At 54.6% G+C, this 230,686-nt stretch carries 181 protein-coding genes, 7 pseudogenes, 2 riboswitches and 1 other annotated feature (2 of these 191 cut by a window edge); of the genes and pseudogenes, 36 read left to right on the forward strand and 152 right to left on the reverse strand.

Translation table 11 applies throughout. From position 1 onward, the window contains the following. The 7 genes from ACKGJP_RS24065 to ACKGJP_RS24095 all read right to left on the reverse strand — a co-directional run. Positions 1-308, reverse strand: partial view of a YhcH/YjgK/YiaL family protein gene (locus ACKGJP_RS24065; protein WP_409341330.1) — the 5' portion only. 166 nt of this gene lie to the left of the window's left edge; only the first 308 of its 474 coding nucleotides appear in the window; it begins with the start codon at positions 306-308; its stop codon lies off the left edge, out of view. A 78-nt stretch (positions 309-386) separates the two neighbouring features. Then, entirely contained in the window at positions 387-794 is a 408-nt protein-coding gene (locus ACKGJP_RS24070) for a hypothetical protein (RefSeq protein ID WP_409341331.1), read from the reverse strand. A 58-nt stretch (positions 795-852) separates the two neighbouring features. Continuing rightward, entirely contained in the window at positions 853-1,842 is a 990-nt protein-coding gene (gene floA / locus ACKGJP_RS24075) for a flotillin-like protein FloA (protein ID WP_409341332.1), read from the reverse strand. A gap of 76 nt (positions 1,843-1,918) precedes the next feature. Then, positions 1,919-3,337, reverse strand: coding sequence for an NfeD family protein (locus ACKGJP_RS24080; protein ID WP_409341333.1), 1,419 nt, complete (start codon positions 3,335-3,337; stop codon positions 1,919-1,921). 257 nt (positions 3,338-3,594) lie between these two features. After that, the gene (locus ACKGJP_RS24085; protein WP_409341334.1) at positions 3,595-4,038 is read right to left on the reverse strand and encodes a GatB/YqeY domain-containing protein; all 444 of its coding nucleotides are present in this window, start codon (positions 4,036-4,038) and stop codon (positions 3,595-3,597) included. 15 nt (positions 4,039-4,053) lie between these two features. Further along, positions 4,054-4,227, reverse strand: coding sequence for a 30S ribosomal protein S21 (gene rpsU, locus ACKGJP_RS24090; protein WP_090786907.1), 174 nt, complete (start codon positions 4,225-4,227; stop codon positions 4,054-4,056). A 170-nt stretch (positions 4,228-4,397) separates the two neighbouring features. After that, a complete protein-coding gene (locus ACKGJP_RS24095) occupies positions 4,398-4,745 on the reverse strand; it encodes a histidine triad nucleotide-binding protein (protein ID WP_409341335.1) in 348 nt (115 codons plus the stop codon). 221 nt (positions 4,746-4,966) lie between these two features. Here ACKGJP_RS24095 and ACKGJP_RS24100 point away from each other — a divergent pair, with 221 nt between their 5' ends. After that, on the forward strand, positions 4,967-6,391 hold the full coding sequence (locus ACKGJP_RS24100; RefSeq protein ID WP_409341336.1) for an NAD-dependent malic enzyme: 1,425 nt from the start codon (positions 4,967-4,969) through the stop codon (positions 6,389-6,391). Between the two features lie 109 nt (positions 6,392-6,500). Here the strand turns inward: ACKGJP_RS24100 and ACKGJP_RS24105 are convergent, their stop codons facing one another. Further along, positions 6,501-8,333, reverse strand: a complete 1,833-nt coding sequence (locus ACKGJP_RS24105; RefSeq protein ID WP_409347245.1) for an ABC transporter substrate-binding protein — start codon at positions 8,331-8,333, stop codon at positions 6,501-6,503. A gap of 182 nt (positions 8,334-8,515) precedes the next feature. On the opposite strand from ACKGJP_RS24105, the gene ACKGJP_RS24110 reads away from it, so the two are divergent. Next, complete coding sequence (locus ACKGJP_RS24110) at positions 8,516-8,695, forward strand: hypothetical protein (RefSeq protein ID WP_409341337.1); 180 nt, start codon at positions 8,516-8,518, stop codon at positions 8,693-8,695. 170 nt (positions 8,696-8,865) lie between these two features. Here ACKGJP_RS24110 and ACKGJP_RS24115 read toward each other — a convergent pair whose 3' ends face one another. The 5 genes from ACKGJP_RS24115 to ACKGJP_RS24135 form a co-directional block, all read right to left on the reverse strand. Further along, positions 8,866-9,873, reverse strand: coding sequence for a Gfo/Idh/MocA family protein (locus ACKGJP_RS24115; RefSeq protein WP_409341338.1), 1,008 nt, complete (start codon positions 9,871-9,873; stop codon positions 8,866-8,868). A gap of 37 nt (positions 9,874-9,910) precedes the next feature. Further along, positions 9,911-11,065, reverse strand: coding sequence for an N-acetylglucosamine-6-phosphate deacetylase (locus tag ACKGJP_RS24120; protein WP_409341339.1), 1,155 nt, complete (start codon positions 11,063-11,065; stop codon positions 9,911-9,913). Between the two features lie 25 nt (positions 11,066-11,090). Further along, the gene (locus ACKGJP_RS24125; protein WP_409341340.1) at positions 11,091-11,852 is read right to left on the reverse strand and encodes a glucosamine-6-phosphate deaminase; all 762 of its coding nucleotides are present in this window, start codon (positions 11,850-11,852) and stop codon (positions 11,091-11,093) included. Continuing rightward, a complete protein-coding gene (locus ACKGJP_RS24130; RefSeq protein WP_409341341.1) occupies positions 11,849-12,901 on the reverse strand; it encodes a Gfo/Idh/MocA family protein in 1,053 nt (350 codons plus the stop codon). The genes ACKGJP_RS24125 and ACKGJP_RS24130 overlap by 4 nt, the downstream gene beginning before the upstream one ends. Positions 12,902-12,990: 89 nt before the next feature. Beyond that, positions 12,991-13,848 carry an AraC family transcriptional regulator gene (locus ACKGJP_RS24135; protein WP_409341342.1) on the reverse strand — a complete coding sequence of 286 codons (858 nt, stop codon included), beginning with the start codon at positions 13,846-13,848 and terminating at the stop codon, positions 12,991-12,993. A gap of 229 nt (positions 13,849-14,077) precedes the next feature. On the opposite strand from ACKGJP_RS24135, the gene ACKGJP_RS24140 reads away from it, so the two are divergent. Beyond that, the gene (locus ACKGJP_RS24140) at positions 14,078-15,997 is read left to right on the forward strand and encodes an FAD-dependent oxidoreductase (RefSeq protein ID WP_409341343.1); all 1,920 of its coding nucleotides are present in this window, start codon (positions 14,078-14,080) and stop codon (positions 15,995-15,997) included. Positions 15,998-16,422: 425 nt separating this feature from the next. Continuing rightward, positions 16,423-18,219, forward strand: coding sequence for a putative bifunctional diguanylate cyclase/phosphodiesterase (locus ACKGJP_RS24145; RefSeq protein ID WP_409341344.1), 1,797 nt, complete (start codon positions 16,423-16,425; stop codon positions 18,217-18,219). A gap of 154 nt (positions 18,220-18,373) precedes the next feature. Here ACKGJP_RS24145 and ACKGJP_RS24150 read toward each other — a convergent pair whose 3' ends face one another. The 6 genes from ACKGJP_RS24150 to ACKGJP_RS24175 all read right to left on the reverse strand — a co-directional run bounded on the left by ACKGJP_RS24150 (position 18,374) and on the right by ACKGJP_RS24175 (position 24,680). After that, entirely contained in the window at positions 18,374-19,546 is a 1,173-nt protein-coding gene (locus ACKGJP_RS24150) for a thiolase family protein (protein WP_409341345.1), read from the reverse strand. Between the two features lie 36 nt (positions 19,547-19,582). Then, positions 19,583-20,527 carry a 3-hydroxyacyl-CoA dehydrogenase family protein gene (locus ACKGJP_RS24155; RefSeq protein ID WP_409341346.1) on the reverse strand — a complete coding sequence of 315 codons (945 nt, stop codon included), beginning with the start codon at positions 20,525-20,527 and terminating at the stop codon, positions 19,583-19,585. A gap of 46 nt (positions 20,528-20,573) precedes the next feature. Then, positions 20,574-21,350 carry a 3-hydroxybutyrate dehydrogenase gene (locus ACKGJP_RS24160; protein WP_409341347.1) on the reverse strand — a complete coding sequence of 259 codons (777 nt, stop codon included), beginning with the start codon at positions 21,348-21,350 and terminating at the stop codon, positions 20,574-20,576. A gap of 42 nt (positions 21,351-21,392) precedes the next feature. Beyond that, positions 21,393-22,058: a 3-oxoacid CoA-transferase subunit B gene (locus ACKGJP_RS24165; RefSeq protein ID WP_409341348.1), complete on the reverse strand. Its 666-nt coding sequence runs from the start codon at positions 22,056-22,058 to the stop codon at positions 21,393-21,395. 43 nt (positions 22,059-22,101) lie between these two features. Next, entirely contained in the window at positions 22,102-22,791 is a 690-nt protein-coding gene (locus ACKGJP_RS24170) for a CoA transferase subunit A (protein ID WP_409341349.1), read from the reverse strand. Positions 22,792-23,213: 422 nt separating this feature from the next. Continuing rightward, positions 23,214-24,680 (reverse strand): sigma-54 interaction domain-containing protein, encoded by a 1,467-nt coding sequence (locus tag ACKGJP_RS24175; protein WP_409341350.1) that lies wholly within the window; start codon positions 24,678-24,680, stop codon positions 23,214-23,216. Between the two features lie 92 nt (positions 24,681-24,772). Between ACKGJP_RS24175 and ACKGJP_RS24180 the strand changes: the two genes are divergently transcribed. After that, positions 24,773-25,300: a hypothetical protein gene (locus ACKGJP_RS24180; protein ID WP_409341351.1), complete on the forward strand. Its 528-nt coding sequence runs from the start codon at positions 24,773-24,775 to the stop codon at positions 25,298-25,300. 54 nt (positions 25,301-25,354) lie between these two features. On the opposite strand, the gene ACKGJP_RS24185 is transcribed toward ACKGJP_RS24180, so the two are convergent. After that, the gene (locus ACKGJP_RS24185; protein WP_409341352.1) at positions 25,355-26,647 is read right to left on the reverse strand and encodes a neutral/alkaline non-lysosomal ceramidase N-terminal domain-containing protein; all 1,293 of its coding nucleotides are present in this window, start codon (positions 26,645-26,647) and stop codon (positions 25,355-25,357) included. Between the two features lie 222 nt (positions 26,648-26,869). Here ACKGJP_RS24185 and ACKGJP_RS24190 point away from each other — a divergent pair, with 222 nt between their 5' ends. Next, positions 26,870-28,261 (forward strand): extracellular solute-binding protein, encoded by a 1,392-nt coding sequence (locus ACKGJP_RS24190; RefSeq protein ID WP_409341353.1) that lies wholly within the window; start codon positions 26,870-26,872, stop codon positions 28,259-28,261. A gap of 323 nt (positions 28,262-28,584) precedes the next feature. On the opposite strand, the gene ACKGJP_RS24195 is transcribed toward ACKGJP_RS24190, so the two are convergent. The 8 genes and pseudogenes from ACKGJP_RS24195 to fni form a co-directional block, all read right to left on the reverse strand. Then, complete coding sequence (locus tag ACKGJP_RS24195) at positions 28,585-29,184, reverse strand: hypothetical protein (RefSeq protein WP_409347356.1); 600 nt, start codon at positions 29,182-29,184, stop codon at positions 28,585-28,587. A 30-nt stretch (positions 29,185-29,214) separates the two neighbouring features. Beyond that, positions 29,215-29,364 (reverse strand): annotated as a pseudogene (locus tag ACKGJP_RS24200) (SEC-C metal-binding domain-containing protein); the annotation flags it as partial. 71 nt (positions 29,365-29,435) lie between these two features. Beyond that, positions 29,436-33,332, reverse strand: coding sequence for a helicase-exonuclease AddAB subunit AddA (addA, locus tag ACKGJP_RS24205; protein ID WP_409341354.1), 3,897 nt, complete (start codon positions 33,330-33,332; stop codon positions 29,436-29,438). Beyond that, a complete protein-coding gene (gene addB, locus ACKGJP_RS24210) occupies positions 33,319-37,074 on the reverse strand; it encodes a helicase-exonuclease AddAB subunit AddB (protein WP_409341355.1) in 3,756 nt (1,251 codons plus the stop codon). The genes addA and addB overlap by 14 nt, the downstream gene beginning before the upstream one ends. 108 nt (positions 37,075-37,182) lie before the next feature. Continuing rightward, a complete protein-coding gene (locus ACKGJP_RS24215; protein ID WP_409341356.1) occupies positions 37,183-37,431 on the reverse strand; it encodes a hypothetical protein in 249 nt (82 codons plus the stop codon). A gap of 236 nt (positions 37,432-37,667) precedes the next feature. Next, a complete protein-coding gene (locus ACKGJP_RS24220) occupies positions 37,668-37,796 on the reverse strand; it encodes a hypothetical protein (protein WP_409341357.1) in 129 nt (42 codons plus the stop codon). After that, the gene (locus ACKGJP_RS24225) at positions 37,783-38,076 is read right to left on the reverse strand and encodes a hypothetical protein (RefSeq protein WP_409341358.1); all 294 of its coding nucleotides are present in this window, start codon (positions 38,074-38,076) and stop codon (positions 37,783-37,785) included. The genes ACKGJP_RS24220 and ACKGJP_RS24225 overlap by 14 nt, the downstream gene beginning before the upstream one ends. Further along, positions 38,069-39,205 (reverse strand): type 2 isopentenyl-diphosphate Delta-isomerase, encoded by a 1,137-nt coding sequence (gene fni, locus ACKGJP_RS24230; RefSeq protein WP_409341359.1) that lies wholly within the window; start codon positions 39,203-39,205, stop codon positions 38,069-38,071. Before fni ends, ACKGJP_RS24225 begins: the two co-directional genes overlap by 8 nt. Before the next feature lie 292 nt (positions 39,206-39,497). On the opposite strand from fni, the gene ACKGJP_RS24235 reads away from it, so the two are divergent. Further along, positions 39,498-40,184, forward strand: a complete 687-nt coding sequence (locus ACKGJP_RS24235; RefSeq protein ID WP_409341360.1) for a metal-dependent hydrolase — start codon at positions 39,498-39,500, stop codon at positions 40,182-40,184. A gap of 195 nt (positions 40,185-40,379) precedes the next feature. On the opposite strand, the gene ACKGJP_RS24240 is transcribed toward ACKGJP_RS24235, so the two are convergent. Then, entirely contained in the window at positions 40,380-40,877 is a 498-nt protein-coding gene (locus ACKGJP_RS24240; protein WP_409341361.1) for a CcdC family protein, read from the reverse strand. A 147-nt stretch (positions 40,878-41,024) separates the two neighbouring features. Further along, the gene (locus tag ACKGJP_RS24245) at positions 41,025-42,425 is read right to left on the reverse strand and encodes a class I SAM-dependent rRNA methyltransferase (protein ID WP_409341362.1); all 1,401 of its coding nucleotides are present in this window, start codon (positions 42,423-42,425) and stop codon (positions 41,025-41,027) included. On the opposite strand from ACKGJP_RS24245, the gene ACKGJP_RS24250 reads away from it, so the two are divergent. Then, a complete protein-coding gene (locus ACKGJP_RS24250) occupies positions 42,409-43,503 on the forward strand; it encodes a Na/Pi cotransporter family protein (protein WP_409341363.1) in 1,095 nt (364 codons plus the stop codon). The genes ACKGJP_RS24245 and ACKGJP_RS24250 overlap by 17 nt on opposite strands. 20 nt (positions 43,504-43,523) lie before the next feature. On the opposite strand, the gene deoC is transcribed toward ACKGJP_RS24250, so the two are convergent. The 4 genes from deoC to ACKGJP_RS24270 form a co-directional block, all read right to left on the reverse strand. After that, positions 43,524-44,210 carry a deoxyribose-phosphate aldolase gene (deoC, locus tag ACKGJP_RS24255; RefSeq protein ID WP_409341364.1) on the reverse strand — a complete coding sequence of 229 codons (687 nt, stop codon included), beginning with the start codon at positions 44,208-44,210 and terminating at the stop codon, positions 43,524-43,526. After that, on the reverse strand, positions 44,211-44,639 hold the full coding sequence (locus tag ACKGJP_RS24260) for an NUDIX hydrolase (RefSeq protein ID WP_409341365.1): 429 nt from the start codon (positions 44,637-44,639) through the stop codon (positions 44,211-44,213). Positions 44,640-45,106: 467 nt separating this feature from the next. Next, positions 45,107-46,459 (reverse strand): tRNA (N(6)-L-threonylcarbamoyladenosine(37)-C(2))-methylthiotransferase MtaB, encoded by a 1,353-nt coding sequence (gene mtaB / locus ACKGJP_RS24265; protein ID WP_409341366.1) that lies wholly within the window; start codon positions 46,457-46,459, stop codon positions 45,107-45,109. Positions 46,460-46,462: 3 nt separating this feature from the next. Further along, on the reverse strand, positions 46,463-47,230 hold the full coding sequence (locus tag ACKGJP_RS24270) for a 16S rRNA (uracil(1498)-N(3))-methyltransferase (RefSeq protein WP_409341367.1): 768 nt from the start codon (positions 47,228-47,230) through the stop codon (positions 46,463-46,465). A 227-nt stretch (positions 47,231-47,457) separates the two neighbouring features. Here ACKGJP_RS24270 and ACKGJP_RS24275 point away from each other — a divergent pair, with 227 nt between their 5' ends. Then, the gene (locus ACKGJP_RS24275) at positions 47,458-47,817 is read left to right on the forward strand and encodes a hypothetical protein (RefSeq protein ID WP_409341368.1); all 360 of its coding nucleotides are present in this window, start codon (positions 47,458-47,460) and stop codon (positions 47,815-47,817) included. A 77-nt stretch (positions 47,818-47,894) separates the two neighbouring features. Here ACKGJP_RS24275 and ACKGJP_RS24280 read toward each other — a convergent pair whose 3' ends face one another. The 16 genes from ACKGJP_RS24280 to gpr form a co-directional block, all read right to left on the reverse strand. Then, entirely contained in the window at positions 47,895-48,584 is a 690-nt protein-coding gene (locus ACKGJP_RS24280; RefSeq protein WP_409341369.1) for a site-2 protease family protein, read from the reverse strand. A gap of 10 nt (positions 48,585-48,594) precedes the next feature. Continuing rightward, positions 48,595-49,596, reverse strand: coding sequence for a 50S ribosomal protein L11 methyltransferase (gene prmA / locus ACKGJP_RS24285; protein ID WP_409341370.1), 1,002 nt, complete (start codon positions 49,594-49,596; stop codon positions 48,595-48,597). Positions 49,597-49,776: 180 nt separating this feature from the next. Next, positions 49,777-50,181 carry a hypothetical protein gene (locus ACKGJP_RS24290; RefSeq protein WP_409341371.1) on the reverse strand — a complete coding sequence of 135 codons (405 nt, stop codon included), beginning with the start codon at positions 50,179-50,181 and terminating at the stop codon, positions 49,777-49,779. Between the two features lie 101 nt (positions 50,182-50,282). After that, a complete protein-coding gene (locus ACKGJP_RS24295) occupies positions 50,283-50,459 on the reverse strand; it encodes a YfhD family protein (RefSeq protein WP_409341372.1) in 177 nt (58 codons plus the stop codon). Positions 50,460-50,585: 126 nt separating this feature from the next. Next, entirely contained in the window at positions 50,586-51,713 is a 1,128-nt protein-coding gene (dnaJ, locus tag ACKGJP_RS24300; RefSeq protein WP_409341373.1) for a molecular chaperone DnaJ, read from the reverse strand. Positions 51,714-51,856: 143 nt separating this feature from the next. Further along, positions 51,857-53,704: a molecular chaperone DnaK gene (gene dnaK / locus ACKGJP_RS24305; RefSeq protein WP_409341374.1), complete on the reverse strand. Its 1,848-nt coding sequence runs from the start codon at positions 53,702-53,704 to the stop codon at positions 51,857-51,859. A 56-nt stretch (positions 53,705-53,760) separates the two neighbouring features. Next, positions 53,761-54,363 (reverse strand): nucleotide exchange factor GrpE, encoded by a 603-nt coding sequence (grpE, locus tag ACKGJP_RS24310; RefSeq protein WP_409341375.1) that lies wholly within the window; start codon positions 54,361-54,363, stop codon positions 53,761-53,763. Positions 54,364-54,390: 27 nt separating this feature from the next. Next, positions 54,391-55,929 (reverse strand): TCP-1/cpn60 chaperonin family protein, encoded by a 1,539-nt coding sequence (locus ACKGJP_RS24315; RefSeq protein ID WP_409341376.1) that lies wholly within the window; start codon positions 55,927-55,929, stop codon positions 54,391-54,393. A 27-nt stretch (positions 55,930-55,956) separates the two neighbouring features. After that, positions 55,957-56,988 (reverse strand): heat-inducible transcriptional repressor HrcA, encoded by a 1,032-nt coding sequence (gene hrcA / locus ACKGJP_RS24320; RefSeq protein ID WP_409341377.1) that lies wholly within the window; start codon positions 56,986-56,988, stop codon positions 55,957-55,959. 294 nt (positions 56,989-57,282) lie between these two features. Then, positions 57,283-57,789, reverse strand: coding sequence for an N-acetyltransferase (locus ACKGJP_RS24325; protein WP_409341378.1), 507 nt, complete (start codon positions 57,787-57,789; stop codon positions 57,283-57,285). Positions 57,790-57,960: 171 nt separating this feature from the next. Then, positions 57,961-59,127 (reverse strand): radical SAM family heme chaperone HemW, encoded by a 1,167-nt coding sequence (gene hemW, locus ACKGJP_RS24330; RefSeq protein WP_409341379.1) that lies wholly within the window; start codon positions 59,125-59,127, stop codon positions 57,961-57,963. Between the two features lie 172 nt (positions 59,128-59,299). Continuing rightward, entirely contained in the window at positions 59,300-61,114 is a 1,815-nt protein-coding gene (gene lepA / locus ACKGJP_RS24335) for a translation elongation factor 4 (protein ID WP_409341380.1), read from the reverse strand. A 588-nt stretch (positions 61,115-61,702) separates the two neighbouring features. After that, the gene (locus tag ACKGJP_RS24340) at positions 61,703-62,095 is read right to left on the reverse strand and encodes a hypothetical protein (protein WP_409341381.1); all 393 of its coding nucleotides are present in this window, start codon (positions 62,093-62,095) and stop codon (positions 61,703-61,705) included. Between the two features lie 21 nt (positions 62,096-62,116). Then, positions 62,117-63,382, reverse strand: coding sequence for a stage II sporulation protein P (gene spoIIP, locus ACKGJP_RS24345; protein ID WP_409341382.1), 1,266 nt, complete (start codon positions 63,380-63,382; stop codon positions 62,117-62,119). 351 nt (positions 63,383-63,733) lie between these two features. Beyond that, positions 63,734-64,471 carry an HAD family hydrolase gene (locus ACKGJP_RS24350; RefSeq protein ID WP_409341383.1) on the reverse strand — a complete coding sequence of 246 codons (738 nt, stop codon included), beginning with the start codon at positions 64,469-64,471 and terminating at the stop codon, positions 63,734-63,736. A gap of 265 nt (positions 64,472-64,736) precedes the next feature. Next, positions 64,737-65,732 (reverse strand): GPR endopeptidase, encoded by a 996-nt coding sequence (gene gpr / locus ACKGJP_RS24355; protein WP_409341384.1) that lies wholly within the window; start codon positions 65,730-65,732, stop codon positions 64,737-64,739. A 191-nt stretch (positions 65,733-65,923) separates the two neighbouring features. Here gpr and rpsT point away from each other — a divergent pair, with 191 nt between their 5' ends. Next, positions 65,924-66,193: a 30S ribosomal protein S20 gene (gene rpsT / locus ACKGJP_RS24360; RefSeq protein ID WP_409341385.1), complete on the forward strand. Its 270-nt coding sequence runs from the start codon at positions 65,924-65,926 to the stop codon at positions 66,191-66,193. 152 nt (positions 66,194-66,345) lie between these two features. Here rpsT and holA read toward each other — a convergent pair whose 3' ends face one another. From holA to ACKGJP_RS24375, 3 genes are all read right to left on the reverse strand, one after another. Then, the gene (gene holA / locus ACKGJP_RS24365; protein WP_409341386.1) at positions 66,346-67,365 is read right to left on the reverse strand and encodes a DNA polymerase III subunit delta; all 1,020 of its coding nucleotides are present in this window, start codon (positions 67,363-67,365) and stop codon (positions 66,346-66,348) included. 520 nt (positions 67,366-67,885) lie between these two features. Next, positions 67,886-69,199, reverse strand: coding sequence for a zf-HC2 domain-containing protein (locus tag ACKGJP_RS24370; protein WP_409341387.1), 1,314 nt, complete (start codon positions 69,197-69,199; stop codon positions 67,886-67,888). Then, entirely contained in the window at positions 69,196-69,744 is a 549-nt protein-coding gene (locus ACKGJP_RS24375) for an RNA polymerase sigma factor (protein WP_409341388.1), read from the reverse strand. The genes ACKGJP_RS24370 and ACKGJP_RS24375 overlap by 4 nt, the downstream gene beginning before the upstream one ends. Before the next feature lie 343 nt (positions 69,745-70,087). On the opposite strand from ACKGJP_RS24375, the gene ACKGJP_RS24380 reads away from it, so the two are divergent. The 4 genes from ACKGJP_RS24380 (at position 70,088) to ACKGJP_RS24395 (ending at position 74,743) form a co-directional block, all read left to right on the forward strand. Continuing rightward, entirely contained in the window at positions 70,088-70,855 is a 768-nt protein-coding gene (locus ACKGJP_RS24380) for an IclR family transcriptional regulator (RefSeq protein ID WP_409341389.1), read from the forward strand. A gap of 85 nt (positions 70,856-70,940) precedes the next feature. Next, entirely contained in the window at positions 70,941-71,714 is a 774-nt protein-coding gene (locus ACKGJP_RS24385; protein WP_409341390.1) for an SDR family NAD(P)-dependent oxidoreductase, read from the forward strand. A gap of 43 nt (positions 71,715-71,757) precedes the next feature. After that, the gene (locus tag ACKGJP_RS24390; protein WP_409341391.1) at positions 71,758-72,657 is read left to right on the forward strand and encodes a fumarylacetoacetate hydrolase family protein; all 900 of its coding nucleotides are present in this window, start codon (positions 71,758-71,760) and stop codon (positions 72,655-72,657) included. A 136-nt stretch (positions 72,658-72,793) separates the two neighbouring features. After that, a complete protein-coding gene (locus tag ACKGJP_RS24395; RefSeq protein WP_409341392.1) occupies positions 72,794-74,743 on the forward strand; it encodes a prenyltransferase/squalene oxidase repeat-containing protein in 1,950 nt (649 codons plus the stop codon). 122 nt (positions 74,744-74,865) lie between these two features. Here the strand turns inward: ACKGJP_RS24395 and ACKGJP_RS24400 are convergent, their stop codons facing one another. The 5 genes from ACKGJP_RS24400 to ACKGJP_RS24420 form a co-directional block, all read right to left on the reverse strand. Then, complete coding sequence (locus ACKGJP_RS24400; RefSeq protein WP_409341393.1) at positions 74,866-75,213, reverse strand: hypothetical protein; 348 nt, start codon at positions 75,211-75,213, stop codon at positions 74,866-74,868. A 304-nt stretch (positions 75,214-75,517) separates the two neighbouring features. Next, on the reverse strand, positions 75,518-78,103 hold the full coding sequence (locus tag ACKGJP_RS24405; protein WP_409341394.1) for a DNA internalization-related competence protein ComEC/Rec2: 2,586 nt from the start codon (positions 78,101-78,103) through the stop codon (positions 75,518-75,520). A 101-nt stretch (positions 78,104-78,204) separates the two neighbouring features. Beyond that, entirely contained in the window at positions 78,205-78,717 is a 513-nt protein-coding gene (locus tag ACKGJP_RS24410; RefSeq protein ID WP_409341395.1) for a deoxycytidylate deaminase, read from the reverse strand. Positions 78,718-78,729: 12 nt separating this feature from the next. Further along, a complete protein-coding gene (locus tag ACKGJP_RS24415; RefSeq protein WP_409341396.1) occupies positions 78,730-80,022 on the reverse strand; it encodes a homocysteine synthase in 1,293 nt (430 codons plus the stop codon). A gap of 122 nt (positions 80,023-80,144) precedes the next feature. Continuing rightward, complete coding sequence (locus ACKGJP_RS24420; protein ID WP_409341397.1) at positions 80,145-80,765, reverse strand: helix-hairpin-helix domain-containing protein; 621 nt, start codon at positions 80,763-80,765, stop codon at positions 80,145-80,147. Positions 80,766-81,165: 400 nt separating this feature from the next. Here ACKGJP_RS24420 and comER point away from each other — a divergent pair, with 400 nt between their 5' ends. Beyond that, positions 81,166-81,984 carry a late competence protein ComER gene (comER, locus tag ACKGJP_RS24425; protein WP_409341398.1) on the forward strand — a complete coding sequence of 273 codons (819 nt, stop codon included), beginning with the start codon at positions 81,166-81,168 and terminating at the stop codon, positions 81,982-81,984. Here comER and ACKGJP_RS24430 read toward each other — a convergent pair. From ACKGJP_RS24430 to ACKGJP_RS24500, 15 genes are all read right to left on the reverse strand, one after another. Next, positions 81,977-83,542 (reverse strand): hypothetical protein, encoded by a 1,566-nt coding sequence (locus ACKGJP_RS24430; protein ID WP_409341399.1) that lies wholly within the window; start codon positions 83,540-83,542, stop codon positions 81,977-81,979. The genes comER and ACKGJP_RS24430 overlap by 8 nt on opposite strands. A 66-nt stretch (positions 83,543-83,608) precedes the next feature. Next, positions 83,609-85,909: a glycosyltransferase family 2 protein gene (locus ACKGJP_RS24435; protein ID WP_409347246.1), complete on the reverse strand. Its 2,301-nt coding sequence runs from the start codon at positions 85,907-85,909 to the stop codon at positions 83,609-83,611. 59 nt (positions 85,910-85,968) lie between these two features. Further along, complete coding sequence (locus ACKGJP_RS24440) at positions 85,969-86,205, reverse strand: hypothetical protein (protein ID WP_409341400.1); 237 nt, start codon at positions 86,203-86,205, stop codon at positions 85,969-85,971. Next, positions 86,174-86,698, reverse strand: a complete 525-nt coding sequence (locus ACKGJP_RS24445) for a hypothetical protein (RefSeq protein WP_409341401.1) — start codon at positions 86,696-86,698, stop codon at positions 86,174-86,176. Before ACKGJP_RS24445 ends, ACKGJP_RS24440 begins: the two co-directional genes overlap by 32 nt. Before the next feature lie 167 nt (positions 86,699-86,865). Then, positions 86,866-87,213 (reverse strand): sugar phosphate nucleotidyltransferase, encoded by a 348-nt coding sequence (locus tag ACKGJP_RS24450; protein WP_409341402.1) that lies wholly within the window; start codon positions 87,211-87,213, stop codon positions 86,866-86,868. A 276-nt stretch (positions 87,214-87,489) separates the two neighbouring features. Beyond that, the gene (gene leuS / locus ACKGJP_RS24455) at positions 87,490-89,937 is read right to left on the reverse strand and encodes a leucine--tRNA ligase (RefSeq protein WP_409341403.1); all 2,448 of its coding nucleotides are present in this window, start codon (positions 89,935-89,937) and stop codon (positions 87,490-87,492) included. Between the two features lie 111 nt (positions 89,938-90,048). Then, positions 90,049-90,291: a binding site (T-box leader), on the reverse strand. 126 nt (positions 90,292-90,417) lie between these two features. Next, complete coding sequence (locus tag ACKGJP_RS24460) at positions 90,418-91,224, reverse strand: class I SAM-dependent DNA methyltransferase (RefSeq protein WP_409341404.1); 807 nt, start codon at positions 91,222-91,224, stop codon at positions 90,418-90,420. 22 nt (positions 91,225-91,246) lie between these two features. After that, positions 91,247-92,149 (reverse strand): S1 RNA-binding domain-containing protein, encoded by a 903-nt coding sequence (locus ACKGJP_RS24465; RefSeq protein ID WP_409341405.1) that lies wholly within the window; start codon positions 92,147-92,149, stop codon positions 91,247-91,249. After that, positions 92,146-92,487: a ribosome silencing factor gene (gene rsfS, locus ACKGJP_RS24470; protein ID WP_409347247.1), complete on the reverse strand. Its 342-nt coding sequence runs from the start codon at positions 92,485-92,487 to the stop codon at positions 92,146-92,148. Before rsfS ends, ACKGJP_RS24465 begins: the two co-directional genes overlap by 4 nt. A gap of 111 nt (positions 92,488-92,598) precedes the next feature. Next, complete coding sequence (gene yqeK, locus ACKGJP_RS24475; RefSeq protein WP_409341406.1) at positions 92,599-93,168, reverse strand: bis(5'-nucleosyl)-tetraphosphatase (symmetrical) YqeK; 570 nt, start codon at positions 93,166-93,168, stop codon at positions 92,599-92,601. After that, positions 93,158-93,748 (reverse strand): nicotinate-nucleotide adenylyltransferase, encoded by a 591-nt coding sequence (locus ACKGJP_RS24480; RefSeq protein WP_409341407.1) that lies wholly within the window; start codon positions 93,746-93,748, stop codon positions 93,158-93,160. Before ACKGJP_RS24480 ends, yqeK begins: the two co-directional genes overlap by 11 nt. An 88-nt stretch (positions 93,749-93,836) precedes the next feature. Further along, the gene (gene yhbY, locus ACKGJP_RS24485) at positions 93,837-94,127 is read right to left on the reverse strand and encodes a ribosome assembly RNA-binding protein YhbY (protein WP_409341408.1); all 291 of its coding nucleotides are present in this window, start codon (positions 94,125-94,127) and stop codon (positions 93,837-93,839) included. A gap of 29 nt (positions 94,128-94,156) precedes the next feature. Then, positions 94,157-95,002, reverse strand: a complete 846-nt coding sequence (aroE, locus tag ACKGJP_RS24490) for a shikimate dehydrogenase (protein WP_409341409.1) — start codon at positions 95,000-95,002, stop codon at positions 94,157-94,159. 215 nt (positions 95,003-95,217) lie between these two features. Further along, complete coding sequence (yqeH, locus tag ACKGJP_RS24495; protein WP_409341410.1) at positions 95,218-96,339, reverse strand: ribosome biogenesis GTPase YqeH; 1,122 nt, start codon at positions 96,337-96,339, stop codon at positions 95,218-95,220. A 55-nt stretch (positions 96,340-96,394) separates the two neighbouring features. Further along, on the reverse strand, positions 96,395-96,889 hold the full coding sequence (locus tag ACKGJP_RS24500; RefSeq protein WP_409341411.1) for a YqeG family HAD IIIA-type phosphatase: 495 nt from the start codon (positions 96,887-96,889) through the stop codon (positions 96,395-96,397). Between the two features lie 248 nt (positions 96,890-97,137). Between ACKGJP_RS24500 and ACKGJP_RS24505 the strand changes: the two are divergent. After that, positions 97,138-98,526 (forward strand): annotated as a pseudogene (locus ACKGJP_RS24505) (FMN-binding glutamate synthase family protein); the annotation flags it as partial. Positions 98,527-100,720: 2,194 nt separating this feature from the next. Here ACKGJP_RS24505 and ACKGJP_RS24510 read toward each other — a convergent pair. The 3 genes from ACKGJP_RS24510 to ACKGJP_RS24520 are packed head-to-tail and all read right to left on the reverse strand — an operon-like array spanning position 100,721 to position 105,190. Beyond that, positions 100,721-102,982: a DUF4129 domain-containing transglutaminase family protein gene (locus ACKGJP_RS24510; RefSeq protein WP_409341412.1), complete on the reverse strand. Its 2,262-nt coding sequence runs from the start codon at positions 102,980-102,982 to the stop codon at positions 100,721-100,723. Then, complete coding sequence (locus ACKGJP_RS24515) at positions 102,982-104,226, reverse strand: DUF58 domain-containing protein (RefSeq protein WP_409341413.1); 1,245 nt, start codon at positions 104,224-104,226, stop codon at positions 102,982-102,984. The genes ACKGJP_RS24510 and ACKGJP_RS24515 overlap by 1 nt, the downstream gene beginning before the upstream one ends. 4 nt (positions 104,227-104,230) lie before the next feature. After that, positions 104,231-105,190, reverse strand: a complete 960-nt coding sequence (locus ACKGJP_RS24520) for an AAA family ATPase (RefSeq protein ID WP_409341414.1) — start codon at positions 105,188-105,190, stop codon at positions 104,231-104,233. A 415-nt stretch (positions 105,191-105,605) separates the two neighbouring features. Next, a riboswitch (cyclic di-AMP (ydaO/yuaA leader) is annotated at positions 105,606-105,817 on the forward strand. 1 nt (position 105,818) lies between these two features. Here ACKGJP_RS24520 and ACKGJP_RS24525 point away from each other — a divergent pair. Continuing rightward, a complete protein-coding gene (locus ACKGJP_RS24525) occupies positions 105,819-106,724 on the forward strand; it encodes an NlpC/P60 family protein (protein WP_409341415.1) in 906 nt (301 codons plus the stop codon). An 89-nt stretch (positions 106,725-106,813) separates the two neighbouring features. Here the strand turns inward: ACKGJP_RS24525 and spoVAE are convergent, their stop codons facing one another. From spoVAE to ACKGJP_RS24545, 4 genes are read right to left on the reverse strand one after another with little or no spacing between them, the layout of a single operon-like run. After that, a complete protein-coding gene (gene spoVAE, locus ACKGJP_RS24530; protein ID WP_409347248.1) occupies positions 106,814-107,179 on the reverse strand; it encodes a stage V sporulation protein AE in 366 nt (121 codons plus the stop codon). A gap of 2 nt (positions 107,180-107,181) precedes the next feature. Then, positions 107,182-108,201, reverse strand: a complete 1,020-nt coding sequence (gene spoVAD / locus ACKGJP_RS24535; protein ID WP_409341416.1) for a stage V sporulation protein AD — start codon at positions 108,199-108,201, stop codon at positions 107,182-107,184. 1 nt (position 108,202) lies between these two features. After that, positions 108,203-108,679, reverse strand: coding sequence for a stage V sporulation protein AC (gene spoVAC / locus ACKGJP_RS24540; RefSeq protein ID WP_409341417.1), 477 nt, complete (start codon positions 108,677-108,679; stop codon positions 108,203-108,205). A 50-nt stretch (positions 108,680-108,729) separates the two neighbouring features. Further along, entirely contained in the window at positions 108,730-109,590 is an 861-nt protein-coding gene (locus tag ACKGJP_RS24545) for a DUF421 domain-containing protein (protein WP_409341418.1), read from the reverse strand. A 221-nt stretch (positions 109,591-109,811) separates the two neighbouring features. On the opposite strand from ACKGJP_RS24545, the gene ACKGJP_RS24550 reads away from it, so the two are divergent. Continuing rightward, positions 109,812-110,018 carry a DUF1657 domain-containing protein gene (locus tag ACKGJP_RS24550; protein ID WP_409341419.1) on the forward strand — a complete coding sequence of 69 codons (207 nt, stop codon included), beginning with the start codon at positions 109,812-109,814 and terminating at the stop codon, positions 110,016-110,018. A 361-nt stretch (positions 110,019-110,379) separates the two neighbouring features. Further along, the gene (locus ACKGJP_RS24555) at positions 110,380-111,651 is read left to right on the forward strand and encodes a glucuronate isomerase (protein WP_409341420.1); all 1,272 of its coding nucleotides are present in this window, start codon (positions 110,380-110,382) and stop codon (positions 111,649-111,651) included. A 181-nt stretch (positions 111,652-111,832) separates the two neighbouring features. Here the strand turns inward: ACKGJP_RS24555 and ACKGJP_RS24560 are convergent, their stop codons facing one another. The 11 genes and pseudogenes from ACKGJP_RS24560 to ACKGJP_RS24610 all read right to left on the reverse strand — a co-directional run bounded on the left by ACKGJP_RS24560 (position 111,833) and on the right by ACKGJP_RS24610 (position 123,912). Beyond that, positions 111,833-113,914 carry a TaqI-like C-terminal specificity domain-containing protein gene (locus tag ACKGJP_RS24560; protein ID WP_409341421.1) on the reverse strand — a complete coding sequence of 694 codons (2,082 nt, stop codon included), beginning with the start codon at positions 113,912-113,914 and terminating at the stop codon, positions 111,833-111,835. A gap of 586 nt (positions 113,915-114,500) precedes the next feature. After that, a complete protein-coding gene (locus ACKGJP_RS24565; RefSeq protein WP_409341422.1) occupies positions 114,501-115,316 on the reverse strand; it encodes a 3D domain-containing protein in 816 nt (271 codons plus the stop codon). A gap of 7 nt (positions 115,317-115,323) precedes the next feature. Further along, positions 115,324-115,520: riboswitch (cyclic di-AMP (ydaO/yuaA leader) on the reverse strand. Between the two features lie 270 nt (positions 115,521-115,790). Then, positions 115,791-115,889, reverse strand: a pseudogene (locus ACKGJP_RS24570) (LysR family transcriptional regulator); the annotation flags it as partial. A 136-nt stretch (positions 115,890-116,025) separates the two neighbouring features. Then, a complete protein-coding gene (gene ssuE / locus ACKGJP_RS24575) occupies positions 116,026-116,562 on the reverse strand; it encodes an NADPH-dependent FMN reductase (RefSeq protein ID WP_409341423.1) in 537 nt (178 codons plus the stop codon). Between the two features lie 115 nt (positions 116,563-116,677). Further along, positions 116,678-116,930: pseudogene (locus tag ACKGJP_RS24580) on the reverse strand (LLM class flavin-dependent oxidoreductase); the annotation flags it as partial. A gap of 52 nt (positions 116,931-116,982) precedes the next feature. Continuing rightward, complete coding sequence (locus tag ACKGJP_RS24585; RefSeq protein ID WP_409341424.1) at positions 116,983-117,126, reverse strand: hypothetical protein; 144 nt, start codon at positions 117,124-117,126, stop codon at positions 116,983-116,985. Positions 117,127-117,174: 48 nt separating this feature from the next. Beyond that, positions 117,175-118,530: an ABC transporter substrate-binding protein gene (locus tag ACKGJP_RS24590; protein ID WP_409341425.1), complete on the reverse strand. Its 1,356-nt coding sequence runs from the start codon at positions 118,528-118,530 to the stop codon at positions 117,175-117,177. Between the two features lie 112 nt (positions 118,531-118,642). Beyond that, on the reverse strand, positions 118,643-120,250 hold the full coding sequence (locus ACKGJP_RS24595; protein WP_409341426.1) for a response regulator: 1,608 nt from the start codon (positions 120,248-120,250) through the stop codon (positions 118,643-118,645). Then, a complete protein-coding gene (locus tag ACKGJP_RS24600; protein WP_409341427.1) occupies positions 120,244-122,016 on the reverse strand; it encodes a sensor histidine kinase in 1,773 nt (590 codons plus the stop codon). The genes ACKGJP_RS24595 and ACKGJP_RS24600 overlap by 7 nt, the downstream gene beginning before the upstream one ends. Positions 122,017-122,101: 85 nt before the next feature. Then, the gene (locus ACKGJP_RS24605) at positions 122,102-122,950 is read right to left on the reverse strand and encodes a carbohydrate ABC transporter permease (RefSeq protein ID WP_409341428.1); all 849 of its coding nucleotides are present in this window, start codon (positions 122,948-122,950) and stop codon (positions 122,102-122,104) included. 32 nt (positions 122,951-122,982) lie between these two features. Beyond that, positions 122,983-123,912 carry a carbohydrate ABC transporter permease gene (locus ACKGJP_RS24610; RefSeq protein WP_409341429.1) on the reverse strand — a complete coding sequence of 310 codons (930 nt, stop codon included), beginning with the start codon at positions 123,910-123,912 and terminating at the stop codon, positions 122,983-122,985. 240 nt (positions 123,913-124,152) lie between these two features. Between ACKGJP_RS24610 and ACKGJP_RS24615 the strand changes: the two genes are divergently transcribed. Both ACKGJP_RS24615 and ACKGJP_RS24620 read left to right on the forward strand, forming a co-directional pair. Next, on the forward strand, positions 124,153-125,670 hold the full coding sequence (locus ACKGJP_RS24615) for a DHA2 family efflux MFS transporter permease subunit (RefSeq protein WP_409341430.1): 1,518 nt from the start codon (positions 124,153-124,155) through the stop codon (positions 125,668-125,670). Positions 125,671-125,744: 74 nt separating this feature from the next. Then, positions 125,745-126,344: a TetR family transcriptional regulator gene (locus ACKGJP_RS24620; RefSeq protein ID WP_409341431.1), complete on the forward strand. Its 600-nt coding sequence runs from the start codon at positions 125,745-125,747 to the stop codon at positions 126,342-126,344. Between the two features lie 188 nt (positions 126,345-126,532). Here ACKGJP_RS24620 and ACKGJP_RS24625 read toward each other — a convergent pair whose 3' ends face one another. From ACKGJP_RS24625 to ACKGJP_RS24645, 5 genes are all read right to left on the reverse strand, one after another. Further along, positions 126,533-127,855, reverse strand: coding sequence for an IS4 family transposase (locus tag ACKGJP_RS24625; protein ID WP_409341432.1), 1,323 nt, complete (start codon positions 127,853-127,855; stop codon positions 126,533-126,535). Between the two features lie 812 nt (positions 127,856-128,667). Beyond that, on the reverse strand, positions 128,668-129,384 hold the full coding sequence (locus ACKGJP_RS24630) for an ankyrin repeat domain-containing protein (protein WP_409341433.1): 717 nt from the start codon (positions 129,382-129,384) through the stop codon (positions 128,668-128,670). Positions 129,385-129,525: 141 nt separating this feature from the next. Continuing rightward, entirely contained in the window at positions 129,526-131,025 is a 1,500-nt protein-coding gene (locus tag ACKGJP_RS24635) for an S-layer homology domain-containing protein (protein ID WP_409341434.1), read from the reverse strand. A 216-nt stretch (positions 131,026-131,241) separates the two neighbouring features. Beyond that, a complete protein-coding gene (locus ACKGJP_RS24640) occupies positions 131,242-132,561 on the reverse strand; it encodes an ABC transporter substrate-binding protein (protein WP_409341435.1) in 1,320 nt (439 codons plus the stop codon). Positions 132,562-132,729: 168 nt separating this feature from the next. Beyond that, positions 132,730-133,677: a helix-turn-helix domain-containing protein gene (locus ACKGJP_RS24645; protein ID WP_409341436.1), complete on the reverse strand. Its 948-nt coding sequence runs from the start codon at positions 133,675-133,677 to the stop codon at positions 132,730-132,732. Positions 133,678-133,781: 104 nt separating this feature from the next. Between ACKGJP_RS24645 and ACKGJP_RS24650 the strand changes: the two genes are divergently transcribed. After that, positions 133,782-135,806, forward strand: coding sequence for a hypothetical protein (locus ACKGJP_RS24650; protein WP_409341437.1), 2,025 nt, complete (start codon positions 133,782-133,784; stop codon positions 135,804-135,806). A gap of 10 nt (positions 135,807-135,816) precedes the next feature. Here the strand turns inward: ACKGJP_RS24650 and ACKGJP_RS24655 are convergent. Beyond that, a pseudogene (locus ACKGJP_RS24655) lies at positions 135,817-136,449 on the reverse strand (transposase); the annotation flags it as partial. A 14-nt stretch (positions 136,450-136,463) separates the two neighbouring features. Between ACKGJP_RS24655 and ACKGJP_RS24660 the strand changes: the two are divergent. From ACKGJP_RS24660 to ACKGJP_RS24685, 6 genes and pseudogenes are all read left to right on the forward strand, one after another. Continuing rightward, positions 136,464-136,706: pseudogene (locus ACKGJP_RS24660) on the forward strand (transposase); the annotation flags it as partial. Positions 136,707-137,042: 336 nt separating this feature from the next. Beyond that, entirely contained in the window at positions 137,043-139,250 is a 2,208-nt protein-coding gene (locus ACKGJP_RS24665) for a helix-turn-helix domain-containing protein (RefSeq protein WP_409341438.1), read from the forward strand. A gap of 331 nt (positions 139,251-139,581) precedes the next feature. Next, the gene (locus ACKGJP_RS24670; RefSeq protein WP_409341439.1) at positions 139,582-140,898 is read left to right on the forward strand and encodes an ABC transporter substrate-binding protein; all 1,317 of its coding nucleotides are present in this window, start codon (positions 139,582-139,584) and stop codon (positions 140,896-140,898) included. Positions 140,899-140,901: 3 nt separating this feature from the next. Next, positions 140,902-141,825, forward strand: a complete 924-nt coding sequence (locus tag ACKGJP_RS24675; RefSeq protein WP_409341440.1) for a carbohydrate ABC transporter permease — start codon at positions 140,902-140,904, stop codon at positions 141,823-141,825. 15 nt (positions 141,826-141,840) lie between these two features. Further along, positions 141,841-142,665 carry a carbohydrate ABC transporter permease gene (locus ACKGJP_RS24680; protein ID WP_409341441.1) on the forward strand — a complete coding sequence of 275 codons (825 nt, stop codon included), beginning with the start codon at positions 141,841-141,843 and terminating at the stop codon, positions 142,663-142,665. A 314-nt stretch (positions 142,666-142,979) separates the two neighbouring features. After that, positions 142,980-143,561, forward strand: a pseudogene (locus tag ACKGJP_RS24685) (transposase); the annotation flags it as partial. A 56-nt stretch (positions 143,562-143,617) separates the two neighbouring features. Here ACKGJP_RS24685 and ACKGJP_RS24690 read toward each other — a convergent pair. From ACKGJP_RS24690 to ACKGJP_RS24740, 11 genes are all read right to left on the reverse strand, one after another. Next, a complete protein-coding gene (locus ACKGJP_RS24690) occupies positions 143,618-144,430 on the reverse strand; it encodes an alpha/beta fold hydrolase (RefSeq protein WP_409347249.1) in 813 nt (270 codons plus the stop codon). A gap of 452 nt (positions 144,431-144,882) precedes the next feature. After that, positions 144,883-145,941 carry a Gfo/Idh/MocA family protein gene (locus tag ACKGJP_RS24695; RefSeq protein WP_409341442.1) on the reverse strand — a complete coding sequence of 353 codons (1,059 nt, stop codon included), beginning with the start codon at positions 145,939-145,941 and terminating at the stop codon, positions 144,883-144,885. A gap of 23 nt (positions 145,942-145,964) precedes the next feature. Beyond that, positions 145,965-146,711, reverse strand: coding sequence for a ThuA domain-containing protein (locus tag ACKGJP_RS24700; RefSeq protein WP_409341443.1), 747 nt, complete (start codon positions 146,709-146,711; stop codon positions 145,965-145,967). Next, positions 146,674-146,925, reverse strand: coding sequence for a hypothetical protein (locus tag ACKGJP_RS24705; protein ID WP_409341444.1), 252 nt, complete (start codon positions 146,923-146,925; stop codon positions 146,674-146,676). The genes ACKGJP_RS24700 and ACKGJP_RS24705 overlap by 38 nt, the downstream gene beginning before the upstream one ends. After that, on the reverse strand, positions 146,906-147,925 hold the full coding sequence (locus tag ACKGJP_RS24710) for an exo-alpha-sialidase (protein ID WP_409341445.1): 1,020 nt from the start codon (positions 147,923-147,925) through the stop codon (positions 146,906-146,908). Before ACKGJP_RS24710 ends, ACKGJP_RS24705 begins: the two co-directional genes overlap by 20 nt. Next, positions 147,915-150,308 (reverse strand): alpha-glucuronidase family glycosyl hydrolase, encoded by a 2,394-nt coding sequence (locus tag ACKGJP_RS24715; protein WP_409341446.1) that lies wholly within the window; start codon positions 150,306-150,308, stop codon positions 147,915-147,917. Before ACKGJP_RS24715 ends, ACKGJP_RS24710 begins: the two co-directional genes overlap by 11 nt. A gap of 22 nt (positions 150,309-150,330) precedes the next feature. Beyond that, positions 150,331-151,122, reverse strand: coding sequence for an HAD family hydrolase (locus tag ACKGJP_RS24720; protein ID WP_409341447.1), 792 nt, complete (start codon positions 151,120-151,122; stop codon positions 150,331-150,333). Between the two features lie 41 nt (positions 151,123-151,163). Then, complete coding sequence (locus ACKGJP_RS24725) at positions 151,164-153,248, reverse strand: hypothetical protein (RefSeq protein WP_409341448.1); 2,085 nt, start codon at positions 153,246-153,248, stop codon at positions 151,164-151,166. A 50-nt stretch (positions 153,249-153,298) separates the two neighbouring features. After that, positions 153,299-154,285, reverse strand: a complete 987-nt coding sequence (locus tag ACKGJP_RS24730) for a DUF4432 family protein (protein WP_409341449.1) — start codon at positions 154,283-154,285, stop codon at positions 153,299-153,301. Positions 154,286-154,485: 200 nt separating this feature from the next. Then, positions 154,486-155,625, reverse strand: coding sequence for an ROK family protein (locus ACKGJP_RS24735; RefSeq protein WP_409341450.1), 1,140 nt, complete (start codon positions 155,623-155,625; stop codon positions 154,486-154,488). Positions 155,626-155,860: 235 nt separating this feature from the next. Continuing rightward, positions 155,861-156,493, reverse strand: coding sequence for an SIS domain-containing protein (locus ACKGJP_RS24740; protein ID WP_409341451.1), 633 nt, complete (start codon positions 156,491-156,493; stop codon positions 155,861-155,863). Between the two features lie 358 nt (positions 156,494-156,851). Between ACKGJP_RS24740 and ACKGJP_RS24745 the strand changes: the two genes are divergently transcribed. From ACKGJP_RS24745 to ACKGJP_RS24755, 3 genes are all read left to right on the forward strand, one after another. Next, positions 156,852-157,988 (forward strand): Gfo/Idh/MocA family protein, encoded by a 1,137-nt coding sequence (locus ACKGJP_RS24745; RefSeq protein WP_409341452.1) that lies wholly within the window; start codon positions 156,852-156,854, stop codon positions 157,986-157,988. 40 nt (positions 157,989-158,028) lie between these two features. After that, positions 158,029-158,577 carry a GNAT family N-acetyltransferase gene (locus ACKGJP_RS24750; RefSeq protein ID WP_409341453.1) on the forward strand — a complete coding sequence of 183 codons (549 nt, stop codon included), beginning with the start codon at positions 158,029-158,031 and terminating at the stop codon, positions 158,575-158,577. A gap of 215 nt (positions 158,578-158,792) precedes the next feature. Then, on the forward strand, positions 158,793-161,432 hold the full coding sequence (locus tag ACKGJP_RS24755) for a CehA/McbA family metallohydrolase (RefSeq protein ID WP_409341454.1): 2,640 nt from the start codon (positions 158,793-158,795) through the stop codon (positions 161,430-161,432). A gap of 62 nt (positions 161,433-161,494) precedes the next feature. On the opposite strand, the gene ACKGJP_RS24760 is transcribed toward ACKGJP_RS24755, so the two are convergent. From ACKGJP_RS24760 to ACKGJP_RS24895, 28 genes are all read right to left on the reverse strand, one after another. After that, the gene (locus ACKGJP_RS24760) at positions 161,495-162,118 is read right to left on the reverse strand and encodes a histidine phosphatase family protein (protein WP_409341455.1); all 624 of its coding nucleotides are present in this window, start codon (positions 162,116-162,118) and stop codon (positions 161,495-161,497) included. 37 nt (positions 162,119-162,155) lie between these two features. Further along, positions 162,156-163,169 carry a Gfo/Idh/MocA family protein gene (locus ACKGJP_RS24765; protein WP_409341456.1) on the reverse strand — a complete coding sequence of 338 codons (1,014 nt, stop codon included), beginning with the start codon at positions 163,167-163,169 and terminating at the stop codon, positions 162,156-162,158. Between the two features lie 42 nt (positions 163,170-163,211). Continuing rightward, positions 163,212-164,081, reverse strand: a complete 870-nt coding sequence (locus ACKGJP_RS24770) for a sugar phosphate isomerase/epimerase family protein (protein ID WP_409341457.1) — start codon at positions 164,079-164,081, stop codon at positions 163,212-163,214. Positions 164,082-164,116: 35 nt separating this feature from the next. Then, positions 164,117-164,923, reverse strand: coding sequence for an endonuclease/exonuclease/phosphatase family protein (locus ACKGJP_RS24775; RefSeq protein ID WP_409341458.1), 807 nt, complete (start codon positions 164,921-164,923; stop codon positions 164,117-164,119). Positions 164,924-165,318: 395 nt separating this feature from the next. Beyond that, positions 165,319-166,314 carry a metallophosphoesterase family protein gene (locus ACKGJP_RS24780; protein WP_409341459.1) on the reverse strand — a complete coding sequence of 332 codons (996 nt, stop codon included), beginning with the start codon at positions 166,312-166,314 and terminating at the stop codon, positions 165,319-165,321. A 12-nt stretch (positions 166,315-166,326) separates the two neighbouring features. Continuing rightward, complete coding sequence (locus ACKGJP_RS24785; protein WP_409341460.1) at positions 166,327-167,313, reverse strand: metallophosphoesterase family protein; 987 nt, start codon at positions 167,311-167,313, stop codon at positions 166,327-166,329. A 15-nt stretch (positions 167,314-167,328) separates the two neighbouring features. After that, complete coding sequence (locus ACKGJP_RS24790) at positions 167,329-168,288, reverse strand: Gfo/Idh/MocA family protein (RefSeq protein ID WP_409341461.1); 960 nt, start codon at positions 168,286-168,288, stop codon at positions 167,329-167,331. A gap of 34 nt (positions 168,289-168,322) precedes the next feature. Beyond that, a complete protein-coding gene (locus ACKGJP_RS24795; RefSeq protein WP_409341462.1) occupies positions 168,323-169,153 on the reverse strand; it encodes a sugar phosphate isomerase/epimerase family protein in 831 nt (276 codons plus the stop codon). Positions 169,154-169,206: 53 nt separating this feature from the next. Beyond that, a complete protein-coding gene (locus tag ACKGJP_RS24800; protein WP_409341463.1) occupies positions 169,207-170,022 on the reverse strand; it encodes a sugar phosphate isomerase/epimerase family protein in 816 nt (271 codons plus the stop codon). Positions 170,023-170,045: 23 nt separating this feature from the next. Continuing rightward, positions 170,046-170,657 (reverse strand): SGNH/GDSL hydrolase family protein, encoded by a 612-nt coding sequence (locus ACKGJP_RS24805; RefSeq protein WP_409341464.1) that lies wholly within the window; start codon positions 170,655-170,657, stop codon positions 170,046-170,048. A 47-nt stretch (positions 170,658-170,704) separates the two neighbouring features. Then, positions 170,705-171,565: a phytanoyl-CoA dioxygenase family protein gene (locus tag ACKGJP_RS24810; RefSeq protein ID WP_409341465.1), complete on the reverse strand. Its 861-nt coding sequence runs from the start codon at positions 171,563-171,565 to the stop codon at positions 170,705-170,707. Positions 171,566-171,616: 51 nt separating this feature from the next. Further along, complete coding sequence (locus ACKGJP_RS24815; RefSeq protein ID WP_409341466.1) at positions 171,617-173,758, reverse strand: two-component regulator propeller domain-containing protein; 2,142 nt, start codon at positions 173,756-173,758, stop codon at positions 171,617-171,619. 35 nt (positions 173,759-173,793) lie between these two features. Next, positions 173,794-174,405, reverse strand: coding sequence for a histidine phosphatase family protein (locus ACKGJP_RS24820; protein ID WP_409341467.1), 612 nt, complete (start codon positions 174,403-174,405; stop codon positions 173,794-173,796). A 375-nt stretch (positions 174,406-174,780) separates the two neighbouring features. Next, a complete protein-coding gene (locus ACKGJP_RS24825) occupies positions 174,781-175,386 on the reverse strand; it encodes a histidine phosphatase family protein (protein ID WP_409341468.1) in 606 nt (201 codons plus the stop codon). Beyond that, positions 175,386-176,423: a Gfo/Idh/MocA family protein gene (locus ACKGJP_RS24830; protein WP_409341469.1), complete on the reverse strand. Its 1,038-nt coding sequence runs from the start codon at positions 176,421-176,423 to the stop codon at positions 175,386-175,388. The genes ACKGJP_RS24825 and ACKGJP_RS24830 overlap by 1 nt, the downstream gene beginning before the upstream one ends. Before the next feature lie 119 nt (positions 176,424-176,542). After that, positions 176,543-177,253 (reverse strand): metallophosphoesterase family protein, encoded by a 711-nt coding sequence (locus ACKGJP_RS24835; RefSeq protein ID WP_409341470.1) that lies wholly within the window; start codon positions 177,251-177,253, stop codon positions 176,543-176,545. Next, complete coding sequence (locus ACKGJP_RS24840; protein ID WP_409341471.1) at positions 177,254-178,639, reverse strand: ABC transporter substrate-binding protein; 1,386 nt, start codon at positions 178,637-178,639, stop codon at positions 177,254-177,256. 134 nt (positions 178,640-178,773) lie between these two features. After that, positions 178,774-179,763 (reverse strand): carbohydrate ABC transporter permease, encoded by a 990-nt coding sequence (locus tag ACKGJP_RS24845; protein WP_409341472.1) that lies wholly within the window; start codon positions 179,761-179,763, stop codon positions 178,774-178,776. Positions 179,764-179,768: 5 nt separating this feature from the next. Next, positions 179,769-180,647 (reverse strand): carbohydrate ABC transporter permease, encoded by an 879-nt coding sequence (locus ACKGJP_RS24850; RefSeq protein ID WP_409341473.1) that lies wholly within the window; start codon positions 180,645-180,647, stop codon positions 179,769-179,771. After that, a complete protein-coding gene (locus tag ACKGJP_RS24855; RefSeq protein WP_409341474.1) occupies positions 180,644-182,929 on the reverse strand; it encodes a DUF5696 domain-containing protein in 2,286 nt (761 codons plus the stop codon). The genes ACKGJP_RS24850 and ACKGJP_RS24855 overlap by 4 nt, the downstream gene beginning before the upstream one ends. A gap of 13 nt (positions 182,930-182,942) precedes the next feature. Continuing rightward, on the reverse strand, positions 182,943-183,557 hold the full coding sequence (locus tag ACKGJP_RS24860) for a YIP1 family protein (protein ID WP_409341475.1): 615 nt from the start codon (positions 183,555-183,557) through the stop codon (positions 182,943-182,945). After that, complete coding sequence (locus tag ACKGJP_RS24865) at positions 183,554-185,044, reverse strand: hypothetical protein (RefSeq protein ID WP_409341476.1); 1,491 nt, start codon at positions 185,042-185,044, stop codon at positions 183,554-183,556. The genes ACKGJP_RS24860 and ACKGJP_RS24865 overlap by 4 nt, the downstream gene beginning before the upstream one ends. Before the next feature lie 74 nt (positions 185,045-185,118). Continuing rightward, entirely contained in the window at positions 185,119-186,000 is an 882-nt protein-coding gene (locus tag ACKGJP_RS24870; protein WP_409341477.1) for a carbohydrate ABC transporter permease, read from the reverse strand. Next, positions 186,000-186,950, reverse strand: a complete 951-nt coding sequence (locus tag ACKGJP_RS24875) for a carbohydrate ABC transporter permease (RefSeq protein WP_409341478.1) — start codon at positions 186,948-186,950, stop codon at positions 186,000-186,002. Before ACKGJP_RS24875 ends, ACKGJP_RS24870 begins: the two co-directional genes overlap by 1 nt. Continuing rightward, positions 186,947-189,925 (reverse strand): extracellular solute-binding protein, encoded by a 2,979-nt coding sequence (locus ACKGJP_RS24880; RefSeq protein ID WP_409341479.1) that lies wholly within the window; start codon positions 189,923-189,925, stop codon positions 186,947-186,949. The genes ACKGJP_RS24875 and ACKGJP_RS24880 overlap by 4 nt, the downstream gene beginning before the upstream one ends. A gap of 120 nt (positions 189,926-190,045) precedes the next feature. Further along, the gene (locus tag ACKGJP_RS24885) at positions 190,046-190,960 is read right to left on the reverse strand and encodes a dihydrodipicolinate synthase family protein (protein WP_409341480.1); all 915 of its coding nucleotides are present in this window, start codon (positions 190,958-190,960) and stop codon (positions 190,046-190,048) included. A 44-nt stretch (positions 190,961-191,004) separates the two neighbouring features. Continuing rightward, the gene (locus ACKGJP_RS24890) at positions 191,005-192,084 is read right to left on the reverse strand and encodes a bifunctional heptose 7-phosphate kinase/heptose 1-phosphate adenyltransferase (protein ID WP_409341481.1); all 1,080 of its coding nucleotides are present in this window, start codon (positions 192,082-192,084) and stop codon (positions 191,005-191,007) included. An 82-nt stretch (positions 192,085-192,166) separates the two neighbouring features. Then, a complete protein-coding gene (locus tag ACKGJP_RS24895) occupies positions 192,167-195,367 on the reverse strand; it encodes an alpha-mannosidase (protein WP_409341482.1) in 3,201 nt (1,066 codons plus the stop codon). 475 nt (positions 195,368-195,842) lie between these two features. Between ACKGJP_RS24895 and ACKGJP_RS24900 the strand changes: the two genes are divergently transcribed. Continuing rightward, positions 195,843-197,771 carry an ABC transporter ATP-binding protein gene (locus ACKGJP_RS24900; protein ID WP_409341483.1) on the forward strand — a complete coding sequence of 643 codons (1,929 nt, stop codon included), beginning with the start codon at positions 195,843-195,845 and terminating at the stop codon, positions 197,769-197,771. A 641-nt stretch (positions 197,772-198,412) separates the two neighbouring features. On the opposite strand, the gene ACKGJP_RS24905 is transcribed toward ACKGJP_RS24900, so the two are convergent. From ACKGJP_RS24905 to ACKGJP_RS24965, 13 genes are all read right to left on the reverse strand, one after another. After that, positions 198,413-200,653, reverse strand: coding sequence for an LTA synthase family protein (locus ACKGJP_RS24905; protein ID WP_409341484.1), 2,241 nt, complete (start codon positions 200,651-200,653; stop codon positions 198,413-198,415). 808 nt (positions 200,654-201,461) lie between these two features. Beyond that, positions 201,462-202,475, reverse strand: a complete 1,014-nt coding sequence (locus ACKGJP_RS24910) for an SGNH/GDSL hydrolase family protein (RefSeq protein ID WP_409341485.1) — start codon at positions 202,473-202,475, stop codon at positions 201,462-201,464. Positions 202,476-202,591: 116 nt separating this feature from the next. Further along, entirely contained in the window at positions 202,592-204,763 is a 2,172-nt protein-coding gene (locus tag ACKGJP_RS24915) for a glycosyl hydrolase family 28-related protein (protein WP_409341486.1), read from the reverse strand. A gap of 262 nt (positions 204,764-205,025) precedes the next feature. Beyond that, positions 205,026-208,805 carry a DUF4838 domain-containing protein gene (locus tag ACKGJP_RS24920; RefSeq protein WP_409341487.1) on the reverse strand — a complete coding sequence of 1,260 codons (3,780 nt, stop codon included), beginning with the start codon at positions 208,803-208,805 and terminating at the stop codon, positions 205,026-205,028. 514 nt (positions 208,806-209,319) lie between these two features. Next, complete coding sequence (locus tag ACKGJP_RS24925) at positions 209,320-211,611, reverse strand: helix-turn-helix domain-containing protein (RefSeq protein ID WP_409341488.1); 2,292 nt, start codon at positions 211,609-211,611, stop codon at positions 209,320-209,322. Between the two features lie 96 nt (positions 211,612-211,707). Then, entirely contained in the window at positions 211,708-213,786 is a 2,079-nt protein-coding gene (locus ACKGJP_RS24930; RefSeq protein ID WP_409341489.1) for a beta-galactosidase trimerization domain-containing protein, read from the reverse strand. Positions 213,787-213,800: 14 nt separating this feature from the next. Further along, positions 213,801-215,363, reverse strand: coding sequence for an extracellular solute-binding protein (locus tag ACKGJP_RS24935; protein ID WP_409341490.1), 1,563 nt, complete (start codon positions 215,361-215,363; stop codon positions 213,801-213,803). A 135-nt stretch (positions 215,364-215,498) separates the two neighbouring features. After that, entirely contained in the window at positions 215,499-216,380 is an 882-nt protein-coding gene (locus ACKGJP_RS24940) for a carbohydrate ABC transporter permease (RefSeq protein WP_409341491.1), read from the reverse strand. A gap of 29 nt (positions 216,381-216,409) precedes the next feature. Continuing rightward, positions 216,410-217,306, reverse strand: coding sequence for an ABC transporter permease (locus ACKGJP_RS24945; protein ID WP_409341492.1), 897 nt, complete (start codon positions 217,304-217,306; stop codon positions 216,410-216,412). A 291-nt stretch (positions 217,307-217,597) separates the two neighbouring features. After that, entirely contained in the window at positions 217,598-217,888 is a 291-nt protein-coding gene (locus ACKGJP_RS24950; RefSeq protein WP_409341493.1) for a DUF3817 domain-containing protein, read from the reverse strand. Positions 217,889-218,092: 204 nt separating this feature from the next. Continuing rightward, positions 218,093-219,142 (reverse strand): copper amine oxidase N-terminal domain-containing protein, encoded by a 1,050-nt coding sequence (locus ACKGJP_RS24955; RefSeq protein WP_409341494.1) that lies wholly within the window; start codon positions 219,140-219,142, stop codon positions 218,093-218,095. A gap of 181 nt (positions 219,143-219,323) precedes the next feature. After that, a complete protein-coding gene (locus ACKGJP_RS24960) occupies positions 219,324-220,436 on the reverse strand; it encodes a hypothetical protein (protein WP_409341495.1) in 1,113 nt (370 codons plus the stop codon). Between the two features lie 54 nt (positions 220,437-220,490). Then, positions 220,491-221,618 carry an aminotransferase class V-fold PLP-dependent enzyme gene (locus ACKGJP_RS24965; RefSeq protein ID WP_409341496.1) on the reverse strand — a complete coding sequence of 376 codons (1,128 nt, stop codon included), beginning with the start codon at positions 221,616-221,618 and terminating at the stop codon, positions 220,491-220,493. A gap of 1,419 nt (positions 221,619-223,037) precedes the next feature. Here ACKGJP_RS24965 and ACKGJP_RS24970 point away from each other — a divergent pair. The 3 genes from ACKGJP_RS24970 (at position 223,038) to ACKGJP_RS24980 (ending at position 226,112) form a co-directional block, all read left to right on the forward strand. Next, the gene (locus ACKGJP_RS24970) at positions 223,038-224,078 is read left to right on the forward strand and encodes a YheC/YheD family protein (protein ID WP_409341497.1); all 1,041 of its coding nucleotides are present in this window, start codon (positions 223,038-223,040) and stop codon (positions 224,076-224,078) included. Positions 224,079-224,405: 327 nt separating this feature from the next. Beyond that, positions 224,406-224,777 carry a MarR family winged helix-turn-helix transcriptional regulator gene (locus ACKGJP_RS24975; RefSeq protein ID WP_409347250.1) on the forward strand — a complete coding sequence of 124 codons (372 nt, stop codon included), beginning with the start codon at positions 224,406-224,408 and terminating at the stop codon, positions 224,775-224,777. Between the two features lie 360 nt (positions 224,778-225,137). After that, the gene (locus ACKGJP_RS24980; protein WP_409341498.1) at positions 225,138-226,112 is read left to right on the forward strand and encodes a GntR family transcriptional regulator; all 975 of its coding nucleotides are present in this window, start codon (positions 225,138-225,140) and stop codon (positions 226,110-226,112) included. A 138-nt stretch (positions 226,113-226,250) separates the two neighbouring features. Here ACKGJP_RS24980 and fdhD read toward each other — a convergent pair whose 3' ends face one another. After that, positions 226,251-227,054, reverse strand: a complete 804-nt coding sequence (gene fdhD, locus ACKGJP_RS24985) for a formate dehydrogenase accessory sulfurtransferase FdhD (protein WP_409341499.1) — start codon at positions 227,052-227,054, stop codon at positions 226,251-226,253. Positions 227,055-227,099: 45 nt separating this feature from the next. After that, positions 227,100-228,110 carry a GTP 3',8-cyclase MoaA gene (gene moaA / locus ACKGJP_RS24990; protein ID WP_409347251.1) on the reverse strand — a complete coding sequence of 337 codons (1,011 nt, stop codon included), beginning with the start codon at positions 228,108-228,110 and terminating at the stop codon, positions 227,100-227,102. 308 nt (positions 228,111-228,418) lie between these two features. On the opposite strand from moaA, the gene glp reads away from it, so the two are divergent. Next, positions 228,419-229,666 carry a gephyrin-like molybdotransferase Glp gene (gene glp, locus ACKGJP_RS24995; protein WP_409341500.1) on the forward strand — a complete coding sequence of 416 codons (1,248 nt, stop codon included), beginning with the start codon at positions 228,419-228,421 and terminating at the stop codon, positions 229,664-229,666. 602 nt (positions 229,667-230,268) lie between these two features. Here glp and ACKGJP_RS25000 read toward each other — a convergent pair. Next, on the reverse strand, positions 230,269-230,686 hold the 3' portion of the coding sequence (locus ACKGJP_RS25000; protein WP_409341501.1) for an OmpL47-type beta-barrel domain-containing protein. It continues 4,151 nt past the right edge of the window; only the last 418 of its 4,569 coding nucleotides appear in the window; its start codon lies beyond the right edge, outside the window; the stop codon is at positions 230,269-230,271.

Consider the following 230,686-nt stretch of genomic DNA (forward strand, 5'->3'; position numbering starts at 1 on the left):
TCGCTTTCCTCCAGCTTGTTCTCGATCGCGACGGTATCGTCCTGCTTGCGGCCGTAATAAATGATTTCATGGCCGTCAGCGACGAATTGGACATCCACGTATTGCATATGCGATTCCGATTTCCGGTTTTCGCGTGTGACCGTATCCAACGCTTGGACGAGGGCAAACATATTGTCTCCGTCGATATCGTATCGGCCCAGCTCCGTTTCGTTCACGTTCAAGCCGCGGATATAGTCGATTGCCTGCCGCACGGGTGCGGGATAACTCGCTTTGTCGAGATCGTAGCTGCGTAAGTCGCCGAAAATCATGAAATCACCTGATCCTTCCGATTTTGAAATCGCATATATATGAAAACGGTACTGCCATAATAAGGCGCCTGCGAGGCGCTAACGCGGCCGATAAGGGCGCTTGGCGCGCGGGGCGCCCAGCACCTCCGCCCAGATGACGCCCTGCACGGCGTTGTCCAGCGTCAAGCGGACGTCGTCGCGCGGTTGCTGCGCCTCTTGATCGTTCTGCCGGGATACGTCGGCCTTCCCGGGCCGACCGGCACTAACGGCGGCGGCAGGCTTGGCGGAAACGTCCCGGCTCGACGCCTCGGAAGGCGGCTTCCTGCCCATCGAAGCGCTGGGCTCCCGCTTCTGCGACGGCCTCTCGTTGGCGGGCCCGCCAAACGACGGCATCCCTCGGCCGGAAGGCTGCGCCTTCCGCCGAGCCTTCGCCCACATCGTGAACAGCCCGATCGCCACAAATATGACGATATGCGCATTTTTCAGCAATAGATCGATCAAGTTCATGCTATCCCTTCCTTTCGGACGTTCGACGGCTTCGAAGATTTATACGATTCGTCCGGATCTATTCCTTATCCGATTTCGGGTTATCGGACATTTTGCCGATCGAAGAACGCATATTCGTATCGGCGTCGATGTTTTTCAGATTCAAATAATCCATGACTCCGATTTTGCCGGCGCGAAGCGATTCCGCCATCGCAAGCGGCACTTCGGATTCGGACTCCACAACCTTCGCGCGCATCTCGACGACGCGGGCTTTCATCTCCTGCTCCTGAGCGACGGCCATCGCGCGGCGTTCCTCGGCTTTCGCCTGGGCGATCCGTTTGTCGGCTTCGGCTTGCTCCGTTTGAAGCTGAGCTCCGATGTTCTTGCCTACGTCGACGTCGGCGATATCGATCGATAAAATCTCGAACGCCGTACCGGCATCAAGCCCTTTGCCTAACACGGTACGGGAGATCAGATCCGGGTTTTCCAAGACGTCCTTGTGCGACTCGCTGGAGCCGACGGTTGTAACGATCCCTTCCCCTACGCGGGCGATAACCGTTTCCTCTCCTGCGCCGCCGACGAGTCTGTCAATATTCGCGCGTACCGTCACGCGAGCGAGCACTTTCACTTCGATGCCGTTTTTGGCGACCGCCGCGACGGTCGGCGTCTCGATGACGCGCGGATTTACGCTCATTTGAACAGCCAGCAGCACGTCGCGTCCTGCCAAATCGATGGCGGCCGCACGCTCGAAGCCGAGCGGAATGTTTGCGCGTTGCGCGGCGATCAGCGCATTAACGACCCGATCTACATTACCGCCCGCCAAAAAGTGACTCTCCAACTGATTGATGGTCAATCCGAGTCCGGCCTTCGTCGCTTTGATCATCGGATTGACGATCCGGCTCGGGATGACCCGCCGCAGCCGCATGGCCACAAGCGTAAATATACCGACGCGCACGCCGGAAGCGAGCGCGGAAATCCACAGCATGAACGGAAAAAACGTAAAAAACACGGATAGCACGATGATCGCAAGCGCCACCAACAGCAACAGCGTAATCGTAGGATCCAACATTTGAACAGCCCCTTTACTTTTTCATTATAAATGGTCATACCATATTACCGCAACCCCAGAACCGTTCGGTTTACGTTCAGCCGATTTCTCTGACGACAACCCGGCCTCCTTCGATCAGAATTACCGTGACCACTCGGTCGGCTCCGACGAACTCCCCGCTCGTTACGACATCCACCCGCTCCCCGTCAATCCTGACGGTGCCTGCCGGACGAAGAGGCGTCAGCGTTCGGCCTTCCTTGCCAAGCAGATGCTGTTTAGGCATACTGGCAACATACCCGTTCTCCGACTTCAATTCTTCCCGAAGGATAAACTTGTTCCATATTCCCCGGTGCTTGAACACTTTCACGAAAATCGCGACGACGACGATTGCGGCTGCGAACGCGATGCCAAGCGACAGCCATGCGCTATCCGTATCCGCGGCTGCCATGACGACGCCGCTGATAATGCAGATGATGCCCGCAATCCCAAGAATGCCGAAGCTTGGCAGAAACACTTCAATGACGAGCAGCACGACGCCGGCGATAAACAGCACCATTTCCTCCACCCCCGCAAATCCCGCCACATAATGGCCGAAAAAGTACAGCCCGAATCCAAGTACGCCGAGAATGCCCGGCAAGCCGAAGCCAGGTACAAAAATTTCGATGGCGACGCCCGCAATGCCGATTAAAAGAAGAATCGGCATGACATAAGGGCTGGTGAGAAAACGCGCCAGCTTCTCCGCAAAGGTTGGCGCGAACGTAACTACGACCGGGTTGGGCTCGTCGCCTGCAAGCAGCTTGACGGCTTCCTGAACGCCTGTCGCCACCTTGTCGGCATAGCCTACCTTTAACGCCTCTTCCGCCGTCAGCGAAACGATTTCGCCTTTGGCAAACGTCCTGTTTATGGCCGGCAGATCGACGCCTTTGCTTTTGTCAACCATTCCTTCGGCAATTAGCGGGTTCCGTCCGTTCAATTCGGCGGCCGCACGCATTTCACCGGCCCAGAATGCGATCGTCTTCGAGCTTTCCACTTCCTTGCCGCTCGAATCGACCACGGCTGCCGCACCGATGGAGCTTCCGGGCTCCATGACGATTTTGCCTGCGTTTAGCGCAATATAGCTTCCCGCCGATGCAGCTTTGCCGCGAATATATGCGGCGGTAGGCAAACCGCTGGACCTCACAAGCTCCCCGATATCCAGCGCCGCATCCACGCGTCCGCCCAGAGTGTTGATGTCCAGGACGATCCCTTTCGCTCCGGCATCCTTCGCTTCGTCGAACGCCCTTTCCATAAAGCTGAGCAACCCGCTTTCGATCGTCTGCCGGACCGGTACGACATAGTACGCTTTCCCCTGTCCTTCCTTCGTTTGCTCGCCCGACGCCACCGCTTGGGGAATGACGGCAGCCGCCTGCAGCAGTCCGGCCAGCATCATGCAGCAAAGAACCAAACGTTTCACCCAGCCGTTATAACGGCCGCTGCTCGGCGCTTTCCAATCTGTACCTTTGGCATAGCCTCTCATGGCTTCGAATCGCCTCCTTCCATGAAGTATGCGCTTACTTAAGGCAATTATGACGGAGCATGCAGCCGAATGCCGCAAGCAGTCCTGCATGCGATTCGACCATCCCTCATAAACTGCGCTGTAACGTAATACGAATCAAGTGCGACATTGTTTCAAGGGCATACAAAAACACCCTAGAAGCTTCAAACTTCAAAGGGTGTTTTTAGAGATCGTTCGCGAGCTCCGAAGAGCCCTGAACGATTCGCCAATAGGCTTGTTTAGTTCAAGCTTTGCTGAACGACTTGGTTGACGAGCTTGCCGTCTGCACGGCCTTTCACTTTCGGCATCAATGCGCTCATCACTTTTCCCATGTCCGCTTTGGAAGAAGCACCGACTTCGCTTATGGTCTGCTGTACGATCTCTTTAACCTCTTCTTCCGTCAACTGCTGCGGCAGGTATACGGCGATAACGTCAATTTCCGCCTTAACCGTCGTTGCCAAATCGTCTCTGCCTGCTTTCTCAAAATCAAGGAGGGAATCTCTGCGCTGTTTGATTTCACGACTAAGAATATCAAGCACTTCGCTGTCATCCAAAGTTTTTCGCTGATCTATTTCAATATTCTTGATCGCCGAACGAACCATACGGATTACGGAGAGTCGGAATTTGTCTTGGCTCTTCATCGCTTGCTTCATATCTTCGTTCAATCGTTCGTTTAAGCTCATCGACAAATGGTCCTCCTAGAACTTCCTCTTGCGGGCAGCCTCAGATTTCAGCTTTTTCTTAACGCTTGGCTTCTCATAGTGTTTACGCTTTTTAACTTCAGCGAGCACGCCATCCTTCGCTATGGAACGCTTAAAGCGGCGAAGTGCAGCATCGATCGTTTCATTTTTACGAACACGAGTTTCTGACACTAGATTTCCCTCCCTCCGAACAGACCGTCCAAACGAATAATGCGGTTATCAAACTACATTATAGGTGATAAGGAAAGGGAGTGTCAACCTGGGCTAGCGGCTCTTTCACACAATCTTCATAGAAATTTTAAGCAAACGGGCATTTCCGGTCTAAAATAACGGATTTCGGGCTACGCGCGGGTGTTCAGCGGTCCCAGCTTTTCCCCTCCGAGCAGATGATAATGGATATGAAAAACAATTTGTCCGCCGTCTTTCCCGCAATTGTTGATGAGCCTGTACCCGGATTCGGCAACGCCAAGCTCTTTGGCGACGATTTGCGCGGCGCGGTGAACGCGTCCGATAAGATGCCAATCTTCTTCTCCCGCGTCATTCATCGTAGCAATGTGCTTTTTGGGGATAATAAGCGCGTGCGCCGCAGCTGCCGGCTGAATGTCGTGAAAAGCGAGCACTTCATCGTCCTCGTAAATTTTTTTGGACGGGATCGAGCCTTCGATAATTTTGCAAAAAATACAGTCCATTGCATGGCCTCCTCAAGGTAGGACGGCTAGGCGGCAGCGTTCGACAAGCCTGCTTTAGCAGTTCAACGAATCGCAGCGGCATCAGCCGTACCGTTTGCTTCTATGCTACAATAAGCCAATAATAACGCAAAACGCCCCGTAAAGTGAAGCGCGGCGCCGCTTGCTTATTAGCCGGTTACATATGCGACAACGATCGTACAATTAGGAGGACGACTACGACTATGGAATCCAAATCGCTCGGCGGCAAAAGCTTTATCCTTCGCTTGGAATTCAATACCGAAACGCTGACTTTCGGTCATGTGGCTGCGGCCATCTCTGAAGCAGGCGGCGACATCGTAGCGATCGACGTCATCCAGACGGGACGGGGCTCAAGCATTCGCGACTTGACCGTACAGCTCAAGGATTCGGTGCAAATCGACCGGATTACCGAGAAGCTCAAAAGTTTAGAGGGTTTGCGTCTTGTGAACATTTCCGACCGCACCTTCCTGCTCCATCTCGGCGGCAAAATCGAAATGAAGCCCAAAACGCCGATCCATAACCGCGACGATTTGTCGCGCGTCTATACGCCGGATGTCGCGCGCGTCTGCATGGCGATCCATGAAGAACCCCAGAAGGCGTTCACGTTGACGATCAAAAGAAATACGGTCGCCGTCGTATCCGACGGATCGGCGGTTCTCGGCCTCGGAAACATCGGATCGAGAGCGGCGATGCCGGTTATGGAAGGAAAGGCTATGCTGTTCAAGCAGTTTGCCGATGTCGACGCGTTCCCGATCTGTCTCGATACGCAGGATACCGAACAAATTATCCAGACCGTCAAAGCGATCGCACCTGCATTCGGCGGCATTAATCTTGAGGATATTTCGGCGCCGCGCTGCTTCGAAATCGAGGAGCGTTTGCGCCAGGAGCTCGACATCCCCGTCTTCCACGACGATCAGCACGGAACGGCCGTCGTCTTGTATGCAGGCCTGATCAACGCGCTGAAGGTCGTAGGCAAGCCGCTTCAGGACGTCAAGGTTGTCGTTTGCGGCATCGGCGCCGCAGGTATGGCATGCAGCAAAATATTGCTATCCGCCGGCGTCCGCAATCTGATCGGCGTCGATCGCGACGGTGCGATCGTCAGCACCCGGCAATACGATAATCCGTCTTGGCAATGGTTCGCGGAGAACTCCAACCCAAATAAAGAGGAAGGCGCCCTGACCGACGTCATTGCGGGAGCCGACGTCTTTATCGGGGTTTCGCGGGGCGGTATCCTGAAACGCGAGGATGTCGCGCGCATGGCGAAGGATCCGATCGTATTCGCCATGGCCAACCCGACGCCCGAGGTGCTTCCGGAAGAGGTGGAAGACATTGTCGCCGTCATGGCCACCGGCCGTTCCGACTACCCGAACCAGATCAACAACGTGCTGTGCTTCCCGGGCATGTTCCGCGGCGCACTCGATTGCAGAGCGACGACCATCAACGAGGAAATGAAGCTGGCCGCCGCGGAAGCGATCGCCGATGTCATCACCGATGACGAGCGCAGCAAGTTTTACATCATTCCGAGCGTGTTCAATCAGGATATCGTCAAAACGATCCGCAACCGGGTCGTGGAAGCGGCGATCCGTTCGAAGGTCGCGCGCCGTATCCCGCGGGAGTACAGGTCGTAAGTTGAAGCTTCAATAAAATAACGAGCCCCATCAAAAAAGCTGCGGATGCGATCCGCAGCTTTTTTTGACGCTTAGAAGATAAACGGAAGCAAAGTCAGCGCCAAAACCGCTATGCGCCGCCTGCAGCCGGTTTGCCGCTCCACGTTCGATTCGGCTCGATCCAGATATCCTTAAAGTTGATCATGCCGAACGAATTGAGCGAAACGCCGTGAATGGCGGGGTTGTAATTCGTTTTCGCCTTTTGGTGGAACAGAAAAATCGCATTGTAGTCGCACTTGATCAAATCGCCGATTTGCAAAATACCGCGCAATCGCTCCGCTTCATCGGTCAGACGGACGATACGGACGATCGTTTCGTCAATTTCCTTCAGCAGCTCGTGCCCGAGGTGGCAGCGGATCGCCAAATTCGGCGTCCGGTAAATCTCCATCAGCGACAGGGCGGTATTGTCGTCGGCTACGACGCCGAACAAGCAGCAGTCGGCTTCGCGTATTTTGTTCGCGTCGAGACACTGAACGCTGTCATGAAAATCCAGCTCGATGCGAAGACCGATTTTCGCGCATTGCGACTGAATCCACAGCGCCTCTTGCTCCCGGTACACATTCGCGATCATCCGGAGCGATTCCCCGGCATATCCGCTTTCGTCCAGCAGTTTCCGCGACTTTTCGGGATCGTAGGATTCATCCTTGCGAGGCGGCTTCTCCGGAGGCAGGAAACCTTGGGCGACATAAACCTGTTTGTTATCGCCGCCTTTGACGATCTTATCGCGCCGGATGGCGTGATGGATCGCTTTGCGGACGTTCGGATGCCGCTGCGGCCCGTTTTTGTTGATATTGAACGTGATCAGTAAACAGCCCATTTCCATTCTGTCGATCTCTTTGCGGGCAGGCGCGTGATCGCTTTGGGAAGCCCTTTTCTCAAGCCTTTCGTGATCGAGCGTCAGTTCCAGGAAAGCGGCACCCGAACCGTCGGCCAAAAACCATATTTCAATACGGTCCAGGTGAGCCCTGCTTTGAAAATAATCGTCGTACGCCTCCAAAATACAGCAAGCGTCGTCATGCTGGGTTACGTGAAACGGCCCGGTGCCGACGGGATGCCGGTTCAAATTTCTCTCCGGGTCTCCGTACAGGTCCGCTGGCACGATCGAAGCGGCAACGGAGCTCATATAGTGGGCAAACATGTAATTCGCTTCAAGCAGTTCTACTTGCAGCATGTAGCGGTCCTGCACATGAATGGCCTTGATCGGCGCTGCCAGCCAGCCGTTCGATGATCGTTCCCCGGCATTTCTTAGCCGCAGCAGCGAAAACTCGACGTCGTCCGCGGTCATTTCCTTCCCGTGATGAAACCTCACCCGTTTGCGCAAAAAGAACGTCCACCGCATCCCGCTTGCATCCACTTCCCAATGATGCGCCAAATGCGGCTTAATCGTTTGATCGACGCTGTCGAAGCGTACGAGCGTGTCCGAAATTTGCCTGACGAGATGCTGATCTTTGGAGAACAGCGCCTCTACGGGGTCGAGCGTCAAATTAGACTTGGCCAACGAAAAACGAAGCGTATCGACCTTGTTGTCGTTCTCCCCGAGCTCCAAATAACCGAAATGGCCGGAGAGCCACCGCATAAACCGCTCTCTCGCCGCGGCGGATACGCTCTTGAATTGAATAAGCTCGAATGCAGTTTTCAAATTTCCCGCTTCAACAAGCTCTTGAGCTTCCTCGGTGACCAGCCGGTCGATCGAGGCGAGAAGTCTGATATACGAATGATGGCCCCGTCCGCGGCCGGGCTTCCATTCGATCCAGCCCTGATCCGTCAGCTTGCGGAGAATGAGCTTGACGTTCCGCTCCGAGCAGTACAATAAACCCGCGAGCCGGCTCAGCGTGACGGAGACCTGATCGCCTACGAGATGAGGCGACAGCTCCGCTTTTAGCCGCTCGTAATACTCGAGCATCTGCACCTTGATACCGCCCTTCTCGTCCGTATGTATGCCCCTTCCCGCATGAAGAGGCGATGCCTCCGTCTTTCATAAAAGGGGAAAACCATTTTTTTGATTGTACCCTTTTTATCCTCTTTTTGCGATGTACAATAATAACCAACCCGGGAATTACATGTTAAGAAAAGGAGCGGTGTACGATGTTACCGAACCCGTATTTTTTGGAAAAGGAAATGGAAATGAAGAGGAACGAAGTGGAACGCCAAGCGCAAGACCAATGGAAGTGGGAGGCGAACGCACGTCGCATATTCGGCATCGTGCACCGTTTGTTCGTTCCCAAATCCGAAAAAACAACCGCTGACGGAGCCCTCGGCAACTAACAAGCGGAATAGAGAAAAAAAAAGCGAGCCCGCTAAACGGGGCTCGCTTTCATCTGGATTCGTGACACTTTCCTCAAAAAAGGAGAAATCTAACAGGTTTCCGGGATCACTCATGAAAATACGCCTTTTCGGCCGTTTTCTCTTCTATGGAAGGAAGATCTCGGTACGGCTTATGCGTAACGGCCGATAACCGGCGTTTTCGCGTCCGCTTGCAGGGTATCCCATGTGGATTTGAGGATCGCATCATGCGTGATGACATGAGGCTTGCCGGCAATATGCTTCAGGAAGTCCTCGGTTATGGTAAACGGCGGCTGCTCCGGCTCGATCTGACGCTGTTCGGACTCGTTCGTCACCTGCAGGAGCAGTTGACGATGGCCGATGCTCGGATCGCCCTCCAGACGCAGCTCCGCGAAGCCTTGCGTTCCCGTGACGAAAATACGTCCGTCGCCCCATGTCCAGCTTTTCTCCGGCGTATGCCAATCCGCGTAGAGCTGAGCGACGATGTCGCCCTCCAGCCTGACAAGCAGGCTCGCTGCATCATAGAAAGTCGGATGTTCGGGAAGGATGTTTTTGCTTACATATCCTTCCGTCGCTACGACTTCCTTGCCGGTAAACCAGCGCAGAAGATCGAAATCGTGAATGAACAGGTCGATGACGATGCCGCCGCATTGCGCTTTGTCAAAAAACCAGTCCGGACGGGTTTCTTTCCGGAGCCGGTGCGGTTTGCGCATTCCGATCGTCACGATGTCCCCCAGCTCGCCGTTGTCGATGAGCTTTTTTAGCGTATGGATAGCGGCGCTGAAGCGCTCGGTCAACAGCATGCCGACCTTGATTTTGCCCCGGCCGATGACGGCTTGAAGCCGTTCAAACGCCTCGGTGCTCGTCACAATCGGTTTATCGACCATGATCGGCTTGCCGTGCGCCTCGCACAGCTCGATCACGTCGATCTTCTCGCTGTTGACGGCGGCGCTGCCGACAACATCCACGTCGTCCGCGACGAGCCGCGAGCGGTCGGCCACAAGCGGGATTCCGTGCTTGCCGGCGATGCTTGTCGCAAGCTGGATATTGTCCGGCTCGTAAATGCCTACGCATTCGTGCCCGAGCGCCAGCATTTCACTGATGAAAATATCGACATGGCCGTGCTGGCAGCCGATAATCGAAAATTTGAGCTTGCTCACAGACAATCCTCCTCTAAACCGCATTTGATCGGAGCGTTTACCCCTTAACAAGCGCCCCGTTTTTGTAAGCTCTTGCAATTCTAAGCTCATTCCCGTCCCAGTCGTACAGTGCCAAGTCCGCGGGAGCGCCTTTGGCCAGGCCCGCCGCGGCAGGCAGATCAAGCAGGGATGCGGGAATCAGCGATGACATTTCCCATGCCTCGGCTAGCGTGCATAAGCCCTTGCGGGCCAAATGCGCGATCCCCCACGGAAGCAGCTGTGCCGAACCGGCGAGCAGCTTCGGATTTTCGGCAACGCAGAGCCGGCCTTCGGGGGAAAGCAGCACTTTGCCGCCGATATGCAAGTCGTACTCGCCCGGCGCCATGCCGGCAAGCGAGACGGCGTCGCTCACAAGCAGCGCTTTGCCCGCCTTGGCCCGCAGTCCCACCTTTAAGAAGGAGTCCGGCAAGTGGAAGCCGTCCGCGATAAAGCATGACCAAAGCTCGTCTTGCGCAAGCTGCTCCCACAGAAAGTTGGGGTGGCGCGGCAGCATAAGCTGCGCTCCGTTGCCGAGATGCGTCGATAGACGCGCGCCCGCCCGGACGGCGGCATCGATCTGCTCGGGAGAAGCGACCGTATGGCCGATCGAGACGATGACGCCCGTACCCGAGCATCTTTCGATAAATGCGCAGGCTTCCGGCCATTCCGGCGAAAGGGTAATCAGCTTGATGCGTCCGCCCGAAGCTTCCTGCCAACGCTCGAAGAGCTGCCAATCCGGCGCCTTCACATATGCTTTGGCATGAGCGCCGCGAGCGCCGTCTTCCGGCGAAATGAACGGTCCTTCCAAGTGAATGCCTGCTACTGCGCTATTCGTCAACGCGTCCTGCTCGCAGGCTGAAGCAATCGATTTCATAGCTTCCGCGATTGCGTCGGGACTGTTCGTGATGACGGTCGGCAAATAAGTCGTAACTCCCTGTTCGAAAAGCAGCCGCGTTGCCTGTACGACCGTTTCCGCCGCTAACGGGAGCGTATTGAAATCAAGTCCGAAGCAGCCGTTAATTTGCAAATCGACCAAGCCCGGGGCAAGCCAAGGCAGCGTTTCCGGCTGCGCTTCCGACGGCTCGACGGAGGCGATTAAGCCCTCGTGCACGACTATGGAAACCGCCTCACCGCTAACGTAATGTCTCCCCGTAATCGTAATCGGTTCATTCATCGAACCATCGCCTTCCTTCCGCTTGTTACGCGCCGTACGAATCGAGATCGACATACAGCGTGCAATCCCCGTGCGTGCGCAATATCGTCGCCGGACAAGCCGTAGAAACGGCGCCGTTCAACGTTTCGCGCACCGCGTTCCGCTTGGTCTTGCCGGGAACCATGCAGAACAAATGCGCGCCCGACATCATCGTCGGGATCGTAAGCGTCAGCGCATGCGTCGGCACATCCGCGAAGCTCGGGAAGCAGCCGTCGTTCACCTGCTGCTGCCGGCAAGGCTCATCGAGCTCAACCGCTTTAATGACATGCGGGTCTTGGAAATCGGCCACGGGCGGATCGTTAAACGCGATGTGCCCGTTCTCCCCGATGCCAAGACAGATGATGTCGATCGGCGCTTCTTCGATCAAGGTGCCGTAGCGCGCGCATTCTTCTTCGATGCCCCGGCTGCTTTGGATCAGATGCAGCTCGCCGGGCTTCACGATGTCGAACAGCCCGTCGCACAAAAATTTGGCGAAGCGCTGCGGAGCATCTTCCGCGAGGCCGATGTATTCATCCATATGAAATGCCGTGATGCGCGGCCAATCGATTCCCTCTTCCTTCATAAGGGCCGCAAGAAATTCGTTCTGCGAGGGCGCCGCGGCGAAAATCATCCGAACCCGCGGCTTCTTTTCCAGCAGCTCGCGGATTTTGGCGGCGGCCGCCTTAGCGGCGGCATTCCCCATCGCAAGCCGTGTGTCGTAAACTTCTACGCGCAGCCGGTCTGCTTTCGCCGTTTGGACGAGCGTCATGATCCGGCACCCCCGGTTACGATCGGCAGCGTTACGGTTTGACCCGTCTGCGAGGAGCGGTAAATACCGATAATGATCTCGAGCGGCAGCCGCCCCTGTTCGCCGTTGATAACCGGCTCCCGGTTTTCGCGAACCGCTGCGATCATATCCTCGAACTGCGGACGGTGGGAGCTCGACGAAAGGACGGTGGGGTCGGATGACGCCCCGGCTGCGCTTTTGGCGGCTGCGCCGTTTTCCTCTTCCTCATCCTTGAACGCAAGCCGGGTCAGCTGTTCGTTCTCGAAAACGGCGGTCCCGTTCTCGCCGATAATCTCGATGCGCGTGGGCAAGCCCGGAAATGCGCAAGTCGTGGCCGTAATCGAGCCGACGGCTCCGTTCGCAAACCGGACGGAAGCGACCGCCACGTCCTCCACCTCGATCCGTTCGTGGCCGAGCGTCTCGCAATGCGCGTGGACCGAGCGAACCGGTCCCATCAAATATTGCAGCAGATCGATGCGGTGGATCGCTTGGTTCATCAAAGCTCCGCCGCCGTCTAGCGCCCAGGTGCCTCGCCAGTCACCGCTGTCGTAGTACTGCTGCGAACGGTACCAATGCACGGCGGTTGTCCCCATGATCAGCCGGCCGAACTTGCCCGATTCGATCAGCTTTTTGACCTTCTGAATGTCGCAGCTGAACCTGGTTTGGGAAACCGACGACAGCTTCAGCCCTTTTGCGGCGAAAATCCGGATGATCTCATCGGCTTTCTCCAGCGTGATTTCGATCGGCTTCTCGACGATCGCGTGCTTGCCCGCATGGGCGCAGGCGATCGCATGCTCGCCGTGCATGCCGCTAGGCGTAGCGATGGTGACGATATCGATATCGGAGCGCTGAAGCATTTCCCGGTAGTCCGGATAATAAGCGGCGCCTGCGTTATCGGCGAGGCTTCGGCCGAGCGCCTCCACTTCGTCGGAAACGGCGACAAGCTCGGCATCCGGCATTTCCTTCAATATTGCGGCATGGGCTTTTCCGATCACGCCGCAGCCAATGATAGCAAAACGCATTGGTTTCATTTTGCATCCCCCGTTTTTCCGTCTAAATTCGTTTCGTTCTAGACCAAATTGTATCAGAGGCAGGCTGCAAACGGTTTCCACCGCATTGACTATTCGAGAAGGGCATTTTGCTCTGGTTGACTTTTTACCATGCGCCGAAACTGTTCAGGGGTTTGTCCGACCTGCTGCTTAAATACGCGGCTGAAGTGCGACAAGTTTTTAAAGCCGACTTGAAAACATACGTCCGTCACCGAAAGCCCGTTTTCGAGCAAAAACTTGATTTTGGCCTGGTTGACGCGCCGTCTGTATAAATAAGTAAATATCGTAACGCCCGTAATATCGCGGAACGTACGCGCCAAGTAATGCTTATTCAGATGCAGATGCTCGCCGAGATCGTCCAGATGAACGTCGTCCACATAATGGTCTTCCAGATAAGAGATAACCTTCTGCACGGTCTGCTCTTTTTCCGTAGACACGTCTTGCCCGCGTCCTCTTGGATTTTGGCCGATATCGTAAATTTCGAGCAAAAGTCCGACTAACGATAGCGTAAACCGGTCTGCCGAAACCGCATCCGTCCGTCCGTGCAAAACGTTCATATCCGCTAGCAGCATTTCGAATTTGGCTTTGGAATCGCCCTGCAGCGCGATGCGGCAATTTTGCAGCTGCTCGAAGGGATCGAGCAAGTTGACGGACAGCAGTTGTCCCGCAATCGTCCGGATATAGGCGGGGTCGAAACCGATGACCGAACGAACGTATTGATAGCTCGCATCCATATTCGGACAATGGAGCGTCATTCCGTGCATCAAAATAAGGTCACCGGGCGATAGCGAATAAATGTTTCCGCCGATCAAATAATTGCCCTTGCCCTCGTGAAAATAAAAGATTTCATAATTCGGATGCGAGTGAAACACCGATGCGATCGGCTCCGTCTTTCTATATTCGAAACGGACCATACTAAGGTTGTCCATCGGATCGTCAGCCGCCCTTCCCTTCAGCGTGCGCAATTGGCATGTTTTCTGAATTATACCATAGGAAAACGGCGTGCGGAGACGGTTCCGCGAAGCATGATCGGCATAAACGGGATAGATGCGCTCTTTTTTAGACTTAAAGTCTAATTTCGGAGTAGACTTTCGGTCTAATATTGAATATACTGTGAACGGAACCAAATCGAACGGCCTCGATCGGGGGAAACTAACCATGCGTTTCATGCGGTCGTCGACACGCAAAAAGCGTGAGCATGTCAGGGATGTCGCCTTGGGCCTTTTCGTCGAACGCGGCTACGAGAACGTATCGGTGGACGATATTATTAACGCCACGCATACGTCGAAAGGAACGTTTTACCACTATTTCAATAGCAAAGACGATATTTTGTGGGAAGTGGACCGCAAACAGTCCGCAGTCATCGAAGAGTGGGCGAAGCAAACCCCCTCGAAGGTACAATCGCTTGAGGGACATATCAACCGGCTGTTCTTAGACCTTGCGTCTAATATCGCCGGCTATAGGAAGCTGATTCGCAGCTCGATGCTTCTCTCGATGCAGAACAACGATCCGCTTACCGCAGAAGGCAAGCAGTTCCGGATATTGCTGGACAGCTTGCAGGTTTGGCTGCCGGAGCGCCGTAAAGCCGAGCTTCTGGTAACCACCTATATGGGCACGCTGATGATCTGGTGTCTGCAAGAGGAAACCGATCTGGCCGTCATGATGCGCGACAAGCTTGCTCTCGTATGGGACGGAATTCGCGTCAATACCGATTACGCCAACACCTTAGAGCTTTACCCGAAAACCAAGGAGGAATCGAAAATGAAAGTAGCCATTATCGGCGGAGGACTCGCAGGTCTCACCGCTGCCGCTTATTTATCGGAATCGACGCAAATTGAAGGCATCCTGTTCGAAAGAAGCCCTCAGCTCGGAGGACGCGCTTTTACTTACGAGAAATCCGGCTTTACGCTAAATTACGGCGCTCATGCCATCTACGGCATCGACAGGCACAAAATTTCTACGCTCGAAAAGGAGCTAGGCCTTTCGTTCAGCAGCAAGCAGGTCGACAAACGGAACGTCATGTACGCCAAGCACGGTCAAATCACGCGCGCGCCGCTGGATTTCGTCAATCTGCTCAGCACCGATCTGCTCAGCACGATGCAGAAGGTGCGCTTCGTGGGCGAGATCACGGCAATCATTGCAAATATTCATACGTTGAAGGATTACGCGACGCTCGGAGACTATATCGAGAAATCCGATGCGGACGAGGATTTGAAGGAATTGTGGGAGCATCTCGTTTGCTCCAACTTTTTCATCACGCCGGAGGATGCACGCAGGGTGTCGGGTGCGGTAATCAGCGATTATTATCATAATCTGTTCCTCTCCAGCCGGCCGGTCAACTATGTGCTTGGCAGCTGGGCGGTCATTACGAACCAGCTTCGCCAGAAGCTCGAAACGTCCGGACGCTGGAACCTTGCGCTTCAGGAAGGCGTAGAATCCGTTCGATACGCCGACAAGCAGTACTGGCTCAAAACGAAAACCCGCGAGGAAGCGTTCGATAAAATCATCTTTGCGATGCCTGTCCAGCAGGTCGTCAAGTTTCTTAAAGACACTGCCTGGGAGCCGTTCCTGGCGCCGTACGACGGAAACACGTCTACGGAAGTCATGGTCTATGACATCGGCCTGAACCGCGTCGTCGCCCGTCCGTTCAGTTATATCAGCGATATGGACAACAAAATGTTCATCAGCGACGTTTCGGCGACGGATCATACGCTCATTCCCGAAGGCGGACAGCTCCTGCAGGGCATTGCTTATTTGAGCGACGACTTCGCTAGCGATGACGACCGCAAGGCCTATCTGGAAAGCAAAACGTCGCAAATGGAAGCCTTGTTCGACCAGTACTATCCGGGCTGGCGGGATGAAATCGCCGTGAAGCGGGTATCCAAAAAAGCGATGGTCTCCAGCGTCAAAAATATCGCAACGAACCGGCTGCTGCCCGTTCATATCGAGAGCGTGCCGTTCTATTTCTGCGGCGACGGCTGCGAGGGCAAGGGCGAGCTGGCGGAACGCGCCTTCTCAAGCGCCCGCACGGCTGCGAAGCTCGTTTTGGAGCAAGTGAAATCGCCCGTTCATTCGTAGGGCTCCGCTTTCTCAAGCAGATGCAGCGCAATAAGGCTGTCTCGGAAGGTCAATTTAGACCTTTTGAGACAGCTTTTTTATGCTTGCGAGCTTTGAGCAGGACCGGTTCTTAGCCCCGAGTGAACCTGCGTTCACTAATGATGAACCTATGTTTACTATTGCATGCCCCAGCATACATTCGCATAAGTGGATCTCTCTTCCATCGCAACCACGCTTCGAATGAAAGGAAGCCCTCCTCGGACACATAGCCCCCCGTTTGGGACAAGGATTGTAAGCGCAATCATCGGACGATTCCAATCCGCGATGCCTTTAATAACAAATATGTGATAGGATTGTTTTTTTTCATAGTAACCTTGTATAAATTGGTATATAATTGGAGTTGGCACTTTTCCAATCTCATCCTATTCTGCTACGAGGTGCTTTTGATGTTCCATAAGAAAGGCAAAGTTTTTGCAATCGGGCATTTAACCATTCCTCTCGTACTCGCAGGCTTATATGTAACCGTAAATCGTCAAGCAGACATGATTTTATTGATTGCGTTCTCGTTTATTTGGTTTCTGCTGCTCATGTATTTCGCCTTTGGCGTCGGCGTGCTTTCCGATTGGCTCCGCAAAAGAGCCGTCTGGGCGGTTGCGTTAACCGATTATGCCATTTGTCTGGCGATCCATATGATCCCGGGCTGGGCTCCGCAAGCAGAGCCGCACTGGCTAATCCTGTTCCTGATCCCGTTGTACGCCTTTGAGCTAGGCACGCTCGTCGCAACGGCTGCAGGCTTCGGCGGTTTATCCATCCTGCTGATTTATCATCAGATGAAGGGCATGTCTATGGCTACGCTCGATATGCTCATCATGATCGGCGCGATGGTGCTCATCATTTTTTTTATCGGTCCCAGCACAGATCGGCTGAATCGCCTTGCTTTTTACGATTTGCTGACCGGGCTTCCGAACCGCCACCTGTTTAAAAGCCGTTTGAACGCCGCGCTCCGGCAGGCCGACCGCAACCGGCATGCCACGGCAATTATGTTCGTCGATCTCGATCAGTTTAAATATGTGAACGATAATATGGGACATGACGCCGGCGATCAATTATTAAAAGTAGTGACCGAGCGCATTCGGAACATCCTGCCGGCAAAAGCGATGCTGGCTCGCATGGGAGGCGATGAATTTACGATTCTGCTGTCGGAAACCGCCGATTCCGACGAAGCTGCCCATATCGCGCGATCGGCGATCGAAGCGATGCAGCAGTCGATATCCATAAACCGTAACGAGGTTTTTTTAACAACCAGCATCGGCATAGCGCTATATCCCAACGATGCCCACAATGCGAATTCGTTGATGCGCAACGCCGAAGCCGCTATGTACCGGGCCAAAGAGGACGGCCGCAACAACTTTCAATTTTACCGGAGACAAATGGAGGAGGACGGCACGACCGAACGCGTCCGCAAAGAAGCCATGCTCCGCCACGCCATCGACAGGGACGAGCTTGTCGTCTACTATCAGCCGAGGCTGAATACCAAAACGGGAGAACTCGTTTGCGTGGAAGCGCTCGTCAGATGGCAGCATCCGGAAAAAGGGATGATCCCGCCTAACGATTTTATTCCGCTTGCCGAGGATACCGGCTTAATCGTCCAAATCGGCGAGCAGGTGCTTCGCAAAGCCTGCAGACAGCGTAAACGCTGGACCGATCAGGGGCTGCCGCTTTTTCGCGTTAGCGTAAACTTGTCCACCAGGCAATTCCGCCATACCGAGCTGCCCGAGGTCATCGAGCAGACGCTTAAGGAAACGGGGCTGTCGCCCGATTTGCTGGAGCTGGAAATAACCGAAACGGCCGCCATGCAGGACGCGCATTATGCGGGCCTTATGCTCCATGTACTGAAGGAAACGGGACTAACGATCTCGATCGACGATTTTGGCACGGGATACTCGTCACTCAGCTATTTGAAGCGGTTTCCCATCGACGTCATTAAGATCGACAGATCCTTCATCAGCGGGATCCACAAGGATTCGGACGATGCGGCCATCGTTCGCGCGATCGTCGTGCTCGCCAAAACGTTAAAGCTGGAAGTAACCGCGGAAGGCGTCGAGACGTCCGAGCAGATCGCATATTTGGAAAGCCTGGGCTGTGATGAAATTCAAGGCTTTGTGATCGGCAAGCCGATGGATGCGGACGACCTCGTCCGCTGGCATTACATTCGTCAGGAATCGATGGCTACGACTGGGTAACGCCCGCAGAGCCAAGGAAAACGCCTAACGGCGCCTTTAAAGCCATTCGTTTGCCGAGACGATGAACGATCAGCGGAGATCTACGATCTGAAATGTGAAAAAAGTGGTTGATCAGGAGACGAGATCCTGTTCAACCACTTTTTTTGACATTGGCTCAACCAACGTTTTCGATTATCATCGCGACGCCTTGGCCGCCGCCGACGCAAAGCGAGGCTAGGCCGTAACGCTTGCCCCGTCTGCGAAGCTCGTAAGCAAGCGTCAGCAGCACGCGAGCGCCGCTCGCCCCCACGGGATGGCCGATGGCGACCGCGCCGCCGTTTACATTCGTGCGCTCGCGGGCTAATCCGAGCTCCCTCTCTACCGCCAAATATTGAACGGCAAACGCCTCGTTAATCTCCGCCAGATCGATATCGGCGATCGACAAGCCGGCTCTCTGCAGGGCCATCCGGCTTGCCGGGACGGGTCCGATCCCCATAACGGAAGGGTCGACTCCCGCAATCCCCCACGATACGATGCGCGCAAGCGGCTTGCGGCCGTTCAGCGCCCCTTCGCCCGCGATCACGAGCGAGACGGCGCCGTCGTTGATTCCGCTGGCATTGCCCGCCGTAACCGAGCCACCATCTTGGAACGCCGGCTTCAGACGCGCAAGCTTCTCCAGAGAGCTGTCAGACCGGACAAGCTCGTCGAGCTCGACCGAGCGAATACCCTCTCGCGTTCGCTGCTGCACGGGCACGATTTCTTCCGCCAGCCGATCGCGAGCAGCTGCAGCGCGCGTATGGCTCAGAACGGCGAACGCATCTTGCTCGTCGCGCCCTATTCCGTAACGACCGGCCAAGTTTTCTGCCGTAATCCCCATGCCGCAGCCGATGTACGAATCGGTCAACGTGCTCATCAGTACATCCTCCAGCTGGAACGTGCCGAGCTTCACGCCGCCGAAGCGGCCGGCAAAAGTGGCGTGCGGCGCTTGCGACATCGTCTCGACGCCGCCGGCCAGGGCGATGTTCGCCTCGCCCAGCCTTATGCTTTGCGCCGCCGAGATGACTGCCTGCAGGCCGGAGCCGCATAGCCGGTTCACAACCATGGCGGGAGACTCTAACGGAACGCCCGCGCGCAAGCCGATATGCCGAGCCAGATAGGCTGCGTCCTTGCTGGATGGAATCACGTTTCCGTATACAATCTGATCGATTTCTTCCGGAGCGACACCCGAACGCGACAACGCTTCCTTCGCCGTGACAAGTCCTAGCTCTACCGCCGGCGTATCCTTAAACGATTGTCCAAACCCGCCGAACGCGGTTCTGGCGCCGTCCAGTACGTATATTTCCTTCATATTCTCAACCTCATTTGTCCTAGTATTGGCTAACGGTCATTCTTGTTTGGCGCGCAGCAATCTCTGCAGCGCCCGATCCCGCGCATCGGCTTTGTCCGATATTCCCGTTCCGTTCCCTACAGGATATGCATAAATGCCTTCCCCGCTCTTGAGCCCGAGCTTTCCTTCCGATACCTTATCCCGGATAAAACCGGGAGCGGAAGCTTCCTGAGACAGCTCCGGGAACAACCTTGCGCTTACCTTCTCCCATATATCGAGTCCGCCGTAGTCCGCGATTTCGAAAGGGCCGTTAAGCGCCCAGCGCAAGCCGGGGCCGGCCGTCATCGCCAGATCGATCTGCTCCGCGTCCGCGACGCCGGAGGAAAGCAGAAAGCTCGCCTCGCGCAGCACCGCCGCCTGCAGCCGGTTCGCGATAAACCCGGGGATATCCTTCCGCAGCACGACCGGCGTTTTGCCGCAATCCCGCAGCAATGCCTCCAGCTCCGTTACAAGCTCCGGCGCGGTTGAGGCGCCCCCTACAAGCTCGACCAGCGGAACGAGATGCGCCGGATTAAAAAAATGCGCGATAACCATCCGATCGGCAAATTTGTATCCTTCAGCCAGCATGTTCAAAGAATATGACGACGTATTCGACGCGATCACCGCAGAATCCTTTACGAGCGTTTCCAGCCGCCCGTACAGTTCGCGTTTGACGTCAAGCCGCTCCGGCGCCGCTTCGAACACTAGGTCCGCCTGGGAGACAGCTTCACGCAAGTCCGACGTAAAACGGATGCGGTCGGCATTTCGGAAACGAGCGGCAGGCGCTTTGTTCTGTCCGTGATCAGAGGCCGACTTTGCCTCTATGTGCCGGTTTGCCGCATCGAGCGCCTCCCGATTAGGATCGTACAGGGAAACCGCAAACCCGTTACCTGCAAGCAGCATTGCAATCGCGTGGCCCATCGTACCCGCGCCAAGCACGGAAATGTTATGATATCGATGCATTCGGATATTCCCCCTTTTCTATGGTTCCTTGTGAATGCCGCACGTCTTACTGAACCGTATAGCCGCCGTCGACGACGAGCGTTTGACCGGTAATCCCCTTCGCTTGCTCGCTCGCTAAAAACAAGGCGCAATCGGCAATCTCGTCGACATCGAGCAGACGTTTTTGAGGAACCAGCGGATAGATGACCTGCTCCAGCACTTGCTCCGGCCGGATGCCGCGAACGCGCGCCAAATCTGCCAACTGATTGCGTACGAGAGGCGTATCGACGTATCCGGGACAAATCGCGTTCGCCGTTATCCCGAATTCGGCCCCTTCCAGCGACGTCACCTTCGTTAAACCGAGCAAGCCGTGCTTGGCGCTGTTATAGGCGGATTTACCGGAAAACCCGATCAATCCGTTTATCGACGCCATATTGACAATTCGTCCGAATCGCTGCCTCTTCATATGCGGAAACGCATGTTTAATCGCGATGAAAGGCGCCGTCAGCATCATGCGCAGCATCTTCTCGAACATGTCCGTCGGAAACTCCTCGATCGGCGATACATACTGCATGCCGGCGTTGTTGACCAGTACGTCAAGCCGTCCGAACCCCCTTACAGCCGCTTCTACAGCCCCGGCGATATCTTCCTCCCGCGTAACGTCGCAGCCGAACCCGAGGGCCGTGTATCCGCCGGCAGCAAGCTCGGACGCCGTTTCCACCGCCAGCTTAGCATGCAGATCGGTGATGACGACGGCAGCTCCGTCAGCCGCAAACCGTTCCCCGATCCTCCTTCCGATTCCGCTGCCTGCACCCGTAATCAGAACTACCCGTTTCGACGCCATAGGCAATCGCTCCTCTCTGCTAACGCAATCTTTGTTCTAGCATCAATACGCATCCAGCTTCACGTTGCCGTCAACCGTAAGCTGAGGCTCGACCGCCCCGCGTATTTGCTCGACCGAGCAGCCGACGGCCGTTTCGACTAGCCGGAGCCCTTCCTCCGTGACGTCAAATACCGCCTGCTCGGTAATAATCCGGTGAACGACGTTTTTGCCGGTCAACGGCAAGCTGCAGCGATCCAGCAGCTTCGGCTTGCCGTGCTTCGTCAACAGTTCCATGATGACGACGACCCGCTTCGCGCCGTGTACGAGATCCATCGCCCCGCCCATCCCTTTTACCATCTGTCCCGGAATGACCCAGTTCGCCAAATGTCCTTCAGCCGAGACCTCCATCCCGCCCAAAATGGCAAGATCGATATGTCCGCCGCGGATCATCCCGAACGATTCGGCGGAATCGAAGTAGACCGCCCCCGTAACCGCAGTTACCGTTTCCTTGCCGGCATTAATCAAATCCGGATCGACCTGTTCGCTGGTCGGGTAAGGACCGATTCCCAATAGCCCGTTTTCGGATTGCAGCATTACGTTCATGTCGCTAGGCAAATAATTGGCAACAAGCGTCGGCATTCCGATTCCCAAATTGACGTAGTAGCCGTCCTTCACCTCAAGTGCGGCGCGTCTCGCAATCTTCTCCCGCACGTTCATCGTCATACTCATTCGAATCCTCCTTCGTTAGGTTCGGCACACTGGACAAGAAGCCCTAGCGCGCCAGAGTCAGCCGCTCGATCCTTTTTTCCTGCTCTCCCCGGATGAGCCTCTGCACATAGATGCCCGGGGTGTGCACTGCTGCCGGTTCGATTTCGCCCGGTTCGGCCAATTGCTCAACTTCCGCGATCGTAATACGTCCCGCCGCCGCCATCATCGGATTGAAGTTTTGGGCCGTTTTGTTATACACGAGATTGCCCATGCGGTCTCCCTTATGCGCCCGGATCAAGCTGAAATCCGCTCTAAGCGCGTGCTCCAAGACGTAGTCCCGGCCGTCGAACCGGCGAACTTCCTTCCCTTCGGCGACAGGCGTGCCGACTCCGGCAGGCGTATAAAAAGCCGGTATGCCCGCTCCCCCCGCCCTGATCCGCTCCGCCAACGTTCCTTGGGGAACCAGCTCCGCCTCCAGCTCTCCGTCAATGAGCTGCCTTTCGAACGTTTTGTTCTCGCCTACGTAGGAAGCGATCATTTTTTTGATTTGCTTGTTTCGCAGCAGCAGTCCAAGACCCCAGTCGTCCACTCCGCAATTGTTCGAAATAACGGTTAGCCCGCTGACGCCCGAATCGGCAAGCGCAACGATCAAGCCCTCCGGGATGCCGACCAGCCCGAAGCCGCCGACCATTAGGGTCGCCCCGTCCGGGATATCCTTCACCGCTTCTTGAAAGGATGTGTAAATCGGTTTCATGCCGCAGATCCTCCTTTTAATGTCATCCGTCTATATCACATGCAAGAATCGTGCCAATTGCTTAAGAAAACGATTATAGATTAGGCATGACATGCCGTTCATGCCCTGTTTCGGCTTACCGGCCACGATCGCAAAAAGGCCGAGACTAGCAATACGGCGGATTGCCGCTCAAGTAAACGCGGCAGTGCGAAGGGCGCTGAAGCTGCACGACACGGAATATTTCCGATGATGCGGAATTATTCCGGATTCCTGGAATCCTATAGACCCGGAGCCGGTTTCCAGCCGCAGCAAGGATAAACGGCTTCGCCGTCCTTTTTGGGACAAGCACGTTTACCGAGATTTAGAGCGACTTCCCCGATATACTTCTGATAAATCAAAAAAAACGCCCGGCTTATGCCAGACGTTTCACGCGATCCATTCCTTTATTCTTCCTTCATGCTTGCGCCGTACTTTTCCAGCTTTTCGTAAAAAGCGGACTTGCTCATGCCGAGCCGTTTAGCCGCTTGAAGCTTGTCCCCCAAGGACTCGGCAAGCGCCTCACGAAGCAGCTGCCTCTCATGCGCCTCCATCGAGGATTTCCAGGAGCCTGAGAGCACGCGTTCTTCCCGGGCAAGAGCAAGTCCGTTAGCAGCCGCCGCTCGGACGCCAAGCACCTCCGGCGGCAAATCGCCGGCAGCTATGGCGTCTCCCTTCCTTATAAAGAGCGCCCGCTCCAGCACGTTCCTCAGCTCCCGGACGTTGCCGGGCCAGTCATATGCCTGCAGCAGCGCTGCCGCTTCGGGCGTGATGCCGGCGGCAGACATACCCGTTTCGCTTTGCAGCTGGGCCAGCAGCTCGCGCGCCAGCTCCGGCACATCTTCCCGTCTTTCCCGAAGCGGCGGCACCTGAAGCACGATCACGTGAAGCCGGTAAAACAAATCGCGCCGGAATGCCCCCTCTTCCGCCAGCTTGCTCAAATCCCGGTTCGTCGCGGCTATAATCCGCACGTCGACAGGCTCCGGCTTAAGCGCCCCGACCGGCTCGATCTCTCTTTCCTGCAAGACGCGCAGCAGCTTCGCTTGCATGGTCAAAGGCAGCTCGCCGACTTCGTCGAGAAATAGCGTCCCTTTATCCGCCAGAGCAAACTTCCCCTTTTTCCCCTGCCTGCTGGCGCCGGTAAAGGAGCCTTCCTTATAGCCGAACAATTCGGATTCGAACAGCTGCTCCGGAATCGCCGCACAGTTGACGGCGACGAACGGTCCGTAAAAACGGGAGCTTTCGCGGTGGATGGCATGAGCGAACAATTCCTTGCCCGTTCCGCTTTCCCCGCTGATCAGGATCGTACTACCCGATTTTGCCGCCCTTGCCGCAAGAAGCTTGATGTCGGATAAAGCGTGGCTTGCGCCGACAATATGCGAAAAGCCGTATTTCGCGCCGGTAGCCGCCGTCTTTTTGTCTCGGGGATTCGAATGCAAATGCTTTTTGATTTCTTTATACTTCTCGTTCATCGCGAACAAGCGGTCGATATCGTCGAACATGATCTTGCCTACCACGGCCACCACTTCGCCGTCCGTAACGATCGGGATGCGGCTTGCGATCATCCAGTGCCCCTTGATCAGCTGCAGATCGCCGAATTCCGCCTTTCCCGTTTTTGCGACGATATGAAGCCTCGTATTATCGATTACCTCGGTAACATGCCGGCCCGACATCCCCGCAACCGTCTGATCGATGTAGGACGCATACGCTTCGTTGGCCGTCAAAATCACGCCGTTCGCATCCGCGATCACAACGCCCTCGTTGGCATCCTCCAAGGCGAACTTATATAGACGAGCCGACTGTTCCGCCGATGTCGCCCGGTCGTTCGCGCTTCTGATCATCCGATGCACCCATCCGTTTTTGGCAAAACGCACAATTCATCACCTACGGTCCTTTTTTTCGCATATGGATATAGTATCATAACTCTTAGGGACGCAAAGGAAATATTGCGAAGGGGACGATTGCGATGCCGCCCGAAGCGAAGAGCTTGCCGTTCAAGCCGCTTGAAAAGAAGCACGTCGTCAGACTGATTCTGGCTTTCCCCTCAGCCGTTGCCGGTTTTTGGCTCGTGGGACTTTTTACGATCAAGCCGCACCGCCACTCGGGTAACGGAAACCTCGGTCTTCTGGTCATGCCGCCCGTCGCATTCGTTTACGTATTGTTTTTGCTTGCGGCAGGAGCTGTACTTGTGAGATGGCTGGCAAACCGGAGCGAGCGCTTTCTCCTTGCGCTAATCGTACTGGCCGCCGCCATGCTTGCTTTGTGCTGCTGGATGGAAATCGCGTTTATCGAACGGCTCATCGATCGGCTTGGGGGAAATGCAACCGTTCCGGACTCCCGGATTTATCGTTACCGGACGCTTAACCAGTACACGAATACTTTCTACTTTAATAGATGGACATTCTCGATCGGCTTCCTCTCCGCATTAATCGGCTGTACGGGAGGGACTCTTTTCTCTCGCCTTTACGCCGGGAGGAAAAATAAAAACGGCTAGTCTCCCGTACGGCAGCAAGCCGCATGAGAATCTAACCGTTTATCCGCTCGTCTTTTATTCGCTCCGGCTTCCCGCTAGCATATCGTCCACGGTCTTCTTGATGATCGCTTCGCAGGATGCTGTAAACGGCGAACAGAGGCCGAAATAATAGTGCGAATCGATCGCTTCGTAACCTCCCTCGACCAGCTGCTCCGCCGTCGGCACATAGCCGATCATGCCGTTGCTGTAGGCGACGGGAAGGACGGCGCCGGCCGAAGCGACCTTCACGTATAAGCCGTAATCCGCGACCATTTCGGCGTTCATGGAAAGAAGCGATAATCCTTCGGCAATATCGAGCCGCACGAGCTCGAGCGGAACCGCCTCACGCAGCAGCGCCCCGTCGTCCAGCAGCTGTCCGGCCCAATCGCTTACTCTCTTATCGTCTAAGGCAACCAGCTCTTCAAGCCTTTCCCTTGGCGGTACACTCTGGAACGGCAGCTCGCAAGCCGCATGTCCCCCGTTCAGCCTCCGAGCGGCAAGCGGATGCAGCGGCTCGGCGAGCACGCTGCCAACCGCTTCGGCAAGCCTCCCCCCAAGCTCCTTCACATCCGATTCATTGCCCGCATAAAATTGGCCGTCACGCACCAAAGCGGGCCGAATATCGCCGCAGCAGCCTTGCAGAAACAACGAGACCGCATCTCCGCCGAGCTGACGCTCAATTTCCGCCATCGCAAACCCGCTGAATTCTGCCGACAGCTTATTCGCATTTGTAACGGTAGGATGACAAGTATAATGAACGAACAGCGCTTTGGGTTCGCCTCCTGCCTTTCGGAAACGAACGACCGTTACCTCATCATCGTGAGGACCTGCCGGATTGGGCTCGAACAGCGCGCGTCCATCCACGATTTTGCGCCGGTTGACGCCGACGCTGCAATGGCCCCGTCCAAGCTCGGCGGTGACTGGCTCCATATTGGCTTGCGCCACTTCGACGCCCTCGTAAAGCTTTTCCTCTAGCGAACGAACGTAGTTTTCGTCCATTTGCCCGACCAGCGGCAGCTTGGCGGTCGTCTGGGGTCCGGAATGACTGTGCGAGGCGGCCAAAATCACATCTTCCTTCCGCAGTCCGAAGCGCTCGGCGAGCTTCGATCGCAATGGCTCCATACGCTCGTTCCCCCACCAGATTATATCGGCGGATGCGACAAGCTGCTTATGCAATCCCCGTTCACTCTCCTGGCCAAACAGAGCGATGCGTAAAAAAATGGGGAGATTTACGCCCTCCATTGCGCCTTTACGTCCGCTGTAACCCGCAAGCGCAATGGGATATTCCGGTGTAATATCCCGTTTAGCCGTACCCAGCAGCAGCTCCATGTATAATTCCCATCCTTCCAGTCAACAATGATACCTGTATTATAGTTGTATCTATTATTTTGTTCAATTGTTTTATGAAGAAATTTGTGCACTTGGAGGCGCGATACAAGTTCTATACAACTCCTCCTTGACTTTCATGCCTACATTCCCTCATCATAGATACATTAAAGCGGTGTATCCGCGCAGAAGAAACCGATTTTACAGGACAGGATGATCGATAGCGTGAAAAGAGAACAAGAATACCGTTATTTGCGGCTTGCGGACATTCTTCGCGAGCAAATATTGTCCGGCTACATCAAACCCGGCGAGTTTTTATTATCCGAAAACGAGCTTTGCAAATATTACGGCATGAGCCGGACATCCGTCCGAAAGTCGCTGGAGCAGCTCTTGAAGGAAGGACTTATCGTCAAAAAAGTCGGCCAAGGCACCATCGTATCGCCCGATGTGGAAACGCAGGCCGAAAAGCGCAGAACGCTGCGGATTTTGGCCGTAACGCCCTCGCACTTTTGCGACATGGCCATGCCTACGATTATCGAAACGTTCGAGCGGCGCCACCCTTCCGTCGATGTCAAGTTACTCCGGATCCCGACTGAGCAATTGTGGACTTCCATCCGCGACAGCCGGGAGATGGGCATCGAGGCCGACCTCGTTTTCGTTGCGGACCGCCACTATAAGGAAGCCGATCCCGAACGCGACATGGTTGAGCTCAACCGTCTGCTGGAAGGGGCCGAGCACGATATGTATCCGCGGCTGCTGGAAGCGTTCAGCCAAGACGGCAAGCTGCTGGCCGTTCCGGTCAGTTTCTCGACCGTGTATTTGGCTTACAATCCCGATATGTTCGATCGGTACGGCGTCGAGCCCCCCCGCCCCAACTGGTCCCGCGAAGATTTCCTGATGGCGGCGAAGAAGCTTACCGTCGATACGGACGGGGACGGGATTGTAGATCAATATGGCTTCTCCTTCCCGCCGGCCATTACCCGCTGGCCCGTTATCGCCCTGCAGAACGGCGTCAGCTTCACCGATTTGAATAGGAGCGGCGAAGCGCTCTTCAAGACGCTTACCTTCATTCACGACATCCTTTACCGGGACCGGAGCGCCACGCTGCACCTTCCGGGAGGCCGTTCCCAGCATTTTACCGCCTTTATGAGGCAAAAAGCCGCGATGATGCTGACCACCGCCATCGAAATCGCTCACTTAAAAAGCGGCGATTTGCCGTTCGAGCCGCGAGTCGCCCAGCTGCCGTTCGGCCCTGAAAAATCGACCATGCTTATCGCCAACATGCTGACCGTTTTGCCGGGCTGCAGCGATATGGAGCTGGCTGCTCAATTCATTCAGGCAGCCCTGGCTCCTGACGTGCAGGAGCAAATCAGCCGGACTTCCGGTTTTCTGTCCGTGCTGAAGACGGTGAATGAGAAGGTTTGGGACCGGCATGAGCTGGAATCGCTCGAAATCGCGAAAAACAAACGGGCTTTCGGACTGTTCCTGCACGAACTATTCGACGATCCGCAGGCAATCGACGAAATCGAAGCCGAGATGCAGCTGTTCTGGTCGGGACTGGAATCCGCCGAAAACGTCGCCGCTCGTCTGAGCGGCCGCCTCGTTTCACGGTCGTGAACAGCTGAAATTTTCGCCTCAAAGGCTAGCCTGCCGTCACGCTCATCCCACTAAGACATATCGGCTTTCAAAGGGACAACCTTGCCGTATGTCCCTCCCTTTAACCGTTTGACGGCCTTCCAAAAACAAACCTCCAATCCGCGTTCACATAGCGGGTTTGGAGGTTTTCTCGTTCGGTTTTCGGCACAGTCTTGCTCCGATTTGACCTATTGCTGCCTTGCAACCGAGATACGCCGGTCATTCGTTCGGAGGCATACGGGTTCAACGGCAAAAAGCCCGCCGCCGCATATGGCGGAGCAGGCTTTACGATATAATCTCGAACCCTACGAATCCAGGTGTCCCAGCCGGTAGCCGTATTCCATCAAACCGTAAAGCGGACCTTGTTCCTCGTCCTTCTGCAGGTCGGCGTTTTTCTTCATCGCCAAGTACTGCTTCCAAACGAGCGGCAGCTTGTCCTCCGGACCTTTGACGCCGAGCAGCAGGGAAAGAAGCGAGCGTTTGTACGCGCTATCCGCCTCAGACGCCAGCTTCGCGATTAGCTCCCAATCCTCGACGCCCGCTTCGTGCAGGTAGCGGACCGCCAATTCGACGAAAACGGGATCGTTGTCCTCCGCCAGCTTGTCCAGCACAAGAGGGGTAACCGTTTCTTGATGTTTCAGCATCTGATCCAAGAGCACCTTATGATTGACTTTATCCGTTTGCTCGCTCATCCGCAATACCAGATTGCCGGCATCGCTGAGGCCTGCTATATGCTCCGCTTCTTCTTTGCCGCGGTTCATTTGTTTGGAAAGCTGATTGACCTTCTCCATCGTTGCCGGGAGCGTCAGCATTCCCCAAACGAGCGCCGGCTGCGATACTTTCTTAAACGGCTGCAGATCGAAAAAGTGTTGGGACAGCTTTGGCGTGTCTAATGCCTCGTACAAGGCGCTTTGCTCTTCAGGCGATTTATTGATGCAGCATTTTTTGTATTTAAGGCCGCTTCCGCAAAAGCATGGTTCGTTTCTTCCGATCGACATAATATCAAGCCTTTCGTGTATAGTTAAAGGTGGGGTCAGCAAGATTATACCAGAAGTTTGCCAAAAGGGAAAAAGGTTAATCCTCATTTTATCCCGTTATTCGACGAAACTCGTCATTTTCATGGCGTATCCGCTATTGCGCTTTTTATCCCTACTAGTCACTTTACATCAAGTACATACCCGCCGTCAAAAAAGAACAGATACATTTCGCTAACCGGACGCTTCCAAATGTGTCCGACAGCCCTCGCATACAGCTCCAGCTGGACCTTGTAACGCTCTCTCAATGCAGCCGGATCGAGACCTTCCGTTCTGTCGGTCTTATAGTCGAGCAGCACGAGGCCCTGCTCGTCCTCGAACAAGCAGTCGATTACCCCTTGGATCAGGACGGTTTCCTCCGCCGCCGACCGGTCCGCATCGGGATAGGCTTCTCCGGCATGCAGCCCGTAACTGAACGGAGTTTCCCGCAGCACCCGTTTCGCGTTCAACAGCCTCTTGCCCAGCGCTCCGGAGAAAAAGGAGGCGATGACGCTGCCGTCAACCGCTTCCGCCTGCTCGCCGGTCAATAGCCGTTTGTCCAGCATCTCCGCGACCGTCGTCGTTACCGTTTCCTCATCGACCTTACCGCCAAGCGGAATATGCTGCATCACCGCATGATAAACGGTTCCGCGCTCCGCGCCCGTCAGCTGCTTTCGCTCCATAAAGCGGGGTCTGCGGAAAGCCGTACCGGCTGCCGCAGCATATGTCCCGTTCTCGTTCCGGAGGAGCTTCGGCTCCACCTGTGCGGCCGGCCAGCCTGCGTCGTCCGCGAAGGCTTCCTGCTTTGCCGCAGCGCGCTCGTGCAGGCGCTTCATTTCGGTAACGCTCGTTTTGGAGAAAAGACGGGAAGCTTCGGCGTGCGGGTATTGCCATGCCAGCCTCCTGTCCACCTCGCTCAGCGAGGCCGCAGCGGCGTTAACGACCGGGCGAAGCTCCCGCAAATCCGCGAGCTTCTCCTCCAAATCGAGCTGCCGCTCGCCGGCCGCCGCGGCCTCCGCTTCGGCAAATGAAGGGCGTACGGGCGAGAAGCGCCATACGGAAGGTTCCGTTCCGAGCCACAGCATCGCTTTCGGAGGCTCCAGTCCGCCGAGCTCCCGAAGCGGCTTGGCGTGCGGATGGCGAATCAGCGCAGGACCGAGCCAGTCCAGATAGCAGCGCGCTTTAGCCAACTCGTGATCGGGCAGCTCGACCGTATCGCAGGAAAGCTGACGTCCCCATCGCTCGAGCTGCTTCTGCAGCGATTGTACGGTACCGAGCAAAAAAAGCTTCTCCCGCGCTCGCGTCAGCGCCACGTAAAGCACCCTCATTTCCTCCGCCAGCGTCTCCAGCCGCATTCTGCGGCGGATCGCCAGCATCGGAAGCGTCGGGTAGCTGACGCGCAGCGCCGTATCGACATACCTTGGACCGAAGCCCAAATCTTTATGAAGCAGGAAGCTGCCGTTCAAGTCCTGCTGGTTGAACATTTTGCCTAAGCCTGCGACGAAGACGACCGGGAATTCGAGCCCCTTGCTCTTGTGGATCGACATGATCCGGACGACATCCTCCTGCTCGCCTAGCGCGCGCGCCGTGCCGAGATCGCCTCCGCCGTCCCGCATCCGTTCGACGAAACGGAGAAAGCGAAACAAGCCGCGGAAGCTAGTCGCCTCGTACTGCCTCGCCCTATCGTACAACGCGCGCAAATTCGCCTGCCGCTGCACGCCGCTCGGTAAGCCGCCTACGTAATCGTAGTAGCCGGTTTCCCGGTAGATGCGCCAGATTAAATCGGCCAGCGCGCCGTGCCTCGCCTCTTGGCGCCAGGCATCGAGCTGCTCCAGAAAACGGCTAAGCCGCGAACGAATCGGATCGTCCTCGCCTGAAGCGTTGTCCGGTTCCTGCACATAAGCAAGCAGAGCGGCAAAAAAACCGTCCCCTTTGCGCGCCAGACGAACCTTCGCAAGCTGCTCGCCCGTCAGCCCCACGAGCGACGAGCGAAGCACGGCCGCAAGCGGAATATCCTGAAACGGATTGTCGATCACCTTCAACAGCGACAGCACCGCCTCCACTTCCGTTGCGGCAAAATATCCGGTGCTTAGCTCCGCGTAAGCCGGAATGCCGAACCGCTTCAGCTCCTCGATGAGGAGCGGCGCCCAGCTTTGCGTGGCGCGAAGCAGAATGACGACATCGCGAAAGGTTGCCCGGCGCATGCCCCCCGCTTTCTTGTCGAACACCAGCATCGGCTGATCGCCGTCCAGTCCCAGCAGCTTTCGTACTTGCAGGGCGATCGTCCGCGCCTCCATTTGCGCGGTTTCGAGCTCCGGCGCCTCGTCCGGGGAATCCCCCTGGTCTTGGCCTTCCTCCTCGTCTGCACCGTCCTCGGAGCGCTGGAAAGCCCCACCCGAACCTTCCCCGCTCGATTCCTGGGAGGACTTGTCGAGCAGAAGCAGCTCTACAGCCATGTCTGCGGCGTAATCGCCCGTTTCCGGATAATTAGCCCCATAGACGAGCTCTGCGCTGCGATCGTACGCAACCTCGCCCACGGCTTCGTTCATCATCTGCTTGAACACGAAGTTCACGGCGTCGACGACCTGTTTCCGGCTACGGAAATTGCATGCCAGATCGATACGCATGCCTGCGCCTCCGCCTTCCTTCTCGTAGGTGCGGTATTTTTCGAGAAAGAGTCCCGGCTCCGCGAGCCGGAACCGGTAGATGCTCTGCTTTACGTCGCCGACCATAAAACGGTTGCCGGGTTTATCCTTAGCGATCAATGCTACGATCGCGTCCTGTACCCTGTTCGTATCCTGATATTCGTCCAACAGCACTTCAACAAATTGGCTGCGGTAATCCAGCGCGGCCTGCGAAGGCATCGGCTCCTCGTCGGACGAATCGGAGCTCGATAGAATGCGCAAGCAATAATGCTCCAAATCGGCAAAATCGAGCAGCCCCTTCGCCGCCTTCTCCTGCTGGTACAGCTCTCCGAAACGGAGCACGAGATCTACCAGCGTTTCCATGATCGGCGCCATATCGCGAAGCTCATCGATATATTGCTCCGGCGTCCGCGTAAACAGCTCCGTGCGCAGCTTGCCCAGCTGCTCCTTGGCGCCGTCGCGGAGCGTCTTTACCTGCTCCTGCAACGCTTTATCATAATGATCGCCCTTGCACGGCTTCAAGCGGCCGAACGCAGCCGACTGCATGCCCGTATACAAAAGATCCCAGGACGCTCCGCAAGCTTCGCGAAGCCTTCCCAGCTGGGCCAGTTCTTCCTCGACAGCAGCCAAGTACGGCTCCGGTCCGCCCGGCTCCCGGCATATGCGCGCAGCATCGTGCAGCAGGCCGGTCATTCCCTCCAGCTCCAGACTTACATCCGCCAGCAGGCTGGCCAGCCACGGATTCGAGCCGTTTTGTCCGGCGGCGCCAAAGCCGGATGCCATCTCGCTCAGCCAGCGTTCCGGCTTCGGATGGCTTCGCGACTCGTCATAAAGCTTCTGAATAAGCAGCATAAGCGGCACGTCGCTGCGTTCTCCGCCGAACGAATCAATAAGCCGGAAGAACGGACTGTCCGCTTCCGAATCGGTGTAGAACGATTCCATCAGCTCCTCCAGCAAGTCCTGACGCATGAGATCCGCTTCCGTTTCGTTCGCGATGCGGAAGCCCGGGTCAAGATCGATGAGCTGAAAATATCGGCCGATGACATCTTTGCAGAACGAATGCAGCGTCGTAATCGAAGCGCGCCCGATCAGCGCAAGCTGGCGGCGCAAATGATCCGAATCCGGCTGCTCGAGCAGCGCCTTCTCCAACGCATCGCGTATACGCTCGCGCATTTCGGAAGCCGCCGCTTTCGTAAACGTCGCCACCAGCAGCCGGTCGACGTCGACGGGGTCGTCCGGATCGGATATGCGTCTTATGATCCTTTCGACAAGCACCGCCGTTTTGCCCGAACCTGCGGCGGCGGCGACCAGCAGATGCTCGCCGCGGCTTACGATGGCGCTCCACTGGTCGTCGGTCCACGTACTGCCGGCCGGCTTCGTTTTAATCGTTGTCAATCGGCTCCCCTCCTTTCCGTTTCGGCAAGACGATCACATTGCTTGCAGCGGTACCGCCTGCATGACCGGCATGCGCTTCGCCGACCGCCTGCCAAACATCGTCCTTGCTTCTTTCCTCCAGCAGCTCGAAGCCATTCCCTTCGAAGCCGGCATCGAATTGGCAGACCGGCTTGTAGGAGCAGAACGTACATGCCAGCTTTTTGCCCATTCGAAAAGGCTCGACGGCGCAATGGCCGTTCGTGATTTCCGTCCCGATGCGCCCGATGACGCGCCGTACATGTCCGCGCAGCTGCTCCCACTGCTCGCCGGTCGCCACCGAGGCGCTTTTGTAAAACCCGCCGTCCGCTTTGACGGCAACCGGAAGCAGGTCGGAATGGCCGTTTTTGTCGGCCAGATCGCCATCCATCAGCCTTACCGCCTCCAGATCGGCCAGTACGAGCCCCCGCATTTTGAATCGTTTGCGCATCTCCGCTTCGACAGCCTGCGGAGGCAGCGCATTGCTGCTGGCAATCATCGGATTGTGCACATGGAAATAAAGCACGCCCCCAGGCTGCGCTTCCGTTCCGAGCCACGTTTCGGCATTCGTCAGCACGACGTCCAAATACGTAAGCATTTGGAGAGAGAGGCCGTAATACACCTCCGACATGCGAAGCGACGTCGGGCTCGATTTATAATCGATAATGCGCACGTACGTTTCCCGTTCGCCTGCCGCCTTGTCCACCCGGTCGATCCGGCCGACCAGTTCCATCGAAAATCCGTTGTCCAGCTCGATCCGGTACGAAGGCAGCGCTTCACCGGGACCGAAGCCGAGCTCAAGCGCAGCCGGTTCGAACGCTCCCCTTCTCGCATGCTCGGCCAAAACGACGGAGGCGCGCCCGACCACATCCTTCAGCTTCCGGGTCATATACCGGTAACGTGAGGAGCTTAGCAAAATTTGCCCCTGCAGGCGCGGTGCGAGCAGGTCGACGATACCGTCCACGCGCTCGGCAAGCTGCTCGGGCGACATTAACCCCCAAGCCAGCCTCTCCTGCTTCAGCTGCTTGGCCAGCAAGCTGAGCGCCGCATGGAACAGCTGCCCGATATCCGGAGCCTCGAGCCGGTAAATGCGGCGCTCGCGAAGCTTTAAGCCGTAGGAGACAAACTGCGAGAATGGGCAGGCGACGAATCGCTCCATCCGCGAGACGCTCGCCCGCAAATGGCTGCCGTAAAGCAATCTGCTTGTTTCGAGGGTTATCGGCCGCTCCTCGTTCGTATAATAAAGCGCACCGACCAGTCCGCTTAGTCGCGTTCGCCATTCAGGCTGACGGATAAACCAATTGTATAAGTTCCACCAAAGCCCTTCGATCGGCACCCCGCGCATCGCATGCTTCAGTTGAACAAGCAAATGGGAGAGCGCGCGCTCGGGATGGGCGACGAAAGCAAGCTGCTCCCCCTCCGGCATTCCGGCCGCCGGCTCGCCGAGCAGAAGCTTTTCCTTGAAGCCCGGAAACAGCGATCTTACCTGCTTAATGACTTCCGAAGGAAGAAGCGACTTGCCTTCTTCGTCCGCCATCGGATAGCTGAGCCACAAATAATGAGAAGGGGCGCACAGCACCGTATAAATTAAGAACTGCTCGTCGAGCAGCTTTCGCCTGCTGCTTTCGGCAAGCGGCAGACCGGTTGCGAGCAGCGCTTCCCGTTCGTTCTCGCTGAGCACGCCGTCTTCGTTCATCGCTTTCGGAAGCACGCCGTCGCTTACGCCCAGCACGAAGGAAGCTTTGACTTGAGCGGAACGGGTCCTGTCGATACTACCGATCAGCACTTGGTCGAGCGAAGGCGGCACGAGTCCGAGCCTTATATTCTCGAGCCCGGTCTCCACCAGCTCGGCGAACCAGTCGACGGACAGCTCGTCACCGCCCATCAGCTCATCCAGCTCGTCAAATATATCGATGACGCTGTCCCATACTTGCGCATGTTCGCGTGCTTTTTCCGGCAGTCCGCCGGCGATGCACGCTTCGCTCCACCGTTCCAGCCTCTCCGGCGCATGAACTTCCACTAAAAGCGCGTATAACGCCTCGGTCATTTGGCGGGCGTTCTCTGCCTCGCGGATTCGTTCCTCGAACCGGGCGAGAGGGTTCACGACCGCATCCCGGCAGGCGAGCAGATTGCGCAATGCCTGCTCCTCCCGGCCGCCGGCTTTCCCGCTGCTCTCCGCCGCTTGCAAGCCGTCTTCGCTCCGCTCGCTCTGAACAGCCGCATCCGCCGCTTCTTCGAGCGAAAAGCTCGTTTTGGAGCGCCAAAACCTCTCGTCGGTCCAGCGGCTTCCTTGTATGCCGTAAGCCAGCACATAGTTTTCGAGCTCGTCCATCGCATGGCGGCCGATTGCAGGGGAATTCGCCCCTTCCGTTTCAAGCGGCAGCAAAAAATCGGTTTTCACGCAGCGGAATACGGCGTCATACCGCCAGCGACCCCGCACGACCTCAAGCGACGAGCGGATTAGCTCGATGAGCGGGTGATGCATCACCGTGCGCTTTTGATCGAAAAAGCAAGGTATCCCGTAATCGGCGAACACCGTGGACAGCAGCTCGCCGTATTCCTCGATATTGCGTACGCGCACGGCGACGTCCCGCCAGCGCAGTCCGCCGTCGCGAACCAACCCGACAATATGTCTGGCGGCGCTCTCCACCTCCGCCCTGCGATGAACGGCGGCGTAAATGCCGATGCCCGCGGCAGCGACTTTCACGCCCTCGCCCGCGGGTTCGCGTTCTTCCTGCGCTTCAACCGGGTACAGCGCCTTGCGCCGCGACAGCCGCAGATCGTAGTTCCGCTCCAGATGCGCGAGCATCGGACTTTCTTTAAAGCGCGGCAAAATCTCTCCGTCAAGCATAAGGACCTCAGCCGTTCCGCAACCCATCTCTTCGATCTGCTCCTGCAAGCGGACCATCGTCATCGCCGTCGGGTGAAACAAATCGAGCTCATGCGGCTTTTCGCCCGCGACGTAAGGCCTGTCGAGGCACAGCGAAACCGTCACGCCCCGGCAATGCTTCATGCAAGCGGCGACAACCGCTTGCTCCTGCGGCGTAAAGCCGAAAAATCCGTCGACCCACACCTCGGCCTCCCTTACCGATTCGCAGTTTCCGAGCCGTGCGGCCAAATGCGCCAAATAATCCTCGCCGTCCAAATAATGGCGGGCAAGCTCCTCCTCGTAATCGCGCAGCACGACCGATAGATCATGAAGCTTGTCCGACAGCAGGGAGGAAATGCCGCGGTTGCCTCGCTGCCGGGAAGTCCCCGTAACCGCCTCATCCCGATGCTCCGGATTAAGGGTTAGCAGATGGCTGTCCAGCCCTTCCGCAGACACGCCGTAACGCTTCAGCTCGCTATACAGAGAGTGAAGCCGTTCGATAAAGCCGATTTGCTCCGCGGAGGCGTGAAACAGCCTCAGCTCTTCCTGACGCTTATGTAAAATGCGCTGAAGCAGCATCATTTTGCCCGTATCGCCAATCGGAACGCGCGCGGTATCCCCGGTCTCCTGCATGACGCGCCAGGCCAGTCGGCGAAAGCTGAGCACCTGTGCGCGAATCAAGCCTTTCAAACCCGGGGTCGAAACAAGCGCATGCTCTGCTTGAAACGTCGCTTGCTCGGGAACGAGCCATATTAACGGACGGCCGTCCGGCTCTTCCAGCAGCCGCTGCCGGATGTCGTCGAGACAACGCCTGCTTTTGCCGCTGCCCGATCTTCCGAGTACAAACCGTATGGTCATGGTGCCTCCTAAAAATCTAGTATTCTATCATATTGCCTGCCGATCGGGTCACTGTAGCGGCCACAGGAAAAGAACGGCACTTCCTGCACCGATTCGTAAACCCGCCGCCTATTGCTTCCGCTTGCTGTTGCGGATCATGACGATCGTGAACAGCACCATCGATAGGAGAAAGACGCCGATAATAAATCCGAAGAACACCCAGCCCGCCATATTTTGCAGCCAGCCGGCCGAAGGATCTTCCCCCTCGCAGGCGCAAGCTTGAACCGCAGGTCCGATTAACGCAACCAAAGCCGAAGCCAAAGCCGCAATTCCGAATGCGGCGCCGATTGCCGCGAAACGTTTTCGCATCTTGCTCATACTCGAATCGCTACTCCTTTATCCCGTTGCCGCTTCCGCAGGCGATCGCCTTGCTCGGAGCGTATAGTCCATTATACCAAGCGTAGCAATAATTCGCTCTATTGCAACACGCAATCGTTTCCAAGAACGGCTGAAACAAGTCAAACCAGGTCTGATACATATATAAATAAATAAATAAATAAAAGACAGTTCGCCGTCGGCCAGAAACCGGCCCTCCGCGTCCTGTCTGAACGTCTTTACAACGCTTTCGTCGTTTCATCCAGCGTTTCCGCAGAAACCGAAACGCGAGATACGGATTCACCGATTTCCTCGATCGTACGGACTAGTGAATCGATTTCTAACTCCAGCTTGTTAATGTCTACCAAATTCCCGTCCATCGAGGACAAAATATCGTCGAATACCGCTCTCGTTTCCGCCGATTCCGATATTCGCTTCAATTAGCGGCTGAATGGCTTTCATGATCCGCAAATCATCGATAGTCAAAGCAATCATCTTGATTTGGTCCGCGAGCTCGCTGTTCGGCATCGCCGCAAGCGTCGCTTCCGATGCTTGCGCCTGTTCCGCCAAACTTCCCTGCTTCTGCGGCTTCATCTTTCCAAAAAACGGAAATACGCTCGTAAGCGTATGATACGGACACTTACCCAAACCTGTCACCGTCCTCCAAATCGAATGCCGTCCGTACGAGCCGGTCCGTCTCCTTAAGCTCGCGAATGCTTCCCGCGCCTATGCCGAACATCGCAATGCGAAGCTCAAGCTCCAGTCTATCGAACAAGCGATCGATCAGTTCCTCCGAATCGACGGCAGCGGCCAGCAACGAGCGGCCGAAGCCGGCCAAATCCGCGCCGAGCGCAATCGCCTTGGCCGCGTCGACACCGTTCTGCACCCCGCCGCTGCCGATCACGACCGCTTCCTGCACGGCCTTTCTTACCTCGCGAACGGATACCGCAGTCGGAATCCCCCAATCCGCAAAAGCTTCGGCAGCCGCCTTGCGCACCGCATCGCGTGACCGGTGCTTCTCCACTTGGCTCCAAGACGTGCCTCCCGCGCCTGCCACATCGATAAACGATACCCCCGCTTCGTTAAGCCTTCGCGCGGCTGCGCCGTCGATTCCCCAGCCTACTTCCTTAATGCCGACAGGGACATGCAGCGACCGGCAAACCGATTCGATCCGGCTGAGCAGCTGACGGAAATCCGTATCGCCTTCCGGTTGGAAGGCCTCCTGCAGACTGTTCAAATGAAGGACGAGCGCGTCCGCTTCCGCGAGCTCCACGGCGCGTCTGCAATGATCGACGCCATAGCCGTAATTGAGCTGAACCGCTCCGAGGTTAGCGATGACGGGGATCGAGGGAGCAATCGTTCGGATACGAAACGTATCAGCCAATTCCTCTCGTTCGATGGCCGCACGCATAGAGCCAAGCCCCATTGCCCATCCATGCCGTTCCGCCGAGGCGGCCAGACGCCGATTAATTGCTGCCGCTTCCTTCGTTCCTCCGGTCATCGAACTGACGAGCAAGGGAGCACGCAGCGTTTTATCCAGAAAAACGGTCGATAGCGAAATGTCCGGCAAACTTAGCTCCGGTATGGCATTGTGGCGAAAGCGGTATCGCTCGAAGCCGGTGCGGATCCGCTCCCCGCTCACCTCCCGGTGCAAGCAAATGTCAATGTGCTCCGCCTTTCTCGTTTCGGTTACGGTAGCGCCGTCATCATATACGCCCGCGCCTTCTTCCTGCTCGGTCTCGGGCTTCCGGCCGCTCAAACCTGCCTCTGCTTTCATGTGCTTCCCCTCTCGGTTATCCCCCATTTTTCCGGTCGTTCCAGCCTCTTACAGCCGCTTCGCCATTCCCCGGAAATCTACTGGTTCTAGCATAACACAACGCGCCGCTTTTCCAAAGAATCACGCTTGTACCGGGCGGTTTCCGCCCTAAGGCCGATCGGCAGCTATGACACCTCAGGGAGTTCAGCCTGTCTTTTTTCACCGGCGACAATAGGACATGTCTATTCCGACAAGGAAATAAGGTATAATGAAGCAGACATGCCATTTTTGGAAATTGAGAGGAGCCTACTCGGTGAAAATTACGTATTTGGGTCATTCGTGTTTTATGGTGGAAGCGGACGGACGCCGCGTTGTCATCGATCCTTTTCTGACTGGGAACCCGCTTGCCGCCATGAGAGCGGAAGACGTGAAAACGGATGCCGTCCTACTGACGCACGGCCATTCCGACCACATCGGGGACGCTCTTGCGATCGCGCTTGCCAACGATTGTCCCATCGTTTCGAATTTTGAAATCGCCGCTTATTTCGCCGCTAAGGGCGCTAAAACGATCGGCATGAATACAGGCGGCAGCTGCTCGTTCGAGTGGGGCTCGCTTAAATGGACGCAGGCGTTCCACAGCTCCAGCATCCAAGCCGATGACGGCACGCTTCTTTACGGCGGTCAAGCCTCCGGCCTGCTGCTGACGATGGGCGGCCGAACGTTCTATCATGCCGGCGATACCGCTTTGTTCAGCGACTTGAAGCTGATCGGCGACCGTCATGCCATTGACGTTTGCGCGCTGCCGATTGGAGATTTTTACACAATGGGACCGGATGACGCCCTGCAGGCGGCCGAATGGGTTCATGCAAAGCTTTCCATCCCGGTTCACCACAGCACGTTTCCGGGGATCAAGCAGGACGCCCGCGCTTGGGTGGAACGTTTGGAAGCCAAAGGCTTACGCGGCATCGCCCTTGAGCCGGGCCACGCGGCAGAAGCCTAGAATACGCAATAGACTTACGCGAGCATGCAAACAACTATGATAACAAAACTTTAGATACCACATGCTGTTACCGGAGAGACGAAGCTTTCCGCAAATGCAGATGAATATCATGGAAAGATACGTTTTGAATCGTCATACATAAAAGCCGGCGACAGACGCTCGCGTCCGCTGCCGGCTCTTTTATGATTGCCAATTTTACAGACTGGCGTCGGATCCGACGCCGCCAGTCGTCTTCATTCGAAGGACGCTGCGGTATTTCACGAAGCTGGCCACGCGCCACGGCACCAAATAACAGACCGCCAGCAGGAAGAACAGGAAGATGAGCGTCGATTGGTCGATACCGCCGATATAACTGCGCAAACCTAGGCGGATGATCAGCAGTCCGGCAAGCGCAGCGACAAATGCTTTGCTTCGCTTCGCATATATGTTGCCGTCCTCGCGCAGCTCGTAATTGGTCGTCAGGATCATCGGTACGGAAAGCAGCAGACCGAGCGCTACCGTAACTGCCGCTTCCGCGACCGTCACGTGAATGTCCGGGTTCGACAGCTGCAAGAAGCCGAAAGACATGAATAGAAGCGGCAAAAAAATGCGGATTCCCGAGCCTTTGATCGGCACGCGCATCGCTCTCGTCCTGCGCCAAAGCACAAGGCCGAAAATGAGAATTACCATGTAGAATGCGGAATTGTTCGTCATTAGGATCACCTTTATCCCGAAAGTTGAATGAAACGTTTATACGTAAATTGTAACTCCGGGAAGACGCCCCGCACAAATGACTTTTTGCACCTTCTGCGCTGACGAAAGTAAGAACGGCCGTAGCTCGTCGCTACAGCCGCCTTATTTCTATTTGCTCGTTACCTCGAAAATCGCGAATTTCAAGTAGTTTCCTTCGTCCACGCCGAGAACGTGCGGATGATCCTTGCCTGCGGCGCGCCACTCGATCAGTCGGAGCCGTTTGCCCGCATCGACGGCCGCTTCCTGAATCGTCTGCAAAAACAGCTCCGGCTTCATATGATACGAACAGCTTGCCGTCACGAGAAAGCCGCCTTCGTTAACCAGCTTCATCCCATGCAGGTTGATGTCCTTATACCCTCGGCATGCGCCCTCGACCGCGCCGCGCGACTTGGCGAAGGCGGGCGGATCCAAAATGACGACGTCCCACGTTCGTCCGCCCTTGTCGAGCGGCTTGGAGGTGTCCACCTTCTTCTCGCCGGCTTGCCCGCGCTGGATGCGCTGATCCACTCCGCGCACCTGCTCGCGCAAGTAATCGAAGGCGTCTGCGACGACGAATTCGACGCGGTCCTCGAAGCCGTTTAGCGCTACGTTACGGCGGGCGCTCTCCACGGCATGCTCGGAAATGTCGAGGCATGTGACCTTTTTGGCGCCATATTTGCAAGCATGAAGCGTAAAGCTTCCGGTGTGCGAGAAACATTCCAGCACGTTCGCGCCGTCCCAATAAGGGAAAGTGACGACTTTGCCGTTAGCGTTTACGGGTACGAGACGAGCCGCTTCTTCTTTTGCCCGTGTCTCTTCGGACGCTGCATCCGCGCCTGCCGCCTCGGGATTCTCCTTCAGCTCGATGCCGCTACGCCGTCCCCAGCCGGTCATGAGCGGTTCGATCGAAGCGCGGTTTTCGCGCTGGTCGAAAAAGTACCCCGTTTTTTGCCCTTCCTCGATGTCCACTTCAAGCTGGAGGCCGTTTTCTACAATGCGTACATGACGCGGGCATTGTCCGTATAGCGGTCCTTTCGTTTGCGCCAGCCCTTCCAGCTCCCGCACCGAAACGTCGCTGCGCTCATAAATGCCGGCAGGCTGCAGGAGGTCGACGAGCGCATCCGCTATGACGCTGCGGCGGCTATCCATGCCGAACGTGAGCAGCTGCACCACCAGCACGTCTGCAAACTTATCGACGACGAGCCCCGGCAGCATGTCGGCTTCGCCGTGAACCAGACGAAACGAATCCGTGTTCTTTACGAAACGGCGGCGAAGCTCCAAGCATCGTTTGAACCGTTCCGTGAAAAAAGCTTTATCCATATCCGCAACCGGCGAATAGGAGACGACGCGGCTGACAATTTGCGATTGCGGGTTGTAGTAGCCCGTCGCCAAATAAGCGCCTTTATGATTATGGATCGGCACGAGCGACCCGGGAGCGGGTTCGCCCTCCACCCGGTCGATTTCGCTCCGGAATATCCAAGGATGGCCTTGCTCCAGTCTTTTTTTACGCTGTTTGTTTAATAGGATCATTAGTCGGTTTTCCTCTCCGTTCTCTAACATTCACTCGCTTCCTTCCGTCATTCCTGCGGTTGGCCAAGCATATAATGGGATGATTGCAATGGAAGGGAGACAAGCAGCGATGTTGCATTCCATAATCGTTCCGCTCGTCATGGGACTCGCCATATTCATTACCGGCATGAAGGTCATGGAGCTTTCGCTGCACGCCCTCGCCGGAAACCGGCTGCAGCGCTTCCTGGAGCGGTTTACGCGGACTCCCGCGCGCGGCATGCTCACCTCGACGGCGCTTACCGCAGCGCTGCAAAGCAGCACGGCCGTAACCGTCATCACGATCGGGCTCGTCAACGCCGGCTTGATGAGCTTCCCCCAGTCGCTCGGGATCATCCTCGGCACGAACATCGGCACGACGCTGACGACCGAGCTGCTCGGCCTCGACATCGCCAGGTACGCGGTGCCGCTGTTCGCCGGCGGAGCCGCCGTTTGGCTGCTCGCGTCGCTGGCGGCCGTGCTCGCGCCGACGAACGAGCGGGCGCTGCGCGCCGCCCGCTCGTTCCGCCATGGCGCCCTGGCGCTGTGCGGCTTCGCCTGCGTCCTGATGGGCATGGAGACCATGCAGACGGCCATACCCGCTCTGCGCGAGCGGGGGGCCTTTGCATGGCTCGTCCAGCAGGCGCAGCACAGCGACCTATGGGGCGTCATGGCGGGCGCCGCGATCACCGCGCTCATCCATTCGAGCGCGGTGATCATCGTGATGGCGATGGGCTTGGCCGCTTCTCAGGCGATCACGCCTGAGCTCGGCATCGCCATCACGATCGGCGCCAACGTCGGCACGTGCGTCACGGCGCTTCTCGCAAGCATCGGCGGCAGCCGCGCCGGCACGTGGGTCGCGTGGAGCCACGTCGCGCTTAACGTAGCGGGGGCCGCGCTGTTTTATCCGTTTATCGCCGCACTCGCCGCATTTACCGGCTTGTTTGCTTCCACGCCGGCCGAGCAGGTGGCCCATGCCCAGACGATTTTTAACATCGTCGGCTCGCTGCTCGCCCTGCCGTTCTGTTATTTATCCGTGTGGGGCAGATTGAAGACACAGTAGTCAAGAAGACGGTCATTCCCTTAGTAGGCTGTCCCGCCTGACGTTCCGGTTACGATCGCGATGCCCGAGCTCGTGCCGATGCGCGTCGCGCCGGCCTCGATCATCGCCAGCGCGGCTTGCGCATCCCGTACGCCGCCCGATGCTTTGACGCCGATTGCCGGCGAAACCGACGCACGCATAAGCCGGATGTCGCCTACCGTCGCGCCGCCGGGTCCGAAACCGGTCGACGTTTTCACGTAATGCGCGCCCGCCTGTTCACTGAGCTTGCAGGCGATTCGTTTCTGCTCGTCGTTCAGATGGCCGGTCTCGAAGATGACTTTGACCAGTGCGCTTCCGTCCACCGCCTCGACGACGCCCCGAATATCTTGTTCGACGGCCTGGTACTCGCCGTCCAGCAACCGGCCGACATTCAAGACCATATCGATCTCGGAAGCGCCGTTGGTTACGGCATCGGCCGCTTCAAACGCTTTCACCGCCCCGCTCGCCGCGCCGAGAGGAAATCCGGCAACGACGCTGATCCGCACGCCGGAACCGGTCAACCGCTCCCGGCAAAACCGCGTCCAGCCGCCGTTCACGCAAACGCTGTAGAACCCGTATTCCACCGCTTCATTACAAAGCCTTTCGACCGCTTCGGCGCGGGCGTCCTGCTTAAGAAGCGTATGATCGATATAAGAGGCAAGCGATTTTCCTTCCGCGGTCCCCGTCATCTAGTTCACCTCGTAGCCGAGCCGCTGCAGCGCTTTACGCAGCACAGACTCGTTATTGCCGTATCCGGCATGCTTTTGCTTTTGCCAAGCGTCAAGCGGATGGAGCCACTCTACGCCGCGAATTTCTTCGATTTGGGCCTGCAGCTCGCCGCCGGTCGCTTCAACCAAATAGTAGTGCACCTCTTTGTCGACGACGCCGATCTCCGGCAGCGTAAATTGATAGGCGATCGTTTCGAGCGGCTCGACGATTCGTCCTTCGATGCCCGTTTCCTCTAAGATTTCCCTCAATGCCGTCTGTTCGACGGTTTCGCCCTGCTCCATCTTGCCCTTAGGCAACGTGATTTTGCCGTAACGATCCTGTATCATTTGCACTTGCAGCGCCTCGTCTTTATGCCGGTACACCACACCGCCTGCCGATATTTCCTTCACGTTCCCATCCTCCTGTAGTGATCCCCGCAAACAAACGCTAAATCAGAGATTGCCGGCGGGAAATCGTTTTGTAAGAAGCTTCGAATAATTGAGAGTCTTTATTTTAACGCCTCATAAGAATCTGAGGATTCATTATGGGAATACCCCTTATATGAAAAATAAGGCCTCAAAAACCTGCTATCTCTTTTTGCAGCTGCCCTTCCTTCCGAATAGCGTCCTAACAGTCCTCTACTTGCGGAATCAAGAAGGAGCCCCATTATGTACGCCTGGGACAAGAGAAGGATTTCATCCCCCGAAAAAGCCGGAAACGAAATCCTTCCTACCCAAGCTTTATGACCGGCCGGAGGCCGAGCTTCGCTAGTACCAGTTTACCCTTATTTCCAAAATGAACCCCTGCAAAAAACATCCCGCCGCAACAAGCGCACCGCTCCGCAGTCTTCAAAACCTCTGCGACAGACGCGAGACGATTAAACGAAAGCCGCCGTTTTCATTCCCGGAGCTGGCGCCAGCGTACGAACGAACGAGCCTTTGCACTCGTTGACGCCCGCTTCGGTGATCTTGACGTTGACGAGCTGCCCGATCATCGATTCCGGTCCTTCAAACACGACTTGCAGATAGTTGTCCGTATAGCCCATGATCAAGCCGCTGCCCGGCGCTTCCTTGTAGGCGCGCTCCGGAATGACGTCCAGCACTTGACCGACGAAAGGCTTCGCATATTGCAGCTGCATCCGCTCGGACAGATCGATCAGCTCGTGGACGCGGGCGTTTTTGATTTCCTCGTCGATCTGATCCTCCATCCGCGCAGCCGGCGTTCCGGTACGTTTCGAGTAAGGGAACACGTGCATTTCGGCGAATTGCATTTGCTCCATAAACCGGTACCCGTTCCGGAACATCTCTTCGGTTTCCCCCGGGAACCCGACGATGACATCCGTCGTAATGGCGGCGTCCGGCATGATTTTATGAATCAGCTCGATTTTGCGTCCGAACTCGGCTGTCGTATATTTGCGGCGCATGCGCTTCAATACGTTGTCGTCCCCCGCCTGTAGCGGGATATGGAAATGGCGGCACATTTTGTCCGACCCTTTCAGCACCTCAAGCACCTCGTCGGTAATTTGGCTCGCTTCGATGGAACTGACACGGAGGCGGCTGATGCCGTCCACTTTGTCCAAGTCCCAGAGCAGCTTCGCCAGACTGTAGCCTTCGATGTCCTCGCCGTAGCCGCCCGTATGGATACCGGTCAGGACGATTTCCTTGTAGCCGGCGTCGACGAGCTGCTTCGCCTGCTGGATGACGCTCTCCGGCTTGCGGCTGCGGAGCAGGCCGCGCGACCATGGAATAATGCAGAACGTGCAAAAGTTGTTGCAGCCTTCTTGAATTTTCAAAAACGCGCGCGTGCGGTCGGAAAACTCGGGAACGTCCAGTTCTTCGAATTCCCGCGTCTTCATAATGTTGCGAACGGCGTTGATCGGCGTACGCTCCGCTTGAAACTGCTTGATAAGCGGTATGATTTTGTCGCGGTCCTGCGTTCCAACGACGATGTCGACGCCGGGAATCGCTGCCACCTCGGCAGGCGACGTTTGCGCGTAGCAGCCCGTTACGGCGATGATCGCCTCGGGATTGCGGCGGATTGCGCGGCGGATAACCTGCCGGCTCTTCTTGTCCCCCGTGTTCGTCACCGTACACGTATTAATTAAGTACACGTCTGCCGTCCGTTCGAAATCGACCTGCTCGTAGCCCTCGTTTTTGAACAGCTGCCAGATGCCTTCGGTTTCGTAAAAGTTAACCTTGCAGCCAAGCGTGTGAAATGCAACCGTCGACATATGTCAACCCCCCATCTCTCCGGATTCATATAAAATGCACGTAACGCCGACCAGAGCCGCCGTTTCCGTGCGTAAAATGCGTTTTCCCAAGCTGATCGACTTGATGCCCGCCTCTTCGGCTTCGGCGATTTCCTTTTCCGTAAACCCGCCCTCCGGGCCAACGATAAGGAGCACGCAGTGCTGATCGGACGGTTCTACGGACTGCCTGCCAAGCGCTCCGCGGAGAAGCTCGCGCAGCTGCAGCTGGCCTTCCTTCTCGTAACAAACGAGCGCCAGTTGTACGTCCCCCGCACGCCTCAGCAGCTGCTTCCAGCTATGCATCGGCTCGATAACCGGAATGCGGTTGCGGTGGGCTTGCTCGGCCGCTTCTTTGGCGATTTTGTGCCAGCGTTCAAGCCGTTTGGATTCTTTGCGTTCGTCATATTGTACGATCGTCCGCTCCGAAATGAACGGAATAAAGCGGGTTGCCCCGATCTCCGTCCCTTTCTGGATGACCGTTTCCATTTTATCGCCCTTGGGCAAACTTTGCGCGACCCAGACTTGGATAGCCGGCTCGCTGGTCATCGGCAGAAGTTCAACGATCGCCGCTTCGACCGCATCTTTGCCAAGCTGCGTGATTTCGGCCAGCGCTTCCCGGTTCTGCCCGTCGCTGCAAATGAATTTGTCCCCGACCTGAGCCCGCATAACGCGGGTCAAATGATGGGCGTCATCGCCCGTTACCGACACCCGATCGGTACCGAACCGATCCGGCGTAATAAAATATCGCTGCATTTCGCATCCTGCCTTTACAAAAGTTCCAACCTACATCTTACAACTTTTATAGCCGGAATGCCACTCTTGACACGAAATACCTGTACGAGTGCTTCGAATGAAGCTTCGTACTCCAGCCTCATTTACAACGCAATCGTTCGCAAATCAAATATCAAATCATCTCGATTATTCCGTTACATTCCGTTATAATCATATTTATAAATCACATTCGGAAGGGCGGCTCACTCATGGAACAGGAAGTGCTTGAAAGAATCCGGTCCATCGTGAAAGAAGAATCCGGTTCGCTCAGGGGCGAGCTAATGGACCGCTTCGACAAACTGAACGAGCAAATCGAGCGGCTGCATATTCGCATCGACAATTTGCACAATGAAATGTACGTTATAGGCAGAGAATGGAGCGAACGGTTTACGCATCCGGATGAACGCAGACAGAAACTCGGGGCGGATGCACGAAGGCGATGCAGGCCGGACTTGTCCGGAACGTCTTCGTTATCATCGGCGGAGCAGTGCGCCACGAAAGAAGACATCCGCTTCCTAGCCTCCAAGATCGGCGTTCGCGATATGGAAATCGACTTCCCGAAACGATAGAGCCGATATCAATCCTATTTGCATGGAGCACCGGATGAAACAAAAAGCCGCCGAATTGCGGCAGCTTTCTAAGCGCATTATATTTGCGGTAAAATCGAAAATCCGAAAATCGAGGCGAGCAGGTCGTTCATTCCCATCAGTATGGAATTGGACAGCGAATACAACGGCACGATCGTCACGTTTTTGAGCGGCGGCAGGAAAACGATCAGCAAAAATACATAAACGCCCCACTGCTCATACTGGGAAAGCTGAAGCTGGACGCGCAGCGGCAAAAAGTTTTTGACGATCGCATAGCCATCCAGCGGCGGCAGCGGAATCAGGTTGAAGATGAACAGCATCATATTCAGATTAATCAGGAGCCCTAGAAAGATGTATACCGCGTCAGCGCCGCCTGGCGTGATGGCAGCTTGCAAATCGATGGTTTGCAGCGAATAGGCGAGCAACATACCGATGAACGCGATGATCAGATTGCTTACCGGACCCGCGGCCGTCACGATGATATCCATGAGACGCGGATTTTTGAAATTGCGGCGGTCGATTAGAACGCCCTTCGGCCAGCCGAAGCCTATGAGAAAAATAAGAATCGTACCTAAAACATCGAGATGATACCGGGGATTCAGCGTCACCCGTCCCATTTGCTTCGGAGTCGGATCGCCGAACTTGTAAGCCGTGTAAGCATGCGCGAATTCATGAATGGTAAAGCCGATCACCAGCGCCAAAAAGACGAACGGCACCTTGTCCCACTCGTAAAACAGCAGTCCTCCCAAATTCGATCACCTACTTCTTTCTGGCGACGATTGCCACCCAATCTAGTTCGTAATAGCGCTCTTCCACCGTCAAGCCGGCTGCCGTCAACGCATCTTCGACCAGCTGCTGCTTCGCTTTGATAATGCCTGAAGCAATGTAGGCGCCGCCTTGTTCAAGCGCTTGGTACACATCATCGACGAACAGGATAACGACTTCCGCTAAAATGTTGGCCACGACAACCTGGACAGGCAGCTTAACGCCGAGTTCGCCGCTTGGCTGATTCGGGACGCTTGTCTCCTCTTGCAGCAATCCGCCCGCACGAAGCGCTTGCAGCAAATCGCTTTCCACGACCGTAATGCTCGAATCCAGTCCGTTCAGCGTAGAATTTTCTTTGGCGCTCGAAACCGCAATCGGATCCAAGTCTAGCGCCAGCACATGCTTGGCCCCCAGCTTAGCAGCCGCAATGGACAGGATACCGGAGCCGGTGCCGACGTCGATGACGTAATCTCCGGGACGCACCACTTTTTCGAGCGTTTGCAGACAGAGCGATGTCGTCGCATGTGTGCCCGTGCCGAACGCCATGCCGGGATCCAGTTCGATTACAAGCTCCTCCGGCAGCGCTTCGTAAGGTTCCCATGTCGGCTTTATCGTAAGACGGTCCGTTATGCGGATCGGCTTGAAATAAGCTTTCCATGCATGCGCCCAATCGTCGTCGTCGACATCCTTGGTGTCGATTTCCGGATTCCCCGTATCGATGCCGTAATCGGCAAGCTCATCGATTCTTCTCTTCAGCTCGGCCGTCGCCTCCGCCATGTCCGAGCCGTCTGCGAAATAGCCTTTAATGACGGCTCTCCCTTCGAGAATATCGTTAAACGGCAAATCGAACCATTGTCCGAACGACGTATCGCGAGGCTTGTTAAGCGTTCCCGATTCTTCGATCGAAACGCCGCCCGCTCCCAGCTCATGGATGAAATTTGAAATCATTTCGACCGCTTCTTCGGTCGTATATACCGTTAGTTCATGCCAGCGCAAAATAAACACTCCCATTCTTCGTATCGACAAAGCCGTTCCAGCGCTTTGCAGGAAATCCCAACTCACACAAACCTTATTGTACTATACAAAAAACCGCAACAAAACGCAAAACAAAAAGCAAAGCGGGATCCGGTCGAACCGGCCGCGCTTTGCTTCTGGCGTCTATGTACGTTCCGTTTCTTACATCATCCCGCCGCCCTGTTCGATCAGCCGGCACGCCTTATCGAATATCGTTTCGTCCACGATTGCGGTCAACGCAATGTTTCTTGTCGCGTATGCGGAATTGCCCGCGCTTTCGTCGTCACGGCTTAGTAAATCCGTTCCTCCGCTCATGCCGCTGGCGTTCGGATCGGCGGATAGCAGGACGGCCGTATCCGGCAAAGAGAGCGAGGCGTCCGTCGTTAATCCAGGCAGTCCCGAAACGTATCCGGTTACCGGAAACATCCCTTCATAAGCGTGATCGATGGGAAATCCCTCGACACGGCCGACCTTCACTTCCGTTACCCTTAGGGCTGCAAGCTTAGCCGCAATCCCGGATGCCTCCTCCGGACTATGGAAATATGCCATAATCGCTTTTTCCGGCATACGGCCGACCTCCTTAAACTTCTCTGCGGGAAAAGGATTTCATAACGGCAAGCCGTCAGGCTCTGCCGCTGTCTTTCCTGCAGGAAAGCTATTTTTGTCTCTTATTGTTCGGACTGTTCGGATTGTCCCGCTTGGCGGTTGTTAGCCGCAGCAGCGCGTTCTGCCGCTTCGCGGTCGTCCGCGTCTGCGAAAGCTTCGGAGAATTCTACGTCCTCCGCTGCTCCGGTCGGCAGGTTACGGTTCGCTTGCTGTTGCTCGCGGTTATTGTTGTTTGCCATTCCATTTCCCTCCCTTCGACAAGCTTGGCTTTTGACGGCACCGTCTTATTATGCTTCGCTTACCGATTTCTATGCAAAAAAAAGAGCAGGAATCGCCGCAGCTTTTCCATGCTCCCTATTATTCGGTCAATCGCCCAAAAACGCTTTTTTCATCCGCTCGAACAGCGATTGATTCTGCTCGTGCGTATGCTCTCCGCCCAATCCCGAAAACTTGCGGAGCAGTTCTCTTTGCTCTTCGCTCAAGTTGGTCGGGGTGACGATGACTACCTTGACGTGTTGATCGCCTTGCCCATAGCCGCGCAGCTTGGGAACCCCTTTCCCTTTTAAGCGGAAATACGTATCCGTTTGGGTTCCTGCAGGTATTTTCAGCTTCACCTTTTCGGTCAGCGTAGGAATTTCGATTTCGTCGCCAAGCGCTGCCTGAGCAAATGTAAGCGGCACTTCGCAGTAAATATCGTCGCCTTCGCGTTCGAAAAATTCATGCGATTTCACCCGGATTACGATGTACAAATCGCCCGGAGGACCGCCCTTCGCCCCTGACTCGCCTTCTCCGGAAACGCGAAGCTGCGCGCCGTCATCGACGCCGGCCGGCACTTTGACGTGAATTTTGCGCTGCTTTTTAATTTTGCCGTTGCCGTGGCATTCGCCGCATTTGTCTTTGACAATCTGGCCTTGACCGTTACAAGCGCTGCATACCCGCCGGTTGACGATCCGCCCGAAAGCCGTGTTCTGAATGACTTCCTGCTGGCCGGAGCCTTTACAAACCGTACAGGTTTCCGGCTTCGTTCCCGGCTTCGCCCCGGATCCGTGACATCTGTCGCAGTTTTCCGTGCGCGGAATCGTAATGTCAAGCTCCTTGCCGAACACCGCTTCCTTGAATTCGATCGTCATGGAATATTGCAGGTCGCTGCCTCGCTGAGGCGCGTTCGGATTACGCCGTCCGCCGCCTCCGCCGCCGAAGAACATATCGAAAATGTCGTTGAAGCCGCCGCCGAAATCGGCTCCGTTAAAGCCGCCTCCGCCCATGCCTTGGTTAGGATCGACATGGCCGAAACGGTCGTACGTGGCCCGCTTCTGATCGTCGTTCAGGACTTCATAAGCTTCTTGCACTTCCTTGAATTTCGCTTCCGCATCCGACGCCTTGTTGACGTCCGGATGATACTGGCGGGCCAGCTTCCGGTACGCTTTCTTCACATCTTCCCCCGAAGCGTCCTTGCCGACTCCCAACACCTCGTAATAATCGCGCTTGCTCACTTGTCCACCCCCGATAAAACAACCCTAAAGATACTTACCATGATTCGAACGAAAAGTCAAAGCCGGATTGCACACCGGCTTTGACTCTTCAGAAACCGCACCTCAAACAGCTTACCGTCAGTCTGTCCGTGCCGGTCTTCGACTTACTTTTTGTTCTCGTCGACGACTTCGTAATCCGCGTCCACGACGTTCTCTTTACCGCGCGCTGCGCCCTCAGGCCCGCCTTCCGCTTGCCCTTCTTGCGCTTGCTGCTGCGCCGCCATTTGCTCATAGAGCTTCATGGAAAGCTGCTGAACGATTTCGCTCAGCTCGTCGGTCGCTTTTTTAATCTCGTCGGCATCGCTGCCTTCCAGCGCTTTCTTGACCGCTTCTTTTGCGACATTCGCTTTTTCGACGTCCGCAGGATCGACTTTATCGCCAAGATCCTTGATCGTTTTGTCGGTCGTGTACACAAGCTGATCGGCCGAGTTGCGAAGCTCGACGACTTCTTTACGCTTGCGGTCTTCCTCGGCATGAGATTCCGCGTCTTTCATCATGCGGTCCACTTCTTCGCTGCTAAGGCCGCTGGAAGAGGTGATCGTGATGTTTTGGCTTTTGCCTGTACCTTTATCGAGCGCGGTAACGTTAACGATACCGTTGGCGTCGATGTTGAACGTAACTTCGATTTGCGGTACGCCGCGCGGTGCAGGAGGAATATCTCCCAGCATAAACCGGCCCAGCGTTTTGTTATCGGACGCCATCGAGCGCTCGCCTTGCAGCACGTGAATTTCCACGCTTGTTTGCATGTCGGCGTAAGTGCTGTAGACTTGCGATTTGCTTGTCGGAATCGTCGTGTTGCGATCGATCATTTTGGTAAACACGCCGCCGGCCGTTTCGATACCAAGGGACAATGGCGTAACGTCGAGAAGAACGACGTCTTTCACGTCTCCGGTCAGAACGCCCGCTTGAACGGCTGCACCGAGGGCAACCACTTCATCCGGGTTAACGCCTTTGTGCGGTTCTTTGCCGATCAGCTTCTTGATGGCTTCTTGAACGGCAGGAATACGAGTCGATCCGCCGACAAGAATGACCTTGTCGATGTCGTTAGGCGACAGTCCGGCGTCGGACAGCGCTTGACGAGTAGGCGAAAGCGTGCGTTCTACAAGGTTCGCGGAAAGCTCCTCGAATTTGGCGCGCGTCAGATTCATCTCCAAATGCTGAGGCACTCCGTCGACCATCGTGATGAACGGAAGCGAAATCGTCGACGTCAGAACGCCGGACAGCTCTTTTTTCGCTTTTTCCGCTGCGTCTTTCAAACGCTGTACGGCGCCTTTATCTTTGGAAAGATCGATGCCGTGTTCTTTTTTGAATTCGGCAGCCAAGTAATCGATAATCACTTGGTCAAAATCGTCGCCGCCGAGGTGGTTGTCGCCGCTTGTCGCCACAACTTGGAACGTGCCGTCGCCAAGGTCGAGGATCGAAACGTCGAACGTACCGCCGCCAAGGTCGAATACGAGAACGGTCTCTTCTTTTTTGTCGTCCAAACCGTAAGCAAGCGCTGCAGCCGTAGGCTCGTTGACGATACGCAGCACTTCGAGGCCTGCGATTTTGCCTGCATCCTTCGTCGCTTGACGCTGGCTGTCGTTAAAGTAAGCGGGAACCGTAATAACCGCTTGCGTAACGGTCGAACCGAGGTATGCTTCGGCATCGGATTTCAGCTTTTGCAGAATCATTGCGGAAATTTCTTGCGGCGAATAATCTTTGCCGTCGATCGTTTCCTTGTGATTCGTTCCCATATGACGTTTGATCGAGCTGATCGTACGGTCGGGGTTCGTGATCGCTTGGCGTTTGGCGGATTCGCCGGTAATGCGCTCGCCGTCTTTCTTAAAGCCGACTACGGATGGCGTTGTGCGGTTTCCTTCGGGATTCGGAATGACGACGGCTTCGCCGCCTTCCATAACCGCTACGCAGGAGTTGGTCGTTCCCAAGTCAATACCAATAACTTTACTCATAATCGTGGTTAACCTCCCTGATTGGGCTTGATTATTTGTTTTGGAGCTTTTGCGGATTATCCTTTAGTGCTGACTTTGACCATAGACGGCCTAAGCACTTTTTCTTTCAGCATGTAGCCTTTTTGCATTTCTTCGACGACGGTGCCGTCTTCATGCTCGTCGGATTCCACCTGCATGATCGCTTGGTGCAGCTCCGGGTTAAACGGCTGTCCGACCGCTTCGATCGGCGTAAGCCCTTCCTGGACGAGAACCTGATCGAGCTGCCTGAACGTCATCTCGATCCCTTTGACGAGCGAGGCGAAATCCTGCGATTCTTTTGTTGTCGAAATCGCGCGTTCAAAATTATCTACGACGGGAAGCAGCTGCTCGATCAGCTTCATAGAAGCGTATTTCGCAAAGTCTTCCTTCTCCAGTCTGGAACGGCGGCGGAAATTATCAAAATCGGCTTGCGTACGCAAATACCGTTGATAATGCTCGTCAGCCTGCTTGCGCAGTTCATCTAGCGGATCGCTCTGATCGGCTTCGCCGGAATCGGCGGAGCCTGCTTCGGAAGCGGCTTCGGGCTCGGAAGCGTCATATGTAGTGCTTTCCGATTCGCCGGCAGCCGTATCAACGGATTCCTCCGTTATCGTTTGATCGTTTTTATCCTGTTCTTTCAAGATATGTTCACCTCCTTAATAAGGCTCTTACCCATCATGATTCGTTTTCATTTTTACCACGGTTTGAATGCGAAGCACCGCTCCCGCCACTTCGCCTGCCGCTTGCAGCGCATGCAGCTTGACGATGGAAGGATCGACGATCCCCGCTTTCTCGCAATCGATAAGCTTGCCGGTATCGCAATCGATGCCGATGGAATCGATCCCCTCCGCGAGTTGAGCCGCCCGCGCTTCCTCCACCTTCTCAAGCGGATTGAAGCCGGCATTCGTCACGATTTGCGAAAACGGCTTGCGCAAAGCCTGAGCCGCCGCTTCCATGCCGAAGCCTTCCATTCCGGTAACCGCTTCGCGGCGGCGCTCCAGCTCGCGGGAGAGCGCAAGCTCGATCGTACCGCCTCCCGGTACATAACCGCTTTGGAAGGCAGCCTGTACGGCCGCCGCCGCATCTTTCGCGATGCGCAGCTTCTCGCCTGCCACATCCTTCGTGCGCGCGGTCACGATCGCGGTTACGAAGCTTCTGCCGCTGCCGCCGGAGAGCCGGACTTGTCCGAGCGTTTCATCGTACCGGATATGGCGGATCTGACCGAGCGATGCCGCAAGTTCGTCGGCTGGCTTCTTCAGCGCGGAACGCCGCAGCGGCTTCGCTTCGGCCATCTCGCATAGCCTCTGCAGGTCTCTTCCGGCGACGCGCTGCAGCAGCATGATGCCGTTATCTTCGCAAAACTGCTCGGCTTCCGGATCCGCTCCCCGTTCGATCGCGACGAGCGCGACCTTCAGCGCAGCAAGCTTTTGCAAATGCAGGAGAAACTGCTTTTTTTGCTCCATATGCGCTTTAAATCCGGACTCGGTTACCAGTGCTTCCTCATCCAGCTGTTCCGGCTCGAGCGCATCGACCAGTACGATGACGGCGCCAGAACGCTCTGCCGAATCCCGGTAAGGCGGCGAAAGCTTTTTGTTGATCAGGATGCCCGGCCATACTTCATTCGCTCCGTTCGAAGCGGACGTGAACGTTTCGGCCAAGCGGAAGGTCTCGCTGCGAAGCTGCCGCTCGCCGACCTGACTGGCCGCCTCCAAGACGAGCGCCGCAATGTCCTCGTGCTCGCGGCCGGCAATATAGGCGATGCGGCGAAGCATCGGATCGTCGAGACTCGCAATGCTTCGCGTCCGCTCCGACAAGCTCGCTACGGCAACGCGCACGGCTTCTTGAATCCCCTGCGCGACCTTAGCGGGAGGCACGCCCCGCAATACCTGGGCCACGCCTTCCTGGACGAGCGCCCCGGCAATGACGGTGGCGGTCGTCGTGCCGTCTCCGACTCTTTCCTGCTGGGCGCGCGCGACCTGAATCACCAGCCGGGCCGCAGGATGCGAAGCGTCCATTTTTTCCAAAATCGTGACGCCGTCATTCGTGATGAGCACATCGCCTTGGCTGCCGACGAGCATCGTATCGAGCCCCTTCGGACCTAACGTGCCTTCCACCGCCGAACAGATCGCGCGGACAGCGCCGGCATTGTTCTGCAGCGTGGCGAACCGTTCTTCCCCCTCTTGAGGGGACTGCTTCGGTTGACTCATCCTGGGCCTTCCTTTCTGCGCGCTCGCTTACTTATACCACCGCGACAAGATGGTTGCCATATCGACCGATAAGCGGTCAAGCAGATGAATCACCTTGCCGTATTCCATTCGGGTCGGGCCAAGTATGCCTATCGTTCCGAGCGGGTGTCCGTCCAACGAATAGGTTGCCGTGATCAAGCTGCAATTATTGATTGCCGCCAGGCTGTTTTCGCTGCCAATCCGCACTTGAATGCCTTCGGTAGCCGACGAAATGAGCTTCATCAGCTTCGGCGTTTCATCTAGCAGATCGAGCAGCTCCTTGACCTTGTCGACGTCTTTGAATTCCGGCTGCGTCAGCATATTCGTGGCTCCGCTGAGGAATACTCGGTCGCTCTGATCGCTCTCGAACACGCCTTCGAGCATCCGCATCAACTCTTCGTAGCCGTTCACATGCTTGCCGAGCTCCGTGCCGATCTCGTTGTACAGCTTCGTCCGGAAATGCGCGAGCGGGACGTTCAAAAGCTTCGAGTTCAGCAGATTGACAGCCTTCTCGATCTCGGACATCGGTATGCCTTCGGGAATCGTGACCATCTTGTTTTCCACATGGCCGGTGCTCGTCACGATAATCGCGACGGCGGTCTGCTCGTTGATCGGCACGATTTGCAGCCGTTTCAGCGTGGTGCTGAACACTTCCGGTCCGAGTACGATCGACGTATAATTCGTTAACCCGGAAAGCATAAGCGCAACCTGCTGGAACACCTGCTCGAGCTGCTGCAGCTTCTCCGCAAAAAACATTTTCATGACGTTCAATTCCGGCCCCGTCCCGGACACCGCGCCATAGTTGACCAGATGATCCACATAGTAACGATACCCTTTGTTGGAGGGGATGCGGCCGGCGGACGTATGAGGCTGCTCCAGAAAGCCGAGCTCTTCGAGATCGGACATCTCGTTACGAATCGTGGCAGGACTGAACGCAACGTCGCCGCGCTTCGAAATGCTGCGCGAGCCGACCGGCTCGGCAGAACGTATATAATCGTCAACGATGGCATGAAGGATCATCTTTTGGCGTTCGGACAACATGCGTTTCACCCCTTCTGCACCATTCGTAGAGCTTTATAGAAACAATGTCTTCTTCTCTATAAGTAGCCGTACATGGTTCAAATCGATCCTATCGTTAGCACTCGTTATCGATGAGTGCTAATCGATATTTCAAAAATACCAAACTGCAGCGCCACTGTCAAGCCGAAGCTAGTTATTTTGGCGCAAATTAGGCGATTTTCGTCACTGCCCGTTCCAAACGCAAAAAGAGGACGACTCCGCTTCTCACCGAATGTGAAAAGCAGGCGATCCTCTTGGGGCCGATTGGGAGCAGGCTTACTGGGAAGCCGCTTTTTCGGTAATCCATTCTTCTTTCGTGGATAAATCCAGCATGCGAACTACGGCAATTTCGTCGCAGCAATGCTGCTTTTTGCAGTGGACGCAATCTTTCCAGACCTTCTCCGGGAATATTTCCTTCGGCACGACCGTAAATCCGTTCTTCTCGAAAAAGGCGACCTCGTACGTAAGCGCCATAACTTTCGGAATGTTTAGCACATAGGCTTCCTCTATCAGCTTGTCGACAAGCTTGCGGCCGATCCCTTGCCCTTTGTGCCCTTCGGTAATGCCGAGCGAACGGATTTCCACCAAATCCTTGCCGAGCTGGCAAAGCGAACCGCAGCCGACCAGCTGACCGTCAAGCTCCGCAACGATGAACGTATCGATGATCGCCTTCAGCGTTTCCCGCGTTCTCGGCAGCATGATGCCCTTCTCCGCGTAGCCCTGTATGATATGGTAAAGCGACTCCACGTCGTCGCCGGTTGCTTTTCTGCAAATGACCCCCATGTCTCATCCCACCTTAAAAAGGTAGTTCAAAATATCCCCTTTCGATAACGAAGCAGAACGGTTTGCCATTCGAAATCGAATCTTGAATTCACCTGAAAGCGGCCTATTTGAACTCTTGTAATTTTGTTGTTTCGCTAATACGAATAAATATACAACAAAACGTATAATCCTTCAAGAGAAAAATCCCACGAATTCGCCAAAAACGTCATTCGCATACATGATGGCCGCTTCCGACAGCTTGTAGCCTTCCGCCGTTTCCTCCAGCAGCCCGCGCTTCGTCAATCTGACGAGCAGCGGACCGAATGGTTCCTCAAGCGCGACGCCGAACTGTTCATGAAAATCTTGCCGGCTTACGCCCTTCAGCAAGCGCAGGCCGACCATCATAAAATCCTCCATCGCCTCATGGCGGGTAACCGGGGCGGTCTCCAGTACGGGAAATCCCTTGGCGGCGGCGTCGATATACGGCTGAACCCCTTTGATGTTCACATGCCGCACACCCCCGAGATAGCCGTGAGCGCCGGCGCCAAGTCCGTAATAGCTTTCGTTGCGCCAGTATGCGCTGTTGTGACGGCTCTCAAAGCCGGGCTTGGCGAAATTGCTGATTTCATACTGCCCGTAGCCGGCCGCCTTGAGCCGATCCATGATCAGCCGGTACATGCCTAGCTCGACTTCCTCTTCGGGAAGAGGCAGCTCGTTGCGCTGGAACAGCGTATGAAACAGCGTGTTTTCCTCCACCTTCAACCCGTAAATCGAATAGTGCTGCAAATCCAGCGCCAACGCGGCGCTGATCGACTTATCCAGCTGCTCAAGCGTTTGGTTCGGAAGCCCGAACATGAGATCGATCGATACGTTGCCGAAGCCGAGCTGGCGCGCGTTCTCAAGGCTTGCGTATACGTCGTCCACGCTATGAATGCGGCCGATTCGGGCAAGCAGCTCCGTATCGAACGATTGAACGCCGAAGCTGAGCCGGTTGACGCCGCCTTCCTTCATAACCGCCAGCTTCTCCCGGTCGGTCGTGCCGGGATTGGCCTCCATCGTCATTTCCGCGCCAGCGGCCCGCTGCGGGAAGTACGTGCGCACCATACGCAAAAAGACGTCCATTTGCTCCGGCGTCAGCACCGTCGGCGTACCGCCGCCCACGAAAATCGTGTCCACTTGCTCCGGAACGATGCGCTTCACCGTCCATTCCATTTCCCGCTCGAGCGCGTTCAAATAGTCCATGACGGGCTGGCCCTTCAGCACATAAGAGTTAAAGTCGCAGTAATGGCATTTGTTCGTGCAAAACGGGATATGAATATATACCGCGCGGGGCGTTTTCCACCACGGCCGTTCGGACATGGGTAGCCCTCCTTTTTACAAACCGCCGGACTTTTGCGAAAAACCAGAAAAGCGACCTCGCTAATAAGGTCACTTGTCGGTTTCCTGCTTGGGCGGCGGGTTGTTTGATTGGTTTCTTTATGCGCAGCAGCCCGGACAGCCATCCGGCAGTCCGGCGCTGCGTCCATTCCGTTTACTCGTCTATTTTCAGCACGGCCATGAACGCCTCTTGCGGCACCTCGACGCTGCCGACCTGCTTCATCCGCTTCTTGCCTTCTTTCTGCTTCTCAAGCAGCTTCCGCTTCCGGCTGATGTCGCCGCCGTAACATTTGGCAAGAACGTTCTTCCGCATCGCCTTGACGGTTTCCCGGGCGATGATCTTCTGGCCGATCGAAGCCTGAATCGGAACCTCGAACATTTGCCGGGGAATCAGATCCTTCATCTTCTCGCAAACGACCTTGCCGCGCTGATAGGCGCGGTCGCGGTGCACGATGACCGACAAGGCGTCCACTTGTTCGCCGTTCAGCATGATGTCCATCTTCACCAGATTGGAACGCTTGTAGCCCGACAGCTCGTAGTCGAACGAAGCGTAACCTTTGGTACTCGATTTCAACTGATCGAAGAAATCGTAGACGATTTCGGACAGCGGCATGTCGTAAGTCAACGTAACACGGTTCGTGTCCAAATATTCCATGTTGACGAAATCGCCGCGTTTGCCTTGGCAAAGCTCCATAATCGTCCCGACATAGTCGTTCGGCACGATAATCGCCGCCTTCACGTACGGTTCCTCTACAAATTCGATTCTTTGGGGATCCGGGTAGTTGGACGGGTTGTCGATGCTCAGCACTTCCCCGTTCGTCAGCGTCACTTTATAAATAACGCTCGGCGCCGTCGTGATGAGCGGGATGTTGAACTCCCGTTCGATGCGCTCCTGTATAATCTCCATATGCAACAGTCCAAGGAACCCGCAGCGGAAGCCGAAGCCGAGCGCCGTCGACGTTTCCGGTTCGTAACGAAGCGATGCGTCGTTCAGCTCCAGCTTTTCGAGCGCCTCGCGCAGATCGTTGTAATCCGACGTTTCGATCGGGTATAGCCCGCAAAACACCATCGGATTGATCTTGCGGTAGCCGGGGAGCGGCTCGGCTGCAGGGTTCTTCGCGTCCGTGATCGTATCGCCGACACGCGTATCTTTCACGTTCTTGATACCCGCCACGACGAAGCCTACGTCGCCTACGGCAAGCTCGTTGACCATCGTCATCCGCGGCATGAACGCGCCGACCTCAATAACCTCGAACGTTTTGTTCGTAGCCATGAACGTAATTTTCGAGCCGGGGCGAATGGAGCCGTCGACGACGCGGACGTAAACGATAACCCCTTTGTACGGATCGTAATGCGAGTCGAAAATAAGCGCTTTTAGCGGCTGATCCGGATCGCCCGTCGGGGCGGGAACTTTGAGCGCCACTTGCTCCAAAATTTCCTTAATGCCGATCCCGGCTTTTGCGGAAGCGAGCACGGCTTCGCTGGCGTCCAAACCGATAACGTCCTCGATTTCCTGTTTTACCCGCTCCGGCTCCGCGCTCGGCAGATCGATTTTGTTGATGACCGGCAAAATTTCCAGGTTGTTGTCTAACGCCAAATATACGTTGGCGAGGGTTTGCGCCTCGATGCCCTGAGCGGCGTCGACGACGAGCAGCGCGCCTTCGCAGGCTGCCAAGCTGCGGGATACCTCATACGTAAAGTCGACGTGCCCCGGCGTGTCGATCAGGTTGAAAATGTATTCCTCGCCGTCGTCGGCGCGATAGCCGAGACGAACGGCCTGCAGCTTGATCGTAATGCCGCGCTCCCGTTCCAGATCCATCTGATCGAGTACCTGCTCCTGCATTTCCCGTGAGGAGAGCGTACCGGTATATTCCAATATCCGATCCGCCAGCGTCGACTTACCGTGGTCGATATGGGCTATGATCGAAAAATTTCGTATTTTCTTTTGTCTGGCTCTCATGTCCGCCATCAATGATCCCCCTAAAGTTTCTCAAGAAACGTACTCTCGATGAACGCCTTCATCGACAGCTGCTAATTTGCAATACCTTTAATTATATCAGTTGGCGTTCGATGCAGCAATGGACAACCGTTTACCCCTCGTTTTGAGGCGAGCGCGGCGGGACAATCACAGAAGAAGCTCGCCGTCGCCTCGGCCGCCAACATTTTTTCTTGACAATCACACAGCGATGCCGTATTATGAATAATTAGGTTTATTGATGAATCGCAACAACACCCTCAGCAACAAAGATTTGACCCTTCTTTGTCCTTAACAAGGCTGCAAGACTTCAGGTGTTTCCAAGATTCTATTCCCCTCGATTCCTTTATTACATTCCAAGTGCAAGTCAAGGCATATCGGCTAATTCATTCTGGCGCGGCCTAGGAGCCGCAAGAACGGTTGAGAGGTAGGGCTTCCGTCGTTTTAGTGATCAGGAGTACGCAAGAACGAGAGCAAGGGATAATAAACCCACCACATATAAGATTCATTCGCGACAAAGGACAACCGCCCCGATATCGATCGGCATGGTTGTCCTTTGTCGTTTCTTGGCGCGTTTCCTTCTTAACCGAAGATCGCTTCGAACAACGATACGATTACCTTCAAGCATACGTTCGCCGCCCGCCGGAGCAGGTCGCCGATCCCGTTGCTGACGCGATTCACGGCCGATTCCTCGATTACAGCCTGCTGCTTCGCCGCCTTATCGATCTGCGGTTGTCCCTGAGCCGGTTTGGCTGGCGCCGCCTGATCCGGCTTCGGTTTCGGTTGGCTCGCTGCCGCGGCCGGACTTGCTTGAGCGGTCTTGGGGCCGGCTTGCGCCTCTACGGCATCTATGGGCCCATTGATCCGCTCGATGCCGCGCGTCGCCACATCGACGCCGAAAAAAATACCGAAGCCTGCGGCGAACAACGCGAGCAGCAACTTAATCGAAATCGGCTTGGCTGAACCGTGTCTCATCGGAATCGACTCCTTAACGTTTTACTTTGCCAGCGCCGTCTGCGGAGGCGCGTTCACCTTTTCGGCATCCCAATATAATTCCGCAATGATCTTCGCGAGCTCGTCGGCGGTCCGGTAACATTCCTCCAGCGTGTTGTAGGGGCCGCCAATTTCGATAAGCACGCTGTTTGGCGACAGAGACTGATTATATTCCGCTTGTCCGTCGTGCTGGGTCTTCCCCCAAATCCCGTTTGAGATGCCAGGCAGCTTTTGCTCCAGCTTTTCGTGAATCGATGCCGCAAATTTCTCGTTCTTTTTCCAGTTCGGATTTTTCTGGCCGATGATGAAGAAGGTTCTGGCGTAATCTTTGCCGTCGATCGATACGGTCGTCGCTTTGCGGGAACCCGAATCGCGGTGAAGATCGAAAACGAACGAAATGTCCGGATTAGCAGCAAACGCCTCTTTGACCGTTTTTTGCGAATATTTATAGGAATAATTGAAATTGTACCCTTTTTCCGTAGAAGAATAATCGGGACTGTAATCGATCGATCCGATGCCCAGATCGTTCAGCTTTTGCTCCAGCCGTTTGCCGACCAGCGTCACGTTCGTCTTGGAGTCGTACGCCTCGCTCGGCTCAAGCCCTGGCGCGAGATGCGGCAGGAACGACTCGCGGTTATGCGAGTGATAGATGAGCACGACCTTCTTGCCGCCTGTCGTGGGCTTCGCCTGCGAATCGGGTGAAACGGAGGGCGAAGGCGACGCGGACGGATGCGGCGTTTCGGCCGACGGAGACGGTACGGAGGGCGAAGGCGTTGCACCGGGCTGCTGCGAGCCGTTCGCGGACATGCCTTCCGCTTCGTTAGCCGGCGGATAATCCTCCGGCGAATAATCCGAATTGCCGTTCGGCCCTTTGCGCAGCAGGACGGCATTGTCTCTGCCGAGCCCCGGCACCTCTCTGGCAAGCATCGTCTTGGGATCGCGAAGATTGATATCCGTCAGCATGCGGAACACGAACCCGATGACATTTTGCTGCGAAAATGCGGTCTCCGTCCTCTCCTTGCGCAAATGCGGCACCTCGAGGCTTAACATGTCCATAAAAAAATCGCTTGAAACGGAGGCGGCCACTCCTCGCATCGACGAGACGGGAGATGCATTTACTTTGGTTTGCACATAGCCGATTACGCCTATCCCGACGAAAAACAAAAAGGTAGTGATGAATAAAATGCCGAACAGCTTGGTTGCATATCCGGCACTCCGGATCATTTTGCGGAATTTGCCAACGTCGATCATAAAAGCGGACCATTTCATCGGTATGAACCCTCCTCAGCTTCGATGCGTATTCCTTCCGACTTGGAGACGCGTCCCGATTCAACCATTCTCTCAGCTCGGGTCTTGCATTCCTTTTACTAGAATCTATGAACCGTTTGAAAGAAATAGAACCTCCTTTTGGAAGCGAAGCATTTACTAGAGTTTGCGGTACCCGGGCGGTCTATCCCGATCCATAAAAAAAACGCCTATCGGCGTCTTTGCGGAACAAAATACGTTATGTTAGGCAGAAACCGCATCCGCTCTCGCGCAGAATGATCGTCCCGCCCCTGATCCAACAAAAAAGAACGATCCGCAGATCGCTCCCGGTCATTCTTCCTTAGCTTCCTTACATTATGAAAGGATGCCGTACCCCGCAATCGCCGTAGGCACTTCACGCAAAGTCGGCACCTGCAAGAAAGCTCCCTTGGGCCGAACGTGAATGTCGACGATATTAAATTGCCATTCCAGTATAGCCGGTACGTGAACGGCATGTATCCCCGTTTCCAAAGCGGGAACGATGTCCGTCCGGATGGAATTGCCGATCATCCACGTCAAGTCGCGGTCGAATCGCTGCTTGTTCAAAATGTCCTCCAGCGCGTCCGTCGTCTTGTGGCGGCGAATGAAGACGCGGTCGCCGAAATACGTTTCAAGTCCGAGCGCCTTTATTTTACGCTCTTGGACGGTGGCCACTCCGCCTGTGTACAAAAACAAGGAATGGCCTTCGCCCTTCAGCAAATCGAGCGTTTCCACCATGTTCGGATAAGGCTCGACCTCTTGGTCATAGACGGATTTGCCGAGCTCCCGGAGGCTCTCTTCCTCCGAACGGGACGTTTCCCTTCCGGTCAAGGCGGAGAAATAATGGTACGTATCTATGAGCGACTGCGGGAAATGATCGGGCATGAAGCCTTGCACCGCCACTCTCGCCGTATCGATTTCAAGCTGTTTCTTCTTCACCTCGTCCGCCGTCAGCCTATCCGAAGCAAACCAGGTCATCAATTGATCGGCGCATTGATCGATGACCATATCAAAATATTTGTTGCAATGAACGAGCGTATCGTCGAGATCGAACAAAAGCGTTTGTGGCCGCATATGCAACATCCTCCATTACCCTGCGCAGAACTTAATCGCTATAATCGGAACCGATAATCTTGCTAGCCGTGAAGCATTTCCCGGTCCGCAGGCTTACTATATCTTATTTTATGCATTCTAGCAATTTGACGATCGCCTAATCCGCAGCTCCTTTTGAAAGCCCGGCAGCTATTATACGCTTTCGGAAGTTATCCTCCCGTTCAATAGAAAAGCCCGTCGCAGCCCGCGGAACGGGTTGTGAACAGGCTCCTTCATGTACGGACGGCTAATGAGTATAGGCCGCTACGTTCTCGGTATCAACCGCATCGTGCAGGGCGGCGTTCAAGCCGCTGGCGATAATGTTGGCGATATCCTCAATGAATTGGTCGATTTCCTTAGGCGTGACGAGCAAATCGTGACCGACGGGGTTCAGCACTTCCCTCACAAGCTGCAGCCTGTCGCTCTCCGGCATTCCGTCCAGCATACCGAGAATTTGCCCGGTATTCTGAGTCTCCTGCTTGAAGTGCTTGATCATCAGATCGATGCTGCTGTCAACTATCGTCGATGCATAGACGACAGTCGGGACGCCTATCGCAATAACCGGCACGCCGAGAATTTCCTGCGTCAGCCCGCGTCGCTTATTTCCGATACCGGATCCGGGATGGATCCCCGTATCGGCAATCTGGATCGTCGTATTTACGCGATCGAGGGATTTGGACGCGAGCGCATCGATGGCGATGACAAAATCAGGCTTCGACTTTTCGACGATCCCTTGTACGATTTCGCTGCTTTCAATCCCCGTCGTTCCGAGCACGCCAGGCGCAACCGCGCTTACCTGACGGTAGCCGGGGCTAACCTGATCCGGCATCAGCTCGAAATAATGGCGGGTCACCATGACGTTCTCGACGACTAACGGTCCGAGGGAGTCCGGCGTCACGTTCCAGTTGCCAAGCCCGATAATGAGCGCTTTGGAGTTTTTGTTCACGCCTGCCTTCACTAGAAACTCTTCGAATTGCTGGGCAAACTTCGTCGCCACCCGATCCTGAAGATCGGAATCCTTTTGTCTTAAGCTCGGCACTTCGATCGTAATGTAGTGGCCCGGCATTTTGCCGATCGATCTGGCCGCTTGCTCCGACGTAACGTCGATTACCGTTACTTTGACGCCTTCTTCCTCGATTGTATCCATATGTACGCCGGGAATGGCCGAGCCGCTCTTCTTAGATGCGAGCTCATTGGCCTCCACCGCCAAGTCGGTATGCGCCGAAAAATCAAAATAGTCCATAAAGGTTCCTCCTGCGGCCGTATTTTGGGGTTATTGTTCAACCAAACGGCGTATCTTATTCAGATTTGTACGGGCATCCGGTGCGGCTTGCAGATGGTATTGCTTTTTGAAAATTACCATGGTAGAATATCAGGAGTTGTCATTAAAGACATGTTTCACTTTTAAGCTGGTCTAGGTAGGAGGTGACTGTAATGCCAAACATTAAATCTGCCATCAAGCGCACGAAAACGAATGAAAAACGTCGTCTTCGCAACGCATCCCAAAAATCCGCACTTCGTACGGCTGTAAAATCGTTCGAAACTGCTGTTGATTCGCAAAATGTGGATACTGCGAAAGCAGCTCTCGTCAATGCGATCAAGAAGCTCGACAAAGCAGTGACGAAAGGATTAATCCATAAAAATACGGCTAACCGTAAAAAGTCCCGCTTGGCGAAATTGCTTAACGCATCCGCTCAAGCGTAAGACATCTACGAACATACTTAAGGAAGCCGGCGTCTCGCCGTTCCTCCTTTCGAAGTGACAAAATCCCGCGCAGCTCGCAAGAGCGGCGCGGGATTTTTGCTGTCTTCGCTCGTTCTTCTCCCGATATAAGGAACAGCGGCATCCCCTTCCGGTTATGCCGCCACATGCAGGATAAACATTTCGAGCCCAAGCACCTTCTCGATTCGTCCGCTTTTGATATTGTAGTCCAGCTCGGCCAGCTGCGTCATAATGCGCTGCAGCCGCTCGTTGTCGTATTTGCGCCCCTGCTCCGCCGCCAGCTTGATCGGGAAAGGATGGCTGCCGAGATGTCCCGCGATCTGCTGCTGGGAATAACCCTGCCTCTCCAGCTCTTTTACCTGCCAGATCAACCGGAACTGGCGTGCCATCAGCACTGCGATCTTGATCGGCTCCTCGCGCTGCTTGAGCAGCTCGTACATGATCGCGAACGCCTTCTCAATGCGCCGCTGAACGATTTCCTCGATCAACAAAAACACGTTTTGCTCCGTACTGCGCGCAACCAGCTCGTCTACCATCGCTTCCGTCACTTTGCCGCCTTTGCCCGCGTAGAGCGAGAGCTTCTCCATTTCGGAAGCCATCGCCTGCAGCTGTCCTCCGGTATAAAGCGCGAGCATCTCGGCTGCGCCGGTGCCGAACGAAAACCCTAGCTCCTCGGCATGCCGCGCCGCCCAGCGGTTCAATTCGTCCGAAGATAAAGCCGAGAAGGGCTGAACCGCCCCCAGCTCCTTAAACGTTTTTACAAGTTTTTTTCGTTCGTCCAGCTTGTCCGCTTCGACGGTAAATACCAGAATCGAGTGCTCGACCGGCGCTTTCACGTATTCCAGCAGCCGCTCGACGCGATGCTCGATTTTGCCGCTTTCCTTTGCCCCCGTGAAGAAATGGGCCCTGCTGGCGACGATTACTTTGCGCGGCACGAAGAAAGGCAGCGTTTCCGCATCCTCCAGCACGACGTCCAAAGGCGTCTCCGCAAGGTCATATTTGCTGACCGCAAGCTCGCGGTGCTCCTCTTCGACGTTCTTCTCTATTAAAGCCGCTATCCAGCGGTTCATTAAATACAATTCCGCGCCGTAACACACTGTAACCGGAAGCGGCGCACGATTCCCTTGTCCTTTACGCGTGCCGTTGTCTGCCATCCTGCCACCGCCATCCTCCAAAATTGATATCATCATAACATACCTGAGCCAGGACGACTACGTTCTCCTTTATGCGATGACGTTTTCGGTTACTGAAATGAAACTAGCTTTGAGCGAAGCGTAGCGGTTTGCCAGCGCTCAAGCAAAGACAAAGCGACCACGCCGGATTCGTTCCGGACGTGATCGCTTTGTCCCAGCACAGCAAGCTCGACGGGAACCGGAAGCGGTCTCCTTCGAATGACGTAAAACCGGTGAATCTGCTTCCGCCCAAGGTTCAGAGCTAGTATTGCGGCTCTCCGTAACGGTTCGGCTGCGGAAATACGCCTCTCCTGTGTGTGGAGCTGATGCGAATGATCGCGCCTTCGGAGAATTCGAACCGGTTCACGCACGTTTATATAAACATCCGGACAGCAAGCTCTAGAAACTTCCGCCGGATGATTACCCTTGAAGGGCGCGGTTGCTAAGTGCCGTTTGCTATACTATACGTAGCAACTGTCATAAACGTGCATGCCGGATCCGATTACGGTTTGATCTTTCTGCCTCCGAAATCGATCTCTTGAAGCTTCTCCGCCCCATTAGCCATCACGACGGTATACTGCAAAACCGTTCCCGACCACGCTTCCAGACGGAGCGATTTGGCATCGATCCAATCCGGCGATTCGGCGATCACGCTGCCCTCCGCGTCCAGCACCTTCACATGCTGCCCGCTAATAACCGCTTTGTAAGTTTTATTGGGCGACTCGAGCCCATCTGGCGACGGATGGGACGTTAAAGACAATTTCCCGCTTTCGGTTGTTTCCTGCTTGTCGGGAGCGACGGAACTCCCTGTCGCATCCGGCCCCGGCGTCGTCACAGGAGGTTTCACCAGCGAAGGCATCTTAGAATTATCCATCGCGCCGGCCTCTTGCTCTTTGCTGCCGGATCCCGCTGAGCCTCCGGCGCTTGGCGTTGTGGCAGTCGGGCCTGTCAGCGACGAGGAAGGCTTCGGCGATGCGCTACCGGCAGTCGGCTTTGGAGTCGGCGAAGGCAAAACGCTCTTAGCCGTTGTGTTCGGCGACGGCGACAATGCTTTCACGGAAGCGCCCGGCTTTGCGGATGCCGACGGCTCGTTCGTAGGCGCCGTAACGGGCTTTTGCGAAGCGGGAGGCGCTTGCGGCGATTCCGTAGGAAGCGCCGTTTTGGCTTCATTGGAATCGGCCTTCTCCGGCGAAGCAGGTTCCTTGCTCTTGGTTGAGCCACCGGCGTCCTGGGCAGCAGCAGGTTTATTGGCCGATCCGCTAGTACTCATGGCTCGAACCTTATCCGACTTCGCCGCCAAGCTGTCCGCATTCTGATGCGACAACGGCTTCTGCTGGAAAAGGAATACCCCTACGATGACGGCGGCCGCAGCCGCGCCTCCGGCCCACTTCCATGAAAACCAGCGAACTTTAGGCGGTGCCTCCACTCGCTTGGTTCGATTCGTTCTGGCCGGAACGTTCCCGTTATCGCTGCGTATCGCCTTCTCCGCTTCCGCTGCATTCGGAGTCGTAAGGCCCAGCAGCGCTTCCCGTTCGCTTGCCGTTACGAACTTCCCCATATCCGGCTCGACCGTCTTGGCGGCGCTCTGTTCATCCATCATACGTTCCAATTGCGGCAAGATCGAATCCACGATGCTGAATGGCGGCACGACGTCCGGCAAGCTTTCCAACTCGTCCGAAAGGAGCTGCAGTTTTTCTAGCATATCGGCGCATTCGGGGCATTGCATCACATGAGCGAGAAGAAGCGCTTCTTCCGCCTGATCCAGGTCGTGGTCGACATAACGCTGCATAAATTCCATCACCTCTGGACATTTCATCCCCGAACACCACCTTTCTGATAATCTTTCAGCAGACTCTGCAGTTGCTGCCTCGCTCTGAATAAATACGACTTGACCGTATTAATCGGAAGTCCCAGCGATTCGGCGATTTCATTATAAGAGAAATCCTGCACATATCGCAGAACTACGACGCTTCGGTGATGCTCGGGCAGCATTTCGATCGCATGATGCACATCTTTCATTGTATCCCGAAATACAATTTCTTCTTCAACGTTCTCGCGGGAAGCAAAAATCATTTCGTGCTCCTCGATCGATACGGCAGGTTTGGCCCGGCGGAACTTATCGATGCAAATATTCGTGACGATACGCTGAACCCATGTTTTGAACAGCGCTTTTTCCTCATAAGAACCAATTTTCGTATAAATGCGGATCAGTGCCTCCTGCGAAGCGTCCATCGCATCCTGCTCGTTGCCGAGCATGTAGAAAGCGGTGCGATACACATGCGTTTCGATTTCGCGCAAAAGAGTAACCAAAGCCTCGCGGTCTCCGGCCTGGGCAGCTTTAATCGTTTCGGGCGCTACCACCTGGTACCCCCTCTCTTGCAACCTATTAGACGGAGCTAGCTCCGTAAATGTTGCAGGGTTTCGTTTCGGTTCGGTCCAATAACCGATTGTTTTTTTGTAAAATCGACGTTCTATGCATATGACTTCAGGATATGTAAGGGAATCTCTAGATTCCACCATCTCCTATGGTAGCAAAAAAAGGCGAAATGAGCCATATAGACCGGCGATTTGGGTAATATTTCAATCGTTTTTTTTCGAAGCGGCTGCGGATTGACCGAATGGAATCATTCATGCTACCATTAGTTTAGCATTTTAGAAAACTTAGTTTATTATAATAAACCAGCATGCGTGAAAGGAGGGCTACATGGACAAAAAATACTGGGTCCCTGCCCTGGAGCGAGCCCATGCCGTACTGCAAGCGATTGCCGAGGAACCGTCGCGGCTGAAGCTGATGGAGCTTTCCAAAAAGCTTTCCATTAACAAAAGCACGATGTTCAGTCTGCTGCATACGCTCGAAGCGCTGCACTGGGTCGTGCGCGACAAGGCGGATACATACAGTCTGGGCCCGGTATTCGCCCGTTTCGGCAGTTCGTATTTTCAGCAGTACAGCCTTGTCGACCACTTTCATAAAGAAGCGATCGAATCGATGCGCGGGATCGGAGAAACGATCCAAATGGGCAAGCTCGATGGACGAGACGTCTTTTATTTGGCGAAAATGGATGCCCCGTCCCCTGTTCGGATCGCTTCCGACCCCGGGATGCGTTTTCCCGCTCATGCGACCGGCCTTGGCAAAGCGCTGCTTGCCTGCCTGAGCGATGCCGAAGTGGACGCTTTATACGGCCGAGACGAGCCGCTGCCCCAAATTACGCCCTTCAGCCTGACGGATAAGCGATCGCTTCTCGCCGAGCTTGAAAGGGTGCGCCAAGACGGCTATGCCTGCGACCTGCAGGAGTCGGTCATCGGCTTTTGCTGCGTAGCGGCGCCTATCTTGGACAGCGACGGTCAAGCGAGAGCGGCGGTCAGCTTCTCGATGCCGCAGCATTTGTGGGAGCAGAAGAAAGACGCCGCCCGCGAAGAAATTTGCGGCCTAGCCGCCCGCTTGTCGCTATCGAACATGCGAAGCAACGCCTGAGTGCAGTTCCGTCTGTATTGGGATTGTTCTAGACCGGACGTTTACGAAACGGCTTTCTTAACGGAAAGCATAAGGAGCGAAAACCATGAGACTTCAAGACAAAATCATTCTCATCACCGGTTCCGGATCCGGCATCGGTAAAAGCACGGCACTTCTGTTCGGCAAAGAAGGCGCAACCGTTATCGTCAACGATCTGCAGGTCGACAAGGGAGAGGAAACGGCGGAAGAAATCCGCTCCGCCGGCGGCAGCGCCCTTTTCATCCAAGCCGACGTTACGAATCCCGACTCGGTCAAAGCGATGGTCGACCGCGTGATCGCAGAATATGGCCGCATCGATGTCCTCTTTAACAATGCCGGCATCTCCGGAGTAGGCGCGCTGCATGAAATTGAGCCAGAGCAATGGGACAAAGTAATGACCGTCAACATTCGCGGCGTTTACTTGCCCTCCAAGTACGTCCTCCCTCATATGATGGAAGCGCGCAAGGGCTCCATCATCAATATGTCTTCGTGCATCGCGGAAATCGGCCTAGCTCGCCGGGCTTCGTATTCCGCTACCAAAGGCGCCGTTCTGTCGCTTACCAAGTCGATGCAGGTCGACTATGCCCAGTACGGCATCCGAGTCAATGCGCTGCTGCCCGGGACGATTTTGACGCCCTTCGTCGAAAACTACTTGCGGACGTCGTACGACGATCAGGAAGCGGCGATCGCTTCGCTCAAAACGCGCCAGCTGAGCGGAGATCTCGGACGACCGGAGGATGTGGCTATGGCCGCCTTGTTCCTGGCATCCGACGAATCGAAGTTTATGATGGGTTCGCCGCTTTATATCGACGGAGGCGTCGTTTTCGGGAAAAACGCTTAATTCATTTCATTCACTCATTCATTCATTAGGAGGAGAATTTACTATGAAACTCGTAACATTCGTTCGCGAAGGACAAAACAACCTCGGCGTTAAAATCGAACAAGGCATCGTAGACATCGCTGCAGCCGTAGCTGCCGGCTTCGGTCCGCAAGGTGCGCCGACTGACGTTATGGACGTTATTGGCGGCGGGCAATCCGCACTTGCCGCTCTGCAGGCAACCGTCGATCAAGCCGTCGCATCCGACAAGCAGGAACTGCTTCTCGACGAATCGACGATCACCTACGGACCAAGCGTGACGAAGCCGAACAAAATCATTTGCGTCGGGTTAAACTACCGCAAGCACGCGGAAGAAACGAAAGCGGCGATTCCTACTTCCCCGATCTTGTTCAACAAATTCAACAATACGCTGACCGGACACGGCCAAGATATTCCGCTTCCGCGCACGTCGAACGAAGTCGACTACGAAGTCGAGCTGACCATCGTTATGGGCAAAAAAGCGAAATACGTTTCGCGCGAAGACGCTCTTTCGCACGTATTCGGCTACAGCACGGTCAACGACGTTTCCGCTCGCGACCTGCAATTGCGCACCCAGCAATGGCTGCTCGGCAAAAGCTGCGACCGCTTCAGCCCGCTCGGACCGTATCTGGTTTCGGCCGATGAAGTCGGCAACCCGAACGATCTCCAGCTCACGACGATCGTCAACGGCGAGGAACGCCAAAACTCGAACACGTCCGACATGATTTTCCACTGCGACGAAATCGTCAGCTACATCTCGCAGCACATGACGCTCGAGCCCGGCGACATTATTTTGACAGGTACTCCGTTCGGCGTTATTCTCGGCTACCCGAAAGATCAACGCGTCTATTTGAAACACGGCGACGTCGTTACCGTCGAAGTCGAAAAGCTTGGCGCGTGCACGAACCGCTTCGTAAACGAAGCGTAATGGTTTAGAACGGATGCGGCTAGGGATTCCTCCTAGCCGTTTTTTGCTGTTGGCAATCCCGTACGTTAACCTTTCCCTCCCACGCCGAATACAACATAGATAGGCGATATTATTACAGGGTAAGGGAATGGCTGTCATGAATCAGAAATCCGATTTAGAGCGTGCAATCGCAATTTTGACGGAAAAGCTGCAGCAGGCGCAATCGCCAGACGGCGCTTTTCGTTTTTGCCTGGAAGGCGGTCCGATGACCGATGCGAATATGATCATTCTGCTCCGTTCGCTAGGCGATCATGATGAAACGCTCATCGCTAAGCTGTCCGACAAATTGCTTGCGTCACAGCAGTCGAACGGCGCCTGGCGGCTGTACGAGGACGAACCCGGCGGAGGCAACCTGTCGGCGACGGTCGAGGCCTACAACGGCTTGCTGTTTTCCCGCCGCATCGCTAAGACCGACCCTCGCATGCTGGCGGCCAAACGGTTCCTTTTATCGGCAGGCGGACTCGGACAGGTCGGGATGCTGACGAACGTTACGCTCTCCTTGACCGGGCAGAAAAAATGGGGCGATTATTTCGCTTTTCCGCTAGAAATCTTGCTGCTTCCTCCTAAATTTCCGGTAACGATTTTCGATCTGTCCGTATCCTCAAGGGTGCACATGATCCCTATCCTTGTGTCCTACCAGCTCCGCTTCTCGCTGCCTACGGTAGAAACGCCCGATCTGAGCGATTTGTACGCCTCCTCTGCGGAAGACATCCCGGGGAGCGAAACCACATCTTGGTCCGATATTTTTGCGTTCAAGTCCGAACATGACAACGAAAAGGAGTCACGTGGTCTTCATGATTCGGTTTTTCAATCCCTGAAGCAGCTCTATCAGTGGCCCTCCGACCTGCATGCCGAAGCCTTGAAGAAAGCTGAGCGGTTCATGCTTGAGCGGATCGAACCGGACGGATCCCTCTGCAGCTATGCATCCTCCACTTTTCTGATGATCTATGCCCTCTTGGCGCTAGGCTACGATAAACGACACCCGGTAATCGTCAAAGCCGTCTCCGCTATGAAACGGATGCTATGCGGTCATCCGGATGCCGGCGCCGGTGCGCATGCCCAAATTTTCACCTCTGAAATATGGGATACCGCGCTTACGAGCCATGCCATGCAGGAAGCAGGTCTAACTGCCGCTCATCCGTCCATCCAAGCGGCCGGCCGCTATTTGCTTTCTATGCAGCAAACCCGGTACGGGGATTGGCGCGTTCACAATCCGGCAGAACCGGGAGGTTGGGGTTTCTCCGATAACAACACGAGAATTCCGGATGTCGACGATACGACCGCCGCATTACGGGTCGTCGCCCGTTTACGAACCCAGCGGTCCGATTACATGGAGGCCTGGAATAAAGGATTGAACTGGCTGCTATCCATGCAGAACGACGACGGCGGATGGGCAGCATTCGAGAAAAACACGGACAGCAAGCTGCTAGCCATACTGCCTGCGCCGCATGCCAAAGACATTCTGGCAGATCCCTCGACTGCTGATTTGACCGGCAGAACGCTCGAATTTCTCGGAAATACGGCCGGATTGAAACAGCATATTCGTCTCGTCCGAAGAGGCGTAAACTGGCTGCTCGACCATCAAGAAAAGGATGGCTCCTGGTACGGTCGGTGGGGGGTTTGCTATATTTACGGCACCTGGGCGGCTGTAACCGGTTTGGCCGCTGCCGGCCTTTCTTCCGATCACCCCGCGATGCGTAAAGCCGCCAAGTGGCTGGTCGGCATCCAGCGCTCTGACGGCGGCTTCGGGGAATCTTGCACCAGCGACCTTCAGAGGCGCTACGTCCCGCTCAATGCTTCCACGCCGTCACAAACCGCATGGGCTCTCGACGCCTTGCTAGCCATAAACGGGAAGGTCACGCTGGAAATCGATAGGGCTGCAAGCTTTTTGGTGCACGCCGATCAAAGCCCGATATGGGCGGTAAAATACCCGACCGGCGCGGGTCTGCCAGGCGGTTACTACATTCGCTATCATAGCTACGGGCTCATTTGGCCGCTGCTCGCATTGAGCCGCTACCGGAAAGTGTATGACACAGAAAAGAAGTGACCTGAGCCGCAAAGGATGAAAGATTAAACGGGTAAACGGTTTTACCGGACTTTGTCGTATGACGAGAAGAGAATTTAAAAAAAGAAAGGAAGGGTCACCTTACGCGACGCTTCCTTTCCTTGTTATTGCCGGCTTAGCTTTCGAATGTCATCCACGGGGACTTCGATCGTTTCCGCTATTTTTTCAGGCGTAAATCCTTTATCCAGCAACTTTCTGATTATTTCTTCCCGCCCTTTTTCCATTCCCTCTTCCATGCCTTCCTCGTATCCCCATCGTTTCCAAGCCGGCATCAGCTCCATAATCGTCTCCCCTTCCTCCGGATATTGATCGCATAATTCCTTCAATATCGATTCTTCTTCCTCTTTATTCGGCTTAAAATATAAGTCGGCTACGGACATAATAAGCGCCATTCTCGCGTCATCCCATTTGCTTTGCAATCGTAACAGCATGCGCAGGTAAGCGATTCGCACCTCGCGCTCTTCCTTTTTATTATAGTCCATTTTTACAAGCAGTGCAGCAGCAACCGGATTATCCGAGCCGATAAAGGTACGCCAATGTTTGCTCCGCAGTTCAACCTTCAAAAACTGAAAGCGGAGGATAGGGTGATTCGGAATCGCGATTGTCAGCGTATCGGTTTCATCGCGAGCCTCATCGGCTGTAAAAATAGCAATGGGGATGATCAGTTTATGCTCTTTACGGTGACGCTCATTCGTTCCTTCTCCTTCTCCTCGCGGTTTTATTCAAGAGCTTAGCCTCATCTAATCGAAGCGAGCTTCAATGCTCCTTCAGCATCGTCATGACCTGCAAAACATCGCCCTTCATTCTCATCTGCACCTCGCCGTTCTTATCCGTCCTGAATAACTTGGCCTCATGCGAAGCAATCCGGTCAACGACCTCCGCCGCCGGATGACGGTAAATATTCGAAACGCCTACGGATATTACCGCAATCGACGGCTTCCACAACGACAACCATTCCTCCGTCGTCGACGTTTTGCTGCCGTGATGAGCGACCTTAAGCACATCTACCTTACTCGCGTCGCCGTCTTCCAACTGGGCATCCTTCGAAGCGGCAAGCGGCACCGTCTCATCTTCTCTCTCCAGCATCAACAGCTCTTCCTCTTCGGGCTTCTCCATGTCTCCCGTCATCAAGAAGCGAAAACCGTTCATCTTCAACATAAACACTAAGGAGACGTTGTTCTGCTTGCTCTCTTCTATGACTTCCGTTTCGCTTGTAGCCGCAGGGTATAGAAATTGAATATCCGTGTTTCCGTCCAGCTGCAGCCGGTCGCCGCGATTGGCGGACATCAGCGGTATTTGTTTGTCCAAAGCGGTCTGAAACAGCTTTGCGGTGCCGGCCCCTCTTTTGTAGGTGCCGTTATACACCATTTGCTTGACGGGGATTTGCTCGAGCACGGCCTGCAGGCCGCCGATATGGTCGGCATCCAGGTGCGTGATGATTAACGTGTCGATGCGGTGCACACCCCGTTTCTTAAGCAGCGGAACGAGCAGTTTGTTTCCAACGTCGAACGGTTCGGCGCGTTCCTTCCATTCCTCTCCTTTCTTGCGAAACGTGACCGTTCCGCCTCCGTCGATCAGCACATTCCGGTCGTCAGGCGTATGGATCCAGATCGCGTCCCCTTGACCGACATCCAGAAAGCTGACGATTCCTGTCCGTTCCAGGCGATCCGGGCTATAGCCGTAAATCAGCAGCAAGGCAGACAACAAGGCGTAGAACGGTATGGCCGCCTTATGACGCCAGCCCTGAGGATTGTCCAGCAACAGGTTTGCATGCAGCAGCTTTTGCGCTCGCCCGCGGCGGATCAAAGCGGCCAGCAACAAGCCGGCCGATCCGTACCAGCCTGCTATCCACCCTAAGGAAGGCGTCGGCCATATGAGGTGAAACAACGTGAATCTGTCCAGCAGATCGACTACCCAAGACGTGATCCCGTTTAACTTGACGACAGGCCACGCCAACCATTTCCCAACCGCGATTGAAAGCTCGCCGGCCAGCAGCGCCGCAGAGCCGAGCGGCGTGACCACGAAGCTGACAAGGGGCACGAGCGCCATATTGGCGATCCAAGACACTAGCGAGAACTGATTGAAATAGTAAACCGACAGCGGAAAGGATACCGCCTGCGAAACGATAGTCACCGCTACGGTGCTATTGACCATGCTGCTGCGAAAGGGGAGCAGGGAGGATACGGGCGGCACGGCTGCGATTAAGCCGAGTGTGACGAGGAAGGACAGCTGAAAGCCTACGTCCACTAAATAATAAGGATTTAGGACGAGCATTCCCCAACCGACGATGCATACGAGATGAAGACCGTCCTTGAGCCATTGCCTTCGGGCGGCATATAAAGCCAGCATCGCCATCAGTCCTGCCCGAATGACGGACGGCGAGCCGCCTGTCAACAGTACATAGAACGGAATCAGCCAAAGGGCGATAAGCAAGCCGGTTTCCCTTGTTACGCCAGCCGCGCGGGCGATCCATAGAATCACGGCTACGAAAACGGCTACATGGAGACCCGAAATAGCCAGCAGATGCGTCAAGCCGAGCCTCGAAAACTGCTGGAATTCGTACGGATCCATGTCGACGCGCAGCCCGATCAGCAAGCTCTTCATGTACCCTCCCTGCTCGCCCGGGAACAACCGGCCCGCGGTTTCGCCTAAACCGCTGCGTATGCGATCGTTCATTCGCAGGACGGCGAGCCAATCCATCGCTTTACTGCCGGTCACGTGAACCTGCTCCGTTCCCTTTATCGAGACAATGGTATGTATGCGCTGCGTACGCAAATAATTGCGGTAATCGAAGCCGCCGAAATTTCGTGCGCTCGACGGTAGCTTCAACTCGCCGGAGAGCATGACGTCATCTCCTCTCCCCCAAGCGTTTGCCATTGCCACCTCATCCCGCTCCAATAAGCGTACGGTAATCTGCACCTTTTCGCTAACCGCCCACTCCGCTTCCTCACCCTCCGTTAGAATGCCGGACACGTTCAGAACGAACGATACTTTGTCGCCGTCAATCGAAACGACCGACGCGATTCTTCCCCTCATTTGAACGGGCAATCCTTCATTGAAGTCGATTGCCGCGTTATCCGGCAGCAATTCGCTGACGTTGAGCCGATCGGTCCATTGATAATAGCAGCAAGCGGTTAGCGCCAGAGGAATGACATAAGCCGCGTGTCGCCAAGGCAGGCGGAATACGATCAGCGCCGCCAGCAGAGCCGCAGCGGCAATAAACGTCCGTTCCGGATTAAGCTGCCCAAGCGGCAGCTTTACGGCTGCAGCGTATCCGATAACCCAAGCCCAGGCATACACGACTACCGGCCTGATAAGTAAAAAACGCTCGGTTCCATTCAAAAATCTCCCCCCCCTTCCATACGGCGCGATAGCGGTCCGAAAAAACAAAAAGAACCCCTTTCATCCTTTCGGATAAAAGAGGTTCTTCCTCCGCATTCGCGTCAGTTGGTAACGTCCGACAAAGTCCCGGCCGGGGGCACATAGGACTCCAGCCTTCGTAGTACGATACCGCGCTCGCGCATCAGCGCAGTCACTTTCTCGCCATCCTTCGGGTAGCCCCGGTGAAAAACGATTTCTTTGACGCCGCTGTTGGCCAGCATGTTGGCGCATGTCCAGCAAGGCTGGTCGGTCACGTAAACCGTAGAGCCTTCCCGATCGCTTCGGTCGGTAAACAGCAGCAGGTTTTGCTCGGCATGAATCGTCCGGATGCAGCGCTGCTTGCGAACCATTTGCTCGATTCCGTCCACAAGCTTCACTTCAAACTCCTCCACCAGCATACAGCCGGCTTCCGAGCAATCCTGAACGCCCATCGGCGCGCCGTTATAAGCTGTGCCGAGCAATTTCTTGCCCTGCACAAGTACCGCTCCGACGCGCCTTCGCGAGCATTGCGAACGGGTCGAAGCCATATAGGCGATGTCCATAAAATAAGTGTCCCAATCTTTACGTCCCGTCATATTCGCACCCGCTTACTGTTGGCTTGCCAGAATCGCCTGATCGAGATCCGCGATAATGTCTTCGATGCCTTCCGTCCCGATGGACAGTCGGATCATTCCCGGGGAAACGCCTGCAGCCTCTTGCTCCTGCTCGTTCAGCTGCTGATGCGTCGTGCTTGCCGGGTGGATGATAAGCGACTTGGAGTCGCCGACATTCGCCAGATGGGAGAAAAGGGTAACCGCATCGATCAGCTTGCGTCCTGCATCGATGCCGCCCTTAATGCCAAACGTCATGATCGCGCCTTGCCCGTTAGGCATATACTTCAGAGCCAGCTTATGCGACGGGTGGCTAGGCAATCCGCAATAGCTGACCCATTCGACGGATTGATGCCCTTCAAGGTATTGCGCGACCTTGAGCGCGTTCGAGCTGTGGCGTTCCATCCGCAAATGGAGCGTCTCAAGTCCCTGCAGCAGCTGGAAGGAATTGAACGGCGAAATGGCGGCTCCCATATCGCGAAGAAGCTGAACGCGGGCTTTGATAATATAGGCGACCGGACCTACTGCGTCGGTGTAGACGACGCCGTGATAGCTCGGGTCCGGCTCCGTCAGGCCGGGAAACTTGCCGCTTCCTTTCCAGTCGAACTTGCCGCCGTCAACAATAATGCCGCCGATCGACGTGCCGTGGCCGCCGATAAATTTCGTTGCCGAGTGGACGACGACATCGGCGCCGTGCTCGATCGGACGAAGCAAATAAGGGCTTGGGAACGTATTGTCCACAATAAGAGGAATGCCGTTCTCGTGGGCGATTTTAGCGACCGCTTCCACATCGAGCACGTCGCCTTTCGGGTTGCCGATCGTCTCCGCATACAGCGCCTTCGTGTTCGGCGTTATCGCTTTGCGGAAATTTTCCGGATCGCTTGGATCGACGAACGTAACGTTAATCCCGATTTTCGGCAGCGTAGTCGAAAATAAGTTATACGTTCCGCCGTATAGGCTCGCCGCGGAAACGATATCGTCGCCCGCACCGGCAATGTTAAGGATCGAATATGTAATGGCAGCTTGTCCGGAAGCAGTCGCCAGAGCGGCAGCTCCGCCTTCGAGCGCGGCTACCCGCTTCTCGAATACGTCCGTCGTCGGATTCATCAAACGGGTATAAATATTGCCGAATTCCTTCAGCGCAAACAGATTCGCAGCGTGTTCCGTATCGCGGAACCCGTAGGAAGTCGTTTGGTAGAGCGGCACCGCTCTGGAAAGCGTTGTCGGATCGATTTCTTGACCGGCGTGCACGGCCAGCGTATCAAGGGAAAGCTTGCGTTGTTCGGACATACAGATTAGGCCTCCTCATTTTTGTAAATAACGTCTTTGTTTTCACTAGACTGGGTATATTCTCTCATATTTCCATAGGAAATTAAAGTCTATGTTCCGCGGACGGCGTGACAGCGGGCAAGCTATTTGTTCGTTCCCGCCACGACGATCATATCCTTGAGCGCTTCGTACGTTTTATCTCCGATCCCCTTCACCTTCGTAATTTCCTTAGGTGTCCGGAACGGGCTTTGCTCCCGGAAGGCGACGATCGCTTTGGCCTTGCTTTCGCCGATGCCCGGAAGCTTCATCAGCTCCTGCAGCGAGGCCGTATTCAGATCGATTTGCCGGCTCTGCTTTTGCGGGGTTTTGGCAGGCTTCGGGCTCGGCTGTTTTTGCTCATTCGCCTCCACGGGCCCTTTCTCATTCTCCCCAACTCCGGCTATTTCATTAGCCGGAACCGTTCCCCCTCGGCCAGCCGTTACACCGGCATCCGCCACCCGGCGCTCTCCTTCCGCCGAGCCTTCATACGAAACAGCCTGTTTACCCGATCCGCTAGACGGAGCGGGCGACCCCGCCGCAGCCTCGCTTGCCTTGGGGCCGCTCTCCTCACTCTGGCGCTTCATAACCGCCTCCAACTGCATATTCGTCTTCTGCATCCCTGCGGCGGCCGTCGAACCGTTATGAAGACGCATGGCCATGAATCCCGACCCGGCCGCAAGGCCGATCAGCCCGACGATCAGCCATTTTCCTTTTTGCGAAAACATTCCTTCTCCCCCTCGCTTCCTAATCCTGCGAATATCCCCTACAGCCTGCAAACCATAAAAACGCAACAAGGATAAACGGCTTCGCCGTCCTTTTAGGGACAAATGCGTTTACCGAGATTTAGAACGACTTCCACGATATGCTGTCTGATAAATGAAAAAAAGCCTCCACCCGCGACATGTCGCGAGTAAAGGCGGTGCTTCCGCTTACTGAAACGATATTGATTGCTTTTACTATACCTTGTCTATTCGGCTCTTGCAAGCGGGCTCCTCAAATCCGCAGAGCGGGTAGCATACCCCGGAAACGAATGCGCATGAAGGCGAAGCGTGGCGAATATACTTGATGAAGCGGGGGACGCCGCTGCAGCCGTGGCCGGTTGTTCGATTTCAGGGAGGGATTCACATGAAAATTGGTTTTATCGGTACGGGCAGTATGGGAAGCATCCTCATAGAATCGCTGATTCGTTCGGGGGCGCTTCTTCCGCAGCACATCGTCGCAAGCAACCGGACGGCCAATAAAGCGGAACAGCTGGCGTACCGTTATCCCGGTCTTCAAGCCGCGTCATCCAATGTTGAGGTGGCGGAACAATGCGGCATCATGTTTATATGCGTAAAGCCATCCGAATTCAAAAAAGTTATCGACGATATCAAACCGCGGACGAGCGCATCGCAGATCGTCATTTCCATTACGAGCCCTGTGCTGATCCGGCATTTGGAGGAGCAGCTTCCCTGCAAAATCGCCAAGGTGATTCCAAGTATTACGAACTACGTGGAATGCGGGCCGACGATATGCATGTACGGCGAAAGGCTCACGAATGACGATATCGAGCATATCGAAACGATGCTGGCCCGCTTTAGCCGGCCAATCCGCGTTTCCGAGAAGTACACGCGGGTGACCTCTGACATTTCGAGCTGCGGACCGGCATTTTTCGCCAACCTCCTGCAGAGCTTCATTGCCGCCGCCGTTAAAGAAACGGGCATTCCTTACGAGCAAGCGGCCTTCCTCGCCTGCGAAATGCTTCTAGGAACGGGAAAGCTGCTTACGGCCGGAGGCTTTACACCCGAATCGCTTCAACAACGCGTCGCGGTACCCGGCGGCATCACGGCGGAGGGCTTGAAGCTGATGAACGACGAGCTGCGGGACGTATTCAACCAGCTTTTCCGCATTACGCAAGCCAAATATGAAGAAGACGTCGACAAGGCGTCCTCGATGCTTAGCTGACTTTGGGGTCAGCTTTTACTTTGTATAGCTTCCAGTATTCGCCGAATTCCCGTTCCAGCGAAACCCAATCGGCTCCATTTGCATAGAGCTCGGGATACGAACGGTTCACTTGATCGAGTGCAAGCACCGCGACCGGATTCGGAAGCAAAATATAATCGACGTTATGCGTCCGAGGCTCGGCTAAGCTACTCTCGAAATCGCGATCGCTCGTCATAATAAATTGCTTAGGCATCCGGCTGCTCATAATGACGCCGAAGCTGCTGAACGAATCCGTTAAAATACGGGCATTCGGCAGACGCTCCCGCAAATAAGCCGCTACTTCTCGTTTCGCTTCCTGTTCCCTGTACAATTTATTGCGGTGAAACGCTTCGTATTCGTCGGAAGCCACCTTCGGATTGTTCATCGCCATCGTCAGAACGACGGAGCTTGCCAGTAAAGCTACGACCGCTAGCGCGCTCCATGTTTTGCGGTACTTCATCATGCTCCATTCGTACGGCAACCATGCGATTGCGATCGGCAGCGGGTACATGTAATAACGAATCCATGCCGCCGAAGCCCCTTTTAGCAGAAGCACAAACTGCATGGCCGGGATTGCGAACGCAAGCAGCAGCAGGATGACGAAATCGGTCTGGAACAACCGTCGCTCGCACAACCGAATCATCGCGATTAGCGCAACCGGCATGCAAAAATAGCTCATTTTACGGGCTACAAACGCTAGCGTTCGAACGGGATGGTTCGTCAGCGCCGCAAAAACCTCGTTGTTTTTGATAAGCTCGGCTTGTCCCAAATTACTGTAAGAGGAATGAAGGAAATAGAGCGCGTCTCCCATGATCGTATAGTTGAAAAATATCCACAGCAAGCCTGAAAAAACAGCAGGCGTAAGCAGAACGATCAAGGATCCCTCCGTTTTGTACAAGCGCTCGCTCAAGCTTAACGCGCTGTTTCGCATTCTGAGGTTGACGAGCATAACCGCCCCTGCGAAGGCTATGCCGAGCGGGACCGCCTCATACCGCGTCCAGAAGCCGAACGCAAGCATGAACGCGATAATGCTGATCGGGAACATGTCGTCCTTTTGAATCCAGAGCAAAAGCTGAACAACCGCCATCGTAATGAAAGTAATAAAAATCGATTCCGTCAGCCCGTTTGCCCCGTAATAAAAAATATACGGATTGAGCGCATACAGCAGAGCGAACGTGATGCTGAGCCATGGCTTCATCCCGAATCGAATGCCCGCCCTGACAAGCATCCCCGCCGTAAGTGCGGCAAACAGGCTGGTCATGAAAACAGCCGCCAGGCCGGAGGAAGCGATTTCCGGATAAACCGGGTACAGTACAAGCAGAGGAAGCTCCAGCAAGCTGGGGAGCGGATTCCAGACAAAGCCGATGTTCGCAAGTCCGGGAAAGCGGCTGTAAAGAGTATAGAAGGCGTTGGCTACGCGGCTCATGGCATCGCCGGACATAAAGCCGTATACATCGGTTAAGTAATAGCCGACCGCAAGCTCCAGCATAAAAACAAGCGTAAACACGCCCCATACCGAAAGCTTCTGTCTTCTCCCCATATGTCGCCCTCCCTTCAATCGCGATACCGCCGCCTGTTTTCAGGTTTGATTAACCGACACGCAAGCTTACATCCCTAACGGACCCGGGGGATTGTCCGGCGTATGGCCTTTCGCCAGCCCGTGCGTCGTCTTCTCCCAATAGAACGGCTTCGTAATGAGCTGCCAAGCCGCTTTAAATGCGGCGATACTCATCAATACCCAGTAGATCGGCGTAAGAAGCGCGTATTTCACGAGCCGATAGGAAAATACTTGCTGACGCTTCTTCTCCAAATCCTCGATGACCCAATAAATGCCGGCAACATTGCTGAACACGAACAAAAAATTGCCGATGAAAAATTCGGCAGCCGCCAAGTAATAGATGGCCCCCGGGAAAAATTGTTTAATGATCGCCAGCTTCCAGCCGTACCAAAGCAGCAGCATCAGCCAGTATCCGGGGTTCAGAAGCGGCAGAAGCGGCGTCGCCAACACCATCACCTGAAAGCCGAAGAAGCCTTTCGTGCCAAGCTCCCGCCACAACCGCAGAGGGTTTCGCATATGGACGAGCCATGTTTGCATGTAGCCTTTAATCCAGCGCGAACGCTGCCGAATCCAATTGCCGACGCGGCTGTTCGCCTCTTCCCACGTACGCGAGTCGACGATGGCCGTCGTATAGCCCGACTTGTACAACCGGATGCCGAGATCGGCATCCTCCGTTACGTTGTACGGATCCCATGCGTTAATTTCGCGTAGGACCGACATTTTGAAATGATTGGAGGTTCCGCCCAGCGGAATCGGAATATCAAGCTGCATGACGCCGGGAAGCAGCAGCTCGAACCACATGCTGTACTCATGCGTAAACCACCTGGTGAGCAAATTCTGATTGCTGTTGAAATAGTTCAGCTTGGCCTGGATGCAGACGCAGCGGTCGGGGCTCTTGAGAAACGCCGCATGCACCTTTTTCAATTGATCCGGATCCGGACGGTCTTCCGCGTCATAAATGACCACGTATTCTCCCCGCGCCCGTATGAGCCCGTAGTTGCACGCTTTCGGCTTCGTCTTGGGCAAGCTATGGGGAACGACGATCGTCGTGTAATAGGCAGGCAGTCGCATGCTGGCCAGAAGCTCTTGCGCTTCGATGTCGTCTTGCTCGATGAGAAGCCTGACATCCAGCTTCGCCTTGGGATAATCGAGCCGTTCGATATTTTCCAGAAGATGCGGAATAACTTGACTTTCCTTGTACATGGGAACGAGAATCGTATAAATCGGCAGCGATTTCTCGTCGATCGCCGCAATCTGTTCATCGGTAAAACGGAGCTGCGCATCGGAGCGCGCCCCGTAAGCGATGATCGTAAACTTGAATATCGTCATCGTGAAATAAAAAAGTTGAACGGCGATATTGAGCCCGATCAGCGTCCGCGTGAAATCCGCGAAAAAGCCGATGACGAGCATAACGACCATAACCCCCAGCGCCGCCAGCTGCAGCCGCGTAAACGTAACATGCGCCGAGTTTTCGGGCTGCTCCTCCACAAGCTTCCGGGTGCTTTCCTGCATCAGCTCCGACTCGTACACATTTTTCCAGAAAAACTCCATTTCCTCGCGCGTTGCAAGCACCTGCTCGATCGGCATTTGCAAATACCCTTCGATGGAACGTGCCGCTTCCGTTTCCAGCGGGGTGCCTACCGCGACCAAAAACCGGTTATTGTCCTGATTAATGACGACCGCGTCAAAGCTTCGCGCCATCTGCTCCGGCAGCTTAGGCACCTCATCGAACGAAAACTCGCTGCCCACGCGTCCAATGCTGTTCTGCGTGGCGATGAAACGGTACAGCTTCTCCGGTTCGAGAATACGAAGCGCGAGCAAAATATCGCCCAGCAAGCCTCCGCTTTTTTGCTGGAATTGGAGCGCCTTCTGCAGCTGTTCCTCCGTAATCTCGCCCGCCTCCAGCAGCATGTCGCCAAGACGCCCTTTCTTCGGCATCTGGCCTGCCAGCCGTTCAAGCTGTTCCTTCGGCAGAAACCCTTTCTCGATCATAATATCGCCGAGACGGCCGCCGTACTTCTCCTGATGCGCCATGGCGTCATCCAACTGCTCCGTACTGACATACCCCTCGGAAACCAGCTTGTCCCCGAGACGAAATAACCGTCCGGTTCTCATACCCGGATCGGAACCGGTTGAAACCGGCGGCTTTTGCAGAGCGTTCGGCTGAAGGCCGCTTCGGTCCATCATGATCAGTTTCCGCTCCATGAGCTCGTCAATCCTGCCCTTGCGACGCGCAATTTCATCTTCGAGCCGCTCAAGCTCCCCTAGAAGCTCCGCCAGCCTCTGTGCGCTCGCGGCTTCAAATTCGCGCTGCTTGCGCTTTTGGGCAGTCAGCTCGGACTCGAGCATTTGAATGGCTTCATTCGCGCGCTTGCGGCTAATCCCGAACAACCGGGTGGGGAATTTCCTCATACGCGTTCATGGAGCGAAATCCATTGCTCCAGCCTTTGCTCTTGCCGCGTCAACTCGGCCATTCGGGCTTGCAGTTCCTCCATTCGGCCAGTCAACTCCCGCCGATCCGTCTCATACCGCTTACGGCTGCGTTCCAGCTCCTGCTCGGCTACGATCATCTCCGTCTCCAGAACGGAGAGATAGCGTTCCACTTTCTCCTTCTCAAATCCGGTTAGCTTTTTCGAAGCTCTCATGGCTGCATCTCCTCGTTCGAATTTCCAGTGCGACAAGTTTTTTGTCTCCCGCTGTTAAGGAATACCCACCAGAATCCGCTATCCTCTTGCTCTCTCCCTCATTAATTTCAAAGAAATCATCGTTCGCAACTACCCGTGCGCAGCCTTCCATAACATGCCAAGTTACGGATTCCCCGGTCTCCAGCCATCCGCTTATTTGATCGCCATCGGATAACGACAGACGGCTCGTCAGCGTATCGCTTCCTTCGGATCGATACCTATCTATCTCGTGTACGTCCCCCTCGGTATTTTCCATGTCAGGCAGAATCGTCTTCAAATTCGCGCTCGCCTTTTTATCCGCAACTAATATGCCTTGATCGGAAGCCACTACCACAACATGATGCAGCCCCATGACGATAACCGGCACAGCCTGCTTATTAATAACATGAACATCGGAACAATCTTCCGCTAAGACAGCTTGGCCTATGACGTTCTTTGTCATCTGCCCGGTCAACGAGCACCAGGTGCCGAGGTCCTGCCAGCTGCCGTAATGGGGAAGCATCGCAATGTCGGATTCGAGTTCTACGACTGCGCAATCGAAACTGGTTTTGGGAAATGCGGTGTAGGAGTTGCGAATGGCTTCAAAGCGGCAGGGGAGTCCTTTCTTTCGAAGGTGTTCCATCAGACAGGTAAGATTATAGGTTCATCCGGAGTTACGCCGAAAACATCATGCAGATACGTGACGCTTAAGGCAATAGCCGCAAACGTATCCATACGTTCGGGCTCGAGGACGATTCGCACATCCTCGCCCAGCTGCCGCTTTACGTATATCTCCTGCTCAGCAGAAGTGGCGACCAAACAGCGATCCTGCAAGCCTCTGGCTTTAAACTTTCCCCAGATGTGCTGAAGCATGGAGATTGGCGAACCGTCTTCTCCGTCCAGAACTTGCAAAAATTGTTTGGATTGACTGTCGTTTGACAACGGCCAGAGACGTTTTCCCGAGCCTCCGGACAGCAGAACGAACCACAATACTTCCACCCCCCGCGTTAACCGGAAAACGATTATCGCCAAATCATTATCACGATTACTACTTTCATCCTAATTTCATACCATTATATCACGATATATAGGACTTTTGTCATATGCTAGTTTTGTGTCTTTTGTCACATTATTCCTCGATATTTGTCGGAAATATGGCGGTGCCTTATAGTATGCGTATGTACATAGCCGTATGTTACCGTACCTGCCAAACATGCAAAAAATAAAAAGCCGGCGGAAATCCGCCGGCTTTCTTACGATACGATCTTATCCAACCACCAAATTGACCAGCTTTCCTTTGACTGCGATTACTTTGCGAACGGATTTGCCCGCCATGGCATCCTTCACTTTATCGAGCGACTGCGCGAGCTCCTGCATGGAAGCTTCGTCCATATCGGCCGGGATCGCTACCCGTTCAACGATCTTGCCGTTGACCTGGACTACGATCTCCACCTCGTTGTCGACCGTCCAAGCCTCGTCGTACTGCGGCCAAGGCTCGTAGCTGACGCTTTCCGCATGGCCGAGACGCTCCCACAATTCTTCCGCAATGTGCGGAGCGGTTGGGGACAGCATCTGCACGAAATGCTTCATGGCCGAACGCGGCAGCTTCTCCGTTTTGTAAGCGTCATTGACGAATATCATCATTTGGCTGATCGCCGTATTGAAACGGAGCGCGTCGTAGTCCTCGGTCACTTTCTTCACCGTTTTGTGCCACGTTTTCTTGAAGGCTTCGCTCGTTTGCGACTCATCGTCGACGATTTTGCCGCTTAAGGTACCGTCTTCATTCACGAACAACCGCCAAACCCTGCTCAAGAACCGGAATGATCCCTCTACGCCGTTTACGTTCCAAGGCTTTGTCGCTTCCAGCGGCCCCATAAACATTTCGTACATCCGCAGCGTATCCGCGCCGTATTCGTTTACGATTTCGTCCGGGTTGATGACGTTGCCGCGCGATTTACTCATTTTCTCGTTGTTTTCGCCGAGAATCATGCCTTGGTTGACCAGCTTGTAGAATGGCTCCTTCGTCGACACGACGCCCAGATCGTACAATACCTTATGCCAGAACCTCGCATATAGCAAGTGAAGCACCGCATGCTCCGCTCCGCCGATGTACAAATCGACAGGCAACCATTCCTTCTGCTTCTCCGGCGAACAGAGCTGCTCGTCGTTATGCGGATCGATAAAGCGCAAATAATACCAGCAGCTGCCGGCCCATTGCGGCATCGTATTCGTTTCGCGGCGCGCCTTCATGCCGGTTTCCGGATCGATCGTGTTGACCCATTCCTCAACGGTAGCCAGCGGCGATTCGCCGGTTCCCGACGGCGTAATTTGCTCGACATCCGGCAGCAAGAGAGGAAGCTGCTCCAACGGAACGGTTTTCATCGTGCCGTCTTCCAGATGCAGAATCGGAATCGGTTCTCCCCAGTAACGCTGGCGGCTAAACAGCCAGTCGCGAAGACGATACGTCACTTTGCCCTTGCCTTTGCCGTTTGCTTCCAGCCATTCGATCATAGCGGCAATCGCTTTCTCGTTGCTCAGGCCGTTCAGGAAGTCCGAATTGACGTGCTCCCCATCGCCCGCATAAGCGGCTTCCGCCAAGTTGCCGCCTTGAACGACTTCAATAATCGGAAGGTCGAACTGCTTCGCAAACGCGTAGTCCCGCTCGTCATGGCCGGGAACCGCCATAATCGCGCCAGTCCCGTAACCGGCCAGCACATAATCGGCAATCCAGATCGGCACTTTCGCTCCATTAACCGGATTCACCGCATAAGCACCGGTAAACACGCCGGTTTTATCCTTAGCGAGGTCGGTACGTTCCAGGTCGCTTTTACGTGCGGCTTTGTCCTGATAATCCTCTATGGAGCCTTTCTGTTCGGCCGTCGTAATGACTTTAACCAGTTCATGCTCCGGCGCCAGTACGCAATAAGTCGCACCGAACAAGGTGTCGGGCCGGGTCGTAAATACCGTAAGCGAGGCGTCATGCCCGTCGATCGCGAATTGTACTTCCGCTCCCTTCGATTTTCCGATCCAGTTGCGCTGCATGTCTTTAATGCTTTCCGACCAGTCCAGCTCCTCCAGGTCTTCCAGCAGCCGCTCCGCATACTCGGTAATTTTCAGAATCCACTGCCGCATGGGCTTGCGGATGACCGGATGGTTTCCGCGTTCGCTCAAGCCGTCGATCACTTCTTCGTTGGCCAGAACCGTACCGAGTGCCGGGCACCAGTTAACCGGCACTTCGTCGACGTAGGCAAGGCCTTTGTTATACAACTGGATAAAAATCCATTGCGTCCATTTGTAGTAATCCGGGTCGGTCGTGCTAATTTCGCGGTCCCAGTCGTACGAGAAGCCGAGCGACTTGATTTGACGGCGGAAATTGTTAATGTTCTCTACGGTAATATCGCGCGGATGACGTCCGGTTTGCAGCGCGTACTGCTCGGCCGGCAATCCGAACGCGTCCCAGCCCATCGGATGCAGCACGTTGAAGCCGCGCATCCTTTTGAAGCGCGAAACGATGTCCGTCGCCGTGTAGCCCTCTGGGTGACCGACGTGAAGTCCCGCTCCCGACGGATACGGAAACATGTCGAGCGCGTAAAATTTCGGTTTATCGACGTTCTCCTGCACTTTGAACGTTTTATTCGCATCCCAGTACTGCTGCCATTTCGGCTCCAATACGGACGGCTGATACCCTTGCTGTTCTTTGCCTTCCTGCACCATAATACTTCCTCCTAATGTGATCTCCGCTGTCTTTCGTTTATTCAAACCGATAGGACGAGGAGCCTGATTAATCGTTCTTGAAGCAAAAAAACCTCCGTCGCTAGCGCAAAGGCTAGGGACGAGAGGTTGAATTCCCGTGGTACCACCCTAGTTGACACGAACGAATACTTGCGTTCATGCCCACTCAGACGCCTTTAACGCAGGCATACGATCAGGTTGCGGGACCGATTGACCGTTCCCGTTCACCGTCTGGCTCGAAGGCGAGTTCGCTTCGCTCATTTACCGGCTTGCACCGCCTGCACCGGCTCTCTGAAAAATGAGTTCGCAGCTACTACTCCTTGTCACTGCCTTACTCTATTCCAACATTTCCTTTGATTATAGGGAAAAATGGCGTTTGCTGTCAAGCCGGCCGGCAAACAATCCTAATCGGCTGAGCACGAGGAACGGCGCTTCAACCGATACGCGCTTTAATCCGGGATCTTATCCCTTGCAAGCTACATAAAAAATACGCTGCGTCTTCTCATCCGGCTGCTCCCAGCCGAAATCCGCAAAACTCGATACGCTCGCAAAACCCGCCTCCAGCAGCTTGCTCTTCACCCATTCCTCCGGGTAAGCGCGCTGGATATGAGACTCCTCGAACCGGCGAAAACGGTCACGGGAGGCTCCGCCGTCGCTCGCGTTCCGTCCCTCTTGACTGTCGGATTCCATCAAGGTCTCGCTGACAAAAAACGTGATCTGATGCTCGACTTCCTGTCTTCGATCGTCCCATTCGCTCGTCCAGAGGTATGCGATCTCTTCCTCATCAAGCAGGAACGGCTGCGACTCGGCGTACGCATGCAGCTGATTAGGCGTATGCATGTCGAAGACGAACAAACCTTTCGGATTGAGCGCATCGAACGTCTGCCGGAACGTACGGATAAGATCTCTCTCTTCCAGCAAATAATTCATGCAATCGCAGAACGATACGACGGCGTCCACACGACTCGGCAGCTGCCAATGGCGCATGTCCTGCTTGAGCCAAACCGGACCTCGACCGGCGTTTCCGAAAACGGCGTCGCTTTTTTGCTGCGCGATCGCGAGCATGTCCTCCGAAATATCGATGCCCGTTACCTGAAAGCCTTGCCCGGCCATCGGGACGGCGATCGTCCCCGTTCCGCAGCCGAGGTCGACGACGGTCGCCGGCCTGCCGAACCTTCTCCAGCAATCGTCCGCGAAACGAAGCCAGTCCGCATATGGCATGTCCGCCATCAAACGATCATAGACGGAGGCAAATTGCCGATAGGCCATCGTTCGTCACGTCCTTTCGCTTTCAAGCAGGATCATTGCTCTCCCCATCCTGCTGCTTCAAATACGTCCAATTTTCCTTCTGCTCGATCAGGCCTTCCTTCATGAGCTTGCCTAGCGCTCTCTTGAAAGCCCCTTTGCTCATATGGAATTTGGACGTAATAATGTCGGAAGGCGTCGCGTCGGAATACGGCATCGACTGGTTCGGACGCTCCCGCAAGTAGTCCATAATGACGTCGGCGTCTGCGCCTTGACTGACATGCTTCGGCTGCCGCATCGAAAGATTGACTCTTCCGTCTTCGCGGATAAATGCGATACGCACCTTGATCTCCTCGCCTACCCGAGGCAAGCCTACCCGTTCCGTTGCGTGGACCATGCCGAGAGCGCCAAAACCGAGCACGCCCCCGTCGACCACGGCGAACGTCCCGACCTGGAGCGATTTGTATACGCGAGCGGAACGCCATTCGTTCTTCCAAGAGGTCGGAGCGTGGAAAACCATGTCCGCCAGTTCCGGCTCGCCGGCCAGCCTGGCGATCAGCCGCCCTTGCTTATCGTGGGTCATCACCGCATAGACGGAATCCCCGACTTGGGGCCGGAGCTCCTTAAGCTCCGGCTGTTCTTTATAGGGCAGCAGCAGTTGCCTGCCGAGTCCCATATCGAGAAAAGCGCCGAAGCGCGGATGAAGGTCCGCCACCTGCAGAAGCGCCGTTTGTCCCAGCTGCAGCAGCGGTTTGCGCATCGTAGCGGCGAGCCTGTCTTCCGTATCGTAATAGAGGAAAACATCCGGCTTGTCGCCGATTTTCACGCTGCCGACGATCTCCGTATAGTGCAGGAGCACGTCCTGGTAACCATCGGTCACAAAATATCCGTATGGCGATACTTCCCTTGCGACCTCTAGCGATACGGTCGTTCCGGCCGTCATCGTCATACGTTCGCAACCACTTTCGCATCGGACCAAAGCCGCTCGAGATTATAGTATTCGCGCTCGTCGCGATGAAAGACGTGAGCGACGACGTCGCCGAGATCGACAAGCACCCAACGCGCCGTGTCCATCCCTTCCAGACCGCGCACGCGCACGCCGTGCTCCTCCGCTTTTTTGCGGATTTCCGTTGCGATGGCCTGAACCTGCGTCTCCGAATTCCCGTGCACAATTACGAAATAGTCGGCAATCAGCGAAATGCCTTGCAGATCCAGCGCGACGGGGTTCATTCCTTTTTTATCCTCGGCTGCGCCGTAAACCATTTTCATCAAACGTTCAGGTGTCATGTTCAAAAACAGCTTCCTCCCTTAATTCCCGCAGCGTAAAGCCGTTCTTTTCGGTTCGTTCTTCCGCTATTCGGGACTTTATTGCTATATCATTTCAAAAGTTCCGCTCCGTTATTTGCCTCTGCATTCGTCAATCAGAGCATTTCGCGCCAGCAGCGTCATCGGGTATACCTTCTGCCCTTTGCCGAGCAGATAGGAGATCGTCGAGTCGAAACCGGCGATCAGCGCCTTTTCCAAGCTTGTTTCCGCCAACTGGCGAAGCAGATTGACTTCGGGAAAATCTCTTCCCGGCTCGATGTAATCCGCCAAGCAGACGATTTTATCAAGCAGCGTCATGCCGACGCGCCCGGAGGTGTGATAACGAATCGCATCCAGTACTTCCGCGTCTTCAATGCCGAACTTATTGCATACAAGAACGGCAGCAGCCGGCGCATGCAAAAGCGCTTTATCGTATTCCAGCAAATCGCCCAGCTCGCCGCACTCTTCAAGCACGCTTCTCTGCTTATCAACCGGCCAATATTTGCAATAGTCGTGAAGCAACGCGGCTAGCTCGGCCTTCTGTACGTCTGCGCCATACTGTCCGGCCAGCAAAACCGCGCTCTTCATCACGCCGACCGTATGCTCCCAGCGTTTCGCCGGCATTTGCGAACGCACTTCTTCCATCATCGCTTCACGATTCATACAGCCCATTCCTCTCTATATACGTCCTCACCGGTTCGGGCACGAGAAAACGGATTGCCCGTCCCGTCCTCATTCGCTCCCGGATTTCCGTCGAGGACAGCTCGATCGGGATCATCGGCACAAGCGTTACCTTGTCCCGAATCGAATCCGGCAGCAGCTCCGGCTGCAAATCGTAACCGGGCCGCTGAAGTCCGATAAATCCGATCTGACGAACAAGTTCCCCGATTTGATGCCATTTCGGCAGGTACATGACCATATCCGCTCCGATAATATACGAAAAAACGATGTCCGGATGCAAGCCGCGTAAAACAGCCATCGTTTCGGACGTATACGAGGTGCCGCCGAGCGTCAGCTCGATATCGATCGCACGAAACATGGGATGCCCTTCGATCGCCTCCCGTACCATATCGAGGCGTTCGGACGGCGATGCCTTCGGCGCATTCGGTTTATGGGGCGGTACGTTCGACGGCATAAACCAAACCTCGTCGAGCCCGGCCCCCGAACGCGCCTCTTCGGCAGCAATCAGATGGCCCAGATGAATCGGATCGAACGTACCGCCCATAATGCCGACCTTTTTCATTCGAATCCCCCTGTCAACGACAGCGTCTCCTTGAGGAGCTTGTCCATCTCGAAGCCGACGCTTCGCGATCGGGTCATTCCCTCCCGACTTACGGCAGCTCGATTTTTTTGTTTTCCTTGGATTCCTTGTAAAGTACGATCGTTTTGCCGATTACTTGTACGAGCTCCGCTCCGGAACGGTCTGCCAGCTCGTCCGCGATTTCGTTCCGATCGTCGTCATTGTTGTTCAGCACGGATATCTTAATGAGCTCCCGCACCTCAAGCGATTCTTCGATGTGCTTGATCAAATGATCGTTCACTCCGCCTTTGCCCACCTGAAAAATCGGAGTCAAATGATGGGCTTGCGAGCGGAGATACCTTTTTTGTTTACCTGTTAGCATGAACATTCCTCTATTCTTCGTGTCGATTATTAAGTCATGGATTGCAAAACGACTTCCCGCATGGCCGCAACGGGAGCAGGCTGTCCGGTCCAGTATTCGAACGCGTAAGCGCCCTGGTAAATGAACATGCCCAACCCGCTATGCGTTACGGCGCCTTTATGCTTAGCTTCCCTCAGCAGCCGCGTTTCCATCGGCGTGTAGATGATATCGCTCACGACAAGCCCCTCATGGAACCAGGAAGTGTCGATCGGCACCTCGTCGACGTTCGGATGCATCCCGACGGGCGTGTTGTTAACGACGATGTCCACTTGATCCTTGATCGCATCGATGTCGCCTAAGCCGATTCCGGCAGATTCCGTATAGGCCGACGTATATGCAGCCAAATCCTTTGCCCGTTCGACGGTCCGATTCGCGAACCATATCGCGGCTGCGCCTTCCTTGGCCAGCGCATAAGCAACGCCTCGAGAAGCGCCGCCCGCCCCGAGCATAAGCACCTTTTTGCCGGAAAGCGTCAGACCGGTTTCTTCCTTCAAGGAACGAATATAGCCGATACCGTCCGTATTATATCCGATCAGCTTGCCTCCGTCATTGACTACGGTGTTGACCGCGCCGATAATCCGGGCCCCCTCGTCGATTTCGTCCATGTAGGACATGACTTCCTCTTTATGCGGAATCGTGACGTTGACGCCGCGAAATTGAAGGGCGCGAATGCCGTTTATCGCGTCTTTCAGCGTGCCCGGCTTAATATGGAAGGCCGCGTAAGCCGCATTGAGTCCCGCTTCGGCAAAAGCGCGGTTCAGCATAAGCGGCGATTTGGAATGGCGAACCGGGTCGCCGAAAACGCCGTATAAGATCGTATGGCTGTCGATATGCATGAATGACTTCCCCCTGTCTGTTCCCCAAAAAGTGAAGCGAAGCTTCGTAGCTTATTCCGGTTACTTTTCGGGGAGCCCCATGAAATCCCAAAAAAGTGAAGCGAAGCTTTGAAGCTTATTCCGATTACTTTTCGGGGAGCCCCATGAAATCCCAAAAAAGTGAAGCGGAGCTTCGTAGCATAACCGTTCCTTCCGAGGCGTACCGGTGCCGTCTTTTATATTAACGATGTCCGAACGGCAATTTTAACGCCTTTCGGCACATGCACCTCTAGATCGGCTCCCGTCTCGCCGTTCACCTTGATCCAGCCAAGCCCCGATATCAAAACATCGGAACGGCTGCCTTTCGGGATGCGGATCGAATGGCGCGAGAGCGGCGGCAGATCGTCCAGCTTTTCAAGCGCCGGGGGCTGCAGTAGCACTCCCTTATGCTCCGCGTACAGCGTATCCGCGTTGTCCAGCTTCGTACGATGAATCTCGATCGCATTCGACATGAAGCAGGTAAACGACTGACGTTCCCCTTTTACGAAATCGAACCGTGCCAGCGAACCGAAAAACAGCGTTTGGCGCTCGTTCAACTGATAAACCATCGGCTTCAGCGGCTTATCCGGCAGCACATAGCGCAAATCCGCTTTATCGACCAGTTCCGTCAGTCTATGCTTGTACACGATTCCCGGCGTATCGACGATCGCTTTGCCGTCATCGAGCGGAATTTTGATCAGGTCGAGGGTCGTTCCCGGGTACGGGGAGGTCGTCAATTCTCCTTCCAAGTCGCTGAAATCGCGGATCAGCCTGTTAATCAGCGTCGACTTACCCACATTCGTTGCGCCGACTACATAAACGTCGCGGCCTTTACGCTGCTCCGCCACCAAGCTCAGCAGCCTGTCGAAGCCGATATTCTTTTTGGCGCTGACGAGCACGATGCCTTCCGTTTTCAGGCCGTTCTCCTTGGCTTGCTTCTGCACCCAGTTGTGGAGCTTATTCCAATTCGTTACTTTCGGAAACAAATCGATCTTGTTCACGACCAGCAGCACCGGGTTATTCCCGATAAACCGCTGCAAGCCGCCGATCAGGCTGCCTTCGAAATCAAACAGGTCGACGATATGAACGACGAGGCTTCGCGTACTTCCGATCGAGCCCAGCATGCGCAAAAAATCGTCCTGGTTGAGGGTCGCGCTAGACATTTCATTATAGTGCTTAATCCGAAAACAGCGCTGGCAGATGACCGGCACTTTCAGCAGCGCCTGCTCCGGAACGAATCCGATCTTGGCAGGGTCGTCCATTTGCAGTTTGACCCCGCACCCTTCGCAAAACAAAGTTTCTTCTTCGAGTAAAGACATAGCTCCTCCTAATTGGGGTTTCCGATTCCATACGAAACGCCGAAAAACCGCGCGTTCACTTTTTCATGAACGAAAGTGCGGCTTTTTCGATCGTACGGTTTATTTTTGTAAAAAACCCTTCGTCCTTAAGCGCGATCGGTTGAACCAAAATCGTAAACAAACCGAGCCGGTTCCCGCCGAGCACATCCGTCAGCATTTGATCTCCGACCACCGCCGTCTGCTGGGGCGTGACGCCCATGATGCCCATCGCTTTATGAAAAGCGACGTTCATCGGCTTTCTGGCGCTATAAATGAACGGTACCGTAAGCGGCTCTGCGAACTTGCTTACCCTCGCCTCGCTGTTATTGGAGACGATGACGACCTGGAAGCCGGACTCGCGCAGCCCGTTCAGCCATTCCACGAGCTTAGGCGTCGCCACCGGTTCTTTGGCCCCTACCAGGGTGTTGTCCAAATCCGTTATCACACCCCGGATTCCCGCTCTCCGCAGCGCGTTCAAATCAATGTCGTATACCGTTTTCGCCTGCATGCGAGGCACTAGCTTATTGATCAAACCGTTTCACCCCGGCATCCGCCACTAATATTAGAAAAACTATACCACATAAATCCTTTTTCTTGCAAAGCAATACGGATTAAGCGGAGATCGTATATGAAATACGCGAATTGGCACAATATAGAATGCCCTATTTGCAATAACATCACAGTAAACGAAAAGCCTCTTTTTTTGTGAAAGCGTTGCGTCAGGCATATCATCTTAAGCTATTCGACCGCATTCCGATAAAACGATACGAGGAGTTGCGTATGGGAAATAATTGGGTTTGGTTTCTGGTTGGATCATTCGCCGGGGCGTTTATCGCCGTCATGCTTGCGGGTATGATCGGCATGCTTTTCGCCAGACCGCTTATTCAGCGTGTGGTAGGCAAATTCGTTAAAAGGCTCATGTCCGACCGTTATTCCGAAAACATTTGGGAAATGGTTACGGCGATGACGCGGATCAATCCGATTGTCGTCGTGGAAAACAGCCTGCGGGCAGCGACCGGCGGCATCATCGAAAGACCGTTCGGCAGTCCCCGAAAATTTCTGAACTTTGACGGGCTACTGTTTTCGGCTGCGCAGCTGGCCGCTCTCCCCACCCATGAAGGCGAAGAGATCGACATGGCGATCACGATCGGGCCGATGGCCAAGAAGCCGCTTAAGCTGGACATTCCGCTAATGTCCGGAGCGATGGGATACGGAATCGGAGTTACCGAAACAGTCAAAAAAGCAATCGCACGGGCAACGGCGGCCGTTGGTACGGCGACGAATTCCGGGGAAGGAGGTTTCCTCCCGGAGGACCGCGCGCTCGCCAAGCACTACATTTGGCAGTACAGTTCCGGCCCATGGTCACGCAAGCCGGAGGTGCTTAAGCAAGCCGACGCCATCGAGATTCATCTGGGTCAAGGCGCTACGGCAGGCACTGCAAGCATTATTCCGTCCGAATTCATACAAGGGCGCGCAAGCCAAATCATGGGCGTTCAGAATGAAGATTACGTTGTCATCCCGGCCAGGCACGAAGAAATTAACCAAGGCGACGATTTGCGTACGCTTGTCGAGCAATTGCGTAAAATTACCGGAGGGGTGCCGATCGGCGTCAAGCTATGCGCAAGCGGGCATTTTGAGGATGATCTGGAAATCGTCATTCAGGCTGGAGTCGATTTCATCAGCATAGACGGCGGACAAGCCGGGACGAAGGGCGGAGCCCCTATTCTGGAAGACGATTTCGGTCTGCCTACCATCTTCGCCTTGTCCCGGGCGATCCGCTATTTAAAGGAACGCGGCGTCAGAGATCGAATTTCGATCCTGTCCGGGGGCGGTTATTCGACGCCGGGACAATGCCTCAAGGCGCTGGCGCTTGGAGCGGACGCCGTCTATATGGGGACCGCCCTGCTCTGGGCGATGACCCACGATCAGGTGACCAAAACGATTCCTTGGGAGCCGCCGACGGAGCTTGCATTCTATCCCGGCAAAAGTACCGATCAGCTCAATGAGGACGATGCAGCGGCGTACTTGGAAAATTTCTTCGTTTCGATGACGGAGGAGATGAAGCTCGCTATCCGTGCGCTGGGCAAAAACAAGCTGTCCCAAGTTAACCCATGCGATCTTGTCGCATTGGATGAATGGACAAGCAAAGTGACGCAGGTCCCTCTTGCTTCCGAACCGTACACACCTGGGAAAAACGGCAGTCCGGACGCGGAAATCGGTTCCCGCAACCCTCCTCAATCGGAGGCGGCAAAAGCCGGTTCCGGTCAGAGTGTCAGCAACAATCTGATGTACGGCAGCGGCAAGGCGGCCCGTGACAAAGAAAGCGGCTCGCACGGCGGCGGCGGACAAGGCTCCGGCGGGGCGCAGAGCGATGGCGGCGGACAAGGCTCGGGCGGCTCGCAAGGCGGCAGCAATGGCCAAGGCTCGAGCGGCTCTCAGAACGACGGCGGCGGACAAGGCTCGAGCGGTACGCAGAGCGGCAGCGGCGGCCAGGGCTTGAGCGGCTCGCACGGCGGCAGCGACGGCCAAGGCTCGCGCGGCTCGCAGGGCGACGGCGACAGCCAAGGCTCGGGCGGAGCGCAGAGCGACGGCGGCGGACAAGGCTCGGGCGGCTCGCAGAGCGGCGGCGGCGGACAAGGCTCGAGCGGAGTGCAGAGCGGCAGCGACGGCCAAGGCTCGCGCGGCTCGCAGGGCGACGGCGGTGGCCAAGGCTCGGGCGGCTCGCAGAGCGGCGGCGACAGCCAACGCTCGGGCGGCTCGCAGAGCGGCGGCGACAGCCAACGCTCGGGCGGCTCGCAGAGCGGCGGCGACAGCCAACGCTCGGGCGGCTCGCAGAGCGGCGGCGACAGCCAACGCTCGGGCGGCTCGCAGAGCGGCGGCGACGGCCATGGTTCGGGCGGCTCGCAGAGCGGCGGCGACAGCCAACGCTCGGGCGGCTCGCAGAGCGGCGGCGACAGCCAACGCTCGGGCGGCTCGCAGAGCGGCGGTGGCAGCCAAGGCTCGAGCGGCTCGCACGGCGGCGGCGACAGCCAAGGCTCGGGCGGCTCGCTGGGCGGCGGCGGCGGCCAGGGCTCGGGCGGCTCGCACGGCGGCGGCGACGGCCAGGGCTCGGGCGGCTCGCAGGGCGGCAGCGGCGGACAAGGCTCGGGCGGCTCGCAGAGCGGCGGCGATGGCCAAGGCTCGGGCGGCTCGCAGAGCGGCGGCGACAGCCAAGGCTCGGGCGGCTCGCAGGGCGGCGGCCAGGGCTCGGGCGGCTCGCAGGGCGGCGGCGACAGCCAACGCTCGGGCGGCTCGCACGGCGGCAGCGACATCCAACGCTCGGGCGGCTCGCACGGCGGCGGCGACGGCCATGGTTCGGGCGGCTCGCACGGCGGCGGCGACGGCCATGGTTCGGGCGGGGCGCAGAGCGGTGGCGGCGGACAAGGCTCGGGCGGCTCGCACGGCGGCGGCGACAGCCAAGGCTCGGGCGGCTCGCAGAGCGGCGGCGGCGACAGCCAACGCTCGGGCGGCTCGCAGAGCGGCGGCGGCTGCCAAGGCTCGGGCGGCTCGCACGGCGGCAGCGACGGCCAGGACTCTCGAGGATCGCAGAGCGACGTTGGCGACTACAAAGACGCCAGCAATGAGCGTGGCGACGACAACAGGCAGGGTTCTGACTCCCGTCATGAGCAGCACAAAAGGCGTAAGCGTGTTTTGCGGAAGCCCATCAAGCTGCATGAACTATACGAACCGGAGGAAAAATAGTGAACTTGGGTTCATTATTTATGAACCTACGTTCACTATTTACAACGACCTCGCGTAAAAACATCCCAATAGTGAAGTAAACGTCGCTATTTGGCGCTAAAGTTCACTATTACTGAACTTTCATTCACTATCTCAGCAAAAAGCCTCCAATGGCTGTAAATAGTGAACTTTGATTCACTAATAATGAACTTTCCTTCACTATCTCCAGAAGAAGTGAGGCAGGATACCACATTGAAGCCTGCCTACTCCCTTTTACATGCAAGAGTCAAAATGGCTATCAGGACAAGCTGAAACAAAGTCAATCTAGAAACTCCAGATAGCTATGCGGTTCTTGGTTAGGTTCTTGGTTAGGTTCTTGGTTAGGTTCTTGGTTAGGTTCTTGGTTAGGTTCTTGGTTAGGTTCTTGGTTAGGTTCTTGGTTAGGTTCTTGGTTAGGTTCTTGGTTAGGTTCTTGGTTAGGTTCTTGGTTAGGTTCTTGGTTAGGTTCTTGGTTAGGTTCTTGGTTAGGTTCTTGGTTAGGTTCTTGGTTAGGTTCTTGGTTAGGAAAGCACCGAAAAGCCGTCATCCCCGTTGTATAAACAGGGACGACGGCTTTTCATGTCGGCTCGAGAAGCTGAGCCGCCTACATTTCTTTACGCAGCTTATGCGTGATGGACGACGCCTTTAACCATTCCTCCGGCGTTATCGGGTTATTGCTGTACTTGGCTTTCTCGAAAATGGCCAGCAGCGTTTCGAGATCCTTCGCCAGCCAGGCGTCCTTGCGAATCCAGCGGCCCATCGTTTCACGGGCGGTCTCATGCTCGTAAGCGGCGTAGCCTTTGCGCCTGGAACGGCGCAGCAGCTTCCCGTATGCGACGATCACCTGCTGGTTTAAGGTTGCCGGTTCGCGTTTGCGGCTAAGCTTCTCCAGCCAGCTGATCCGTCTAAGCTGCTTCGCAAGCGGTCTGCGATAACGCCAGACAAGCACGGCCAGCGCGGCGGCAAGAAGCACGGATCCGGTAATTACGGCTATCGGCTTGCCCCAGTTCCGGGGCTCCGCTTCCACAGGAGCCGCAGTCGTTTCCGACGGCTCCGTGATCGGCTCGACGACTGGCTCGTCGGCCGGTTTGAGGTTGGGCAGCGCAAATCCGCTTGTCGGTTCGAACGGAATCCATCCCCAGCCCGTAAAATACACTTCCACCCAGGAATGCGCATGCGAGTTGCGGACCGTGAACACGGCGGGTCCGTTGACGTCGATGAGGCCTTCCGGCAAGGTTCCCCGGGAAAGGAGCTCCTCCTGATTCGTCTCGCCGGGCGCATAGCCTTTGACCCAACGGGTCGGAAGGCCGACAGATCGCGCCAGCACAGCCATCGCAGTCGAATAATAGTCGCAGTACCCTTCCTTGAGCTCGAACAGGAAGCGGTCCACGAAATCCCTGCTTCTGCCGGTCGTCGGAGGTTTGTTGTTGTATTTGTAATTCGTCTGCAAATACTGTTCGATTTTTTTGGCTTTGTCGTACGGGTTGGCTGCGCTCTGCGTAATGTCCAGCGCCAATTGACGCACGCGGGGAGGCAGCGTAGTCGGAAGCTGCAAGTAGTCGGCCAACGCCTGACGGTCAGGCTGCTCGAGCGGAGCCGTCCGTAAACCCGTTTCGTCGATGAACGGAACTTGGGAAACGAGCGTGTACGTCTTCGGATACTGGATCCGGTTCGTCCTCGTCGCTTCCGGCCACTTCAGCGAAGCCTGCCCGGCCGACCATTGCAGCCGCTCGATTCCCGTCGCCGCATTATTGATGCTTTCCACCTTCGAAATGGCAAACGCCCCGAACAGAACCGGAAATTGTTCTTCCTTCTCGATCGTTACCGTTTGGCGAACCTCGACCATTTTCGTCTTGACGTTCTGCATCAGCGGGTCGGTCGCCAGCGCGCTTCCTGCCGTAATGCCGGTCTGGCCGGGCTGCTTCTCGGACTCGGCCGCCTCCCAGCCGGTCCCGTTATAGAACGACCGGGTTTCGCCGCGCCAATAGCTGCGATTCGAGGAGTCGATCGTCATGACGACCGAATAGTCGAATTCGAACCCGCCTCCCAAGCTCTCGTCGTTACGGCTGTATCCCGAAGTCGCGTTTCCGGTGGAACCGATCGAGGATGCCGTAACCTTACCTTTGCCGGATACGGGAATGGCTTCGCCCTTCCAGTTTTTGTACATCGTATACGGGTCGGTCAAAAGATTGCCCGTCTCCGGTGCAATCGCCCCGAATCCCATCGTTAGGACGAGCAAAAGAAAAATGGTAACCGCAAAGGTGGCAGGGTAGTCGGCAATATGAGACCAGCCGGTCGGACTTTTGCTTTTGAGCTGAACCAGATGGCGAACAACCAGCAAACAGAGTCCGCTGCAAATGATCAGCGCCAGCTCATCCCATAAGATGATCAGACTGAACGAATCCCGTATGCCCAAAGCCAGTACGCTGAACAGCATGACGATATAGATGCGGCTCTTCTTGCGCACATACCACATCGTAAACAAGTAAACAAGCCAGGCGCCCAAGCTGAACCAGATGAACGGATGCAGCTGACCCGCATTATCCGCAAACAATTGGCCGAACTTCTTGAAGGACCGGATGCTGCCTGCGACAGGCTCGTACCCGGCAGTAAAGCCGGTCGCGACCACGACGACGGCAAGCTGCGCGATGAACCGGATCCAGCGGTTGATCCCATAGAACAGCTCGACGGCAAAAACAAGAACGAGCGTCGCCGTCACCAGCCTAGCCGTTTCGGGCAGCCATACGCCGTCCTCTTCGACGATCCATGAAACGTACTGCAGAAGCAGGAAGCCGGCAAAAAGCTTCGTCAGCCTCTCCTGCCAGTCTCCCGCCACGATTTTCCATAGCCAGGATTGCTTCCGCATCAGCTCCGCCCCCCCAGCGCATTCGAAAGGTCTTGCAAAGACGGAATCGCATAGCCGAGATAGCCGACGGCGTTCAACTGCTTCGTCCAATTATCGCGGCCCTCCGCCATATCGCCGCAAATCCACATATGGCAAGCATTCAGCTGCCGCTGATCCAGCCAGCCGAACGTCTGCACGATCTCCTCGCCCTTGGACGGAGATACGATTACCATGAACGTCCCCGGGACGAAATGCCGCGACCGGTCGGCCAGCACGCGCTGAAGGCCGTAACTGCTGTCCGCTTCGACATCGGTCAAATGATTCAATATGCTTTTGAGATGGCCGGTCCCGTTCCGCGGCTCTATGTAGGTCGAGTCCGTACCGACGGACAGCAGACCCAGCGCCAGGTCCCGCTTCATACCGTATTCGAACAGCGAAGCCGCCACCGAAACCGCGCGTTCGAACTGCTCGGCTGAGGCGTAATGCTTCGTCCTGCGGTCGAGCACGATCATCGTTTTGGGCAGTGATTCGCGCTCGAATTCCTTTGATTTCCATGTGCCGGTTTTGGCCGTCGCGTTCCAGTGGATGCGCGATAGCTTATCTCCGTAAATATATTCGCGCACGCCGTTTATTTGCGTGGTTTCCCTAACGGCCCGCGTCGTTTGCGAATGATGGTGCATGCCCCTCAGCATGAGGTGCAGCTGCTTCCATTCCTTGATCGGCACGCGCTGCGGCAGCACGCTGAAGCTGGTCGGGAGACTCATCTCCCCCTTATGCTCGAAGATGCCGAAAATATCCTCCGTCGAGCATTCCGTCGCTTCAAAATGGTAAAAACCTCGGCGCAGCGGCGGCGTCACGTATTCCACCCATCCTCTGCGGTGCCAATCCAGCACGAGCGACGTATCGAACGACTGCTCGCGCCCGCCTTTGCGCTTCAGCTTGTCTTTGATCATCACGTACGGCACGGGCCAAAAGCCGGGCACATGTACGTTAAGCTTGACCGTAAGCGACTTGCCCGCTTCGATCTCCTGCTCGCCGCCGCCGGCTGAGAGCGCCCGCGTGCCTTGCGCTTTTGCGACGCCGCTCCATCGGCCGAGAACCAAATACACACTGATGACGCACACTACGGCAAACAGCATGGAAGCCAGCTTCCCGCCCTGAAACAGCAGAAACAGCAAGCTGCCGCCAAAGCAGCCGACCAGCACCCAGAAACGCTGCGACAGCCCGCTCGCTTTACGATCCATCCAACCGGTGAATTCGCTCATCGGATCACTTCTCCAATCGAACAGGCGTTCTCACCTGTTGAAACACCGACTGCAGCACCGAATCAGCGGTCGCTCCTTCCATTCGCGCTTCCGCGTTCAATATCAGGCGATGGCCGAAGACATAAGGCACAAGAGCTTTCAAATCGTCGGGAATGACATACTCTCTTTCTTGAAGCATGGCATACGCCTTCGCAGCCTGCACAAGCGCAAGCGTAGCTCGCGGGCTCGCCCCGAGAAAAACGGACGGGTGCTCCCTTGTCGTCCGGGCCAGCGCTACGGCATACTGCCCTACCGCTTCATCCATATGAATCTCGCGCGCTTTTGCCTGCAGAAGCGTCACCTCGTGCGCGGTCATGACCGGCGTGAGCGAATCGAGCGGGTGGCTTTTGCTCTGCTCGATGATCATCCGGTTTTCCGTTTGTTCGTCCGGGTAGCCGAGGCTGAATTTCATCATAAACCGGTCCAGCTGAGCTTCCGGAAGCACGTAAGTGCCTTCGAAGTCGATCGGGTTCTGCGTGGCGAGCAGAAGGAACGGCGCCGGCAGCACGTAACATTCGCCGTCTACCGTGACATGTCCCTCTTCCATCGCTTCAAGCAGAGCCGATTGCGTCTTGGTCGTCGCTCTATTGATTTCATCGATAAGCAATATATTCGTTATGATCGGACCCGGCCGGAACATAAACGTTTCATTTTTGGGATGATAAATGGAAACGCCGGTAATATCCGTAGGGAGCAAATCCGGGTTGCACTGAATACGGCGGAATTGGCCGTCGATCGATTTCGCAAGCGCTTTAATCAGCACCGTCTTGCCGGTGCCGGGAACATCCTCCAGCAGAACATGGCCTCCGGCGAGAAAAGCCGTGAGCAGCAATTCGATTTCTTTGCTTTTCCCTAAAATACAAGCTTCCAAGTTCGCATTCAGCTGTTTAATAACCTGAGTCTGCTCTTTCCAAATGGCGTCCATCTTCTGCTCCTCCTCCAACCGGGCTATCGGTAAACTTCCCGTCCGAAAACGGTTACGGAAAGCACCAAAAAATGTTTTCTAAACAGCTGGGAAATCTATAAAGGATCAATAAAAATTCCCAAAAACAAGTAAATGCACTCGCTTTTTCTAGACTCTTCTTCATTCTACAAAATTTCAAATTGGAAGTATACGTGCAATCTCGATAAAAAATTTTGTAAATTCGTACATTTCTGAATATTGCAGCGCTGAAATTTCGGCGTTTGGAAATCCCACCGATCCGTTTCCATTAATTGTGCGGCTCCAACATATTGCGCGGTTGAAGTCATTTGTGATAGTCTTTCAATTGATCATGATCCTTACATAAGGAAGAAGCTTACGCTTTACAAGCGTGAAATCCTTTACGGAGGAAGTTCAACACAAAAAAAGGTCGAATCCGGCGCAGCAAAAGCGTCGGTACGGGGGACGATCCACAAGGACGCATCAACGAAGGCTGCTTTTCGGCAAACCGCGGAAGCCGGCTGTTTCGGGCATGCTCATAGGGGTGAATGGTGGCGGCCGACCCGCCTTCTAGGGAATACCTCTTCCCGAACCCGACAACTAACCTCGGAGACAACTAGGAGGAAAGGCTTTGAATTTTTGGAAAAAGAAAATCAGAAACGCAGCGCCGATCGTACGTCAACATGGAGGCTGGAAAACGGTAGCGCTTACATGCGGTATCCTTACAGCGGTCCTATTTGCCGGCGGCCAAGCGCAAGCCGCCGCAGTCGACACTAGCGCCAAGGTACAGGTTAACGACGCTTTGGTTTCGTTTCCCGAGTCTCAGCCTTTTATCGACGAATCCGGCGTGCTGCAAGTGCCGCTCCGCACCGTCATGGAAGCAATGGGCTACAAGCTGGAGTGGAGTCAAAAGAACGCGGACATCCAGGTTACGATCGGCGGCGGCGCACATACGGCCGTTATCACGACCAATGATGCGAACGCGACGATCGACGGGAAGCCTCGCACGTTCGAACACGTACCGCAATTCGTGAACGGGGCGATATACGTTCCCGTACGGTGGATCGCCGATACGTTCGGCAGCATCATGCAATGGGACAACGACAATTGGATCGCCATTTTGGGAGCGGACGGCAAGTTCCACTCGCCTGCCTGGTATAAACCAAAGCCGGATCCTGCGGCAGATCTGATCGACGTCGCGGAACAGTACATGGGTACGCCTTACGTCACGGGCGGCTCGACGCCGAACGGCTTCGATTGCTCGGGCTTCGTACAATACGTATTTGACAAATTCAACGTCGACTTGCCCCGCACATCGGCGGATATGTACGCTTCGGCGGGATACGGCGTATCCGATCCTCAGCCGGGCGACCTCGTCTTCTTTGCCGACCGCGGCAGGGTTTTTCATGTAGGTTTGTATATGGGGAACGGCCAGTATATTAACGCCTCGTCCGGCAAAACGCGCGGCGTAACGGTTACCAGCCTCTACAGCAGCTGGAGCCAGAAGTACTATGTCGGCGCCAAGCACGTGCTTTAGCCGCTTAAAAAGTCAAACGGCATCCTCCGTCCCAAGTGACGGAAGATGCCGTTTTGTCGTTTCATTCTAGCATTGTTTACAGGTATGCCTCAGCCCTTCGGCCTAAAGAACAGCGCCGCCAGGAACGAAAAGATGATCGCCGAGGAAATGCCGGCGCTCGTTACTTCGAACATGCCGGATACGACCCCGATCCAGCCGTGGAGCCGCAGCTCCATCAAGGCGCCGTGAACGAGCGAGTTGCCGAAGCTCGTAATCGGCACCGTCGCGCCCGCTCCGGCGAATTCAATAAACCGGTCGTATAAGCTTTTCCCGCCGATCTGGATGCCGTCGACGATAGCCCCGATCACGACAAGCGTGCTCATCGTATGGGCCGGCGTCAGTTTGCCGATATCCATGAGCAGCTGTCCGAATACGCATATCGCGCCGCCGATCACGAACGCCCAAAAAAATTGCATGATCATGCCGTCGCCTCCTTATTCTCGATGGCAACCGCGTGCGCGATGCATGGGATGCTTTCTCCCTGCTGGAATGAGAGCGGGGAGAGCAGAGCGCCGGTCGCAACGACCAATATTTTATTCAGCTCGCCCGAAGCCAGCTTCTTCAGCAGATGCCCGTAGGTGACGACGGCGGAGCATCCGCAGCCGCTGCCTCCCGACTGGACGCCCTGCGAGTTCACGTCATATACCATCAAGCCGCAATCCTTGTAGGTCGTTTGATGAATCGGAAAGCCGTGCTTGTCGAACAGCTCGTTCGCTATGTTGTAACCGACCGTGGCCAAATCGCCGGTTACGATCAGATCGTATTCGCTCGGTTTCGTGCCGAAATCGCGGAAATGGGCTTGAATCGTATCGACAGCGGCAGGCGCCATGGCAGCCCCCATGTTGAACGGGTCCTTAATCCCCATGTCGATTACCCTCCCGATCGTGGCCCGCGTGACAACCGGTCCGTCTCCTTTTGGGGCGACGATAGCAGCTCCCGCCCCCGTCACCGTATACTGAGCGGTCGGAGGCTTCTGCGAGCCGTATTCGGTCGGGTACCGAAACTGCTTTTCCACGGTACAGTTATGGCTGCACGTGCCGGCCATGGCATACTTGGCTGAGCCGGAATCGACGATCATGGAAGCGATGGCCAAACTTTCCATGGAGGTCGAGCAAGCCCCAAAGACCCCGAGATACGGAATCGAGAGCGTCCGCGCCGCAAAGCTGCTGCTGATGATTTGATTCAGCAAATCGCCGCCGACGTAGAACTGCACCTGCTCTTTCGTAATGCCCGATTTCTTGATCGCCAGCTGGGCCGCCTCTTCCATCAGCATTTTTTCGGCCTTTTCCCATGTTTTCTGCTCCAGCGTCAAGTCTCCGTGTACGATATCGAAGTCGTTGGCAAGGGGCCCCTCCCCCTCGTCCGGACCTACGACAGTGGCAGCCGACAAGATGACCGGCCGGTTTTTGAAGCGCCAGCTTTGATGTCCCTGCAGCATATTACTGGCCCCCCGTCCCGAAAATAAGGTGCAAAATACCGATCACAAACGCGGACACGACCCCATATACGATAACGGAGCCCGCCAGCTTGAACATATTTCCCCCCACGCCGAGCACAAGCCCTTCGCTCTTATGCTCAAGCGCGGCGGAGCAGAGCGAGTTGGCGAAGCCCGTAACCGGAACGGACGAGCCCGCTCCCGCCCATTGCGCGATTTTGTCGTAAATGCCGAAGGTAGTCAGGATGACGGATATCAGAATAAGCACGGCAACCGTAGGGTTGCCCGCGGTTTTGTCGTTGAAATCGAACCACGCCTTGAACATCTCCATCAGTCCTTGTCCGATCAAGCAAATGAAGCCCCCGACGAGGAAGGCCCGCATACAGTTTTTGCCGACGGGCCTTGGCGGTTCCTTTTGCTTGGCTAGCTCCTGGTATTCTTGCTGCGTCGGCGTCATGTTCTTCGTCTTGTTGTTGGCCATATCGGGTTTCCTCCATTCGTATTTGGACGGCGCGCGGCCGGAGCCGCTAATTACCGCTTCAACAGGGGCGTTACATTGGCAATTTCCCGTGTCAGGCGAGCGGCACAGTCATCATACATCGCTTTCGCAGATTCGTTGTGCGTAGACATGCCGAACAATTCCAGATCGGCTTCGCACTTTTTGAGCGCCGACAGCAAGAGCGCCCTGGCCTGGGGAGCCGGCACGTTGATTTGATCGTCGAACAAATCCACATACAGCTGTCCGTGCGCATCAACCTGGGCGATAAACACATTGTCCGCGGCTACCCCTATTTTCTCCAGCTCGGTGCTGAGCCATCCGCGGCTGAAGCCGCTTGTCGCAAGCCCCTCGTCCATAATATTGCCATCGATAATGACCGTTTGCGGTTCCTGCTCCGGCGATTGGGTAATGCCCAAGGAGGCCGGCGTCAAAGGCTGCTGCTCCTTTTTGAGCAGAACGCTTAAGTCTCCGCTCGGCTCCAGCATCGCGAATTCGACATCGGCGACCCGAAAGACGTTTTTCGTACGCAGCGATTCCAGCAGTTCGTCCCCGGTAAACCGCTCTTTTTTCAAATTGTCCTCCAGTATTTTGCCGTCCTTGATCATCACCGTTCCCTTCCCCTCGAACCATTCCCGAAGCCGTTTGCTTTTGAGCGTAAGGTATTCAAGAAAGAACGGAACCGCGAACCAGACCAGGATTGCCACGATACCGTGCATGTAGTGGGCTTCCATGTCCGTCGACAGAAAACCGGCCAATTCTCCGAGCGCAATGCCCGTTATGTATTCGAAAAACGTGAGCTGGGATATTTGCTTTTTCCCTAAAATACGGGTCATCGCAAACAGGATGGCAACGGCTCCGAGCGAACGTATCGCGATAATCATCCAGGGTGGCACTTGAATTCCCCTTTCTTATGCACATTTTCAAAAGAGCCTTGTTGTAAATGACCGTCGATGTAAATTATTCGCCAAACGCCCCACACTTATGAGCCATTGCCAAAAAGAAACGCTGACGGCAAATCCGTCCAATTTCTCATGGCGAGGCAAACCGGACATACATGAGATACCGGGGAAATGGTTATATTAGTTTTCGGGAAAAGGAAAGGAGTTGAAAAGCAATGACAGTAGCATCTCAAGTAAAAACGTGCTTGGCGTCATTAAAAAGCGCTCAAGCGAGCTTGGAATCGTTCGCTCTGAACACGCAGAACCAGGAAGCGAAGACGATGTTCGAGCAAGCGGCGCAATCGACGCAGCAGATCTGCGATCAAGTCAATTCTCGCGTTCAGCAGCTGGAGCAGGAAGAGCCGCAATATAAAGGCTTCTAGGCTTACTCCAAGCAACAAAAAAGGCCTGATGCATTCGGATGCATCCAGGCTTTTTTGTCATTTCAGCAGATCGGCCAGACTTAGCAATAAAAATACGAGCAGTATGAAAAGCACCAGCACGAGAAGAACGAATCCGGCAACAGCGCCCATCGCAATGTCTCCTTTTACGACTTATTTGGAACAAGTTTCAAAGCCGCCCTTCATTCCGTTACGGCAACCGCCAGGCTCCGGGCGTTTATCCCTTTTTATCAGCGTATGTCACGGGCAATCGGTTCGGTTGGGTATATGCCTAACGAAGCAAAAATGATATAATACCATTGTTCACGTTAACAATTGCATAAGAGAGGGGATTTTCTATAGCATGGCAATTCAATCGAAGCACGCACTGCACGCTTTTGTCGAGGAAACGGTGCGGGATACGCCCGTCACCGATATTCATACGCACTTGTTTGCCGAATCGTTCGGCGACCTCCTTCTGTGGGGAATCGACGAGCTGCTCACGTATCATTATTTAATTGCCGAAACGTTCCGCTATCATCCGAATATGGCTTACGAACAATTTTGGAGCATGACCAAGGAAGAACAAGCGAACCTCATCTGGCAAACGCTTTTTATCGAGCACTCGCCTTATAGCGAAGCATGCCGCGGAGTGGTCACCGTCCTAAACCGCCTCGGCTTCGACCTGTCCGACCGTAATTTGGAAAGCTACCGCGATTATTTCCGCAGCGTCAGCGCAGGCGATTATATCGACCGGGTGCTCGAGCTGGCCAAGGTCAAAACCGTCGTCATGACGAACGATCCGTTCGACGCTTCCGAGCTGCCCGCATGGGAAGCCCGTCAAGGCCGCTCCGATTCGCGTTTTCTGGCCGCGCTGCGCATCGACCCTCTCCTTAACGCGTGGGACACTACCTGGCCTCGCTTAAAGGAGCAAGGATACGATGTACAGGCCGATTTGTCGGGCCGGACGATCGACGAAGTCCGCCGTTTCCTGAAGACGTGGATTTCCGTCATGAACCCGCTCTATATGGCGGTTTCCCTGCCGAACGATTTCGCCTATCCGGAGCAATCCGCACGCGTTCGAATCATCGACGAGTGCATCATTCCGGTCACGCGAGAGGCCGATATTCCTTTTGCCATGATGATCGGCGTCAAGCGTCAGGTTAACCCTTCGCTCCGTTTCGCCGGGGACAGCGTCGGCAAGAGCGATATCGGAACGGTCGAACGAATCGTCAGCCGCTATCCGGACAACAAGTTTCTGGTTACGATGCTGTCTCGCGAAAACCAGCACGAACTGGCCGTTACGGCCCGCAAAAACCGCAATCTGCTCGTATTCGGCTGCTGGTGGTTCCTCAACAATCCCAGCTTAATCGAGGAAATAACGCGTATGCGGCTCGAACTGCTTGGCGGCAGCGTCATCCCGCAGCATTCCGACTGCCGGATTCTGGACCAGCTGATCTACAAATGGGATCACTCACGGGCGATTATCGCTAAGGTGCTTTGCGAAAAGTACGGCGACCTGTTCGATGCCGGCTGGCGGCTGGAGGAAGAAGAGATTCGCCGGGATATCGAAGATTTGTTGGGCGGCGCCTTTTGGACGTTTCTCGGACGCCCTGACCCTGCGAAACAGGCGTAACGAAGCGCCGGCAGCATGCTTCACAGGGCCGAAAGGCTCCCCTCGGCATAAAAAGCCTCTCACCATGCCGGTGAGAGGCTTTTTTCAGTTCCTGACAACCATTCGCTGCGCTGAGAAGGTTATAAGTCATTATCTGTATGCAAAATTAGCAGCCGGATACGGTGGATTATCCAAAGGCGCCTTACCGAACGGACAAAAATTTGACGGCTGGCAGCTTTTTGCGAATCAGCGCTTTATGCTCGGGAAGCAAGCAGAACAAATCCATGATGATTTCATCGATTTGCTCGTAAAGCGCAAGCCTCGAAGCAAGCTTTTTTTGCCGCCTCAAAGCGTCGGTCAAACGGACGATCTCCTCTTGCTGTTCAAGCCCGCAGGGCGGAATCGGAAGCGATTCGATGTATCCGCGGAGCACCTTGACCGACTGATACGAGTGCGAATAAAAATATTGGATCGGCCGCGAGTTGAGAACGGCCATCACATATTTGACGGAGTAGCCGGGCAGCTTCGGAATCAGCAGATTTGCGCTGTTGAGCGATAATCGCCGGCTGTCGTCATAGGCGAAGACGAGCTGCTCGCTGACGAACCGGTACAGCAGCTTTTCCTTGGCGCGATACGTTTGCTCAGGCGCCACCTGCTGGAATTTATCCGGCGTGAACAGGAGATAGCTGTTGCCCGGGTTGTAGTTGTATTTATAGAGATTGTTGCCCTTGAGCACGACCTCCCCGCCCTCCGGCTTCTCGGCTTGCACATACAGACCGTTATTGCCCGTCACGATCCCAAGCGCAAACTCGGCGTGGCCGCCCAGAAACATGGCGCCCTTCAGCGTTTTCATCCGTTCGAGCAAATCATGCTCCCGATCCGTCGCCTGCACGTTGAATACGCTTTGCTCGTTCTCGGCAAATCGCGTTTGGGCGACCTCATAAGCTTCTTCGCCTGCAAGCACCTTAACCGCATGCGCGGCATCGGGTGCGGTTTTGCGGACCGTTAGCGTGACGGCAGGCGCATAGACGCGGCTGAAGGGCGTGCCCAGCAGCTCGATACGCTCGATACTGGTCCTCTCCAGCAGCAGTCGGCGTATAGGCCGGTGCAGATGGACATGCAGCACCGCCTCCGGCAGCAGGAACGCGAGCAAGCCGCCTTCTCCCAACATGTTGACGCCGCTTTCCATAAAAAGCGCAAAGGACTCCACCGACGATCCCGCCGAAAAATAAGCTTTGCGCAAGGCGGCGATTTCCTCATGATTAAATTTGTAGCCCCAGGGCGGGTTGCCGATCACAAGATCGAACTTCTCCGAAGCCGTTTCCGCGGACGCCAGCGAGTTCTGCTGCACGATACGAAAATCCAGCGAAGACTCGTCCTCCGTACGCCCCGCAAGAAGCGACATATTCACCTTGGCCAGGCTGACGGCAACCGGGTCGATGTCATAGCCCGTCATGCATCGCGTCCGCAAAATCCGTTCTGCGTCTTCTACAGCCGTACCGGCTTGAAGCAGCTTCGCTTTAAGCGATAAATACGTATGAATCAAAAAATTTCCCGACCCGCAGCACGGATCGATTACGGCAGGCAGCGGATGGTCCGCCAGCAGCTTCAGGCTCGATTCTACCAGCGCTTCAACGAGCTTGGACGGGGTATAGTAGCTGCCCTGCGGCTTCCGGGTCCGCAGATTGGAGAGCGACATGTACAAGAGTCCGAGCAAGTCCTCCCCCTCCATATACCGCACGGGGGTTTTAAGCAGCCTGCGCATGACGGACTGCTCCACCGGGCTCGGTCCGTCCTTCCGGAAATCGAACAAAGCGGAAATCGGATTGCCGTAAGCGCCAAGCGTTATTTTACCGGCGTGTACCGCCGCCAAGATGCCGCCGGCACGCAAATCCGTCTCTTTTGCGGCGATATGCCCTCTATCGGCGAGAAGCCGCAAGGCGATCTCCGCCAAAACCGCTTCGGAGCGCACGGCTGCGTTTTCCTCGCCGACCAGTTGAACGACCGTCCTGGCCAGCTCCACTAGGCCCATGGATTTCACATACTCCGCCGGAATCAGATTGCCTTCCGCCGCGGCTTTGTTTCTTCTCTGCTTTAGCCGCTGGGAGTTCGCAGCGAACAGCTCCGTTCGGAGCTCCGCTACGATTCTCCTGTCGAAGAGAGGCGATCTCCCTTCTTTATAGGCGGCGAGTTTTCCCGCCTTCAGCCAATTTCTAACGGTCGCTCCCGACACGCCGAGCAGTTGCGCAGCTTCTTCGACCCGTATATATTGTTGATTATCCAACGCGAGGCCCCCCTCTGTCTGTCCATACGATGCTTATGCTCGCGGGACTTTGCCATCTATAGGCTTCGTCAGCGGCGCCGCTTTTCCTTCCGTCGTAAGGCTTCTTTCCTATATTATCCCGTTCAGCAGGCGAATAACGCCGGTTCTAGAAAATGCTCCCTTGGATTTAGTAGAAACACTGGAACATCCAGACAGGTTACGACTTGCAAGCAAAAATATTGGTGCGTATACAAGCCTAAACGTAATTCGGACACGATTGGGATTGTACCACAAGCGTGCCGGCGAAAAAACCTCCGAAACCGCCGCAGTCAGAAGCGGCGGTTTCGGAGGCGCGATTGACCGGCGGCGAGGCAAGGGGTTGGCCGAGGTCCCGATCGAACGCAACCGGCTCTCCTTTTCAACTCCATTCGAAAAACCGCCCCATCGAAAGCGGATTCATCCTTAAACACTTACGAACCGTAAACGGTTCTGGATGACAGCAAAAAAAGCAAGCCGGAACCGGTATGTAAACCGGTGCAGCTTGCTATTTTCGGCCGTTCACGTCATGAAAATGTGCGATCGGGTAAAACTAATCTTTGTAACGGTCTTATTTCAGAACGTATACCTTCACGTTTTGCATGCCGAACGATTGAACATTGCCCATCGAATTCGGGATGAAAATATCGATGCGGTTTCCTTTAATCGCGCCGCCCTGATCGGATGCGGTTGCGATCATGCCTGTCGGCAGTCCGTTAAACGTATAGCCGGTCACATACAACTTGCTTCCCATCGGGATCACGTTCGGATCGACGGCAATGGTGCCGACCTTGAGCGGATTGCCGAAGTAATCGACTGCGCCCCAGCCGCCGTTCTCTTCCGCCGCATCGGAATAAGCCGTTGCGACGACGGGAATCATTTTGCTGTACGAAACGGTTTTGCCGTTTGCCGTGTTTACCGTGTTCGCTGCTGCGACGGGCTTCGCTTTTACAGGCGTCGCTTTCGCCTCAGCCTTTACAGGGGCTGCCGCAACCTTTTTGGCTGCCGGAGTCGGCGCCGGGGTCGCCGCTGCCGTTGTCGGCGCGGGCTCGGCTTGCGCCGGTTCAGCTGCCGGAGCCGCTTGTACCGCAACCGCAGGGGCTTGATCGGATTCAGCCTTATAAGCGAATACGGTCTTTTCAAGCATCGGAGGAAGGTTGAAAGTCAATCCTTTATATACGTTCATCGGATCGATCGTTTTGTTTGCTGCGAGCAAATCCATCAGGGGAATGTGAAGCTTTTGCGAAACGGACCAAAACGTATCGTTTTCTTGCACCGCATACGTGTCCTCCGCAACTTCCATAGCATGCGCAGGCAAAGCAAAGGCGGCGATGGACAGGCTAATGGCAAGGCCTGCCAGCGTCTTTTTTACAGGATTGAAAGTCATAGCAGTCTCCTTTGATATCTATTGCCTACGAGGTTAGTTGTCGGGTTCGGACCAAAGGTTAGTCCCTACTCGCTGATGCGAGATTCACCCCAAACGAACGATAAACGTACCGGTTTTAAAATAATGATTGACCGCCGGACATTTTACGTTCATAATATATCGTCCCCCGCACTTCCGGAGCGGAAGTTTCGGCTCCTGTAAGACTAACATAGACCCTTCGATACGAAAACCCACATTTTCTTACAGTTTTACAAGATTCCCTGAAAAACCGGCCTTATGACGAAGGCATTCCTTACCGCCAAATCCCTAGTTATTCCTATAAGAGCGCCATGCTATGAACGCTTGAATTCTCCCTCATGCGCCATATTTCTGCCATAATCGCGCAGCATCGCAAAAAACGACAACCCCGATTCCAGCGAATCCGCTTTGCCTCCAATTACCAACATGTACCACGTATTTTTGCGTCGCATTTTCGGCAAAAGCGCTCGGTTGATCGAGATTTTGGAATACCCGGTGAATCCGAAGCCAATCCAGCGACACGCACTCGAAAAAGACGAGCGGCTGACGGCTGATCGCTTTCCGCCGTTACATGCTCGGCGCAGACGAACGGATGGCCTCATATGCGTACAGAGGTTCCCCGTTCGCAAAAAAAAGCCGGCCTTGACGCCCAAACGCTCGTCAGACCGACTGTTTCCGATACCGGTTATCGTTACCCGCGATTCGGAAGAGAAGCGACCAGTTCCTGCGCCGCTTGGCGAATTCTACCGGCAATTTCTTCATCCACTTGAAACAGTCCGCCTTCAAGCCGCTGCACATGGGAATCTTGAACGTATACCCCTTGCAGCTGATGGCGGGCGCCGAGCGCGGACAGTACAGGCTTGAGCGCGTAATCGATCACGAGCAGATGGGCAACCGTGCCCCCGATTGCGACCGGTAGCGTCACTTTGCCTTCCAGCCCTTTCTGCGGGATCAGATCGAGGAACGCCTTCAGCACGCCCGTATAGGATGCTTTGTATACCGGCGTCGCCACGACGACCGCATCCGCCTGCTCAATAAGCCGATTTGCAGCCGCAATGGCCGGACTATCGAATTTCGTGTAGACCAAATCCTCCGGCGGCAGCTCGACTACCGAAATGCGCGAATGCTGTGCGCCTTCTTCCGTCAGCTGCCGCTCCAGCACCTGAAGTACGCCGTTCAGCCTCGAATTTGCTGCAGGACTACCCGAAATCAATACGATGTTCGCCATTTCGTTATTCTCTCCTTATATGCCGCCGCCCGTATTACCGGGATACGGCTTGTGTAGTGTAGCGGTTTTCCGGAATCGGAACACCCAGATTGCCGCGAAGCGTATCCGACTCGTGGGCGACCTGACGAACTACCGTAACCGGCTCGAAACGGTTCAGAAAATGCGGGATCGATTTTTTCCGTAATGTAGAGACCGTCCGCTATGAATACAAAATCAAACTTACCATCTTCCGTCTTTCGTGTCCACGATTTGTAAAGCTCGAAATTGACGCTTGCGTCCGTGACCGCTATCGGATGCCGCCGGCCGCTTATACTGCCGCTAACCCCGTGCAAAATCGCGCCCAATTTCAATTGTTTCTTGTCCGCCATATAAACGCCTCCCCGCAGCCACGCCGCCTTCCCCCTTAGGAATTAGGCATGCCTATCCCGTTTGCATCGCCTGCACATCCTTTGGCGGCACTTCGTTCCATACCTTGCTAGGAATCTCGCGCCGCAGCACGGGCGCAACTTCGGCTGCGAACTGCTCGGCCTGCTCCGCTTCGGGGCGCGGGGCGTTGTCAGACACTAAAAAAAGCTGACGCCGGCAATACCGACATCAGCTTCCTGCCATGATTCAGTTGTTTTTCTCGAACACTTTATTCGCTTCCTTGCGGAACTCGGCAACGACTTCATCGATCGTCGCTTTGCCGAACTGCTGCTTCTGCACGGTTTGCTCGAACAGCTTGCCTACCTCCCCGGCACCCTTCGGACCGCCGTCGTACCAGCCCGGATCGTTCTTGCCGATATGCTCGAGCACGTCCTGCATCTTATTTTCGAGAGGCGTAAATTTCGGCTTCAGGTACTCCACCATTTTTTTGTTGTCGGGAAGCCCTCTTTCCGTTCCGAGAATGTCGGCCGCTTCCGCCGAGTTGATCATGAAGTCCATGAACATCGCCGCTTCCTTCGGATGCTTCGTCTTGGCGTTCATGCTGAAGAAAATACCCGGCAGCAGCACGCTGGCCGTCTTCTTGGACACGTCGGCGCGAGGCATCGTCGTCATCTCCAGCTTGTCCTTCAGTACGCCGTCCATCGACGGGAAGTACGGTACGAACAAGGGTCCTTCCATCGCGACGGTCCCTTTAAGGATCGGCTCCTTGTTAGGGTCATACGTAGCCAGCTGATAGGACGAAGTTTCGCTTGCCGGAGGAACGATCCCTTCCTTTCTCGCCTTGTCCCACATCTCCAGCCAGGCTTTAAAGTTTTCGTCCTTATAGCCTAACTTGTTGTCTTTGAACAGCACATCGCCTTTGGAGAACAAGTAATACATGAATGCTTCGAACAGGCCGGACATGTCGTTGGCGCCGTACTTGTCCTTGCCGAGCTTGCCCTTCATTTCACGGGCTTTGTCGAAAAATTCGTCGTAGGTCATGTCCATTTTCGGCGGTTCCACGCCCGCCTGTTTGTACATTTCTTTATTGTAAAACATGACGGAACCGCTCTTGCTAAGCGGTAGGCCCACCAGTTTTCCGTTGACCGTCGCCTGATTGGCCAGCAGGTTTTGATCGAGCCCGTCCACCTTAATGTCTTTGCCTGCCAAGTTCTTCAGATCCATCAGCACGCCGCGATCCGCGTACTCCTTCAAATAGATGATGCTTATGCTGATCAAATCCGGAGCGTTGCTCCCGGCCACCTGGGTGGCTAGCTTATCGTGATACGTGCCGAAGGCGGAATATTCCGGCTTGATTTTTATATTCGGATGCAATTGCTGGAACTTCTCGATCATTTTGATCGTCAGATCATGCCGCTGCTGGCTGCCCCACCATGAGAACCGAAGCTCGACGTTTTCCTTTTCGCTGCCCCCTTTTGAATCCGTAGAAGCCGCCGTACCGTCCGTCTTCGTACCGCCGCAGCCTGCAACGACGCCGGCCGACACGACAAGCGTTAACGCCGACAACAACATTCTGCTTTGAATCGCTTTAAGCCACTTCACCTGCCACACCCCTTGTTAGTATAATTTGGCATAAATCCGCTTACATGGGTCATTATAGTAAACCGTAACCGGCAAAGAAATCATACAAATCTACAATTTCTTCTCCTATTTACTACTGATTGAATTCCGAAGGATTATAACCCGTATACTTTTTGAATAGCTGGCTGAAATAGGCATTATTTTTGTAACCGACCATTTGAGAAATCTCGTACAGCTTATAATTGCCCGTCATCATCAGCTCCTTGGCTTTCTCCATCCGTACCTTCGTCAAATAAACGTTATAATTTTCACCTGTCGCCTGCTTGAATATTTGGCTTAAATAATTTCGGGTCAAATACACTTTATCCGCGATCATATCAAGCGAAATATCGTCCGCATAGTTCGCGTGAACGAACCGTGTAATGAAGTCGATCGTCTTCTTATGCTTGGTAGACACCCGCTTGTCCATCAACCGGCACACCGCCAGCAAAATCCCGTTTATCCAAGATGCCAGATCTTCTTTATCGCAAATCCGTTCCAGCTCCTTATACGAATGGTAATTCGCGTCGGCATCCTCGATCCGCAGCCCGTGATCGTACAGCGCGACGACCAGCACCCCGCTAAAATCGACGGCGAACTCCCTCAGCATCCCAATGCTCAGATCCGTTCTCGACTTCAAGTACGCTAAAAATTCCCCGTTTTTTTGCTGAACCAGCTCGCTCTGTCCTTGTATGGCTGCATCCACCATCGCATGGTAGCTTTCGATCGGACGCAAGGGCAGGTCGCGAGGTTTGATGCTGACGTCCTCCTTCGTAATGATCCGGCTGTCGAGCAAATATTGGCGTTCCTCCATCAAATTCATCGCTTCTTTATAGGAAAGATGGATATCCCCTGCGGAATCGACCGTGGAACCGATCGCCGCCCAAACGTTCAGCTTGATCGATTGCTGAATCGATTGAATAATCTGCTGCGCGATCTGCTTGGCGCGGCTGACGACCGCTTCCTTTCTTGAGGCCCCGGGTGCGGATACGATGAGCGTGACCATTTGGAGCTGAACGTCCGCCACGTAAATGCCTGCTTTGGAGCCGATGACTTCCTCGATGATATTGTTCACCGCATAGGAAAACAGGGGCCAGTCGCTGGCTTTGCAATTGAATCGTGCCCCATCCTTCAGAAACTCGATCATGACGATGGCAAAATGGCAATGGGTCAAATCAACCTTCAAATACTCCGCGGCTTTCGCGAAATAAGAGGACTGGACGTTCACCGGCTCCAGCAGCTCCTTGAACAGCTGCTTCTTCGCCCACGGGCGGTTGTACTCCAGCAGCTCGCGCCATTCCTTATCTTCCTTGACCGCCTGCTTCTGGTTGAGCGCCTTGGCGGATGCCGTGAGCAGAACGGCTTCGATCTCATCGATCGTGGCCGGCTTCGATATATAGTCGTGAACGTTGAGCTTTAAAGCCGATTTCGCGTATTTGAAGTCCTCGTACCCGCTGAGGATGATAACTTCCGTCGTTTGATTGCGCTCTCGCAATTGTTTCAGCATTTCGATGCCGTCGATAACGGGCATATAGATGTCGGTTAAGATGAGATCAGGCTGGCTCGCTTCGATCAGGTCAAGTCCTTCCTGCCCGTTCTCGGCCGTTCCGACAACCTGTATGTTCAGTCGTTCCCAATTAACCGCTTTTTTCAAGCCGTTTAAGGTGGATACGTCGTCATCGACGATTACCGCTTTCAGCATGAATGTCCCTCCCCTGACTCGGGATACGCCGGAGACACCTTCGGGATTTTTATTTTGACCGTCGTCCCCGTGCTCCGATTGCTTTGAATATCCACGCCGTAGCTTTCGCCAAAATAGAGATGGATGCGCTCTCTCACATTGCGGATGCCGCTTCCCTTCATTTTTCCGTTAGTAAAATGCTCTTTACTATCCATCCCCTTCCCGGTATCGGCGATCGTGAACCATAAATCCGTTTCATTCTCGCTGACGACGATGACGATCTCTCCTCCTTTCCCTCTTTCCATCCCGTGAATCAACGCGTTTTCGATAAACGGCTGAAGCATGAGCTTCGGCACCAAATAAGAATACGTCGACTCGGGTACGGAGAGGGAGATGGTGATCTCATTTTGAAAACGGATCATTTGCAATTCGATATAGCACTGCAAATAGTCCATCTCGCTCCGAATCGTGATGAAAGCCGAGCCCTTGGAAAGCCCGAGACGCAGCATTTTGCCCAGAAGCGAGAGCATTTTGCTGATGTTATGCGCGCCGTATTCGATAGCCTGCCAATTAATCGTATCAAGCGTATTGTAAATAAAATGCGGATTGATTTGTTCCTGCAGCATTTGCAGCTCCGCTTCCCGCTTCTTCCGGTTCTGGTCGTCGACTTCGGTAAGCAACTGCCGGATGCGCCGGACCATCAGGTTCACGTGCTCGTTCAATTTGCCGAACTCGTTCTGGTAATCGTTCTTGATTTGAACGTCGAGCTTGCCGTTCTTGATCTGGCCGACGACTTGAATGAGCCTGCGAATGGGCTGTACGAATTGATAAGCGAGCAGCAGCGCCATGCCGACCGCCAGCACGATGCAGCCGAACACGGCAAGAACGATGACATTTTTGATTTGCCGGCTCGCTTTCGTAACATTGTCCCAGGCGATGGCGTCCATCAGAACCCAGTCGGAGCTGCTTTGTTTATTCCAGATGAGCAGCATTTTCCGATTGTTTCGGGAGATGGCGTATTCTTCTTGATTCGACTTGTCGAGCACGTTGCTCATCTGATTCCTCTCGTTATTCGCGGCAAACGACCCCATTCCGCTGCCGACGATCTCGGTGATCAAACGGTCGTAAGAATCAAGGATATACCGGGAATCGCCCGGCGCGATGTTCGCGATAAGCTGATTCATATACGAAAGCTTCATGTTGATGACAAGGATGCCTACTTCCTTCCCCGATAAGGATTCGATCTTCCGAGCGAAGCTGACGACCCGGTTGTCACCGCTTTCATTTTGGCCCGGATTCGCTTGGTGGGCTCCCACCCAACAGGAATCGGCATTCACGATCTGGTCGTACCAAGCGTATTGCTGGATGATGCCGGAATTAAACAAGCCGTTCGTCCCGATTCCTTCCGGCCTGTCGATGCTTTCGCTGAAAAGCTGCACGGAATGGATCCCGTCCTTGATGTAGCTGAGCCGGCTGATTTGATCCAAAATATCCCGTTTCTGCTGAAGGCGGTCGTAGGATTCACCGGCATTTTGCAAATAGTTAATGAGCTTCGGGTTGCTGCTGATCGCAAGAGAATCGTATTCGATCGCTTGCATTTGCGTCATCAACTGCTTGTTGATCTCGCTTAGCAGCAATTTTCTTGCTTGAATCGTCTGCTTGACGGTTTCTTGATTCGTGATCGCATAGCTGGCCATACCGATCAACAGAATGAAAAACAACGAAAAGAACAGGAACGTAAAGAAAAATGTGTAATGAAAGGAGAACACTTTGAACGGATTCCTCATAGTCTACCACCCTGGTGAATGAAAAATATAATCACTAGAATAAACGATCCACCGAGAAACCGTCAAACTCCGCAAGCTGCGGCACTTATCCTTTCAAACCGGTCGTGGCGATCCCTTCAACGAAATATTTTTGCGCGAACAAGAAGATGAGAAAGCTGGGCAAAATAGCGAGCGCCGACATCGCGAACATCGGCCCCCACGTCACCTCCGAGCCGCTGTCGATAAACAGCCGCAGCGCTACGGAGACCGTAAACTTGGCCGTATCCGTCAAGTAAATCGTCTGCGCCAAAAAGTCGTCCCACGTCCAAATAAAGCTGAAGAGAGCCGCCGTAATCATCGCGGGCTTGCATAGCGGCAATAAAATGCGAATGCCGATCCCCGGAATGGAACAGCCGTCGATTTTCGCCGCTTCGTCCAAATCCTTCGGAATGCCCCGGATGAATTGCACCATCAGAAAGACGAAAAACGGGCTGGCCGCCACAAAATGCGGGACAATCAGCGGTAGCGTCGTGCCGATCCAATCGAAATTTTTAAACAGGATATATTGCGGCACCAGCGTAACCTGCGTTGGCAGCATCAGCGTCATCATCAGAATGCCGAACCACATCGACTTCAGAGGAAATTGGATTCGGGCAAACCCGTATGCGACGATCGAGCTGGATAACACCGTGCCGATCACCGAAAGAATCGTTATGAAGAATGAATTATAGAAAAAGTGTCCGAACGTAAAGCCCGGAATCGCCGTCCAGCCATACGTGTAATTTTCCCAGTGCAGAACGGCAGGAATCAAATCCCCTTTGGCAAAATCGGCGTTTGATTTCAACGAGTTGCTGAACAGCCATACAATCGGGTAGATCATCAATAGGGAACCGAGCACGAGAACGGCATATTTGACAACATCCCCCGGCAACTTCCTCTTTATAACTCTCGCCATACCTTGGTCCACTCCATTCGTTCGCTATAGAATCAAGCCTCATAATGCACCCATTTTTTGGATGACCAGAAAATGAAGCCGGTAATGACCGCAATAATGACCAGCAAAATCCAAGCCAGCGCGCTCGCGTACCCCATATCGAAAAAGTTGAACGCTTTTCTGTACAAATAAAGGGCGTAAACAAGCGTGGAGTTCATAGGCCCTCCGTTCGTGACGACGAAGGCTTGCGTAAACATTTGAAAACTGTAGATCGTTTGCATGACCATATTGAACAAAATCATCGGAGTCAGCATCGGCAAGGTGACGGAAAAGAACGTGCGCAGCCTCGAAGCTCCGTCCACGGAAGCGGCTTCATACAAATCGCGGGGAATTTGCTTCAATCCTGCCAGAAAAATGACCATCGAGGAGCCGAACTGCCAGACGGCCAACAAAACAAGCGTATATAACGCAGTGCCCGGCGTATTGATCCAGTCCATGCCCTCTATGCCGAGCTTGCCCAGCATCACGTTGAAAATGCCTCGGTTTCCGAAAATGTCCCGCCATATCATCGAAATCGCAATACTCCCGCCGATGAGAGACGGCAAATAAAAGACGGAGCGGAACAACGACATGCCGCGAATCGCCTTGCTGAGCAGGATCGCCACCAGCAGCGCGAACGCCAGCTTTAACGGCACGCCGAACAGGACGTACAGAAAGGTAACCTTCATCGATATACGGAAATCGGGGCTGTCGGTAAAAATATCGTTGAAGTTTTGCAGCCCGACCCATTTCGGACTCGTAAGCAGATCGTAATGCGTGAACGATAAATAGAACGATTGCATCATCGGCCAAAGGGTGAGAACCAAAAACCCGATCAACCAAGGCGATATGAGCAAATACCCCCAAAATCCCTCGGGCAACGGGCGTGAACCGGATTTATGCCTTGCGGCGATCTTTCCTTCGGCTACAGTTGTCTGAGCCATAGTACCCCTCCAATCGATTGTCTATTTCCTATTCTATAAAGTAGAGGGACAAAGAAAATAAGGGAAATCTATAATAATTTCCGTTTATTACGGAATAAAGCCGTCCCCCGCAAAAATGCAGGCGATGGCTTCGTTATCGCTTGTTATTATGACACTAAGTTTTATTTGACAGTTACTATCATTTTAAATACAATGTCATTACATTGGTTCTTGAAGAACCGTGAAAGGCGGATGATCACGATGCGCAGTCCTAATACGCGCAAATGGTGGGTGCTGGGCGCGCTCACCTTCGGCCTCTTGGCCGTTTCCTTGGATATGACGATTCTGAATGTTGCATTGCCGACGCTTGCGACCGATCTCGATGCCTCGACAAGCGATCTTCAGTGGATCGTCGATGCTTACAACCTCGTACTGGCGGCGGCTTTGCTGCCTGCCGGCATGCTCGGCGACCGTTACGGTCGGAAAAGGTTTCTACTGGCCGCGCTGATCCTGTTCGGTGCGGCATCCGCCGGATGCGCCATGTCGGATACGCCTTCCTCGCTCGTTCTCATGCGCTGCTTTCTAGGGCTTGGCGCCGCATTTCTAATGCCTTTGTCCATGTCCATACTGCCCGTGCTTTTTCAGGGGGCGGAACGGACCAAAGCCATGATGATATGGGCGATGGCCAACATGTTCGGCATCCCCCTCGGCCCTATTCTCGGCGGTTGGCTCCTGAAGCATTACGCTTGGGGATCGGTCTTCCTGATTAACCTGCCGCTGGTCGCGATCGCGCTGATCGCAGTCGGTTACTTGCTCCCGGAATCCAAAAGCGCCGCGCGGCATCGGCTGGACGGGATCGGCATGCTGACATCCAGCTTAGGCCTTACCGGCGTCACCTACGGCGTCATACGGACAGGTGAACACAGTTGGTCCGATCCTGCGGCGATCGGTACGATTGCTGCGGGGTTGGTGCTGCTAATCTTATTCATCATGCGGCAGCGCAGAATCGCTCATCCGCTTATCGATTTGTCGTTGTTCCGGTCAGCCCGTTTCACATGGGGAACCCTGCTGGCAACGACTGTTACCTTTGCCATCTTCGGATTATTGTTCGCCATGCCGCAATATTTTCAGGCGGTTCAAGGAACCGACTCGTTTGGAACCGGCTTGCGACTACTGCCGCTGATCGGCGGATTGCTTGTCGGCGCCAAAGCAGCTCAAAGCCTGCTCTCCAGAGGCGGCGCCAAGCTCATTGCTGCGATCGGATTCGCCCTGCTTGCAACCGGCTTAGCCGTTGGAGCATCTACAAGTGCAGACAGCAGTTACGGCTATGCAGCCGTATGGATCACAGTCTCCGGCCTCGGACTAGGTATGGCGCTGCCGACTTCCATGGACGCCGCATTAGGGGAACTATCCGCTGAACGCAGCGGCGCCGGATCCGCGCTCATTATGACTCTCCGTCAAGTCGGAGGCACGTTCGGCGTCGCACTGCTCGGCGCTGCGCTGAACACGGCCTACCGCACCCGGCTGGACCTGACAGGGTTGGAGGAATCGGCTGCCGAGACCGTGCGTCAAAGCGTAACATCCGGGACTGCTGTGGCGCATCGGCTGGCGTCCGAACATTTGCTCCAATCGGTGAAGATCTCCTTTGTTTACGGTATGGATAACTTGCTCTTAATCTGTGGCAGTATCGCACTCGCCGGCATGGTGCTCGCTCTGCTTTACCTTCCCCGTACCTCCACTGCCGGTATTTCCGAAAGAACGGAGGAGCATGGCATGTAACGTTGCCCAACAATCGCAAAAACGGTACACTACAGGTATAAGACATTACTGTGTAGATGCCGGGAGGCCAGCGCGTGATTTTAGACGATCAGCCGAAGCTTGGGCTTCGCGAAAGAAAAAAATTAAAAACTAGGGCAACCATTCAGCAGAACGCGATCAAGTTGTTTCGCGAACAGGGGTATCACGAGACGACGATCGAGCAAATAGCCGAAGTATCCGAGGTTTCTCCCAGCACGCTCTTCCGCTATTTCCCGACAAAAGAAGCTTTGGTTTTGGACGACGAATTCGATCCGATGCTGATGGAATTGTACCGGAAACAGCCGTCAGAACTAAGTCCGATACAGGCCTTTCGTCAAGCAGTAAGGGATAGTTCTGCTCTCATTCCTAGAGATATCCGGCATGCGATACGGGAACGAATGGAACTAATCATGTCAATTCCCGAACTTCGGGCCGCGAACTTTAGCCAGACTTCCGACACGTTGAATATGATCGCCGGCTTGATTGCCGAACGGGCCGGGCGGGAAAGCGGAGATCTCGCCGTCCTCGCCTACGCCGGGTCAATTGTCGGTGCAGTCCTCGGCGCGCACACCTACTGCGTGAGCCATCCCGAAACGGACTACGTCGACGTGATCGAGGATGCTCTAGCGGCTTTGGAAAATGGTTTACATGTATAACGACGAAAAGGACTCCTTATCAGGCAATGTCATTAAGTTAAGCCCAGAGACACCACCGGGAAAAATGGAATCCGAAACGGCATGGGAAAAAGCCCTGTGCCGTTTGTTTTTTTGTGCCAGCAAGGAAAAAGCGTACAGCAAACAAAGCGGATGGAATATCCGCTTAAAAAATGTTCATGTGAACCGAATTATGCTACTCTGTAGACGAAGCTAACAGCTGATTTATAGCGGATTTTGCGCGTATTCTTCTGCCCTTGGCGAATGGGTCGAATCGGCAAAATGTTTTTGCGAATCAGCGCTTCAACATCGGGCGAGGGTTCATCGTCCCGTGAGCGCAGGAAATGTCTACAAACGTGAACGGCGACCGTGAAGTTGACTTGGTATTGGTGCCGTTTATCCATTTGGGAAATGACTACGTGTGAGGTAATCATTTCAGCGAAATTGTACATGATCATTCTTGCGAAAATCTCTTGGGTGATGGACTCTTGTCTCTTTGCGTGAAAATTCGTCAGACCGACGGTGTATTTTAATGCCCTGAAAGAGGTTTCAATGCCCCATCGCATGTTATAAATGGACTTGATTTCATCGGGTGGGAAATCAGCGGCAGAAAGATCCGTAATAACGGTTTCATAAGCGCCATTAGGCAGGACGAAACGAACAACCCGAAAGGAAATCGGGTAAAACAAGTTCTCATGCAAATCCAAAAAATCAAATGTAGACGTGGAAGGGACGAACTTGTACATCTCAGGATGAGCCTTGACCTCTTTGGTTTGTTTTTTGGTGAGTGTCAAATGAACGTCAATATCAAACGCTCCGCTAGAGGGCAAACGCAAGCCCGAAAGAATACCATTGGAATCCAAATCCTTTACCCGTATGACGTAGTTCCACCCTTTGCGTTCAATATGCGCGAAATTGTTGTAACTTTCATAACCTCTATCTGCAGTAACAATGGTTTTGCCTTTGATGGGGGAACGGTCAACCATATCTGCCAGTGCCCTTCCCTCGTTGCACAACCTTCGTGGCTGAACAATGGCATCAACGTAAAGTCTGTTGCACAAGTCATAGGCTGCGTTCAAATGCAGAAGGTTATAGCCTTTCTTGCTCGGTTGACTTTGAAAATAGGTATCCGTGTCCGCAGAGTCCGTTGCGATATGCCAATCCGAACCGTCAATGGCAAGTAATCGATACCCTCGGTAGTGCTTGTTAGCCGTATACGATTGCGTAAATTCGTGAAACAAGAATTCCACAGCAGAAGGCAGGATTTTATTCCTCTGTTGGACAAAAGCAGAAGTGGTTTCGGTATTTACGTCATAGCCCTGCGATTCCAAGAGTTCCTTATATAGGCTGTTCCCCCCCATGGAGATCAGGAGTTGCATAACCGTTTCAAAAGGCAGCTTTTTCTTTCGGGTAAAATCTTTTTTAGGGTTTTTGACATAAGGTGCTGGTGCGGCTGACATTTCTCGTATGAGGGATGTCAGCGTTTCTTTTAGCGAATTCGCGTACTCATTCATTGGCGTAACCTCCTCGTTTTTCCAAGGGGCTTCGCCACACAATTTCATCTGCTTGTCAAGTCCTATTTTTCTTTTTCGTGCAAAAAAAAAGAGCGGGCTATCTTTTCGATAACCTGCTATTGTTCTTGATTTTTGGCCCTGCGCCTTAACTTAATGACATTGCAGGCTTCTCCCGATTTTTTGCGTCTAACGTGCGATGCCCACTTCGCCGGGTCTAAAACTGCGGTTCGAACAAGGTGTCCGCACGGATCATTTCCGAGCCAAATGGAAAAAGTACAGTTATTTTTCGGAAATTTGTTGATTGATCGATTTTAATGGAAAACCTACAGTTAATATTAGCCAAATTGCCTAAATATGCGAAAATGTCCTAAATTACCTGTACTTTTCCTGTTAAATGTCTTTTTCTCGCCTTAAAGCAAAAAATAGCTGCATGTTTTCCAGTTAGGGTCACATGTCATAGCAAAAGCACCATCAGGAAGGATGAAATCGGACTCGCATAGCGCATTTTCAGGCCTCTAGTCGACTTGGCGCTGGAAGCTGCTTAGATTAACCAACCTTCGATTTGTCCACTATAGCGACGGGAGCTACTTGATCTTTCGATTAGTCCCTACGACGACGAAAGCTGCTTGATTAATCATGTTTCGATTAGTTCACTGCGGCGACGAAAACTGCCTGGTTAGTCATGTTTCGATATGGCTTAATATACCGTCCGATATCGAAGAAGAACCGTCCGGAGAATGTTCCGGACGGTTCTTGCGTATTGAGATGCCGGCTTTTAAACAGCCTTCTTAGCGTTCAAACTATACGGCGCACTACTTGGCTCCCGCCGCTACCAAGGCCTCGGCCATTTCTTTATAGCCTCGCGTCTTGGCATGCTTGAGCGGCGTAACGCCGTCGCCATCGGCCAAGTTCACGTTTGCGCCATGCTCTATTAACAGCTTGACGATCGCTTGATGATTTTTCCCGCCGTCGCCGAGAATGATCGCTTCCAATAATGCGGTCCAGCCCAAATTGTTGACATGATCCACGTTCACATCGGAAGTGACAAGCAGCTCTTGCACGATATCCACATGCCCCCGGTCTGCGGCGGGAATCAGCGCCGTTCCGCCGAATCGGTTGGTGATCTTCGTATCGGCTCCCGCCGCGATCGAAGCTTTGACAAAATCAAGCATGCCTTCCGCTCCTGCATATAGAAGCGGATTGTCCGAGCGGCTGTCGCGAATGTTAATGTTCGCGCCCTTCTCGGCCAATAAATGGAAGACGGGAAGCTGGTTCGTGTGTACGGCGATCATAGCCGACGTTCTTCCCCGTTCGTCTGTCGCGTCAATGTCCGCGCCGTCCGCGAGCAGCTTCTCGATCGTCTCCTTATCTCCTTTTGCGGCGGCTTCCAGCAAAGCTTGGTTCATTTTATCCATCTCCATCTTGGCGGATTGGGCCGCTTGCTGCCCTTCATCGTGCAAAAGGGGAGCGACATTCATCCGGCACCCGGATAAAACGAGGACTAACGCCAAGACGACGAAGCGCAGCATAGCGAACCAGCACCTTTCTTAAAATATGAGAATTTATAGGCATTCCTCGCCCGAGTCCTACCCTGAAATTAGTTCGAGCAAGCGTCGGCGAATCGAAATTCATTCATCATGGCGTTGCGAAGCGACGGAGAGCCTATTGCATTACTTCCCGGTCAAGGTAACTTGCGATGCCGTCGCCCAGGCTCCAACCGGAGCTACCGAGTACGTCGTACCGGAAGTCAGTTTGCCGTCCTTCTGAATATCGAACACGCCTACGGCACCATTACGGCTGGAATATTTGTACGTAGCAAGAAGCTTATCACCGTTCGGAGCCGTCAATTCGACGCTGCGTCCCGACAACAGCTCGTCGCCCGGATCCTGAGACAGCGTAATGTTGATCGAAACGTCGCTCGTCGCCTCGGCGCCCGTAACTTGCAGCGATGCGATTTCTTGCGCAACGAAAGTCGGGTTTGCAATGGAAGCCCAGTCGGACGTTACCGTATATTTTACGCCCGGCGTCAGAACTTGACCTTCAGGCAGACGGAATTTCGGTTCTTGCTTGCCGTCCGTCGATTGCGTAAACGGTACGTATTTCGCGATGATCGGCTGGCCGCCTTCCGGCGTAATCGTTACTTGTCTGGCTTGCATGGAAGAAATGACTTGGTACGTTTGGCCGTTTGCCTTGTTATTGTCGTCCAGTACGAACGCATTGGCGCCGCGGCCTCCGCTGTATGCGGAAATGATATAGCCGTAGTCGACGACTCCGTTCGCCTTGAGCGCTTCGATCTCGAACGTATCGTTCGTCACTTGGCTTGCCGTCGTCATTTCCAGCTTCGTTCCGCTGCCGGTAAAGCTGCCCTCGTTTTTGCCTTTGTACGTCAGGTTATACTTCGCGCCTTCTTTTTGCACCGATGTAGGAACGATGTATGTGGCAATCGAGCCGGTTTTCAAACGCGGCATATTCGTCAGAGTCAATCCGTCATTGAACACGAAGTCTTCCTTCGCTTTGGCAAATGCTTCGTCGGCAGCCGTCAACGGCGCGTCGAAGGTGACGACAAGCGTAATCGCGTTTAATACTTCTACGCTCTTGATTTTCGCGTTCTCGGAAGGAATCGCTTTGCGCGCCGTATGAAGCAGCTGGATCGTTTCGTCGCGGGTTGCCGACTGGCTCGTCGAAACTTGCTGGCTCATCCAGTATTGTACGGATTTGACGTCGCGCTTAAGTGCCTTGGATACGATCTGAACAAGCTCGTCGTCGCTAACCGTTGCACTTGGGTTGAACGCTCCGTTGTCCGCCTGCATGATGCCTTGTCCGACCGCTTCCATGACGTATTCGTAGTACCATTCCTTCTCATTGACGTCCGACAATGGGGCCTGGCCTTCGGCTTTGCCTTGCAGATCGAATGTTTTGACGATCAGTTTCGCCAGCTCGGCGCGGCTGATTTGATTTTGTTCCCTGATCGATCCATCTTGATAACCGTGCAGTACGCCAAGCTTAATCAGATCGTTAACTGTCGCCTTGAGGTCTTGATTGGCGGAAACCGCTGCAACTGCGCTCGTATCGGAAGCGGCTTGCGCATTCATCACCGCGAAAGGCAAAGATGCTGTACCGATTGCCGCCGCCACCAGAAAAGCCGCTACTGCTTGCTTATGTTTCTTCATGATTATTTCCTCCTCGAATGTTGTCATGTCTTTGTTACTGCCTATGGCTACATTTTAGAGGGTAGATGTAAACGGCCCAGAAACGAAATATTAATAAAAGCTAAACTAAGGCTTAATTCATTTCAAATAACCCGCACGATCGAGGTCAATCCGCAAAAAACAGAAGGCAAGACGGTAATCCCGTCCCCTTCTGCGTATCGTGTAAAGTATCTTTACTTACTTGTTTTTCTCGGCCGCGATCCAATTGTTGGCTTCTTCTTCGCTTTTCTGCATGAACGTGTTGATATCGAGCGTGCCGTTTCGAACCTGCGGGAAATTTTTGTCGATAATCCGTTTGATTTGATCGTCGGCTTTCGTTTCGTCGCGCACCGGGGCGGGTTTGCTTTTGAAGATCGCAGCAATATTTTTCCCTTGCAAATGAGGGATTTCAGCCCCAAGCTGCTCCTCGATTTGCCGGTTGTCCAGCGCGGAAGCGCGGCCCGTCTTGCGGGCGCTGATCAACTGTACGGCATCGGAAGTTATGACCTCGATAACGCGAACGGCCTCCTCTTGATGCTCGCTTGTTCGCGAAACCATCATTTCATGCAGGTCGACAGGCGGGGCGATATGCGGCTTATCTTTGTAACTCGGGAATTCGACCAGGTTCCACCGGAAGCCTTGACTGGATGCCTGCTTCAGCATCGGAAACAAATTGATCGTGCCAACCATGGCCAATGTTCGTTCCTCGGTAAAAGCTTTGACATAAGACGCCGATTTCTGATTGCCGGGAATGTCGTCGAATGATTTCATCAGCTGAAATACGTTTTTCCATTCGTAGCTGTTAATCGCCGCTTTCCCTGTGCTTTTGTCGACAAAGGGCAGAGACAGCGGGTACCCGAGCCAGTAGTTCATAAAATAATCGTAGCCTTTGTACTGGACGCCGCTTTCCACGCGGGTCATTTTCTTGGCGATGGCGAGAACATCTTCCCAATACATGCCGTCCTTCGGATAGTCCACGCCGAATTTATCGAACAGCTCCTCATTGTAATAAAGCGCGTTGGTGTTGGTCGCATACGGCAAGCCATACACTTGTCCGTTGTCGCCGAAGGCTTCGACCACACCCGGCCGGAATCGGCTCAAATCGATCTGGGCTTTTTTCAGGAGCGGCAAAATATCTGTCGTAAGCCCCAGCTCTTTGTATTGATCCTTGCTCGCTCTCGACAGAATGATCAGATCGGGCACATTTTTGGCGGCGACAAGGTCCTGAATTTGCGTACCCTTCCCTGGTCTGACCAGGTCGACGGTAATGTGCGGATATTTTTTCTTCAAGGGCTCTACGATCAGGAGCTGAAAATCATCGTCATACAAATAAGCTTCGCCTGCCAGCAAGGTCAGACGGACCGGCTTGTCGGCCGCCTTCTCCTGTACGTTCGCGGGGGTTGCCGCCGAATTCGAGCCCGCCGCGCCGGATGCCCCTTCACGTCCGCCGCAGCCGGACAAGAAAATCGCTCCCAATAGTACGATTGCGCTTGATGCCAACAACGAATTGCGTTTCATGAAATGTTACCTCCCCGTTTCTATCTTTCTTCGACCTGAACCTATCATAGAGGATAGCCGAGGAAAAAGTCGTTATCCTTATCGTCGCAAGTTTTGCAATAATAGACAGACGAAACAAACCCGCTCCACGGGGACTGGGCGGGATACTCGTCTTTTTGGAAAGCGTTTTCAAATCTGTTGCAGGGGATCGCCGCCATATAGAAGTACGGACTGCGGGGCTCGCCTTCGCGTTGTTTTGCCGGCGATCATCCGCGCGTATTCGGTCGGAGTGAAGCCGGTCGCTTTTTTAAAATGCTTCGAAAAATAATGCACGCTGCTGTAGCCGAGCTGATCGGCGATTTCCGTCATGCTGTACATCTTCTCGCGAATTTGCCGTTTCGCGTACTCCAGTTTCAGCATGCTGTAATATTCCATGACCCCGGAATTAACCCGGCTTTTGAACAAAATTTTCAGCATGGTGCTGCCGATGGCAAACTCGCTGCATATTTGTTCGAAGGACAGGTTGTTCCTGACGTTGGCTTTCAAATACAGCGCGATCCGTTCGAACAAGTCCTCGTTTCTCGTTGCGAGCATAACCGACTCCGGCCTTTGCTTGCACGTCCCCGCCGATTGTTTGCGAATGAGCCGGATCAACAGCATTTCCAGCAAGTTTTTGATCATTTGCTCGCTGCCGAACTGGGCGCCTTCCTTGCGCTGCGGGATCATCATTTGGGGATGTCCGACGGGCGGATCGAACGCTTCCTTTCCTTCCGAAATTAAATAATAAAGAAGATCCTGCTCGGATTGCTCCAAATGCAGCACCCTCCCCTTGAAATAGTCGATGGCAAGCGAGTGGCAGACGAACGACATAATAATCAGGTTGGGAGCAGTTCCGCCCATCGCATGACCGGTGTGAAATTCGTTCGGCGAATAAAAAATCATGTCACCCTGGCCCAGAAGGTTGCTCCCCAAGTCGGTAATGACGAAAAATTCCCCTTTATCGACATAAACGAATTCCCAGAAATCATGTTTTTCGCCGGTAGCCTGAAAATGCTTCGGCAGCTCCATGTACAGAAACGAAAGCAGCTGTTCAACGACTACTTCTTCCTTCAGACGCAACATTTCCCATCCCGTCACAGGATCGCCGCCTCCTTTGACCGATTTTACAAAACTTGCGACTATCGTTACAAATACCGTGAGGATTTTCACCTGTATTATACAAGCAAAAGGAGGGTTTGTATATGAACGACAATCAGTCGGAATACGCTCCGATTTTGTGGAGCAGAAGAAAAGTGCTCGCCTCCCTGGGCATCGCCGGGGCCGCCTTTGTCGCGGGAAAATGGGACAACCATGCGCTTGCCAAAAGCGTGTCAACATCCGTTTACGGGAACCCGTCTTCGGAACATCCATTGCTCGAGCATGTGGTGCGGAAAGTAGACACGATTGCGGAGCTTCAGCATTGGCCGAGATCGAATCCGCCGATCGACGGCTTCGTCGTGGAAGCGTTGGGCTACTCTGCCAAAGGGGATGGGGGAGGCGGGCTGCTGTATTGGGATGCCGGATCCGCGGAGCCCGACAACGGAGGAACGGTACTCCTCCTTGCCGGAGCGACCGGGCCTGGCCGCTGGAAGCGCCCCGAAGCCGGGAATCTGTATCCGGCCCAATTCGGGTGCGATCCTTCCGGCATGACCGTGGACGATGACCGTTTGAACGCGCTGTTTGCCTATGCGGCGTCCATTCGCAAAACCGTCTATGTAGCCCGGCACGAAGTTTTTCGTTATCGCAAGCTGGTTTTTCCGAGTCATTTCACCTTGATCGGTGAAGGAACCTTCTTATTGGACGACAACCAAAGCGGTTCCAATACGGAGCCGAGCATCCGGGGCGGCAATGCGGCGCAAAACCAGACGTCGTACCCTACGACCCGTGTCGGCGACATTTTCATCGGAGGCATCACGTTCGACGGCAATTTGAGCCATCAGGCGGCGGGGGCCAAGCTGACCGGCTTGCAGTTTTGGGCGATAGACGGCCTCATCCTGGAAAATACGCGTTTTGTCGGCTGGGCTTGGATGGGCTTACGCGTGCTCGGCTTGCTCGGCGGGGTGACGGACCCGCAATCGGCACCGGAGGCACAGGACTATTGCACGCGCGTCTATTTGCGCAATGTGCATTTCGAGCAGTGCGGCTATGCCGGCGTTCAACTGTATTGCGTCAGGCACGGGGCCGTTCAACATTCGACGGGCTACGATACTCCGATCCTGATCAACGGAGACGTCGAGCTGCGCGATTTCCACATCATGAATTGCCAGTCCGTCTGCGATCACGTTGCAACTCCCTTCCCGGCGTTCACGATCGACCAGGGGTCCAGATTTTGCTCGATTACGGACTGTTCCGCCTGGGGACATCTGGCCTGCACCTTCGTCGAAGCGGCGTTCGACATTCTTATCGCCCGAAACAAAGCTTATTTTTGCAAAAGCTATGGCCACTATTCCTACCCTTCGTCCATCTACGGGGTTCCGCTGCAATCGGCCAGATTGTTCTACGTGGATAATGAAGCGCACCAATGCTATGAAGGCTTCCGTATCGGAACGCAAAATACGCCTACGAGCCAAGTGACCTGGATCGGCAACAAATCGTACAGCCATACAAACCCTTATTCCAGCGGGTTTCTCTTTATCAACATTGCCGACATCACGTTCGAAGCCAACCTGGTCTCCGGCGTCTTTACAGGTGTCAATGCCCAAAACGTAAAGGGCATGACCGGAGGAAATAACCGGATTCATGGAACGAATGCCGGATATCGCCTGCAAGCGGTCGGAAACTGGCGATTGGACAACGATACGCTCAGCGGCGGCAGCTCTGCGCAAATTTATGTATACAACACTGCTCCTTTGAGCGGATCAATCGTGTTTCAACAGCCGCGTTTGGGAACCGGCAGTCCAGTTTATAAAGATGAGGCCGTTTCCCCAGGGCTGCTGCAATTGATCGACTACAGCGTGGAAGGCAGCCTCGCCCTGACGACCGTCACGTTCGCCTCCACGGTCGCGGCCGCCGGATCGGCTGTCTCTCAGTCTTTCGTTGTACATGGAGCGACATACGGCTGGCAGGTCGAAGCGATGCCCCTGATTCAGATCGCTCCGATCCTTGCAAGCGCTTGCGTAGACGGCGCAAATTCGGTTCGCGTCACCCTGCTCAATCCCGGGGCTTCGCCCGCAACGGTACCGAATACAGCGATACGGCTTCGTGTCGTCCGCTATTTGGTGAAATAAGAGCAAGTAACTAACTTGAGTAAGCATACACCCAGTACACGCCCTGACCTTCCACCGTAACGGAGCGGAGATCGGATTTGCGAATGTACTGCTCGGCGAAATCGTTTATCTTGATCGGTATGCCCGACGGACAGATGAGACGGTTTGTCTTGATTGTAGCAATGACATGGAATCCCTTGCGGTTACAAGCATTCACAACCTTTTCGCTGGTATACCAACTGTCCATCAGGACGTAAACGCGCTCATCAGCGTTTGCCGGAAAGCCATCGATCATTTCGACGGCTAAATCGTTCTTGCTCTTAAAGGGGATCCGCTGGGCTTCGCAATATTCACTCTGGTAGTAGGGTCGAAAATCAAAGGCATACGACTGATCGCCACTGACGACATGTGTGGTGACCAGATTATGGCACCAGACGGACTTACCTTCTTCGTGCGAATACTGAAAGCTAAGCGCCTCCATCTTCTTGGTCGTCCGGTCTTTCTTGCAACAAGTGTCATCTACGATGAGGAAAACGATTTTTCGTGTATCGCCGCCGCTCAGGTGTGTTTTCCGAATTCGGCTCATGATCGCCTGAATCCGTCTGCGCTGCATACGATTCATACACCATGGAGCATGATTCAAGAAATTCGTCACATTGCTGAGGTGACGATCCCGAGATGGGCCGGCACGTGTGGGAAATCTACAAGGAACGCGTGTCCACTCATTTACAAAGCGAAGTGGGCAAAAAACTGTATGCTAAGCGCAAGGAAACCATTGAGCGAAGTTTCGCAGAGTCCAAAGAACTCTACGGGCTTCGCCGTTGCCGGTTACGAGGACGAGAGGGCGTCCAGGAACAGACGCTGATGACGACCATCGCACAGAACCTCAAACGGATTGCCAGACACTTGGCGAAGTTAGAGGCCCTTCATTCTTCTCCCCTCTGGGGTTCGGTTGCCTCCATCACTTTCCCCTTACTCATCACTTGAAAGCGATTTCTTAGACAGTCTGACTTCGTGCAACAATTCCGGCTTTTCTCCTCGGTTTATCGCCATATTGTTGTACCTCGTGCAGCAATTCCAGCTTTTCTCTTCTGTTTGTACTACTCAATCTAAATGCGTAAAGACGCCATTCCCGAGCGGGACGCGAAATAGACCGACGCGGTGCAAAACAAACGACCGGAATGATAAAGCATTGGGCCGCTAAATCGACTATGATCAAGATAGGCGAATCAATCGTTCCGAAGGGGGGCAAGCCGCATGATGAACAAATGGTACAACCGCTTGGTAGTGTCCTATTTGCCGATTTTTCTCGTCATCGCTATCGTTCTGATCCTGATCTCTTTCTTCGCGCTCAGCGATCTGGCCCGCCGGACGACACTTCATTCCAATGACGTGTTCGGCCGGCAAGTGCTGCGCACGGTCGACAACGACCTGCGCGCGATCGATAACGCTATGGTGAGACAGCTGTTCGCGACCGATCTGGTTCAGCGTTTTGCAATGACAAGCGGCAAAACGACGGACCCCGCGCCTTATGAGCTTTTCGTTTCGCTGCAAAATATGAAATCCAGCTACCCCATGATCGATTCCGTATATGTGCTGCGAAAAGCCGACGGCATGTTCGTCAGCGATACGAGCTTCGAGCATCGGGATCGCGTCGCCGACCGCGAATTTATCGACCATGCGCTGGAAACGCAGGACCGCTTGATATGGAGCAGCGCACGCGAGTATCGGAGCTCCTCCGCCGAGCCTTCGCGAACCGTCGTTTCGCTGGCCAAAACATTCCCTTTCTTCGACGGCGGCGTCATCGTCGTCAACGTTCGCGTCGACGATCTCCGGCTTCTGCTGAAGGAGCTGGTCGGCCCGAACATGAACATCATAACATTCTTCGATCAAGGCGGAACCCGGATTACGGGGACGGCCGCCGAATTGATCGACTCGCTGCGCCTCAAGTCCGATTATACCGGCTGGGAGATGACATGCGGGGTCAAATATATAAGCGTCGTTCATACGATGTCCGGCATCACTTTGCTGCTCGCCGGATTAGCAGCGCTTTCGGTCGCGGGAGGCATACTGTGGATCATGATCGCCAGCCGGCGGAACTACGCGCCAATCCGTAAAATTATGACCAAAATCGATATGCCGGAAACCTCGCACATAACATGGAAGCGAAATCAGGGCGACGAATTCACGGCGATCGAGCAAACGATCGAACGGATGCGGGAAAACACCGGCAAGCTGGATAAGCTGCAGGAGGAGCATCGGGTGACAGGGCTCCGGCTGGCGTTTCTCGACTTGCTCGAAGGCCGGCTTCGGACGGACGAAAAAACGGAGAGCAGCCTGGAAATGTGCGGCTTATCGATGCAATTCGAGTGGATGTCGGCAGCCGTAGCCGAGATCGACAAGCAGCGGCATTTTGCCGACGTCTATCCCGAGCGCGATCGGGAGCTGCTTAAATATGCTTTCCAGACTTGCCTTCGCGAATTGAGCGTGGAGCGAGGCATCACCGTCTGGTGCGAATGGCTGGCGTCCGGGCGGCTGTGCCTTCTTGTGCAAGCCTCCGGCGGAGACCCCGAAGCGCTGAACGAGCGGCTGACTCGGCTATGCCATACGCTGCGTGAATGGACGCTGCTGAACCTGCCTTTTACGGTCACAATCGGCATCGGCGATTCCGTCGACGACCTGGATAAGCTTCCACTCTCCTATGAAAAGGCGCTGCACCGGGTCAGCTGCAAATCATCGCTTGGCGGCAATCGCGTCATTACAGAAGCCGACCTCGCCTCGCGGCCGCAGCTGGATTTGTTCCAAAGCGTACAAATGATCCGTCCGCTCGCCCATTCGGTCAGAACCGGAGACAGCAGCCTGCCGGCGCAGCTGGAGCGTTTTTTCCGCCAATTGCGGTGCGGCGTTTTCTCCCACGATGAATTGATCAGCATCATGAACTATACGCTTTACTCCATCCACCGGGAGGTGTGGGAGCAATCCGAGGCGCTCGGCAGGCTGTGGGAGTCGGAGGCACAGCCGATACTCGTCTCCATGCTGGATTGGGCGGAAACGATCGACGAGATGGACCTCTGCCTGCAGGGCGTGCTGGAGGATTTTGCGCTAAAGTCCGTCCAAGTACGCGAGCACCGCAGTCTATCCGCGACCATGAACAAAATTCGCGCCTATATCGACCAGCATTACGCCAATCCGAACATGTCCTTGACTCACCTGGCGCATGTATTCGGGATGAATCCTTCCCACTTGAGCCGTTTTTTCAAAGAAGAGCTCTCGATCAATTTCACCGACTATTTGATCGACCTCCGCATGAACGGCGCCAAACGGCTCCTGACCGAAACGGACAGCTCCATCCAGGACATTGCCGAGACGGTCGGATACACGACAGCGATCGCGTTCATCCGTGTGTTCAAGAGAAGCGTCGGCATGACCCCCGGTATGTACCGCAAAGCGGAATCGGCCGGTTGAGGACGGAGCGGCTTCCGTATTTATGCAGCCCCAGGCACGCCACGGGGCGATACGCTTAGCGCCCCTGCTCTTTTTCCGCACCGCACGCGGTGCCATCTCGGCACGCGGTGCTCGGTCACACGTCGGCGGTCAACCCTCGTGCGACGGTGCCGGTTGAGGGCTGAACCACGGCCCCGCCGCTCGCTACGCAAAAACGGTTTACCGCGTATCCGGTTTATGCAAGATCCGGTTTATTCCAAAAATAAAGTTTATTGACCTTCCCGCCGCTCGACTCTATTGTTTAGGGCAGGACGCGCGTCCCCCCTAACTACAATACAAAGGTGGTTGAACAATGTCTCTAACAAGTTTTGCGAGAAAAAGACCGATCGCAGTCTTCATCGTTTTGCTTGCTCTCCTTGTGAGCGCTTGCTCGAATTCCGGCACGGCCGGCAATGGTTCGAACAGCAGTCCCGAAGGCTCCGCCAAAGGCAAGAAAGCCGTATCCCTTACGTACGCCGCCTGGTATCAGCCTTATGCGGATTGGATTGCCGAGAGGGCTGTGGCTTACCAGAAGCTTCATCCCGAGCTGGATTTCAAAGTAACAACCAATGTATTCCCTTGGGCCAACTACTGGGAGAAGCTGCTCGCGCAGGCGGCCGGCAAAGATTTGCCGGATATTTTCGATATGAACGGTCCGAACTTCGCCGATTATGTCACCAAGGGGCAGCTCGCCAGCTTGACGCCTTATATCACGAGCAGCAACTATAACGAAGCCGATTTCGTCCCTTCCATTCAAGACTTGTACAAATATAAGAAAGAACTGTACGGAATTTCGGCGGCTATGGACGGAAACGGCATTTTCTATAACAAGAAAATATTCGACGACAACAAGATCCCTTATCCGGACGATACTTGGGATCAGAATAAATTCCGCGAAGTAGCGAAGCAGCTGACGAAGCCGGGAAGTATCTGGGGAACCGCGGTCTCTCTGGATGTGCTCAGCGCCCAGAATTGGCTGCTTTCGAACGGCGGCAGCATATACAACGAAGAAAAAACCGCATCGCTGCTCGAATCCAAAGAAAATATAGACACCCTGCAGTGGCTGCAGGATCTCGTTTTCGTCGACAAATCGGCTCCCGACAAGACGGCCGCTCCCGACGGCAACTTGGTAAATCTGTTCATCTCCGGCAAAATCGCCATGCTCCCGACCGGAAGCTCGCTTGTCGGTACGTTGAAGAGCTCGAACGCTACGATCGATTGGGATGTCGCCCCTTGGCCGAAGGGCTCGCAAGGAATTAAAGTCGTGACCCACGGACCGGCTCGCGTCGTCGCCGCCAACAGCAAGCATAAGGACGTCGCAGCTGATTTCGTTCTGTTCCTCGGGCAGAAGGATAGTTTGGTTGGATTTTCCAAATCGAACATCAGCAGCCGCAAAGATTTGCATAGCAATTTCATCCAGTTCAATCCCGATAAAAATTTGAAGGCGCTGATCGACTCTACCGCATTGGCCTCCATCTATCCGGCTACGACGAACTTTTCGCTATGGAACAACGAGGCGACGAAACAGGGCGATCTCCTCTTGCTTAACCAGACCAAACCTGCAGATGCGCTGAAGGCGGTCAGCGTCAAACTGACCGAAGCGCTGAAAGCTACGAATAGCGGGAAATAATCCATGCCTAGTCCGATCGAGCTTCAAACGCATAAATCCGTGAAAAGAGGAATTCCGGCGTTCCGGCGGGATACGTTCTGGGCGTGGGGGATGCTGTCCCCCACGCTGGCCGGACTCCTCCTTTTTCTATGGGGGCCTCTCCTGTATGCCGTTGCCCTGGGTTTTTATCAATGGGATATATTGACCCCTAAAGTATTTGTAGGCGCAGAAAACTATCTCAAGCTGTTCCGCGACCCTATGTTCTATCACTCGCTCAAAATTACCTGCTATTATGTGCTGCTGTTCGTCCCTTCGACAGTCGCCGTATCGCTCGTGCTGGCCGTGCTGCTGAACAAAATCCGGTTCGCGGTTTTCTTCCGGACGCTGTTCTTCATGCCCTCCGTCAGCATGACCGTCGCCACATCGCTCGTTTGGCTGCTTATCTACAATCCGCAATACGGGCTGATCAACTCGATGCTCGACTTGTTCGGCTTGCAAAAGCCGGGCTGGATTTACGATCCCCAGCTTGTCGTGCCTTCCATCGCTTTGATGGCGTTGTGGTCCGGCTCGGGGTATAACGCCATTTTTTATTTGGCAGCGCTGCAAAACATCCCAAGGGATGTGTACGAAGCCGCTGAAATCGACGGAGCGACTTCCTGGAGGAAGCTTTGGTATATAACCGTTCCGCTTGTGTCGCCGACAACCTTTTTCCTCTTGATCGTCAATCTGATCGGCTCGTTCCAGGCGTTCGACACGTTCTACGTCATGACCAAAGGCGGGCCCGGCGACTCGTCGACTACGCTCTTGTACTACATTTATGAGAACGCCTTCCGCAGCTACAATATCGGATACGCCAGCTCGCTGTCGACCGTACTGTTTCTCGTCATCATTTTGATTACGATCGTCCAATTCCAGCTGCAAAAAAAATGGGTGTTCTATGAACGATAAGGAGGAGGAAACCCGATGCCTGCCGCCAAAATTACCGGAAAAATCGCGCTATACTTTGCAGTTTCCGCCATTTCTATTGGCATGACCATCCCGTTTCTCTATATGCTGACGTCTTCGATGAAGACGACTCCCGAAACGCTGCAATTCCCGCCCGTATGGCTCCCCAAAGCGTGGATCTGGGAGAACTACGTTCAGATCTGGAAGCAAACCGAGCTGTTCCAATGGTTCCGCAACTCGCTGTTCATCGCCTCGGCGCGGGTGGCGTCGCAGGTCGTCACTTGCTCGCTTGCAGCTTACGCGTTCTCCTTCCTGCACTTCCGGGGCAAGCATATCGTGTTTCTCTGTACGCTGGCCGTGCTGATGGTGCCTCATCAAGTCGTCATTATTCCGCAATTCCTGCTTTTGAAGGAATTCGGCTGGCTCGACAGCTTCAAAGGCTTGATCATTCCGTCCATGGTCGGGGCGTTCTCCATCTTCTTGTTCCGGCAGTCATTCATGACGATGCCCTCGGAAATGATCGAAGCGGCCAAGCTCGACGGCTGCAATCCTTTGTCGACGCTCGTACGTATCGTCATGCCCAATTCCAAGTCGGTGCTGACGACGATGATTCTCGTGACGTTTCTGTCGCACTGGAACGACTTCATGTGGCCGCTCATCATCACCAAGTCCAAAACGATGATGGTGCTGCCGGTCGGCATGGCCAACATGGTCGGCGAATTCAGCACCGATTGGCCCATGCTGATGACCGTCGCGACCTACGCCACCCTTCCGATCATCGTGCTGTTCGTGTTCGGACAGCGCTATTTCGTCGAGGGTATGCTAACGGCGGGAATCAAGTAGTTTGTTCGACCGCAGGGTCTGGAGTCTGGACTGCGACAAAACGGGGCTGTCCATAAGGTTAGAGCGGAAGGGCAGTCCCAAGCGGAAAAGCCTCCAAAACCACTGCAAAGTGCGGATGGAGGCTTATTTGTTGGCTAATTTCGCCTTTAAATCGGGCAAGAAAATGGAAAAAACGATTTTTGGGTCAGCCCGTTCATGCCGATCCACCGGCCTAGATGGAAAAACTCAGGCTGTTTAGAAAGTCCGGAATTTCGTCACGACAGTGCGGTAATGTGATACAATATTGGTAAAGTATAGGATACCGAAAGGCATTGATGTTCGTGCTCGACCGTAGGAAATCTAGTGTAAAGAAAACAGATCAAATGGAACTCGTGAGCATCGAATCTTTGGTACCCAAGGACCACCTCCTACGGTTGATCAACGAACATGTGGACTTCTCTTTCATTACTGAGAGGGTAAGCCCTTTCTACAGTGAGAAGACTGGTCGCCCTGCCCTTGACCCGATCAGCTTGTTTAAGATGATGCTCATTGGCTACCTGTTCGGTATCCGCTCCGAGAGGCAATTGGAACAAGAAATCATCCTCAATGCCGCATATCGGTGGTTTCTTGGCCTTGGATTTTCCGATCCTGTGCCGGATCACTCGACGATTAGCTGGAACCGCACCAAGCGTTTCAAGGGCACAACTGTGTTTCAAGACATCTTTGACGAAGTCGTTGAGCTGGCGATTCATCATCATATGGTAGCTGGTCGGTTGCTCATTACCGATTCCACTCATATCCAGGCTAATGTCAGCAAGAATCGATTCACGACTCAAGTCGTGACCGAAACACCGCAAGCTTATTTGAGTGAACTTGAGAAAGCGGTCAACGAGGATCGGGAATTACATGAAAAAAAGCAAGCATGCCCTAACAATTGCAATAACGATTTTGTGCAGCTCCACTTCCGTCTCCGCTATCCCCCGATAAACGCCGCTATTTCCTCGTTCAGCTTATCGCGCTGCTCCCAAAACAACCCGTGCCCGCTGAGATCGAAAGGCACGAGCCGGGATCCGGCAATGCCCTTGTTCATCGCAAGTGCAAGCGGGAACAGGCACACATTGTCGTGTACGCCGTGAAGGATGAGCGTCGGAACGCGTATCTTGCCTAAATCGTCAAACAAGACTTCGTCCCGAAGCGAGACCAATACCGCCGCCGTCGAGTAGCCTGCCGCCTCCAAGCCAAGATGAAAAAACCACTCCGCAAAAGCGCCCGTCACATGTTGGAAGAAAAACATGTCTCCGAACCCTTGCAGCATAAGAGGACGGTCATTATACGTACTTTCAATGAATTGATCTACCGCTTCTTTGGTCAAGCCATAAGGAAAGTTGGTGCGCTGCACGAAGCTTGGCGCGGCTGCGCCCATAAGAACAAGCTTGGAAACGCCGAGGCCGTTATGTCTGGCCATGTACCGAACGGAAATCGCCCCGCCGACGGAATGACCCGCGAGCGTAAAGTTTTGCAGCTTAAGCGCATCGACGACGCACCGGATATCGTCCGCCATCCGATTGTAATCATAGCCGCTCCAAGGCTTATCCGATTTGCCGAACCCCCTCTGGTCGATGGCAATGCACCGGAATCCCAGCCCCGGAAGCTTATTGAACTGATATTCGAACAGCTTATGATTGGCTGGCCAGCCGTGAATGAACAGAATCGTTTTCGCTCCGCCCGGGTTAACGTCCTCGACATAAATTTTGACGTCCGGTTCAACTCTTACGTAGTATCCCACCCGAATCTCCTCCATCCTGATTTCCCCTCTGCATCAAATTACTCAAACGAAGAGAAATAGGTGAACGCCCAAATAAAAAGCAACCTTTGCGGCTGCCAAAATGATTCGTATACGCTTCTATTTTCCAATTATCCTTCTCGTTCGTCACTTGTTTGCGCTTATCAGGGGTCCTTTTCCTTTGATCGAACGGTGCCAACTGCCTTACACATTGCCTACACATCCACACGTCCCTGCTCATCGGGCAGCAGCTCCCCGAAGACTGCCGTCAATGCCCTGCTCCATCTGCTTAAGAAGCGATTCGTTATGCAAATAAGGAGCCTTCAGTGATCGAGGGATCACCGAAAGCTCCTCATTAATCTTCCATTACCGAATTACTAATCGCAGCCTGCTACTCGAGAGAATACAAAAATATATGATTACCAGATCATTCGTTCCATCCATCCGTTTGATCGTTACAGCTGGATCTCTTTACCGAGCTTTGCCGATTCATAGATAGCGCTCAAGATCCTGATCATATCGATGCCCTGCTCCGGCGTGAAAAGCGGCTCCTTCCGCCCTTGAACGACATCGACGAAGTGATGGATATTCGCCCCGTGCCCGTGCCCGTTCTTGACGATTTGCGGCTGGATGTTGCACAGCGTCCCTTCGATTTCCGTAAAAAGCTTCAAATCATCGTTGTTCAAGCTAAAGCCTGCTTTCGTCCCGCGAAGCTCGACAAAACGTGTCTCTTGCTCGATATTCGACGCCCAGCTGAATTCGATTTGCAGCGTCGCGCCGTTCGCAAAACGGATAAAGCCTGTAGCTAAATCCTCCACGTCAAAGACGCCATCATCCTGCTGTTGACCGAACGCGCTGTGTTCCGAGTCGGACAACTCGGTTGCAGCGAACTTCGTATACACCGAACCGCTGACCGATACCGGCTTCGGATTCCCCATGATCCAGACCGCCAGATCGATCATATGGACGCCAAGATCGATGAGAGGCCCGCCTCCGGAAAGCTCCTTCGTCGTAAACCAGCCGCCCTTGCCGGGAATCCCCCTTCTGCGGATCCATCCGCATCTGCCCGTATAGCACTCGCCCATATGGCCCTTCTCGACATAAGCTTTGAGAAATTGCGCGACCGAACGAAACCGGTTGTTGCGCATGACCATCAGCACTTTGCCGCTCTCCTTGGCCGCCTCCGCCATTTTGACGGCTTCCTCCGGACTCGCGGCGTCCGGCTTTTCGCAAAAGACGTGCTTGCCGGCCTTCAACGCCGCAACCGCGATCTCGGAATGATACAGATTGGGCGTGCAAATGTTAATGATGTCCAGATCGCCGCGCGCCAGCAAATCGCGGTAATCCTCATACACGTCGGCAATGTTATGCTCCGCGGCAATCTTCTCCGCCGCTTCCTTGTTGACGTCGCATAAAGCGACGAGCTCGGTGTCCGGGTTCGCAAGCCAGGCGGTCAAATGCGATCCCTTGAACATGCCGCCGGTTCCGACTGCTCCTACTTTCAATTTTGCCATTGCGATCCTGCCTCCTTATGGGTTTACGGTTTAACCGGCTTCGGGTTCGGCACTTGCTCAAGTGCGGGAGCCGGGCCTTCGGGCCTTGCGTACGGCACGGACTCCGGATCGGGAGCAGCCCAGCGAACCCCGTTCGAGATGACCCGCATGACGGCCGGATGATGAAAGGTCGGATACGTCTCGTGACCGGGACGGAAGTAAAAGATTTTGCCGCTTCCCCGCCGGAACGTGCAGCCGCTCCGGAATACTTCGCCTCCTTGAAACCAGCTGACGAATATCAGCTCTTCGGGATCGGGGATGTCGAAAAATTCCCCGTACATTTCCTCCTGCTCCAGTTCGAAATAGCGGTCCACCCCGCGGGCGATCGGATGCGCCGGGTTCACGACCCACAGCCGTTCCTTCTCGTCCGCGACCCTCCAGGACAACGAGCAGGACGTCCCCATCAGCTTGCGGAACACTTTGGAATAATGACTCGAGTGAAGCGCGATAAACCCCATGCCCTCCAGCACCCTGTCGTGCACCTTCTGCACGACGGCGTCGTCGACTTCCTCGTGCGAGCGATGCCCCCACCAGATCAGGACGTCCGTATCGCGAAGCACCTCGTCCGTCAACCCGTGCTCCGGCTCGTTCGGCGTAGCGGTCCGGATCGCATAGCCGTCCGGAGCTAGACCGTCGGCAATGGCGCCGTGTATCCCTTTCGGATAGATGCGGGCCACCTTTTCCTTACGCAGCTCATGACTGTACTCGTTCCAAATCGTGACTCGAATCATCGCTCTGCCTCCCTAATGAGTTTTCGTTAGCGGGCGCCGTTCCGCTTCGAATACGTTTCGTAAAACACTCAAGCGTTTTCGCGTCTTCCGCAGGCAGCTTCTGATTCGGCCACCGGCCGTGCAGCTCCATCCGGATTCCTTGCAGCGCAGCCAAATATTTGGCCGATACCGGATACGGAAGGCGGATTAAGTCGTCATCCTTCTTTCCTAGCAAGCGTCACCCGCCGGTACGCGATCCGTTCCCTCTTCCAGGTGTACGTAAGATGAAGCTCGCCGCCGCAAGCGACGATCGCGGGGTACGAATACTCGCCGGGTTCGTCTTCCAGTACGAGCTCCTGCTCCCAGCTTCGCCCGTTATCTTGCGAAAAGCGGACAACGAGCGGCGTACGCTCACCGTGTCTCCCGCTAACCGGATTATAGACGAGCGCCAGCATGCCGTTATCCAACCGGTCGAGATCGATCCCGCTATTGTTGTTCGGCAATCCGGTCGCATACGCTTCGCACCACGTGCGCCCCCCGTCCATGGAATCGCTCCGAAAAATGGAGCTTTCCGTGCTTCGGAGCAGCATATGCACTTGTCCGGGCAAAGATTCCCACAGCGTAGGCTGAATAACGCCTTTATGAACTACCGCATGCGGATCGGAAGGCGCTTCCCCGGAAGGCGGCAACGTTACCCTTCTGAGCGGAACCGTCTCGCTCCTCTGCCAGCTCGCGCCCCCGTCGAAGGACAAGTCCGCGAACGCGTCCCACCGCTCCTTCGTTTCGATGGAAGCAGGAGCGGCGAGCACGCCTCCGCTTAGCGGAATCGGCTTGTTTTTGACAGGGCCGCGTCCGCCGACATCTCCGGGAACCAGTTCCTTCGGCGAAGACCAGGTCATGCCGCCGTCGGCAGAGGTCATAACCATCGTCCGCCAGCTGCGAATTTTTTTGCCGGCTTTATAATACAAAGCAATGATTCCATCCGCCCCTTGGTACAATACCGGATTCCACAAAGGCTCGCTGCCGTCGCCGGCAATATGCCGCGGTTCGCTCCATGCGCCGTTTGACCGAAGCGATCCCCAAATGCCGACGTCGTCGGTTCCTTCCTCCGTACCCGCAAACCAGGCTGCCAGCACGTTGTCCCGATCAAGGACAATCAAGGTAGAGGCATGACAAGACCGGAAAGGACGGTCGTCGTCAAAAATGAACTCCTTATTTATCGTTTCAACCAGCATGCATATCCCCCTTTTCCGGTATGAGCCATATTTCCGCAACATTCAATCGTTTAAACCCGCGGGTACGAACAAAAGTCAGCTTCAGCTTGCCGCCCCGTATCGCTTCAACGGGGACGCTGCATTCGCGCACCGTTACCGTTCCGGCCTTCACGGCAACCTCGTCGTCAAGCACGAAGCCGTCGTTCGCGGTAAGCCTTACCCAGCAGTCCCTTGGCGTTCTGCCGCTCGTCTCGCCGATGTAGACGACTTTGACGGTATAAGGGACAGTCGGGTCGAGCGCATCGTAACGGACGACGATCGGCGTGTCGAGCAATGCGTTCGCATGGGCGATCCACGCCAGCGGAATGCCCCCCAGCTCCCGCTGGCGATCTTCAGGCATCGATAGCAGATGCATCGCATGGGCGATTCTCGGCGAGGTTAAATAGCCGGGGTCGTCTTTCCAGCCTGCCCCCGGTTCGACACGGCGAAAACCGCGGTAGGAGCCCAAATGATCGTAAAATCCGCCTGGCCCGGGATTCGTGCGGTTCAAGGCGCGATCGATCAACGCCAGCCGTTCCTGCTCGTCATCCGTATCGCGGACGAGGGCAAGCTGCGCGCGAAGCCAGCGAATGTCGTTCAGCGGCGCGTCGATCGCATCCATGAAAGCTCCTCTTCCCTGCGATCTGGCGAAATGCCGCGAAACGGTCAACTGATACCCGATGCTGCGGAATAGCTCGTCGGCCAGCTTCTCGCAACGCTCGCGATAGAACCGGGCGACAGGCTGCTCTGCCGCTTGCGCCAGAATGGCTTCCGCCCGCTCGGCCGCAGCCAAGCTTCCGGCAAGCGAAGCCTGCCGCAGCGCATCCTTCGCTACCTGCTCGAGCTCGGTCTCGTAATTGAGCCTCCGCTTTACGTAGACATCGTAATAAGCTCTCAGCAGATGCATCTGGAAGCGGTAATTGCCATGTACCCGGGCAGGGGCTTCGCGCTCGATCCGCTGCCACTTCTGCAGCGTGATTTCGACGCCGTCGTTCGCGGCAAGCGGTCCCACCCAGTTTTCTTCCAAAGCGAACAGTCCTTCGGCGATCGCCTCGCCGCGCTCGCTATCGATAAACCATCTCGCGTATTCCAGAATCGTCTCGGCGACGGGCGTCTTCGGATCCCAGTCCTGGCCGCACCAGACGAATTTGTTGACGTCGTCGTTGATTCCTTCCGAATACCCGATATTGCCCGCCGCATAAGGCGCCAGCAAATTGTGGATATGTTTCTGGGCGTTCGGCCGCGGGTTGCAGCTTTCCCTCCCGAGCGTCAGCGCGAAGGGCAAATCCCAGTCGGCCACCGGATACTGGCAGTGGTAATTATGCGTAATATCCTCGTACCTACGAATCGGGTACTTCGCCGGGATAAGCGTTCTCAGCTCCGGCAGCGGAACGTCGACATGCGGACCGAATACGATCCCGCCCAGCCACTCCGGCTCCGCATTCACCTGCCGGTAGAAGGCCTCCATCCAAGAGGCGGAATCGTAGCGCATAATTTGCGGCGACACCCATATTTTCGCCTCGGGGTGGTAGCGATGCAGCAGCTCCGCCACTTGCGCCAGCCACGCGAATAACGGATCCGGTTCCAGCTTCCCCGGATCGCTTCCGGGAACGAACAGCGCGCGGATATGCGGCACCTTGCGGAATATTTGCTCCCGCTCCGCGAGTTCCGCCCGAATCGTTTCCGGGTCGGAATAATCCTCGCCCATATTCGGATACCAAATCCAAGTATCGAGGCCGTAGCTATCGATGATTTCGCCAAGCCGCACCATCATTTCGAGCGGCTCGACCTTCATCAGCGGTCCGGTCGGATGGTCGTCGGTGCGCGGAGGCAATATTTCGATGCCGTTCGCCCCGAAAAGGGCGAGCTCCCTGATGTAGCGGTCGAACTGGCCGGTATCCCAGGCGTCGAGCGCGTTATTTTTGGGCCGATAGCCGAGCTGATGACCGCGTATCGAGGAATAAGGCGCAGATATCACATCCAGAGGGGCTTCCAGCCGGATCGATTCCGCTCCCCAGCGCAAACGCCTCAGCAGCTTCCCAACCCCATACAGCACGCCGCGGGCATCTGCACCGGCAATCCAAACGGTTTGCGCCCCTGCTTCGCCTACCGTCCGCAGCATATACCCTTCCGGCTTCAGCTGCGGAACGTCCGAAGGCCGCGCCAGATCCGGAATCCCGCTTAACGATTCGATCGTGCCTACGGCAATGACCGGTACGGGCTGCTTAGGGAACGCATGCAGACGGCTCAGCTCGATCCCCGTTCGGACCGCCAATTCTTCAATCAGCACGTCAACCGCTTTGGCTTCGGCGCCTGCGGCTTCCCCAGAGCAAACGACAACGGCCCGGGTTAAATCGATGTCCATGACGTTCACGCCTCCGCTCTTTTCAACTCTCCTTGATCCCCAGCCAATCGAGCCATGCCGCCGTATCCGAGAAATCGCCCGCTATCCGCTCCGCTCCTGCGGCCAGCAGCCTGGCCCGCTTGACCGGATTTACGCCTTCGCGCGTATGCTCGTCGCTCGCAAGACCGAGAGCTAATGCGCCGTTTTCCCGCGCGATTCGAATCTCGACCTTTCCGTCGCCGATAATCGCCAGCTCCTCGCCGCGAAACCCTTTTTGCTCCAGCAGATCGCTCATCACCTTCTCTTTGGAGCAATCGGCGCGTCCGACGGGCGCTCCCGCTATTTCCTTGAAGTACCGGTGCACCCCGAGCACCTTGGCTTCATTCACGACGTCGGGATGATCGGTCCCGCTCGCCACGTACATCTCGATGCCATGCCGTTCGAGTGCTTCCAGAAACACTTCGGAGCCTTTCATCAGATAGTCGGACGGACTGCGGCGGCCCGTCTGCAGATCGTCAATCCTTCGCTGTACATTCAGCAGAAGCCGGCGGTTATATTCCGCCTTGTACGCCCACTCGCCTAGCACCTCCGGGTTCCAGCCCGTCTCCGCGACTTTGGCGGCCAGCCAGCGCATTTGAAAAATCGTTTGAATCCCCGTCGACTGATCGATATAGTCGTCGATTTCCTTCGCGAGCGCCGCCGATTCCTCCGGCGTTAGGCTGCGGTCTCCCGCGATCGATTCCAGCATGAACGGAGCCATCGTCTCCTCCCAGCCTGCTCTCAGCGTAGAAATTGTGCCATCGAAATCGAATAAAACCGCTTTAATGGATGTCATCCCGTATGGCCTCCCAAATGAATAAATAAGGTCGCAACTGGTCAAGCTTTTGGATCGCCGGTTAAAGCGGACCATATGGCCGGCACGGTTTCCTCGTGCAGCCCTTCAAAATGAAACCCTTTCCCGCCCAGGCTCGTGGGCCGGTGCACGATATTTTTGCGCGGACGGTAATAATAATCCCAATCCTCGTAACCAACCTTCTTATGGTAATCGCCCAGCCTGACGATATCGAAGTTCGCCGTCGTGATATGGTGCACGGGATATTGCAGATTGCGCGCGATCGACAGCGCCTTCAGAAACACTTCAGGCCCGGTAACGGTAGAGCCGAAATTGACGAAAGCCCCGCCTTCCAGATGGGCGACCGTGTGGCAGTAAGATTGGAAATCGAAGCCGCTCGCCCGCCCTTGTACGGCAAAATCGGAAAGCGGATGAAGCTGGATATCGTCCGGACCGATCGTAATATGGCAGGTATAGGGGATGCCGTTCTTGAGGCAAGCTCCCAGCAAGCTCTCATCGAGATGCGGAAAACGATCCGGATGGGCGCCGGCGTATTCGCCCAAGCTTTGCCCGTAGCCCCAATCCCGGCCGTAACCGTCCTGGAGCGCCCGGTGTACGATGTCTCCCGGTTCTTCCCACATCCCGAGCTTCCCTTCCCGCAGCGTCCCGTCTTCGACCGCTTCCGTATGGCCGAAGGCAGCCAGCTCGATATCCTGGAAGCAGGCCGCCCCGGTCAAGGCGAGATGCGTGATGTAGCCGCGCCCGATCAGATTGGTCAAATAACGGTGCACACCGCTCCCGATTACATGACTGCCTAACGACATCAATATCGGGCACCCGGTTTCCTTCGCTTCCCGCAGCCTGCCGATAAAATCCGCAAACGGCGGGTCCGACGCTTGCCCGGCAAACGATCCGCCGGCGCGAAACCGGTCTTCCGGCGATAGCGGGACGTTGTCAGCCAGCGACTCGGGCAGCTGCTCCAAGCGAAGCCGGCTCCTTCTGGAGCCGACGGGAAACGGCGTCGCAAGCGGAAGCTCTCCGCTCATGCCGGAAGCGGCGCCTACGGCTTCCGCTTCCGCCTCGGCCGAGGACGAAACCGCGGGAACAGTCTCTCCCCCTTCGCTCGTTGAGGCTGCAGCCGGAAACGGAATGCCGCGCTCCGCTTTCCTCCGCATGAGGCCGTCATAGAGCGCCGGAATGGTTTGCTGATGCAGACCGTGGAACAAAAGCCCTTTGCCGCCGATTTCATGAAGGCGGTCCGCCAATACCCGCCTCGGCCGGTAATGGTAATCCGGGTCCGACTCTTCGGGGCGGGAATCCGCCGTGACCGGGACGATATCGAAATTCGCGGCGACGATGTCCCGCATCGGCAGCCCCCGGTTTCGGGCCAGCGACAAGCCCCGGAGAAAAATTTCGGGCCCCGATATGGCGGAGCCGAAATTCAGAAATACGCCGCCGTCCTTCATATCGGCGATGGAGCCGCACATCCGCCGGAAATCCTCGCCCGATGTTGCGCCCAGCGCCTCGTAATCGACGATCGGATGCTGATGAATAATATCCGTTCCGATCGAGATGTGGCAGGTGTAGGGTACGCCATAGCGCTGGCATTGCACGAACACGCAGTCATCGTAATAAGGAAACTTTTCCGGATTGGCGGATAAGTAGCGGTATAAGCTCGGGCCGTAGCCGAGCCCCAACGCGGCTCCCTGCTGAATCGCCTCGTTCATGAACCGGCCGGTTTCCTCCCACATGCCGAACGAGCCGTCCTCGATGGACCGCGCCACATCCTCCGACGTTTCGCCGAGAAAGGCGAGCTCGAAATCATGGATGCTGGTAGCCCCGTTGCCCGAAACATGCGTGAGAAACCCATGCTTCACCATTTCGATGATGTATCGCGAAAGCCCGTTCTTGATGACATGCGCCCCCATCGACCAAACGACCGGCTTTCCTTCCGTTCTTGCGGCAATAATCCGTTCGATCAGTCCTTGAAACGCCGGATCGGCCGCTCCCGGCCATTGCTCCGCTCGCTCCGCGTCAGGGCGGGCCATATTTCGAATCGTAACTAGGTTCGTTCTATCGTAAACGGAATTCGTTCTGATCCCTGCAAAAGAAAGCCGTTCCCCTGCCATCCCGTTCCCTCCCCATCCTGCGAATGCTCCCGCCGTCCGCCGCCGTCTCCTTAGCCGGGACAGCACACTTCGAAATCAAGCCATGACGTTATGCTTCCAAGAGGAGGAACGACAAGCGCCAACCCTCGTTCCGCAGCCTCGCTCAGCGTCAATTTCGGCGGGACGTTGAACATTTCCAAACCGATATTGTAATCGCTTCCGAAAAACGGATACTGCATATCCGCCTGAAAATTTTGCCAATACCATAAATACGGCCACACGCTGCCATCCCACCTGACTTCCAGGGAAACGTCCGTTTTCGCGTTCGTCAACTTGTACTTGTTATCGGGTACGGATATATAGAGCAGATCGCGGCTCGTTCCGGCGTCCGGCATGATGGACAAGTCCGTTTCCTCCCCGTCCCGCCGCATGACGGGCCATTTCCAGCTTTCCCCGGTTACCGGATGAAACACGTTCGCGCCTTCGCCGAGCGTAATGTAAGATTCCTTGCCGAGAAAGGGATGCCCGTATGCCAGATGATGTCCCCAATTGGCCTCCAGCGCCGTAGACGGCGACAGGTTCCGCACCGTCTCCTCGATTCGGACGACTGCGCTGCACGCGGTCAAGGTAATCAGCTTTTCCGTACGAAAAGGCAGCGATCGGATCTGATTGATCAGCAGCACCTTGATTTCATCCGGTTCGTCCTTAACGATCCGGTAATCCCACGGCGTGACCGCCGATTCCCCGCGGTGTACGGTTCCTCCCCGGTAAACCGACGTATAGCTGACTTCGGGAAACATTTCCTGCCAGCCCCCCAGATAACCGATCTCGTATTCGGCATATAGAGGATGAGGGGGACCCAGACCGTTATGCGAGTGCCAGATGAAATCCGTATCCGTCGGCTTATGCAGCCAGCGGACCGGTTCTCCGCCTTTATCCAACAGCAGGTGAATAAGCAGCTTGTCGTTTTCCAGCAACAGGGACCGGTAGCCCTTGTAAACGACGTCGTCAATGATTCTGCAGCCGGTATTGCGGTACGTCCGATACGAATCTCCCATCTTCATGCTCCTTTCGTTCAAGTACGCCGCGAATCCGTCTTCTTCCCGGCAATACTTCGCCGATCACTTTACTTAATCTTTAAGTTTATTGAGCGATAAACGCCTTTCGGCGTCTTATGACGCCGTGCGTTTACCGGTGAAATATAAGCGTTTATTGTGTGAAACATATAAACAAGCCTTTGCTTATTCGCCGAGGCTTGCTAACTCCCTTCAGCGAGCGACAGCAAGCGAACCGGCTCGGACAGCAAAAACCCGAACAACAATGCCGCGGCGCCAACGGCGCTTTGGGAAGTGCCGAACGTCGACGGCTCTATACGCAGCCGATCCTTGGCGAATGCGTACAGTCTCGAACGCAAGTGATTTCTGACGGGCAGCAAGTAGTCCGCCAAATAAGGATATAATCTCCCTCCCAACACAACCATTTCCGGATCGTAAAGATTGTAAACGTTGATGAGCGCCGTCTCCAGGTAAGTAAGCGTATCCTCCATGCAGCGGAGCGCTTCCAAGTCCCCTTGCCGGATCGCCTCCTTCAGCTGTTCCATCGTGTTCCCGCCGGACCAGCGGCCTAATATGCCCGGAATCGATCCGACCGTCTCCCAGCAGCCGCGGTTGCCGCAGTCGCAAATTTTGCCGTCGAGAACGATCGTCATATGACCGACTTGACCGCACAGACCGTTCGTCCCCCGGGAAACCTTGCCGCCGGAAACGACGCCGCCGCCGATCCCGACGCCCATCGTAATAAAAATAAGATCCTGCACGTTCCTTCCGAGTCCGTACCATCGCTCGGCCATGGCCGAAGTCCGCGCGTCATCCTCGATGAGCGTAACCATGCCGAACCTTTCCTCCAAGGTACGCTTCAGCGGAAAACCGCTCCAGCCCGGGAAATTGGGCGGATCCAGCAGCTTGCCCGTGCCGTAATCCATCGGTCCCGGCACGCTGGCCCCCAAGCCGAGGATGACGTAGCCCGCTTGCTCGATTTCCTGCTTCGTCTCGGACAGCAGCGGCCCGATCACGTCGAAATATTGCTCCGGCCCTTTCCGGTCGCTCATATCCCGTTCGATCGTTTTCACAATGTTCCCGTTCAAATCGACGACGACGATCTCAATCGTTGCCCGCCCGATATCCAGACCGATAATGCGGTAAAGGCTCGTATCCAAGCCGAGCATTACTCTTCTGCGGCCAACACTTCCCGAAATGGCTTCGAATTCGCGAATGATTTTGAGCTCGATCAGCTCGGCCGTCAGGTTCGTTATCGTACCCGAGGTCAGACCGGTGTGCTCGACCAGTTCTACCCGGGAAACCTGTTGAAATTGCCAAATGCGATCCAAAACCTCGGACATATTGCTTTGCTTAACCTGCTTTAAATAGGCGATTTTATTAGGCTGTATTGCAAGTCTCCTCCTATTAACTTAATTATTTAGTTAATTGATATTATAATCAAACTCGGCTCTTCTTGTAAATGCCTAGCGAGCTTCCTTGGCGGTAAGCCCTTTTTAAGCCCCGCTGCCTTCAGCTATCCTGCGCTTCATATGTGGCCATAACCGATTGAGCGGGCATTCCGTCCGCCGCACAGCGTCATTGCGGGAAAAACTCCTCCTCGAGCATCATGCAAAGGGTATGGTAGACCGGCAAATGCCGCTCCTGAATGTCCGGCGTGCAATCGTGCAGCACCCGGATCGTCACGTCGCACAGCTCCGTCATGCGCCCTCCGCTTCGGCCGGTCAGCCCGATCGTGCGCATATCAAGCGCTTTCGCAACCTGGAGGGCATGCAGCACATTTCGCGAATTGCCGGAGGTGCTGAGTCCGATCAGCACATCTCCCGGGCGTCCGTAACCATACACCTGCTGGGCGAAAACCATATCCGCCGCCACATCGTTCGCATATGCAGTCGCAAGCGCCGTATGGCTGACGAGCGAAATGGCGGGCAGCGCTCCCTGCAGCCGATCCGCCAAATATTCGCCTTCTTCCGCGAATCGGCTTAACCGTTCTCTCATCGGCTGCGGAACCGGGCGCTTTGACATAAAGCCTTTCATCAGCTCGCCGACGATATGCTCGCAGTCGGACGCGCTGCCTCCGTTTCCGGCGAGCAGCACTTTGCCGCCGCTTCGGTAGCAGTCCCTCATCGCCTCGAACGCCCGGCCGATATCCTCCGCGCATTCGGACAATTCCGGATATTTGGTCATGCATGCTTCCAGTTTGCTGCTCATGAAATAGTTCGCCTCCGTCTTTCCCAAAGTGCCGGATCGAAACGCCTTCCCAAGATCCCGCTTTCATGCGAAAGCCTCCTTTTACGGCAGCTTCATGCTCCGGTTCCATTCGAAAATACCGTCTGCCGTGCAGCTCGATCTCTTCCGTTTCTATCCTCGTTTTCACATTTTTCTAATTTACTTAATGATTAATTAAATGTATTATATAGGTAAAACTTGGCTTTTGTAAACAGCTTTGGCCCCGCGATTTTATTTATGAACATGGGGATTTGTCGAGGGAAGCCGGCATTTGGACTTACGGAGGCAACACCAAAGAGACCTGCCATATTGGAAATCGGATGGATGAGGGAGAACAAACATGACAATAAAAGTAGGCATTGTCGGAGCCAGAGGACTAAGCACGATGAAAGGCTTCTGCTCGATCCCGGAAGCGGAGGTTGTCGCTTTGTGCGACCTTAACGAGGCATTGCTGGAGAAACAAGCGGCAAAACACGGCATTCCGAAAACATTCCGAATCTTTGAAGATATGCTGGAGGCGGATATTGACGCCGTTGTCATTGCCACACCGATGCAGATGCATGTACCTCAAACCTTGCAAGCGCTGGAGGCCGGTAAACATGTACTGAGCGAAGTGACGGCCGGAGTGACGATGGATGAGCTCTGGTGGTTGAAAGACATAGTGGAAAAACAAAACAAAGTGTATATGATGGCTGAGAACTACTGTTACATTCCGGAAAACCAGCTTATTCGTAACATGGTAAAACAGGGACTGTTCGGAGACGTCTACTTCGGCGAAGGCGAATACCTGCATAATGTTAAACATATGGCGATCCGCCCGAAACGAGACGACCGGGATCCGGGAAGGACATGGCGTCATTACTGGCAGCTTGGCAAGAGGGGGACCTTTTACCCGACACACAGTCTGGGACCTGTGATGCAGTGGTTTCAGGGTGACCGGATCCAATCCGTTTCCTGCTTCGGTACCGGATGGCATACCTCCCCGGAATACCGTCAGGAGGATACCACGATTACCATGTGCCAATTGGCAAGCGGGAAGTTGATTAAAATTCGCGTCGATTGTCTTTCGAACAGACCGCACAACATGAAATATTATTCGCTTCAAGGTACAAAAGGAAGTTACGAAGCTCCACGCGGTTTAGGCGATCAGCATAAAATATGGTTGACTACGATGGGGGAGGACTCCGTCCGCTGGAAGCCGTTATCCGAGTATTACGATTTGCTGCCCGAACGTTACAAACAAGTCACCGAGGAGCAGAGAAAAACAGGGCATTGGGGCGGCGATTTTTTCATCGTTCAGGATTTTGTTGACGCCATCAAAGGGATTAAGAAGCCGGAAATCGATGTGTACGACGCTTGCGAGTGGACCGCGGTCGGGTTGTTGTCCGAATTGTCGGTTATGAACGGCGGCAAAGCGATAGCTATGCCTAATTTTCGCGGTCATATCCCGTACAAAGATCAGATCGTCAAGATATAACACAATGTTTCATGATATCGCTATCGAAGGGGGTATTAGGGTGAACGCTTATCATCCGCAGCTCGTCATGTTCCTCTCCAGCCTGTCCGATCTTCCCCCGCTTCAACTGCATTCCGGTTATTCCGTTCGTACCTACCGGCCGGGCGACGATACGGCATGGAATGGGATTATCAAAGCATCCTTTCAAAAGGAATACGATTTTGCAAAACATATTTCCGAAAGGGACGCCTTCAAGCCGGAACGGGTCCTCTTTGTCTGCCATGATGACCGCCCCGTAGCTACAGCATGTGCCTGGCACAAGTCGGCATGGGGCGAACAGACCGGTTATTTGCATATGGTCGGGGTTCTTCCTTCGTATAGCGGCAAGAAGCTAGGTCATATAGTGAGTCTCGCCGCTTTGCAGCAAATGGTCAAAGAAGGAAGGAAAAGCGCCGTACTGCACACGGACGATTATCGCATTCCTGCCATTGTTACTTATTTGAAGCTTGGCTTTCATCCGCAAATGGCCCATGAAAATCATGTTCAGCGGTGGCGGCAAATTGCCGAAACGCTTGGAAACGCCGAGGTTTTAAAGCTATTACCTGGCTGAGCCGCACATTTTATAGAAAGGTGGCCCCGTGCCGGGATCATGCGATCTTACGTTACCAGGAGAACAGTCGGAGGCAAGAAGTGTTGAACTATAGTGCTCGTCTGGGTGCAACAGTTTGACGCTACGTTTTGTCCGAATTACGAAGAATCTAACCTAACAAATGATGCCTACGTTCATGGGATGAATGATAGGTTTGGCTTACGAGGAGGATATCCATGAACCAGAAACCGACGATAACCGACGAGCGTTTCGTTCCCGTGGACTTATCCGCGGCCTACAACCGAAACATCGCAGGACTGCAAGCAGGAGACTGCTCCGCCGCCGTTCTTTCCCACAAGGAGCGGCTGCTTACCGGCGAGCATGAGCTATGGGGGATCCCCTTCCGGCTCGGTCCGCAGGACCAAGCGAACAATGTCATTCTTCTGAAAGACCGCGAAATCGAGATCGCTTTTCCGGAGCCGTTGCACGACCCCCAGCTGCTGCTGCTGCATGCGGCCGACTTCAAAGAGAGTCCGGCCGATCATGGCGATATTATAAGCCCGATGATGGGCACCCCCCGCCTCGGTGAAACGGTGTGCGACTATGTGCTGCGTTATTCCGACGGAACGGAGGCGTCGATTCCGATTCGCAGGCGCTATCAGATCAGCGAATTTCAAGTCAAATGGGGCGAGAACAGCTTCGAATCGGTTAAACACGTCAAGCCCCGCACGATGACGACGAACACGGACCTGCTTGATAAGGAAGCCCCGGTCATTCCTTGGGGACAAAGCCAGCTGCGCACTACGTTTCAAGGCTTCGGCAGTCTGATGCATCACTGGCTGTATGCGCTTGAGAACCCGCACCCGGACAAACAGCTGATCGGGCTCTCCATGCGGCCCGTCGACGGAACGGCCTTTATTTTCGGCATTACGCGCAGCCGGTTGACCTCCAATCCGTTCCGCTGGGAAGCCCGCCGGCAAATGCGATACGTATCCGAACCCGGCTTCGTCCCGCAGCCTTACGGCGAGCATGCCAATATCCGGCTCGACTTGGGTGAAGTGATCGCCGTAGCGCCGGCTCTCGAATACCATCACGACAGCTGGCTTGACCATCCGAATCCGCGTCTCCCTTCAGCCAAGCCGAACGAGTGGATCATCGATTATACGGCACATCCGGACGCCCGATTAACCGTGAAGCCGGAAGACGGCGGTATCCGCGTCATTCCGCTGCATATGCTGGCCGTATCCCCGGAATGGACCTTAATGGAGCATGTCGCACGCAAAGTGACCGTTCGCGTCGTCGATCGGACCAGCGGGCGTAAAATCGCCGCCAAAATCCATGTCCACGGCTCGTTCGGCGAATATATCGCTCCGGTTAACGGTCATCGGCTGCCCAATTCGCACTGGTTCGAGGATTACGGAGCGGAGTATGTGCAGCAATATCACTACAGCGCTTACATCGACGGCGAAGCGGAATACAAGCTCCCGCTCGGAACCGTTTACGTTGAAATCACGAAAGGCTTCGAAATCCGCCCGGTTCGCCGATCCTATACGATCACCAGCGAGACCGATATGATCACCGTAGAGCTTGAGCAGGTACTGCCCTGGCGGCAAAAGGGCTGGGTGACGGCCGATACGCACGTCCATTTTCTGTCTCCCCAGACGGCGCTGCTGGAAGGGGAAGCCGAGGGCGTCAATGTCGTCAACGTGCTTACGAGCCAGTGGGGCGAAATGTTCAGCAATCTTGGCGACTTCGACGGAAAAACGACGATCGGCAGCAAGGAAAACGGCGGCACCGGAGAATACTTGGTACGCGTCGGAACGGAAAACCGCCAGCATGTCCTGGGACACATATCCTTGCTAGGATACGAGGGTAAAATGATTTTGCCGTTATGTTCAGGCGGACCCGACGAATCGGGACTCGGCGATCCGCTCGAGGCGACGATCAGCGAATGGGCGAGGCGCTGCCGCGAGCAGAACGGGCTTGTCGTCATGCCCCATCTGCCGAACCCGCGGGCGGAAGGCGCCGCCGCTATCGTAATCGGAGAAGTCGACGCGGTAGAAATGTGCTCCTTCGAAAATATCGGCATCAACCCCTATTCCTTGTCCGACTGGTACCGGTACTTGAATTGCGGGTACATGCTGCCGGCCGTTGGAGGAACCGACAAAATGTCGCAAGCGACAGCCGTCGGCACGATACGCACTTACGCGCTCATTCAAGACGAACCGTTTACATACGACGGTTGGATGAATGCCGTGCGGCGGGGGCATACGTTCGCTACGCTCGGTCCGCTGCTCGATTTTCGGGCGGGCGATGGCGAGATGGGCTCCCGGCTTCACCTGCCGGCATCCGGCGGCACGCTGGACGTCGTTTGGCAAGTATCGTCCGTCACCGTACCCGTCACCAAAATCGAGCTCGTCGTGAACGGCGAGCTCCGCGAAATGCAGACGACGGATCCGGAAGCGGGCCACTATGCCGGCCACTGGTCGGTACCGGTCAAGGAAAGCTGCTGGATCGCCCTTCGGATTCGCGGCAAATACCACGACCAGAGCGAAATGATCGCCGCCCACTCCAGTGCGGTGATGGTTAACGTCGAAGGAAAGCCGTGCTTCCGCGCATCCGATGCGGTTACGATCCTAGAGCAGATCGAAGGGTCGACCGCCTATGTGAAATCGCTCGCCACGAAAGCCGACGACCAGACCTACAAGCGCCTGCTCATGACGCTGACGAGCGCGCACCGCGAGCTGCACAACCGGATGCATCAGAACGGGGTCATGCACCGGCATTCGGCGGCCGATCAGCACCGGCACAGTCATCATCCGTCTCATGACGATCACCGGCATGGCAAGCACGACGGTCACGGGCATCATCATTAAGTTACGTTAGAAAAAAGAGGGCCGCCGATCGTACCGGGCAGTCCTCTTCTTTGCGCGAACGCTTATTCTGCAACTTGAAAAAGCTGCGGGATCGCCGGTCCGATATACCGGATACACAATCGGCTTCCTTCGAAGCCGAGCCACCACACGCAGCCGTTATCGCCGTAAGGCCTTAACGGGCTTGAATATTCAAGCCCGAGTGCCGCCAGCATCAGTCTGCGGTTTAGGGCGCCGTGCGCGAACAAGGCTACCCGTTCATCCCCCGTGAAACGGCTGCGAAGCCTCTCGAGCAGGCGCCCGGCCCGCCGGTAACCGGTCTGCGACGTTTCGCCGCCGGGGCAGTGCCAGCCGAGCGGATCGGACTCCGCGTCTTCGGCAAACCGGATCTCTGGATACTTCTCGGCAAGCTGCTCCGTCGTAGGACCGCGATAACCGTCACCGGTCCACACCTCATGCGCGTCGAGCCATACCTCGACCGGCAGCTTCACCGCCCGCGCGAGCGGCTGCGCCGTTTCCACGGCACGCATCAGCGGACTCGAGAAAATATGCGTAAGGCGGGCACCCGCCATGCATACCGCTACTTTCTCGGCCTGCGCGCGTCCCCGTTCGGTCAATCCGCCGTCCGCCAGCAGCGTAGGCGAAGTATTCGTGATGGACTCGCCATGACGGATAATGAATAATTCCATGCCGTTCCCTCCTTGCGTCAAGCGCCTCCATACATTTCTAATCCGCAGCAGCCAAAGGCAGCTGAACAGGCATTCCCGTACGCGCCGATTCGTTAGCGGCCAGTGCGATTTCAACGGCTTTATAAGCGTCCCAAGCGGTTACTAGCGGCTCCCCGCCATGGCCGATGCACGCCAAAAAATGCTCGAATTGCACGCGAAACGGGCTAATTTCCGACGGTCCTTCCTCAACGACGACCTTAGGCACTTCTTTCAGCCCCGCGTCCGGCGTCGATGCCGTTTCCGGTTCCTCTTGCCCCTCCGTCTTCCCTTCCAAATTGCTGTACCTTGCAACGCCGTTTCTGCCGATAAACTCGACCTCCGCGGTAAACGGCCCCGGGTAGCCCCAGAAGCCTTGCACATGGGCAATGGCGCCGCTCTCGAACTGCAGCGTGATTAAAGCGTGGTCCGTTGCATCCCCCCGCTTGTTATGCGCATAAACCGTTCTTACCTCTCCCAGCACGAACCGGGCATAATCGATATCGTGAATGAGCAGATCGAGTATGACGCCGCCGCTCTTAGCCGGATCGTTGTACCATGACCGCGCCAAACCGGGATGCGAGCCGCCCCGCTTCAAATGAGCGGCCTCGACCTCGCCGATCGCGCCTGAAGCCGCCTTTTGCCGGACGAGCTCGTAATCGGGGTAAAACCGCAGCACGTGCCCAACGAACAATCGGACGCCCGCTTTTTCGCACGCGCTTATCATCTCCGCCGCATCCGCCAAATGGGGCGCGATCGGCTTTTCGCAAATCGCATGCTTGCCCCGCCGCGCCGCATCCAGCACATATTCCTTATGCAAATAGGTGGGCAGCGTCACGCATAGAACGTCAGGATCCGTTTCTTCCATCATCTTCTCGTATGACGTATACGGAGCCGCTCCGCACAAGGCAGCCGTAAGCTCGGCAGCTTCCAAACGCGTGCTGCAGACGGCTGTCACGTTGACGCCGTCAATTTGAGACAGATTGCGGGCGTACAGCTCGCCCATCGTACCGCAGCCGACAATCGCGATTTTCAATGCAACCGCCCTCCGTTCCGCTCCATGAAATCCTTAATCCGCTTAAACCTCATCCCATATTCGGCGCACGTTATCGAACGCAATCCTTGCGCCGATACGTGCAGGCTCCATACCTTCGAACTCGATGGATAAATACCCGTCATAGCCGGACGACTTGATCGTCGATAAAAGATGAGGCAGATCGAGGGAGCCGAAGCCTGCGATCGCTCCGCGCAAGTAGTTTCCATAGAGGGTGGGAAACCAGCCTTCTCCCGGATTTTTGCAGCGCTTGCGGGAATAAAAGTCTTTAATGTGCACCATGGAGGCGTGCGGCATCATCTTGGCGACCGCAATATGCGGATCTTCGTCCGCGCACATGAAGTTGCCGACGTCCACCGTCGTTTTATAGTTGGGCCGGTTGACGCGCTCAAGCACCCGGAGTACCCGGTCGCTCGATTGCACGTAGTAGCCGTGATTTTCGAGACTGGTCGTAATTCCGTAGCCGGCCGCATAATCGGCAACCTCGCCGCAGGCTTGGGCAATCGCCGGCAGATCCGCTTCAAACCGGTCGATCGAACACTGGTCGATCGGCCTTTTGGCTACGTCGTGCCGCATCAGCTTCGCGCCAAGGGCATGGGCGATATCCACCTGCCGCTTCATTCTCTCGATTTCGGCTCTTAACGCAGCATCGTCCTTATCGGCAAAATTGCCGCCGACGGCATAATTGGAAATATCCAGTCCTTCCTCCGCGGCCGTCCGGCGAATATCCGCCACGTACCGCTCGTCCTTCATTTGCTCCTTCATCCCGGACAACGGCACGATTTCCACATGCTGCGCGCCCTGCTCGCGGATCCACCCAATCGCTTGGAAAATATCCATTTCCCCTGACGCAATGCAGGAATTTAAGCTGTAGCTGCTGATACCGAGCTTCATGCGATCACCCCTCGCTTTTTAGTCGCTCCAAACTTCTACTCCAAACGGATCTTGGCCAGAACCGGATAATGGTCGGAAGGATGCTTGCCGTCGAACCTGTCGCGGATAATCGCCACGCCTTCCACACGGACATCGGGCGTAACGAAAATATAATCGATCGGCCCGCCTTCCTCGCCTCCCTTGAAGCCGTGAAAGGACCGTCCCGGACTGCCGGTCAAAACCGAGTAAGCATCCTTCAGCGTACAGGGAACCCCGCTTGCCTCCGATTGGCCGCGCCAAAAAGCGATAACCGGATTATCCGGCTCGGCGTTCATGTCTCCCGTAAGCAGAGCGGGAAGCTCCAACCGGTTCCTGTGCTCCGACATACGCTCCCATAGTAGGACGCTGCCTTTCACCCGGGCTAACTGGCTGCGGTGGTCCAAGTGCGTGTTATAGTGAAGAAATTGCTTTTGCGGTTCGTCCCGGTATTGAAAATGCGCCCAAGTGCAAATCCGGTGATGCGTGGCTCCCCAGCTCATCAGTCTTGGTTCGGAAGGATATTCGGACAGCCAAAACTGTCCCCAATCCCGTACCGCAAGCTCCTCTTTTCGGTAATAAATGGCGTTATACTCGTTTTCGGTCCCGCCGTTCCTTCCCTCGCCGACCCTGCCGTAATCCGGCAGCTCCCGGTCAAGATCTTCCAGCATGTCGCGAAGACCCTCCTGGGTCCCCGCCACGGTCGGACGATACCGCTTCACGACTTCGGCTGCGTATCCCTTACGGTACGTCCACGCATTCCCTTCATCCTCCGCCGATTGCCTGCGCAGATTGAAAGTCATGACCGTCATATTCCTCGCATTCATGGCATCTCACTCCGTATGTCGTCCTTAGTATGGGCAGGCTCACCAGCCAGCTCCGCGCTTGCCGCCCGGCCGGTCCTTCGAACCGTTAATGACCCTAAGCTCGCTATTTCCTATCGCTAGAGCAGCCTTAGGCCGGTTAGTGAACCAAAGTTCACTAATAATGAACCAAAGCTCACTATTTCCCATCGGTAGTGCAGCTTTTGGCCGGTTAGTGAACCATAGAGTCCAATTCAGCCCGCCAAGTTCACTATTAGTAAACTTGGCTTCATTATTCAGCTGTAAAGCCCCGGATCCGCTACAAATAGTGAATCTGGGTTCACTAACAGTGAACCTACGTTCACTATCTTCTTCGCCGGAGCTTCGGCTAAGTGTACCTAGGCTTGGATAGAATGGCTCTACCCGACGTCGGCAGTCTTCGCCGGCCTCGGAACAGCCGGCAGCCGGCCGACCGGAGCATGCTCTTCCTGCTGCGCCACGACCGTACCGTCCTCCATGCGCAGCCACGTTTGGAAGCTGCGCTCGCCCTCGCGGAGCCGGATCACCCTTGCGCCTCGGGGGAATTCCGCATCCTCCCCGGCGGTATTATAGCCCCCGGCACGCCCGTAGCAAAGCCATATGCCGTACAGCTCGCCGCAGTAATCGTTCGTGTGGTCGTGGCCGACGAACGTTCCCATGACGTCGCCCATCTGCTTCATCGCTGCGAACATGCCCGTATTCAGCCGGGGACAACCGACGTTTTCATTTTTGACTCCGAAGCACGTATGAAGATCCCAAACGTCATTGTACTCCGGCAGCGGGATATGGAAGAAAGCAAGCGCGGGCAAAGGTTCGCCGTAACGCTCGGTGAACGCGGCGGACTGCCGGATGTACCAATCCACCTGATCGCGCTCCAGCCAGGCGTAGCTTTTGATAATATGCTTGGGCGCGCTGCATCCCGTATCGAAAAAATACAACGCCGCCTTCGCTTCCTCCCCGTCTCTCCCGCACACCTGAAGCACGTAATTGCCCACGCCGGTAACGTCCTCCGGACCGGCTTCGGCCAGGCAGAGCTCGCGGCGGGATACGCCTTCCATCAATTCGGCGCGCGTGCAAATGTCGTGCTCCGAATCGTGATTGCCGAGCGCAATCGCATACGGAATCCCGAATTTCTCCGGAAGCGCCGTCAGCTCCAGAAGCTGCTCCAGCTGGTGGTCGCAGCGGTTCCCTTTGACCGCGTCTCCCGTAAAGACGACGAGATCAGGCCGTTCCGCCGCCAGAACCGATTCGATGACGGCGATCGTGCGCAAATCCTCCGGTACGCCGCCTTCATAATGCAAATCCGCGATTTGCACGATCGTGAACGTGCCGTCCTCGCGAAAAGCCAATTGTTTATTCCCTTTCATGGCGGTCATGCGATCCTCCTTTCAAGCCTTGCCGCACAAGCTTCCTTGCTGCCGCTCCGGGTCATGCACCGGCTGGCGGGTTACGAGCGAGCCGTCCTCCAGCCGGATCCACGTATCGAAACGGCGTTCCCCTTCCCTTAACCTTATGATACGGGCTCCGCGCTGAAAGCCTTCCTGTACCTTGCCGTTAAACCCGCTGACCCGCCCATAGCACAGTCGGATCCCTTGCAGCTCGCCGCAATAGTCGTTGGAATGGTCGTGGCCCGCGAACGCCCCGATGACGTCGCCCTTCTCCACCATAGCGGCAAACAACCCGGCGTTACGCTCGGGGCAGCGCACCTCGTCGAACTTGTACCCGCAGCACGTCTGGGTATTCCATACTTCCTCGTATTCCGGCATAGGAATATGGCAAAAAAGAAGCGCCGGCAGCGTTCGGCCATGACGCCTCGTAAGGGCGTCAGACTCCCGGACGTACCAGTCCGTTTTATCGCGGTCGATCCACTCGCTTCTTCCGTCATGGACTTCGCTCTCCGGCGCATTGCGGTCGCTGTCGATAAAATAGAGGACAGCCGCGGCTTCCGGCGCTCGGGATGCCGAAACCTGCAGCGAATAATTGCCTACCCCGCTCACATGCTTCGGTCCGGATTGCGCCAAGCAAAGAGGACGCTGACTCTCCATATCCATGAGCTCCTGCCGAGTGACGTTTCGCCGCGAATCGTGGTTGCCGAATATGAATGCGTAAGGAATCCCCGCCTTTTCGGCGATAGACGTAATCTGGCGAAATTGCGCCAAGGGATCGGGTCCGCGGCTGCGGATCTGATCCCCGGTGTATACGACCAAGTCGGGCATCTCCTCGCGAAGGATCGCCTCGAGCAGAGCGAACGAGCGCAAATCCTCCGGGGTGCCGCCTCCGTTATGGACATCGGTGAACTGCACGATCGTAAACGTGCCGTTATCGCGAAACTTCAATCCTGCTTCTCCCGTCAAGCGGCTCTCCCCGGTTGTCATTGCGTCATTCCCCCTTTAGATGTTCACAGGCAATCCGGATGCCGCCGAATCGTTCGCGGCCAGCGTAAGCTCAACCGTTTTCAAGGCATCTTCGTAAGGAGAAAGAATAAGCGACGAATCGCCGGTCATGACCGCGCGGATAAACGCTTTGTCCTGCATAGCCAAGCCGTCGGACCGTTCCTGGTATACGACCGTCTTTTCGCGATCGGCAATGGTCAGGCTTTTGCTGTCCAGCAGAATCCGGAATCCCGTCCCCATGAGCTCGACGCCGGAGCGCCGTTCAAACTGGATGCAGTTGTTCTCGATGCTGCCGATCGCGCCGGATTCAAACACGACGTTAACCATGCCTACATCGGGGATGTCGCTTCCTTCGACATCCTGAGTGGCCAGCCGCGCCATGTTGGCGTATACCGTATTGACGTCGCCTGCAAAATAGCGCATCAGATCGACGAGATGCGTCGTCATCTCGACCAGCTGTCCGCCGGATTTGGCCATCACCTTCCACCACGGAGCGCGTACGAACTTCGTCGTATTGTAGCCGCGTACGGTCAATATCCGTTTATCCTGCACATACGCCTTTGCGATGGCGGTCGTATCCTGGTACCGGAGCAGATAGCCGGAGGAGGACAGGACGCCTGCCTTGCGGATCGCTTCCGCTTTGCGGCGGATAACGTCCATCTCCAGTCCGAGCGGCTTCTCTACGAAAAGATGAATCCCGCGAGCGGCAGCCTTCTCTTCGAAATCCCCGTGCGCAAAAGGAGGCACGCAAACGAATAGCACGTCGAGCTTTTCCTTCTCCAGCATGCCGTCGAAATCCGAATAAGCCGTTGCTCCGTATTGCGCGGATACTTTGGCCGCCTGCTCGGCGTTAATATCGCAAATGGCGGCTATCGTCACTTCCTCGAACGAACGAAGCGCGTTCAGATGCGAATTGGCGATACCTCCCGCACCGATAAATCCTACTCGAACTGTCATCTTCATCGTACCTCCACTTAAGAGTAAGAACGTATTATTTCGCTTCGCCGCCGATAATGACGTCCAAATGACGGGCCGTATCGTAGATGGCCTGCAATGGCGCCGACGCATACGAGTGGATTTCCGCGGTCAGCAAATCGTCGTAGCCGATATCCTGCAGCGCCGAACGAACGGCCTGCCAATCGACGTCTCCTGCCAGAAGCGGCACGAAGCCCGCTCCATTGCCCACCCTGCTGGAAAAATCTTTGACATGCACCTTGAAAATGCGGTGTCCCAAAATGCGGATCCACTGCTCGGGAAATCCGAACTGGAGCACATTGCCGACGTCGAAGTACGCCCCGAACGCAGGCGAATCGAGCTCGTCGATATAACGGGCCATTTCGAGCGGGGACAGCAAGAAGCGATTCCAAACGTTCTCGACGCCGATGCGCACTTGCCGGCGCTCCGCTTCGGCAGCCACCTTCCGCAGCTCATCCCGGGTACGGGTATAGCAGTCCTCGTAGGAAGTCGTTTGGTCAACCTTGCCCGGCACGACCAGTACCGTATCCGCTCCGACGGCTTCCGCCAGCTCCAGGAGCTTGAGCGTAACGCGGCGGCCTTCGTCTCTAACAGCTTGGTCAGCGGAAGAAAGTGGCGTTTTGCGTACAAGCCCTCCCGACAGCGAACGCAGCTGAATGCCGTGCTTTTCGGCCATCCGGCGTATTCCTTCCGCTTCGGCCGGCGTCGTTTCCAGCGTCAGGCCTACGCTTCCGGCATGATGCACGACAAGCTCCACCGCATCGTAGCCGGCTTTCCGGCTAGTTGCGAACAGCTCCTCGAGCGGCATATCGTTCGGGAAGCATCCCTGATAAATCCCTTTCAGCATGCGAACTCCTCCTATGATAAAGCGATTGAGTGATGGATTGACGGACGGTTCGTTCAAGCTCTGTATCGCTTAATAAATGCTATCGCATTGCGGATATTCAGCTCGCGCTCGGGCACCTCGCCCTTTTCCCGCTCGATGGTCAGGTAGCCGGTATAGCCGATTTGCCGCAGCGCCGCAAAATATTCGTCGAACCGGACCTCACCCTCCCCGATCGGCGTTTCCGCATGCTCGTATACGGTCTCTCCGTCAACCGTACGGGGAATGCGGACGCCGTCCTTGACATGGGTATGGACGATATACTTTTGCAGCAGATGCACGCCTTGTACCGGATCGTCGCCTTTCACCATCCACAGGTTGGCCGGATCGAAGTTGACCGCCATGCCCGGAACGTTTATCGAGTCAAGGAACGTTTTCAAATGCGCAGCCGTTTCCGGTCCCGTTTCGATCGCATAGCAGGCATTCATCGATGCCGCATACCGGCCGATTTCGGCGCATACGTTCTGCAGCGCTTCATACAGCTCGGAGCTCGTATCGTCCGGAATCGTGCCGATATGCGCGGTTACGATCGGCGTCCCCAGTTCGGCCGCCATATCGAGGATGCGCTTGGTTTTATCGATCCGCTCCCGGTGCGTAGCGATCTCCATAAACCGGGGACCGCCCGTATCGCCGCATAAAGAGGCGACCTCCAATCCGAGCGAATCGATCAGCCGCTTCAGCTCCTTGCGTTCGGCTGCTCCGAGTACATCGGGATCCAGCTCCCGCCGGGCGAAAAGCTGAATGCCTTCCGCTCCGACCTCCTTCGCCTTCTTCACGCCTTCCCATGCGCCGATCTTGAAGTTATCCTCGATAACGCCGATTTTGTTATTCATCGTCAAGCGGATCTCCATCCTCTCTACCAAGTAAAGCCGATTGATTTCAAAAACGCCCTTGCGATCGCCATATGTCCGGCTTTCTTCGGATGAATGCGGTCCGACGCGATAGCGCCGGGATAATAATAGCTCATCAAATCATCCATCACGGCCTGGGTATCGACGAAAATCGCATCGTTCTCTACCGCCAGTCTCCTGACGACGTCCGAGTAACGATCCATCATGGCACGCATCGCATCGGCCCGGTTGGATTCGATATAGAAAGGCGTCATGAGCACGAGACCTTTCAGCTGCTCCTTCGTACCGGCGATCAATTCACGCAAAATGCTTTCGTATTCGTCGATATAAACGGAATTCGTCGGTTTGCCCGGCATATCGAATTGCTGCCAAACGTCATTGATGCCGATCATGATCGACAGCCATTCCGGCCGATGATCCAGCACATCCTGCTGCCAGCGATGCTTGAGATCGCGCGACGTATGCCCGCCGACCCCTTTGTTCATCACCCGTATGCCCAGCTGCGGATAAACGGCCTGCAGCAGCGAGGCGGTGCTGGACACATAGCCCTCGCCTTTCGGAGCTTCCGTAATCGAATCGCCGATCATCAGCAGCGTATCGCCTTGCTCCAGTTTCATCGCCCATTATCCTTTCTCTCTTGAATTCGTTGCCTTTCTCTACGGCATCACCAAGGATCAAGACCCAGAAGCTTACGGCCGAGAGCCGTCAGCTCTGCAGGCTCGGCGCTTGCATTCGCTTCCCAAGCTCGCGGATCTTGAGGAACGTCGGACGTTCCCGTCCGGTTGCGCCAGCACGCGACCGCATCTTCCCGGCGAACGCCGGGCTGTGCCGGAACCATCGAAATGTACTGCGCAAACCGCGGCTGCGATGTATAATTTTGACCGTTTCCATGGGCAAGCAAAATGTCCCAAATTAGCAAATCGCCTGCCTCGCCCGGAATCGGAACCACTTCATGGCCCGTCACGTCGGGCAAGGTCGGATGCCGATCGCCCGGCTGCGTGCGAATCCATTGCTCGAAATCGCGGTATATGCTCGGCACGCACTGAAAACCGCCTTGATCCGCTTCCGTATCGGCCAAGTACAGCACGCCCTGAACGCGGCGCGGCTTCGGCAGCGGGAAAGTCAGCTCGCTTGTGTCCATATCCCAGTGGATAAACCCGGTATTGAATTGCGTAAAATCGTCCCGCCGGGGCGGCTTCATATTGACCCGATCGATGGTGACCCACAGCTTTTCCTCTTCCAGCAGTTCGGCGAACGCGCGGTATAGCCTCGGATGCTGCCGGTTATCCCACAGCGTCTGGTGGTTATACAGCGGCAGCATGCCTGCCTTCTGGTGCTTCCAGAACGCATCCATTCCTGCCGCCGGCCGATACCAGCTCTCCGGATCGTCCGGCTGCTGTCCCGTAAATTTCCAGATCGTGTCAATGACGCGTTCGCAGTTTTGTTTGGGCACTGCATTTTTCACCACGACATAGCCGTTCGTTTCAAAAAACTCGCGCATCTCCGCCGTTATAACAGCTTCCACGTGCTCATCCCCTTCGACCGGATTCGAATTCAATAACCCTTGTGCTTAACGTCATTCCGCTTTAGCCGTCTCGTCAATCAGCTTCCAGTACCTTGCCAGCCAGTAAGGATGAAGATAGACGGTTCCGTCCTCGAGCAAATGACCGTCTCCGCTGTTGCATATGTAAGGCGTTTTGTCCCAACGGTGCATAGGCCTTTCTTCGTACGGCAGCGGCTCGGCGAGCAGGCGGTACCCATGCTTCGCGAGCTCCGGATGGAAGCGGACGTCCGCGCGGACGCTGTTCACGACTTTCCAGTGAATGAAATCGAGAGGCATTTCGGCAAGCGTTTGCACCGCGGCTTCCACGTCGCAGGCTCTCCCGGTCAGCGCCCCGTATACCGCATTCCACAAAGGCGACCGCTCCCGACGCTCGAACTGCCAGTGATGCTCCAAGCTCATCATATATAAGGCGCGCAGATCAGGATCCGTTTCATACATCAGCAAGGGAACGTAAGCATGAAAACCGAGATTGTCGTCAATGCTGTTCGCTTCGCCCAGAAACGTACTTTTCTGCTCCAGAGTGTTCATTCCGTAATGGTAACGGGCGACCACGTTCCGGTATACCCGTTCGTACTTCTCGTCGCCCGTCATATGGACGGCGGATTTCAGAAACGATAAAAGCTGCAGCGAATTGACTCCCCGCTGGTCAAGCCATTTGGCGTCCCGGTTCAGCTTCTCGGGCGTCCACACTGCCCACGTTGTCGGCAAACCGTCAATATCGGTCAAGCAATAATCGTGCTCGATCACATGATCCATAATCGCGCTCACGCATGTTCGGATAAGCGCTTTGTCTTCCTCATCCGCCACCAGATCGTAATAGACGGAATAAGCGTAAAAATGGCCGGTCAGCTCGTCGCTCGACGTATCGCCCTTCCATTCCCATTCGCCGTCCGCGCTCAAACGCCACTCCGGATTGCTTTCGTGCAAGCCGAATCCCGACTCCGACCGGTGACGAACGGAACGGGCGAAAAAGCCGGGTCTGCCGGTAACCGAAAGTAAGCGCATAACCGCATGCATGGAGCGCTTTGCCTTCTCCTTCGCCCGCTCGTCACGGGTCACCGCATAGCGGTAACATTGGGCCGCGACGTAATCGGACGTCCATAGTCCGTCGTTGTCGGAAATTCTGACGCTTCCGCTTTCGATGTCGCCCTCTTCGGTCAGTCCCCTTCGCGTGACGTAGTCGAAACGGGTTTCGTACCGCTCCACCATCCTGTCAAAATGATCCGCCTTCTCCTCCAGCGACATCAGGCGCGCAGCCATCTTCGCTATGCCGCCAGACGTACCGAACCATACAGTCCCGTCAGCCCCGACCGCAATCGCATGAACGTCGTCGTCGGGCAGCCAGCGCTTGGAGGCGAAATACCTCAGCTGTCCCTCGTGAAGCCGGATCGCTCCCCGCGCCGTGCCGAACCAGCGCGTCCCGTCTTCGCCGCGCGCGATTACCCGGACATCCTCGCAGGCCAGCCCCTTGGTGCCGTCGAGCACGTAGAACATATCGCTATCGTCGTGCACGCAGACGCCTTTGTCGGTTCCGATCCACAGATGGCCCCACCGGTCGGCTGACATGCCCCTCAGATCGTCGCTGACGATGCCGCCGTCCCGCGCTTCGATCTTGAACCAGTGCGGCCGTTTGCCGGATAACGCGAACAGCCCCGAGTCCGTCGACGCGTACACTTGACCGTCGCCCAGAACGGCAAGATCGCGCACCTGCGCGCGCCCGAAGAGAGCCACTCGCTTCCAGCCGTCTTTCTCCAAACGAAACAGCCCCGCTTCCGCGGCCGCCCACAGCGTTCCGCGATCGTCCTCCGCCATGGCTACGGCCGGATAGCCAAGACTGTCCCGCCGCCACTCTCCATGGTGAAGACGATACAGCTCGCTGCCTGCCGACATCCAGAGAGCGTCCGCGCGATCCGTATACAGCATGGTAACCGCTGCCTCTTGTGGAAACCGTCCCTCGCTCGAACCCCCGTCGACCGCTGCCCAGCGTTCGCCTTCAAGCCGGGCCAAGCCGGCGTTAGTTCCCGCCCATAACGTACCCGCAGCGAACGCCAGTACGTTCACGCGGCTCGAAGGCAGACCTTGCTGCGTCGTATAAAAGGTGCGTTCCCATTGCGGGAAACGCCCCAGCATAAGCGTCGTCCTAGTGGATTTCATTTTGTTATCACGCCTTCCGAAATCGCCAATGTGCGTTACGAATGTTGAAACAAGGGACGGAAATCCCCCACATACTTCACGTCTACCCCGGCTTCGCCGAAGCTTAGCCAGTACATCGTTCCGTTGCTCTGCAGGAAGCGGACATCGCTGCGGTGATCCAAACCTAGCGCCGCCAGCAGCAGCCGCCGGTTGAAGCCGCTGTGCGAGAACAACGCCACGCGCTCCTCGCCGGGAAACTCGCGCCGCAGCCGGTCCAATATTCGCCGGGCCCGGCCATGCGCCATCTCCTCGTCTTCGTTGCCTTCGCAATACCAGCCTTCCGCCTCTATCTCGTCTTCAAGCTTAATTTCCGGGTACATTCGCGCCAGCTCTTGTTCGCACGGACCGCGGTATGCCCCCTTGTTGCGAACCTCGAACGTTTCGATCCATACCCGAATCGGCAAATCCGCCGCCCGAGCGAGCGGCTGCGCCGTTTCGATCGCCCGTTGCAGCGGGCTGGACACGATGTGCGTCACATTCGCGCCCTCCATACCCGCCTTCACGAGCTCGGCTTGGCTGCGGCCAAGCTCGGTCAATTCCCCGTCCGCCATGTCGTGCGGCACGGTATTGCCGATAGACTGTCCGTGGCGTATGATGAACAATTCCATGGCTTCCTCCTCGTCGTGCGATGTTGTACATTTATTGAGATGTTGTAGGAAATACAACAACTTTCCCGAATATTGCTCTCAAACGGCCTAATCCGTCAAAAATGTTGTACGCTATGCAACATCCATTCCGCTAACTGCTCATTTCCCGCTGAATTGTTGTAAAAAATACAATATGTCAGGACAGGCGCCTCCACATACCACAGCATAGTCCGCATAACCCCACCAAAACTAATGTTGAAGTGTTGCAGAGCGGATCTGCAACAAATTGCACAGCGGGACTAAGCCGGGTAGCGGTACTACGCGGTTAGCGGGACCAGGCCAGTCAGCTGGACCAAGCCAGTCAGCTGGACCATGCGGCCAGCCGGACCAAGCCAGTCATCCGAACAATGGCCTCGGCGAACCCGCGTATTCCACCACGGTTTCCCGCTCCTTGAAGCTGATCCAGTATATACTCCCGTTGCTCTCCGCAAAACGGACGCCGCTGCTGTGATCCAAGCCGATCGCGGCCCGCAGCAGGAACCGGTTAAAGCCTCCGTGCGCGAACAGCGCCACGCGCTCGTCGCCGGGAAATTCGCGGCGCAGCCGTCCGATGATACGCTGCGCCCGCTCATGTCCCCTTTCGGGCGTTTCGTCGCCCGCATAGAACCAGCCCTCCGCGTCCATTTCGTCTTCCAGCAGAATGCCGGCGAATTGACGCTCCAGCTCTTTGCTCTTCGGTCCGCGGTAAGGGCCGCGGTTCCTGATCTCATAAGCCTCGAGCCATACGCGAACCGGCAGCCCCGATCGCCGCGCGAGCGGCTGCGCCGTTTCGATCGCCCGAATAAGCGGACTCGATACGATATGCGTCAGCCCGGCCCCCTCCAAGCAGGCGGCGACATGCTCCGCCTGCCGGCGGCCAAGCTCGGTGAGCGGACAGTCGGGCATATCTTCCTCGCTAATGTTGCCGACCGATTGTCCGTGCCGGATGATGAACAAGTCCATTACAGAGTCACCGCTTCCCCGGTTTCCGCCGAACGGTACAAGCCCTCGATAATTTGCTGCACGATGACGCCCTGGCGGGGAGTCGACAGCATCTGCCCGTTGCCGGCGACGGCGTCGATGAACGCTTCCAGCTGAAGCTGATGGGAATCGGGGTCGGGCAGCTTCGGCGCCGCGATATCGACGATCGTTCCATAGCGGCTTTGGAAGACACCTCCCGTCTTGAAATCGCAGCCGCCCTTCGTGCCGTGCAGCCTGACCGTATTGTTCGTAATCTCCAGCGTGTGGACGATAAAGCTCGTTTCGAGCAGCAGCGACGCCCCGTTATCGAACTTGATCATACCCATCGCCAAATCCTCGACGGTATAGTTGCGATAATCCCAAGGCGTCGGAACCGATTCGAGCGGCTTGATGCCGAGTTCCCGGTGCGTAGACCCCATTACCGATACCGGCTTCGGAAACTCCATGTACCACAAGGCCAGATCGAGCATATGGACGCCGATATCGATGAGCGGGCCGCCGCCCTGCAGCTCCTGATTGACGAAAACGCCTCCCGGGATGCCGTTCCTGCGCATCGCCGAAATCCGGCCGGCATAAATGCGGCCGATTTCCCCGTCTTCAATCATGCGCTTGAGATATTGCGCCCGCGCTTTATAGCGGTTGTTGAAGCCGTAGGCGAGTATTTTACCGGACGCGTTCGCCGCTTCCTCCATCGCCTCCGCTTCCGCCGCGGTCATGGCGGGTGGCTTCTCGCACAGTACGTTGCAGCCCGCCTTCAGCGCGGCTAGCGTTGCCGGGGCGTGAAATTTGTTCGGCGTACAAATGCTGACGGCGTCGAGCTCCACTTTGGCGAACATTTCGTTATAGTCTTCGAATCCGTACGCGAACCCGTGCTCCTCGATATTCCGCTGCAGCACTCCTTTGTTCACGTCGGCGATCGCGACAAGCTCTACCTTATCGCTGTGCTTCTTGTAGTTGTTAATATGAGCCGCCTGCGCAATCCCTCCGCCGCCGACGACGCCGATTTTTATTTTGGCCACGACTACCCGCTCCTCTATGCTCGATTTCTCTAAATCCTTGTTAAGCTGCCATTTCGCAGCCGCACGGCCTTATCCGTTTCGTCCGCGGTTGCCGAAGCCCCGAGCGGGTATGCAGCGGTCTACCCGAAAAACCGCAGCCCCACCTCCCGTTCGTCCGGTCTAAGAAGCGCCGCTTTCGTCGCCCGCAGCAGCGGGGAGCGATCGTATTCCACGCTCTTCAAAGAGATGCGGCCGTCCGTAATCGTCATATAATGCGCGGCGCTGGACGGATCGTCCTTCCTGCGGTAGGACACGCTCCCCGGATTCAGCCACAGCTCCTCATCGCTTAGAACGTGAATGCATCTTCTGTGCGTATGGCCGAAAATCAAACGCTTTTGCATGGCGTCCCGCACCGGATATGAAGTATGCTGCCGCCAAAAATCGGCAAACCCGTGCTGGCTTTCGATCGTCTCGTACTTCACGAACAAATGCTGCATGCCGTATCCGATCGCATCCGTCATGAACTGAAGCGATACGGGCAATTGCTCCAAATACGCGATATCGTCCTCGCCGAGCTTTCGCGCATTGTCGTGTTTCCACATCAATTCGCCGTCCGGCACGCTCCAGAGGGCGTCCGCGTCGCGGTACAGAGCGGACACCTTCCTGTCGTGATTGCCTTGTACGCACCATGCGTTATGCTCCCGCATCCAGCCGATTACTTCCTTGGGAAAAGGCCCGTAATCGACCAGATCGCCGGCGCAATATACCACTTCGCTGTCCTTCTCCTTCTTCCAGACGGCCTCCAAGGCGTAAATATTGGCATGCACGTCGGAAATGACGAGCGCCTTCATTTATTTCCCCAGAACTTTCTTGAGCGCTTCTTTCTCGACCGACACGGCCTTCTCCGTTTCGTCCGCGATTTGCTGCAGGACGGCGCGGGAGTCCTGGTTTTTCGTAAGCGCCTCGGTCAGCTTCTCGCCCCATATCGTCGAGGATTTCTCGTCGAGCGGGTTGCCGCTTTGGTACACCATTTTGTCCATCAGCTTAAAGCCGTACTCGAGTATTTTCTGTCCGCCCATGGCGGCTTCCGCCTTTTCCTTCACGATCGGCAGGCTCCAATGCGGCTTATACGGCGTCAAATCTGCCGTTTTCAGGAATATCTGCTGCGCTTCCGGCGAAGTGACCGCAAATTTGATATACTCCCATGCCAGCTCTTTGTTTTTGCTTTGCGACGGAATCACGTAAGTGCCGTAGCCGAGACCGGGAGTTTGACCGAACGGCAGCGTCGTCATCCGCCATTTCCCTTGGTTTTCGGACAAGGACCCTTTGTTGCCGTTCTCGTCGACTTGGAACGTGCTGAGACGGTACACGCCGCCGAAATAGGTGATCAGCTTACCGGTATTGAGCGCGCGGTCCTGCTCCTCTTTGGCGCCCGGGAAAATCAGATCGAGCTGCGTCGCCCGCTTGGCATAGTCGATCGCTTTGGCGAACGTATCGTTATTCCGTAAATATTTTAGATCCTTGTCGTAGTACCCGACGCCCGGAGACGCGATGTCGGTCACTTCCTCGGCTCTACGGAAGAAATAATGGCCTTTGGCGCGCATTTTTTGCGCCAGCTCGAAAAACTTATCCGGATCGGCAATCAGCTTGCCAACGGAATCAGGATCGGAAGGATAGCCGTTCTCCTCGAAAATGTCCGCGCGGTAGAACATGACGTAAGGCGTCATCCGCCAAGGCAGACCGAACAACCGTTTGCCGTCGAGTGTCGTGGACATTTCCCAAGCCATGGGAGCGAAGTCTTTCTGCATGCCGCCTGCGTTGTACGGAGCGGCAAGCAGGTTCTCGAGGCCGTCCATCGCCTTGAATTTATGGAAATGCGCCTGCGACAAGTCGATGACGTCCGGCGCCCCGGTTCCGGTTGCCAGCGCAGTCGTAAATTTATCCTCCGACTTCGGCGGCGTATCGGTAATGACCTTGACGTTCGGATATTTTTTCCTGAAAAGATTGGTGACGTCCTCGTAGCCTTTCCAGACCGTAATCTCGCCTTTGAAATCCTCCGGCTTCTTCGCCGGAGCGGCGCTAGCGCTTGCGCTCGGACTCGCGGAGCTATTCGTACCGCTTGGCTTAGGGCTGCTGCTGCTCCCGCTATCCCCCGGCGCATTCGAACCGCTGCATCCGCTTAACGCCAATCCGACCGATAAAAGGATGGCTGACAATGAGAGTGACATTTTTTTCATCGTTCTTCTCTCCTTCGCAGTGTATAATCGTCCTTCGACTTGCCGTTTCCCCGCTTTTTGACTGTAACTGCCCGTTCGTCTTGCCATGGACACCTATGCGCCAAACTGCGGCATCACCCCTTTCCAAGCCTCGTTTACTCTCCGGCAATCCCCGTTCGTTCGACGCTTTCCACGAAGTAGCGCTGTGTGAATAAGTACAGGAGGAGTATCGGCAATATCGTCAGAAACGCCCCCGCCATCAGCTTCTCATGGTTGGTCGGCAGCTCTCCGATCACATCTTTGGAGTCTTGTTTCATCCCGGTTTCGTCCTTCTCCTTCGTCACCTCGATCGTCCCCAGCTTCTGATTCAAGGTAAAGCTGTCCGTCTTATTCAAATACAGGTTCGGAAAGAAGGAATCGTTCCAGTGCCAGACGATCGAGAACAGGAAGACGACCAGTATAGCCGGCTTTGCCATCGGCACCATGATCGATATGAACGTCCGCCAAGGTCCGGCGCCGTCGATCTTGGCAGCCTCCTCGAGCTGATGCGGCAGTCCCCGGAAAAACTGCATGTAGACGAGGACGAACAGCGCGCCGCGCAGTCCATGGCCGAAAAAGTTAGGAACGAGGAGCGGCATATACGTATTCATCATTTTCAAATCGCTGAACAGCAGGAACAGCGGCACGACGATCGACTGGGGCGGAACAAGAAACGTGAACAGCAGCAAAACCATCAGAATCGTATATCCCGGAAACCGGTAGCGGGCGAAGCCGTATCCCGCCAGCGCGCAGCCGAACAGCTGCAGCAGGGCGCCCCCCAGCGAAATGATGACGCTGTTCTTGAAGTGCTTCATGTACGACAAGCTGTTGAACGCATAAATGAAATTTTCGAACTTCAGCGACTTCGGTATCCACTGGACGAGCGCATCCGCCACATCCTGCCCCGTCATGAACGATTGGCTGATCATATAAAGCATCGGGTACAGAAATACGAACGACAGACTGAGAATCATCACGTAATGGATCGTTAGACTTATCGCATCCTTCACCCGTCTTACGCCCGTCGAGCGAAGAAAGCCGGAGGCGGAAACCGGCTCGTTAGCCGGTCTGCGCCTGTAAACGAGGGTCAACCGGGATTCTTTCACGCGCCTTACCTCCTGTCCTTGGCCATAGCGGACGTATTGCGGAATATCGCGAATACGATGCCGATGACGATAAAGATGAAGACGAAATAGATCCATCCGATCGCCGAGGCGTAGCCGTAGCTGAACTTATTGAAAACGAGCATATTGATAAATCGCATCATCTTGTTCATGACCGACGTAAACGAGTCGACGATGCAGAACAGCGTGCTCACGAGCAGCATCGGCATGATCATCGGAAACGTAATTTTCCAAAAGTTCTCCCAAGGCGTCGCGCCGTCGCATTTGGCCGCCTCATAGAGCGTCGGCGATATCGTTTGCAGGCCCGCCAGCAGGATTAGGATCGGAACCCCGGCGCCCCACATGACGAGAGTGAGCGAATCCATCATGGACAGCAGCGGCGTCAGCAGCTCCAGCGGAATGTAGTCTTGCAGCATGCTTTTCATATCGTACTGCTGGAAAATCGGCAGCGTTGCTGCGCCTTGGGCGGTTAATTTCTGCAGCGTTTCACCGGCGGCGATGATGACCGGCAGGAAGAAGACGCCGCGGAAGAAGATTCTGCCTTTCATCGGCCGGTTCAACAGGATGGCGCTGAACATGGCGAAAATGAGGATGAGCGGCACTTGGAACCCCATTTTCAGCATCGTTTCCTTCAGGATGGGCATGAATTCCACATCGACCGTAAACGCCTGCCGGTAATTTTTGAGGCCGACGTAAGTCGCTTCAAGCCGGCCGGAGCTTACCTTCAGATCCTGCAGCGAGTAGAGGAGCGACCGGACGAGCGGAATCGCCATAAATACCAGAAACCCGAACGTCCAGAGCGCAACGAAGGAATAGCCCTCCCATATGTGCCTGCCCTTCAGCGTCAGGCGCAGCTTTCCTTTCATTTGGCGCTCCCCCCTTCCGCAACGGCATAGCCGCCTGCTTCGATCCTCACATTGTCCGCAAGCTTGGCGCTTTCTCCATAATTCACGTAAATCGCGACCCCGTTCGCGAATGTCGTACGGTACACGTCCGGCGCAAGCTGATCGTGGCCAACGATCGGCTGATTCGTCACCGGCTTGAGCGCCTTCGCGGCTTTCCGGTATTCCTCCGCTGCCGGTTCAAGCCAATCCCGGTAGTCGGAGCTGATCAGATCGTTCAACGGCGTGCGCTGCAGATTGGAGGAATTCGCATAGGACAGCCGGTACAGCGGCATCGCCCCGTATTCGATCATCCGCAAAAACGATTTCGGTCCGTCCTCGCGCATGTTTCCGGGTTCGCCGTAATAAGGAATGAGGCCGCGGAGCACGATTTGATAAAACGGTACCGTGCGGTCCTCGAATATGAAATGACTCGAATCCATAGGCGCACTGTCGATCCGGTTTACATGTCCGAACGTGTAGGCGTTGCCGTAATTCACCGCTGCGCCGCCGAGACGATTCTTGACCGTATCGAGTATCCCGCTCCAGCTCTCCGCCGTTTGTTTGCGGCTGAATAGCGAGGAAGGGGATTGATCCGAATAGAGCAGATCGCCAACGTGATTCATTCGGATGCCGGCAATGCCCAGTTTTTCGTACTTCGCAAGCTCCTTGTTCAAATTGCCGGTTGCGGTTTCCGGCTTCAGCAAATTGAATCTCATTCCCTTTTGCTGCTGCAAGGTAGCCAGATTCGCTTCGCGTACGATCATCGGCTCGCGGTTCAGTCCGCGTATCGCGTCCTTAGATTCCTCGAACGTTCCGCTGTCGGCATACGGCTTGACATAGTTCGCATCCAGGGTCAAGCGGACGCCTTTCGATTTGGCGTAATTGGCAAGCTCTACAAGACGGCCTGAACCTCCGAGCTTGCCGGCAACGGGAAAATGCTGCGGCTGGCTGCCGAACAATCCCCCGTCCGACCAGCCCTCCAGCGTCACTCCCATCGCATCGACCCCCTTCTCCGCAAATCGGTCGATGATTTCCTTCGCCTGCTCGAACGTGGTCATCTTGACATAGGTGCTGCCGAGAATTTCGTCTCGCACCACGCCGCCCACAAGCTGCAGCTGTAGCTCCGGACGGTCCTGCGGCACCGGCTTGACGCCGCGGTCGTTCATCAAGTAATTGCGGTATGCGTTCGCCATCCCGACATAGCCGCTCTGCTCGCCTTGCAGCGGAACGAAGCGGACTCCCCGGTCTCCTTGGATCATGCCGCCTTGATACATCGGCACTTCGCCCGAATCTCCGATGAAGATGACATCGTCGTTCCTATACGTAAACTCGACCGACGCCCGGTAAAGGCCGATGTTCTGGTAGCCGGAAGGAGCCGCCACGATCTTGGCGTCATGATCACCTTCCGTTACGATGGCCGCAAAGCCTTGCTTGCCGCGATTGATGCCGAACACCGGTATGGCGATCGTTTCCTGAGGCGCGGGAAACACGTCTTCCTTCGAATTTTTGAGGACCGTTTCCTTCGTTTTCGTTTTGAAGGCCGGATCGCCGCCGTAAATGTTCTGATAGTACCGGTCGAAATATTCCAGATGCTTCTCCTTGAAATTGACGATCGCGCCCGATCCGTCCGGAATGAAGAGATAGCCGTTTTCTTTGGCGTTAGCCGCATCGAAGTACGGCAGCGGCTCGAGGCTGACCAGCTTGCAGCCGGCTCCTTCCTTGATCGACTCGTATGGCACTTTGACTTCCAAGCCGTCTGCCGTCAAACGGTATTCCATCGCAAAATGCAGCCCGATCGACGTGAGCGCGTAATCGATCCGGACGCCGCCCTCGATCAGGGCGGGCACCGCCGAACCCGCTTCCTTCAGCGGGTTCGTCAGCGTCGGATTGGCCCCCTGGGTATACCGGATCACCATCGGATTCTGAATCAGCGCCAGTTGGCTCTCCGAAATGCCGGTACGGTTCTGCGGATAGTTGTACCAGCGGTTGCCGCTCGTCTTGTCTTCCAGATGGACGAGACCTTTGGCGCCGTCGTACATTAAGCGGAATTTGCCGTTCTCGGCCACTTGTTTGACGGCGTCCCCCGGCGAACCCTCCAATGCGCGGATCTTGATCGGCGCCTTGTCGCCGTTCTCGGCGCAAACGCCGATGCCGGCCGCCGCTGTCGTCTGCTTTCCCTTCGGATACCGAAGAAGGAGGACCGCCGCAACGACCGCTGCGATCACAACGACGACTGAAAGTTTGTAAATGGTTCGTTTACTCATGCGCTCCCCCCCTCTACATTCGGAATCGGATTTCCGTAATCAAACCGGTTACAAAGTGGAACGCCTGATTGACCAGCCCATAGAACAGAATAAGGACAAACCAGATGATCAGCATGCCGACGATGGTCAGCAGCAGAATCCCCAGCAATTTATACAAGTTGAAGTCATGCAAAATTTTCACTTTCATAATGAGCAGAAACGCCACCCAGAGGAATACGAACCCGCTGATGAATACATAAACGGGCATTTCCTGCAGGGTCAGTACGTTCGTCAGCAGGGAGAGCGGCAGCGTCATGACGATGTAAGGCGTCAAAGCGAAGGCGCCGCCGACCAATAGCTCCTTGAACTTTCCTTCTCCCTCCTGAATCGTGCTGATTCCCCAGTTGGCGACTGTCCAGGTGAGCCAGAGGATGAGGATCGAGGACGCTTCGGTAATGAAGGAAATTTCATAGGCTTCTCTCCGCTGGAACAAGATCCCCGAAAGCGACAAAGACAAAATCCGAACCGCAACGGCCAGCGCCATTATGAAAGCGGCATCGCGGTACCGGGCGCGGCCCGGCTCTTGGAGATCGTAATAAAAATCGATCGGGTGCGCGAGAACCTTGCCGGCCATTTTCCATGTGCTCATGGGATTTCCCCTCCTTCCGCGCGTACAGCCGACAATTGCCTCTTCATGAACAGCATGCGTTTGCGCCGCCGCCACCCGATCACAATCCTGAGGAGAACGCCGACAGCTATCAGCACGAGGACGGATTCGATAAAGTGCTCGCGAAGAAAGATTTTGCGCTGCTCAAGGAAGGCGTCCGAATACTCGTCATAAGCTCTCGCTTGTTTGAAGTACGTCATCGCTTCGGAATATTTCTCCTGCTTGCTCAGCGATTTGCCGATGGCCAAGTAGGCCAAATTGTAGTTGCTGTTCAGCCGCAGCACCTGCGCCCACGGCTGCTGCGACTCTTCGTAGCGGCCGTCCGCATACAGGACGGACGCTTTGTGCACGAGCTCGCCGAACGCAGTGACGCGAAAACGGTCGATCCGGTTTCTTGTCTCGTCGGCGATATAGACGATGCCGTCCGACGTCTGCGCTATGCTCGACGGCGTAAGCATCAGCCCGTTCTGGGCGCCAAGACCGCCGAAGGCGAACAGCAGATTGCCGAGGCTGTCGTATTGGAACGCCCTGCCGGTAATCTTATCGAGCGCCGTGATGAATCCTTGGCTATCGACGCTCACGTCGACGAAGGAGTTATATTTGCGCTTTTCGTTCACGATCTTCATCCGGTAGTCCCCGTAGCGGCCGCTCGCGGATTCTTGCGCATTCAGCGTGTCGACGCCGACGGCGCTCAAACGCTTGACCTGAAGGGTCTCCGTGCCGAGCGTCGTCGTATAAATAAACCCTTCGGCATCCTGGTACAGATTGGAGAACTCCGGCGGCTTGTCGCCCGACATCTGCGCCTTCTGCTCCTTGGTTGCGATCAGGTTGGTCAGGATGCGGGTCACGCTGAATTCCACGTGATTGCCTCCGAACAGTCCCGCGAATTCCCCATTCGGATCGAGCTGCAGCAAGCCTTGATACAAGCCGTCGCAGACGATGGACAAGTAGCCGCGTTTATCGACGATCACTTTGGACGGCAAATACAGGAACTTCTCGCCCAGCAGCGGGCTTTTGGGATCGCGGAAATCTTTGACGAACCGCCCGGTGCGGTCGAATACCGCAATTCTGCTGTTTTTGGTATCGGCCACATAGACGGTTCCGTCTTCCGAGGCGAATACGCCCTTCGGCCCGTTCAGCTTCCCGTCCCCGTCCTTAGTGCCGTATATGCCGAGCACTCGTTTGTTCGCATCCATATGCACGATCCGGTTGTTTCCGGTATCGGCGACATAGATCGTATCGTCGGATGCGACGTACAGATCCTGAGGCTTGTTGAACGGACCGGCTTCGTTGTCGAACCCGTCGATCGAATCCATATAGGCGTAACCGTTCAGCGAGGCGACCGGGTCGAATTTGTTATTGTACGTATACCCGTCGTATGGACTGCGGGCCTCTGCAGGCGGCGCCTCCGCAAGCAGCAGGACGATCGCCGCCAGGAACACGAACGCGATGCGTATGTGAACTCTCACTGGACTCCCCCCTATAGAGCTCCGCCGAAGCGAAGCGTTCCTCCGTAAGCGCTGGCTTCGCGAAGTGAAGCGGGCTATGCTTTGATCCCGGAATGCGCCATCGTCTCGAGCACCCGGCGCTGCGTGATGATAAACATGACTAGCGTCGGAATGACCATCAGGAAGCTGGCCGCCGCCAAGGCGCCTACGCGGGCGACCACGCCGTAGCCTCCGCTGATCGTATTGATGGCGAACGGCAGCGTTTTCATCTGGTCCGTTGTCGCATAGACCGTCGAAGCCCACGGATCGTTCCACGCCGCGATGAAATTAAGCAGCATGAGCGTCGCGATGGCCGGCTGCAGCAGCGGAATCACAATTCTGAAGTAGGTGCGCCACTCGCCTGCTCCGTCGATACGGGCCGCTTCCAGCAGGGCATCCGGGATCTGATCGAGAAATTGCTTCATCAGAAACAGTCCCATGGGCGAAGCGAGCATCGGCAGAACAAGCGCGAAATAGGAATCCATCAGCCCCATTTTGGATACGACGATGTATTGCGGAATTTGCGTCACCTGCGGTGCGAACATAAGCGCCAGAATGATCATGCTGAACATTTGTTTGCGAAACGGCAGCTTCTTGTGCTTGCTGAGCGGATAAGCCGCCATCGTGCTGATCAGAATGCCGAGCGTCACGACGCAGAGCGAAACGACGACGCTGTTGAAAATATATCTGGAGAACGGAACGACGGAGCTCGTCGCCGCAAACAGCAGTTCCTTGAAGTTTTGCAAGGTCGGGTTGATGACGATAAACCGCGGCGGAAACAAGAAGAGCTCCGACACCGGCTTAAACGCGGTCACCGCCAAATAGACGAGCGGCATCAGCATAAGCAGACCGAAAACGGTCAGAAAAGCGTAGAGGATCGACCCGCTCCAATCGAAACGGCCCCCGTTAATAAGTGAAGAGCGACTGGCCACGTCCATCAATCCCTTTCCCCAAGTAAATTGAAGATGATCCGGTTAAGCCCCACCATCAGCAGGAACAGCACGACGGCGATCGCCGCGGCGTATCCCATTTCGAAGCGGACGAACGCATAGTCGTACAGATGGGTCATAATCGTATGGCCGGCATATAAGGTGCTGGGGAAGCCGGCGAGCGACATGGCGATGTCGTACACCTGCAGCGAAGAGACGATGGTGAGCACCGCGCCGAACAGCAGCTGCGGCTTGATGGAAGGGAGCGTGATATACCATAGCTCCTGCCAGCGGTACCTGACCCCGTCGATGACTCCCGCTTCGTACAAGTCGGTCGGGACGTTGGACAGCCCGGCGAGAAACGCCAGAAATCCGGTGCCCATACTGGTCCATAAGGAAACGAGAATGATGACGGGCATGATCGTCTTCACATCCTGCAGCCACAGCCACGGTTCGTCGAAAACGCCTATTTTGATCAGCCAGTGGTTGATCAGCCCGTAGCGGTCGCCCGAGAACAGGTACAGCCAGACGACGGACATGGCAACCGAGCTGGCAATTGCCGGCGTATAGAAGCACAGCGTAAAGAAGAAACGGTATTTTTGCGGAATGTTGCTGATGAGCCAAGCCAGAATGAACGACATGCAATAGCCGAGTGGGCCGGTAAAGACGGCGAACGTAAGGGTGTTGCCGATCGCCTTCAGGAAGATGTCGTCCTCCAGGAACAGCTGCTTGTAGTTTTCCAGACCGACCCACCGCGGCGGTTCCAAAATGTTGTAGTACGTCAAGCTTAATCCCGCGGCGGTTAATACCGGAATCACCGTAAAAACGAGAAACAGCAGGAAGAACGGCGCCAGGAACAGAAAGGAGGTGCGGTGGCTGACCAAACGGGCCCATAAGCCCTCCTTCTTGTCGGCTATGACCTTCTTCGCGGTTTGCGAATCAAGGGCTGCTTCACTCACCCGCCGTCACCTCCCTTTCCGTTCGTCGTCTTGGCCGGTTCGTCGTCCAAACCGAATTCGTCGCGTTTTTTACGGATTTCCTTGTTGATTTCCTTCACGCCGTCCTCCAGCGCTTCCCGCGTGTTTTTGCCGTTCAATACGATCTCGTTCCAAATGTTGTTGATATACCGCGACGTGTAGTAATCGCCGGGAACAATTTCCCGTTCCTTGAACCAATCCCATTGCTCGAGAATGGCATCGATGTCCGCCTTCGGCCACGGCAGGTTTTGGAGCGCTTCCACGTTAGCCGTATTCCACCGGGCTTCGGCGCCGATAATCGCCTCAAGCTCGCTGCCGAATCGTTCCTGCACGGCCGGGCTGGTCCACCACTTCAGAAATTCCCAAGCGTCGTCCTGCTTCTTCGTCGTGCTGAAAATGACTCCGGTTTGCGCGGCTCCGCCGACCGAACGGTCGATGATGCCGTCGCTGCGGCGAATGCCCGGTATCGGCCGCATTTCCCACCAGCCCGTCAATTCGGGAGCGGCGGTCGACAGCTGCATGTACGTCTGGTAATCGGCTACGCCGATCGGCATTTCCCCGGTGCGGAACCGGTTATAGAAGCTCGATTCCTTGCTGATCTTGTAATTCGTGTACATGCCGGTCCACATCTTCATCGCGGCGAGCGCTTCGGGCGTATCCAAGCCGGAGACGCCGTTGTCGCGGTAAAACTCGCCGCCGCGCTGGAACAGGAACGGAGCAAACTGGGCCGCAGACCCATCCGTATCGTGCGGGTAGTAGAAATCCATCCCGTTCTGCTGCAGCTTCGGAATGATATCCATCACTTCCTGCCACGTCTCGGGAATTTTCTTGATGCCAAGCTCCTCCATAATGTCTTTGCGGTAAAACATCATGTTGAAATTCTGATTCTCGGGGAGCGCGTAATTGCCTCCTTGGAACCGGTACGGCACGAGCGCGCCGGGCCGGAAGCGCTCCGCGACTTGCTTATAGTCGGGAAACGCGTTCAGATCGACCAGTCCGCCACGCAGCGCGAAATTGTTCGGAATGTTCGCGTCGACGCCCAGGGCGACGTCGGGCCCTTTGCCCGAAGACATCGCCAGCATGAACAAGTTCATGGAACCGGCGGGAATGATGTTGACCTCGACGTTGATGCCCGTCTGGGCCGTAAAATCGGCGTCCGTCATCTGTTTAATGATTTGCACCCAATCGCGGCCGCGGGCTACCCAAACCTTCAGCGTATTGCCGTCATCCTCGCGGGTGGAACCGATTTTCCGGTAATCCTTCGTAAAGGAAGTGAAGAAATCGTATACGCCGATTCCCAGCTTCGTCATGAAAGCGGCGTTCGCATCCGGCCAGTTCCGGTCGGGCGACTTGACGACCAGATAGTCGAGCTGCAGCTTCTGCTTGTTCATCGAGGTGATCCAGGAGCTGAGCGAAGTCTGCGTCGTGGAAAAGCTGTCGATCCGTTTCGGAATGGTATCGGTCTTGCCGGCCAAATCGATCAGCAGGTCGCGGGCCATCAGGATGGATGCAAGCTCGGTGCTTCCTTTCTTGACGCCAAGGCCGTATATGCGCTGTATGGCATCGTCCAGATCGCGCGCCATCAAATGCAGTCTGGGCACGAGATTCGGAATGTTGTTCTCCAATTCCCATTCGCGGTTCGGATCCGGGTTCGTGCCCGTAATCATGATGACCTCGCGGCTCAAAAACGACATTTTGCCGGAAACGTCCTGAATCAATTCGAAGATGGAGCCGAGCTGACCGACCTGCACCTCCATGCGCAGACGATGCTTGCCTTTATCCAGATAAAATAAGTACGGATCGCCTTCCTTGCTGCCGAGCCCTCCGACCTGCCAACCCCCGTCGAACGGGAAATCGGCGCTGTTCATTTCACGGAACGGAATGGAGCCGTCGAGGTATATCGTCCGCTGCACCGGAACCTGATTCAGCCACTTCGCCAAGTACCGGGCACCTATGTTATACAGTCCGGATTCGGGCACTTCGAATTCCCATTCGATCCACTGGCTGCCGTCGCGCCACGCCCCACCCCCGATCGTATTCATCCGGACGGCGCTTCTATCGAACGGTTCGGTAGCCGGATCGCGCTCATCGACCCTGCGCAGCGTAGCTTCGGATTTCAGAGCGGCCTCTTCCGCCTGCACCTTGATGTACGTATCGCGGACTTCCTTATATCCTTTGTCCTTATACGTCTTTAACAGCTCCTGATAGGTTGGCGGACTGACGGGGGAGAAAATTCTGAGTTCGCCTATGGCAGCCGGTTCTCGAATATAGCCGAGGCGAATCGTGTGCTTGCCCTTGGTCAAATAGAAGCGGAACGGCTCGGCCGTGCGCGCTTCCGGATCGCGAAACTCGCGGAACTGCCATCCGGCAACCTCTTCCTGCTTCGGATTAAACTCGTTGCCCATGTTATCGAACCAGGTCGTACCGGCTTCCTTCCACATTCTCGGGAACACCATTCTTTTGGACTGAGAGAACGGATAAGCGCCGTCGATTTGCACGCTCCTTTGGATAGAAGCCCCTTTGCCTTCGAGCGCATAATAGGCGATACCCATCTGATAGTACCCGGCGCTTTCGATATCGATCTCGTATTCCGCCCAATCGCCTTCTCCGGTTAAGGCAAGCACTTCGCCTTTAAGCCCTTCCGGGTCGCTGCGTTTGGAAGCGCCTGATCCGCCTGCCGCTTTAAAGCCGGCTCCCGGAACGGCGATCCGGATCCCCTTGGTATCTTGCGCCTCTTTGCCGCTCGTTTGTTTGTAGTAAGCGGAGTAAGCGATTTCCTGCCTGGCACCGATACCGGTTCCGGCAATGATAGAGCTCTGGTCCACATTGTCGTATTCCGGTATGCCGGCCATGGCCGTGTCGTCATAGCCCCGTGCATTGTTCCACCAGATAAAGGCCGATACGAGCAGCACACCGGTAATGATCGATACCGTGTACTTGCGAAGCAACTTAAGCATGTATCTCCCCCCAACGAACCGACGTGGGTAATTTCTTAATGATTAAATTATAGTGCAAGGGCAGTGCGAATGCATGTTAATCATTTGTTAATTTTACCAGCTTGCTGTCGCGCCTCCGTCCTATAGCGCCGCCAGCGTGCGGTCTGCCGCTCTTTTCCATACGGCGATTCCTTGTCTGGCGGAGTCGTTCATGCTTTTCCCTTTGCGCGTTAGCTCGTTCATCGGAATGCCGCGTAGCTTCGCCAGATGCTTGGCCGTAGCGGGATATCCTTTGCCGAGAACGCCGTCGAGGAAGACGAGCAGCTCGTGCAGCGTTTCCGCCGCTTCCCGTTTCCCGTTTGCCGCCTCGCTCCACAACGCCAGCGCAACGTCGGCGGCGGCGGCGGATGTCGTAGCCATAATTCCTTGCGCGCCGCTATGCAGAGCTTCGAGCAGAAAGGACATGTTAGCTTGAAACACCAAACTTTCGGTAGCGCTTTCAATTTTGGATCGAATGCCTTCAGCCGTGCAGGTCGTGTCTTTGATACCGACTATCCCGTGCTGCGAAACAAGCCGGCCGTATACATCCGGATCGACGAACCGCGGCGAGGCAAGGGGACATTCGTACAGAAAGACCGGGAGAGGCGACAGATCGGCCAAGCGGGCGAAATAATCCTCCAGCCGGTTCTGATCTTCGCCCATGCTGCCCTGCGGGATCAGCACGATGCCCGAAACGCCGGTTTCCGCCATGCGCTGCAATTCTTCCGCATGCTCGGCAGGGTCGCTCTGCACATTCCCGGTTGCGATAACGGGCGTACTTCCCGCAAGCCGTACCGCGCGTTCGGCAAGCGTAAGCCGTTCCTGCAGCGTCAGATATTCCATCTCGCTGCTTCCGCAAACCGCGAACAAGCCGTGAGGAGAATGGGATAGCTGCCATTCGACATACCGGTCGTAGGCTTCCCAGTCGATTTCTTTATTTAGCTGAAACGGAGTAAGCAGTAACGCATATATGCCCTTAAACCGATCCGCAGGCCCTGCAGATGCCCGGTTTGACACGTCATCATCTCCCAATCGTTATTATTCGTTCCGCTTCGCACGGCTCAAGACGTTTGCTGCAGCGATGCATTCTCGTCAAACCGGTGCAAGATTTCCTGCGGCGAAGCCGTTCCCGCCCTTCCGAGCTTGCGGACGGATACCGCCGCGGCCAGATGCGCGAACGCCGCCGCTTCCGGCCCGGTGCTTCCTGCGCCAAGCGCCGCGAGGAACGCCGCCGTAAACGAGTCGCCGGCCCCAACGATATCGATGGGCGGCATGACCGCCATCGTCGGCACGAGCGTGACCTGCCCGTTTTCGAACCAGAGCGCTCCTTTTTCGCCTAATGTGACACAGCACGGCGCCTCCGCGAATTTGGCAAGCTGAAAGCCGGCTTTGATGATTTCATTGTCCGACGGCTGAGGGTATTTCAGGCTTCCGTAGCTCCACCGGAGCGTCTCCAGCTCGTTCGGCTTCACGATAACCCCTTTGTACTTGCCGATGTTATCCCGGCTGTCGACGACGATCCGCTTGCCTTGGGATGCCCAGTAACGCAGCCGTTCGCGCAAAGCGGGGCCGATCACCCCGCTCTTCAGCTGGTCGGTCGTGCTGATGACGTCCACATTCGCGGCCATCAGGTCCAACTGGGCGACCAGCCGCCTCTGCAGCAGCTCGAACGGAGCGTCCGTATTAATAAAATCGATGCGCGGAGCTTCCTGCTGCACATCCTCGAGGCCGTGCAAAATCGTTTTGCAATAAGCAGGGGTTACGCGCTCCGTATCCGTCACGATGAACGAATCGTCGATGCCGAGTTCGCGGAGCGATTCCTTAAGCAGCATGCCCCGCCAATCGCTGCCTACTGCGGTGCAGAAGCTCACTTTTCCGCTGCCCAGCTCCTTGAAATTGGCCGCTACATTGCCGGCCGCGCCGGGAGAGAAAACCTCTCTCACGACCGGCAAATTATAATGCGGCGTCTCCCGCGACAGCTCGCTGACCCTCATGTCCGCATGCCAGTATATATCCAGACATCCGTCGCCCAGTACGCCGACTCTTAATTTCCCGATGCGGTCCAGAATTTCCATTACTCTGCCGCGGATCAATCCGTTATATTGTGGAACGGAAGATAAATTCAGCACTTCTTCCTTCATCGAATGGCCTCTCCCTTCCAGCTTTTGTCATCCGCATCCGGCGGTCAATTTCTATAGGACGTTCCAAAAGTCCATCGCTCAGCTACTTGCCGCTTATCGCGATCCGAAACGTTTTCAGTTCGAACGGTTTAAAGAATGCTTGGAAGGCATGCTCGTCATGCGGCATGAGCACCGCTTCGCGTTCCGCCAAATTGACCTCTTCCACCTTGGCGACGCTGTAGTGGACGGCGAACGAAACTCCCCCCCGCTTGCCGGCGTACTCGTAGCAGCGAACGATCCAGTCGTCGGAATCTTCCGCTTTCTTGACCGTATCGATCATCACATGATCGCCGCTTACGCCGATCATGCTCAGAGCCGCCGGAAGCGAGCCGGATGCCGGATCCGCCGACTCGGACAATGCCGCCGTTCTGACGGGCGCGTTGAGGCGATGAGCCTGTTCCGCGGTTCCTGCCGCAAACCAATCGCCTTCATGCGGGAGCAGCGCGTACGTAAACCTGTGCTCGCCCTTGTCGCATTCGGGATCCGGCTTGTTGGAGGACTTGAGCAGCGTAATCCGCATGACGTTGTCCCGGATGTCGTGGCCGTACTTGCAGTCGTTCATCAGGCTGACGCCGCAGCCCCGCTCGGACAAATCCACCCATTTGTGGGCGCAAGTTTCGAACCTTGCGTAATCCCAGCTCGTATTCCAATGCGTCGGGCGCTGCACGTGGCCGAATTGAATTTCGTACGTAGCCGCCGTCGCCCGGACGCGCACCGGGAAGGCAACCTTCAGCAGCGTTTCCCGCTCCTGCCAATCGACCCAAGTGGAGAAATCGATGCGCGGATCGTGTGCATAGAGGATCATGTCCTGACGGATTTCCGTATTCCCATACCCCCATGCAAAGCTGACGACAGCCCGCAGCGGTCCGGTCTCGACGACCTCCATCGAGCGAAGATCCGTAACATGCCGCACTTTCTCGTAATAGAAAATGTCGATTTCCCAGTTGTCATGGTTGACCGGCTTATCCTCGTGCACATCGAAACGGTTGGCCGTTTCCCCTTCGGCAATGATCTCGCGTCCGGATCGCTTGTCGTACAGCCTGGTTATTTGCCCGGCCTCGTTCCACGCGATTTCGTAGAAAGGCGTGGACGCGCTGCGCTCTCCGAAAACGATGGCCGTGACGGCGGGCGCAGAAGCGCCGTCGTCGTCCTCCATCCGTATGGTCGTAAACCCCATCGACGGAATGCCCGTCGCCAGAATTTGCAGCCTGTCGCCGTCCGCCAAACCGCTGACGCGTTCGGCCTGCAGGACATTGCCCGCCGCATCCCGCCACCGTTTGCCCGTGAAGCGGGCTTCCCACGGGAGCTGGACGAGCTCGCTGCGGGTCCATGGCAGCGAATTGAATACGAGCCAGCCCGGCCCGTCAGCGTCGACCAGCGATGCGAGCCGGGTCAAGCCGTCCGTCAGCGCGGACTGCGCCAGCCCTTCCGCTTCCGCATATTCCGTGCGGCAATCCTCGTACACGGCCGTTATCGAGGAGCCCGGCAATATATCGTGGAACTGATTGCGCAGCACGATCTTCCAGCTCTCGTACAGCCGGTCCTGGGGGTAAGTGGCGTAGCCCGCCAGCGGGCTGCCGAAGATCGAAGCGATCTCTGCGTCCCGCAGAAGAAACTCCATATGCCGGTTCATCTTCTTCACATAGCCTTGCGATGTGTAAGTGCCGCGGTGGAGCTCCAGGTACAGTTCGCCGTCCCAGCGATGCACGTACCGGTCCGTCGCGGATACGGTCTCTTCCAGCTTGCGGAAAAATTCGTCCGCACGCCCTGTCGTCGCTTTCGGCAAGCCCGGCATATTTTCGAGCCGCCTGCGCATTTCCAGCATCGTCCGGGTCGGACCGCCGCCGCCGTCTCCCCAGCCGTACGACAGCAGCAGCTCGGAGTCGTTGATCTCCTTGTTGCGGTAATTGTTCCAGATCCCTGCCAGCGTAGCCGGTACGACCTGCCCGTTGTACGTATAGAAGCGCGTGAACGTGCCGTCCGGCAGGTCCGGATCCGGCGTCGTAATATAGTGCGTCAAAATTTCCGTGCCGTCGATGCCGCGCCAGTGGAAGGTGTCGTGCGGGAACCGGTTGTATACGTTCCAGCTGATTTTCGTCGTCATGAAATGGCGCAATCCGCTCTTCTGCAAAATTTGCGGCAGCGCCCAGCTATAGCCGAACACGTCGGGCAGCCACAAATATTCGCAGCTGACGCCGAACGATTTCTCGAAATACCGCATGCCGTAAAGCAATTGGCGGACGAGCGATTCGCCGGAAGGAATGTTGCAATCCGATTCGAGCCACATGGCGCCGCCGGCTTCCCATCGTCCCTCTTGCACCCGTTCTTTGATCTTGGCGAAAATATCCGGGTAATCATGCTCGATATATTCGTAAAGCTGCGGCTGCGTCTGCAGGAAGACGTATTCGGGAAATTGCTCCATGAGACGGAGAACCGTCGAGAATGATCTTGCCGCTTTCTCCCGGGTATGTCTTAGCCGCCACAGCCAAGCGACGTCGATATGCGTATGGCCGATGCAGCGGACGGTGACCGGCTGGAATTTAGGCAAAGCGTCCAGCTCTTCCTTCAGCTTCCGGTTCGCTTCCCGCACGCTTGCGTAGAAGGCTTCGTCGCCGGGAACGCGCCAGTCGAGCAATACGATCGCGCGATCAAGCGCTTTCATTAATGCTTGCTTCTCCCAGCTGTTCTCGCCCAATACCTTGATCGTTTGCGCGACGGCCAGCGCCGAATAGTACAAATCGTCGGTTTCCGTTTCGAGAACGGCGAGCGCGGACATCGCGAGGAGGTGCTCCAGCTCGGTCTTCGTCCCTTCCTCGCCGTTCAGGCCGCTCCATACTTTGAACAGCAGGTCTATCTTTTGTCCGGCGAACGATTCCGGGAAGAAGACTTCCTTATGATTGCTGCCGACGCCCTGATAAGGCTCGCCGTTCACATAGAGCAAGGATTCGAAGCCCGAATTGTGCCCGGCGCCGGTTTTCCCGAAGTCGAACAAACCGAGAACCGTTCTTCCGGACCATTCGCGCGGAATTTCCGCTTGAACGCTCAGCCATGCCGTCAGATCGTATCCTCTCCACCTGTCGCCGACCGACAGGGTTTCCCATTCGGCATGCTCGGGAGGCATCCCTCCGATCTCCGCTTCCCGGTCGATCCACAGCCGGTAAGAGGGCAGCTCGCGAAGATCTACGTAACGGTATTTTTCCAATTGCGCGATTCGTTTCCACAGCTTGTCGAATGTTAAGAGCATATGCCCCTCCTATTGAGCACTTCCGAAGCATCTGCCGAGGGCAGGATCTGCGTCCAGCGTGCGGATTTACAAACTCCGTAAAAGAAGAGCTTGCTTCATGTTCCATTTTAAGTTAATTTAATCATAAAGATAACTAAAGTTTTTGTAAAGATGTTTTTTCGGAGCTTGCTCCCCTGTCCTGCCTGCTTCGGCCGGTCCTTCCTGCCTCAGCTGTCCGCGCGCTGCGGATTCCGCCCTGGACGATCGCGGACCTGCTCTATGAAATAGTAAGAAATTCAATGAAAAATCGAGCAAACGGAGGATTGATTCGGCATGCACCCGTCATAATGCGCTATTGCCCGAAAATACCATTCTTAACAACAACGCAATCGCCATATAGAATGGGGAAAAAAGAGGGAAAAGTTGGATGCTCAGCATCATGCTCTGCTAACCGGCCGGCTTCCAAACGGATTTGCAATCGCGGGGAGGAACATTCATGACCAAGCAAGAAAGCCAGGAAGATGGGATGAAGAGAAAAAAACTCATCAGGCGCTACCTGCAGTTCGTAAAGCCTTACCGCCATTATTTGTTTGCCATTATCGGGCTCGGCCTGCTGCAGTTCGTCGTCCCTTTGGCCACTCCCTGGCTGACGAAGATTTTGATCGACGACGTGCTCGGGCAATCCGAATCCGGGTGGACGCTGAAGCGGGTTCTTGTCATCTTCGGCTCCATATATGCAATGAGCGTCGTCGTCACCTTCATCCGCAACCATCTGACCGCCCGTTTGGGAAGCCGAATGGTTGCCGGCATACGGAGGCAATTGTACGAGCACATCCAGAAGCTGTCGCAGCGGTTTTACGACAATCAGCAGGTCGGCGGCATTTTGTCCAGGGTGATCAATGACGTGAACGGCGCCCAAAACCTGGTGGGTACGACCGTTATCAACATCGTTTTCGATATGATGATGATCGTGTTCGCCGCCGTTTTCATGTTTTCGCTGAACTGGAAGCTCGCCTTGCTGTCGCTTTGGATATTGCCCATCTACTATTTGACCTTCACGAATCTGAATATCCGAATCCGCTATGCATCCCGGGCCGTTCAGCGGCAAATGGAGCGGATATCCGGCGTTCTGGTCGAACGCATTTCCGCCATGAAAATCGTGCAGTCGTTCAATGGAGAGCAATCGGAGCTGGAACGGTTCGACAAACAAGCCAAGCGTCACATCCATCATTCGCTGGCTGCGCAGTTTTTATCGAATACGCTCGGCCGGATCAGCGAGTTCGTCGGGTATTCCGGCACGCTTATCACCTGGGCCATCGGCGGGACGCTCGTGCTGAACGGTCATCTGACGATCGGCGCCCTTGTCGCTTTCCATGCTTATTTGGGGCAGCTGTACGGCCCGATTCAGCGTTTCGCCGACGTTAACGTAACGATTCAAAATGCGCTGACGAACATCGAACGCATTTTCGAGCTGCTCGACACGGCTCCGGAGGTCCAAAATACGGACAATCCGCTGCCGCTGAGCGCGTGCGGGGGCGACATCCGGTTCAAAAACGTTTCCTTCAGCTACGAAACCGAGCTGCCCGTCCCGCGCAACGATAAAACCGGTTACGATCCCGACCTTGTCGAACGGCAAAGGCCGCCCAAAGCTTTTTACTGGCTGCCGCCCAAAACGAAATCGCCGCCTCTGCCGACGGTCGTCGAGAAACGCACCGCGCTCAAGCATATCAGCTTTCACGCCAAGCCGGGCCAGGTGGTCGCCCTGGTCGGTCCGAGCGGATCGGGGAAATCGACGCTGATCAATTTCATCCCCCGCTTCTATGACGCCGACCGCGGCACCTTGTACTTGGACGGCAAAAACATTCAAGAATACGACATTCACGAGCTCCGCAAACAGATCGCCGTCGTGCTGCAGGACAATATTTTATTCTCGGGCACCGTCTTCGACAATATCGTTTACGGGCGTCCAGAGGCAACGATGGAAGAGGTCGTTCAGGCGGCCATTGCGGCGAATGCGCACGATTTTATCGTCAAGTGGGAAAAAGGCTACGAAACCGTGCTCGGCGAACGCGGCCTGCGGCTTTCGGGCGGACAAAAGCAGCGTCTGGCTATCGCCCGAGCGCTGCTCAAAGATCCGAAAATTCTCATTTTGGACGAAGCGACGTCGGCGCTTGACGCGGAATCCGAGGCGATCGTCACCGAGGCGCTCGACCATCTGATGCAGAACCGCACGACCTTCGTTATCGCCCATCGTCTCGCCACCGTCGTACGGGCCGATTTGATTTTGGTCATGGACAACGGCCGCATCGCCGAGTGGGGAACGCACGAACAGCTGCTGCTGCAGGAAGGACTGTACCGTGAGCTCTACGAGAAGCAGCTGAAAGCGATGCGTCCGGAAGGCTTGCCGGTCCGCTCGATTTCCTGACGCATCCGTTCGTAAACCAGGAGCAAGCCGGGATTCGCTAAGAGGAACGCATAATAAAAACGACCTTCTGTCCCATTTTTGGGGTTGAGGGTCGTCTTTTCATCTATTTAAAAAGGCCTATTGGTTTGGGGTATATTCGCATTAAATTAACCGAGAACATGGCCATAGTTCCTTGGAGTTCCGTGCCTACTAGACGCGAGGATGCAGCTGCATCATCCCCGTGCCTGTCCTGTGCTACAGAAAAAAAGTACCGTCTCCTCCGTTTTCTTGAGGGACAGTACCTTTTCTAGCATCAAGGAACTTTTTCAGCGGCCTCGATTAGAGTCAAGGGGGGCTGTTTACTCCTTCTATTCCGTTGGACGGAACGAAAGTGCGCTATTTGCCGGTTTCTCTTTGGATTTCGGGACAGTGCGGAACTACGTTGCGCTATTAGGACAATTTGTTTTGAAAATCACCCCATTTTACGCAAATAAGGAGCTCTAGTTCCGCCAAACGCCGATAAACAGGCCTACCGCTGGGAATAAGGCACTGACGTTCTGCATGCCAACAGGAAGAATCCTTTTGACCCTGTTGCACAGCCGTCAAGCGAAAAGTCTCACGGGCCTCCACATGATCCCGGGGCTTTCTGCCGTTAACGCCATCTAATATTTCTCCGCCGAAGACGGACCGGTCAGCTCGTCGAGCGGAATTTCCAGCACGTTGGATTCCGCGAGCGGAATGTTCTTCGTATTGATTTGCCGGACTTGAAAGGTCAAGCTGAATTTCTTGTCCGTCAGTTCCTTTGGGACCTCGATGACGAGCGTATCCGCGGATATGTTCGAAGGCGTCAGCTGGACTCCGTTCACAATGGCATACACCCCGTCGAAAAAGTTTTTGCCCTTGATTTTCAGCACGAGCTGCTCGGAGTCCGCTTCGTACATTTCCACTCCGCTAATCCGAACATCCGTAAACTCACTGTTGAAATCCGACAACGGGTAGGCGGCGATCAAATCCAACCCGGTAAGCTGCTGCACATACTGCTTCCCGAACAGCGTATCGTACTGGAGCTCTTGGTAATGCAGCAAATCCTCCCGAAGCGATTCCTCCGGCGCGGCGGTAAGCCCGTAGTTCGAATCCACGACAAGCCCCTTAAGCAATCCCGGCGTTTTGCCGTACAATTGATAGTCGAACGCGAAGATCGGCGGCATTTCCATCTGCAGCCGGTTTAAGACGTAAGAGCCGAGGAACGAGCTGCTGATAACCGGCAAGCTCTCCTTCTCCTGCGCTTGCTCATAGTTGGACCAAACGACGAGCGGCGTGCTGTGCATCTTCTTCAATTCCTCCAGTGACCATTCCGCCGAGTTGCCCGAACCGACGAAGCCCGCCTGCCGGTACACGTCGTAATCGTAGCCAAGCATCGGCAAATGATCGCCATAGAACACGATCATGGTAGGCTCCTCCAGAGCGGTAAAATGATCGATCAGCATTTTCAGGCTTGCATCCGCATCCCGCGCGCCTTGAACGTAGGTTTCCAGCTCGTCGCGCGCGGCATCCGTCAAATTGCCCTCGGCCTTGATCGGCTTGCCGTCATAGCGCCAGGATTCGTAAGGGCCGTGGTTCTGCATCGTAACGGCATAAATAAACATCGGCTGCTCCGACTGCTCCACCTGGCCGATGATCGCTCTCGACACTTCGTCATCCGCAATGAAGCCGCCTTTATATTCCGGATTGGTGAAAAACTCCTTGCTCATAAAGCTTTGAAAGCCGAGCTGCTTATATACCGTATTCCGGTTCCAGAACCAGCCTTCGTAAGAGTGAATAGCCATGCTCTTATAGCCTTGGGTACCGAAGAAGCCCGCAAGGCTTGGCGTGGGCCTGCTGATGTATTGCTGATACGGCATAGAGCCGGATGGCAGGTTGCTCATCGAATTGCCGGTCAGCACCTCGAATTCCACGTTGCTCGTGCCTCCACCGAATTGCGGGGACAGCAAGGAACCGGATGTAGCGGACTTCTGAAGCGCGTGCACCGTCGGCAAAGGGTCCTCGCTGAAGGTTACCCCGGGAAGAAGTGTCGGATCCCAGAACGACTCGTTCATGACGAAAATAACGTTCGGCCTATCTTTACTCAGAACGGCGGCGCCGGCTGGCGAGGAAGTCTCGGGATTCGCAATCAGTCCGGCTGCGATTTCTTCCATGCGGCTTTGGCTGTAGCCTTGCGGCTTCGGTACGATCGCATTTTTGACGTTCATGGCAAAGGCGAGCGTAACGCCGTTCACCTCGTAATTCTGCGACTGATTCCAATTGATATCCTGAATGCCCATGCGGGCTTGCAGATTTCCTGTCAATGCCGGCTTGTAGGATAACGAGAACAACAGGAAACAGGCGAAAAGCCCGAGCATGGCCCGGTGCGCCAGCGGCAGCGACAGTCTAGGCACGATCAGCCGAAGGGCGAGGCACGCCAGCGCGACGGCAACGACCGCTCCCAGCCGATAATATGCCGATGTCTGCGCAACGAGCGGCAATATGTTCATGCCTTCCTTCTTCAGAAGAATGTCCCAAGGCATGAACGGCTCGCCGATCAGCTTGATTTTGTAATAGCTGATTAAGGATGCGACCAGCAAGAGCAGCGTCGTTACGGACACGCTGACCATCAGGGAGCCTAAGAGGCAGTATACGAACAGCAAGATAAGGAAATCGAAAATGACATTCATATAAAAGGACGACGTGTTGGCGGAAGCCCAGTCGACTACGCTTGAGACGGATCCCCGTTGAATACATTCAACGCCGATGGCCAGAAGCACCGACGCCGCGGTCAAAATAAGGAAAGCGGCAACATAGGTTCTGGACCGGCTGGCCGCCGTATAAGCGGATATTCGAAGCTGAATCGCTTTTCTGCTTAGCATCTTGCTTTATAACCTCCTATTCCAAGCGCATTTACAAATACTTAAAATCATTATAAAAACCGAATTTTAATTTCAGATTAGAAATCGTTTAATTATTACTTAAATTTACATATTTTCAATTAATGTGTGTGAAAATAAAAAAAGACCGTCCGAATAATCATCGGACAGTCCTTTTGTTGGGCTTCCCATTTCGCGGACTTATTTGGCCGGTTGGGAGCAGAACCGCGACGAAAACGACGAAATAACGCCCACGAAATCCGCTAAAGCTCCGGACGGGGCGACTCGCCGGGCAATAAGAACTTGAAAGTCCGCTATCTCGCCCTGCGCTCGGTCAGTTGCCGTTTGCCAAAAAAACGCGCCTGATCGTCAGCCAAGCGCTCTAGTCTTTTCAACAGGCGGACCACTCTTTGACATACAACAAAAAAAACCGGACGGCGACTGGCTCCGGTCCGGTTGATAGCTTCCTTTTCCTATGTCCTCAATATACTTTTTTCTTTCTATCAACCAGATTCTCACGAAATCTATATCATACAGTTGGAGTACGAATCTATAGCTGAGGATTGATCGAAGCCTCTTTCCGGCAAGTTACCCGAATGCTGACCCAGCGCCGCTCTCTTCTGATTAAACCAGAAAAAAACCTGACGTAAACCGTCAGGTCTTAGTATTACAACATAGATGGAAAAAAGACTGTACTTGCTTTGCAGGATTTCCTCGTTCTCCCTGCGGCTGATACAAGCAGCACTGACCATGTTTTGTTTCTGCCGGTGCCCAGAGCGATACCGCACTCATGGAGGGGATGATGATCGCCTTATTTACGCTCTGCTTGATTTTTCAATCCGTAATAGATAATATCCGCAATCTGTAAATAACCCGCTTCTGCCGGATGCACACCGTTGCTCTGCCTGATGACGGGGCTGGAATTTCGAGAATTGACCGCTTCCTCAGAGGTTTCCATACTGTGTACCGTATCCAGATTCACATACGCAGGAATGAGCGTTATCCCTTCTCCGGCACGTTGAGAGAATCGTTTAAGGATGGCTGCATTCCACAAAAGCAAATTGCGCTTAAATCTCTTCCTTGTTTGCCCCGCCCCGTAGTTGTACCCAAAGCTATCCTGAAACCGCGATGGAGGAATCGGCATTATCAAATGGATATGAATAACAGAATCGAAACGGCGAATATCCTCAAACATAGCTTCAAGCATGGCAAAATGCCGATCGATGATACTCTCGGCCTCATGATCGGCCGTAGGATGAAAGATATCATTAATGCCCAGAAAAACACCTACGTCCGTGACACGATCGATGTTATGGGTATTGATATAATGCTTGAATGAAAAAGCGCCGTCCGTCACGAAAGGACTTTCCTGATCGATAAAAAACCTGCTGACCGTCCATCCGCCACGCCCTTCGTGTACATTCGGATAGGAGCCCCGTGCACCGGCTAACGAATACGGCATGTCATCCCGAGCAAACAGCTGCAGCAGCTCCTGCGTATAGCGGCCCGCTCCGGTAATGCTGTCGCCGATAAACAAAATACGCTTGGCATGTCTGGATTCTTGCTTGTCACGGACATGAATTACCGTGTCCGCCGCACTCAAACGAACGCCGTGATCGTCGTGAACCTCTATTCGCAGATTGTAATCTCCCGGCTTATCCGGTACGGCTGTCCAACGTTCATTCAAATGCCGGCCAATCTCGCAAACGGCTGCAAAATCGTATCGATCGGCATTGCCCGCGATCAGGTTATCGAAGTAGATATTGATCTCGCTGCCTGTTTCCGCGGGAATCCGAGGGGGCAGCACTAGCTCGTAAGCTTTCAAGCTATTCACTCCATCTCACAATATAGTTGACTACCGTCCAGAGTAACCATTTTCTGTAACTCGATTACTGAAATCGTATCACTTACTTCTCTAGTGTACAAGGAAAATCGTCGATTCTATGCCGGAGCAATGGTTGTCACTGTCCCGTCGGAACCGCGCACCTTAAGAGCGCCTCCGTGCGCGTATATATACACGCCGCCGACCGGATTCGTCGAAGGTTCGGCAGCGACATTGGCGACGAATACGCCATTCGTTTTATCGACAGTCAGATTGGCTGTACCGCCTCCCATATAAAGGCCAAACTGTGCTCCGGGTGCAGGCGCATAACAGACGACACCCTTCGGCAATTCCGTCCCCGTTCCTGTCCCCTGAATGACCACCTTCCCAGAAGCAAACGCGCCTAAGGTCGTATTGGCTGCCGGAAAATAACCAAAGGAAGCACTTCCCAAGTTGCTGGCATTGGACCCAGCCTTTGCTCTGAATTGCGAGCTCGCGGAAGTGCCGTTATTTGTGTTCGTATTTTGAATCAGGCTTGCCGAATTAAACGATATACTTTGTTGAAGCGATCCAGGGTCCGCAGGTCCAAAATTTTGCTGATCGATGCCAAACTGACCGGCGGTTGTGCCGTTCCATCTGAGCTTACCGCCCGCCGAAATGCCCATTCTCCATTTAATTGGATCTGAGTACGGATCTTGAGAATAGATGGTCAGCGCATTTAAAGCCGCTCCGGCCGTATTCGAAACAGCCAGTGTACCGAAATCATTTGTTTTCGCTTGATCGATCGCAAATCGTTGACCAACAGTGCGCAGTTGATTGCTGGAGGCCAGAACGCCGTTATACATGATTTCCTGCGCGTTCGGATAGGAGTAGGTCCCCCCAATGATTTCATTATTGCTTGCCTGATAGTATCCTGGAGGGCCGTCGAAGAAAAACCTTACTGGAAGCGTGAATCGAACGGTGCTGCCGGTAGTAGTAAATGTTTGCGGACTTATGTCGCTGGGCGAAGTAGAAAGCTGGAACGAACCGGATGTGGAATTGATAACATAATAAGCTTCTCCATTGGTCAACCCGGCCGGCGCAGTTGCAGATGCGAGCACAACTTTATCCCCATTATTAAATGTCCTGTAGGTAGGCTGCGAGAACGAGTTGGAAGGACTTGGGGTCGCGACAACGCCAAACCAGTTGCCATAATTGCCTGGGGCTTGATCCGGTACGAGTCCGGCTTCCCAGCGGCAATGATCGAATAAACAGTATTGAGCGCCGTTGGCGTATACATGATATTCGCTCGTGTACCCTTCAAAATCGGTGCCCCTGAATCTTACGTTCGTAATGGTGGAGACGCCTGTGCCACTAAGGACAACATGCCGCCACCCGGAAGTTCTGACCCCATACACGGTTCCTACTTGCTGTACGGAACCGCCGATGAAATCCAGTTCGTTGCAGAACGAATCGTTTATAGGACCGGTTGGCTGAATCAAATAGGCGATTTTACTATTTAAGATATAGCCCCCATAAATTCGATTATAGACATTCCCTCTCCCGATGGAATCGTAATGCTGCCCTGTTTCGAAATAATAGATGCGGCCTGGATAAAGATCGCAGCTCCACACATTCGCGATACGTATCCCTTTGCTGCCTGCCGTCAGCACAGGATTTAACGGCTTTTTTAAATCCGGCAGCGTAATTATAGCGTCGATCAGAACATTGCTGCTATCCGTACCGCCGATTGTGACTGCAGTCCCGGCGAAGTTATCCGGATACAGGAATACCGCTCCGCGTGCTTCCAGATGACAAAACACGGTGAACGGTTGACTGACGTTGTAGGTACCTGGCGGGATAATCAACTTGGCTCCAGGCGATTGGTAAACGGGGTTGACTGCCGCATTTTTTAGCGAATTGCAATAATCCAGCGCCGCCGCAATGGCTGCCGAATCGTCCGTAACCCCGTCGCCAGTCGCGCCGAAGTCTTTCACGCTGACGGTCTCGCGCAAGCGGTCCCCGACTGTCCGCACCGGCTGATCGTCGGTATAGCGGAAGTTGACGCAATCGGCATCGATGGTCGTTTCACAGCCTTCGCCGCCGTAAACCGATTCGGAGACGGTCGATTCTCCGCCAACCGCTTTGGCGACAGAGCTCGAAAACAAGCTATTGGCCGCAACCGCCACACCCGCTGTTCCGAGCGTGGCGAGCAGTGCTCTCCTGCTCATTTTCTCATTGCCAGGGGCTTGCGGTTGGTCATTGCGCGGCAAAATCTCTTCATGGCTGGAATTACCGGATGGATGGGTCATAGAATAAATGCCTCCTTAATGGTAATCGTTGGCGGAATAGCCAAACGGATTTCTCACAATAGTAAGCGCTTACAATTCCTGTAATTCATAACTTCCGATCCCATAGGGGAGACGCATCCGTGTATGATCCACGCTGCCGATCAGGTCAAAATAGGTTCGACAACGACTTTGGCGTAACCCCGCCATTCGAGTAGACTAATGTTGCAAGGCAGCAACAGCCGATTTTTAAGCAGGGGGCGACTAGCGCCCCCAATCTTATAGCTTAGTCCGCCAGCTTATACAAGGAGAAATCATCGATATAAAGTCTGGTGGTTGTATTGAAGTTTCTTAGCGCTACACAGACTTGTAACTGAGCAGGAGCAACTCCGTTATAGTCAGGTTTGACCTCGAAAATATACTCAAGCTTTTTCCACTTTCCGATCGCCCAGGAGAGAGGCATGTTGTCGGTACGCACATCGGTGATCTTCGTTCCTCCGGATTTGAGAATGTTGGTCCAGAACTGAATCGTGCCTGTCGTAGTGGCATCGGCTGGCAAGTAGTAGTACAGGACGGCTTTATACTTGCCTGGAGTAATTCCCGGGTTGGTGTATTGATAAGGTCCGGCAGCCGACTGGACTCCGCTGGTCACAAGGCTATAAGTACCTGTGTGAGCGTACTCGTAAGTCCGTTGTGTGACCGTAGTTCCCCAGGAACTCCACGAGGGGATTACATTAGGTGTTTGCGGATTGCCTAACTCAAACGATGAATTTTGGAAATAATTTGCCGACTCTACTAGATGAACAGGCCTGAAGCTGTCATCCTTCCAGGGCGCTCCGCCGCCCCAGCCTAAAAATTTGGTCGACCCGTGATAAGCTCGGAAGAAGAAGCCCATCAGCGTTTTGGTCTGAGCCAGATCGACGCCAATGCTGGAGAATGGAATGACCTGAATCGTATTCCAGCGGTCGGTTCCGATTTGTGCGCTTGCTTGCCATTGAGTACTCGGATCTGGCGTTGGGCCTTTCTTGTAGACAAACTTGACGGCGTTCGGATTGGTGAAAAATCCTTTATAGCCTGCTGTCACATCGCCAGTCACATAGGTTTCGACGGAATCGTCCTGGCCGCTTTTCCACCAGTTATTTGGCGCTTCGGTGCTCTTAATCAACTTGTTCGTTGTCACTTCACTGTCAAAGTTTTCATATCCGACATACAGGTTCTCGTTATCCCACAATAAGTACACTTTCGTCTCCGCAGGCGGGGCGGTGTTGGAACCCATAACGGTAAACTCGGAGAACGGAATCGCTGCTGTCCACGGTCCTTGACTGAAATCGAGCGATTGCAAAATAGTCTCTTTGCTTGCCGTTGTTTTAACCGCAGATGCGGAAAGATTCGTGTAAGAATCAATTCCACTCAAGACGTTGTAGAAACGTTGTCGTACGTTTCCGTTTGCAGGTTCCGTATCGACATAACGTTGTACAGCAGCAATAAGTGCTTTTTGTACGCCATCCCATGCGCCAGCGTAAATATCTTCTTTGAGCGTTCTGTCAAGAATAAGATTGCCGGTGAAGCCGCTTAATACATTTTTCCGTTTTTTGGCCATCGCGTAGCTTTGTTCGATATCGTCCAACATCGCCATTGCGGCTTGTTCATTCGCAGGCGTGTTGACCGTTCCTTTCTTCGGATAGCTTAGCGCCGAGGCTTCATAGTACTCAAATGTACGGAGGAGCAGCTGGGCACGAGTCTTCTGCTTGCCTGCCCCGGCGTTGGCAACGGCCAGTTCCAGCAAGCGACGGCTCTCGGCCATGTCTTCCTTCGTCACGATTTCCAGATAGCTGTGATCGAACAGATTCAGGTAATTCCGCTTATTTGTTGCGTTGAGCCATGCCTGATACCAGCTTGATTGGAAGATGCGCGTCGTCCAGAACGTCTCCCAATACTCATAGTACTGCTTCAGATAGGGAGCTGCTGCTGTGCCAACCGCTCGCACATACCATTCGTTCGTCAATTCGTTGACATTCAGATCCGGATTCCATTGCAATTTGGCCGATACCCATGGTTTCGGGCCTTCACCGAAGTTAGGATACAACTCCGCGACATGAGCAATTACTTTGTGATCTTGAGCGTATTTGTAGTTTTCTGCCATTTGTTGTATGTACATACGAGGCAGATTGTACGGCGCTCCATATAAATATTCGTAAAATCCAATATTTGTCGCCTTCTCTTCCCAGCGGGCGGTCTGTCCTTTTCCGGCCGTCTCGTGTTCCGGCAGTACCCAGGTCATACGATCATCCGTGATAAACGGAATGACGCGAGGGTTTAATGGTTCGGTCGGCGGGTCATAGACGTTTAAATAGGCCAGCAATCCAAAATATTTATCGGGATATACAGCCAAAACGCCTTCAGCTACTTGGTTAACCCAGGGATAATAGACGTCTGACATATTCATTACACCCATTGAGTTTAACTTCCCTGGATATTTTGGATGATTCGGATTGGATTCACAAAAGTTATCTTGTTTGTCGTTAATGCCTAGCGAGTAAGATCTTGCAGCAGGATTTTGATTAAAATATTGGATAATTCTCGCGATCGCCGCTTGCGCCGTCTCATCCGTAAAACACGGCTGCCAATCGTAAGGATCGGTAGGAACAACCCCGTTCGGATAATATTCCGGATGATCGGCAAAAACAGCAGGATCAAACAAGACGTTCATGTTATGGTGGAAATTAATCGATTGCTGCATACGATTATCTCTACTCCAGTCGCCTTGAATAGCCATCCCGAAGAAATGTCGGGAAATTGCGGCTGGTTCATCTTTTACCAGTTCGAAGGGGACCGTCAGATTTGCTGTCAGCGGCACATCCTCGCCGTCAGCTCCAGGCAGCAACCAACGAACGCCAACATAGCGTTCAAGGAATTCGTCAACGCCATACTCCGTACCCCAAGCTGTCGGCCCAATGATAGAAATCGATTGCTCATGAGGCCACATGACAAATCCGTGATCGTCTAGTCCTTGCAGCTCGCTCGTGATCGCGGTTTGTGTCTGAGGCGCTTTCGTTCCGACATAAATGCGTACTTTATTGTCATACTGGTTACCGGACTGGCTAAGCTCCGTCGTCGTCAAGACGGGTAGAGTAGCGTTTGTCGACTTCTTGACATACGCCGCTAATTTATTGGCTGCCGCTTTGGTCTGATTATCGGCGCTTGGTTCCACGATAATTAGAGACTGTACCAGGCCATTCGCCACAATACTCAGGTTCGGCATATGTTGAAGGGTAATGTTAACGGCCGCCGTTCCGCCGTTCGTAACCTGGAAGGGACTCGATTGGTACGGAGCATATGCCGCTTTCGTTACGGTAACCGTATGACTGCCGGCAGGCACATCGTGGATCGCATAAGCGCCTGCGCTATCCGTAACAGCCGACAGGGAGGTACCCGTCACCTGGACGTTGGCACCCGCAAGCGGCGCGCTGGCCGTGTCGGCTACATAACCGGCTATGCTGCCAAGCTCAGGCGTCGGCGACGTAGTTGGTGTCGTAGTCGGTGTAGGTGTTGGCGTCGTAGTCGGTGTCGTAGTTGGCGTCGGTGTCGGTGTCGGTGTCGGTGTCGGTGTCGGTGTCGGTGTCGGTGTCGGTGTCGGTGTCGGAGTTGGCGTCGGTGTCGGAGTTGGACTTGCCGTCGGTGAGGGCGTTGGGTTCGGCTCCTCCCCTTCCCGCATCGTTTGAACCGCTTCCTCCAGCAGATTTTTTGCGGTTTCGGTAATATTTTTCTGCATGCCCTTGTTGGAAAGATGCTTCAGGAAATCGTCTATCTTCTTGCCGGCCTGCTGGATAGAGCCTTTCTCCAACTGATGTTTGGCTTGCCGCAAGCTGTTTTCAAGCTGCGTGGATAGCGGATGCCGCACATCGCCGGATGCGACCAGCTGGTCCAGTAGTAGCAATACCGCATTGATCTGACTCAGAGTCGGACTATCCGGTGTTTGAGCATCGGCATTCCGGGCCAAGCCTACCATTGGAGCGAGGGCTATTGCTAAGGCCATCGTCCACAGCATCCATTTGCGTTTCAACATGTCTCTCCTCCTCAATTCGAAAGTTCCCATGACCGAACAATAAAACGCTTTCATTTCCTGCATTAAAAAAGGAGTCGAATTCTACTACATAGCACAAAATGTTGTTCTGGATCCAACCAACCTAGACAGCGGACACAGCCCACATGCTTTTATGCTCCCTGGAATCCCCCCTTTCGTCGGCAAAGGCAATCCCTTACCGGGCCCGACCGCACGTTCGTACCATTCATTCAGCAACTGGTCGCCGAAAACCCATGTTCTGGAGGCATAATGAGGCAAAGGAATGCTATTCGTTGGGCAAGCCTCACTATTTCTAACCACAATCCCATGTTATGGCGAGTTAATGAGTCAAACGCAACTAATAGTGAGGTAATTGCAGCATCATCCCGCGAGTTCCTCACCAGAGCCATTTGTTGCTGACGAACGCCGTAATGCATCGCCTCTCCCAACCTTGCAAGCGCTTGCGGTTTATGAACCGGCGAAACGCGATGCATTTTCGCGCGAGTCCGCCCTTATGTCAATCCCGTAAGCTTTGTCTATATTGCCCGGGGGTGATGCCGACCATTTTTTTGAAATAGCGAATAAAGTTTTGCGAATTTTGAAAATTGAGCTGCTGCGCAATGTCCGAAATCGTCAAATCCGTATGCTCGAGCAGCTCCTTCGAGACGTTGAGCCGATGCTGGGCGAGATAGTCGCTGAAGCTCATGCCCGTTCCTTTACGAAACACCCGGCGCAAATAATCGGGATGGTATTTTAACTGCTCCGCGCATGTTTCCAGCGTAAGATCTGTTTGATACTGCTCGTGAATCATTTTGCGCATCTGCTCGGTAATGATGTAGTATTGCTTCTGCGACTGCTCTTCCCGCCATTGAATAAACGGCAGGAGTACTTTCCCGACGATCCAGTTCTCGATTTCATCCAGGGAGTTGAGTTCGAACAGTTGATCGAAAATCGTCTTCTGGTCGTTCAACAGTTGGGACAGAAACTCGTCGGAATCGAGCGAGTCGGTCAACAGCGTGACGAGCAAACGCACTAAGTATAGCTGCAGTTCGCGGTAACTGACGTTGGCCTCCAGCAAATAGCGGGAGATCAGCCGCAAGTTCTCTCTCGCCTGCTCGAAATCGTTCTCCTCGATCGCTTTAATAAGCGCTTTCTCCAGCGCCGCAGGATATTTGACCCGGATAATCCGATCGGGCGTCAAATCCTCGAAGAAGAAAAGCGATTGCTCGATGATGACGCTTTTTTGCTTCAGCGCTTCCGTTGCTTCCAGATAGGCGCGGTTCGCTTCCTTCAACGAATGAATCGACCGGCTGATCCCGAATATGGCATCCAGCTCCAAATAACGTTCGACGGCTGCGTGGATCATCACGATCAGCGAGTGGACATAGTCGCGAAATTGCTCAGGCGTCTCGTGCATGCTGCCGATAACGACAACCTGGCTCTGGCCGATTGTAACGGCAGGCAGGCTATTGGAAGCATGGATAAGCTCGCCCATTACATTTTTCACGGCCATCATCATCAGATCGCGGTCGCTTTCCTTATAGCGCGAGCGTTCCCAATTGCTGATTTGCAAGGACACGACGCAGAATTGCTTCCATTCCGTGTTCAACTCGTAATAGGCGAATTTGACTTCCGCTTCCGCAGGATTGACCTCGCCAATCAGCAGCTTGAACAGGAACAGCTCCCGCAATTGGCTGACCTGACCTGCGATAAATTCGTCCTTGCCGTGCTGCGTCTCCATCAGCGCTTCCAGACGCGCTTCGATCAGTTCAATTTCATTATATTTGTTGTCGGCCTGCGAATCGGACAGACGGACAGCCGAATCGTACAGCTTGCGTATCGGTTTGTAAAACCGGCGGTTCATGGCCATCGCGATCAGCAGCGTAAGCAAGAGAACGAGGAAACAGGTTAAAAACATCGTATTCCGAATCGAACCGGCATCTTTGGCGATTTCGGCATTCGAATATACCGAAATGTAGTACCAGCCGTTATACGACGAGCGATTGACAACCGCCAAATGCGAATCGTCGAATTTGAACGTTGCCGGATTGCCTGGCTGTACCGTTTCCTTAATCTGAGCGGCAAAATCGTCCGGAAGCTGTTTCCATCCCGAGGAGAACGATTCCGAAGCCGCCAAAATATGCAGATCGGCGTCGATCATCAGCTTCGCATCGCGATTGCCGCCGGAGGACAGCCGGCGCTCGATTTCGTAACGCGGAATTTGTACGCCCAGTATACCGGTCGGCTTCATCGCGTGGAGCGGCGTTCGCTTCATCAGAATAACGGCGGCAATATCCGACTTCGACTGCGCTCTGTTTTCCGCCGCTGTATTGGCCTGTTGCGTCACCCAGAACGACTTTTCGCTCCGTTCGGAATAGCCGACGTAGCGGTCGCGATCCGGATGCTCGCTAAGCAGGAACGCTCCGTGGTCGTCGAGCAGCCAGCCTTTGACGAAATTGACATAGAATACATTGCTGATTCCCATTTCCAGGGTTTGCAGCCGGTATAATTGCGAGCTCAGCTCGTTAAACGACTGAAAGCGGCTGCTCGAATACTCCCACTCGGTCGCGTCCTGCAACAAAGTCGCGTTAGCCAATTGCGTAAGGGAGAAATCGATGGTCGTATACAATTGCTCAAGGCGCATCTGCGTTTCCGTGAGAAGCTGGCTGTTGCGCTGATTGACCTGGTTCGCGACCCGATCCATAAATAAATAGTAAGAGAAGCTGCCTAAGGCAAGCACGGGGATCGCTCCCACCAAAATGCTGATTACCATAAGCCGCACTAACAATCGCGGGGGTCTACGCTTCATGACAACCACCTCCTCACGGATGCATAATCGATCCGCACGGGCACAGGATTCACCCGCGCGGATACAGAGTCGAAAAATTTGCTTACGACGCGCTTTTTACGCCGATGGTTCAATTATCTCAATCGCGACGGCTGTATGCAAACCGAACGGCGGCACGACAAATGAGATGCGGCCAGAAGACTTGCTGACCGCAAGCTCGGTTCCGTCCGGGATTAACCGGACGCTGCTGGCATCGAGGCGCAGCGAAACCTCGACTTCCCCGACCGGATGCACCTCTTCGATGAACACCTTCGAGCCTGCCGCCGTTTCTTCACGCACATTGACCAGATGGAGGATGACCCGCGATTGTCCGGGCTGCCGCATCACGTTCACTTCAACGGACAGCGGCGCGCGCACATCGATTCCCGGCTCCGGATTCAAGACTCGCAGGCCGTTCACATACACGTTGCGCAACCACGGTGAGCCGCTGCTCCAATATCCTGCCTCCAGCGGCAGCGGGATGTACATACAGCTTCCTTTGCCGTACGCGTTTACCACAACGGATGGATAAGGCGTCTCGGCTGCCGGATGGGCGTGCTGATGGTACACATGGCGGTGCACCTTCGTCTCAACGGCCGGCTCCATCAGTCCCGCCAGCTTCGTCCCGGTTGTCGGCGACACCTTGAGCGTAGGCAGCGCCGGGGTTTTCAGCAGCAAAGGCATATCCGGGACGTTCTCGGCCAGCGCTCCATCAAGCGAATGCAGGTACGAAACGCCATACAACCACATGTCAAGGAAGTCGGCGCCGAATACATCGCTCAGCCCGAAGTTGTCGCTGCGCTCTCCGTTTGCTTGATACAGGGAGGTACGCCCGCTTGCCAGCAGCTTGCCGCCGCTTCGCACATAATCGCGTATGATCGCTTGCAGATCTTCGCTCACATACGCTTGATCCGGCAGGATCACCATTTCGTACCGGCCGATATTCGCCGCCAGCCCGTCTTCGTCGAGGAAATCGAAGTGGATATGCCCTTCCGTCAAGATTCGGTGCACGCCTTGCAGCGTCGCGTCCAAACTGTGCGGCAGCGCCGACGCTTCCAGCATCCGCTTGTTGCCGATGCTGAACAGCACGGCAACGTTAGGCTCGCTGACCGCCTCCAGCAGCCACGGCTCCAGCGACTGTACCCAGTCGTTGGCATGCTTGACCGCCTCCATGACCGGCTGCGGCACGTTGCCCTTCAAGGCGCCGGACGGATAGGCGACATGGCCGAAGCTGATCGAGCCGCCGTTCGCCACGGCGATCGCCGCCGTCGTGCGCAGCGTTTCCGGCGGCGCAACTGTCCACTCGCCCCAGCTCCCCATCTCGCTTGGCATCATCAGCTCGAACGGCTTGCCGAACGACCGTTTCCAGCGTGCGAGCAAGCTGCCGTACATGTAGTGCGGCGGATGGAACTCCGAGGTGAAATAGTCCGCATACCGGTCCGCCTCCACTTGGCCGAACCGGGGGTCGCCGGCATGATTCCAGCCGATCAGAAAGTCCGGACGGATCGCCTTCAGCCCGTTCGCCGCATCGCGCAGAAACCGGAAGCGAATATCGCGCTGGAACGATTGCCAATGGGCCATTTCCTTCGTCCCTGGGACCGGCGCCGTCGGCGCCTCATAGCCGAACCGGTTGCGATAAGCCGCGCGGCAGTATTCGCAGTGGCAGCAGTTGTCCCATACATACGTGATGTCGAAGAAAAATCCGGCCACCTCGTAGCGTTCGGCGATTTCACGCAGCTGTCCGTATACGTAATCCCGGTAAGGCGAGTTCATGCAGAGCAGATCGTAGAAGCCGAACGCTTCCTTGATCGGCGTCTGATCGGCGGCCCGCTGCCGGTAGTCCGGGTTGGCGGCGGCGACATGGCTGTTTAGCCCGACATTATAGTAGGCGATGATGGCGATGTTATGCTTTTTGGCCTCGGCCACAGCTTCGGCGAACAGGTCGCCGTCCAGCTTCACGTTCTTGTGACCGATCTTCGTATCGAAGTAGCTGTTTCCGAACGCGTCCTTGGTCATAAACGTAATCGTCTGCATACCCGCCGCGGCTGCGGCCGCGAAGTAATCCGCAACGTTCAGCCGCACCTCCGGAACCGCTTCCCCGGCATGGAAATCAAACAGTCCACGGCGTATCGTCTTGCGGTATAACTGGTTGTTCATCCGTGATCACTCCATCATTTCTTGTTGATTTTCGCGTATTCGGCGGTAAATTCCGAAATAATTTGGTCGCCGCCGTTTTTACGCCATGTTTCAATCGCCTGCTGCCAGCCGGCCTCATCCAATTCGCCCATAATGAATTTGCCGCGGGCGTCCGTTATTTGCTTTTTCAATTGGGCGCCTTTCTCCACGTTGGTTTGCGAGATTAAAGGAGTCGTTGGATCGGATACGCCTTTCTTTTCGTTGCCTGCGACGATTCCTTTCCATTTGGTTTCCATCGGCGTATCGCCTGGTTTTGGTCCGAATATACCTAATTTGACCATAAATTGGTTTAATGGATTGATTTCTTTGTTATATAAGTCGGTATTCACTTTCGGCGCGCCGTTTTCCATCGTGTACGTATGGCCTTCGACACCGAGCATCGTCAAATCGATCATTTGCTTATCGGTCATTTTGTTAAAAAACGCCAAAATGTTTTTCAAATCCTGCTCAGTTTTGACGCTGCTCTTCGGAAACATGAGAAGTCCCGCAAATCCCGGATCAGCTTGCACGAACTCGCCCTTCGGCCCTTTGATGCCTGTAGCCACATCTAACGCCGCTTGCGGGTTCAGTTTCTTTAAATCGGCGAACTGCGCAGTCGTGACTGAGTCTACGGCTGTTAACATGAACCCTGCTTTTCCCTGATTGATATTGGCTATATATCCTTCTTTCACGATCAGGAAATCCTGGTTGACTAACTTCTCGGTATACAGCTTCTTGTTAAACTTCATTGCTTCCAAGTATTCTGGCGCCATGAAGGAAGGGATCAGCTTGCCGTCCGGCTGAACGCCCCAGTTCAGCGGCGCGCCGAAATAGATGGCCAGATAGTCGATTACCGCTCCCACAGACGCAGACCCGAGGTCGCTCAGGCCGAACGTGTCGTTCTTGCCGTTCTTGTCGGGATCATTAAGCGTAAAGGCTTTCAAAACCTCATACAGCTCGTCGACGGTTTGCGGCACTTTCAAGCCGAGATTGTCGAGCCAATCTTTGCGGAATAGGAGGCCCGAGCGCGATAGAGGACGTGTTCTAGGTAATCCATATGTTTTGCCGTCAAGCGAAATATTGGACATAATTTGCGGATTCAGGCCGGCTAAATTCGGATAATCCTTCAAGTACGGTCCGACTTCCCAGAACATGCCCGAACGCGCGGCGTTGACGATATTGGCGTTCTTATTGTCCGGAATGACGAGCACTTGCGGCATCGAGCCAGAGGCAATCGTCGCATACAATTTCTCTTCATAGCCGGCGCCAACTACCCAGTTGATGTCGATGTTCGTACCAGTGTACTCGCGAATCTTCTGCATGCCGGGGCTGTCGGCTTTTACCGGCTCTGTCGTGTATTGCGGCACCAGCATCGCGATGGTGACCGGCGTTTTGCTTGGAGCGGTGCTTGACGTCGCTCCGCCGGATGCAGCCGGTGAGTTGGAAGTAGCAGGATCTTTCGGTTTTTCGCTGCTGCATGCTACTGTCGTGCCAAGCGCCATAACCGCAACGATGCCTCCGAGGGCTGATTTTTTCGCTACTTTTGAGAACGTTGTCATAAAAGTGTTGACCTCCTCTGTAATAGTAAACAGTGATCTATATTTTACTTGACCAGGGCGGATATCCGCATCTGCTATTTCGCAACCCCTATCCTCCTTTCACAGCGGTGCGATCGCCTCTGGCCAACACTGTTATCAACCTTTGACCGAGCCGAGAAAAATCCCTTTCGTGAAGTAAGACTGGATGAATGGATAAATGATTAACATCGGAATCATCGTCACGACGATAACCGCCATCTTGATCGTAACCGCAGGCGGAACGACAAACTGCTCTGTGAACATAGCGGAATCGCCGATTCCCCCTTGCGAGAGGATGACAATTTGCCGCAGAAGTACTTGAACCGGCCATTTTTCGTAGCTATTGATGTATAGAATGGCCGAGAAGTAGCTGTTCCAATGCGCGACCGCATAAAATAACGTCAATGTGGCGAGCGCAGGTTTCGAAAGCGGAACCACAATTTTATAGAAAATTTGAAAGTCGTTGCAGCCGTCGATTTTCGCCGATTCCTCCAGGCCGTCGGGAAGCTGCTGGAAAAAGTTTTTCAGAATGATTAAATAGAATGCGCTAATTGCGCCGGGAATCATTAAGGACCAATAAGAATCGATCAAGCCGAGCGATTTCACAACGAGAAATGTCGGGATCATGCCGCCGCTGAAAATCATCGTAAACGTAGCCAGAAGCATGATCGGCCGTCTGCCGGCCAAGTCCCGTCTCGCCAGCGGATAAGCCATAATACTGGTCATAAACAGATTGACCGCCGTGCCGACAACCGTGATCCAGACGGACACCCACAAGCTTTTCACCAACGTATCGGTCGAAAAAATATAACGGTACGCCGTCCAGTCGAAGCGGTCCGGAAACAGAATAAAGGTTTTCCGCAGCACCTCTTCGGGAGAGGCGAGCGATCCGGCAATAATATAGAGGAACGGCACCAGCGTCACCAGCGACACCAGGAGCAGCATTCCTATATTGACCACATCGAACAAGCGGCTTCCCAGTGTTTTATCATGAGTCAATGAATTCCCCTTCTCTCTGGTTGCACATGTTAAAAGATACCGTCCTCTTCACTTTTCTTGGCTAAATAATTCGAGAGGAATACAAGGATAGCGCCAATGACAGACTTGAAAAGGCCAACGGCCGTACTGTAGCTGTAATTACCCTGCTGAATGGCGGCCGTATAGACGTAAGTGTCGAATACTTCGCCGACTTCGCGGTTCAACGCGTTCAGCATCAGGAAAATTTGCTCGAACCCCGTATCCATAAAGCTGCCCAATCGGAGAATGAGCAAAATGATAACCGTACTCCGCAGCGCCGGCAGCGTGACATGCCACATGCGGCGGAATCTTCCGGCCCCGTCGATCGTAGCCGCTTCATACTGCTGCGGGTCTACGCCGCTGATTGCTGCGAGGAAAATAATCGTTCCCCATCCGGCTTCCTTCCATACAACTTGGGATGTAATCATCGTCCGGAACCAAGTCGGGCTTTGCAGAAAATCGATTTTATCCATGCCCGCGGCCGCCATGAGACTAGGCACGATGCCGTCCTGAATGGTAAAGAACGTATAGAACATGCCGACGACGACGACCCATGAGATAAAATGCGGAATGTAGACAATCGTCTGCACCACTTTTTTGTACATTTCCAGCCGCAGTTCGTTTAGCATCAACGCAAGGATAATCGGCAGCGGGAAGAAAAAGATAATATTGTAGACGGCCAGCAGCGCTGTGTTCCGAAACAGCTTGAAAAACTCCGGATCGCTGAAAAAACGGTCGAAGTGACGAAAGCCTGCCCATTCGCTTCCCGTTATGCCCAGGAACGGCTGATAATTTTGAAATGCGACGACAAGTCCCCACATGGGCAAATATTTGAATACTAAAAAGTAAACGATTCCAGGAACAAGCATCGCATACAGCCATCGATTTCGCGCCAATGTTGATATCATGTTAATCGCCTCCTTTCTGATCGATGATAGCTTCATCATAGGGAGAGCCGTACCATTCCGTCTATAATCCGAACCGGACTTATCCTAAACAAACGCGGACTAAGCCGTGAAATCGCGGTGTTTGACCGGGTTTTTGTCGCGGGACAACAAAAAAGACAAGCTCTTGTCGTTCGTCTGCGACAAGAACTTGTCCGATTTAAAAAAGAACCCGCCAGTTGTGCGGGTCTCAATATTGTGTAGATTTTTCATGGCTTGCGTGACTTCTTCTAATTTTCGGCTGTTATGTTACAATTACTGCTCCTTACGCAGCTTCGCTTCCAGCACGAAGGTGGCAAACGGGACGAACGCGGCGATAAACGCCACGATTCCTTTAAGAAATGACCAGCGCCGCGTAACCCAAACGACGAGAAGCGCAATCATATACAGCCCGAATAATGCACCGTGCGCCATTCCGACAAACTTGACGGGAGCGGGCATATCCGCAAAATATTTCAAAGGCATTGCGATAAACAGCAGCACCAGAAAAGAGATTCCTTCAATGAAGGCAATACCGCGAAACCAACCTACGCTTGTTTTCCACATGTCCGCTGCTCCTCATAAATAGTCATGTATAACTATTTCTATTATAGCGAATGAACGGCTTCGAAAAAAAGAGCGCCGGCGTGTGTTCACCAATTTGTCATTTCACGATTCGCGGACGCGGAATACGGCAAACAACCGGCTCTGCATATGCAGACCGGTTGTTTGCGGGTTATATCGGATTCGATCGTCTAGATTCCTCTAGCACTACTCGGCTGCTGGCGCCGTTTCCACAACGATTTTCCATGCCGTTCCGATCGGCGGCAAGCTCTTCGTCAGCATCGCGTTATAGAAGCCGATCACTTTCGCGTCCTTAACGAGCTTGCTTTTATCTACTTTCTCGCCGTTCTTGTTCGTAATGATTGTGGAGTCGGTCAGTCGCAGCACGACCTCGCTCGGCGAAGTTTCCGTCAAGCCGCTGCCTTTGATGACCAGGCTCGTTCCGCCGTCGGTTCCGGTACGAACTTCCTCGATTGCGCCGGCCGTACCGAGCATGTCTTTCTGATCCGCACCGTTCAATACGGTAATCTTATAAGTCGGCGTTTGCGGCGGCAGGCTCATGGTCATGACCAGCGAGTGCTCCGCTTCCACTTGCATTCCCAGCGTCAGATCGCTCAAGCCCAGCTTCTTGCCGTCAGCCGTCTCGATAACGGTATCTTCGCCGATATTGAGCACAAGACCTTCCGTGCCGACGCCGTTGATATGTACGGAATTGTATTTCTCGGACTGATAGACCGAAGTTACGACGCCTTTGGTCGTTACCGATTTCTTTTGCTCCGCTAACGTGATCGATACCGAGTTCCCTGACGTCAGCACGGTACCGTGCAGCACTTCGCCGATAAACGAAGCGGGCACATACATCTTATTGTCGACAAGAACAGGAGCTATGCCGAGCGATTTCTCCATTTTATTGATAATATAGCGATCCGCTCCGGTTTTCACCGTCGTGAAAATTCTATCTTTAATCAGCTCGACCGACAAATCCGCTTGATTCCAAGTCAGGCTGAAGCCCAAGGCTTCCGTAACCGCACGGAGCGGAAGCATCGTCTCCTTCTCGTCTGCGTTTTGAAAACCGCTTTCCGTAATCGCAACGCCGTTCACCGTAATTTGCATGTTCTGCTGAGCGGATACCGCCGAAGTTGTCTGCATGTAACCCTCTTTCGCCTGAGGGCTGTCCGTCGAAGCATACGCCGCTCCGCTCGTCATCGTCATCGTGGCTACCAACACCGCCAAGCTTTTTTTCATTCCGTTATTCATTGCAATCTTCCTTTCGAGTTGTGTCTTGATGTGTGTTTACTTGCTGCTTACATAAAGGTAGACGAGGCGATAGCGAAATATGTTGCACAAAAAAATGGACCGGCTGTCGCCGCGCAGTAAAAAGAGCCTTTCAACGAGTCATGCAGCTCGCCGAATAGGCTCTCCTATTTCACACAAAATATTAGTAGCGCACCTGCAAATGCGGCGTTTCGATCTCCTCGCCGCTATAGTGCGAACGCATGCAGGCATCTAGTCCGCCCGTCGTAAGCAAGGAACGTTCGACCGGAAACGGAGGTCGGCGGGTATGAATGAACTTTTCGATTTCGAGCGTCAGCCTGCCGAAGTGGCTGTACGGCTTCTGATTCTGGAGCCAAAACTCCACGCAAATCGGCTCTTCCTGCTCCAGCACTTGATAAGCGGAAGCGAAGGTTTGCATTTCCTTGCTCGCTAGCCAATCGCAGTACAGGACGCCGGATTGTAAGCCGTCGACGTAATCGAGCTCGAAGAATACCGGTTCCTGCAATTCGTAGGGAAACTTGTTCACGTCCCGCAGGTTGATAAAGCCGCCGCACGCCCGGTAAATCGCCCCCCACTCGTCCGACAGAAGACGCGAGACGGCTTGCTCGTTCTTATAAGCCCGAACCGCCCGAATGCCGCTTTCCCCGCAAGCCCGCTGCTCGGCAACCGATTGCAGCATTTCCAGCGTATGGTACACGTATCGCTCAAGCGATCCGTAGGAAAAGCCGAACATTTTGTGCAAAGGCGCTCCGGGCGGAAACGGCCGCTCAATCGGCTGCTTGCGGGCAAAAGGGACGACGGAGCTGGACATGAACGGAATGTCGTACCGTTTGATTTGCGCATACATCCATTCGATATCTTCCTGCACGACGGCAAAGCCCTTATCCGTGTATACGGGAACGATCCGGTTATATTCCAGCATGACGTTCAGACACGCCTCGAAAAACAGCCGCCGCGGATATAGCTCTTGGCCGATCTCGTTGAACGGATAAACGCCGTGTTCGCCGATCAGAATGATCCCGTCCAGCGTAAACGCGTCCCCGCCGTGCAGCAGCGCTTCGCGAATCGAGCCATAAATCGGAATGCTGTGCTTCGCGGCGAGATTCCGGCTCATGTCGTTGTCCGGAAACCGGTCGACGTACATCGAAACGATATCGAGCGTCGATTGATAGGTGCGGCCGTCTAATGAAAACCCGTCCAGCATCTTCGTGATGATAACGTCCGCATGCGAAATGTCCCAATATTCGGAAATGATAGCAGCCACTCTTTTTTTCATGACCTATCACCACTCTCCTTAGAGTAATCGCCTCGTTCCTAGACGAAGGCAAGTTCATTCCTCATGATTCGTTAGACCGGCAAGAATCGAGCGCATTCGCTCTACGACAATCGCCGCCTCTTCCTCGCGCAAATGCAGCGGATTGACGATAATATCCCGTTTATCCCAGGTCAGTGCGACGAGAACGCTCGGCTCGCCCGACCGCAGGGCGGCAGCCAGCTGCTCGGCGCTGAGTGGGGCGCGGCTCATGTCGACCTTGACGAGCGGGTAATCCTGGCCGGTCGGCCCGGGATAGGCCCTTGCCGCATCGAAACCGGCTTCTCTCAACCCGTCCCCGATCGAGCACACGAGCGCCTCGTATCCGGCTTTCAGCGCGGCATGGTCAAGCCCGACATACCGCTCCACAGCCGCGAGCAGCCCGGCCAGCTCTTCCTTCCCCACCTTCATCGGCCGGCCGATCGAGATGCGCGGGCCGACATGCAGCCGGCACGCGGCGATCAGCGATTCCTTCCCGACGATGAAGCCGGAGCTTTGCGGACCGCAGAGCGTTTTACCGCCGGAGAAAATAACGAGACTCGCCCCCGCCTCCGTGTAGCGCCATAGATTGTCCGCCGGCGGCAGCTGCGCCGCCGCATCTACAACGACAGGCACCCCTCGCGCGCCGGCAATACGTACGACTTCCTCCAACGGCAGCGCGCCGCGGCTGTATTGCGTCGAAGGGAAATACATCACGCAAGCGGTTCGTTCGCCGATCGCGGCATCGAGCTGCCAGGCGAACGTCGATTCGACGTCGCCGATCTCGATCAGTTTTGCGCCGGTCTGGGTAATCGCCATATCGAAGCCGTTGCGCTGGCATCTGTGGATGACGACTTCGTTCTTCATGCCGTTCGGATACGGCAGCTTGCGCACCTGCGTTTCGTCGGTGCCGGTCATGCATGCCGCAGCGGCAACCGCTAATCCGGCAGCCGCTCCGCTCGTCACGACGGCCGCTTCGTTGCGGGTAAGCTCCGCTATACGCGCGCCTACCCGCAGGTGCAGCTCGTCTAGCGATACAAAATGCCGGCTCGCCTGCGCCATCGCCTCGACCACCTCCGGCGGCATCCGCGATCCCCCGATCATCGTGTACGAATCGGCGGCGTTAATCACGGTCTTCATGCCGAGCTTCGCATAGAAATCCGTCATCGTCTTCCCTCCCTCAAACGGCATAGAGCAGGGTGGTACCCGCTCCGCCTCTTCTATGAAACCTTTTCGCTTTATCCCCTAATACGAGCTTTGCCGATGATTTACCCTTGACGACGCAAACGAAAACGGTTGCAATAACCGTTAATCCGCACCGAAGCACCGCCTTCCCGAAGCATTGGAGCTACTCCTGATTCTCATTTTGATTATATACTATATATAATATAGATCGCATAATAAGTTATGACGGTGCGCGAAAAAAATGCAGAGCCTATTCCTAACGAATACGCCTCTGACTCTCATCCTCTTCCCTGATAATATGGTCATTCTACTTGAAATTCCGTACTGCTTCGTATTGCTCAAACAAGCCGAGCCTCCCAAATGCTACAGCTTTCATTCCGAATTCTCTTGCCATTCGATTTTTCTATGTATCCAGCCATTCTTGTATCGTTATCCTTTATTTCACTCAATGCTGTTAAAGCCCGAACTATTCAGTAGGAATTGTTTGACGTCGATGAGACCGTACAGAACCAGTTCTTCCGGACAAACTGACTCGAAGTCAGTTTGTCCGGCTGAATTGTTCAAGGATGCGTATTGATTGAACTCTTATCCATAACGGTTCAGTACCCGAAATGCTCGAGTATGCTATTCTTTTTTCCCACTAAGCGATTTGAATGATAGTAAGGTGTGCTGAAACAGGCGTTGTACCCGCCGGTGCTCCCGCGAAAGGAGTAATGGTTAGTGCCGAGGCATTGCCAGCAGGATTTTGTACAGTGAGTATGGAATTGGCGACTGCCGTTTGCACAAGAGCTATTCCTACGATCTGAGAAGTGCCTGTTGCTCGGCCGGCCACCGTATAGGCTAGGGGAGCGCCACCCAGAGTCAACTGCAGTTGGCCCGCTTCGGTCACACTCACCTGAAACAAGACCTGATAGACGCCGATTGCAGCCAAGTTAAACTGAGTGGCACTAATTCGGGTAATAGCAGACCCGCTAGTAGGTCCATTTTGCGGAAAACTTACGTCTGCACCTAGAGCAACTGTTGCTGCATTATCACCAGGCATCAATGCAAAAAAATCGGCAAAACTTAATACTCCTCCAGCTGGCCCTCGAGGTCCTGGAGGTCCTGGCGGACAATTACATCTTCCCATAGTCTCATCTCCCATTATCAACGTTAAAAAACGTAATTTATCATATTAAAAGTTTTAAACGACAAACACAGTAAATACCTATCTAACTTAAAAATAGGTAAATAGAGCAATACATTCGCTGAATTTCCTTCAGCTATGTTATTGTCCTATACCATAATGTCCATGCCTGCATTTGATAATAACAGTGATCGAAAGCTAGGGAGTGATGGGGATTGGAGTATCGCCCGTTAATAGGTATTCTGGTGACGAATAGGAATAGCAGAAAAAGAATTTTGGAACTGCATCAACGATATCACAATCTAGACCTGAAACTTTACGCCTTTACTCCGGCAGATATTCGTTGGAAGAAACAACGTATTATCGGACTTAGCCTGATAAAGGGCATATGGAAACGAAGATCATTCCCTTTTCCTCATGTCGTCTACAACAGGTGTTTTAACAAAAAATCAATAACCATTCAACGCCTAGAAGAAGCGATTGGCAAGAACAAATGCTTCAACAATGTAAATTTTTTTAACAAATGGAATCTCTATAACCAGTTAAACCAGTCAACTATTAGTCCCTATGTACCCGACACGTTTTTATATAATGAAGGGATAGTATCCGATCTATTAGAGAAATATAAGCTACTCTTTATTAAGCCTTCTTACGGATTTAGGGGGAAGTCTGTGTACCGGGTTGAACGAACGGATAATGGCGAGGTTCACATCTCTTTGCACAGCTTGGCTCCTAGATATATTTTCAGAAAAAATGAAAGCTTTCAGGAAAAACTCGGTGAACTTCTTGGACTTAAGAAAAAGAAATACATGGTTCAGCAAGGGATTCGTATGAGTCAACTTGATCGTCAGTATTTCGATATCCGGGTCCTTGTTCAAAAAGACATTCTTGGAGAATGGACGGTTTCCACCATAGCTTGTAGAGTGGCTTACGAACAGTACTTTAACACGAGCATGTGTGAAGCCGTTTATGATGCTGCAGAAATTCTCCCGCGAATATTTTCGCAGGAAAAAATAAATGATATCCTCCGAACTCTGAACGAGGTAAGCATTAAGGCCGCTCAAGAAGCAGAAACGCATATGGGTTCATTGGGAGAACTGAGCGTGGATTATGTAGTAGACGAAGATAAGAAATTATGGATTATGGAACTTAACGGAAAACCCCAAAAAAATATATACAAAGACATTAAGAGTTTTACGCACAAAAGCCTAATTTATAGCAGACCCTTGGAATATGCTTATTACCTCTCTCAACCTAGTGAGATCCCAAGCACAGGACTCACACAGGATTCTGAAGAACCTATAGATGAGCGGTAAGCCTTGACATTCGATTGAGCTTGCGGAGTTATGCAGCGTAGTCGGCATACAATAAGCCCGAGCGCTTAGCCCGGGCGTACATAAACGTCAACATGAGGCTGGCCTGCTTGCTATCCCGGGAGGTTCGATCCTTTTACAAACAAGTGGAGGATCTGTTATCATTCTGTATAGACTGAGGGTTACGATCGTGAGCCAAAGACATGTGTATAGGGCAATACTTCCTTAAGGAATGGAGCGAGGTTTTTGTTTCCTGAAGATGAACGAAGCCAACTGGATTTAAGGCTTTTCCGTATCTGGATCAAAGCGTCTACGACCGTATTTGAAAATGTGAGAAAAGATATAGCAAGCTACGGAATCGCACCGGAGAATTTCATGATTCTTGAGCTTCTATACAGCAAAGGACCTCATCCGATCCAAAAAATCAGCGAAATTTTGTCAATCCCCAGCGGCAGCATCACCTACGTCGTGGATAAGCTGGAGAAAAAAGAATTTGTCAAGAGACATCAAAGCCCAACCAACCGGAGAACGACAAACCTCGCTCTTACCGAAAAGGGCGAAGCGCTATTTAACGATATGTTTCCCAAACATGTCGAAACGATTTCCAATCAGTTATCGTTCATTAGCGATGAAGAGAAACAACAGCTCATTCATGTGCTCAAAAAAATCGGGCTAGGCGCTAAACAATTGCAGGATCGCTAAATCCCGAAAGGCCTTTCCATACGACCAAATCCAAATGATCGGAGCCCGCTTCAATGGCGGGATCGTTCCTCCTTGCCTTCCCCCGCCTCCTTGTTCGAACGCACGTTCAACGCTTCAATCTTACGGTATGCGATTATCCCCCCTGCCTCCGGTACGCGGACGCGAATGAAGTCCATTCTCCATTCCGTAATATCCTGCTTCCCTTCCTATGAATCGCCGAGCGTGCGGCGTCGCGCTTTACCGGCGCAGTTAAGATGGTCTGCTCTCTCTTGTATTTTATGGCCTGTTCCAGTAAATTTATAAATAACTAATTGAATAGTCATTAGTGAAATGTCCATTACAAGAGGGAAGGTCTAATGGATGGAGAACAACCTCATCGTTAAGGTGAATCCCAAATTAACGTTTACGGTAAATACGCAAATTAAGGAACAGTTAAAATGGCTGATCGGGATCGGTCAAGTTAAGCCCGGCGACATGCTGCCCCCCGCTAACCAAATGGCGGACATCTTAGGGATCAATAGGAATACGGTCAACCTGGTGTATAACCAATTGCAGGACGAGGGGATCGTTACGATGCAAAAAGGGCGCGGCACCACCGTCATCAAAAGCGCGAAAACGGAGGAGCTTCACCGGCTGCGTCAACCCATGCACGCTTTGGTATCAAAAACGATACAAGAAGCCGAGCAGTTGGGCATCCCCTTGGACGATTTTTTTACGGCTAGCCTCGCCTACATCCTTCTGCACAGCTCGGACAACTTGAATCCTCTGCGCTTGGTTTTCGTGGAGTGCAAAGAGCACGACCACATTTTTTACCGCAACGAAATCGAGCGGATTACGGAAGCGGAAGTTGCATCCGTTTTTCTGGAAGATCTATTGTCCGGTGAGGATGCCGTCGCCAAAGCGCTGGAGCATTCGAGCCTTGTGATCACTACGCTGAATCACGCCGATGAGGTTAAGGAAGTGTTCGACCGTTTTGACGCTAAGGTGCTGGTCATCGGGGCAACTACGGAAATCTCATTTTTGCTGGAGGTTGCAAGGCTAGAGACGGGCAGTAAAGTGAGCTTTGCTTGTTTGGGAAATGCAGGCGGGCAATGGATGGCTAAGCGAGTCGAAGACGCAGGGATCACGCAAATCGAATCGAATGGCGTAGGATTGGATAACCCGGAGCGATTGCGGGATCATATCGAGCATTCCGACAAGGTTTACGCTTCAACCGCCGTCTACAGCGAATTAAAGACAATGGCCCCCGAGAAGGTAGCTCTTTACCCTATGGTTCTCGAAAAAAGCAGCGAAAATCTTCTTAAAGAGGTCGCCAATTCTGATAAATTAAAATAAAACTCTGCCATATGAAAAAGCCGTTTCCACATGGGAGCGGCTTTTTCAATAGAGTCCGGAAACGATAAGGCAGGGCGATTCATCGCGAACGCGAGTAACTCAGGTAAGAGATACGGTATTCCGCCGGAGCCGGTCCCCTCAGCCTCGCAGTTCTTCGATTCGATGTGGATGCGTATACACATTCAGAGAACGATTCCGCACAAATCCTACGGCGGTAATGCCGAGGTCATCCGCCAGTTGGAGTGCGAGCTCCGTCGGGGCCGATTTGGACAAGATGACTTCGCACCCGATTTTGGCTACCTTCAACAAGATTTCAGACGAAATGCGACCGCTAAAAACGATAATTTTGTCATGCAATTCGATCTCGTGCTTCAAGCAGTATCCGTATATTTTATCCAAAGCATTATGCCTGCCTATGTCCATTCTCGACAACACGATATCGTTTCTGTCGCAAAGCGCGGCGTTATGAACGCCTCCGGTATCTTGGAACGTTTGCGCCGAGTTTTGCATGCCGCGCATTAAACGAAAGCAGTCTTCAAACGACAACGTGACATGAGCTTCCTTTACCGTTTTGGCCATTCTCGCATCGTTCATGAAATAGAAGCCTTGCCTGCTCTTCCCGCAGCAAGAAGTAATATACCGTTTCGAATGAAAATTTTGATAGAATGCATTTACTTTGTCCGTCTTAACGTGAACAAACCCTTCCGCTTCTTGATACCAAATATCGTCAATATCGTCATACCTTTGAATAACGCCTTCCGAGGCCAAAAAGCCTACCACCATATCCTCGACATACTCCGGCGTGCACACCACGGTGGCAAATTCCTGCTGGTTGATTTTGATCGTAACCGGGTGCTCGGTCACTACGGTGTCCTGCAAGCGTTCGATTTCACCATCCCGATACCGGATAATGTGACGCTTCACGTCCGTCGGCTTCCCCATACGCTCACTCCTTTATCAAGCATTCCGCACTTCGGAAGGATCAGGTCATCCTCCGATATGATGCATTTCAATCTTGGAGGATACTTTCGTATGGTTCAGCCTCTCTTCGGAATAACGGTCTGTTCGGCCTCTCCAAATGTTCTCGATATCGTCTCTTATCTCATCGTCGGTTTGACCGGATCGAAGCTTGTCACGAAGCTCGTGTCCTTTGGATGCGAACAAGCAAGTGTATAAGGAGCCTTCCGCTGAAATTCGCGCGCGCGTGCATGTCGAACAAAAAGCATCGGTAACCGATGAAATAATGCCGATTTCCTCCGTTCCTCCTTTGTAACGATAACGCGCTGCCACTTCTCCCTTATACCCGGCCTCAACAGGTTCCAACGGCATATGCCGATGAATCAAATCGATAATTTGCTGTTTGGAAACCACTTGATCCAATTTCCAGCCGTTCGCGTTGCCGACATCCATAAATTCAATAAACCGCAAGCTATGCTTCTTTTCCCGAAAATATTCGGCCATGGGCAAAATATCCCGATCGTTCACGCCTTTTTGAACAACCATATTAATTTTCACTTGCATGCCGGCTTGCTCCGCTGCGTCTATGCCATCCAGTACGGCTTGGACACCGCTTTTCCCGCCGTTCATCTGACGGAATCGTTCATCATCAAGCGAATCCAGACTTACCGTGACTCTTTCCATTCCTGCCGCCCGCAGCTCTCCCGCATATTTCGGCAGAAGCACACCGTTTGTCGTTAAAGCGATATCGGAGACTCCCTCGATCTGACGCAGCGAACCGATTAACGAAGGCAGGTCTTTTCTGAGCAGCGGCTCCCCGCCGGTAATACGCAGCTTTGTAACGCCTAAGGAAACAAATATGGCAGCGATACGCGTAATTTCCTCGAACGTCAGTATTTTATCTTTCGGTAAGAACGGGTAGTCATGGCCGAAGATTTCTTCCGGCATGCAATAGCGGCAGCGAAAATTACACCGGTCTATTACGGATATTCTCAAATCCCGCAAGGGGCGATTCCATTGATCTGCGATCGGCAATCCCATCATCATCACCTCAACCCGTCTCCTTATCCCTGCCTGGCTTGAACGAAAAAAACCAGCAGTAAACAAATTCTTCTCCGTGAAGAAAATGGTTAATACTGGTTAAATATTCTACATGAATATATAGAAAAATCAATCTAGCGGATCGTTTTCTGATTTTTATAATCATCACGCATTATTTCGGTTTTGTCAATGCTCTTTTCCTTCCGCGATCCTTCATAGATTGAAGCTTGCATACTCCCGTCCGGAGGGGTACGTTATAGTCATAACGATATACGATTAGCGGCAGCTCCTCAGAGGGGAACGATCCTATGAAGGTTAATAGAAAAGCCATCGGCGTTTGCGAAGCACAACGAAAAATCCGGTCTTATATTCGCTTGCAGCATTCCGTTTCGGTTGAGCTTCAGCAAGCGTTCGGAAGAAGATTGGCCGAAGATATAACCGCCTCCCATCCCGTGCCTCGCTTTGTCAAATCGGGCATGGACGGCTTCGCCGTAAAATCGGAGGACCTGTATGGCGCCACGGTTGAACATCCCGTCATCCTTGAAGTGAATCAAACGATTCCTTGCGGTTCCGTACCCGGCCTTCCGGTTAAGAAAGGTCAGGCTTCGCGTATTATGACCGGCGCCCCCTTGCCTTCCGGCGCAGATACCGTCGTCATGTTCGAGATGACCGAAGATCGCATCATAGACGGCAAACCGTTCGTTTCCATCCAAAAAGAAGCGATAAAAGGAAAAAACGTCTCGCACATCGGTGAGGAAATCGAAGAAAAAGAATTCCTCTGCGGCCGCGGAAGCCGAATCAATGCCGGCGAGGCAGCCCTGCTGGCCACATTCGGCCATGACAAAGTCAACGTATTCGCCAAGCCCCGCGTCGCCATATTTACGACGGGCTCGGAGCTTTTAGCTATTAACGAGCCCATCGCTCCGGGCAAAATTAGAAACAGCAACCTGTTCATGCTCTCTTCTCTCGTCCAGGAAGCCGGAGGCGAACTTGTATATACCGCGGTACTGCCCGATACGAAAGAAGAAGCCAAAACGATGATTTACGATACCCTGGACCGCGCACAGCTGATCATCACAACCGGCGGGGTTTCCGTAGGAGACTTCGATCTGATGGCGGATTTCTACGCCGAGCTACAGGGACAACTGTTATTCAATAAGGTCGCCATGCGGCCCGGGAGCGTAACTACCGCAGGTGTTGCGGACAACACCTTGTTATTCGGGCTATCCGGAAATCCCGGCGCATGCTTTGTCGGATTCGAGCTGTTTGTTCGTCCCGTGCTATATGCCATGCAAGGCAAGCAAGAGCCTTATCCCCTGCAATTCCAAGCGTATTTAAAGGGCGATTTCACCAAAGCAAGCGGATACACCCGTTACGTTCGCGGAAAAACGACCTTTGCGCATGGCTGCGTGTTCGTAGAACCGGTCGGCAAGGACCAATCCAGCGTGACGGTGTCCATCAAGGACGCGGATTGTCTGATATTGATCCCGCCGGGAGGGAACGGCAAACAAGACGGCGAGCTAGTGGAAGCCATTAAACTGGATTTGATTCGGTGAAAGGTCGCCTTATTTGCGAGTACCTGGTAGTTGGTGAATCTGAGCTTACTATTAATGAACCTAGGTATCAGGTTCATTAACAGCGAGGCAAATTTCACTAATTTCAGATGAAATGAGATCATTTCATCCATTAGTGAAGCTAGGTTCACAAATAGTGAAGCAAACTTCACTATTTTCAGATAAACTAGGTCATTTCATCGAATAGTGAACCAGATGTCACTATTTTACCGTTACGTTCACTATTAGTGACGTTTGCTTCACTATTTCCTATGTTGGCAGGTTTTTGAGCTCGGATAGTGAATTTAGGTTCAGTATTAGTGAACCTATCTTCACTATCCTGTCATGTGATCCTCCGCCTGAGAGGGCACTATCCTTCTGCCGTTTCATGGCTTTCGAGATAGCCTCCATTTCCTATCTGCTCTTAACTTTTCGATATAAACGGTTCTTCCCTTCCTTGGTCAGCTGTCTCGAGCTATCTTGTATCCCCCTTCACTGCCACACTTATCCTTCCACTCCCTCCCATGACGACAAAAACGGCTCGTCATCAGACGAACCGCTTCTGCTGATTGCTATCTTCATCCCAAATCAAAAAATCCCAAACATTACTTGGTGACGTTCACAACAGTCGTTTCACTCGATGTCACGCCCGCGTAATTGACAAGCTCGCACCGATACTCGTATGTACCGGCCGGCTTGCTCTGGATTGCCGTAACGGCAGATTGCGCTTGCGGCGAAACGCCGTTCAACATCTGCGTATCGATCAGCACGCCGTTCTCATACAACCGGTACGTCGTCCCGTTCGTCCCCCACCACAGATTCATGCTGACCTTATAATTCCCATCGCCGTCCCAATTGTCGCTGTATAGAACTGGATTGGCCGGAGCCGCTTGCGTGACATTCACGGTGAGAACATCACTTCGCGCGGTACCGTATGCATTGGAGAGCTCGGCATAGTAACGGTAAGTGCCATTTGCCTTGTAGGTAACGGTCGTTACGGTCGACTGTGAATTCGGCGAACGG

The sequence above is a fragment of the Paenibacillus litoralis genome (assembly GCF_046244365.1).
In the GTDB taxonomy this organism is placed as follows: Bacteria; Bacillota; Bacilli; order Paenibacillales; family NBRC-103111; genus Paenibacillus_V.

What these genes read in the sequence shown, in the direction of transcription:
- ACKGJP_RS24465 (WP_409341405.1), bottom strand. Translation starts at nt 92,149, where the DNA reads ATGACGATGACGGCCGGAACGACCGTATCGCTAGAGGTCGCAAGGGAA.
- ACKGJP_RS24215 (WP_409341356.1), bottom strand. Translation starts at nt 37,431, where the DNA reads ATGAGCAAGATGCGAAAACGTTTCGCGGCAATCGGCGCCGCATTCGGA.
- yqeH (WP_409341410.1), bottom strand. Translation starts at nt 96,339, where the DNA reads ATGTCTTTACTCGAAGAAGAAACTTTGTTTTGCGAAGGGTGCGGGGTC.
- ACKGJP_RS24740 (WP_409341451.1), bottom strand. Translation starts at nt 156,493, where the DNA reads ATGAGCAGCAAACTGGAAGCATGCATGACCAAATATCCGGAATTGTCC.
- ACKGJP_RS24785 (WP_409341460.1), bottom strand. Translation starts at nt 167,313, where the DNA reads ATGACAACCGGGGAGAGCCGCTTGACGGGAGAAGCAGGATTGAAGTTT.
- ACKGJP_RS24150 (WP_409341345.1), bottom strand. Translation starts at nt 19,546, where the DNA reads ATGAAGGAAATATACGTACTGGACGGCGCCAGAACCGCGTTCGGCGGG.
- ACKGJP_RS24795 (WP_409341462.1), bottom strand. Translation starts at nt 169,153, where the DNA reads ATGCTGAAAGGGATTTATCAGGGATGCTTCCCGAACGATATGCCGCTC.
- ACKGJP_RS24100 (WP_409341336.1), top strand. Translation starts at nt 4,967, where the DNA reads ATGGAATCCAAATCGCTCGGCGGCAAAAGCTTTATCCTTCGCTTGGAA.
- yqeK (WP_409341406.1), bottom strand. Translation starts at nt 93,168, where the DNA reads ATGAATCGTGAAGCGATGATGGAAGAAGTGCGTTCGCAAATGCCGGCG.
- ACKGJP_RS24680 (WP_409341441.1), top strand. Translation starts at nt 141,841, where the DNA reads ATGCCTGCCGCCAAAATTACCGGAAAAATCGCGCTATACTTTGCAGTT.
- ACKGJP_RS24730 (WP_409341449.1), bottom strand. Translation starts at nt 154,285, where the DNA reads ATGGGAGATTCGTATCGGACGTACCGCAATACCGGCTGCAGAATCATT.
- ACKGJP_RS24430 (WP_409341399.1), bottom strand. Translation starts at nt 83,542, where the DNA reads ATGGGGAGAAGACAGAAGCTTTCGGTATGGGGCGTGTTTACGCTTGTT.
- ACKGJP_RS24435 (WP_409347246.1), bottom strand. Translation starts at nt 85,909, where the DNA reads ATGCTCGAGTCCGAGCTGACTGCCCAAAAGCGCAAGCAGCGCGAATTT.
- ACKGJP_RS24835 (WP_409341470.1), bottom strand. Translation starts at nt 177,253, where the DNA reads ATGAAGGCGCTCGTCATTTCCGACGTGCATGCCAATATTTACGCCTTG.
- ACKGJP_RS24615 (WP_409341430.1), top strand. Translation starts at nt 124,153, where the DNA reads ATGCGCAGTCCTAATACGCGCAAATGGTGGGTGCTGGGCGCGCTCACC.
- ACKGJP_RS24110 (WP_409341337.1), top strand. Translation starts at nt 8,516, where the DNA reads ATGTTACCGAACCCGTATTTTTTGGAAAAGGAAATGGAAATGAAGAGG.
- ACKGJP_RS24950 (WP_409341493.1), bottom strand. Translation starts at nt 217,888, where the DNA reads ATGTGGAAAACAAGCGTAGGTTGGTTTCGCGGTATTGCCTTCATTGAA.
- rpsT (WP_409341385.1), top strand. Translation starts at nt 65,924, where the DNA reads ATGCCAAACATTAAATCTGCCATCAAGCGCACGAAAACGAATGAAAAA.
- ssuE (WP_409341423.1), bottom strand. Translation starts at nt 116,562, where the DNA reads ATGGCGAACATCGTATTGATTTCGGGTAGTCCTGCAGCAAATTCGAGG.
- ACKGJP_RS24915 (WP_409341486.1), bottom strand. Translation starts at nt 204,763, where the DNA reads ATGACCCATCCATCCGGTAATTCCAGCCATGAAGAGATTTTGCCGCGC.
- spoVAD (WP_409341416.1), bottom strand. Translation starts at nt 108,201, where the DNA reads ATGCTGCAGGGACATCAAAGCTGGCGCTTCAAAAACCGGCCGGTCATC.
- ACKGJP_RS24085 (WP_409341334.1), bottom strand. Translation starts at nt 4,038, where the DNA reads ATGAGCTTAAACGAACGATTGAACGAAGATATGAAGCAAGCGATGAAG.
- ACKGJP_RS24070 (WP_409341331.1), bottom strand. Translation starts at nt 794, where the DNA reads ATGAACTTGATCGATCTATTGCTGAAAAATGCGCATATCGTCATATTT.
- ACKGJP_RS24640 (WP_409341435.1), bottom strand. Translation starts at nt 132,561, where the DNA reads ATGAAACGCAATTCGTTGTTGGCATCAAGCGCAATCGTACTATTGGGA.
- ACKGJP_RS24800 (WP_409341463.1), bottom strand. Translation starts at nt 170,022, where the DNA reads ATGAATAACAAAATCGGCGTTATCGAGGATAACTTCAAGATCGGCGCA.
- lepA (WP_409341380.1), bottom strand. Translation starts at nt 61,114, where the DNA reads ATGGCGGACATGAGAGCCAGACAAAAGAAAATACGAAATTTTTCGATC.
- ACKGJP_RS24135 (WP_409341342.1), bottom strand. Translation starts at nt 13,848, where the DNA reads ATGGACAACCTTAGTATGGTCCGTTTCGAATATAGAAAGACGGAGCCG.
- ACKGJP_RS24955 (WP_409341494.1), bottom strand. Translation starts at nt 219,142, where the DNA reads ATGAATAACGGAATGAAAAAAAGCTTGGCGGTGTTGGTAGCCACGATG.
- ACKGJP_RS24315 (WP_409341376.1), bottom strand. Translation starts at nt 55,929, where the DNA reads ATGAGTCAACCGAAGCAGTCCCCTCAAGAGGGGGAAGAACGGTTCGCC.
- ACKGJP_RS24410 (WP_409341395.1), bottom strand. Translation starts at nt 78,717, where the DNA reads ATGACGGGACGTAAAGATTGGGACACTTATTTTATGGACATCGCCTAT.
- ACKGJP_RS24420 (WP_409341397.1), bottom strand. Translation starts at nt 80,765, where the DNA reads ATGTTTTCGCAAAAAGGAAAATGGCTGATCGTCGGGCTGATCGGCCTT.
- ACKGJP_RS24900 (WP_409341483.1), top strand. Translation starts at nt 195,843, where the DNA reads ATGACCAAGCAAGAAAGCCAGGAAGATGGGATGAAGAGAAAAAAACTC.
- ACKGJP_RS24665 (WP_409341438.1), top strand. Translation starts at nt 137,043, where the DNA reads ATGATGAACAAATGGTACAACCGCTTGGTAGTGTCCTATTTGCCGATT.
- ACKGJP_RS24170 (WP_409341349.1), bottom strand. Translation starts at nt 22,791, where the DNA reads ATGAAACCGATTTACACATCCTTTCAAGAAGCGGTGAAGGATATCCCG.
- ACKGJP_RS24625 (WP_409341432.1), bottom strand. Translation starts at nt 127,855, where the DNA reads ATGAATGAGTACGCGAATTCGCTAAAAGAAACGCTGACATCCCTCATA.
- ACKGJP_RS24520 (WP_409341414.1), bottom strand. Translation starts at nt 105,190, where the DNA reads ATGGACGCCATTTGGAAAGAGCAGACTCAGGTTATTAAACAGCTGAAT.
- fni (WP_409341359.1), bottom strand. Translation starts at nt 39,205, where the DNA reads ATGAAAGCAGAGGCAGGTTTGAGCGGCCGGAAGCCCGAGACCGAGCAG.
- ACKGJP_RS24515 (WP_409341413.1), bottom strand. Translation starts at nt 104,226, where the DNA reads ATGAGCGAATTCACCGGTTGGATGGATCGTAAAGCGAGCGGGCTGTCG.
- aroE (WP_409341409.1), bottom strand. Translation starts at nt 95,002, where the DNA reads ATGCATATCGACAGCCATACGATCTTATACGGCGTTTTCGGCGACCCG.
- ACKGJP_RS24965 (WP_409341496.1), bottom strand. Translation starts at nt 221,618, where the DNA reads ATGACGGATTTCTATGCGAAGCTCGGCATGAAGACCGTGATTAACGCC.
- ACKGJP_RS24890 (WP_409341481.1), bottom strand. Translation starts at nt 192,084, where the DNA reads ATGAAGGAAGAAGTGCTGAATTTATCTTCCGTTCCACAATATAACGGA.
- ACKGJP_RS24395 (WP_409341392.1), top strand. Translation starts at nt 72,794, where the DNA reads ATGAATCAGAAATCCGATTTAGAGCGTGCAATCGCAATTTTGACGGAA.
- ACKGJP_RS24185 (WP_409341352.1), bottom strand. Translation starts at nt 26,647, where the DNA reads ATGGAGCTGCTGCTGGGTACGGCTAAACGGGATATTACACCGGAATAT.
- ACKGJP_RS24095 (WP_409341335.1), bottom strand. Translation starts at nt 4,745, where the DNA reads ATGGACTGTATTTTTTGCAAAATTATCGAAGGCTCGATCCCGTCCAAA.
- hrcA (WP_409341377.1), bottom strand. Translation starts at nt 56,988, where the DNA reads ATGTTGTCCGAACGCCAAAAGATGATCCTTCATGCCATCGTTGACGAT.
- ACKGJP_RS24850 (WP_409341473.1), bottom strand. Translation starts at nt 180,647, where the DNA reads ATGAAAGGAAAGCTGCGCCTGACGCTGAAGGGCAGGCACATATGGGAG.
- ACKGJP_RS24815 (WP_409341466.1), bottom strand. Translation starts at nt 173,758, where the DNA reads ATGAAATCCACTAGGACGACGCTTATGCTGGGGCGTTTCCCGCAATGG.
- ACKGJP_RS24925 (WP_409341488.1), bottom strand. Translation starts at nt 211,611, where the DNA reads ATGAAGCGTAGACCCCCGCGATTGTTAGTGCGGCTTATGGTAATCAGC.
- ACKGJP_RS24920 (WP_409341487.1), bottom strand. Translation starts at nt 208,805, where the DNA reads ATGTTGAAACGCAAATGGATGCTGTGGACGATGGCCTTAGCAATAGCC.
- ACKGJP_RS24855 (WP_409341474.1), bottom strand. Translation starts at nt 182,929, where the DNA reads ATGAGTAAACGAACCATTTACAAACTTTCAGTCGTCGTTGTGATCGCA.
- ACKGJP_RS24600 (WP_409341427.1), bottom strand. Translation starts at nt 122,016, where the DNA reads ATGAGGAATCCGTTCAAAGTGTTCTCCTTTCATTACACATTTTTCTTT.
- ACKGJP_RS24120 (WP_409341339.1), bottom strand. Translation starts at nt 11,065, where the DNA reads ATGAATGAACCGATTACGATTACGGGGAGACATTACGTTAGCGGTGAG.
- ACKGJP_RS24595 (WP_409341426.1), bottom strand. Translation starts at nt 120,250, where the DNA reads ATGCTGAAAGCGGTAATCGTCGATGACGACGTATCCACCTTAAACGGC.
- ACKGJP_RS24715 (WP_409341446.1), bottom strand. Translation starts at nt 150,308, where the DNA reads ATGGACATCGATTTAACCCGGGCCGTTGTCGTTTGCTCTGGGGAAGCC.
- floA (WP_409341332.1), bottom strand. Translation starts at nt 1,842, where the DNA reads ATGTTGGATCCTACGATTACGCTGTTGCTGTTGGTGGCGCTTGCGATC.
- ACKGJP_RS24760 (WP_409341455.1), bottom strand. Translation starts at nt 162,118, where the DNA reads ATGGAATTATTCATTATCCGTCATGGCGAGTCCATCACGAATACTTCG.
- mtaB (WP_409341366.1), bottom strand. Translation starts at nt 46,459, where the DNA reads ATGTCGACGGTTGCATTTCACACGCTTGGCTGCAAGGTTAACTTTTAC.
- ACKGJP_RS24790 (WP_409341461.1), bottom strand. Translation starts at nt 168,288, where the DNA reads ATGACAGTTCGAGTAGGATTTATCGGTGCGGGAGGTATCGCCAATTCG.
- ACKGJP_RS24930 (WP_409341489.1), bottom strand. Translation starts at nt 213,786, where the DNA reads ATGAACAACCAGTTATACCGCAAGACGATACGCCGTGGACTGTTTGAT.
- ACKGJP_RS24510 (WP_409341412.1), bottom strand. Translation starts at nt 102,982, where the DNA reads ATGCGGAAGCAATCCTGGCTATGGAAAATCGTGGCGGGAGACTGGCAG.
- ACKGJP_RS24755 (WP_409341454.1), top strand. Translation starts at nt 158,793, where the DNA reads ATGAACCAGAAACCGACGATAACCGACGAGCGTTTCGTTCCCGTGGAC.
- ACKGJP_RS24125 (WP_409341340.1), bottom strand. Translation starts at nt 11,852, where the DNA reads ATGACGCTCGTCCAAACGGCGAAAGCAGACCGGCTGCGCGTAGAAGTT.
- ACKGJP_RS24935 (WP_409341490.1), bottom strand. Translation starts at nt 215,363, where the DNA reads ATGACAACGTTCTCAAAAGTAGCGAAAAAATCAGCCCTCGGAGGCATC.
- ACKGJP_RS24700 (WP_409341443.1), bottom strand. Translation starts at nt 146,711, where the DNA reads ATGATTCGAGTCACGATTTGGAACGAGTACAGTCATGAGCTGCGTAAG.
- gpr (WP_409341384.1), bottom strand. Translation starts at nt 65,732, where the DNA reads ATGGACTATTTTGATTTTTCGGCGCATACCGACTTGGCGGTGGAGGCC.
- holA (WP_409341386.1), bottom strand. Translation starts at nt 67,365, where the DNA reads ATGGCAGACAACGGCACGCGTAAAGGACAAGGGAATCGTGCGCCGCTT.
- rsfS (WP_409347247.1), bottom strand. Translation starts at nt 92,487, where the DNA reads ATGACACCTGAACGTTTGATGAAAATGGTTTACGGCGCAGCCGAGGAT.
- spoVAE (WP_409347248.1), bottom strand. Translation starts at nt 107,179, where the DNA reads ATGCAATTTTTTTGGGCGTTCGTGATCGGCGGCGCGATATGCGTATTC.
- ACKGJP_RS24895 (WP_409341482.1), bottom strand. Translation starts at nt 195,367, where the DNA reads ATGCTCTTAACATTCGACAAGCTGTGGAAACGAATCGCGCAATTGGAA.
- ACKGJP_RS24960 (WP_409341495.1), bottom strand. Translation starts at nt 220,436, where the DNA reads ATGAAAAAAAGAGTGGCTGCTATCATTTCCGAATATTGGGACATTTCG.
- ACKGJP_RS24440 (WP_409341400.1), bottom strand. Translation starts at nt 86,205, where the DNA reads ATGAGAGCTTCGAAAAAGCTAACCGGATTTGAGAAGGAGAAAGTGGAA.
- addB (WP_409341355.1), bottom strand. Translation starts at nt 37,074, where the DNA reads ATGACCATACGGTTTGTACTCGGAAGATCGGGCAGCGGCAAAAGCAGG.
- ACKGJP_RS24370 (WP_409341387.1), bottom strand. Translation starts at nt 69,199, where the DNA reads ATGAAATGTCCAGAGGTGATGGAATTTATGCAGCGTTATGTCGACCAC.
- ACKGJP_RS24670 (WP_409341439.1), top strand. Translation starts at nt 139,582, where the DNA reads ATGTCTCTAACAAGTTTTGCGAGAAAAAGACCGATCGCAGTCTTCATC.
- ACKGJP_RS24385 (WP_409341390.1), top strand. Translation starts at nt 70,941, where the DNA reads ATGAGACTTCAAGACAAAATCATTCTCATCACCGGTTCCGGATCCGGC.
- ACKGJP_RS24130 (WP_409341341.1), bottom strand. Translation starts at nt 12,901, where the DNA reads ATGAAACCAATGCGTTTTGCTATCATTGGCTGCGGCGTGATCGGAAAA.
- ACKGJP_RS24720 (WP_409341447.1), bottom strand. Translation starts at nt 151,122, where the DNA reads ATGACATCCATTAAAGCGGTTTTATTCGATTTCGATGGCACAATTTCT.
- ACKGJP_RS24905 (WP_409341484.1), bottom strand. Translation starts at nt 200,653, where the DNA reads ATGCTAAGCAGAAAAGCGATTCAGCTTCGAATATCCGCTTATACGGCG.
- ACKGJP_RS24080 (WP_409341333.1), bottom strand. Translation starts at nt 3,337, where the DNA reads ATGAGAGGCTATGCCAAAGGTACAGATTGGAAAGCGCCGAGCAGCGGC.
- ACKGJP_RS24550 (WP_409341419.1), top strand. Translation starts at nt 109,812, where the DNA reads ATGACAGTAGCATCTCAAGTAAAAACGTGCTTGGCGTCATTAAAAAGC.
- ACKGJP_RS24245 (WP_409341362.1), bottom strand. Translation starts at nt 42,425, where the DNA reads ATGATCCTATTAAACAAACAGCGTAAAAAAAGACTGGAGCAAGGCCAT.
- hemW (WP_409341379.1), bottom strand. Translation starts at nt 59,127, where the DNA reads ATGTCCGAACGGCCGTGGTGGAAAACGCCCCGCGCGGTATATATTCAT.
- ACKGJP_RS24460 (WP_409341404.1), bottom strand. Translation starts at nt 91,224, where the DNA reads ATGGCCTATCGGCAATTTGCCTCCGTCTATGATCGTTTGATGGCGGAC.
- ACKGJP_RS24870 (WP_409341477.1), bottom strand. Translation starts at nt 186,000, where the DNA reads ATGGACGTGGCCAGTCGCTCTTCACTTATTAACGGGGGCCGTTTCGAT.
- ACKGJP_RS24805 (WP_409341464.1), bottom strand. Translation starts at nt 170,657, where the DNA reads ATGAAACTGGAGCAAGGCGATACGCTGCTGATGATCGGCGATTCGATT.
- moaA (WP_409347251.1), bottom strand. Translation starts at nt 228,110, where the DNA reads ATGGGATTGCCGATCGCAGATCAATGGAATCGCCCCTTGCGGGATTTG.
- ACKGJP_RS24480 (WP_409341407.1), bottom strand. Translation starts at nt 93,748, where the DNA reads ATGAAAAAGGTCGGCATTATGGGCGGTACGTTCGATCCGATTCATCTG.
- ACKGJP_RS24180 (WP_409341351.1), top strand. Translation starts at nt 24,773, where the DNA reads ATGCCGCCCGAAGCGAAGAGCTTGCCGTTCAAGCCGCTTGAAAAGAAG.
- ACKGJP_RS24390 (WP_409341391.1), top strand. Translation starts at nt 71,758, where the DNA reads ATGAAACTCGTAACATTCGTTCGCGAAGGACAAAACAACCTCGGCGTT.
- ACKGJP_RS24295 (WP_409341372.1), bottom strand. Translation starts at nt 50,459, where the DNA reads ATGGCAAACAACAATAACCGCGAGCAACAGCAAGCGAACCGTAACCTG.
- ACKGJP_RS24980 (WP_409341498.1), top strand. Translation starts at nt 225,138, where the DNA reads ATGGAGAACAACCTCATCGTTAAGGTGAATCCCAAATTAACGTTTACG.
- ACKGJP_RS24160 (WP_409341347.1), bottom strand. Translation starts at nt 21,350, where the DNA reads ATGGCGTCGAAACGGGTAGTTCTGATTACGGGTGCAGGCAGCGGAATC.
- ACKGJP_RS24630 (WP_409341433.1), bottom strand. Translation starts at nt 129,384, where the DNA reads ATGCTGCGCTTCGTCGTCTTGGCGTTAGTCCTCGTTTTATCCGGGTGC.
- leuS (WP_409341403.1), bottom strand. Translation starts at nt 89,937, where the DNA reads ATGGTGCAGGAAGGCAAAGAACAGCAAGGGTATCAGCCGTCCGTATTG.
- ACKGJP_RS24380 (WP_409341389.1), top strand. Translation starts at nt 70,088, where the DNA reads ATGGACAAAAAATACTGGGTCCCTGCCCTGGAGCGAGCCCATGCCGTA.
- deoC (WP_409341364.1), bottom strand. Translation starts at nt 44,210, where the DNA reads ATGACGGGGACCGCGGAAGGAAAATCGCTTGCCTCTTATATCGATCAT.
- fdhD (WP_409341499.1), bottom strand. Translation starts at nt 227,054, where the DNA reads ATGGGGAAGCCGACGGACGTGAAGCGTCACATTATCCGGTATCGGGAT.
- ACKGJP_RS24880 (WP_409341479.1), bottom strand. Translation starts at nt 189,925, where the DNA reads ATGCTTAAGTTGCTTCGCAAGTACACGGTATCGATCATTACCGGTGTG.
- ACKGJP_RS24725 (WP_409341448.1), bottom strand. Translation starts at nt 153,248, where the DNA reads ATGGCAGGGGAACGGCTTTCTTTTGCAGGGATCAGAACGAATTCCGTT.
- dnaK (WP_409341374.1), bottom strand. Translation starts at nt 53,704, where the DNA reads ATGAGTAAAGTTATTGGTATTGACTTGGGAACGACCAACTCCTGCGTA.
- ACKGJP_RS24325 (WP_409341378.1), bottom strand. Translation starts at nt 57,789, where the DNA reads ATGGGGGTCATTTGCAGAAAAGCAACCGGCGACGACGTGGAGTCGCTT.
- ACKGJP_RS24605 (WP_409341428.1), bottom strand. Translation starts at nt 122,950, where the DNA reads ATGGCGAGAGTTATAAAGAGGAAGTTGCCGGGGGATGTTGTCAAATAT.
- ACKGJP_RS24105 (WP_409347245.1), bottom strand. Translation starts at nt 8,333, where the DNA reads ATGCTCGAGTATTACGAGCGGCTAAAAGCGGAGCTGTCGCCTCATCTC.
- ACKGJP_RS24820 (WP_409341467.1), bottom strand. Translation starts at nt 174,405, where the DNA reads ATGGAATTGTTCATCATACGCCACGGACAGTCTATCGGCAATACCGTG.
- ACKGJP_RS24945 (WP_409341492.1), bottom strand. Translation starts at nt 217,306, where the DNA reads ATGATATCAACATTGGCGCGAAATCGATGGCTGTATGCGATGCTTGTT.
- spoVAC (WP_409341417.1), bottom strand. Translation starts at nt 108,679, where the DNA reads ATGGCCAACAACAAGACGAAGAACATGACGCCGACGCAGCAAGAATAC.
- glp (WP_409341500.1), top strand. Translation starts at nt 228,419, where the DNA reads ATGAAGGTTAATAGAAAAGCCATCGGCGTTTGCGAAGCACAACGAAAA.
- ACKGJP_RS24775 (WP_409341458.1), bottom strand. Translation starts at nt 164,923, where the DNA reads ATGAATGCGAGGAATATGACGGTCATGACTTTCAATCTGCGCAGGCAA.
- ACKGJP_RS24635 (WP_409341434.1), bottom strand. Translation starts at nt 131,025, where the DNA reads ATGAAGAAACATAAGCAAGCAGTAGCGGCTTTTCTGGTGGCGGCGGCA.
- ACKGJP_RS24565 (WP_409341422.1), bottom strand. Translation starts at nt 115,316, where the DNA reads ATGACTTTCAATCCTGTAAAAAAGACGCTGGCAGGCCTTGCCATTAGC.
- ACKGJP_RS24155 (WP_409341346.1), bottom strand. Translation starts at nt 20,527, where the DNA reads ATGCATCGATATCATAACATTTCCGTGCTTGGCGCGGGTACGATGGGC.
- ACKGJP_RS24825 (WP_409341468.1), bottom strand. Translation starts at nt 175,386, where the DNA reads ATGGACTTGTTCATCATCCGGCACGGACAATCGGTCGGCAACATTAGC.
- ACKGJP_RS24140 (WP_409341343.1), top strand. Translation starts at nt 14,078, where the DNA reads ATGCGTTTCATGCGGTCGTCGACACGCAAAAAGCGTGAGCATGTCAGG.
- ACKGJP_RS24350 (WP_409341383.1), bottom strand. Translation starts at nt 64,471, where the DNA reads ATGCGGCCACAAACGCTTTTGTTCGATCTCGACGATACGCTCGTTCAT.
- ACKGJP_RS24415 (WP_409341396.1), bottom strand. Translation starts at nt 80,022, where the DNA reads ATGTCCGAACAACGCAAGCTTTCCCTTGATACGCTGGCCGTGCACGCC.
- ACKGJP_RS24780 (WP_409341459.1), bottom strand. Translation starts at nt 166,314, where the DNA reads ATGACCGCCATGAAAGGGAATAAACAATTGGCTTTTCGCGAGGACGGC.
- ACKGJP_RS24275 (WP_409341368.1), top strand. Translation starts at nt 47,458, where the DNA reads ATGGAACAGGAAGTGCTTGAAAGAATCCGGTCCATCGTGAAAGAAGAA.
- ACKGJP_RS24240 (WP_409341361.1), bottom strand. Translation starts at nt 40,877, where the DNA reads ATGACGAACAATTCCGCATTCTACATGGTAATTCTCATTTTCGGCCTT.
- ACKGJP_RS24145 (WP_409341344.1), top strand. Translation starts at nt 16,423, where the DNA reads ATGTTCCATAAGAAAGGCAAAGTTTTTGCAATCGGGCATTTAACCATT.
- yhbY (WP_409341408.1), bottom strand. Translation starts at nt 94,127, where the DNA reads ATGCTAACAGGTAAACAAAAAAGGTATCTCCGCTCGCAAGCCCATCAT.
- ACKGJP_RS24840 (WP_409341471.1), bottom strand. Translation starts at nt 178,639, where the DNA reads ATGAAAAAAATGTCACTCTCATTGTCAGCCATCCTTTTATCGGTCGGA.
- ACKGJP_RS24610 (WP_409341429.1), bottom strand. Translation starts at nt 123,912, where the DNA reads ATGGCTCAGACAACTGTAGCCGAAGGAAAGATCGCCGCAAGGCATAAA.
- ACKGJP_RS24650 (WP_409341437.1), top strand. Translation starts at nt 133,782, where the DNA reads ATGAACGACAATCAGTCGGAATACGCTCCGATTTTGTGGAGCAGAAGA.
- comER (WP_409341398.1), top strand. Translation starts at nt 81,166, where the DNA reads ATGAAAATTGGTTTTATCGGTACGGGCAGTATGGGAAGCATCCTCATA.
- ACKGJP_RS24290 (WP_409341371.1), bottom strand. Translation starts at nt 50,181, where the DNA reads ATGCCGGAAAAAGCGATTATGGCATATTTCCATAGTCCGGAGGAGGCA.
- ACKGJP_RS24270 (WP_409341367.1), bottom strand. Translation starts at nt 47,230, where the DNA reads ATGCAGCGATATTTTATTACGCCGGATCGGTTCGGTACCGATCGGGTG.
- ACKGJP_RS24165 (WP_409341348.1), bottom strand. Translation starts at nt 22,058, where the DNA reads ATGAGTATGACGATGAACGTGCGGGAGAAGATTGCGAGACGCGCCGCA.
- ACKGJP_RS24675 (WP_409341440.1), top strand. Translation starts at nt 140,902, where the DNA reads ATGCCTAGTCCGATCGAGCTTCAAACGCATAAATCCGTGAAAAGAGGA.
- spoIIP (WP_409341382.1), bottom strand. Translation starts at nt 63,382, where the DNA reads ATGAAATGGTCCGCTTTTATGATCGACGTTGGCAAATTCCGCAAAATG.
- ACKGJP_RS24770 (WP_409341457.1), bottom strand. Translation starts at nt 164,081, where the DNA reads ATGAAGCTCGGTATCAGCAGCTACAGCTTAAATTCCTGCATTGCGTCA.
- ACKGJP_RS24695 (WP_409341442.1), bottom strand. Translation starts at nt 145,941, where the DNA reads ATGGCAAAATTGAAAGTAGGAGCAGTCGGAACCGGCGGCATGTTCAAG.
- ACKGJP_RS24340 (WP_409341381.1), bottom strand. Translation starts at nt 62,095, where the DNA reads ATGAGACACGGTTCAGCCAAGCCGATTTCGATTAAGTTGCTGCTCGCG.
- ACKGJP_RS24735 (WP_409341450.1), bottom strand. Translation starts at nt 155,625, where the DNA reads ATGTCCGAGGTTTTGGATCGCATTTGGCAATTTCAACAGGTTTCCCGG.
- ACKGJP_RS24745 (WP_409341452.1), top strand. Translation starts at nt 156,852, where the DNA reads ATGACAATAAAAGTAGGCATTGTCGGAGCCAGAGGACTAAGCACGATG.
- ACKGJP_RS24860 (WP_409341475.1), bottom strand. Translation starts at nt 183,557, where the DNA reads ATGAGCACATGGAAAATGGCCGGCAAGGTTCTCGCGCACCCGATCGAT.
- ACKGJP_RS24710 (WP_409341445.1), bottom strand. Translation starts at nt 147,925, where the DNA reads ATGCTGGTTGAAACGATAAATAAGGAGTTCATTTTTGACGACGACCGT.
- ACKGJP_RS24555 (WP_409341420.1), top strand. Translation starts at nt 110,380, where the DNA reads ATGGCAATTCAATCGAAGCACGCACTGCACGCTTTTGTCGAGGAAACG.